213 protein-coding genes, 2 tRNA genes, 1 other RNA gene and 2 pseudogenes (1 of these 218 cut by a window edge) are annotated in these 228517 nt (G+C 58.5%); 100 read left to right on the top strand and 118 right to left on the bottom strand.

The features are described 5' to 3' along the window. Nucleotides 1-477 precede the first annotated feature (477 nt). Nucleotides 478-1374, bottom strand: a complete 897-nt coding sequence (locus ACZRMH_RS04670) for a LysR family transcriptional regulator (RefSeq protein ID WP_464012388.1) — start codon at nucleotides 1372-1374, stop codon at nucleotides 478-480. Between the two features lie 141 nt (nucleotides 1375-1515). Here ACZRMH_RS04670 and ACZRMH_RS04675 point away from each other — a divergent pair, with 141 nt between their 5' ends. Next, complete coding sequence (locus tag ACZRMH_RS04675) at nucleotides 1516-2775, top strand: MFS transporter (RefSeq protein ID WP_464012590.1); 1260 nt, start codon at nucleotides 1516-1518, stop codon at nucleotides 2773-2775. A gap of 6 nt (nucleotides 2776-2781) precedes the next feature. On the opposite strand, the gene gspM is transcribed toward ACZRMH_RS04675, so the two are convergent. The 22 genes from gspM to pilM form a co-directional block, all read right to left on the bottom strand. Next, the gene (gene gspM, locus ACZRMH_RS04680) at nucleotides 2782-3237 is read right to left on the bottom strand and encodes a type II secretion system protein GspM (RefSeq protein ID WP_464012389.1); all 456 of its coding nucleotides are present in this window, start codon (nucleotides 3235-3237) and stop codon (nucleotides 2782-2784) included. Beyond that, nucleotides 3234-4325 carry a type II secretion system protein GspL gene (gspL, locus tag ACZRMH_RS04685; protein ID WP_464012390.1) on the bottom strand — a complete coding sequence of 364 codons (1092 nt, stop codon included), beginning with the start codon at nucleotides 4323-4325 and terminating at the stop codon, nucleotides 3234-3236. Before gspL ends, gspM begins: the two co-directional genes overlap by 4 nt. After that, nucleotides 4325-5179, bottom strand: coding sequence for a type II secretion system protein GspK (locus ACZRMH_RS04690; RefSeq protein WP_464012391.1), 855 nt, complete (start codon nucleotides 5177-5179; stop codon nucleotides 4325-4327). Before ACZRMH_RS04690 ends, gspL begins: the two co-directional genes overlap by 1 nt. After that, entirely contained in the window at nucleotides 5179-5739 is a 561-nt protein-coding gene (gene gspJ, locus ACZRMH_RS04695) for a type II secretion system minor pseudopilin GspJ (protein ID WP_464012392.1), read from the bottom strand. The genes ACZRMH_RS04690 and gspJ overlap by 1 nt, the downstream gene beginning before the upstream one ends. Then, nucleotides 5732-6100 (bottom strand): type II secretion system minor pseudopilin GspI, encoded by a 369-nt coding sequence (gene gspI, locus ACZRMH_RS04700; RefSeq protein WP_464012393.1) that lies wholly within the window; start codon nucleotides 6098-6100, stop codon nucleotides 5732-5734. Before gspI ends, gspJ begins: the two co-directional genes overlap by 8 nt. Next, on the bottom strand, nucleotides 6090-6578 hold the full coding sequence (gene gspH / locus ACZRMH_RS04705; protein ID WP_464012394.1) for a type II secretion system minor pseudopilin GspH: 489 nt from the start codon (nucleotides 6576-6578) through the stop codon (nucleotides 6090-6092). The genes gspI and gspH overlap by 11 nt, the downstream gene beginning before the upstream one ends. Before the next feature lie 3 nt (nucleotides 6579-6581). Beyond that, entirely contained in the window at nucleotides 6582-7025 is a 444-nt protein-coding gene (gspG, locus tag ACZRMH_RS04710) for a type II secretion system major pseudopilin GspG (RefSeq protein WP_464012395.1), read from the bottom strand. Nucleotides 7026-7028: 3 nt separating this feature from the next. Beyond that, entirely contained in the window at nucleotides 7029-8240 is a 1212-nt protein-coding gene (gene gspF / locus ACZRMH_RS04715; protein WP_464012396.1) for a type II secretion system inner membrane protein GspF, read from the bottom strand. A gap of 2 nt (nucleotides 8241-8242) precedes the next feature. Then, a complete protein-coding gene (gene gspE / locus ACZRMH_RS04720) occupies nucleotides 8243-9706 on the bottom strand; it encodes a type II secretion system ATPase GspE (RefSeq protein WP_464012591.1) in 1464 nt (487 codons plus the stop codon). A 5-nt stretch (nucleotides 9707-9711) separates the two neighbouring features. After that, on the bottom strand, nucleotides 9712-11604 hold the full coding sequence (gene gspD, locus ACZRMH_RS04725) for a type II secretion system secretin GspD (protein ID WP_464012397.1): 1893 nt from the start codon (nucleotides 11602-11604) through the stop codon (nucleotides 9712-9714). A 9-nt stretch (nucleotides 11605-11613) separates the two neighbouring features. Continuing rightward, the gene (locus ACZRMH_RS04730; protein WP_464012398.1) at nucleotides 11614-12132 is read right to left on the bottom strand and encodes a type II secretion system protein N; all 519 of its coding nucleotides are present in this window, start codon (nucleotides 12130-12132) and stop codon (nucleotides 11614-11616) included. A gap of 402 nt (nucleotides 12133-12534) precedes the next feature. Continuing rightward, nucleotides 12535-13602 carry a uroporphyrinogen decarboxylase gene (gene hemE / locus ACZRMH_RS04735; protein WP_464012399.1) on the bottom strand — a complete coding sequence of 356 codons (1068 nt, stop codon included), beginning with the start codon at nucleotides 13600-13602 and terminating at the stop codon, nucleotides 12535-12537. 253 nt (nucleotides 13603-13855) lie between these two features. Further along, nucleotides 13856-15274 (bottom strand): FAD-dependent oxidoreductase, encoded by a 1419-nt coding sequence (locus tag ACZRMH_RS04740; RefSeq protein ID WP_464012400.1) that lies wholly within the window; start codon nucleotides 15272-15274, stop codon nucleotides 13856-13858. A gap of 33 nt (nucleotides 15275-15307) precedes the next feature. Further along, on the bottom strand, nucleotides 15308-19756 hold the full coding sequence (gene gltB / locus ACZRMH_RS04745) for a glutamate synthase large subunit (RefSeq protein ID WP_464012401.1): 4449 nt from the start codon (nucleotides 19754-19756) through the stop codon (nucleotides 15308-15310). Nucleotides 19757-20088: 332 nt separating this feature from the next. Next, the gene (locus tag ACZRMH_RS04750) at nucleotides 20089-21666 is read right to left on the bottom strand and encodes an AAA family ATPase (RefSeq protein WP_464012402.1); all 1578 of its coding nucleotides are present in this window, start codon (nucleotides 21664-21666) and stop codon (nucleotides 20089-20091) included. Nucleotides 21667-21676: 10 nt separating this feature from the next. Continuing rightward, entirely contained in the window at nucleotides 21677-22777 is a 1101-nt protein-coding gene (gene aroB, locus ACZRMH_RS04755) for a 3-dehydroquinate synthase (RefSeq protein WP_464012403.1), read from the bottom strand. Between the two features lie 251 nt (nucleotides 22778-23028). After that, nucleotides 23029-23547, bottom strand: a complete 519-nt coding sequence (gene aroK / locus ACZRMH_RS04760; protein WP_464012404.1) for a shikimate kinase AroK — start codon at nucleotides 23545-23547, stop codon at nucleotides 23029-23031. A gap of 4 nt (nucleotides 23548-23551) precedes the next feature. Then, the gene (locus ACZRMH_RS04765; RefSeq protein ID WP_464012405.1) at nucleotides 23552-24883 is read right to left on the bottom strand and encodes a type IV pilus secretin PilQ; all 1332 of its coding nucleotides are present in this window, start codon (nucleotides 24881-24883) and stop codon (nucleotides 23552-23554) included. A 12-nt stretch (nucleotides 24884-24895) separates the two neighbouring features. Next, the gene (locus tag ACZRMH_RS04770) at nucleotides 24896-25429 is read right to left on the bottom strand and encodes a pilus assembly protein PilP (RefSeq protein WP_464012406.1); all 534 of its coding nucleotides are present in this window, start codon (nucleotides 25427-25429) and stop codon (nucleotides 24896-24898) included. Continuing rightward, nucleotides 25426-26046, bottom strand: coding sequence for a type IV pilus inner membrane component PilO (locus ACZRMH_RS04775; RefSeq protein WP_464012407.1), 621 nt, complete (start codon nucleotides 26044-26046; stop codon nucleotides 25426-25428). The genes ACZRMH_RS04770 and ACZRMH_RS04775 overlap by 4 nt, the downstream gene beginning before the upstream one ends. Continuing rightward, a complete protein-coding gene (locus tag ACZRMH_RS04780; protein WP_464012408.1) occupies nucleotides 26046-26612 on the bottom strand; it encodes a PilN domain-containing protein in 567 nt (188 codons plus the stop codon). The genes ACZRMH_RS04775 and ACZRMH_RS04780 overlap by 1 nt, the downstream gene beginning before the upstream one ends. After that, the gene (pilM, locus tag ACZRMH_RS04785) at nucleotides 26612-27568 is read right to left on the bottom strand and encodes a type IV pilus assembly protein PilM (protein ID WP_464012409.1); all 957 of its coding nucleotides are present in this window, start codon (nucleotides 27566-27568) and stop codon (nucleotides 26612-26614) included. The genes ACZRMH_RS04780 and pilM overlap by 1 nt, the downstream gene beginning before the upstream one ends. A 205-nt stretch (nucleotides 27569-27773) precedes the next feature. On the opposite strand from pilM, the gene ACZRMH_RS04790 reads away from it, so the two are divergent. After that, nucleotides 27774-30197, top strand: coding sequence for a penicillin-binding protein 1A (locus tag ACZRMH_RS04790; protein WP_464012592.1), 2424 nt, complete (start codon nucleotides 27774-27776; stop codon nucleotides 30195-30197). A gap of 40 nt (nucleotides 30198-30237) precedes the next feature. Here the strand turns inward: ACZRMH_RS04790 and ACZRMH_RS04795 are convergent, their stop codons facing one another. The 4 genes from ACZRMH_RS04795 to rpmE all read right to left on the bottom strand — a co-directional run bounded on the left by ACZRMH_RS04795 (nucleotide 30238) and on the right by rpmE (nucleotide 35026). Continuing rightward, entirely contained in the window at nucleotides 30238-32268 is a 2031-nt protein-coding gene (locus ACZRMH_RS04795; RefSeq protein WP_464012410.1) for a lipase family protein, read from the bottom strand. 222 nt (nucleotides 32269-32490) lie between these two features. Beyond that, complete coding sequence (locus tag ACZRMH_RS04800) at nucleotides 32491-33759, bottom strand: malic enzyme-like NAD(P)-binding protein (protein WP_464012411.1); 1269 nt, start codon at nucleotides 33757-33759, stop codon at nucleotides 32491-32493. A gap of 182 nt (nucleotides 33760-33941) precedes the next feature. Then, complete coding sequence (locus ACZRMH_RS04805) at nucleotides 33942-34769, bottom strand: thermonuclease family protein (protein WP_464012412.1); 828 nt, start codon at nucleotides 34767-34769, stop codon at nucleotides 33942-33944. A gap of 5 nt (nucleotides 34770-34774) precedes the next feature. Continuing rightward, nucleotides 34775-35026: a 50S ribosomal protein L31 gene (rpmE, locus tag ACZRMH_RS04810; protein WP_019825265.1), complete on the bottom strand. Its 252-nt coding sequence runs from the start codon at nucleotides 35024-35026 to the stop codon at nucleotides 34775-34777. 215 nt (nucleotides 35027-35241) lie between these two features. Between rpmE and ACZRMH_RS04815 the strand changes: the two genes are divergently transcribed. The 6 genes from ACZRMH_RS04815 to ACZRMH_RS04840 all read left to right on the top strand — a co-directional run bounded on the left by ACZRMH_RS04815 (nucleotide 35242) and on the right by ACZRMH_RS04840 (nucleotide 42673). Continuing rightward, nucleotides 35242-37461, top strand: coding sequence for a primosomal protein N' (locus tag ACZRMH_RS04815; RefSeq protein ID WP_464012413.1), 2220 nt, complete (start codon nucleotides 35242-35244; stop codon nucleotides 37459-37461). Between the two features lie 121 nt (nucleotides 37462-37582). Next, entirely contained in the window at nucleotides 37583-39319 is a 1737-nt protein-coding gene (gene argS / locus ACZRMH_RS04820) for an arginine--tRNA ligase (RefSeq protein WP_464012414.1), read from the top strand. Between the two features lies 1 nt (nucleotide 39320). Continuing rightward, nucleotides 39321-40013: an SPOR domain-containing protein gene (locus tag ACZRMH_RS04825; protein ID WP_464012415.1), complete on the top strand. Its 693-nt coding sequence runs from the start codon at nucleotides 39321-39323 to the stop codon at nucleotides 40011-40013. 243 nt (nucleotides 40014-40256) lie between these two features. Then, nucleotides 40257-40787 (top strand): ATP-dependent protease subunit HslV, encoded by a 531-nt coding sequence (hslV, locus tag ACZRMH_RS04830; RefSeq protein WP_003438754.1) that lies wholly within the window; start codon nucleotides 40257-40259, stop codon nucleotides 40785-40787. Between the two features lie 68 nt (nucleotides 40788-40855). Then, the gene (gene hslU, locus ACZRMH_RS04835) at nucleotides 40856-42190 is read left to right on the top strand and encodes an ATP-dependent protease ATPase subunit HslU (RefSeq protein ID WP_083369675.1); all 1335 of its coding nucleotides are present in this window, start codon (nucleotides 40856-40858) and stop codon (nucleotides 42188-42190) included. A 111-nt stretch (nucleotides 42191-42301) separates the two neighbouring features. After that, a complete protein-coding gene (locus tag ACZRMH_RS04840) occupies nucleotides 42302-42673 on the top strand; it encodes a gamma-butyrobetaine hydroxylase family protein (RefSeq protein ID WP_464012416.1) in 372 nt (123 codons plus the stop codon). Nucleotides 42674-42823: 150 nt separating this feature from the next. Here ACZRMH_RS04840 and ACZRMH_RS04845 read toward each other — a convergent pair whose 3' ends face one another. Further along, nucleotides 42824-43537: a phasin family protein gene (locus ACZRMH_RS04845; RefSeq protein ID WP_464012417.1), complete on the bottom strand. Its 714-nt coding sequence runs from the start codon at nucleotides 43535-43537 to the stop codon at nucleotides 42824-42826. A gap of 168 nt (nucleotides 43538-43705) precedes the next feature. Further along, a complete protein-coding gene (locus tag ACZRMH_RS04850) occupies nucleotides 43706-43981 on the bottom strand; it encodes a polyhydroxyalkanoic acid system family protein (RefSeq protein ID WP_464012418.1) in 276 nt (91 codons plus the stop codon). 110 nt (nucleotides 43982-44091) lie between these two features. Between ACZRMH_RS04850 and ubiE the strand changes: the two genes are divergently transcribed. From ubiE to ACZRMH_RS04900, 10 genes and pseudogenes are all read left to right on the top strand, one after another. After that, nucleotides 44092-44862: a bifunctional demethylmenaquinone methyltransferase/2-methoxy-6-polyprenyl-1,4-benzoquinol methylase UbiE gene (gene ubiE, locus ACZRMH_RS04855; RefSeq protein ID WP_464012419.1), complete on the top strand. Its 771-nt coding sequence runs from the start codon at nucleotides 44092-44094 to the stop codon at nucleotides 44860-44862. Further along, nucleotides 44862-45485: a ubiquinone biosynthesis accessory factor UbiJ gene (locus ACZRMH_RS04860; RefSeq protein ID WP_464012420.1), complete on the top strand. Its 624-nt coding sequence runs from the start codon at nucleotides 44862-44864 to the stop codon at nucleotides 45483-45485. The genes ubiE and ACZRMH_RS04860 overlap by 1 nt, the downstream gene beginning before the upstream one ends. Next, a complete protein-coding gene (gene ubiB / locus ACZRMH_RS04865) occupies nucleotides 45482-47086 on the top strand; it encodes a ubiquinone biosynthesis regulatory protein kinase UbiB (RefSeq protein WP_464012421.1) in 1605 nt (534 codons plus the stop codon). Before ACZRMH_RS04860 ends, ubiB begins: the two co-directional genes overlap by 4 nt. Before the next feature lie 79 nt (nucleotides 47087-47165). Further along, nucleotides 47166-47567 (top strand): phosphoribosyl-AMP cyclohydrolase, encoded by a 402-nt coding sequence (gene hisI / locus ACZRMH_RS04870; RefSeq protein WP_397455139.1) that lies wholly within the window; start codon nucleotides 47166-47168, stop codon nucleotides 47565-47567. Next, nucleotides 47560-47892: a phosphoribosyl-ATP diphosphatase gene (locus tag ACZRMH_RS04875; protein ID WP_095000832.1), complete on the top strand. Its 333-nt coding sequence runs from the start codon at nucleotides 47560-47562 to the stop codon at nucleotides 47890-47892. The genes hisI and ACZRMH_RS04875 overlap by 8 nt, the downstream gene beginning before the upstream one ends. A 24-nt stretch (nucleotides 47893-47916) precedes the next feature. Next, nucleotides 47917-48195 carry a twin-arginine translocase TatA/TatE family subunit gene (locus ACZRMH_RS04880; protein WP_019825245.1) on the top strand — a complete coding sequence of 93 codons (279 nt, stop codon included), beginning with the start codon at nucleotides 47917-47919 and terminating at the stop codon, nucleotides 48193-48195. A gap of 10 nt (nucleotides 48196-48205) precedes the next feature. Further along, entirely contained in the window at nucleotides 48206-48604 is a 399-nt protein-coding gene (gene tatB, locus ACZRMH_RS04885) for a Sec-independent protein translocase protein TatB (RefSeq protein ID WP_464012422.1), read from the top strand. A 4-nt stretch (nucleotides 48605-48608) separates the two neighbouring features. Continuing rightward, complete coding sequence (tatC, locus tag ACZRMH_RS04890; RefSeq protein ID WP_464012423.1) at nucleotides 48609-49406, top strand: twin-arginine translocase subunit TatC; 798 nt, start codon at nucleotides 48609-48611, stop codon at nucleotides 49404-49406. Further along, nucleotides 49403-50113, top strand: coding sequence for a 16S rRNA (uracil(1498)-N(3))-methyltransferase (locus ACZRMH_RS04895; RefSeq protein ID WP_464012424.1), 711 nt, complete (start codon nucleotides 49403-49405; stop codon nucleotides 50111-50113). Before tatC ends, ACZRMH_RS04895 begins: the two co-directional genes overlap by 4 nt. A 311-nt stretch (nucleotides 50114-50424) precedes the next feature. Further along, nucleotides 50425-51921 (top strand): annotated as a pseudogene (locus tag ACZRMH_RS04900) (methyl-accepting chemotaxis protein); the annotation flags it as partial. A gap of 120 nt (nucleotides 51922-52041) precedes the next feature. Here ACZRMH_RS04900 and ACZRMH_RS04905 read toward each other — a convergent pair. From ACZRMH_RS04905 to hutC, 14 genes are all read right to left on the bottom strand, one after another. Further along, nucleotides 52042-52776 carry an amino acid ABC transporter ATP-binding protein gene (locus ACZRMH_RS04905; protein WP_464012593.1) on the bottom strand — a complete coding sequence of 245 codons (735 nt, stop codon included), beginning with the start codon at nucleotides 52774-52776 and terminating at the stop codon, nucleotides 52042-52044. Then, nucleotides 52769-53728, bottom strand: coding sequence for an amino acid ABC transporter permease (locus ACZRMH_RS04910; RefSeq protein ID WP_464012594.1), 960 nt, complete (start codon nucleotides 53726-53728; stop codon nucleotides 52769-52771). Before ACZRMH_RS04910 ends, ACZRMH_RS04905 begins: the two co-directional genes overlap by 8 nt. Before the next feature lie 74 nt (nucleotides 53729-53802). Further along, nucleotides 53803-54600: a transporter substrate-binding domain-containing protein gene (locus ACZRMH_RS04915; protein WP_464012425.1), complete on the bottom strand. Its 798-nt coding sequence runs from the start codon at nucleotides 54598-54600 to the stop codon at nucleotides 53803-53805. A 286-nt stretch (nucleotides 54601-54886) separates the two neighbouring features. Next, nucleotides 54887-57439, bottom strand: coding sequence for a glucans biosynthesis glucosyltransferase MdoH (mdoH, locus tag ACZRMH_RS04920; protein ID WP_464012426.1), 2553 nt, complete (start codon nucleotides 57437-57439; stop codon nucleotides 54887-54889). After that, nucleotides 57432-59156, bottom strand: a complete 1725-nt coding sequence (locus ACZRMH_RS04925; protein ID WP_464012427.1) for a glucan biosynthesis protein G — start codon at nucleotides 59154-59156, stop codon at nucleotides 57432-57434. The genes mdoH and ACZRMH_RS04925 overlap by 8 nt, the downstream gene beginning before the upstream one ends. A gap of 231 nt (nucleotides 59157-59387) precedes the next feature. Then, on the bottom strand, nucleotides 59388-59825 hold the full coding sequence (dtd, locus tag ACZRMH_RS04930; RefSeq protein ID WP_464012428.1) for a D-aminoacyl-tRNA deacylase: 438 nt from the start codon (nucleotides 59823-59825) through the stop codon (nucleotides 59388-59390). Continuing rightward, nucleotides 59822-60793, bottom strand: coding sequence for a prolyl aminopeptidase (gene pip / locus ACZRMH_RS04935; protein WP_464012429.1), 972 nt, complete (start codon nucleotides 60791-60793; stop codon nucleotides 59822-59824). The genes dtd and pip overlap by 4 nt, the downstream gene beginning before the upstream one ends. A 214-nt stretch (nucleotides 60794-61007) precedes the next feature. Continuing rightward, nucleotides 61008-61814 (bottom strand): N-formylglutamate deformylase, encoded by an 807-nt coding sequence (gene hutG / locus ACZRMH_RS04940; protein ID WP_464012430.1) that lies wholly within the window; start codon nucleotides 61812-61814, stop codon nucleotides 61008-61010. An 11-nt stretch (nucleotides 61815-61825) separates the two neighbouring features. Beyond that, nucleotides 61826-63031, bottom strand: coding sequence for an imidazolonepropionase (hutI, locus tag ACZRMH_RS04945; protein WP_464012431.1), 1206 nt, complete (start codon nucleotides 63029-63031; stop codon nucleotides 61826-61828). A gap of 27 nt (nucleotides 63032-63058) precedes the next feature. Next, nucleotides 63059-64462, bottom strand: coding sequence for an amino acid permease (locus tag ACZRMH_RS04950; protein WP_464012432.1), 1404 nt, complete (start codon nucleotides 64460-64462; stop codon nucleotides 63059-63061). Nucleotides 64463-64540: 78 nt separating this feature from the next. After that, complete coding sequence (hutH, locus tag ACZRMH_RS04955) at nucleotides 64541-66073, bottom strand: histidine ammonia-lyase (RefSeq protein WP_464012433.1); 1533 nt, start codon at nucleotides 66071-66073, stop codon at nucleotides 64541-64543. Nucleotides 66074-66134: 61 nt separating this feature from the next. After that, on the bottom strand, nucleotides 66135-67832 hold the full coding sequence (gene hutU / locus ACZRMH_RS04960; RefSeq protein ID WP_464012434.1) for a urocanate hydratase: 1698 nt from the start codon (nucleotides 67830-67832) through the stop codon (nucleotides 66135-66137). Nucleotides 67833-68195: 363 nt separating this feature from the next. After that, a complete protein-coding gene (locus ACZRMH_RS04965; protein ID WP_464012435.1) occupies nucleotides 68196-68774 on the bottom strand; it encodes a HutD/Ves family protein in 579 nt (192 codons plus the stop codon). After that, nucleotides 68771-69481, bottom strand: a complete 711-nt coding sequence (gene hutC, locus ACZRMH_RS04970) for a histidine utilization repressor (RefSeq protein WP_464012595.1) — start codon at nucleotides 69479-69481, stop codon at nucleotides 68771-68773. Before hutC ends, ACZRMH_RS04965 begins: the two co-directional genes overlap by 4 nt. Before the next feature lie 145 nt (nucleotides 69482-69626). Here hutC and ACZRMH_RS04975 point away from each other — a divergent pair, with 145 nt between their 5' ends. After that, entirely contained in the window at nucleotides 69627-70991 is a 1365-nt protein-coding gene (locus tag ACZRMH_RS04975) for a formimidoylglutamate deiminase (protein WP_464012436.1), read from the top strand. Between the two features lie 79 nt (nucleotides 70992-71070). Here the strand turns inward: ACZRMH_RS04975 and ACZRMH_RS04980 are convergent, their stop codons facing one another. From ACZRMH_RS04980 to ACZRMH_RS04990, 3 genes are all read right to left on the bottom strand, one after another. Continuing rightward, nucleotides 71071-73008 (bottom strand): RecQ family ATP-dependent DNA helicase, encoded by a 1938-nt coding sequence (locus ACZRMH_RS04980; protein WP_464012437.1) that lies wholly within the window; start codon nucleotides 73006-73008, stop codon nucleotides 71071-71073. A gap of 126 nt (nucleotides 73009-73134) precedes the next feature. Further along, nucleotides 73135-73473 (bottom strand): type II toxin-antitoxin system RelE family toxin, encoded by a 339-nt coding sequence (locus ACZRMH_RS04985; protein ID WP_464012438.1) that lies wholly within the window; start codon nucleotides 73471-73473, stop codon nucleotides 73135-73137. Then, entirely contained in the window at nucleotides 73442-73711 is a 270-nt protein-coding gene (locus ACZRMH_RS04990) for a type II toxin-antitoxin system Phd/YefM family antitoxin (RefSeq protein WP_464012439.1), read from the bottom strand. The genes ACZRMH_RS04985 and ACZRMH_RS04990 overlap by 32 nt, the downstream gene beginning before the upstream one ends. Nucleotides 73712-73871: 160 nt before the next feature. Between ACZRMH_RS04990 and ACZRMH_RS04995 the strand changes: the two genes are divergently transcribed. Beyond that, a complete protein-coding gene (locus tag ACZRMH_RS04995) occupies nucleotides 73872-74222 on the top strand; it encodes a DUF1493 family protein (RefSeq protein WP_464012440.1) in 351 nt (116 codons plus the stop codon). Between the two features lie 189 nt (nucleotides 74223-74411). On the opposite strand, the gene ACZRMH_RS05000 is transcribed toward ACZRMH_RS04995, so the two are convergent. The 3 genes from ACZRMH_RS05000 to ACZRMH_RS05010 form a co-directional block, all read right to left on the bottom strand. Continuing rightward, entirely contained in the window at nucleotides 74412-75953 is a 1542-nt protein-coding gene (locus ACZRMH_RS05000; protein WP_464012441.1) for a phosphoenolpyruvate carboxykinase, read from the bottom strand. 179 nt (nucleotides 75954-76132) lie between these two features. Continuing rightward, nucleotides 76133-77035 (bottom strand): Hsp33 family molecular chaperone HslO, encoded by a 903-nt coding sequence (gene hslO, locus ACZRMH_RS05005; protein WP_464012442.1) that lies wholly within the window; start codon nucleotides 77033-77035, stop codon nucleotides 76133-76135. Between the two features lie 133 nt (nucleotides 77036-77168). Further along, on the bottom strand, nucleotides 77169-77576 hold the full coding sequence (locus ACZRMH_RS05010; protein WP_464012443.1) for an RNA-binding S4 domain-containing protein: 408 nt from the start codon (nucleotides 77574-77576) through the stop codon (nucleotides 77169-77171). A gap of 225 nt (nucleotides 77577-77801) precedes the next feature. Here ACZRMH_RS05010 and rimB point away from each other — a divergent pair, with 225 nt between their 5' ends. Then, on the top strand, nucleotides 77802-78284 hold the full coding sequence (gene rimB / locus ACZRMH_RS05015; protein ID WP_464012444.1) for a retropepsin-like aspartic endopeptidase RimB: 483 nt from the start codon (nucleotides 77802-77804) through the stop codon (nucleotides 78282-78284). Further along, complete coding sequence (gene rimK / locus ACZRMH_RS05020; protein WP_016783140.1) at nucleotides 78281-79186, top strand: 30S ribosomal protein S6--L-glutamate ligase; 906 nt, start codon at nucleotides 78281-78283, stop codon at nucleotides 79184-79186. Before rimB ends, rimK begins: the two co-directional genes overlap by 4 nt. Nucleotides 79187-79299: 113 nt before the next feature. On the opposite strand, the gene ACZRMH_RS05025 is transcribed toward rimK, so the two are convergent. After that, nucleotides 79300-80613: an ATP-binding protein gene (locus tag ACZRMH_RS05025; RefSeq protein ID WP_016783139.1), complete on the bottom strand. Its 1314-nt coding sequence runs from the start codon at nucleotides 80611-80613 to the stop codon at nucleotides 79300-79302. A 114-nt stretch (nucleotides 80614-80727) separates the two neighbouring features. After that, nucleotides 80728-81468, bottom strand: coding sequence for an osmolarity response regulator transcription factor OmpR (gene ompR, locus ACZRMH_RS05030; RefSeq protein WP_464012445.1), 741 nt, complete (start codon nucleotides 81466-81468; stop codon nucleotides 80728-80730). A 357-nt stretch (nucleotides 81469-81825) separates the two neighbouring features. Between ompR and ACZRMH_RS05035 the strand changes: the two genes are divergently transcribed. From ACZRMH_RS05035 to gshA, 3 genes are all read left to right on the top strand, one after another. Then, nucleotides 81826-84147, top strand: coding sequence for a Tex family protein (locus ACZRMH_RS05035; protein ID WP_464012446.1), 2322 nt, complete (start codon nucleotides 81826-81828; stop codon nucleotides 84145-84147). Next, nucleotides 84147-84530 carry a PaaI family thioesterase gene (locus ACZRMH_RS05040; RefSeq protein ID WP_464012447.1) on the top strand — a complete coding sequence of 128 codons (384 nt, stop codon included), beginning with the start codon at nucleotides 84147-84149 and terminating at the stop codon, nucleotides 84528-84530. Before ACZRMH_RS05035 ends, ACZRMH_RS05040 begins: the two co-directional genes overlap by 1 nt. Before the next feature lie 199 nt (nucleotides 84531-84729). Continuing rightward, a complete protein-coding gene (gene gshA, locus ACZRMH_RS05045) occupies nucleotides 84730-86313 on the top strand; it encodes a glutamate--cysteine ligase (RefSeq protein WP_464012448.1) in 1584 nt (527 codons plus the stop codon). A 294-nt stretch (nucleotides 86314-86607) separates the two neighbouring features. On the opposite strand, the gene argA is transcribed toward gshA, so the two are convergent. Together argA and argE are read right to left on the bottom strand one after the other, a co-directional pair. Then, complete coding sequence (gene argA, locus ACZRMH_RS05050; protein WP_464012449.1) at nucleotides 86608-87906, bottom strand: amino-acid N-acetyltransferase; 1299 nt, start codon at nucleotides 87904-87906, stop codon at nucleotides 86608-86610. A 215-nt stretch (nucleotides 87907-88121) separates the two neighbouring features. Further along, nucleotides 88122-89264 (bottom strand): acetylornithine deacetylase, encoded by a 1143-nt coding sequence (argE, locus tag ACZRMH_RS05055; protein ID WP_464012450.1) that lies wholly within the window; start codon nucleotides 89262-89264, stop codon nucleotides 88122-88124. Between the two features lie 158 nt (nucleotides 89265-89422). Here argE and ACZRMH_RS05060 point away from each other — a divergent pair, with 158 nt between their 5' ends. Then, entirely contained in the window at nucleotides 89423-90811 is a 1389-nt protein-coding gene (locus tag ACZRMH_RS05060; protein WP_464012451.1) for a CYTH domain-containing protein, read from the top strand. Between the two features lie 45 nt (nucleotides 90812-90856). On the opposite strand, the gene ACZRMH_RS05065 is transcribed toward ACZRMH_RS05060, so the two are convergent. From ACZRMH_RS05065 to ACZRMH_RS05080, 4 genes are all read right to left on the bottom strand, one after another. After that, a complete protein-coding gene (locus ACZRMH_RS05065; RefSeq protein WP_464012452.1) occupies nucleotides 90857-91426 on the bottom strand; it encodes a lipocalin family protein in 570 nt (189 codons plus the stop codon). A 21-nt stretch (nucleotides 91427-91447) separates the two neighbouring features. Continuing rightward, the gene (gene bamE, locus ACZRMH_RS05070) at nucleotides 91448-91702 is read right to left on the bottom strand and encodes an outer membrane protein assembly factor BamE domain-containing protein (RefSeq protein ID WP_464012453.1); all 255 of its coding nucleotides are present in this window, start codon (nucleotides 91700-91702) and stop codon (nucleotides 91448-91450) included. Between the two features lie 224 nt (nucleotides 91703-91926). Further along, nucleotides 91927-92937 (bottom strand): class 1 fructose-bisphosphatase, encoded by a 1011-nt coding sequence (locus tag ACZRMH_RS05075; protein ID WP_464012454.1) that lies wholly within the window; start codon nucleotides 92935-92937, stop codon nucleotides 91927-91929. Nucleotides 92938-93169: 232 nt separating this feature from the next. Next, nucleotides 93170-95617 (bottom strand): glycogen/starch/alpha-glucan phosphorylase, encoded by a 2448-nt coding sequence (locus ACZRMH_RS05080; protein WP_464012455.1) that lies wholly within the window; start codon nucleotides 95615-95617, stop codon nucleotides 93170-93172. A 266-nt stretch (nucleotides 95618-95883) separates the two neighbouring features. Between ACZRMH_RS05080 and ACZRMH_RS05085 the strand changes: the two genes are divergently transcribed. Next, nucleotides 95884-96321 carry a YkgJ family cysteine cluster protein gene (locus tag ACZRMH_RS05085; protein ID WP_463993946.1) on the top strand — a complete coding sequence of 146 codons (438 nt, stop codon included), beginning with the start codon at nucleotides 95884-95886 and terminating at the stop codon, nucleotides 96319-96321. Between the two features lie 118 nt (nucleotides 96322-96439). Here the strand turns inward: ACZRMH_RS05085 and typA are convergent, their stop codons facing one another. Beyond that, entirely contained in the window at nucleotides 96440-98260 is a 1821-nt protein-coding gene (gene typA / locus ACZRMH_RS05090) for a translational GTPase TypA (protein ID WP_464012456.1), read from the bottom strand. 140 nt (nucleotides 98261-98400) lie between these two features. Continuing rightward, nucleotides 98401-99855: a tRNA uracil 4-sulfurtransferase ThiI gene (thiI, locus tag ACZRMH_RS05095; protein WP_095000796.1), complete on the bottom strand. Its 1455-nt coding sequence runs from the start codon at nucleotides 99853-99855 to the stop codon at nucleotides 98401-98403. Between the two features lie 333 nt (nucleotides 99856-100188). Between thiI and glnA the strand changes: the two genes are divergently transcribed. From glnA to ntrC, 4 genes are all read left to right on the top strand, one after another. Further along, entirely contained in the window at nucleotides 100189-101595 is a 1407-nt protein-coding gene (gene glnA, locus ACZRMH_RS05100; RefSeq protein ID WP_095000795.1) for a glutamate--ammonia ligase, read from the top strand. A 175-nt stretch (nucleotides 101596-101770) separates the two neighbouring features. Next, nucleotides 101771-102190, top strand: coding sequence for a cupin domain-containing protein (locus ACZRMH_RS05105; protein WP_464012457.1), 420 nt, complete (start codon nucleotides 101771-101773; stop codon nucleotides 102188-102190). Nucleotides 102191-102578: 388 nt separating this feature from the next. Beyond that, complete coding sequence (gene glnL / locus ACZRMH_RS05110) at nucleotides 102579-103664, top strand: nitrogen regulation protein NR(II) (RefSeq protein ID WP_464012458.1); 1086 nt, start codon at nucleotides 102579-102581, stop codon at nucleotides 103662-103664. After that, a complete protein-coding gene (gene ntrC / locus ACZRMH_RS05115) occupies nucleotides 103661-105094 on the top strand; it encodes a nitrogen regulation protein NR(I) (RefSeq protein ID WP_464012459.1) in 1434 nt (477 codons plus the stop codon). The genes glnL and ntrC overlap by 4 nt, the downstream gene beginning before the upstream one ends. A gap of 336 nt (nucleotides 105095-105430) precedes the next feature. On the opposite strand, the gene ACZRMH_RS05120 is transcribed toward ntrC, so the two are convergent. Next, the gene (locus ACZRMH_RS05120; RefSeq protein WP_464012460.1) at nucleotides 105431-105871 is read right to left on the bottom strand and encodes a hypothetical protein; all 441 of its coding nucleotides are present in this window, start codon (nucleotides 105869-105871) and stop codon (nucleotides 105431-105433) included. Here ACZRMH_RS05120 and ACZRMH_RS05125 point away from each other — a divergent pair. After that, nucleotides 105870-106325, top strand: a complete 456-nt coding sequence (locus ACZRMH_RS05125; protein WP_464012461.1) for a tRNA (cytidine(34)-2'-O)-methyltransferase — start codon at nucleotides 105870-105872, stop codon at nucleotides 106323-106325. The genes ACZRMH_RS05120 and ACZRMH_RS05125 overlap by 2 nt on opposite strands. Before the next feature lie 130 nt (nucleotides 106326-106455). Here ACZRMH_RS05125 and secB read toward each other — a convergent pair whose 3' ends face one another. Genes secB through ACZRMH_RS05140 form a run of 3 tightly spaced genes read right to left on the bottom strand, consistent with a single transcriptional unit; the run spans nucleotide 106456 to nucleotide 107653 of the window. Then, nucleotides 106456-106941, bottom strand: coding sequence for a protein-export chaperone SecB (secB, locus tag ACZRMH_RS05130; protein ID WP_003438592.1), 486 nt, complete (start codon nucleotides 106939-106941; stop codon nucleotides 106456-106458). 41 nt (nucleotides 106942-106982) lie between these two features. Next, nucleotides 106983-107237, bottom strand: a complete 255-nt coding sequence (gene grxC / locus ACZRMH_RS05135) for a glutaredoxin 3 (RefSeq protein WP_464012462.1) — start codon at nucleotides 107235-107237, stop codon at nucleotides 106983-106985. 2 nt (nucleotides 107238-107239) lie between these two features. Then, nucleotides 107240-107653: a rhodanese-like domain-containing protein gene (locus tag ACZRMH_RS05140; protein ID WP_464012463.1), complete on the bottom strand. Its 414-nt coding sequence runs from the start codon at nucleotides 107651-107653 to the stop codon at nucleotides 107240-107242. Nucleotides 107654-107801: 148 nt separating this feature from the next. On the opposite strand from ACZRMH_RS05140, the gene gpmI reads away from it, so the two are divergent. The 4 genes from gpmI (at nucleotide 107802) to ACZRMH_RS05160 (ending at nucleotide 112969) form a co-directional block, all read left to right on the top strand. Continuing rightward, a complete protein-coding gene (gpmI, locus tag ACZRMH_RS05145) occupies nucleotides 107802-109337 on the top strand; it encodes a 2,3-bisphosphoglycerate-independent phosphoglycerate mutase (RefSeq protein WP_464012464.1) in 1536 nt (511 codons plus the stop codon). 209 nt (nucleotides 109338-109546) lie between these two features. After that, nucleotides 109547-110833, top strand: coding sequence for a murein hydrolase activator EnvC family protein (locus tag ACZRMH_RS05150; protein WP_464012465.1), 1287 nt, complete (start codon nucleotides 109547-109549; stop codon nucleotides 110831-110833). 35 nt (nucleotides 110834-110868) lie between these two features. After that, complete coding sequence (locus ACZRMH_RS05155) at nucleotides 110869-112185, top strand: S41 family peptidase (RefSeq protein WP_464012466.1); 1317 nt, start codon at nucleotides 110869-110871, stop codon at nucleotides 112183-112185. A 1-nt stretch (nucleotide 112186) separates the two neighbouring features. Further along, nucleotides 112187-112969 (top strand): divergent polysaccharide deacetylase family protein, encoded by a 783-nt coding sequence (locus ACZRMH_RS05160; RefSeq protein WP_464012467.1) that lies wholly within the window; start codon nucleotides 112187-112189, stop codon nucleotides 112967-112969. 39 nt (nucleotides 112970-113008) lie between these two features. Here the strand turns inward: ACZRMH_RS05160 and ACZRMH_RS05165 are convergent, their stop codons facing one another. Beyond that, nucleotides 113009-113764 (bottom strand): substrate-binding periplasmic protein, encoded by a 756-nt coding sequence (locus ACZRMH_RS05165; RefSeq protein ID WP_464012468.1) that lies wholly within the window; start codon nucleotides 113762-113764, stop codon nucleotides 113009-113011. Nucleotides 113765-113970: 206 nt separating this feature from the next. Between ACZRMH_RS05165 and ACZRMH_RS05170 the strand changes: the two genes are divergently transcribed. Further along, the gene (locus tag ACZRMH_RS05170; protein WP_464012469.1) at nucleotides 113971-115623 is read left to right on the top strand and encodes a trypsin-like serine peptidase; all 1653 of its coding nucleotides are present in this window, start codon (nucleotides 113971-113973) and stop codon (nucleotides 115621-115623) included. A gap of 54 nt (nucleotides 115624-115677) precedes the next feature. Here ACZRMH_RS05170 and hisF read toward each other — a convergent pair whose 3' ends face one another. From hisF to ACZRMH_RS05200, 6 genes are all read right to left on the bottom strand, one after another. Next, a complete protein-coding gene (gene hisF, locus ACZRMH_RS05175) occupies nucleotides 115678-116448 on the bottom strand; it encodes an imidazole glycerol phosphate synthase subunit HisF (protein WP_048400703.1) in 771 nt (256 codons plus the stop codon). Between the two features lie 10 nt (nucleotides 116449-116458). Then, the gene (gene hisA / locus ACZRMH_RS05180; RefSeq protein WP_088378464.1) at nucleotides 116459-117196 is read right to left on the bottom strand and encodes a 1-(5-phosphoribosyl)-5-[(5-phosphoribosylamino)methylideneamino]imidazole-4-carboxamide isomerase; all 738 of its coding nucleotides are present in this window, start codon (nucleotides 117194-117196) and stop codon (nucleotides 116459-116461) included. 39 nt (nucleotides 117197-117235) lie between these two features. Next, nucleotides 117236-117493, bottom strand: coding sequence for a DUF2164 domain-containing protein (locus tag ACZRMH_RS05185; RefSeq protein ID WP_019824815.1), 258 nt, complete (start codon nucleotides 117491-117493; stop codon nucleotides 117236-117238). Continuing rightward, a complete protein-coding gene (hisH, locus tag ACZRMH_RS05190) occupies nucleotides 117493-118131 on the bottom strand; it encodes an imidazole glycerol phosphate synthase subunit HisH (protein WP_464012470.1) in 639 nt (212 codons plus the stop codon). Before hisH ends, ACZRMH_RS05185 begins: the two co-directional genes overlap by 1 nt. Beyond that, nucleotides 118131-118724, bottom strand: coding sequence for an imidazoleglycerol-phosphate dehydratase HisB (hisB, locus tag ACZRMH_RS05195; protein WP_464012471.1), 594 nt, complete (start codon nucleotides 118722-118724; stop codon nucleotides 118131-118133). The genes hisH and hisB overlap by 1 nt, the downstream gene beginning before the upstream one ends. A gap of 188 nt (nucleotides 118725-118912) precedes the next feature. Further along, a complete protein-coding gene (locus ACZRMH_RS05200; protein ID WP_464012472.1) occupies nucleotides 118913-120574 on the bottom strand; it encodes an OFA family MFS transporter in 1662 nt (553 codons plus the stop codon). 295 nt (nucleotides 120575-120869) lie between these two features. Here ACZRMH_RS05200 and ACZRMH_RS05205 point away from each other — a divergent pair, with 295 nt between their 5' ends. From ACZRMH_RS05205 to ACZRMH_RS05230, 6 genes are all read left to right on the top strand, one after another. Beyond that, complete coding sequence (locus tag ACZRMH_RS05205) at nucleotides 120870-123083, top strand: AsmA family protein (RefSeq protein WP_464012473.1); 2214 nt, start codon at nucleotides 120870-120872, stop codon at nucleotides 123081-123083. Then, nucleotides 123080-124147: an A/G-specific adenine glycosylase gene (gene mutY / locus ACZRMH_RS05210; protein ID WP_464012474.1), complete on the top strand. Its 1068-nt coding sequence runs from the start codon at nucleotides 123080-123082 to the stop codon at nucleotides 124145-124147. The genes ACZRMH_RS05205 and mutY overlap by 4 nt, the downstream gene beginning before the upstream one ends. Continuing rightward, the gene (locus tag ACZRMH_RS05215; protein WP_464012475.1) at nucleotides 124144-124416 is read left to right on the top strand and encodes an oxidative damage protection protein; all 273 of its coding nucleotides are present in this window, start codon (nucleotides 124144-124146) and stop codon (nucleotides 124414-124416) included. Before mutY ends, ACZRMH_RS05215 begins: the two co-directional genes overlap by 4 nt. Nucleotides 124417-124520: 104 nt before the next feature. Then, nucleotides 124521-124596, top strand: a tRNA-Phe gene (locus ACZRMH_RS05220). 163 nt (nucleotides 124597-124759) lie between these two features. Next, nucleotides 124760-125230, top strand: coding sequence for a hypothetical protein (locus ACZRMH_RS05225; RefSeq protein WP_464012476.1), 471 nt, complete (start codon nucleotides 124760-124762; stop codon nucleotides 125228-125230). An 8-nt stretch (nucleotides 125231-125238) separates the two neighbouring features. Further along, nucleotides 125239-126186, top strand: a complete 948-nt coding sequence (locus tag ACZRMH_RS05230) for an alpha/beta hydrolase family protein (RefSeq protein ID WP_464012596.1) — start codon at nucleotides 125239-125241, stop codon at nucleotides 126184-126186. 294 nt (nucleotides 126187-126480) lie between these two features. Here the strand turns inward: ACZRMH_RS05230 and ACZRMH_RS05235 are convergent, their stop codons facing one another. Next, nucleotides 126481-126726 carry a DUF1272 domain-containing protein gene (locus tag ACZRMH_RS05235; RefSeq protein ID WP_464012477.1) on the bottom strand — a complete coding sequence of 82 codons (246 nt, stop codon included), beginning with the start codon at nucleotides 126724-126726 and terminating at the stop codon, nucleotides 126481-126483. Between the two features lie 129 nt (nucleotides 126727-126855). Here ACZRMH_RS05235 and ACZRMH_RS05240 point away from each other — a divergent pair, with 129 nt between their 5' ends. After that, nucleotides 126856-127908, top strand: coding sequence for a PDDEXK nuclease domain-containing protein (locus ACZRMH_RS05240; protein WP_464012478.1), 1053 nt, complete (start codon nucleotides 126856-126858; stop codon nucleotides 127906-127908). A gap of 15 nt (nucleotides 127909-127923) precedes the next feature. On the opposite strand, the gene gltS is transcribed toward ACZRMH_RS05240, so the two are convergent. From gltS to gabP, 4 genes are all read right to left on the bottom strand, one after another. Next, nucleotides 127924-129132, bottom strand: coding sequence for a sodium/glutamate symporter (gltS, locus tag ACZRMH_RS05245; RefSeq protein WP_464012479.1), 1209 nt, complete (start codon nucleotides 129130-129132; stop codon nucleotides 127924-127926). A 58-nt stretch (nucleotides 129133-129190) separates the two neighbouring features. Further along, nucleotides 129191-130129 (bottom strand): formimidoylglutamase, encoded by a 939-nt coding sequence (gene hutG / locus ACZRMH_RS05250; RefSeq protein ID WP_464012480.1) that lies wholly within the window; start codon nucleotides 130127-130129, stop codon nucleotides 129191-129193. A gap of 20 nt (nucleotides 130130-130149) precedes the next feature. After that, nucleotides 130150-130875 (bottom strand): IclR family transcriptional regulator, encoded by a 726-nt coding sequence (locus ACZRMH_RS05255; protein WP_464012481.1) that lies wholly within the window; start codon nucleotides 130873-130875, stop codon nucleotides 130150-130152. 193 nt (nucleotides 130876-131068) lie between these two features. Next, the gene (gene gabP, locus ACZRMH_RS05260; RefSeq protein ID WP_464012482.1) at nucleotides 131069-132460 is read right to left on the bottom strand and encodes a GABA permease; all 1392 of its coding nucleotides are present in this window, start codon (nucleotides 132458-132460) and stop codon (nucleotides 131069-131071) included. Nucleotides 132461-133002: 542 nt separating this feature from the next. Between gabP and ACZRMH_RS05265 the strand changes: the two genes are divergently transcribed. The 5 genes from ACZRMH_RS05265 to ACZRMH_RS05285 are packed head-to-tail and all read left to right on the top strand — an operon-like array spanning nucleotide 133003 to nucleotide 137173. Further along, nucleotides 133003-133776: an ABC transporter ATP-binding protein gene (locus tag ACZRMH_RS05265; protein WP_261740157.1), complete on the top strand. Its 774-nt coding sequence runs from the start codon at nucleotides 133003-133005 to the stop codon at nucleotides 133774-133776. 13 nt (nucleotides 133777-133789) lie between these two features. Beyond that, nucleotides 133790-134545 carry an ABC transporter substrate-binding protein gene (locus ACZRMH_RS05270; RefSeq protein ID WP_464012483.1) on the top strand — a complete coding sequence of 252 codons (756 nt, stop codon included), beginning with the start codon at nucleotides 133790-133792 and terminating at the stop codon, nucleotides 134543-134545. Between the two features lie 57 nt (nucleotides 134546-134602). After that, the gene (locus ACZRMH_RS05275) at nucleotides 134603-135295 is read left to right on the top strand and encodes an ABC transporter permease (protein ID WP_464012484.1); all 693 of its coding nucleotides are present in this window, start codon (nucleotides 134603-134605) and stop codon (nucleotides 135293-135295) included. Continuing rightward, entirely contained in the window at nucleotides 135295-135984 is a 690-nt protein-coding gene (locus ACZRMH_RS05280; protein WP_464012485.1) for an ABC transporter permease, read from the top strand. The genes ACZRMH_RS05275 and ACZRMH_RS05280 overlap by 1 nt, the downstream gene beginning before the upstream one ends. Next, a complete protein-coding gene (locus ACZRMH_RS05285) occupies nucleotides 135965-137173 on the top strand; it encodes a methyltransferase (RefSeq protein WP_464012486.1) in 1209 nt (402 codons plus the stop codon). The genes ACZRMH_RS05280 and ACZRMH_RS05285 overlap by 20 nt, the downstream gene beginning before the upstream one ends. A 136-nt stretch (nucleotides 137174-137309) precedes the next feature. On the opposite strand, the gene uraH is transcribed toward ACZRMH_RS05285, so the two are convergent. After that, on the bottom strand, nucleotides 137310-137720 hold the full coding sequence (uraH, locus tag ACZRMH_RS05290) for a hydroxyisourate hydrolase (protein WP_464012487.1): 411 nt from the start codon (nucleotides 137718-137720) through the stop codon (nucleotides 137310-137312). 31 nt (nucleotides 137721-137751) lie between these two features. Further along, nucleotides 137752-138231, bottom strand: a complete 480-nt coding sequence (locus tag ACZRMH_RS05295) for a GlcG/HbpS family heme-binding protein (RefSeq protein WP_464012488.1) — start codon at nucleotides 138229-138231, stop codon at nucleotides 137752-137754. Between the two features lie 135 nt (nucleotides 138232-138366). Here ACZRMH_RS05295 and ACZRMH_RS05300 point away from each other — a divergent pair, with 135 nt between their 5' ends. The 3 genes from ACZRMH_RS05300 to ACZRMH_RS05310 all read left to right on the top strand — a co-directional run bounded on the left by ACZRMH_RS05300 (nucleotide 138367) and on the right by ACZRMH_RS05310 (nucleotide 140613). Then, entirely contained in the window at nucleotides 138367-139041 is a 675-nt protein-coding gene (locus ACZRMH_RS05300) for a heavy metal response regulator transcription factor (protein ID WP_464012489.1), read from the top strand. Further along, the gene (locus ACZRMH_RS05305) at nucleotides 139034-140404 is read left to right on the top strand and encodes a heavy metal sensor histidine kinase (RefSeq protein ID WP_464012490.1); all 1371 of its coding nucleotides are present in this window, start codon (nucleotides 139034-139036) and stop codon (nucleotides 140402-140404) included. Before ACZRMH_RS05300 ends, ACZRMH_RS05305 begins: the two co-directional genes overlap by 8 nt. 133 nt (nucleotides 140405-140537) lie before the next feature. Next, nucleotides 140538-140613 (top strand) — tRNA-Thr (locus tag ACZRMH_RS05310). A 98-nt stretch (nucleotides 140614-140711) separates the two neighbouring features. Here the strand turns inward: ACZRMH_RS05310 and ACZRMH_RS05315 are convergent. Together ACZRMH_RS05315 and ACZRMH_RS05320 are read right to left on the bottom strand one after the other, a co-directional pair. Then, nucleotides 140712-141122 (bottom strand): type II toxin-antitoxin system HicB family antitoxin, encoded by a 411-nt coding sequence (locus tag ACZRMH_RS05315; protein WP_464012491.1) that lies wholly within the window; start codon nucleotides 141120-141122, stop codon nucleotides 140712-140714. Next, nucleotides 141119-141259, bottom strand: a complete 141-nt coding sequence (locus ACZRMH_RS05320; RefSeq protein WP_464012597.1) for a type II toxin-antitoxin system HicA family toxin — start codon at nucleotides 141257-141259, stop codon at nucleotides 141119-141121. The genes ACZRMH_RS05315 and ACZRMH_RS05320 overlap by 4 nt, the downstream gene beginning before the upstream one ends. Before the next feature lie 386 nt (nucleotides 141260-141645). Between ACZRMH_RS05320 and ACZRMH_RS05325 the strand changes: the two genes are divergently transcribed. From ACZRMH_RS05325 to ACZRMH_RS05345, 5 genes are all read left to right on the top strand, one after another. Then, nucleotides 141646-141879 carry a type II toxin-antitoxin system Phd/YefM family antitoxin gene (locus ACZRMH_RS05325; RefSeq protein ID WP_464012598.1) on the top strand — a complete coding sequence of 78 codons (234 nt, stop codon included), beginning with the start codon at nucleotides 141646-141648 and terminating at the stop codon, nucleotides 141877-141879. Nucleotides 141880-141888: 9 nt separating this feature from the next. After that, nucleotides 141889-142173, top strand: coding sequence for a type II toxin-antitoxin system RelE family toxin (locus tag ACZRMH_RS05330; RefSeq protein ID WP_464012492.1), 285 nt, complete (start codon nucleotides 141889-141891; stop codon nucleotides 142171-142173). Nucleotides 142174-142249: 76 nt separating this feature from the next. After that, nucleotides 142250-142750: a sigma-70 family RNA polymerase sigma factor gene (locus tag ACZRMH_RS05335; protein WP_464012493.1), complete on the top strand. Its 501-nt coding sequence runs from the start codon at nucleotides 142250-142252 to the stop codon at nucleotides 142748-142750. Further along, on the top strand, nucleotides 142750-143697 hold the full coding sequence (locus ACZRMH_RS05340) for a FecR domain-containing protein (protein ID WP_464012494.1): 948 nt from the start codon (nucleotides 142750-142752) through the stop codon (nucleotides 143695-143697). The genes ACZRMH_RS05335 and ACZRMH_RS05340 overlap by 1 nt, the downstream gene beginning before the upstream one ends. A gap of 111 nt (nucleotides 143698-143808) precedes the next feature. Then, on the top strand, nucleotides 143809-146247 hold the full coding sequence (locus ACZRMH_RS05345) for a TonB-dependent siderophore receptor (RefSeq protein WP_464012495.1): 2439 nt from the start codon (nucleotides 143809-143811) through the stop codon (nucleotides 146245-146247). 73 nt (nucleotides 146248-146320) lie between these two features. Here ACZRMH_RS05345 and ACZRMH_RS05350 read toward each other — a convergent pair. Together ACZRMH_RS05350 and ACZRMH_RS05355 are read right to left on the bottom strand one after the other, a co-directional pair. Further along, a pseudogene (locus ACZRMH_RS05350) lies at nucleotides 146321-146720 on the bottom strand (type II toxin-antitoxin system HicB family antitoxin). A gap of 40 nt (nucleotides 146721-146760) precedes the next feature. Further along, nucleotides 146761-146940 (bottom strand): type II toxin-antitoxin system HicA family toxin, encoded by a 180-nt coding sequence (locus tag ACZRMH_RS05355; RefSeq protein WP_464012496.1) that lies wholly within the window; start codon nucleotides 146938-146940, stop codon nucleotides 146761-146763. Between the two features lie 234 nt (nucleotides 146941-147174). On the opposite strand from ACZRMH_RS05355, the gene ACZRMH_RS05360 reads away from it, so the two are divergent. The 3 genes from ACZRMH_RS05360 to dsdC all read left to right on the top strand — a co-directional run bounded on the left by ACZRMH_RS05360 (nucleotide 147175) and on the right by dsdC (nucleotide 150932). Further along, nucleotides 147175-148515, top strand: coding sequence for a GntT/GntP/DsdX family permease (locus ACZRMH_RS05360; RefSeq protein ID WP_464012497.1), 1341 nt, complete (start codon nucleotides 147175-147177; stop codon nucleotides 148513-148515). A 42-nt stretch (nucleotides 148516-148557) separates the two neighbouring features. Next, on the top strand, nucleotides 148558-149904 hold the full coding sequence (dsdA, locus tag ACZRMH_RS05365) for a D-serine ammonia-lyase (protein WP_464012498.1): 1347 nt from the start codon (nucleotides 148558-148560) through the stop codon (nucleotides 149902-149904). 83 nt (nucleotides 149905-149987) lie between these two features. Beyond that, nucleotides 149988-150932 carry a DNA-binding transcriptional regulator DsdC gene (dsdC, locus tag ACZRMH_RS05370; RefSeq protein ID WP_464012499.1) on the top strand — a complete coding sequence of 315 codons (945 nt, stop codon included), beginning with the start codon at nucleotides 149988-149990 and terminating at the stop codon, nucleotides 150930-150932. A 106-nt stretch (nucleotides 150933-151038) separates the two neighbouring features. On the opposite strand, the gene ACZRMH_RS05375 is transcribed toward dsdC, so the two are convergent. The 4 genes from ACZRMH_RS05375 to ACZRMH_RS05390 form a co-directional block, all read right to left on the bottom strand. Next, the gene (locus ACZRMH_RS05375) at nucleotides 151039-151359 is read right to left on the bottom strand and encodes an XRE family transcriptional regulator (RefSeq protein WP_464012500.1); all 321 of its coding nucleotides are present in this window, start codon (nucleotides 151357-151359) and stop codon (nucleotides 151039-151041) included. Further along, nucleotides 151352-151717, bottom strand: a complete 366-nt coding sequence (locus tag ACZRMH_RS05380; protein WP_464012599.1) for a type II toxin-antitoxin system RelE/ParE family toxin — start codon at nucleotides 151715-151717, stop codon at nucleotides 151352-151354. The genes ACZRMH_RS05375 and ACZRMH_RS05380 overlap by 8 nt, the downstream gene beginning before the upstream one ends. A 218-nt stretch (nucleotides 151718-151935) precedes the next feature. Continuing rightward, nucleotides 151936-153219, bottom strand: a complete 1284-nt coding sequence (locus ACZRMH_RS05385; protein ID WP_464012501.1) for an OprD family porin — start codon at nucleotides 153217-153219, stop codon at nucleotides 151936-151938. Between the two features lie 250 nt (nucleotides 153220-153469). Beyond that, nucleotides 153470-154165: a DsbA family protein gene (locus ACZRMH_RS05390; RefSeq protein WP_464012502.1), complete on the bottom strand. Its 696-nt coding sequence runs from the start codon at nucleotides 154163-154165 to the stop codon at nucleotides 153470-153472. 256 nt (nucleotides 154166-154421) lie between these two features. Here ACZRMH_RS05390 and ACZRMH_RS05395 point away from each other — a divergent pair, with 256 nt between their 5' ends. Then, nucleotides 154422-156494: a TonB-dependent receptor gene (locus ACZRMH_RS05395; RefSeq protein ID WP_464012503.1), complete on the top strand. Its 2073-nt coding sequence runs from the start codon at nucleotides 154422-154424 to the stop codon at nucleotides 156492-156494. 80 nt (nucleotides 156495-156574) lie between these two features. On the opposite strand, the gene aguA is transcribed toward ACZRMH_RS05395, so the two are convergent. Further along, complete coding sequence (aguA, locus tag ACZRMH_RS05400; RefSeq protein ID WP_464012504.1) at nucleotides 156575-157681, bottom strand: agmatine deiminase; 1107 nt, start codon at nucleotides 157679-157681, stop codon at nucleotides 156575-156577. 281 nt (nucleotides 157682-157962) lie between these two features. On the opposite strand from aguA, the gene rfbB reads away from it, so the two are divergent. From rfbB to ACZRMH_RS05425, 5 genes are all read left to right on the top strand, one after another. Beyond that, entirely contained in the window at nucleotides 157963-159045 is a 1083-nt protein-coding gene (gene rfbB / locus ACZRMH_RS05405; RefSeq protein ID WP_464012505.1) for a dTDP-glucose 4,6-dehydratase, read from the top strand. Next, on the top strand, nucleotides 159042-159935 hold the full coding sequence (gene rfbD / locus ACZRMH_RS05410; protein ID WP_464012506.1) for a dTDP-4-dehydrorhamnose reductase: 894 nt from the start codon (nucleotides 159042-159044) through the stop codon (nucleotides 159933-159935). The genes rfbB and rfbD overlap by 4 nt, the downstream gene beginning before the upstream one ends. Nucleotides 159936-160247: 312 nt before the next feature. Next, nucleotides 160248-162062 (top strand): sensor histidine kinase, encoded by a 1815-nt coding sequence (locus tag ACZRMH_RS05415; protein ID WP_464012507.1) that lies wholly within the window; start codon nucleotides 160248-160250, stop codon nucleotides 162060-162062. Beyond that, the gene (locus tag ACZRMH_RS05420) at nucleotides 162059-163450 is read left to right on the top strand and encodes a sigma-54-dependent transcriptional regulator (RefSeq protein WP_464012508.1); all 1392 of its coding nucleotides are present in this window, start codon (nucleotides 162059-162061) and stop codon (nucleotides 163448-163450) included. Before ACZRMH_RS05415 ends, ACZRMH_RS05420 begins: the two co-directional genes overlap by 4 nt. 12 nt (nucleotides 163451-163462) lie before the next feature. Beyond that, nucleotides 163463-163918 (top strand): thioesterase domain-containing protein, encoded by a 456-nt coding sequence (locus ACZRMH_RS05425; protein ID WP_464012509.1) that lies wholly within the window; start codon nucleotides 163463-163465, stop codon nucleotides 163916-163918. Nucleotides 163919-164031: 113 nt separating this feature from the next. Here the strand turns inward: ACZRMH_RS05425 and cysQ are convergent, their stop codons facing one another. Together cysQ and nudE are read right to left on the bottom strand one after the other, a co-directional pair. Next, nucleotides 164032-164859, bottom strand: coding sequence for a 3'(2'),5'-bisphosphate nucleotidase CysQ (cysQ, locus tag ACZRMH_RS05430; protein WP_464012510.1), 828 nt, complete (start codon nucleotides 164857-164859; stop codon nucleotides 164032-164034). Then, on the bottom strand, nucleotides 164856-165422 hold the full coding sequence (gene nudE, locus ACZRMH_RS05435) for an ADP compounds hydrolase NudE (RefSeq protein WP_464012511.1): 567 nt from the start codon (nucleotides 165420-165422) through the stop codon (nucleotides 164856-164858). The genes cysQ and nudE overlap by 4 nt, the downstream gene beginning before the upstream one ends. An 87-nt stretch (nucleotides 165423-165509) precedes the next feature. On the opposite strand from nudE, the gene yrfG reads away from it, so the two are divergent. Next, nucleotides 165510-166172, top strand: coding sequence for a GMP/IMP nucleotidase (gene yrfG / locus ACZRMH_RS05440; RefSeq protein ID WP_464012512.1), 663 nt, complete (start codon nucleotides 165510-165512; stop codon nucleotides 166170-166172). A gap of 127 nt (nucleotides 166173-166299) precedes the next feature. On the opposite strand, the gene lysM is transcribed toward yrfG, so the two are convergent. Further along, nucleotides 166300-166740 (bottom strand): peptidoglycan-binding protein LysM, encoded by a 441-nt coding sequence (gene lysM / locus ACZRMH_RS05445; RefSeq protein WP_464012513.1) that lies wholly within the window; start codon nucleotides 166738-166740, stop codon nucleotides 166300-166302. Nucleotides 166741-166844: 104 nt separating this feature from the next. Here lysM and ACZRMH_RS05450 point away from each other — a divergent pair, with 104 nt between their 5' ends. The 5 genes from ACZRMH_RS05450 to ACZRMH_RS05470 all read left to right on the top strand — a co-directional run bounded on the left by ACZRMH_RS05450 (nucleotide 166845) and on the right by ACZRMH_RS05470 (nucleotide 172878). Continuing rightward, complete coding sequence (locus ACZRMH_RS05450) at nucleotides 166845-167732, top strand: LysR family transcriptional regulator (protein WP_464012514.1); 888 nt, start codon at nucleotides 166845-166847, stop codon at nucleotides 167730-167732. 94 nt (nucleotides 167733-167826) lie between these two features. Beyond that, nucleotides 167827-168666 (top strand): formate dehydrogenase accessory sulfurtransferase FdhD, encoded by an 840-nt coding sequence (gene fdhD, locus ACZRMH_RS05455; protein ID WP_464012515.1) that lies wholly within the window; start codon nucleotides 167827-167829, stop codon nucleotides 168664-168666. After that, a complete protein-coding gene (locus ACZRMH_RS05460; RefSeq protein WP_464012516.1) occupies nucleotides 168663-171011 on the top strand; it encodes an FdhF/YdeP family oxidoreductase in 2349 nt (782 codons plus the stop codon). The genes fdhD and ACZRMH_RS05460 overlap by 4 nt, the downstream gene beginning before the upstream one ends. Nucleotides 171012-171233: 222 nt before the next feature. After that, nucleotides 171234-171710, top strand: coding sequence for a glycine zipper domain-containing protein (locus ACZRMH_RS05465; RefSeq protein WP_464012517.1), 477 nt, complete (start codon nucleotides 171234-171236; stop codon nucleotides 171708-171710). A 244-nt stretch (nucleotides 171711-171954) separates the two neighbouring features. Continuing rightward, the gene (locus ACZRMH_RS05470; protein ID WP_464012518.1) at nucleotides 171955-172878 is read left to right on the top strand and encodes a hypothetical protein; all 924 of its coding nucleotides are present in this window, start codon (nucleotides 171955-171957) and stop codon (nucleotides 172876-172878) included. A gap of 164 nt (nucleotides 172879-173042) precedes the next feature. On the opposite strand, the gene ACZRMH_RS05475 is transcribed toward ACZRMH_RS05470, so the two are convergent. Beyond that, the gene (locus ACZRMH_RS05475) at nucleotides 173043-173507 is read right to left on the bottom strand and encodes an Lrp/AsnC family transcriptional regulator (RefSeq protein ID WP_464012519.1); all 465 of its coding nucleotides are present in this window, start codon (nucleotides 173505-173507) and stop codon (nucleotides 173043-173045) included. 127 nt (nucleotides 173508-173634) lie between these two features. On the opposite strand from ACZRMH_RS05475, the gene ACZRMH_RS05480 reads away from it, so the two are divergent. The 6 genes from ACZRMH_RS05480 (at nucleotide 173635) to ACZRMH_RS05505 (ending at nucleotide 179066) form a co-directional block, all read left to right on the top strand. After that, complete coding sequence (locus ACZRMH_RS05480) at nucleotides 173635-173970, top strand: hypothetical protein (RefSeq protein ID WP_464012520.1); 336 nt, start codon at nucleotides 173635-173637, stop codon at nucleotides 173968-173970. A gap of 105 nt (nucleotides 173971-174075) precedes the next feature. Beyond that, nucleotides 174076-175842: a type IV pilus assembly ATPase TfpB gene (tfpB, locus tag ACZRMH_RS05485; protein WP_464012521.1), complete on the top strand. Its 1767-nt coding sequence runs from the start codon at nucleotides 174076-174078 to the stop codon at nucleotides 175840-175842. Between the two features lie 98 nt (nucleotides 175843-175940). Further along, nucleotides 175941-176861 (top strand): SPFH domain-containing protein, encoded by a 921-nt coding sequence (locus tag ACZRMH_RS05490; protein WP_464012522.1) that lies wholly within the window; start codon nucleotides 175941-175943, stop codon nucleotides 176859-176861. Between the two features lie 3 nt (nucleotides 176862-176864). Further along, complete coding sequence (locus tag ACZRMH_RS05495) at nucleotides 176865-177314, top strand: NfeD family protein (protein WP_464012523.1); 450 nt, start codon at nucleotides 176865-176867, stop codon at nucleotides 177312-177314. A 66-nt stretch (nucleotides 177315-177380) separates the two neighbouring features. Then, nucleotides 177381-177695 carry a DUF2388 domain-containing protein gene (locus ACZRMH_RS05500; RefSeq protein ID WP_464012524.1) on the top strand — a complete coding sequence of 105 codons (315 nt, stop codon included), beginning with the start codon at nucleotides 177381-177383 and terminating at the stop codon, nucleotides 177693-177695. A 228-nt stretch (nucleotides 177696-177923) separates the two neighbouring features. After that, nucleotides 177924-179066 carry a DegT/DnrJ/EryC1/StrS family aminotransferase gene (locus ACZRMH_RS05505; protein WP_464012525.1) on the top strand — a complete coding sequence of 381 codons (1143 nt, stop codon included), beginning with the start codon at nucleotides 177924-177926 and terminating at the stop codon, nucleotides 179064-179066. Between the two features lie 78 nt (nucleotides 179067-179144). On the opposite strand, the gene gcvH is transcribed toward ACZRMH_RS05505, so the two are convergent. The 10 genes from gcvH to ACZRMH_RS05555 form a co-directional block, all read right to left on the bottom strand. Further along, the gene (gene gcvH / locus ACZRMH_RS05510) at nucleotides 179145-179528 is read right to left on the bottom strand and encodes a glycine cleavage system protein GcvH (RefSeq protein WP_464012526.1); all 384 of its coding nucleotides are present in this window, start codon (nucleotides 179526-179528) and stop codon (nucleotides 179145-179147) included. 62 nt (nucleotides 179529-179590) lie between these two features. Next, nucleotides 179591-180673 carry a glycine cleavage system aminomethyltransferase GcvT gene (gene gcvT / locus ACZRMH_RS05515; protein ID WP_464012527.1) on the bottom strand — a complete coding sequence of 361 codons (1083 nt, stop codon included), beginning with the start codon at nucleotides 180671-180673 and terminating at the stop codon, nucleotides 179591-179593. A 154-nt stretch (nucleotides 180674-180827) separates the two neighbouring features. Beyond that, a complete protein-coding gene (locus ACZRMH_RS05520) occupies nucleotides 180828-182444 on the bottom strand; it encodes an ABC transporter permease (RefSeq protein ID WP_464012528.1) in 1617 nt (538 codons plus the stop codon). 192 nt (nucleotides 182445-182636) lie between these two features. After that, a complete protein-coding gene (locus tag ACZRMH_RS05525; RefSeq protein WP_464012529.1) occupies nucleotides 182637-182906 on the bottom strand; it encodes a bacteriocin immunity protein in 270 nt (89 codons plus the stop codon). Between the two features lie 11 nt (nucleotides 182907-182917). Continuing rightward, on the bottom strand, nucleotides 182918-184195 hold the full coding sequence (locus tag ACZRMH_RS05530) for an S-type pyocin domain-containing protein (RefSeq protein ID WP_464012530.1): 1278 nt from the start codon (nucleotides 184193-184195) through the stop codon (nucleotides 182918-182920). Nucleotides 184196-184688: 493 nt separating this feature from the next. After that, nucleotides 184689-185690 (bottom strand): extracellular solute-binding protein, encoded by a 1002-nt coding sequence (locus ACZRMH_RS05535; protein ID WP_464012531.1) that lies wholly within the window; start codon nucleotides 185688-185690, stop codon nucleotides 184689-184691. 94 nt (nucleotides 185691-185784) lie between these two features. Continuing rightward, entirely contained in the window at nucleotides 185785-187002 is a 1218-nt protein-coding gene (locus ACZRMH_RS05540) for a 2-octaprenyl-3-methyl-6-methoxy-1,4-benzoquinol hydroxylase (RefSeq protein WP_464012600.1), read from the bottom strand. A gap of 86 nt (nucleotides 187003-187088) precedes the next feature. Next, a complete protein-coding gene (ubiH, locus tag ACZRMH_RS05545; protein WP_464012532.1) occupies nucleotides 187089-188276 on the bottom strand; it encodes a 2-octaprenyl-6-methoxyphenyl hydroxylase in 1188 nt (395 codons plus the stop codon). Next, nucleotides 188273-189595 (bottom strand): Xaa-Pro aminopeptidase, encoded by a 1323-nt coding sequence (gene pepP / locus ACZRMH_RS05550; protein ID WP_464012533.1) that lies wholly within the window; start codon nucleotides 189593-189595, stop codon nucleotides 188273-188275. The genes ubiH and pepP overlap by 4 nt, the downstream gene beginning before the upstream one ends. A gap of 29 nt (nucleotides 189596-189624) precedes the next feature. Next, nucleotides 189625-190182 (bottom strand): YecA/YgfB family protein, encoded by a 558-nt coding sequence (locus tag ACZRMH_RS05555; protein WP_464012534.1) that lies wholly within the window; start codon nucleotides 190180-190182, stop codon nucleotides 189625-189627. Between the two features lie 122 nt (nucleotides 190183-190304). Between ACZRMH_RS05555 and ACZRMH_RS05560 the strand changes: the two genes are divergently transcribed. The 4 genes from ACZRMH_RS05560 to ACZRMH_RS05575 all read left to right on the top strand — a co-directional run bounded on the left by ACZRMH_RS05560 (nucleotide 190305) and on the right by ACZRMH_RS05575 (nucleotide 191729). Next, on the top strand, nucleotides 190305-190514 hold the full coding sequence (locus tag ACZRMH_RS05560; RefSeq protein ID WP_464012535.1) for a TIGR02449 family protein: 210 nt from the start codon (nucleotides 190305-190307) through the stop codon (nucleotides 190512-190514). Next, the gene (locus ACZRMH_RS05565) at nucleotides 190511-190828 is read left to right on the top strand and encodes a cell division protein ZapA (protein ID WP_016783033.1); all 318 of its coding nucleotides are present in this window, start codon (nucleotides 190511-190513) and stop codon (nucleotides 190826-190828) included. Before ACZRMH_RS05560 ends, ACZRMH_RS05565 begins: the two co-directional genes overlap by 4 nt. Before the next feature lie 31 nt (nucleotides 190829-190859). Next, nucleotides 190860-191037: non-coding RNA, 6S RNA (gene ssrS, locus ACZRMH_RS05570), on the top strand. 86 nt (nucleotides 191038-191123) lie between these two features. After that, entirely contained in the window at nucleotides 191124-191729 is a 606-nt protein-coding gene (locus ACZRMH_RS05575; protein ID WP_464012536.1) for a 5-formyltetrahydrofolate cyclo-ligase, read from the top strand. Between the two features lie 18 nt (nucleotides 191730-191747). On the opposite strand, the gene ACZRMH_RS05580 is transcribed toward ACZRMH_RS05575, so the two are convergent. Then, nucleotides 191748-191897, bottom strand: coding sequence for a hypothetical protein (locus ACZRMH_RS05580; protein WP_016783031.1), 150 nt, complete (start codon nucleotides 191895-191897; stop codon nucleotides 191748-191750). 195 nt (nucleotides 191898-192092) lie between these two features. On the opposite strand from ACZRMH_RS05580, the gene ACZRMH_RS05585 reads away from it, so the two are divergent. From ACZRMH_RS05585 to ACZRMH_RS05600, 4 genes are all read left to right on the top strand, one after another. Next, on the top strand, nucleotides 192093-192542 hold the full coding sequence (locus tag ACZRMH_RS05585; protein ID WP_464012537.1) for an EVE domain-containing protein: 450 nt from the start codon (nucleotides 192093-192095) through the stop codon (nucleotides 192540-192542). A 130-nt stretch (nucleotides 192543-192672) separates the two neighbouring features. Beyond that, entirely contained in the window at nucleotides 192673-193638 is a 966-nt protein-coding gene (locus ACZRMH_RS05590) for an HlyD family secretion protein (protein ID WP_464012538.1), read from the top strand. Beyond that, nucleotides 193635-196364 (top strand): ribosome-associated ATPase/putative transporter RbbA, encoded by a 2730-nt coding sequence (rbbA, locus tag ACZRMH_RS05595; protein WP_464012539.1) that lies wholly within the window; start codon nucleotides 193635-193637, stop codon nucleotides 196362-196364. The genes ACZRMH_RS05590 and rbbA overlap by 4 nt, the downstream gene beginning before the upstream one ends. Continuing rightward, nucleotides 196364-197482 carry an ABC transporter permease gene (locus ACZRMH_RS05600; RefSeq protein WP_464012540.1) on the top strand — a complete coding sequence of 373 codons (1119 nt, stop codon included), beginning with the start codon at nucleotides 196364-196366 and terminating at the stop codon, nucleotides 197480-197482. The genes rbbA and ACZRMH_RS05600 overlap by 1 nt, the downstream gene beginning before the upstream one ends. A 211-nt stretch (nucleotides 197483-197693) precedes the next feature. Here the strand turns inward: ACZRMH_RS05600 and ACZRMH_RS05605 are convergent, their stop codons facing one another. Together ACZRMH_RS05605 and ACZRMH_RS05610 are read right to left on the bottom strand one after the other, a co-directional pair. After that, complete coding sequence (locus ACZRMH_RS05605; RefSeq protein WP_464012541.1) at nucleotides 197694-198098, bottom strand: flagellar basal body-associated protein FliL; 405 nt, start codon at nucleotides 198096-198098, stop codon at nucleotides 197694-197696. 62 nt (nucleotides 198099-198160) lie between these two features. Beyond that, nucleotides 198161-198538 carry a hypothetical protein gene (locus tag ACZRMH_RS05610; RefSeq protein ID WP_464012542.1) on the bottom strand — a complete coding sequence of 126 codons (378 nt, stop codon included), beginning with the start codon at nucleotides 198536-198538 and terminating at the stop codon, nucleotides 198161-198163. Between the two features lie 356 nt (nucleotides 198539-198894). Between ACZRMH_RS05610 and glpT the strand changes: the two genes are divergently transcribed. After that, entirely contained in the window at nucleotides 198895-200250 is a 1356-nt protein-coding gene (glpT, locus tag ACZRMH_RS05615) for a glycerol-3-phosphate transporter (RefSeq protein ID WP_464012543.1), read from the top strand. On the opposite strand, the gene ACZRMH_RS05620 is transcribed toward glpT, so the two are convergent. Continuing rightward, the gene (locus tag ACZRMH_RS05620; RefSeq protein ID WP_464012544.1) at nucleotides 200247-200906 is read right to left on the bottom strand and encodes a gamma-glutamylcyclotransferase; all 660 of its coding nucleotides are present in this window, start codon (nucleotides 200904-200906) and stop codon (nucleotides 200247-200249) included. The genes glpT and ACZRMH_RS05620 overlap by 4 nt on opposite strands. A 202-nt stretch (nucleotides 200907-201108) precedes the next feature. On the opposite strand from ACZRMH_RS05620, the gene ACZRMH_RS05625 reads away from it, so the two are divergent. Then, entirely contained in the window at nucleotides 201109-201588 is a 480-nt protein-coding gene (locus ACZRMH_RS05625) for a sn-glycerol-3-phosphate transporter (RefSeq protein ID WP_464012545.1), read from the top strand. A gap of 133 nt (nucleotides 201589-201721) precedes the next feature. Here the strand turns inward: ACZRMH_RS05625 and ACZRMH_RS05630 are convergent, their stop codons facing one another. From ACZRMH_RS05630 to ACZRMH_RS05650, 5 genes are all read right to left on the bottom strand, one after another. Next, nucleotides 201722-202690, bottom strand: coding sequence for a CDP-6-deoxy-delta-3,4-glucoseen reductase (locus ACZRMH_RS05630; protein WP_464012546.1), 969 nt, complete (start codon nucleotides 202688-202690; stop codon nucleotides 201722-201724). Further along, on the bottom strand, nucleotides 202690-204156 hold the full coding sequence (gene ubiD, locus ACZRMH_RS05635; protein ID WP_464012547.1) for a 4-hydroxy-3-polyprenylbenzoate decarboxylase: 1467 nt from the start codon (nucleotides 204154-204156) through the stop codon (nucleotides 202690-202692). Before ubiD ends, ACZRMH_RS05630 begins: the two co-directional genes overlap by 1 nt. 142 nt (nucleotides 204157-204298) lie before the next feature. Continuing rightward, nucleotides 204299-205558 carry a transcription termination factor Rho gene (gene rho, locus ACZRMH_RS05640; protein ID WP_003438291.1) on the bottom strand — a complete coding sequence of 420 codons (1260 nt, stop codon included), beginning with the start codon at nucleotides 205556-205558 and terminating at the stop codon, nucleotides 204299-204301. 233 nt (nucleotides 205559-205791) lie between these two features. Continuing rightward, the gene (gene trxA / locus ACZRMH_RS05645) at nucleotides 205792-206121 is read right to left on the bottom strand and encodes a thioredoxin TrxA (RefSeq protein ID WP_016783018.1); all 330 of its coding nucleotides are present in this window, start codon (nucleotides 206119-206121) and stop codon (nucleotides 205792-205794) included. Between the two features lie 120 nt (nucleotides 206122-206241). After that, entirely contained in the window at nucleotides 206242-206943 is a 702-nt protein-coding gene (locus ACZRMH_RS05650) for a FadR/GntR family transcriptional regulator (RefSeq protein WP_464012548.1), read from the bottom strand. A gap of 256 nt (nucleotides 206944-207199) precedes the next feature. Here ACZRMH_RS05650 and ACZRMH_RS05655 point away from each other — a divergent pair, with 256 nt between their 5' ends. The 5 genes from ACZRMH_RS05655 (at nucleotide 207200) to ppx (ending at nucleotide 211727) form a co-directional block, all read left to right on the top strand. Continuing rightward, nucleotides 207200-207985, top strand: coding sequence for a transporter substrate-binding domain-containing protein (locus ACZRMH_RS05655; protein ID WP_464012549.1), 786 nt, complete (start codon nucleotides 207200-207202; stop codon nucleotides 207983-207985). Between the two features lie 21 nt (nucleotides 207986-208006). Next, the gene (locus ACZRMH_RS05660; protein WP_464012550.1) at nucleotides 208007-208672 is read left to right on the top strand and encodes an amino acid ABC transporter permease; all 666 of its coding nucleotides are present in this window, start codon (nucleotides 208007-208009) and stop codon (nucleotides 208670-208672) included. Then, complete coding sequence (locus ACZRMH_RS05665) at nucleotides 208669-209319, top strand: amino acid ABC transporter permease (RefSeq protein ID WP_464012601.1); 651 nt, start codon at nucleotides 208669-208671, stop codon at nucleotides 209317-209319. The genes ACZRMH_RS05660 and ACZRMH_RS05665 overlap by 4 nt, the downstream gene beginning before the upstream one ends. After that, entirely contained in the window at nucleotides 209306-210043 is a 738-nt protein-coding gene (locus tag ACZRMH_RS05670; RefSeq protein ID WP_464012551.1) for an amino acid ABC transporter ATP-binding protein, read from the top strand. The genes ACZRMH_RS05665 and ACZRMH_RS05670 overlap by 14 nt, the downstream gene beginning before the upstream one ends. Before the next feature lie 181 nt (nucleotides 210044-210224). Further along, on the top strand, nucleotides 210225-211727 hold the full coding sequence (gene ppx / locus ACZRMH_RS05675; protein WP_464012552.1) for an exopolyphosphatase: 1503 nt from the start codon (nucleotides 210225-210227) through the stop codon (nucleotides 211725-211727). Between the two features lie 118 nt (nucleotides 211728-211845). On the opposite strand, the gene ppk1 is transcribed toward ppx, so the two are convergent. Further along, entirely contained in the window at nucleotides 211846-214083 is a 2238-nt protein-coding gene (gene ppk1 / locus ACZRMH_RS05680) for a polyphosphate kinase 1 (RefSeq protein ID WP_464012553.1), read from the bottom strand. 439 nt (nucleotides 214084-214522) lie between these two features. Here ppk1 and ACZRMH_RS05685 point away from each other — a divergent pair, with 439 nt between their 5' ends. Continuing rightward, a complete protein-coding gene (locus ACZRMH_RS05685; RefSeq protein WP_464012554.1) occupies nucleotides 214523-215143 on the top strand; it encodes a DedA family protein in 621 nt (206 codons plus the stop codon). Here the strand turns inward: ACZRMH_RS05685 and ACZRMH_RS05690 are convergent. Beyond that, nucleotides 215121-216359 carry a sterol desaturase family protein gene (locus ACZRMH_RS05690; protein ID WP_464012555.1) on the bottom strand — a complete coding sequence of 413 codons (1239 nt, stop codon included), beginning with the start codon at nucleotides 216357-216359 and terminating at the stop codon, nucleotides 215121-215123. The two genes, ACZRMH_RS05685 and ACZRMH_RS05690, sit on opposite strands and share 23 nt — an antisense overlap. Before the next feature lie 108 nt (nucleotides 216360-216467). On the opposite strand from ACZRMH_RS05690, the gene elbB reads away from it, so the two are divergent. Continuing rightward, nucleotides 216468-217133: an isoprenoid biosynthesis glyoxalase ElbB gene (gene elbB, locus ACZRMH_RS05695; protein WP_464012556.1), complete on the top strand. Its 666-nt coding sequence runs from the start codon at nucleotides 216468-216470 to the stop codon at nucleotides 217131-217133. On the opposite strand, the gene ACZRMH_RS05700 is transcribed toward elbB, so the two are convergent. Both ACZRMH_RS05700 and ACZRMH_RS05705 read right to left on the bottom strand, forming a co-directional pair. Next, complete coding sequence (locus ACZRMH_RS05700) at nucleotides 217134-217586, bottom strand: YaiI/YqxD family protein (RefSeq protein ID WP_016783011.1); 453 nt, start codon at nucleotides 217584-217586, stop codon at nucleotides 217134-217136. 228 nt (nucleotides 217587-217814) lie between these two features. After that, on the bottom strand, nucleotides 217815-219710 hold the full coding sequence (locus ACZRMH_RS05705; protein WP_464012557.1) for an FTR1 family protein: 1896 nt from the start codon (nucleotides 219708-219710) through the stop codon (nucleotides 217815-217817). A 336-nt stretch (nucleotides 219711-220046) separates the two neighbouring features. On the opposite strand from ACZRMH_RS05705, the gene ACZRMH_RS05710 reads away from it, so the two are divergent. From ACZRMH_RS05710 to ACZRMH_RS05725, 4 genes are read left to right on the top strand one after another with little or no spacing between them, the layout of a single operon-like run. Beyond that, nucleotides 220047-221444: a COG3014 family protein gene (locus tag ACZRMH_RS05710; RefSeq protein WP_464012558.1), complete on the top strand. Its 1398-nt coding sequence runs from the start codon at nucleotides 220047-220049 to the stop codon at nucleotides 221442-221444. 10 nt (nucleotides 221445-221454) lie between these two features. Beyond that, nucleotides 221455-221826, top strand: coding sequence for a YcfL family putative periplasmic lipoprotein (locus ACZRMH_RS05715; RefSeq protein ID WP_464012559.1), 372 nt, complete (start codon nucleotides 221455-221457; stop codon nucleotides 221824-221826). A gap of 33 nt (nucleotides 221827-221859) precedes the next feature. Beyond that, nucleotides 221860-222447 carry a penicillin-binding protein activator LpoB gene (lpoB, locus tag ACZRMH_RS05720; RefSeq protein ID WP_464012560.1) on the top strand — a complete coding sequence of 196 codons (588 nt, stop codon included), beginning with the start codon at nucleotides 221860-221862 and terminating at the stop codon, nucleotides 222445-222447. Between the two features lie 3 nt (nucleotides 222448-222450). Next, entirely contained in the window at nucleotides 222451-223200 is a 750-nt protein-coding gene (locus ACZRMH_RS05725) for a penicillin-binding protein activator LpoB (RefSeq protein ID WP_464012561.1), read from the top strand. A 60-nt stretch (nucleotides 223201-223260) separates the two neighbouring features. Here the strand turns inward: ACZRMH_RS05725 and ACZRMH_RS05730 are convergent, their stop codons facing one another. The 5 genes from ACZRMH_RS05730 to ACZRMH_RS05750 form a co-directional block, all read right to left on the bottom strand. Further along, nucleotides 223261-224151, bottom strand: coding sequence for a LysR family transcriptional regulator (locus tag ACZRMH_RS05730; RefSeq protein WP_464012562.1), 891 nt, complete (start codon nucleotides 224149-224151; stop codon nucleotides 223261-223263). A gap of 10 nt (nucleotides 224152-224161) precedes the next feature. After that, nucleotides 224162-224863 (bottom strand): cysteine hydrolase family protein, encoded by a 702-nt coding sequence (locus tag ACZRMH_RS05735; RefSeq protein WP_464012563.1) that lies wholly within the window; start codon nucleotides 224861-224863, stop codon nucleotides 224162-224164. Nucleotides 224864-224972: 109 nt separating this feature from the next. Continuing rightward, nucleotides 224973-225605 (bottom strand): LysE family transporter, encoded by a 633-nt coding sequence (locus ACZRMH_RS05740; protein ID WP_464012564.1) that lies wholly within the window; start codon nucleotides 225603-225605, stop codon nucleotides 224973-224975. Nucleotides 225606-225704: 99 nt separating this feature from the next. Further along, nucleotides 225705-226262 (bottom strand): mechanosensitive ion channel domain-containing protein, encoded by a 558-nt coding sequence (locus ACZRMH_RS05745; RefSeq protein ID WP_464012565.1) that lies wholly within the window; start codon nucleotides 226260-226262, stop codon nucleotides 225705-225707. Beyond that, nucleotides 226262-228172: an ATP-binding cassette domain-containing protein gene (locus ACZRMH_RS05750; RefSeq protein ID WP_464012566.1), complete on the bottom strand. Its 1911-nt coding sequence runs from the start codon at nucleotides 228170-228172 to the stop codon at nucleotides 226262-226264. Before ACZRMH_RS05750 ends, ACZRMH_RS05745 begins: the two co-directional genes overlap by 1 nt. Before the next feature lie 50 nt (nucleotides 228173-228222). On the opposite strand from ACZRMH_RS05750, the gene ACZRMH_RS05755 reads away from it, so the two are divergent. After that, nucleotides 228223-228517: the 5' portion of a TIGR02444 family protein gene (locus ACZRMH_RS05755; protein ID WP_464012567.1), read on the top strand. Its footprint extends 170 nt past the window's final position; only the first 295 of its 465 coding nucleotides appear in the window; the start codon lies at nucleotides 228223-228225; the stop codon falls past the right edge of the window.

A 228517-nucleotide genomic window follows, 5' to 3' on the forward strand; every position in this document is an offset into this window, starting at 1 on the left:
TGAATGATCGCGCGCTCTTCAACGCTGAGTTCGGAATAGGACATAGGGGCAGCACCGTACCGGAAAGGTCAGGTGTTGCACTCAGTTTTCGCGGCCGCCGAGTCAATAATAGGGATTGGAAACAACAATGGCGAGGTAAGGTCCTTTACTACGGTGTCAGCTGGGCCATGCAGAATACACAAATTGTAAAACACACCGCTGTAAACCCGGGGAAGAGAATCACAGTATGTGCCCCACTTTTTAAGATTGCTGCGCGTTACTTCATCCCCACGCAGTACAGTATTAATAGTTCCACACCCCGAGACTGATACAGCCAGCGCGATTGAAAAAATGTAACGAGTCGTTTTCATAATCAAGTTCCACCTCGAGAGAGGAGGCTAACTTAACGCCAACTTTGCACAACTTGCGAACATAACCCGGCATACTTTTGTAAGAAACCAATACGTATGCGCAACCTCATGAAAGGCACAGCTCTTGCTACGCCCTAACAGTTTTACGCGTCAGCAAATCCGCAAACGCATTCGCCATCGGCGAGTTGCTGCCTTTGCGCTGCACCAGCCACACGGCGGTGTTGGCGTCCGGGTCAAGCAGCGGCCGGTACACCACGCCCTTGATGCGCATATGCTGGAATGACGCCGGTAGCACCGACACGCCCAAGCCCGCCGACACCAGCCCGATAATGGTCATGGCCTCCCCCGCCTCCTGCGAGATATGCGGGCTGAACCCCGCCTCCCGCGCCAGGCTCAGAAACTGCGCATACAAGCCGCTGCCATAACTGCGCGGGAAGAACACAAACGGCTCGTCCGCCAACGCGGCCAGTTGCAGCCCCTGTTCGCTGCCTTCTGCCAACGGGTGATCGGCGCGAATCACCGCCACCAGCGGCTCTCGAAACAACTCCACCACGCTCAACGACTCAGGCAACACCAACGGACGCATGATCCCGACTTCAATACTTTCATCCACCAACCCTTCTGCCACATCACGGCTGCTCATTTCCTTGAGGTTCAAATGCACCGCCGGGAACGCCTGACGAAACGCAAAAATCGCCTGGGGAATACTGGAGTTGAACGGCGCCGATGAGGTGAAGCCGATCTTCAATTCGCCCAGTTCCCCCAATTGCGCACGCCGTGCCACATCGGCGGCCTTGTCGACCTGAGCCAGTACTAATCTGGCCTCTTCCAGAAACAATCGTCCCGCTTCGCTGAGTTCAACACGGCGGTTGGTGCGATCAAACAACCTCGCTCCCAATTCCTGCTCCAGTGCCTGTATTTGCTGGCTCAGCGGCGGTTGCGAGATGCCCAGCAGCTGGGCGGCGCGGCCAAAGTGCAGCTCTTCGGCGACGGCAATGAAGTAGCGCAAATGGCGCAGTTCCATACAACCTCCATTAGGTCGTAAAACCTATCAAACAGGTCGAACAATATATTGGAAAGAATCGTTAGCCGCCTATATTCTTTTGCCATTGCCGTTCGGCTTTACGCTTTTTTGAGGCCCCCCGTGAAAACTGCTGCTGCACCCCTGGCCCACGAAATCCCGCCTTCGGCGCTGGATGATGTTGTCGCGCAACTCAATGACGTATTTATCGAAAAAGGCACGCCGATGTTTATGCGCACGGTGCTGGCCTTGTTCTCGGGGGGCTTTGCGACCTTTGCGCTGTTGTACTGTGTGCAGCCGATGATGCCGGTGTTGTCCCATGAGTACGGGATCAATGCAGCGCAGAGCAGCTTGATTCTGTCGGTGGCCACAGCGATGCTGGCTATCGGTCTGCTGATTACCGGGCCAATTTCCGATGCCTTCGGGCGCAAGCCGGTGATGGTATTTGCACTGTTTTCGGCTGCGGCTTTTACCTTGCTCAGCGCAATGATGCCGACCTGGGAAGGGGTGCTGGTGACCCGGGCGCTGGTGGGTTTGTCCCTCAGCGGTCTGGCCGCAGTGGCGATGACCTATTTGAGTGAAGAGATCCATCCGCAGCACATCGGCCTGGCCATGGGCTTGTATATCGGCGGCAACGCCATTGGTGGCATGAGCGGGCGTTTGATCACCGGTGTGTTGATCGACTTTGTCAGCTGGCACACGGCGATGCTGGTGATCGGTGGCCTGGCACTGGCGGCGGCCATGGTGTTTGTGAAGATCCTGCCCGAATCGCGCAACTTCCGCCCACGGGCCATGAACCCGCGCAGCCTGCTCGATGGCTTCACCATGCACTTTCGCGATGCCGGTTTGCCGTGGCTGTTTCTGGAAGCGTTCCTGCTGATGGGCAGCTTCGTGACGCTGTTCAACTATATTGGCTACCGCCTGCTGGCCGACCCGTACAACATGAATCAGGCTGTGGTCGGATTGCTGTCGATTGTTTATCTGTCAGGTATCTACAGCTCGGCGCAGATCGGCGCACTGGCTGACAAGCTGGGCCGGCGCAAAGTGTTGTGGGCGGTGATTGTGCTGATGCTGGCGGGTATCGCGCTGACCATGCTCGAACCCATCGCGTTCGTGGTGATTGGCATGTTGCTGTTCACCTTCGGCTTTTTCGGCGCGCATTCGGTGGCTAGCAGCTGGATTGGCCGCCGCGCCACCAAAGCCAAGGGGCAGGCTTCATCGTTGTACCTGTTCAGTTATTACGCAGGTTCCAGCGTGGCCGGGACCTTGGGCGGGGTGTTCTGGCACTTGGCGGGCTGGAATGGTATCGGCCTGTTTATCGGTGGTTTGCTGGTGATCGCGCTGTTGGTGGCATTGCACCTGGCCAGGTTGCCGGTGCTGGCGGGCAATAGCAAAAAACCTTGATCAGGCTCATAGCCTTGCCGGGCTATTGATCACTAATCGGGCTTCAAGGTGTTGCTCGCGTTTTTCCAGGGCCAGGCTCTGGAATGACGCGCCATCCTGTTCAACCCCGTCAAGCCAGGTCAGTAAAGCACCCGCCTCACCGCTCAAGGTGAGGCGTATCACCTCGGCTTGCACTTCAAATTGTTGTACATCAAGCCCCGCGCTGGCGGCGCCTTCGCTAAGGCGCGTGGTCAGCGGCTGTTTGAACGTTTTAAGGGCTTGCACGGGCTCGGCTCGCTGCAACTCGCCTGCTTCAGCCAGGCGCTTGAGATAGAGCGTTTGCGCGCCCTGCAGACGCTGCTGTGCCGGTTGCCACAGACCATAGAAGCCAAAGACGATCAGCAAAAAAAACACCAGAGCCCCGCACAACTGACGCTCCCTGAGTGCCAGTTGGCGCCAACGATCAGATAGACGAGCCTTCATAGAACATCCTCCAGTGTCAGTATTGCGTGTACCCGATTGCCCTGCTGGCTGGCATTGCTCAGCGTGATTGCCAGCGCACCCTGCTCGCCACGCGCTCGCAACTGCTCAAGCTCGGCAAAGCTGCTGGCCGTGATGTTCAAGGCCCAACCGGTGCCGGCGCGCCACTCCATGCGCTGCACCTCAACACTGCTGGCACCCACCACTTGCTCGGTCAATTGGTGCAGACGCTGCAAATGGCCAGCGCTTGCTAGCGAACCTTGCTGCATGGCTTTTAGTTGCGCCGACAGATCGACGATGCGGGTTTGCTCCGGGTACAGGGCTTTGAATCGCTGCTCACTTTGGGCATATAGCTGCGCTGCCTGATGTTCCAGATAATCGCTGCGCAGGTGACTGAAACCCGGCGCCAACGCCAACGCAAGCAGCAGCGCAACACTGACCCCGCGCCAGGGCAGGTGCCGTGTTGTAAGGCGAAATTCACCTTGCAGCAGGTTGATGGCCGAACTCGTGGTGCAGCTCAGGCGCTGCGCAACAGACTCTCGGTGCCATGCCATTTGCGCAGGCAACCTGGCCTTGATCACCTCAAGGGTATGGGGTGGCACCGCGAGGCGGGCATCCAGTGCCGCACCGATAATCCAGCGCTCGTCCCACCAGGCTGCGCAGGGCTGATCACCGGTCAGCAAATCTGCATCTGCATGCGCATTGATAATGTTCAAACCCGAGGCGCGAAGATGTGCCAATACGTCCTTGAGCCACTGCTTACGGATGATCAGCAACGGGTAGCGCTGCTGATCATCTTTGGCCCCAACAGCCAGGTGCAAATGTTCAAGGTCATCAGCCAGTTGGTCTTCGATTGCATAGGCCAAGGCTTGCACTGTGGGTGTACGGCGGCCCGGCCACGGCTCGGTGAGCAGCCAGCTGCACACTTGCATGGGCAATATCAGGTTGACTGCGCGCCCTTGAAGCGCCTCACAGGCCTGACTCAAGCAAGTGTTGTGCAACACAAGATCAGCGTGCCAGAAACTCACGCAGGCATTGCTCAAATCGGCTTCACCGTCTTGAGGGGCACTAAGGTAGAGCCAGCTGTTCATCAAGAGGACTCGCTGTGTGTGGGGGTTAAAAAGCGCCGCTGCAAAAGACGCCACTGGCCGGTTTGCGGATCACGGGCCACATCACTTTCAAGGCGTAAACGACTTTGCCCCAAACGCACCTCGGTGCTGATGCGTAGCCAGCGGCTGTTGATGCCCAGACCCTTGTTATTGATGCCCAAGCCAATCAGCGCCGGGGTGAAGGTGAAGTCCTGAACGCTCGCATAGCCCTGAAGGGGCCGTGCGGCGACCAGGCGCTTGGCAAGTTGCGGGGTAACTCCCTCCAGAGTTGCCAATAGTGTGTCGGAGGCTGTGTTGATGTTGAGTACGGCGTCATTGCCCAGCAGAACAATCCACGGCTGCATGCGCGTATACCAGTGAGCATCGATACCCGGCACCTTGCGCAACTGGCTGATATCACCCAAGTTCAACCCTTGCAGTACTTTTGCCTCTACCGGTGTCACTCCGAGCAAATTTTGTAGACGCAACCAGCGCTGGCTCATGACCCCCTCGGCTGAATCGCTGGCGAACAAAGGGGTGATATTGAAACGCCCGGCCAAGTCCTCGATGTGCACTTCAAGCTGGCCATTGTCGAGCTGCATCGGCGGCTGCCCCTTGGCCCACGCTTGCCCCGGAGCCAACGGGCTTTGAGGATCACCACCCACCTCACGTAGATGATCAAGCGCCCAGGCTTCACCGGCAAAACCTGACTGACGCAGTTGCAACTGATGGATCTGCTGGGCACTGCTGTGCAGGGCCAGCCGCTGACCACGCAACATGCCAGCGGTAATCAGCAGCGCAAGGCTGGTGACCAGTAGTACGGTAATCAGTGCCACGCCTTGCTGGGATCGGGGCATCACGCGCCCTCCGGTAACAACAGGACGCGACGAATGTGCTCAAAACGGCCCACAGACAACTGCACTTCCAACGCTCTTGGGCCGATTTCAGGGGCCGCCTTGCCGGCAGGCCAGTCACTGCGCCAGCCAGTTTTATCCTCAAACAAACGCCAGCTTAAACTGCGCACGTCACTCAGCAGTTTTTGCTTTTGCACCTGTGCGCTGTCCTGCTCGCGGCTGTAACGCCAGAGCACGCCATTTTCGAGTGTGTAGCTGATATCTTGCAGCTCACTGCGTGGCTGCCCCAACGGGTTACGCCAATTGCCACGGCGTATGTTGAGTTCGTTTTGGGACAGCGCCAGCCCCGGTAATTTGACCGAGGTTTGCACCTGAAGCACATCACGCTCGATAAGTGCGACAGCCCGCTGCAAGCTGCGCAGCGCCTGCTCATGAGCGCTGCTGGCACGCTCGGTGCGCATCACTCCATCAAACAGGCGCCAGCAACCGATGCCCAATAGCGCAAATATCGCAATGGCAATCACCAGTTCCAGCAGGGTAAACCCGGTTTGAGCTTTAGTCATGGCGAGCCTTGATCCAGTGGGTAAGGCTGTGAACAGGCTGCTCGCTATCCGCCAGGCTGACACTCAGCTCGACCCGATAAAGACTGGTTTTAGGCTCACGCACGATGCGCTGGTTCAAGCGCCAGTCCCGTTGCGCAAAACGCGACGTTTGCGAGCGTTGACCAAGGGTCAAGGGAGCCAGGCCAAGTTGCAATTCGCTGAGCTGGTTGTCGGCCAGCCACGCGGCAAACAGCCGGTTTTCAACACGGGCGCTTTGCTGCAGGACAAATTGACTGGCTGACAGCAATGCAGCTGACAGAGTGGCGAACACGGCAAGGGCGACCATGATCTCCAGCAACGTAAAGCCTCTTTCAGCTTTCATTGGGCACCTGCGGCATCACGATAAACGGCTCTGCCAGACCATCACTTTCAATGCTCAACCAGCGTTGCGCCGGGCTGTCGAAGTGCAATCTGAAAGCGGTACTTTCATCACTGCTCAACCACAAAAGTTGTGGCGTTTCCACACGCCCGGCCAGGGGTTGATCGCGACCCTCAAGGGTTAATGCCAGCACCAGCCCGTGAGGCAATTGCACCCGCGCCTCGACAGGTTGCCAGCGGCCATCTTCAAGGCGCATCAGTTGGTAAGCCTCGGGCTGCAGTTGCACCCCATATTCCTGCACGTCGAGCACAGCCCTTTCGCGGATCCCGAGCATCAAGCGCAGCAATAAATCAGCTTCCTGACGGGCATGGCGGGCCGTGTTGTCACCCAGACTGATGTGCACCATCGAAGCGAGTACGCCGATAAGCACGATGACCACCATCAACTCGATCAAGGTGAAACCTGCCGCGTCACGACGCATATATCAGGGCGCCCAATTGCCGATATCGGCACCATGCCCTTCACCACCGGGTACACCGTCCGAACCCAGGGAATACAGGTCAAACCCGGCCGAATGAGGTCCTGGGCTGAGGTACTGATAGGCTGTTCCCCAAGGATCAACCGGCAGGCTTTTCAAGTAGCCCTGAGGGTTCCAGTTTTTAACCACGGGGGTACCTGTCGGGCGCTTGATCAGCGCTTGCAGCCCCTGTTGCGTCGAGGGGTAGGTGAACGTGTCCAGGCGATACATTTCAAGGGCAGTGGAAATGGCTTGAATATCGGTACGGGCCGCCGTGACCTTGGCCTGATCCGGGCGGCTCATAAACTGCGGCACCACAATGGCGCCCAGCACGCCAATGATCACCACCACCACCACCATGATTTCGATCAGGGTGAAACCGCGTTGAGAAGATCTTGAGGGTGTTTTCATCGGTCAATTCACCAGTTGGTTGAGGCTAAGAATTGGCAGCAGGATGGCCAGGACGATCAGCAGAACAACACCGCCCATCAGCACCAACATGAAGGGTTCGAACAGGCTCACCACCAGGGCAATGCGCGCTGCGAGGGCTTTTTCCTGCTGCTCGGCGGCTCGCGCCAGCATGCTGTCCAGCTCACCGGCACGCTCGCCACTGGCAATCAGATGCAGCATCATTGGCGGGATATCTGCGCTGCGCTCCAACCCGCGGGCCAGCGTGCCGCCCTCGCGTACCGAGCGGGCGACATCGAGCATGCGCTGGCGAATGGCGAGGTTGGTAATAACCGTGGCGGCGATTTGCAGCGCGTCCACCAAGGGCACTGCACTCTTGCCGAGAATCGCCAGGGTGCTGGCAAAGCGTGCCGCTTCCATCGCCCGCAGCACCTTGCCCAGCAGTGGCAAGTTGAGCAAAACCCCATGCCCGCGCAGCTTCAAGAGGGGCTGGCGCAAGGCCCAGCGCGCCGCACCGAGACAGGCAATCATCAGCACCAGCAATACCCAGCCCCAGGTTCGCAGGCCATTGCTCAGGGCAATCATGGCCTGGGTTAAAAAGGGCAAGGCCTGACCACTGTTGATAAAGATTTTCACCACGTCGGGCACCACATAACCAAGCAAAAAACCGACGATGGCCAGCGAAGCAAACATTAGGATCAGCGGGTACACCATGGCCAACTGGATCTTCTGGCGCGACTGTTGGCGCGCTTCGGTGTAGTCGGCCAACTCCTCAAGCACCTGACCCAGATAACCGCTGCGCTCCCCGGCAGCCACGCTGGCGCGAAACAGTTCGGGGAACGCCCGGGGAAAAGCTGACAGCGCCGTGGCCAGTGCATGACCTTCGATCACTCGGCTGCGTACTGCCGCCAACAGGCTGCTGAGCAGACGTTTCTCACTTTGCGCTGCCACTGCGCCCAAGGCTTCTTCAAGGGGCAAACCGGCCTGGATCAACGTCGACAACTGGCGCGTCAACAAGGCCAGGTCTGTCACCCCGAGCCGGGTGCCGGACTGGGCGTGGCGAACCCCCGGGTTGCCACTTTTGGCGACGCTCAGGAGGGTGGGTCGCAAGCCCCGTTCACGCAGTAGCTGACGTGCATGACGCGCACTGTCTGCCTCTTGCTGGCCACGGCAATGACGGCCGTTGGCATCCTGGGCGCGATAGTTGAAGGTAGGCATTTTCAGTCCTCCTGCGTCACGCGCAGCAGTTCATCGATGCTGGTCAGCCCTTCAAGCACCAAACGCTGGCCGTCCTGAAACAAGCCTGGAGCACTTTTGCGTGCCTCATGCAGCAACAACGGCTCACTGGCCCCCTGGTGAATCAAACCTGCCAAGGCCGGAGTGATGCTGACCAGTTCATAGATCCCGGTGCGCCCGCGATAACCCTGCTGGCAATGCTGGCAGCCGTTGGCGCGGAACAGGGTCGGTACAGGCTGCGCGGCAATCCCGAGGCGGACGCAGGACGCCGGATCGGCGCTGTAGGGGATTTTGCAATCGGGGCACAGGGTGCGCAGCAAGCGCTGGGCCAGCACCCCTACCAGTGACGATGCCAGCAAGTAAGCATCGACCCCCATATCGACCAGACGTGTCACCGCCCCCACAGCGCTGTTGGTATGCAAAGTCGACAACACCAGGTGCCCGGTAAGCGATGCTTGCACGGCAATTTCGGCAGTTTCCCGGTCGCGAATTTCGCCGACCATGACCACGTCCGGATCCTGACGCAGAATCGCCCGCAGCCCACGGGCGAATGTCATGTCCACCTTGGTGTTGACCGGGGTCTGGCCGATGCCCGGCAGGTGGTACTCCACCGGATCTTCGACCGTCAGGATGTTGCGGGTTTGATCATTCAGATGGCTGAGTGCGGCATACAGGCTGGTGGTCTTGCCAGAGCCGGTAGGCCCGGTGACCAGAAAAATGCCATGGGGGCGCGCCAGTATCTGTTCAAAGCGGCTCAGGGTTTGGGCTGGCATGCCCAGCCGCTGGAGGTCCAACCTGCCAGCCTGCTTGTCGAGCAAGCGCATTACCACCCGCTCGCCGTGGGCCGAAGGCAAGGTCGAGACCCGCACATCAACCTCATGCCCGGCCAGCCGCAAGCTGATGCGGCCATCCTGTGGCACACGTTTTTCGGCAATATCCAGGCGGGCCATAACCTTGATCCGCGACACCAGCAAATTGGCCAGCTCGCGTTTGGGCCGCAGTACTTCACGCAGTTGACCGTCAATGCGCATGCGTACGGACAAATGATGCTCGAACGTTTCCAGGTGCACATCCGACGCTTTCTCACGCATGGCTTCACGCAACAGGGCATTGATCAACCGGATGATGGGCGCATCCCCTTCCTGCTCGAGCAAGTCCTCCGTTTGCGGTACCTGCTCGGCCAGGCTCATCAGGTCGAGCTCCTCGTCCAGGCCTTGCGCCACTTGCTCGGCAGCACTTTGCCCGGCGCTGTAAGTGCTGGTCAGCAGCTCGCTAAAACGCTCGTCCGTCACTTGTTGCACAACCCCTTGCACACCTAGCCAGCGCCAGGCTTCAGCCAAGGCGGTCAAGGGCGTGTCGTGACGGATCAGTACACACACGGGCGAAGAAGCGCTGTCCAGCAGCACACCAAAACGGCGGGCAAAGCTGAAAGGCAAGCGTAGGGGCACCAGGCTCACGGGCGACCTTGCCCGGACTTTTGCGACTTACCGTCAAACATCTGATGCGGATCGTTGGGCAACTGCTTCACATCGGAGCCCCTGGATACAGGCTGGCTCATGTCCCGCAAGCTGTTGTAGCGATGTTCGCTGATCTCACGGATATCGTTCTTGCTGCGCACGATGGTCGGGCGCAGGAACACCATCAGATTGGTTTTGGTGCGAGTATCCTTGCTCCAGCGAAACAGGGCGCCCAGGTACGGGATACTGCGCAGCAAGGGCACGCCACTGACTTGCGTACGCACACTGTCCTTGATCAAACCACCAATCACGATAATTTCGCCGTCTTCAGCGAGAATGGTGCTTTTGAGCGAGCGTTTGTTGGTGATCAGATCGGTGGAATCGATCCCTTGCAACGTAGGCGCAATCTCGGAGTTCTCCTGCTCGACTTCCAACCGCAAAGAGCTGCCGTCGTTGATATACGGCTTGATCTTGAGGCTGATACCGATGTCCTGGCGTGTGACGGTGGTGAACGGTTTTTGTGATTTATCGGAGCCGCCGTCATAGGAACCGGTCTTGAAGGGCACGTTTTGCCCCACCAGGATCTCGGCCTGCTGGTTATCCAGCGTCAACAGACTGGGAGTGGACAGAACGTTGTTATTGGTATCGCTGGCCAATGCCGATATCAGGGCATTAAAGCGATCACCTCCAACTTTCAAAACCGCGCCTTCTGGCAGGTTGGAGTCATTTTTCGACAGCGCCCCCATCAGAATGCCAGAGCCGGGAAAGGTGATCGCACCCTGCCCGCTGCCTTTGCTCATGTTCCACTGCACACCCAGCATGTCGGAGATATCACCGGATATTTCCACAATGGCCGCATGGATCAGTACTTGCGAACGCGGCTGGTCCAGTTGACGCACAATGTTTTCCAATGTGCGAACCTGTGCGGGGTCAGCCATCACTACCAAAGCATTCTGGCTCTCATCCGCGGCCACCTTGACCTCGCGAGCCGAGGCCGTTTGCGCCGCGCCACCCGCTGCACTCTCTTGTTTCATGCCTTGGCCTACGGTTTCCAGAACTTGCGCCAGCTGCTTTGCATCGCTGTGACGCAGGCGAATGACACGCGAGTTTTCAGGCTGGCTCCTGGCGGGTGTATCCAGTGTGCGCGCCAGTTGGCTCAGGCGTTGACGTACCGCCTCACTGCCCAGAATGATCAAACGATTTGCAGAGGGATCTGCAATCACCTGGCGGCCCGGCTCGGCCTCTTTTTTGCCCAGGGATTTTTCCATCACTTGGGCAATGTCACTGGCCAGGCCATGACGCAGACTCACGACCGAATGACCGTGGCGTGAGCCTGCGTCCAGTTGGCGTACGATTTCGGCTATACGTTGTGTATTGGCCGCGGTGTCGGTGATCACCAGGGCATTGGCCGAGGCGGAGGGGCCGATATAGCCATTGCTCGATACCAGCGGCCGTAAAAGCCCTGCCAGGTCGGCGGCCGCGCTGGTATTGAGTTCCATGACCCGGGTGGTAAAGCTCTGAGCCTGTGCATCAAGCCGGCCAGCCTTGGTTTTAGCTTCGGACGCCGGGAGGATCAATAAGCGATCACCCTCATCGATGATGGAGAACCCGTTGGCATCCAGTACTGAATAAAACAGTCGGCGCACACCTTCCCGGTTAAGGGGTTCTTCGGAAATAACTGTGATACGCCCTTCCACCCGGGGGTCGAGCACCACGGTAGTACCGAGTACCGATGACATTTCCTGTACCACGTCGCGCAGTTGCGCATCCTTCATCGCCAACCGCCAGAACTGCCCATTGGCCAGCCCAAGGGTTGACCACAAAAGTGCGCAAATTACGATGCCTTGCTGCATACGGCCGCCGATGCCGAACCGGTTGGATCTATTCATGATGTTTCTCTAAGGTTGTTCGGCAATGGGCCGCAGATGAAGGGAAGCTGCCTGAGCCTTTTGCAGGGATGAGTTGGCAACTGGCAACAGGTACTGCGCTGCGGGCTTGAGCGCCAGGTGTTCTTCGCGGCCATTGCGCCAAAGCACCACATGGGAGACTTCGACCCGGCGTAACACGCTGCCACCGGGCAAACGCTCGCCCACGGTGTAAAACCTTGCTTGCTCGCCGTCATCCAGCAACGCGTGTGACTGCCCCTGGCTGGCGACAAAACTGGCGCGCAGTTCCAGTGGCTCAGCACTTCGTATAAGTGCCTCGCCCGCAGAGAGCCCCAGCACAGCCGCTATTGAGTCCGGATTGAAACTGGCGGGAGCTTGCTCAGGGTTTGTCTGCAGAGGCGTAAAAACCGGCACCTCAACAGACTGACGAAACAGCCATTCCTGCCAGGTCAGACAGGCCCCATAGGCGATCAGAAGCACTGTAGAAACAACCCATAGGTAGCGTGAAGCCGCGACTGTTAAAATATTCATAACTGTTTCATCTATGTGCTCTACAGTTGCCAGCAAAAATCCCAACAGTTAAAAAACTCGAACTAAGCACCTAAAAAACAACGCCCAACACCATAAGACAAACACTGAAAACCAATAATAAATAGCAGCCCAACTGCATACAGTTGCAAGGCATCAATAAACTTAAAACAACCACTAAGATTCAACAACAAACAGTAATTCTACTTAAATAATTATGTATTAATGTAGGAAAAGCCCTAACAAACTGTAGCTGTATACCCATTCACTAAAGCCAGAGGGATCTGGTTGTTTAATTGTTTAATTTTATGTAAGAGAAATTTTTTACTAAAAACCTGTTTGTTAGTTAAGCCAAACCAAAAACGCCCGGCATAAGCCGGGCGTTAGGGACAAACCTTAAAAATTTTAAACGTGATACTGCCCGGAGAACTCATGCACGGCGCTGATAAAAGCACCCGCGTGTTCGGGTTTCACTTCCGGGGTGATGCCATGGCCCAGGTTGAACACATGGCCCGAACCGTTGCCGTAGCTGGCCAGGATGCGCTTGACCTCGGTACGGATCGCTTCCGGGTTGGCGTAGAGCACGGTCGGATCCATGTTGCCTTGCAGCGCAACCTTGTTGCCGACACGACGACGGGCTTCGCCCAGGTCGCAGGTCCAGTCCAGGCCCAGGGCATCAGCACCGGCGTCGGCAATGCTTTCCAGCCACAGGCCGCCGTTTTTGGTGAACAGAATGACCGGCACTTTGCGCCCTTCGTGCTCGCGGATCAGGCCGCTGACGATTTTGCGCATATAGGCCAGGGAGAACTCCTGGTACGCCGCAGACGACAGGTTGCCGCCCCAGGTGTCGAAGATCTGCACCGCTTGCGCACCGGCGAGGATCTGGCCGTTAAGGTACGAAGTCACCGATTGCGCCAGCTTGTCGAGGAGCAAGTGCATGGCCTGGGGGGTGTCGTAGAGCATGGCCTTGGTTTTGCGGAAGTCCTTGGACGAGCCACCTTCAACCATATAAGTGGCCAGGGTCCACGGGCTGCCGGAGAAGCCGATCAACGGCACGCGACCGTTCAGTTCCTTGCGGATGGTGCTGACGGCGTTCATCACGTAGCCGAGGTCTTTTTGCGGATCAGGGATCGGCAGCGCTTCAATGTCGGCCAGGGTGCTGACGACTTTCTTGAAACGTGGACCTTCGCCAGTTTCGAAGTACAGGCCCTGGCCCATGGCATCGGGGATGGTCAGGATGTCGGAGAAGAGGATGGCCGCATCCAGCTGCGGGAAGCGGTCCAGAGGCTGCATGGTGACTTCACATGCGAATTCGGCATTCTTGCACAAGCTCATGAAATCGCCGGCCTTGGCGCGGCTGGCGCGGTACTCCGGCAGGTAGCGACCGGCCTGACGCATCATCCATACCGGCGTTACGTCTACGGGTTGCTTGAGCAAAGCGCGAAGGAAACGGTCATTCTTGAGAACAGTCATGTCAGCATCCGGAAAAAAAGTGGGGGCATTTTCTCAGAGACGGACGCAAAAGGCACGGCAAGAGCCGTGCCTTTTATCTATCGGGGCGATTTGTCGCGCCGTAACAGCGCATTCAGCAACACCACGAAACAACTGTGGGAGCGAGCTTGCTCGCGATGAGGGCTTCACATTCAACATTTCGGCTGACTGATCTACCGCTATCGCGAGCAAGCCCGCTCCCACAGGTTGAACGCACTCCAGTTTTGGGAAGTGATCAGACGCCCAGATAATCCATGATCCCTTCAGCCGCAGTGCGGCCTTCGAAAATCGCGGTCACCACCAGGTCAGAACCGCGCACCATATCACCACCGGCAAAAATCTTCGGGTGGCTGGTCTGGTGCTTGAACTGCGACTGCTCAGGCGCAATCACGCGGCCCTGGCTGTCAGTCTGGATCTCGAACTGGTCAAACCACGAGGCCGGGCTCGGGCGGAAACCAAAGGCAATGATCACGGCGTCTGCCGCGATGATCTCTTCAGAACCCGGGATTGGCTCGGGGCTGCGACGGCCACGGGCATCCGGCTCACCAAGACGAGTCTCGACCACTTTCACGCCTTCAACCTTGCCCTCACCGACAATGGCGATCGGCTGACGGTTGTAGAGGAACTTAACCCCTTCTTCCTTGGCGTTTTTCACCTCTTTGCGCGAACCCGGCATGTTGGCTTCGTCACGACGATAAGCACAGGTCACCGATTTGGCGCCCTGGCGAATCGAAGTCCGGTTACAGTCCATGGCCGTGTCGCCGCCACCCAGCACCACAATCTTTTTGCCCTTCATATCGACGAAATCTTCCGGCGACTTTTCAAAGCCCAGGTTGCGGTTGACGTTGGCAATCAGGAAGTCCAGCGCATCGTGCACGCCCGGCAGGTCTTCACCTGCAAAGCCACCTTTCATGTAGGTGTAGGTGCCCATGCCCATAAACACCGCGTCGTATTCGGCCAGCAGCTGTTCCATGCTGATGTCTTTACCGATTTCGGTATTGAGACGGAACTCGATACCCATGCCGGTAAAGACTTCGCGACGATGGCTCAGTACGGTCTTTTCCAGCTTGAACTCCGGAATGCCGAAGGTCAGCAGACCGCCGATTTCCGGGTTTTTGTCGAACACCACCGGGGTCACGCCGCCCCGCACCAGCACGTCGGCACAGCCCAGGCCAGCAGGGCCCGCGCCGATAATTGCCACACGTTTGCCGGTCGGTACGACTTTGGACATGTCCGGGCGCCAGCCCATGGCGAACGCGGTGTCGGTGATGTACTTCTCCACCGAGCCAATGGTCACCGCACCAAAACCGTCGTTAAGGGTGCAGGCACCCTCGCAGAGACGGTCTTGCGGGCACACCCGGCCACAGACTTCGGGCAGAGTGTTGGTCTGGTGCGACAGCTCGGCGGCGGCGAGGATATTGCCCTCGGCCACCAGCTTGAGCCAGTTGGGAATGAAGTTATGCACAGGGCATTTCCATTCACAGTACGGATTGCCGCAACCCAGGCAACGGTGGGCCTGCTCGGCCGACTGCTGGGGTTTGAAGGGTTCGTAGATTTCCACGAACTCTTTTTTGCGTTGACGTAACAGTTTCTTCTTCGGATCTTTGCGCCCGACATCGATGAACTGGAAGTCGTTACTCAGACGTTCAGCCATGGTTAAAACCTCATCAAACTTTTCAGGCGCATATCACTGCGGGTTGGCACGGATGCTGGAAAGCAACGATTTCAAGCTGGCAGCCTTGGGCTTGACCATCCAGAACCGACGCAGGTAGTCATCGAGGTTTTCCGAGAGGTTGCGACCCCACTCGCTGTTGGTTTCCTCAACGTATTCGTCCAGCACGTGTTGCAGATGATTGCGGTAGGCCTCCATCGCTTCGCCACTGATCCGCTGGATTTCCACCAGTTCGTGGTTAACCTTGTCGACGAACGTGTTGTCCTGATCCAGCACGTAGGCGAAACCACCGGTCATGCCCGAGCCGAAGTTGTAACCGGTTTTACCCAGCACGCAGACAAAACCGCCGGTCATGTATTCGCAGCAGTGATCGCCAGTGCCTTCCACCACGGTGTGGGCACCGGAGTTACGCACTGCGAAACGCTCGCCCGCCGTGCCAGCAGCAAACAGCTTGCCGCCGGTTGCGCCGTACAGGCAGGTGTTGCCGACAATGGCGCTGTCCTGGGTTTTGTAGACGCTGCCTGCAGGCGGCACGATAACCAACTTGCCGCCGGTCATGCCTTTGCCCACGTAGTCGTTGGCATCGCCTTGCAGATACATGTTCAAACCACCGGCGTTCCACACACCAAAGCTCTGACCGGCAGTGCCTTTGAAGCGGAAGGTGATCGGGGCCTTGGCCATGCCCTGGTTGCCGTGAGTACGGGCGATTTCGCCCGAGATACGGGCACCGATCGAACGGTCGCAGTTGCAGATGTCGAGGTCGAACTCGGCGCCGCTCATGTCGTTGATCGCCGAGCGTGCCATGTCGAGCATCTTCTCGGCCAGCAGCCCCTTGTCGAATGGCGGGTTGCGCTCTACCTGGCAGAACTGCGGCTTGTCGGCCGGGATATGGTCGCTGCCCAGCAGTGGCGTAAGGTCGAGGTTGTGCTGTTTGGCCGTCTCACCCTGGAGGATTTCCAGCAGGTCGGTACGCCCGATCAGCTCTTCGAGGGTGCGCACGCCCAGCTTGGCCAGCCACTCGCGGGTTTCTTCGGCCACGTAGGTGAAGAAGTTGACCACCATGTCGACGGTGCCGATGTAGTGATTTTTACGCAGCGATTCGTTTTGAGTCGCAACGCCGGTGGCGCAGTTGTTGAGGTGGCAAATACGCAGGTATTTGCAGCCCAGCGCGATCATCGGTGCAGTACCGAAGCCGAAGCTTTCAGCGCCCAGGATCGCCGCCTTGATCACGTCGAGGCCGGTTTTCAGGCCACCGTCGGTCTGAACCCTTACCTTGCCGCGCAGGTCGTTTCCGCGCAGGGTCTGGTGGGTTTCTGCCAGGCCCAGTTCCCACGGTGCGCCCGCGTACTTGATCGAGGTCAGCGGCGATGCACCGGTGCCGCCGTCATAGCCGGAGATGGTGATCAGGTCGGCATAGGCCTTGGCCACGCCTGCGGCGATGGTGCCTACACCTGCTTCAGCTACCAGCTTCACCGATACCAGCGCTTTCGGGTTGACCTGTTTGAGGTCAAAGATCAGCTGCGACAAGTCTTCGATGGAGTAGATGTCGTGGTGCGGCGGTGGCGAAATCAGGGTTACGCCGGGTACGGCGTAACGCAGCTTGGCGATCAGGCCGTTGACCTTGCCACCCGGCAGTTGCCCGCCCTCACCCGGCTTGGCGCCTTGGGCCACCTTGATTTGCAGCACTTCAGCGTTGACCAGGTATTCCGGGGTTACGCCGAAACGGCCCGTGGCCACTTGCTTGATTTTCGAGCTTTTGATGGTGCCGTAACGTGCCGGATCTTCGCCGCCTTCACCGGAGTTGGAGCGTGCGCCCAAGCGGTTCATGGCCTCGGCCAAGGCTTCGTGAGCCTCTGGCGACAGGGCGCCCAGGGAGATACCGGCCGAGTCGAAGCGCTTGAGGATCGAGTCCAGCGGTTCGATATCGTCAATGCACAGCGGTGTGTCGAGGGTCTTGACCTTGAACAGATCGCGGATCATCGACACCGGGCGCTTGTCGACCAGTGCGGTGTATTCCTTGAACTTGCTGTAGTCGCCCTGCTGCACAGCGGCTTGCAGGGTGGCCACCACGTCCGGGTTGTAAGCGTGGTATTCGCCACCGTGCACATACTTGAGCAGACCGCCTTGCTGGATCGGCTTGCGCGCACTCCAGGCTTCGGCAGCGAGCAATTTTTGCTCGGCTTCCAGGTCAACGAAACGAGCACCCTTGATGCGGCTTGGCACACCACGGAAGCTCAGTTCACAGATTTCTTCGGACAAGCCGATGGCTTCGAACAGCTGCGCACCGCGGTACGAAGCAATAGTCGAAATGCCCATCTTCGAGAGGATCTTGAGCAGGCCCTTGGTGATGCCTTTGCGGTAGTTCTTGAACACCTCATAGAGGTCGCCCAGCACTTCACCCGTACGGATCAGGTCACCCAGCACTTCGTAAGCCAGGAACGGGTACACCGCCGAGGCGCCGAAACCGATCAGCACGGCAAAGTGATGCGGGTCACGGGCGGTCGCGGTTTCGACCAGGATGTTGCTGTCGCAACGCAGGCCTTTTTCGGTGAGGCGATGGTGCACCGCGCCCACGGCCAGTGAGGCGTGAACCGGCAGCTTGCCCGGCGCGATATGACGGTCGCTCAGCACGATCTGGGTACGCCCAGCGCGTGCGGCTTCTTCGGCCTGGTCGGCGATATTGCGCACCGCGGCCTCAAGACCGACGCTCTCGTCGTAGTTGAGGTCGATGATCTGACGTTCAAAGCCCGGCAGGTCGAGGTTCATCAGCGAACGCCATTTGGCGGGCGAGATAACCGGCGAGCTGAGGATCACACGCGATGCGTGCTCCGGCGATTCCTGGAAGATGTTGCGCTCGGCACCGAGGCAGATCTCCAGCGACATGACGATGGCTTCCCGCAGCGGGTCGATCGGCGGGTTGGTAACCTGCGCGAACTGCTGGCGGAAGTAGTCGTACGGCGTGCGCACTCGCTGGGACAGCACGGCCATTGGCGTGTCATCACCCATCGAACCGACGGCCTCGTAACCTTGCTCGCCCAGCGGGCGCAGCACCTGGTCGCGCTCTTCGAACGTGACCTGGTACATCTTCATGTATTGCTTGAGCTGATCAACGTCGTAAAACGCCGAACCGTGGTCATTGTCATCGATGGTGGCCTGGATGCGCAGGGCATTCTTGCGCAGCCACTGCTTGTACGGGTGGCGCGACTTCAGGCGGTTGTCGATGGAGTCGGTGTCCAGTACCTGACCGGTTTCGGTGTCCACGGCCAGAATCTGGCCAGGGCCAACGCGGCCCTTGGCGATCACGTCTTCTGGCTTGTAGTCCCATACGCCGATTTCCGAGGCGATGGTGATATAGCCGTTGGTGGTCGTGACCCAGCGCGCCGGGCGCAGGCCGTTACGGTCGAGCAGGCAGACTGCGTATCGACCGTCGGTCATTACCACGCCCGCCGGGCCGTCCCACGGTTCCATGTGCATGGAGTTGTACTCATAGAACGCCCGCAGATCGGGGTCCATGGTTTCAACGTTCTGCCACGCCGGTGGAATCAGCATGCGCACGCCACGGAACAGGTCGATGCCGCCGGTGACCATCAGCTCAAGCATGTTGTCCATGCTGGAGGAGTCGGAACCTACGCGGTTAACCAGCGGGCCGAGCTCGTCGAGGTCGCCGATCAGGTCGTTGGCAAACTTGGTGCGACGGGCCTGGGCCCAGTTGCGGTTGCCGGTGATGGTGTTGATCTCGCCGTTGTGAGCGAGAAAGCGGAATGGCTGGGCCAGCGGCCATTTCGGCAGGGTGTTGGTGGAGAAGCGCTGGTGGAACACGCAGATCGCGGTTTGCAGACGCTCATCACTCAGGTCCGGATAAAAGGCGGTGAGGTCCGCCGGCATCATCAGGCCTTTATAAATAATGGTCTTGTGAGAAAAGCTGCAGATGTAGTGATCGCTGTCAGCTGCGTTGCTCACCGAAGAACGGCGGCGGGCGCTGAACAGTTTAATTGCCATGTCCTGATCGCTCAGGCCCTCACCTGCAATAAACACCTGTTCGATCTGCGGCAAACGCTCCAGTGCCAGACGCCCCAGGACGCTGGTATCGATCGGCACCTTGCGCCAGCCCACTAGTTGCAGGCCCGCCGCGAGGATCTCGCTGTTCATGTTGGCGCGGGCCGCTTCGGCCTTGATCGGGTCCTGGTTGAAAAACACCATGCCGACCGCGTATTGCTTGGGCAAATCGATGCCGAACTGTTCCTTGGCGGTTGCACGCAAGAACAGGTCAGGCTTTTGAATCAGCAGGCCACAACCGTCACCGGTCTTGCCGTCTGCGTTGATCCCACCGCGGTGGGTCATGCAGGTCAGGGCTTCAATGGCGGTTTGCAGAAGGGTATGACTGGGTTCGCCCTGCATATGGGCAATCAGGCCGAAACCACAGTTATCCTTGAATTCATCGGGGTGGTACAGACCTGCTTTCATAGACACTTTCTCACCAGGCTGCCCCAAAAAGGGGCAAATTTCTTTTAATTCAACCACTTGCTTCCCGCGCTGAACGTACGCCAGCTTGGCAGGGGCAAAAGGGTGGTCATTTTACACACCGTCACAAAGACCCACAAATTTAACGGCGATTAACCGTAAGTTCGTGTCGCATTTATGAAAGGTTTAAAGCGATTGCTCGTGCTAGTCAAAACATTTTTGATGTCGACTGCTGCGCGGCGCAGACACCACAAGGCACACGGCTTTGAAAGCCCGCATGCACAAGCAGGGATTTGATGTGCAAGAACGGCGACCTGGGTAAGGTCGCCGGATCATCAGCGAGCTGTAGCCAGCTCTTTTTGGACGCTGGCGACAGTGCGAGGCCAAGGTTTACCAGCCTGCGTCTTCGCTGGCAAGTTCTTGATAGCTGCAGTTGCTGCAGCATGGCTTGCGTAGTTGCCATAGGTGACAACGTACAGCGGCTTGCCATTCAAGGTTTTCTTGAAGTAACGAGCATCGCCACCCAGCTCTTTAGCGACATTTTGCGCAGACGCTTCAGAGCTGGTGCCGACGATCTGTACCACATAGTTGTTGGCCGGCTGGCTGGCATACCAGCTGCCGCCCGGTACGGCCTTGGCCAGGGTGACCGGTTTCTCGACCGGCTTGACCGCAGGCTTGGCTGCCGGGGCAGGAGCTGGTTTGGCGACCGGCGCAGGCTTGGCCGCAGCCACGGTTGGTGCTGGCGTTGGCGCCGGAGCTGGACGCGCTGCTGCCACAGGTGCAGGGCCCGATGGCACGCCTACCGGAGGCGCGGTGGTGGTTACGGTCGGAGGTGAAGCGACGCCACCGTCTACCGCAGGCACACCGCCATCGTCGCCTTCAGCGATACCACCGGCGGCTTCAGCCAGCGGGCCGCGCATGACCGGCTGCGATTGCCCTACCAGCGGCAACGGCATCGGCTGCGAAGAACCGGCAAAGTCCACCGACGGCTGACCACCGCTGTTCGGCGCGGCCTGGCCCAATTGTGTCTGCTCAGTACCCGGCGCCGTAGGCGCCTTGCTGCGACCCGGAATCAGAACGGCAGCAGCGACGGCCACTACCACTACTGCACCAATGGCCAATACGTGTTTCTTCGGCATCTTGAACCCCATACTTGGACGCTTGACCGCGGAGCGGCTGGCAATCATGGCTTCGATCATTGCATCGCGGGCGACCTGGTTGATAATCCCGGGCCAGCCTTCGGAGCTCTCGTGTATATCTGAGATCTGCTGCGCGCTAAAGAGTTCGATTCCGGCACCGGCACCTTCAAGGCGCTGCGCCAGATATTCGCGAGTCTCCTCGAGGGTGTAAGGCTGCAGGTCGATCACATGGAAGCGCTCTTCATCAGCGCTCAGCTCTTCAAGCCCGGCAACCATTGACGGCTCACCGAACAGGAACACATGCGGGCGGCCTTCAGGCGAACCCGCCGCCAGCGCCAGCAAGGCTTGCAGCGCAGACTCGTCGAGTTGCTCGGCATCATCGACCAGCAAGTAGACTTCCTGCCCGGTCAGCGCCAACTGCACCACCTGGGCCAGAATGGAACCGACATCCGGGCGCGCCACATTCAGCGTCTGCGCCACTTGTTGCAGGATACCGGCGGCATTGCCAGCCCCTCGCGCCGAAACCACGACACTCTGTACCGACTGTTTGTTGGTGCTCGCGACCAGCGCCTGGCGCAGCAGGGTCTTGCCGCTGCCCTCAGGCCCGGTTACTACCAGCAGCAACTGGCTGTAGCGGGCAAGGTGATGCAACTGCCCCAGCACCGGCTTGCGCTGGGCCGGGAAAAACTTGAAGCCCGGGACCCGAGGTGCAAAGGGGTCGTGGTTGAGCTGGAAGTGACCGAGGAACGCCTCGTCGGCATGCAAACTAGTCATCGGGATCTTATTAACCTTTAAGCTGAGCCAGCGCGCGGTAATCCGCACCCAGCGTGGCTTGGAGAACCTCGTGTGGATAATCGTCAGTCACTGTGGCTTCGCCCATGCGGCGCAACAGCACCAGGCGCATACGACCGTCGATCACTTTTTTATCAACTGCCATGTGTTGCATAAAGTCGGCCGGGGTCATTTCAACTGGCGGCACCACCGGCAGGCCAGCGCGCTGAAAGATGCGGATACCGCGATCACGCTCTGCATCGCTGATCCAGCCCAGGCGGGCGGACATTTCCAGCGCCATCACGGTGCCTGCGGCGACCGCCTCACCATGCAGCCACACGCCGTAGCCCATGTGGGTTTCGATGGCATGACCAAAGGTATGGCCGAGGTTGAGGGTGGCACGCACACCCGACTCACGTTCATCGGCACCCACCACTTCGGCCTTGGCCGCACACGAACGCTGGATCGCGGCAGTCAGGGCAACCTGGTCCAGCGCGCGCAGTGCGTCCATGTTCTCTTCAAGCCAGGTCAGGAACGGCTCATCGCAGATCAGGCCGTACTTGATGACCTCGGCCAGCCCTGCGGACAATTCGCGGGCAGGCAAGGTGTTGAGGGTCTGGGTATCGATCAGCACCAGGTTGGGCTGATAGAACGCGCCGACCATGTTCTTGCCCAGCGGGTGGTTGATCCCGGTTTTGCCGCCTACCGATGAATCGACCTGGGACAGCAAGGTGGTCGGCACCTGGATAAAGTCGACACCGCGCTGGTAGCAGGCGGCAGCGAAACCAGCCATGTCACCCACCACACCGCCACCCAGGGCAATCACCGTGGTGCGCCGATCGTGACGAGCAGTCAGCAGGCCATCAAAAATCAGCTGCAGGGTTTCCCAGTTTTTGAACGATTCGCCGTCGGGCAGGATAATCGGCACCACCGAAAACTGCGCCAGGCTGCGGGTCAGCCGTTCTAGATAAAGTGGCGCGACCGTTTCGTTGGTCACAATTGCCACTTGGCGACCGGCAATGTGCGGGGCCAGCAACTGCGGCTGATCCAACAAACCTTCGCCAATATGAATCGGGTAGCTACGCTCGCCTAGATCAACCTTCACTGTCTGCATGAATCCCCGCGTTGAAACAGAGCATCAGCGCTCTGCCTCACAATTATCAAGTGATGACATACCGTAAAATGCATGCCCGGCGCCGAGGATAGCGCATTTCTTAGCGCACTTTAATGGCCTCCACTGTGCCTTGTAGTCGCTGCCGAGTGACGAGGCTGCGATCGGGCGCGAAGCAATCGCAAATGGGATACTGCGCTGTCTGATTTTACGACGACTTCGCCGCCGATCGCAGCCTCGTCCCTCGTCAGCGACTACCGGGGAGGAAGCTGCGCCAGACGCTCGAGAATATCCAGGACCACCATACGCGGTGGCCGCTCATCGGTTTCAACCACCACGTCGGCGATTTCTCGATAAAGCGGATCGCGGATGGCCAACAGGTCGCGCAGGATTTTTTCCGGGTTGGCGTTGCGCAGCAGCGGCCGGTTGCGATCCCGTGAGGTACGCGCGACCTGCTGCTCGATGGAAGCATGCAGGTACACCACCCGTCCGCCGTTGCGCAGCGCCTGCCGGTTTTCCGGGCGCATGACCGCGCCGCCACCGGTCGCCAGGACTATGCCATTTTCATGGCACAGCTCGACAATCATGGCTGTCTCACGATCGCGAAAGCCAGGCTCACCTTCTTTATCGAAGATCCACGGGATATTGGCACCCGTGCGCACTTCAATTTCCTTATCGGAATCTTTGAACGGCAGGTGCAGCTCTTTGGCCAGCAAACGTCCGATGGTGCTTTTTCCAGCCCCCATTGGCCCAACAAGAATCAAATTTCGCACAGAATCAATGACTCACAGCAATCGCCTGGTTGTTCATGATACGCGGAGTCAGGAACACCAGCAGTTCGGATTTTTTTTCCAGGACAACGTCTCTATGGAAAAGTCGGCCAACATACGGCAGATCGCCTAAAAATGGCACTTTATCTACCACTTTGCTTTGAGTTTTTGAGAACACCCCCCCAATCACGATGGTTTCACCGTCCCTGACCAGCACCTTGGCCCGGACTTCATTCTTCTTGATGGGCGGCACATCCTGCAATCTGCTCATGTAATCAGGCTCATCCTTGGTCACCACAACGGCCATGATGACGCTATTGTCCGGGGTGATTTGCGGCGTCACTTCCAGCGACAACGATGCCTCCTTGAACGAAACGGATGTGGCCCCGGTTTTGCTGGCCTGCTGATAGGGAATTTGCGTGCCTTTCAGGATTTTGGCGGTTTCCTTGTCCGCAGTTACCACTTTGGGCTGGGAGATGATTTCGCCATTGCCGGTTTTTTCCATGGCCGTCAGCTCCAGGTCCAGCAACACATTGTTGGTGATGAAGGCGATGCCCAGCCCGGAGGTATTTCGCGAAACCCCCAAGTCAACAAAGGGCGCGCTCGCGTTGCCTGGCGCTGCCCCGGACGCCGCAGGCTGGGTGATACCCCCGGCCTTCCAGAGCCCCCCATTGTTTAGCGCTCCGCCCCAACGAACACCCAGGCTTTTTTCGAAGTCCACACCCGCCTCGACAATCCAGGCCTCAATCATCACCTGACGCACCGGCACATCCAGTTGTGCCACGATGCGCCGGAGCTCTTCCAGCCGCTCACTCGATTCAAAGGCAATAATATTATTGGTGCGCTCATCCACTGTGATCGTGCCCTCCCCCTCGATACCGGACTGAGCGCCGGTCACTGACTGGAACAGCATGACAATATCTGCCGCCCTGGCGTAATTGACCTGCACCAGCTCCCGGCGCAAAGGCGCAGGCTCTGGACGCTCGCGGGCCGCGAGTTCCTCCTGGGGTGCGATCAACAGCACATTGCCTTCAAGGCGCTTGCCCAACCCCTTGCTTTTAAGCACCAGATCCAGAGCATGATCCCAGGGCACATCCTGCAAACTGAGGGTTATGCTGCCCTTCACAGCGTCGCTGACCATCAGGTTGAACCCGGTGAAATCCGCCAGCGATTGCAGCACCGTGCGCACTTCAAGGTTCTGAACATTCAGGGACATGGGTTCGCCAACGTACCGTGGGCTTGTTATTGATGATGGGGCGGCCTGTGCAACCGTCAGCGCTGACTGCGGATTCAGCGCACTCCATAGCGCCAGTACGCAGACCGGTGAAATCCTTTTCATGGTGTTTATCCGTTAAGACTGTTGTTTTAGAGGGATCGTCAGGGACCTTTCCAGCCAACCGCCCCGACCATCGGAAATCAGTTCAAATACTTCAATCTGTTGCGCTTCAATCGAAGCGATTTGACCGTTGTTGCGCCCCAGGTAATCCCCCACTTTCAAGCGGTGAATAACCCCATTGGCTCGCAGCAAGGCGTTTGTTTGAAGCTCATTGGACAACGTGCCGACCATTTCGAACTGCTCCAGGGCGAAGCCTTCCAGAAACTGCCGGGGCCGCTCAGCGTCCAGCTCATCACCGGCAAGGCTGACCTGCCAACCGCCACCCCCATGCCCCGCCACGGTTTGAAAAGGGTTGCGCAATGCCATCGCGCCGTACGTAAACGCAGGCACTGGCGCAGCCTCAAGAGAAGGAACAGGAACTATCGGGGGGCTTGCATGCAACTGTGTGGCCTGCAAATAATTTTGCAGCTCAACAGTGCTCTGCGGGCTCTCACATCCCGCGAGGCAGGCCAGCAATGCGGCACCAAACAGTCGAGAGCAAACAGTCATGGGATCAGTCCTTGATCGTGGGTGCGGTAAGCCTTTGCCAGCAATGTCATGCGCAGCTGACCGTCACCGGAGCCGTTGATCGGTACAAGTGTGACGTCATGCAAGGTGACCATGCGCGGCAGGCTGGCGATGGCGCTGACGAACAGGCCAAGCTCGTGATAGCCCCCGACCAGGGTCATATGCAGTGGCAGCTCGGCATAAAACGTTTGCAGGACTTCGGGCAGCCACTGAATGTGCTCGACCAGCAAACCATTGCCGTGGCCCAACCGAGAAACCTCTTCAAGCAATTCGGGCACTTGTGCCTGAGCGGGTATTTGTTCGAGCAACGAACTGAACGCGGCTTCCAGCCCATGCATTTGCCTGACATAGACATCCAGGTCGGCAACCTGTGCGGCCCTGGACTCAAACTCTGCTTTTAGCGTGGCTTGAGCCTCGTGCAACTGTTGCAGCCTTGCAGCAGGCGCTTGAAGCAGCAGTGCATAACCCAGCGCCAGCAGCAAGGCCGACCACGCCAGAGCCACGGTTGCTTTGCGGGCTGGCGACCAGGCCCCGGAGTGGCGGGGGTCCAATTCCTGCAGATCGAAACTGCGCAGGCTCGCGAGCCAATGAGCAACCATTACAACGCCCCCCCGGCGGGAGTATGCCGGGCTTCGCGCACGGTCATCTGAAACAGTCGTTCCTGCCCGCCAACATGAGCCGGGTCTGCCTTGACGTCATTGAGCTCCGGCGCTTCCAGCCAGTGCGAAGCATCCAGATTTCGCATCAGCTGGGCGACCAGGTTGTTGGACTGAGCAACTCCCGTGATAACAATGGTGCCCTCAGTCATTTTTACGTCGGTGAAATACACACCCTCCGGCAGGCTGCGCGCCAACTGTTCCAGAATAATCCCGCTGCTCGACCGACTGCTCTGCAGCGCTCCTATTGTTTGCATGCGCTCAAGCACTTGCTCGCGGCGCACCTTCAACTGATCAATTTGCTCAGCACGCCCATCCAGCTGGAACGTGGCGCTGCGGATCAGATCATTGCGCTCCAGCTGCTGCTCTACCAAGGTATCGATAAAGTGGTCTGCTGCAAAAAGCCCGCTCACCGCCAGCAAAGTCAGAACCATCAACACCATTAAAAAACGCTTGCGCCGCTTTTCACGCAATAAAGCGCGCCAGGGCAGCAAATTGATTCTCGCCATTAATCAAACCCCCTCAAGGCCAGGCCGCAGGCAGTCAACAACACAGGAGCATCGCAAAGCAAGGCCTCAGGGTGGAGTGCGGGCTCAAGGTCCATGTGCAAAAAGGGGTTGGCAATGCGTGTCGGCGTACCAAGACGGGATTCAATCCAGGGAGCCAGCCCCGCAACCACTGCTGCCTCGCCTGCCAATACGATCATGCCGACTCGCCCATCGACACCGGACTCGACACACAGCCTAAGCTCGCGCTCAAGATGCTCAACAACCAGGGTCTTGAAGGCCCCTGCAGTGGCTTGCCCGAAGAGCAACTCCCGGGAGTGGATAACCTGGCCCTGCTGCACAATGCTCAACAAGGTCGTATGAGGGGCAACGTCGACCACCGCTACTGCTCCGCTCACTGACAGGCCTGCGGTCATTGCCTCAACGCCCCGCGCCAGAGCATGAGCCTGCACGGCAACCACTTGCGGGATCAGTCCGGCACCGCTCAAGACCGCGCGATACCACTCCAGGGCTTCCTGTCGGCACGCCACCATCAGCACGCTGACTCGCCCGGGATGGCTCGGCACGTGGCCTTGAACCTCGAAATCCAGCGCCAGATCATCCAGCGCATAAGGGACGTACTGCTCCGCTTCAAGCCGCACATGAAGCTCCAGCTCGACTTCGCTCAAGCCCGCCTCCACCTCAAGGGTTTTGCAGATAACCTGCCCGTCGGGCATCGCGATCACCGCATCACGCGCCACCGCCGCCGCCTTTTCCAGTGCTCTTAGCAGTATCGGGACGACACTTTTGGCCTCTGCGCCGGTCTGATCATCCATCAGCCCGGCTGGCAGTGTTTCCATGGCATAGCCCTGGAGCTTGAACCGGCCCTGTGAACGGCTCAGCTCGACGAGCCTGATCGCTTGCTGGTTGATTTCGATACCGACGCAGCGCTGGCGTGTTTGAGGAAATAATCCGGGCACCTTTGTTTTCCCTAATGCAATCCGTAACTTACGGAGGGTAAAAAATGAGATCCGTGCAAAACCTGTTCTGACATGCGGCTCATGACGTTCATGAGCGAAAAATGCTTATAATGCCGGGCGTTTTTTCCGTATCGTCGACCCGGCGCCACTGCGCACTACCGTGACGTGCAAACCCATTTCTTGATCTGGAAATCCAAAAGCCTTGATTCGTCTGCTGAAGTTTTTCGGGTGGTCTTTCGTTGCCGTGTTCTGCGGGCTATTGCTCGTGTTGAGTGGCGCGTTTCTCTATCTTAGTCCTGGCTTGCCGTCCGTAGAGTCGTTGAGAAGCATCCAGTTGCAGATTCCTTTGCGGGTCTACACCAGCGACGGAAAATTGATCGCAGAGTTTGGCGAAATGCGCCGCTCACCGATCAAGTTCGCCGACATTCCGCCCAATTTCATCAATGCCCTGCTTTCTGCAGAAGATGACAATTTCGCCAATCACTACGGGGTTGACCCCAGCAGCCTGATGCGTGCCGCTACCCAACTGGTAAAAAGCGGACACATACAATCCGGCGGCAGCACCATCACCATGCAGGTGGCGAAGAACTATTTCCTCTCCAGCGAGCGCAGCTTCTCGCGTAAAACCAACGAAATCCTGTTGGCCCTGGAGATCGAGCGCGAGCTGACCAAGGACGAAATCCTTGAGCTGTATGTGAACAAGATCTACCTGGGCAACCGCGCTTACGGTATCGAGTCGGCGGCGCAGGTTTACTACGGCAAATCGATTCGCGACCTGAGCCTGGCGCAAATGGCGATGATCGCCGGTCTGCCCAAGGCTCCTTCACGCTTTAACCCGCTGGCCAACCCGGTGCGCAGCAAAGAGCGCCGCGACTGGATCCTGGGCCGCATGTACAAGCTGGGCAAGATTGACCAGGCCAGCTACGAAGCCGCCATCGCCGAGCCTGTAAACGCCAGCTACCACGTGCCTACTCCGGAAGTGAGCGCGCCTTATATCGCTGAAATGGCCCGCGCCGAAATGGTCGGCCGCTACGGCAGCGAGGCTTACACCGAAGGTTTCCGCGTGACTACAACAGTGCCAAGCGACCTTCAGGAACTGGCCAACACCGCCGTTCACGAAGGCCTGATCGCCTATGACCAGCGCCACGGCTATCGCGGCCCCGAGTCGCGCCTGCCGGGCAAGACCCTGGCCGTATGGACTCAGGAACTGGCCAAGCAACGGGCAATCAGCGGCCTTGAACCGGCGATCGTGACCCAGGTCGACAAGGACGGCCTGCAAGTGCTCACCCGTACCGGCGAAGCTCATGTTTCGTGGAACACCATGAAATGGGCACGCAAGTTTCTCAATACCAACAGCATGGGCCCGATGCCCAAACAGCCTTCGGATGTGGCGCAAGTCGGCGACCTGATTCGCGTACAACCGCAAACCGATGGCAGTTACAAATTCAGCCAGGTGCCCACCGTTCAAGGTGCACTGGTATCGCTGGACCCGGACAACGGCGCCATTCGTTCGCTGGTGGGTGGCTTCGCCTTCGAGCAGAGCAACTACAACCGTGCGATGCAGGCCAAGCGCCAACCCGGTTCAAGCTTCAAACCGTTCATTTACAGCGCCGCACTGGATAACGGCTATACCGCCGCTACCCTGGTAAACGACGCGCCGATCGTGTTTGTCGACGAGTACCTGGACAAGGTCTGGCGCCCTAAAAACGACACCAACACCTTCCTCGGCCCGATCCGTGTGCGTGAAGCGCTGTACAAGTCGCGCAACCTGGTCTCGATCCGCCTGCTGCAAAGCCTGGGTGTTGACCGTACCGTCGACTACATCAGCAAGTTCGGCTTCAACAAGCAGGACCTGCCGCGCAACCTGTCGCTGGCTCTGGGTACTGCAACCCTGACGCCAATGGAAATCGCCACCGGCTGGAGCACCTTTGCCAACGGCGGTTACAAAATCACGCCATACCTGATCGACAAGATCGAAAGCCGCAACGGCGAGACCCTGTTCGTGGCCAACCCGCCAAGCGTGCCCAAAGACGCAAGCAAAGACGTGCCACCAGAAGCTGCAGCGCTGACCATCGACACCATCAACGCCGCCCCCGGCTTGCCAACTGTCGAAACGCAGGCCGTGGCCGAGCGCATTGTTGACGGGCGCACGACTTACATCCTCACCAGCATGCTGCAGGACGTCATCAAGCTCGGCACCGGCCGCCGCGCCCTGGCACTGGGGCGCACGGACCTTGCAGGTAAAACCGGTACGACCAACGAATCCAAGGATGCGTGGTTCTCCGGCTACAACGCCGACTATGTGACCACGGTATGGACCGGTTTCGATCAGCCCGAAAGCCTCGGCCGTCGCGAATACGGTGGTACCGTCGCCCTGCCGATCTGGATGACTTATATGGGTGGAGCACTTAAAGGCAAGCCTGCCCACACCCAGCCTGAGCCAGAAGGCATACTCAGCTTGCGGATCGACCCGTCGAGTGGCCGTATCGCCTCCCCAGGCACGCCTGGCGCCTACTTTGAACTGTTCAAGAGCGAAGACACACCGCCAACCAACAGCGAATTGGGCAACAACGTAGCGCCGGGCAGCCCGCTGCCGGCGGATGACGGCGCACCGATCGACCTTTTCTGATGTTCCGGGCGACAAGCGCGGTACGCTTGTCGCTCTCCTCTCAGGCAAGCATATGGCCCTGGGACAGACCGGCGTCGAGCAACTCGTCGACCGGCGCCATGGCCAGCCGATCAATCCGGATGCTTTCGCTATGAGCTTCCCAGCGCACCAGGCTTTGAGCCAGGACCTCAGGATCCAACGCACATCGCCCATAGACATCTGCCTGACTGGGCACTCTGAATCGCAGCTTATATAACTGCATGCGAGTCTTGTGGACATTGCTCATCTCGCGCATCAGCAGGTTCATGGTCCGTACCTGCGCCTCGAAACTGCTGCCCGTACGCGCCATTTCCTCACGGTATTTAACCCGTAGCTGTTGCGCGAGATATTCAAGGGCCTGATCCACAAACAGCACTTCACGCTCTGTCACCAACGAGCGTCGATCCTTCTGTGCTTGCTGGCTGCGACGCAAGACAGCCCAACAGCTCGGGATATAACTGTCGACCATAAACTGCTGGCCAATATCAACCAGCTGTTCCAAAGGCCCATCAAGTTCTGGCACAGCACTTTTCTGCTCAAATACCGCATGGTTGAGCGCGTGCTGGGTGACGGTATCGCTTAGCGGCCCCCACAGCACATGGGACACCTGCCCTTGGGCAAACTCCACAGGCATAAAATGGCGCAAGGTGCCGTGATGCCGATATGGCTCACCGAGCAAATTACTCAGGCCCGCCACAAACACCCCAAACCCTGCTGGCACGTTAGTAAATGCCAGCAACGCCCCTGCACCATAAGCAGACAGCCGTGTATTCATCCAGCTCCCCGGCACACTGGGGATCGGGTCGTTATGATTAACCATGCGCTGATGCACCAACCCCTGCGCAGCCCTGACAAACGTCGCGTCTGCTGCACGGGGAGCACCATAGGTATAGAGCTGCACCTCACACGGCCGCCGCAGGCGCAGCATTTGCGCCAGGATCAAGGCAACGGCACCGCCCAGGCTGTGGCCGCAGATCAGTACTGGCTGCCCGGCATGGAATTTATCCATATACGATTCGGCCAACTCACAAGCCTGCCTGGCTGCTTGGTAAAACCCACGGTGCACATTGCCCTCGCCTTCTTCAAATGGCACTTGAAGGGCATCAACATTGCGCAAAAAATCTGACCACAAACAGGTGCTACGAACAGCAATCACCATGATTTCGCTGTTATGGGTTACGAAGGTTTGTACTTCAGAGCCTTCGTGCCCAAAACCTATGTCGTCACGAAAATGAACAGTGGCCGGGGTCTCCTGAGCGGCTCCTGCATGCGGATCATTGGCCGGGTACAACACAGGGTCAAACGGCACAATTTCCAGACGCCTTGAATACGGCACATCTTCATACAAGGGGTACCAGGATTTTGTCTGCTCGGGACTCACCTGCCAGTCCCCCATGCTCAGTTCTACACTTGGGTTTACCACCTGCAACTTGTCTGGTGAATGACGAAAGGGGCAATGACTCAGCGTCGCCAGCAATGCCAATTGGTAAAGGTTGAGCGCACAGAACCGGGGGTCGGTTGACAGCAGCGGGCTCAGGGCTCGCAAAGGGCGAACCTCTAGCACTGTATGACGGCCACTGGCCAGGGTTAGACCAAGTGGGCTGCAGTTTGGCGGATAAGGGCAATCAACTACTGGAGGCAAGTGCGCAACATGCGCTACCAGATGCCGCACTTCAACCTGGTAGTAGTCAGAACCGGTGTCGATATGGGCCGGTTTGCCTTGTGTGCGCTCACCACATTTATTGAGATATCGAGTGCTCTCGGCCCGAACCTGAAGTTCGGTAATTTGAAGGGGGTAGTGCTTGCGATCCATTAACTGCGAGTACACGCCAAGTCTACGGTCATGTGCTTGCCTGAACATCACGGCAACAGGCCCGACAATACGCGTGCTCGCGTTGCCGGCTCCAGTTGCATCCAGATAACCACAGTGTACTTGCCCCTCCCGATCGACAAGTTCATAGGCCAACCCGCCATAGGGCTCTCCTGCGCCATGCTCATCCAGAAGCTGAAAGCTGGTGCGACTATAACGGTGTTGGCGCAAGGGTTTGAACATCCATGATTCCTAAATAAAGAGGGCTCACTTCTGAACAAAGTCCCCCTCAGAACAAAGGAGTGACGCTAACGGACAACAGCCAGGATAAATGTAGGACAATTCTTATTATTGAAATGGATTTATCCTGTTCTTTACTGACTGTTTCAATAAACTCACCTACAGAAACCAAAAAAGCCCCGGCGCTGTTCAGCGCCGGGGCTTTTGTCATGACGCTATACAGCCTTAGCCGTTGAAGACGTCATCCACGCTTTTGAGCGGGTAGTTTTTCGGGTACGGCAGGGTTGCCACACCGGTCTCGATAGCGGCTTTAGCCACGGCATCGGAGATCAGGGTGATCAGGCGCTTGTCCATTGGTTTCGGGATGATGTATTCACGACCGAATTCCAGCTTGATGCCACCGTAGGCGTCGCACACTTCTTGTGGCACTGGCAGTTTGGCCAGTTCACGCAAAGCGTTGGCCGCTGCGATTTTCATTTCTTCGTTGATGCGCTTGGCACGAACGTCCAGAGCACCGCGGAAGATGAACGGGAAGCCCAGCACGTTGTTGACCTGGTTCGGGTAGTCCGAACGGCCAGTGGCCATGATCACGTCGTTACGGGTGGCGTGAGCCAGTTCCGGGGCGATTTCCGGATCCGGGTTCGAGCATGCGAACACGATCGGGTTAGGCGCCATGCGCAGCAGGTTCTCAGCGCTCAGCAGGTTCGGGCCCGACAGGCCAACGAACACGTCTGCGCCGTCCATGGCGTCAGCCAGGGTGCGCTTCTCGGTAGCGTGGGCAAATGCCGACTTGTACTGGTTCAGGTCGTCACGACCGGAGTGAATCACGCCAGTACGGTCGACCATGTAGATGTTTTCGATGGTTGCGCCCATGCTCACCAGCAACTTCATGCAGGAGATGGCTGCAGCACCGGCACCCAGGCAAACGATCTTGGCGTCAGCCAGGGTTTTGCCAGCGATTTCCAGGGCGTTGATCATGCCAGCCGCGGTCACGATAGCGGTGCCGTGCTGGTCATCGTGGAATACAGGGATATCGCACTGCTCGATCAGAGCACGTTCGATCTCAAAGCACTCAGGTGCCTTGATGTCTTCGAGGTTGATGCCGCCGAAGGTAATGGAGATGCGTTTTACGGTGTCGATGAAAGCCTGTGGGCTCTCGGAATCGACTTCGATATCGAAAACATCGATACCGGCAAAGCGTTTGAACAACACGCCTTTGCCTTCCATAACAGGCTTGGAGGCCAATGGGCCGAGGTTACCCAGGCCAAGAATAGCGGTGCCATCGGAAATCACGGCTACCAGGTTGCCTTTGCCAGTGTATTTGTAGGCAAGTTCAGGATCGCGGGCGATTTCGCGTACTGGTTCGGCTACACCCGGGCTGTATGCCAGCGCTAGATCGCGGGCAGTAGCGGTAGGTTTGGTAAGCTCGACACTCAGTTTGCCTGGACGTGGCTGGGCATGGTATTCGAGAGCGGCGGTTTTCAAATCAGACATGTGGGCATTCCGCTTTTTTTGCTGTTGGACAGACGAATCGCCGAGCATACTCGCCTCGCAAAGTCCCGACAAGACTGACCAGTCAGCAGTGTCAAGGGCTTTACCTTACGACTTTGGCCCAAGAGCCACGCCCCACAAGGGCTAGAGTGTTCACAATCTTCATTTAAAATTGTCTACAATTTTTACTTCGCAGCGACTTTCAGCATCCCCGGATGAGTCAAAGGCAACATCCAGCGCGCTTGTCCGACCTGCAAACCTCCACGGCGTGAGCGATCCAGTACCCAGCCTCTGGCCTCGACTTTCGCACCTTGCAGACTGGCGAGCTGCTTTTGATTGAAGCTGGCCAGATGCTTGGGGGCAATGTGTAATACCAGGCCACCTTGCAGGTCGATCCAGAGCCCGCCCTGATTACGCAGGACTTTACTGACTTTGCCACCCACCAGCGCGAAACCCGAGCGGCGTATTTGTTGTGGCGCCAGCACCGGCGACTGCCGCCAAAGCCCCAGGCGAGCCTTGCGCGCACTGCGCTCAGCGGCTTGCTGACAGTCAAGCAGCGCCACATTCGGCGCGATTGCCACCTGAAACCCCAGGCCGTCAGCCAGCAATCGGGCCTCAAGGTTACTGCCATCGGCACCAAACACATGGGCCAGAGTGCGGCCATAACGATCCCTGGGCTGCTTGCCCACCAGCAGCCCGACACGACCATCGCTCTGCGCCACCAGTGTTTGCAGGCGCTTGCGCGCGGCGTCGGCAAAGGGCTCGGCGGGCTTACCCTGCTTGCCGGTCTCCGGAGTATTGATGCCGATCATGCGCACACTGCGCCCGTCCTTGAGGCGTAGCGTATCGCCATCGGACACCCGCGCCACCGTAGCGTACGACAGCATGCCCGGGGCCGGGCAAAGCGGCGCGGCCGAGGCGCTGCCCAGCCAAATCGCAGGCACAAAAAAGGCGCCCGCAAGGGACGCCTTTTTCAATAACCTGACCAGACCAAAAAGCCTGCTCAAGGTCATCAGCCTTACTCGGCTGCTTTTTCTGCTTCTGCTGCTGGAGCTGCTGCTTTAGCGCCGAAAGCACCAAAACGAGTCTTGAAGCGATCAACACGACCGCCAATGTCCAGAGTCTTCTGCTTACCGGTGTAGAACGGGTGGCACTCGTTGCATACGTCAGTGCCCAGTGGCTTGCACAGGTTCGAACGAGTTTCGAACTTGTTGCCGCAGCTGCAAGTTACCAGGATTGTTTCGTATGCTGGATGGATATCGGCTTTCATGGGGTATTCCTCTAGCGTGCCGCCACTCAACACCATTGTTGAATACCGCACGTAAAATTAGGGCGCCGATAATACCAGACCTTTGCATTGACGCAAGCGGCCAAGCATGCTCCACCCAAAATCATTCATCTTTCAGTACCCGGCCTTTTAGTCCCGAAGGGCTTTGTCTGCTAGGCTCCGGGCCATCTTTGCCGTTCATCACTTGAGAGCCCCGCGTGCCCGACGCCATTTTGCGCCTTGCCCTGCCTTCCCCCTTGCGCCGCCTGTTTGATTACCGGGCGCCTGCCGGCGTGCTGCGCAGTCAGTTACAGCCCGGCATGCGCCTGCGGGTGCCGTTCGGACGGCGCGAGATGATCGGTATTCTGGTCGAAGTGGTCGATCACAGCGAAGTACCAGCCGACAAGCTCAAGCCCGCCATCGCCCTGCTCGACGCAACCCCACCGCTGCCGGCTTCTTTATTCAAGCTGTGCCTGTGGACCTCGCAGTATTACCAGCACAGCCTGGGCGACACCCTCAGCTGGGCGCTGCCGGTGTTGCTGCGCCAGGGCGAACTGGCCGAAACACGTCAGGAGCGGTTCTGGCAAATTGCCCCCGGTGCCCGCCTTGACGACCCCCGTGTAGCCCGTGCACCGCGTCAGCGTGAAGCCCTGGCCACCCTCGCCCAGCACCCCCACGGCGTGGCGCATCAACTGTTAAGCAAGTTGATGCTGAGCAAGGACAGCCTCGACCTGCTGCTGGCCAAAGAGCTGGTGACTGTCGAGATCCGCCGCCACGCGCCCAGTGAGCGCCATGAACATTGGCTGGCCCAGCCCGAGTTGCCGCTCAATAACGAGCAACGCGCGGCCTACGAAGCTATTCGCGCAGGCTTTGATCACTTCCATGCCTTCTTGCTGGCCGGGGTCACCGGCAGCGGCAAGACCGAAGTGTATTTGCAACTGATCCGCGAAACCCTCCAGGCCGGCAAGCAGGCGCTGGTGTTAATCCCGGAGATCAACCTGGGCCCGCAAACGCTGGCCCGCTTTGAGCAGCGCTTCAATGCCCGTATCGCCCTGGTGCATTCGGCGGTCAATGACCGCGAACGCCTGGAAAGCTGGCTGGCGGCACGGGATGGCGAAGCCGACATTATTATCGGCACCCGCTCGGCGCTGTTCACCCCGATGAAAAACCCGGGGCTGATCATTATCGACGAAGAGCACGACGGCTCTTATAAACAGCAGGAAGGTTTGCGCTATCACGCCCGCGACCTGGCACTGGTACGAGCCCGGCAGGAAAACATCCCGATCGTGCTTGGCTCCGCGACACCTTCACTCGAAAGCCTGCACAACGCCTACACCGGCCGATACGGTTTGCTGCGCCTGAACGAGCGCGCGGGCGGTGCCAAACAACCCCGTTTCCTGCGCCTGGATGTAAAAAGCCGTCCGCTGGACAGCGGCATCTCCGGGCCAATGCAACAAGCCATCGGCCAGACCCTCGCGGCTGGCCAACAAGTATTGGTGTTCCTCAACCGCCGCGGCTTTGCCCCTACGCTGCTGTGTCATGACTGTGGCTGGATGTCGGAGTGCCAGCGTTGCGATGCGCGCATGACCGTTCATCAGCGCTCCGGCGAGCTGCGCTGCCATCACTGCGGCTATGTCGAGCGCGTGCCGCGCAACTGCCCGCAATGTGGCAAGGTTGATTTGCGCCCCGTGGGTGCAGGCACTGAACGCGCCGAAGAGCGGCTAGGGATTTTGTTCCCTGACTACCCGGTACTGCGGGTCGATCGCGACAGCACCTCACGCAAGGATGCAATGAACCAGCTGTTTGCCACGATTCAAAAGGGCCAGCCATGCATTTTGATCGGCACACAAATGCTCGCCAAAGGCCATCACTTCCCCCGGGTCACACTGGTCTCGATTCTGGATGCCGATGGCGGCCTGTTTTCCGGTGATTTCCGCGCCAGCGAGCGCATGGCCCAGTTGATCGTGCAGGTCGCAGGCCGTGCTGGTCGGGCTGAAGAGCCGGGCAAGGTGATTATCCAGACCCACCTGGCCGACCATCCGTTGCTGATCCAGCTGACCGAGCAGGGTTACTTCGCCTTCGCCGAACAGGCCCTGAGCGAGCGCCGGGCTGCGGGGTTGCCGCCTTTCGCCCATTTGGCCCTGCTGCGCGCCGAAGCCCATAAACCCGGGCAAGCGGAAGGTTTTCTGGATGAGGCCTGCAGCGAAGCCGAGCGCCTGCTGGGTGAGTTGAACCTGAGCGGCATCGAACTGCTAGGCCCAGTACCTGCGCCAATGGAACGCAGGGCAGGACGCTACCGAGCTCAACTACTATTGCAAGCCAACGCCCGCGCACCGCTGCATCGATTGCTTAGCCAATGGCTGCTGGCCCTTGAACAAATGCCCAGTGGTCGCCAGGTACGCTGGTCGCTGGATGTTGATCCGGTAGACCTATATTAAGGCACCACATATCCATAACCCGACTGCCAAGGTTGGCAAGGCCGGTCTGGCAACGGATAATACCCAGTTTTTCCACCTGCGCACTGAAGCGCTACCGCGCTTGCGGTCGAAAGAGAAGACCATGAAAGACACCATTCGCCAGCTGATCCAACAAGCCCTAGCTCAACTCGTCACAGAAGGTGTGTTGCCTGAAGGCCTGACGCCAGCGATTCAGGTGGAAAACGCCCGTGACAAAACCCACGGCGACTTCGCCAGCAACATCGCCATGATGCTGGCCAAGCCTGCGGGCATGAAACCCCGTGACCTGGCGGAAAAAATCATCGCCGCCCTGCCGGCCGATGAGCAAATCAGCAAGACCGAAATCGCCGGACCCGGCTTCCTGAACTTCTTCCAGAACACCCAGGCCCTGGCTTCACGCCTGGACGCTGCCCTGGCTGACGAGAAAATCGGCGTGCGCAAGGCCACCCCGGCCATGCGTACCGTGATCGATATGTCCGCGCCCAACCTGGCCAAAGAGATGCACGTGGGCCACTTGCGCTCCACCATCATTGGCGACGGCGTAGCCCGGGTACTGGAATTTCTCGGCGACGAGGTGATTCGTCAAAACCACGTGGGCGACTGGGGCACCCAGTTCGGCATGCTGATGGCCTACCTGGAAGAAAACCCGATCACCAGCGACGAGCTGTCTGACCTGGAAAACTTCTACCGCGCCGCAAAAAAACGCTTTGACGAGTCGCCAGAGTTCGCTGACCGCGCCCGTAGCCTGGTGGTCAAGCTGCAAGCCGGCGACACGGACTGCCTGGCCCTGTGGACCAAGTTCAAGGACATCTCGCTGTCGCACTGCCAGAAAATCTACGAGCAGTTAAACGTCAAACTGACCATGGCCGACGTAATGGGCGAAAGCGCCTACAACGACGACCTGATCAACGTGGTCAACGACCTCAAGGCCAAGGGCATGCTGGTCGAGAGCAACGGCGCCCAGTGCGTGTTCCTCGACGAGTTCAAAAACGCTGAAGGCGAACCGCTGCCGGTGATCATCGTCAAGGCCGACGGTGGCTATCTCTACGCCACCACCGACCTGGCAGCTATCCGCTATCGCAGCGGCGTATTGAAAGCCGATCGCGCCCTGTACTTTGTCGACCAGCGTCAGGCCCTGCACTTCCAGCAAGTGTTTGCAGTTGCGCGCAAGGCCGGTTTCATCACCCACCCGATGGAAATGGAACACATGGGCTTCGGCACCATGAACGGCGCCGATGGCCGCCCATTCAAGACCCGCGATGGTGGCACGGTAAAACTGGTCGACCTGCTCAATGAAGCCAAAGAGCGCGCCTACACCCTGGTTAAAGAAAAGAACCCGGAACTGGCGGAAGACGAACTGCGTGCCATCGCCAAGGTTGTCGGCATTGGCGCGGTGAAATACGCGGACCTGTCCAAGCACCGCACCAGCGACTACAGCTTCAACTTCGACCTGATGCTGAACTTCGAAGGCAATACTGCACCTTACCTGCTTTATGCCTACACCCGTGTTGCGGGCGTGTTCCGCAAGCTGGGCAAGGGTTTTGAAGAAGTGCAGGGCCAGATCGTGCTTGAAGCCCCACAAGAGCAGGAACTGGCTGCCAAGCTGGCGCAGTTCGGTGAAGTGCTGAACAACGTGGCCGAAAAAGGCACTCCGCACACTCTGTGCACTTACCTGTACGAAGTGGCCGGCCTGTTCTCCAGCTTCTACGAGAACTGCCCGATCCTGAGCGCAGAAAACGAAGCACAGAAGCAGAGCCGCTTGCGTCTGGCAGCACTGGCAGGCCGTACCCTCAAGCAAGGCCTGGAACTGCTGGGTCTGGAAACCCTGGAGCGCATGTAAGTTGGCCGCCAAGAAAAAACCAGCACCCAAGCGCGGCGCCAGCCGTTATCAGGCACCGGCGAAAAAGCCGATTCCAGGCTGGCTGTGGATGGCCATTGGCCTGACCGTGGGCGCATTTATTGTGTTCCTGATGAAGCTCGAACCTGGCCAGGGCGACGACGTCAAACGGGTCAAGCAAGAGCAGCAGAAAGCCACGAAAGTGGCCGAAGCCAACAAAACCGCGCCGAGCCCGACCCAGCCAGTCAAGCCCAAGTACGACTTCTATACCCTGCTGCCCGAGTCTGAAGTGATCGTGCCGCCCGAAGCCGTGCCTGAGAAGACCCCGCCTACGCCGCAAACTGCGCCGCTGGCACCGGTAACGCCGGCCGAAGCTGCGAAAATCGACACGGTACGCGCCCAGGCCGCCTTGAACGGCCTGACCCCTCCACCTGCACCGCCGGTTGTCAAAGCAGCGCCGGTGACCAAGTTCTTCCTGCAAGCGGGCTCGTTCCGCAAACAGGCGGATGCGGAAAAAGTGCGGGCGCAAATCCTCCTGCTGGGCCAGACCGCGACGGTTGAAGCCGGCACAGTAAAAGACGAAACCTGGTACCGGGTGCTGGTCGGCCCGTTCAGCAATCGCGACCAGTTGACCGTGGCGCAAAAGCAATTGGCGGGCGGTGGCTTCAATAATTTGCTGTTGCAACAACGCCGCTGATCCCAGCCGCTCCCACGGGGCTACACGCCCCCCTGTGGGAGCGGGCTTGCTCGCGATGCATGCGACGCGGTCTGTCTGGATGACCATATCGATACCATCGCGAGCAAGCCCGCTCCCACAACACCGTCGCCAAATCCTTCTCCCCCGTTCATCCCCATTCCCTCCCCGCTGTTGAAAAATCCGCGACCACCCCCATATGTATCCCCATCAGGCATTTTCGCCCCGCTGCGTGGAGACTCTCCCTTGACCACCATCGTTTCAGTACGCCGCCACGGCAAAGTTGTCATGGCAGGCGACGGCCAGGTTTCCCTTGGCAATACCGTGATGAAAGGCAACGCGAAAAAAGTCCGACGCCTCTATCACGGCCAGGTGATCGCCGGTTTCGCCGGTGCTACCGCTGATGCATTTACCTTGTTCGAACGTTTTGAAGGCCAGCTTGAAAAGCACCAGGGCCATCTGGTTCGCGCCGCTGTCGAGTTGGCCAAAGAATGGCGTACCGACCGCTCGCTGAGCCGCCTGGAAGCCATGCTGGCGGTTGCCAACAAAGACGCCTCACTGATCATCACCGGCAACGGTGATGTGGTTGAGCCAGAAGACGGCTTGATTGCCATGGGTTCGGGCGGTGCATTCGCCCAGGCAGCGGCCCGCGCCCTGCTGATGAAGACCGACCTGTCGGCCCGCGAAATCGCTGAAACAGCACTCGGTATTGCTGGCGATATCTGCGTATTCACCAACCACAACATCACTATTGAGGAGCAGGACCTCGCTGAATAAGTCACCTGCCGGGTCGGTCTTACGGCCCGTTTGTGAACCTTGATTCTGCTAGAGGAACGCCAAATATTATGTCCATGACTCCCCGCGAAATTGTCCACGAGCTCAACCGCCATATCATCGGCCAGGACGACGCCAAGCGCGCCGTTGCCATCGCCCTGCGTAACCGCTGGCGCCGGATGCAACTGCCCGAAGAACTGCGCGTCGAAGTCACACCAAAAAACATCCTGATGATCGGCCCCACCGGTGTCGGTAAAACCGAAATCGCCCGTCGCCTGGCCAAACTGGCCAACGCACCGTTTATCAAGGTTGAAGCCACCAAATTCACCGAAGTCGGCTATGTCGGCCGTGACGTTGAATCGATCATCCGTGACCTGGCTGACGCTGCAATCAAGCTGCTGCGCGAGCAGGAAATCGTCAAGGTTCGCCACCGCGCTGAAGATGCCGCTGAAGAGCGCATCCTCGACGCACTGTTGCCACCTGCCCGCACCTTCGGCGAGGAAGCGGCCGTACCGCAGGACTCCAACACGCGCCAGCTGTTCCGCAAGCGCCTGCGTGAAGGCCAACTGGACGACAAAGAGATCGAAATCGAAGTGGCCGATGCTGTCGGCGTCGATATCTCCGCGCCGCCTGGCATGGAAGAAATGACCAACCAGCTGCAAAGCCTGTTTGCCAATATGGGCAAAGGCAAGCGCAAGAGCCGCAAGCTGAAAGTCAAAGAAGCCCTGAAAATGGTGCGTGACGAAGAAGCCGGCCGCCTGGTCAACGACGAAGAACTCAAGGCCAAGGCCCTGGAAGCAGTCGAGCAGCACGGTATCGTGTTTATCGACGAAATCGACAAGGTTGCCAAGCGCGGCAATGTCGGCGGCGCCGATGTGTCCCGCGAAGGTGTACAGCGCGACCTGCTGCCGCTGATCGAAGGCTGCACCGTCAACACCAAACTGGGCATGGTCAAAACCGACCACATCCTGTTTATCGCTTCCGGCGCGTTCCACCTGAGCAAGCCAAGCGATCTGGTACCCGAGCTGCAAGGCCGTCTGCCGATTCGTGTTGAACTCAAGGCACTGTCGCCACAAGACTTCGAACGCATCCTCAGCGAGCCGCACGCTTCGCTGACTGAGCAATACCGCGAGCTGCTGAAAACCGAGGGCCTGAACATCGAGTTCATGCCTGAGGGTATCAAACGCCTGGCGGAAATTGCCTGGCAGGTAAACGAGAAGACCGAAAACATCGGTGCCCGTCGCCTGCACACGTTGCTTGAGCGCTTGCTTGAAGAGGTGTCTTTCAGTGCCGGTGATATCGCCAGCGCACAGAATGAAGAGCCGATTCGCATCGACGCCGAATACGTGAACAGCCACCTGGGCGAACTGGCCGAGAACGAAGACCTCTCGCGCTACATCTTGTAAGCCCGCGAGCACACCCTGTAGCCGCTGCTGCAGGTTGCGACAAGGCCAAAGGCCTTTACGCAGCCTGTTCCAGCGGCTACGTTGTTTGTGCAATACACAAAGGTTACGACCATGATCCCCAGCGCCATCAACCTGCACAAAGCCTCAAAGACCCTCACCCTTAAATACCCGTCCGGCGAGGAATACCACCTGCCAGCTGAATTGTTGCGCGTGCATTCCCCGTCCGCAGAAGTGCAGGGCCACGGCAATCCGACCCTGCAATTTGGCAAGCTCAATGTCGGCTTGAGCAAGGTCGAACCAGCAGGCCAGTACGCGCTGAAGCTGACATTTGATGATGGTCACGACAGCGGCCTGTTTACCTGGGAATACCTGTACCAACTCGGCGTGCGCCAGGAAGAACTGTGGGCGGACTATCTGGCTGAACTGAAAAAGGCCGGCAAGTCGCGCGACCCTTCAGAGTCAGTGGTCAAGTTGATGTTGTGACGCAGTCGGGCAGACACAGATACTCTCTGTGGGAGATGCTTTGTGTGGGAGCCGGGCTTGCCCGCGATAGCATCACCGCGGTATGCCAGAGACACCGAGTTGCCTGCATCGCGGGCAAGCCCTCTCCCACAGGGCTTGCTCACAAAGCAGTCATGACGTTGTTGTCACCGACGCCGGTGGCGCAGTTACTGCTGGGGCTTTGGCTGCGGCCGGTTTTTTAGGAGCTGCAGGCTTTTTCGCAGCTGCGGGTTTTTTGGCTGCTACCGGCTTGGCGGCAGGTTTAGAGACCGGCTTGGCCACTGCAGGTTTTGCCGCAGGTTTCGCAGCGCCAGGCTTGGCCGCTGGTTTGGCCGCCGGTTTCGCAGCAGCCTTGGCTGCTACAGGTTTTGCCGCAACCTTGGCCGCGGCAGGCTTGCTCGCCACAGGTGCTTTGGTAGCCGCAACCTTGGCAGCTGCAGCGGTCAGTTTTTCAATATGCTTGGTCAAAACGTCCACCTGAGCGTGCAACGCTTTCACTTCTTCGCGGCTGGGCACACCCAAACGCGAAATGGCGCTGGTCAGACGCTTGTCGAATGCCTCTTCAAACTCGCTCCATTTGCCCAATGCCAGGTCTTTTACGTCTTCAACCCGGGAGCGTGCAGATGAGGTCGATGCCTTGACTCCTTCGGCTACTTTGTGGCCCGCATCCTTGGCCAATTTTTCGGCTTTTTCGCCATCCTTGACCAGGGTGTCGAACAACTTGCTGCCGTCGGCATCTATTTTGGAGTACACACCCAAACCTGCCAGCCAGATTTTGCGTGAATACTCTTCAACCTTGCCAACCCATGAGTTGCTGTCTTTTGCCGTCGGTTTCTTGGCCGCCATCGTGTTTCCCTCAATGTTCAGTTGCGACGCCAGTGAGCATGGGCGTCGAATCATCAAGATGAACAACGTGCTCACCTGCTTGAGGTTTAGACGCTAAACCGCCTTGTATCAAGGCGGCTCATAGCGAAATGACCTGCTGCACGGCAACGCTCAGACAGCACCAGGAGATCACGACAGGGCTTTGTCCAGCGAGCGTTCGATTTCTGACTGGATCATGCCGCTCATGGCTGACATCAGCATCCCCAGTTCAACGTCAACCTTGACGGTTTTTTCGCCGATTTCCAGGGTACCGTTCACGCCTGAGCGTTTGAGTTTTACCGTGTCCCCAGCCCATGTCGGGGTCAGCCCGTACTGGCTGGCCAGCTTCTCGACCAGTGGCTGAGCCTTCTCGCGTGCGGCCTCAAGGCCCAGGCTATGGGTACGTTCAACGCTGATACGCGCCATGGCATCACTCCTGATAAATAAAGCCGCCACTATACTTACATTGACCCTCGCCAAGACAAAGTCGGCCACCGGGATTAGAATGGCCAGCATTCTCTTTTGGTGACAGCGATATGACTGATCAGCGCAAAGGCAGCGATGCCGAACCCACCACCCACTTCGGTTTCAAAAACGTACCAGAAAGCCAAAAGGCCGAGAAAGTCGCCGAGGTTTTCCACTCCGTAGCCGGCAAATATGACCTGATGAACGACGTTCTGTCGGGCGGCATGCACCGTCTATGGAAGCGTTTCACCATCGAATTGTCGGGCGTGCGCCCGGGCAACAAGGTGCTGGACATCGCTGGCGGCACCGGTGACCTGGCCCGCAAGTTTTCCCATCTGGTCGGCCCGACCGGTCAGGTGGTACTGGCCGATATCAACGCCTCCATGCTCAAGGTTGGCCGTGACCGCCTGCTGGACAAGGGCGTAGCCGGCAATATCGAGTTTGTTCAGGCCGACGCTGAAAAGCTGCCGTTCCCGGACAATTACTTCGACTGCGTAACAATCGCTTTCGGCCTGCGCAACGTCACCCACAAAGAGGACGCCCTGCGCTCCATGCTGCGCGTGCTCAAACCGGGTGGCCGCCTGTTGGTGCTGGAGTTCTCCAAGCCGACCAACGCGCTGATGTCCAAGGTTTACGACACCTACTCCTTCGCCTTTATGCCGCTGGTGGGCAAGCTGATCCTCAACGACCCGGACAGCTATCGCTACCTGGCCGAATCGATCCGCATGCACCCCGACCAGGAAACACTGAAGTCGATGATGGTCGAGGCCGGCTTTGACCGTGTGACTTATCACAACATGACCTCCGGCATCGTCGCACTGCACCGCGGCATCAAGCCCTGATGTTGCTGCGCGGCCTTCTCGCCAGCGTCGAAAACGGCGTCAACCGCGTTCTGCGGCTGGACAGCACAGCCCTGGCGCGCTTGCGCCCTTTGACCGGCAAACTGATTGCCGTCGATTGCGCGAGCCCGTCGCTGCACCTGTTTATTCTGCCCAGCGATGAAGGCCTGATGCTGGCCAGCCAATGGGCGGCCGAGCCCGACTGTACCCTGCGTGCCCCGGCCAGCAGCCTGCTGCGCCTTGCCCTGAGCAAGGACAAGAGCGCCATCCTGCACAGCCCTGAAGTCGAGCTTGAAGGCGACAGCGCTGTGCTGATGGAACTGGCAGCAGTGCTGCAAGACCTGGAGCTGGACTGGGAGTACGAACTTTCGAACTGGATCGGGCCGGTTGCCACGGCATTGATCGCCGGTCACCTGCGCAGCCGCGCCAACTGGTATCAGCAAGGGTTCGCCAGCCTTAATCAGAACCTGGCCGAATACCTGAGCGAAGAAGCCCGCACCCTGGTCGGCGAACGTGAAGCGCAAGCGCGCTTTGATGAACTCGACCGACTCAAACTCGACCTGGATCGCCTGGATGCGCGTTTTGAGCGCCTTTCCCGATCCCTCAATTCCAGCGATAACGCATGAAGCTGCTTGCCATACGCCGTTTGTTCCGTATCCAGCGCGTCGTCATTCGCTACCGCCTGGATGACCTGCTGTTCGCCCTGCCTTTGCCCTGGTGGATGCTGTCACTGCGCTATGCGCTGCCGTGGCGCTGGTTCCCGCGCAAAAAACTGGAGCTGAGCCGCGGCGCAGCCCTGCGTCTGGCGTTGCAGGACCTGGGGCCGATCTTTATCAAGTTTGGTCAGATCCTCTCTACCCGCCGCGACCTGCTGCCCGCCGATATCGCCGATGAGCTGATGCTGCTGCAGGACCGCGTGCCGCCGTTTGACCCGCAAGTGGCAGTCAAGCTGATCGAAGAGCAGCTCGGTGCCAAAATCAGCGAAGTGTTCAGCCGTTTTGATATCGAACCGCTGGCCTCGGCCTCGGTGGCCCAGGTTCACTCGGCCAAGCTCAAGACCGGTGAAGAAGTAGTAGTCAAGGTGGTACGCCCGGGCCTCAAGCCGATCATCGGTTCTGACTTGGCCTGGCTGTTTATCCTGGCCAAAACCGCCGAACGCCTGAGTGCCGACGCCCGCCTGCTGCACCCGGTGGACGTGGTCAGCGATTACGAAAAAACCATCTACGACGAACTCGACCTGTTGCGCGAGGCGGCCAACGCCAGCCAGCTCAAGCGCAACTTCGAAGGTTCGCCACTGATGTATGTACCGCAGATCTACTGGGACTGGTGTCGCCCCAAGGTACTGGTGATGGAGCGCATCTACGGGATTCAGGTCACCGACCTCGAAGCCCTGGCCGATCAGCGCACCGATATGAAGATGCTGGCCGAGCGCGGTGTGGAGATTTTCTTCACCCAGGTGTTCCGCGACAGCTTCTTCCACGCCGACATGCACCCCGGCAATATCTTTGTCAGCACCGTCAACCCGTGGGCCCCGCAGTACATCGCCATCGACTGCGGCATCGTCGGCAGCCTGACTCCCGAAGACCAGGACTATCTGGCACGCAACCTGTTTGCCTTTTTCAAGCGCGACTACCGCCGTGTGGCGCAGTTGCACATTGATTCGGGCTGGGTACCTGCGCATACCAAGCTCAACGAGTTTGAAGCCGCGATCCGTACCGTGTGCGAGCCGATTTTTGAAAAGCCGCTCAAGGAAATTTCCTTTGGCCAGGTACTGATGCGCCTGTTCCAGACGGCTCGGCGCTTCAATATGGAAGTCCAGCCGCAATTGGTATTGCTGCAAAAAACCCTGCTCAACATCGAAGGCCTGGGGCGTCAGCTGTACCCCGACCTGGATCTGTGGAACACCGCCCAGCCATTCCTTGAGCGCTGGATGCGTGAGCGCGTCAGCCCCAAGACCCTGCTGCGCAACCTGCACAGCCAGGTCGAGCAGATCCCGCATCTGGCCGGCATGACCCGCGATTTGCTCGAACGCATGTCGCAACCCCACGCCAATAACAAACAACTGATCGTACGCGAATCCCGCGACGGCTGGTTTCTGCGCCTGATCGGCGCCGGGCATCTGGCTGCAGGCGCCTTGCTGGCCAGCCTCGGACCGTTGCACACTGCGGGCTATTGGCCTGCGGGGATCATGCTGGCCGTGGGCTTGTATCTGATCGTGCGCCGATAGCCAGCTCCGGGCGAGGCTGGCAAACTGTGAATTCACCAGGCCTCAGCCACAGGGTTGAGGCAGGTTGTCGGAGTCGAACATGAACAACTGGCTGGACGAGATCAAATGGGACAGCGACGGCCTGGTGCCGGCGATTGCCCAGGACCATAAAACCGGGCGCGTACTGATGATGGCCTGGATGAACCGCGAGGCGCTGAGCCTGACCGCGGCCGAGAACCGTGCCATCTACTGGTCACGTTCCCGTGGCAAGCTGTGGCGCAAGGGCGAAGAGTCCGGCCATGTGCAAAAGCTGCATGAAATGCGCCTGGACTGCGATGCCGACGTGATCATCCTGATGGTTGAGCAGATCGGTGATATCGCCTGCCATACCGGCCGTCAGAGCTGCTTCTACCGCGTGTACGAAAACGCCGGTTGGAAGACCGTCGACCCGGTGCTTAAAGACCCCCACGCCATTTACCACGCAGGGCACTCCCATGACTGACACCTTGAGCCGCGTAGCCCAAGTGCTCGAAGCGCGCAAAGGCGCGACTCCCGACAGCTCCTATGTGGCCAGCCTGTATCACAAGGGCCTGAACAAGATTCTGGAAAAGGTCGGCGAAGAGTCGATCGAAACCATCATCGCCGCCAAAGACGCTGCCATCAGCGGTGATTGCAGCGATGTGATCTACGAAACAGCCGATCTATGGTTCCACAGCATGATCATGCTGGCCCAGCTGGGGCAGCATCCTCAGGCCGTACTGGATGAGCTGGAACGTCGTATCGGTACCTCTGGCCACGTGGAAAAAGCCTCACGGCCGTCCACCTAAATCACTTTTGCTAAGGAACACATCATGGGCATTTTTGACTGGAAACACTGGATCGTCATTCTGGTAGTCGTGGTCCTGGTATTCGGTACCAAGAAACTGAAAAACCTGGGCACTGATGTCGGCGAATCGATCAAGGGCTTTCGCAAAGCCATGAACGACGACGAAAAACCCGCCGAGCCTGTGGTTCCGCCTGCGCAGCCAACCGCCGCACCACAGCCGCACACCACTTCGACCCTGAACGAGCCGCACACCATCGACGTGCAGGCGCAAAAAGTCGAAGAGCCGACCCGCAAAGACGTGTGAGCCAAAACTAATGTTCGGTATCAGCTTCAGTGAACTGCTGCTCGTCGGCCTGGTGGCCCTGCTGGTGCTCGGCCCCGAGCGCCTGCCAGGCGCTGCGCGCACGGCGGGCCTGTGGATCGGGCGCCTGAAACGCAGCTTCAATGCGATCAAACAGGAAGTTGAACGGGAAATCGGCGCGGACGAAATTCGTCGGCAGCTGCACAACGAACATATCCTGTCGATGGAAGAGGAAGCCAAGAAAATTCTGGCTCCGCTGCAGGACGCCGTAAAGCCGCTAACCCCGACCGAACCGCCAGCGCCCGTCGAGCCTGCAAGCCCTGCGCCCGTGAGCCTGGGCAAAACCGCGTCCGACCCTGCGCCTCAACCGGCAGTGCCCCACGACCCCACCCTGCCACCGCGAGCCCCTTAAGCGCATGAGCGATAAGCCTGAACACGACCAGCCAATGCCGCTGGTCTCGCACCTCTCCGAGTTGCGCACCCGCCTGTTGCGCTGCATCGCGGCGATTTTCATTATCTTTGCCGGGCTGTTCGCCTTTACCCAGCAGATCTACACCCTGGTTTCCACGCCGCTGCGTGAATACCTGCCAGTAGGCGCAACGATGATTGCCACCGACGTGGCCTCGCCGTTCCTGACGCCGCTCAAGCTGACCATGATGGTCTCGCTGTTTATTGCCATTCCGGTGATCCTGCACCAGATCTGGGGCTTTATTGCGCCGGGCCTGTACAAGCACGAAAAGCGCATTGCCGTGCCATTGCTGGTGTCCAGCATCTTCCTGTTTTACGCCGGCATGGCTTTCGCTTACTTCCTGGTGTTCCCGCTGGTGTTCAAGTTCTTCGCCGCTGCCACCCCGGAAGGCGTGGCGATGATGACGGATATCAGCAGCTACCTTGATTTCGTCATGACCCTGTTCTTTGCCTTTGGCGTGGCCTTCGAGATCCCGGTGGCCGTGGTGCTGCTGGTATGGATCGGCATCGTCGACGTGCAATACCTGCGCAAGATTCGCCCGTACGTGATCATCGGCTGCTTCGTGGTCGGCATGATCCTGACCCCGCCCGACATTTTCTCGCAAACCTTGCTGGCGATCCCGATGTGGATGCTGTTTGAAATCGGCATCCTGTTTGGCAGCCTGATCAGCAAAAACAAGCGTGGCGATGACGCAGACGAGCAACCGGCCGATAACGACGCCCAACCGCCAGCACCACAAGCGTGAACCTGCTGCTCCTCGAAGAGGCTGATTTCATTGCCGCCGACCGCGTGATCCTGCGCGACCGGCGCCTGACTCATATGCAGGAAGTTCACCGTGCCGCGATCGGCGACAGCCTTCGGGTAGGCCGCATTGGTGGCCTGATGGGCAACGCCGAACTGGTGCGCTTGGAGGCCAAAGAGGCCGAGCTGATTATCCACAGCCTGGACCAGCCACCACCAGCCAAACTGCCGCTGACCCTGCTGCTGGCCCTGCCGCGCCCGAAGATGCTGCGCCGGGTGCTGCAAACCGTGGCCTCGATGGGTGTACCCAAGATCATTCTGGTCAATAGCTACCGGGTTGAAAAAAGCTTCTGGCAGACGCCTTTTCTGGAACCCGAAGCCATTCGCGAGCAGTTGATACTGGGGCTGGAGCAGTCACGGGACAGCGTTTTGCCCGAAATCATTATCGAAAAACGCTTCAAGCCGTTTGTCGAAGACCGCCTGCCAGCGCTGGTGGAAGGCACCCTGGGCCTGGTGGGTCACCCGGGGGATTACCCGCCTTGCCCGCGCGGGCTGGACGAAGCGGTGACTCTGGCCATCGGCCCGGAAGGTGGCTGGATCCCTTACGAAATCGACTTGCTGGCCAAGGCCGGTTTGCAGCCGGTGCAACTGGGTGCACGCATCCTGCGGGTCGAAACCGCAGTCACTGCCCTGCTCGCCCGGTTGTTCTGACCTCCAAAACACCCCACCCTTTTTTGTGGGAGCGGGCTTGCTCGCGATGCAGGCGATGCGGTGTAACTATCAAACCGCAGCGATGCAATCGCGAGCAAGCCCGCTCCCACAGGGGTGTGTGACACCTGCGACATCTGTCACACATTCGACCACTGCCCTTCAGTTCTCCCGCCACGCGCCGATGCCCTGATAACCCAAGAAAGACCGTCACAAGTCTCGGCTAGTAAAGGAGTTTCATCATGTACCGTTGGCTGGCCACACTGCTCGGCAATATAAGCGTCAACCGCAAACTCAGTCTGGGCTTCGGACTGGTACTGGTGCTGACCCTGTTGATTGCCGCCACCGGCTGGAATGGCCTGGTCTCGGTGATCGACCGTGGCGACAAACTGGCCAATATCTCGAAAATCATCACCCTGACCAAAGACCTGCGCATCGCCCGCCTTGAATATGAACGCCACCCGGGTGAAAGCGCTCTTGCCGGCGTTACCGCCCAACTGACCGAGCTGGACCACGCACTGGATTTGTCGCGCAAACAACTGACGGCGCCCGACGACCTGATTCTGGTCGATCAGCAACTCAACGCCGTGGCCGAGTACAAACGCGCCTTCGCCGACCTTATCCAGGGCTCCCAACCCGCTGATCAAGCCGTTGAACGCATGCACCAACAGGGCAATGTACTGATCGAGCAAAGCCAGAAGCTCTCGGCCCTGCAGGCGACCAAACGCAACAACGAAAGCCGCCAGGCCACAGACCTGCTGATCGGTTGCACACTGCTGGCACTGGTGCTGGGCATCATTGCCGCCTGGGTCATTACCCGCCAGATCGTTACCCCGCTGCAACGCACCCTCAAAACCGTTGAGCGTATCGCTGCGGGCGACCTGACCGATGACCACCAGACTGATCGCCGCGACGAACTGGGCCAGCTACAGCAAGCCATACAGCGTATGACTGCCGGCCTGCGGGAATTGATTGGCGGTATCAGCGACGGCATCACGCAAATCGCCAGCGCCGCCGAAGAGCTCTCGGCAGTGACCGAGCAAACCAGCGCCGGGGTCAACAGCCAGAAAGTCGAAACCGATCAGGTTGCTACTGCCATGCACGAAATGGCGGCGACAGTGCAGGAAGTGGCGCGCAACGCCGAAGAAGCCTCCGAGGCTGCGCTCGCTGCCGACCAGCAGGCCCGCGAAGGTGACAACGTGGTCGCGCAGGCTCTCGCCCAGATCGAAAAGCTGGCCATTGAAGTCGGTCACTCCACCGATGCCATGGGCCATCTCAAGCGCGAAAGCGACAAGATTGGCAGTGTGCTGGATGTGATCAAGTCTGTGGCCCAGCAAACCAACCTGCTGGCACTGAACGCCGCCATTGAGGCAGCGCGCGCGGGTGAGGCCGGTCGTGGCTTTGCCGTGGTGGCCGACGAGGTGCGCAGCCTGGCGCAGCGCACGCAAAAATCCACGGAAGAGATCGAAGAGCTGATTGCGGGGCTGCAAAGCGGTACCCAGCAAGTGTCCAGCAGCATGGACAGCAGCCGCGCACTGACCGACAACAGCGTTGAACTGACCCGCCGCGCAGGCGAGTCACTGGGCAATATCACCCGCACGGTGTCGACGATTCAGGGCATGAACCAGCAGATCGCAGCGGCAGCCGAGCAGCAGAGTGCCGTGGCTGAGGAGATCAACCGCAGCGTATTGAATGTGCGCGATGTGTCGGAGCAAACCGCTGCGGCCAGCGAAGAGACAGCGGCCTCCAGCGTTGAGCTGGCGCGCTTGGGTACGCATTTGCAGACGCTGGTGGGGCGGTTTAAGGTCTAAAGCAACACAACCCCTGTGGGAGCGAGCTTGCTCGCGATCGAATCGCTGCGGTTTTACAGTTACACCGCGCCGCTTGCATCGCGAGCAAGCCCACTCCCACATGAGCAGTAGAGAGCGCTCTTAAAGCACCTGCCGCAAAAACGCCTGGGCGCGCAGATCTTTGGGCGAGGTGAAGAAGTCCTCCGGGGCGGAGTCTTCCAGCAGCTTGCCGTGGTCAAAGAACAGCACGCGGTTCGCCACTTCACGGGCAAAACCCATTTCATGGGTCACGCAGACCATGGTCATGCCTTCGCGGGCCAGGGTCTTCATCACGTCCAGCACTTCGCCGACCATTTCCGGGTCAAGCGCCGAGGTGGGCTCGTCGAACAACATCACCTTGGGTTCCATCGCCAGCGCGCGGGCAATCGCCACACGCTGCTGCTGACCACCCGAGAGGCGCGACGGGTACTCATTGGCCTTCTGTCCGATACCGACCTTGTCCAGCAACGCCCGGGCCTTGGCCTCACGTTCAACCTTGCCGCGCTTGCGCACAACTTTCTGTGCCAGACACAGGTTTTCCAGCACGGTCATATGCGGGAACAGGTTGAAATGCTGGAACACCATGCCGACTTCACGCCGATAGGCATTGACGTCGGTTTTCGGGTTGGCCAGGTCCAGGCCGTCAATGCTGACAGACCCGGAGTCGAAATCTTCCAGGCCATTGAGGCAGCGCAGAAAGGTCGACTTGCCAGAGCCCGACGGGCCGATCACCACCAGCACTTCACCCTGGGCCACGGTGGTGCTGACGTTGTCCACGGCACGCACGACATGCCCGCGGGTGTCGAAGACTTTTACCAGTTCGCGAACTTCAATCACTTTGCGCAAGCCTCCGCTCAAGCCGGCTGGCGAAATGCGACAGCGGCAGGTTGATCAACAGGTACAGGCCCGCTACGCAGAACAGGATTTCGAACGGCGAAAACGAGGTGGTGATAACTTCACGGCCGCTCTTGAGCAGCTCGGTAATGGCAATCACCGACACCAGCGAGGTGTCCTTGACCAGGCTGATAAATTGCCCGGCCAACGGCGGCAGCACGCGTTTGAACGCTTGCGGCAGTACCACATAGCGCATCGACTGGCTGCCGTTGAGGCCCAGAGAGCGGGCCGCTTCGTTCTGCCCGCGGGCGATGGACTGCACGCCCGAGCGGATGATTTCAGCCACGTACGCCCCGGTAAACAACGACAGCGCGGCAATACCGGCAAATTCGCGGGACAAGTTGAGTACGGTGCCAATAAAGAAGTAGAAGATAAAAATCTGTACCAGCAGCGGCGTGCCGCGTACCAGTTCTACATACAGCGTTGAGAGGTCGCGCAGGGTCGGGTTACTCGACAGTCGGCACAGGCCGGTGGCCAGCCCGATAATCAAACCCAATACGCCAGATACCAGCGACAGCCAGACAGTGGTCCACAAGCCCCAGAGCAGCGGTCCGGCGGCCCAATGGCGGTTAACGCCAATCACATCGCCTTCATCGACTTCGTCGCCTTCAGCCAGTTGCAGGCTGTTGTCGGCAACGGTGACACGCTGTTCATTGCCATCTTCGCCACGCAGCAGCACTTCGGCGGTGTCGCCCTTGCGTACCAGTTCGATGATGGTCGAATGCTCAGCCGCCCGCTGGGCCTCTTCGGCCTGATAGGCGAAGTATTGCGGGACACGGTTCCAGCGCCATTCGTAGGACATCAGCGAGGTGGCGTAATACAACGCACCCGCCAGACCGATGAGCACCAGCACGGTCAATACGTGCCAGGGCCACTGGAGTTTTTTTTGTTTGATCACTTTCAGGTTCCACGTCTTGTATCGCTAGGGAGGCCATCATCGCGGGCAAGCCCGCGATGATTCAATCAGCCTTATTCCATGTCTTTGAGCCAGGCGGTGTCTTTGAACCACTTGTCATGGATGCGATCGTAAGTGCCGTCTTCGTGGATCTGGTGGAGGAAGTTGTTGATGAAGTTGATGCTGTCGTAGTCACCTTTCTTCAGACCGAAGGCCAAAGGCTCGTAGGTGAACGGCTGGTCGAGGAACACCAGTTTGCCGTTGCCGAACTTGTTCACCGCCACAACGTTGTACGGCGCATCGTAAACAAAGGCATCAGCCTTGCCATTGACCACGTCCAGCACGCCTTCAGGTTCGTTGTCGTAGCCGTGGTACTGGGCTTTGGACATCAGCTTGCGGGCGATCATTTCACCCGTGGTGCCGATTTTCGAGGTCAGGCGGTATTGCGGATCGTTGAGGTCTTTGTAGGATTTGACCTTGCCTTCCAGCTCCTTGCGGATCAGCAGGGTCTGGCCCACGACGATGAAGGGTTCGCTGAAGTTCAGGCGCAGGTTGCGTTCCTGGGTCAGGGTCATGCCGCTGCCGATCATGTCGAACTTGTTGGTCATCAGGGCCGGGATGATGCCGTCATAGCCGGTGGAAACCAGCTCCAGCTTGACGCCCATGGCCTTGGCCATGGCTTTGAGCAGGTCAACTTCGAAGCCAATGATCTGGCCGCGCTTGTTGGTCATTTCAAATGGCATGTAGGTTGGGTCCATGCCCACCTTCAACGTGCCGCGCTTGACCGCGTCATCGATTGCGCCCGCATGGGCTGCGTTGAACGCAAGTACCGCAGTGACGCCGACCAGCAGTTTCGACAGAAACTTCTTCATCATCAACTCCCCCTCACCTACTTATTTTAAGGTGTTGGCCTACGGCAGGCTCGATGCAAAAAGCCAATAAAGCCGGGCACTCACCCATTCGAAAACGGATGCTAACTCACGCAAGGGGGATGAGACGAGTTTTGAAACAGAAAAGGCCAATGGCCGGGGGATACCGTCACTGTGGGAGCGGGCTTGCTCGCGATACAGGCAAGGAGGTGCAACAGGTATAACGGGGGTGATGCAATCGCGAGCAGGCCCGCTCCCACAACAGCGGAAACAGGTTGCTCGCGAAGGATCAGGCAGCGGGTTGCAACGGCAACAAAGGTGCATGAGGGTCGGCAGCAACCGACTCACGCCAGGCGTTGAGCCAGCCTTCGTAACTTTCGCTCCATACCAGCGCGTGCAGGCGTGCCAGGGCAACAGGGTCGCTCAGCAACTGCATGCGTTCGTTGTCGGTGACACCCTCAGGGCCGACTTTCAGTGCATGACGCACACGCTCGGTACGCAGCCATTCAATCGGCTCAGCTTCACGGTGACGCGACGTGGCCAAGGCACAGGCCAATGCGTTCTGCTGCGGATCAACCACAGCCCGGACAAAACCGTCATTCAGCGCGTGATAGCGGTTCTCATGGGTGTATTCAGCGGTAGCCGACAGCTCGCGGGGCGGCGCGTATTCCTCAGGAATCAGGAACAGGCTTTCGTCACGCGTCTTGAGGCCCAGCTTGACCCGGCTGGAAATCACCGACACCGGAATCGACAGCATCAGCGAACCCACGATCGGCACCAGCCACCACAGGAAGCTCGGGTTCAACCACAGAACCAACGCAGCCCAGGCCGCACCCAGCAGGGTTTGCGGGCCATGACGGCGTACGGCTTCGCTCCACGGCGTAGAGTCGTCGTCGCGCTGTGGCGAGTTCCAGGTCGCTGCCCAACCGAGGAACGCGGCCAATACAAAGCGGGTATGGAAGATCATGCGCACCGGTGCCAGCAGCACGGAGAACAGCATCTCCAGCAACATCGACAGAGTCACCTTGAATTTGCCACCGAACGCTTTCGCGCCCTTGGCCCAGATCAGGATGATGCTCAGCAGTTTAGGCAGGAACAACAGCACGATGGTGGTGGAGAACAACGCCACAGCTTTATCCGGGTGCCATTGTGGCCACAGCGGATACAACTGACGCGGCTCCATAAAGTACTGCGGTTCCATCAGCGTGTTGACCGCCAGCAGGGCCGTCGACAACAGCAGGAAGAAGAACCACAACGGCGCGGACAGGTACGACATCACGCCCGTCAGGAACACTGCACGGTGTACCGGGTGCATGCCCTTGACCAGGAACAGGCGGAAGTTCATCAGGTTACCGTGGCACCAGCGACGGTCACGCTTGAGTTCGTCCAGCAGGTTAGGCGGCAGTTCTTCGTAGCTGCCCGGCAGGTCGTAGGCAATCCATACGCCCCAACCGGCACGACGCATCAGCGCGGCTTCAACGAAGTCGTGAGACAGGATCGCGCCCGCAAAAGCCCCTTTGCCCGGCAATGGCGCCAGGGCGCAATGCTCGATAAATGGCTTCATACGGATGATTGCGTTGTGACCCCAGTAGTGGGATTCACCCAACTGCCAGAAGTGCAGACCGGCGGTAAACAGCGGCCCGTAGACCCGCGTCGCAAACTGCTGCATGCGCGCATACAAGGTGTCCATGCCCGATGCCCGCGGCGCGGTCTGGATGATGCCTGCGTCCGGCGTGGCTTCCATCAGGCGCACCAGACTGGTCAGGCACTCACCGCTCATCACGCTGTCGGCGTCGAGTACCACCATGTATTTGTAATCGCCGCCCCAACGACGACAGAAGTCGTCGAGGTTACCGCTTTTACGCTTCACACGGCGACGGCGACGGCGATAGAAAATCCGCCCGAAGCCTTCTGTTTCGCGGCACACATCCAGCCAGGCCTGTTGCTCTGCGACGCAGATATCAGGGTCGTTACTGTCGCTGAGGATAAAGAAATCAAAGCGATCCAGATCACCCGTAGCCGCCACCGACTCGTAAGTCGCACGCAAACCGGCAAATACCCGGGTGACGTCTTCGTTGCAGATCGGCATGACCAGCGCAGTACGGGCCTGCTCCGGAATCGGCTCATCACCGGCGCTTTTGCCGGAAATACGGTATTTGTCATGCCCGGTCAGCAGTTCCAGAAAGCCCATCAAGGCCGTCCAGAAGCCCGCCGATACCCAGCAGAACAGAATCCCGAACAGGATCAGGATGCTGGTTTGCAGGGCATATGGCAGCACTTGCACCGCCGTTTGCATCAACGGTTGGTGCAGCACTTCTTCAAGGTCAACGAAGGCCCAGCCCTGGTAGGGCATGATGCCTTTCATGTACCAGCCGGCGACGATGGTCTGGCCGAGCATCAACACCAGCAGGATGTAACGGCGGATCGAACCCACCGTGCGCCAGCGGGCCTTGGGCAGGACGCGTTCGTCGATCTTCGGTGCAGGCGGATTGCTGCGCCCGGTCAGGCGCCGCCAGCCGCGCACCAGAATATTGGTGCGCCACGGCTCGGGCACCACCTTGGTGCGACGAATGGGTGGCGTGGCCTTGAGCATCACCCGGCCACTGGCATCGAGGGCGAGCATTTCTGCTTCCTCAAGCTCAGCAGCCGAAGTCAGGTTCAGCCGGGTGCCCACCGAAGCCTGTGCGGCCTCGGCAGCATCGACATCGGTCTGCGCCGACAGGCGCGCATGCAACTCGGCAAACGAGGTGCAGCTCGCCAGCTCGGCGCGCTGCTCATCGCTCAGAGGCAAATGCGCCAGGTACTCGCTAAGCGAGGCCGGATGGGGCTGGGCATTACTCATCGGCTGGCAACTGGTAGCTCCAGGTCTCGGTCAGCACTTTTTCAGTCTTGACCGGTTCCGGAGTGGCTGGAGTTGCGTCGGCCGCTGGGGCCTTGGCTGCGTGTTCTTTCTTCTCTTGAGCCTTGGCCGCGGCTTTTTCAGCTTTGGTCAAAGCCGCTGCCGGCTTGGCCGCAGGTGCCTGCTCGACGTCCTGAACCAGCGCTGCGCGCATTTCCGTGGCCTTGCTCGGATCCTTGATCTTCATCCGCAGGGTCAAGCGCCAGCCCTTGGTTTCAGGGTTGTAACGCACGTTGTTTTCAACCAGCTCGGCGTTGTCACCAATACTGACCTGGCTGCGCACAGCGGCGTTTTCAGGCAAGGCCTTGAGCGACGGGCCTTCGAAGTCAACCAGGTAAGCCACGCTGCCGTCTGGCTGGCGGATCAGGTTCGATTGCTTGACGTCACCGGTCGAACGCAGGGTTTGCTTGACCCAGGCGCTATCAGTCGGGTGCAGGGCCGCTTCGTCCAGGGTCCAGTGCATGCGGTAGGCAAAATCAAACGGCTTGAGCGGCTCTGGCAGGGTGTCCGGGCTCCAGAACGCAACGATGTTGTCGTTGGTTTCGTCAGCGGTCGGAATTTCTACCAGGTCAACAGAGCCTTTACCCCAGTCACCCTGTGGTTCGATCCAGGCGCTTGGGCGCTTGTCGTAGTTGTCGTCCAGGTCTTCATAGTGACTGAAGTCACGGCCACGTTGCAGTAAGCCGAAGCCACGCGGGTTTTCCACCGAGAAGTTGCTGACCGACAGGTGTTTTGGGTTATTCAGCGGGCGCCAGATCCACTCGCCGTTGCCGGCATGGATGGCCAGGCCCGAGCTGTCGTGCAGCTCGCGACGGTAGTTAAGCACCTTGGATGGCTGGTTGGCGCCAAACAGGAACATGCTGGTCAGCGGAGCGATGCCCAGCTTGCCCACTTTGTCACGCAGGAACATCTGCGCTTTGACGTCCACTACCGTATCCACGCCCGGGCGCAGGGTAAAGCGGTAGGCACCGGTCGCCCGTGGCGAGTCCAGCAAGGCGAAGATCACCAGGTGCTTGTCGTTTGGCTTAGGTTTTTCAATCCAGAACTCGGTGAAGCGCGGGAACTCTTCACCCGATGGCAATGCCGTGTCGATCGCCATACCACGGGCCGACAGACCATAGATTTGGCCCTTGCCAACAACGCGGAAATAACTCGCGCCGAGCATGGTCATGATCTCGTCCTGCTTGTCCGCCTTGTTGATTGGATACAACACGCGGAAACCCGCCCAGCCGAGGTTCTCGGTGGCTTTAGGGTCGAACTGGACATCGCCGAAGTCGAAACGGCTTGGGTCGTACTTGATCTCTTCAACCGTGGTGGCGGTCACTTCATTGATTTTCACCGGCGTGTCGAAATGCATGCCCTGGTGATAGAAGGACAGTTTGAACGGGGTTTTATCACCCGCCCACTGGGCCTTGTCACGGTTGAACTGAATTTTCTGGTAGTCCGCGAACTTCATGTCGCGGAATTCCTTTGGCAAATTGCTGCGTGGGGCTTGGTACTTCTGCTCGGCGAGGGTTTTAGCCTCTGCCGCCACGTCATCCAGACTGAATGCCCACAGTTGACCCGCACCGAACAAGCAAAAGAGCGCTGAGCCCGTCACCAGTGCGTTACGCAACCGCTTGGCAGACATTTTTGGTGCACTAAATGGACTAACAATCACGAGCAAACCTCGCCGAATACAGATAATGAAACCAACCACTGGCTATCGAAATGCCAGGTTGGCGAGCACTGTTCCGACCGTCAAAGGAATGAATGATTCCCCAGACGTGTCCGATTAGTCTCTGTGTAGCGCAGGATTATCTAGTAGGCCGCGTGACAACGCATCTACTGTCAGCAAGTATTTCTCGCTAAAACCCCCTGTTTTCAGACGAAAACACAGTTTTTCAGGGTTTTAGATTTGTAACAGAAATGTCACAGGGCCATCATTGACCAAATGCACCTGCATATCGGCCCCAAAACGGCCTGATTCGACCATCGGGTGAAGACGCTTTGCCTCACTCAGCAGATGATTGAACAACGCCTCGGCGAGCGCCGGAGGCGCTGCCGTGGAAAAACTCGGGCGCAGGCCATTTTTGGTGTCGGCCGCCAGGGTAAATTGCGAAACCAGCAGCAAACCGCCGCCGATATCGTTCAGCGACAGGTTCATTTTGCCTTCGGCATCGCTGAACACCCGGTAGTTGAGCAGCTTGTGCAACAACTTGGCGGCACTGGCCTCGGTATCACCGGGCTCGACGGCAACCAGCACCAGCAAGCCCTGGTCGATTGAACCGACAATCTCCCCGGCGACCTCGACCCGCGCCCCGCTGACGCGCTGCAACAACCCCCTCATGCTTCGTCGGGCTGCAGATTGAGCAGGCGCCGGGCCATTTGCTCGGTGGCGCGCACCAGGGCATCGGTAATCCCCGGTTCTGTAGCCACATGGCCAGCCTCGCGGATGATTTGCAACTCGCTGCCCGGCCAGGCCTGATGCAGTTCCCAGGCGTTATCCAGCGGGCAGATCATGTCGTAGCGGCCATGCACGATCACCGCTGGCAAGTGAGCGATCTTGTACATGTCACGCAGCAACTGGTTGGGCTCCAGAAACGCGTTGTTCATAAAGTAGTGGCATTCGATACGGGCGATTGACAACGCCCGGTGCGGGTCGCAGAAGCGCTCGACCACTTGCGGATTGGGGCGCAGAGTAGCGGCACGCCCTTCCCAGGTCGACCAGGCCTTGGCCACGTGCATCTGGGCAATCTGATCATTGCCGGTAAGGCGCCGGTGAAATGCACCCATCAGGTCGTGACGCTCTTCCGGCGGGATCGGCGCAATATATTCCTGCCAGTAGTCCGGGAAAATCCGGCTGGCGCCTGCCTGATAGAACCACTCGATTTCTTGCGGACGAGCCAGAAAGATCCCACGCAAAATCAGGCCATGCACCTTGTCCGGGTGGCTTTGTGCGTACGCCAGTGACAGGGTCGAGCCCCACGAACCGCCAAACAGCACCCATTTTTCGATACCCAGAAACAGACGGATCCGCTCCATATCGGCAACCAGATCCCACGTCGTGTTGCTGTCCAGGCTGGCGTGGGGCGTGGAGCGCCCGCAACCGCGCTGGTCGAAGGTAATGATGCGATACAGGCCCGGATCGAAATAGCAGCGGCTGTTGGCATCGCAGCCCGACCCCGGGCCGCCGTGGACAAACACCACGGGCAGGCCGTCTGGCGAGCCGCTCTCGTCAACGTAAAGCACATGCGGCCCGTCAACCGCCAGTTCATGCCGGGCGTAGGGTTTGATCTGCGGGAACAAGGTCTGCATTACGCACTCCGAGAGAGGGGCTGAAAAATGTTGCCGTCAGGCATCATAAACCCGAATGGGTGCAATGAGCATGTCCTTAAAAAGGCTGTGGTTAAATATCTGGCAACTGCATAAATCCTGTGGGAGCGGGCTTGCTCGCGATGCAGACTACTCGGTCTTACAGTTAGACCGCATTGATGCAATCGCGAGCAAGCCCGCTCCCACAGGGTCAACATCAGCCCCTGGAATAACGCTGCTGCCCCCACTCGATAATCCGCGCCAGCAATTGCTTGAGCACCACCCGGGTCGGGGCTGCCAGGTCTTCGCGGTAGTTGAACGGTTCGAACTCTTCCATATAAGTGCATTGCGCCAGCTCCAGCTGCACCGCATGGATATTGTCCGCCGGGCTGCCGTAATGACGGGTGATATGACCACCCTTGAAGCGACCGTTCAGCACATGGCTGTAGGCCGGATGCTCGGCACAAATGGCTTCCAGATCACGGGCCAGGGTCGGGTCACAGCTGGCGCCATTGAAGGTGCCCAGGTTGAAGTCCGGCAGGCGCCCTTCAAACAGGTGCGGCACGCACGAGCGAATGGAGTGCGCATCGAACAGCAGCGCATAGCCAAACTCGTCTTTCATACGCTTGAGTTCCTGTTGCAGAGTCTGGTGATAAGGCTTCCAGATCTGCTCCAGGTATGTTGCGCGCTCCTCTTTGGTAGGCACCTGCCCTTCGCGAAACAGTGGCACGCCATCAAACAGGGTGGCCGGGAACAGCCCCGTAGTCGCACCTACATACATCGGCGCGTCATCCTCCGGGCGATTGAGGTCGATCACAAACCGCGAGTATTCAGCCGCCAGGGTGCTGGCGCCCAGTTCGCTGGCAAAATCATAGAGCCGCGGGATGTGCCAGTCGGTGTCCGGCAGGCTTTGCGCTTCGGGGATCAGCCCGGCCTTGACCGCAGGTGTCAGCTTCAAGCCTGCGTGGGGCATGCTGATCAGCAACGGCACGCGGCCTTGTTTGAATGTCAGAACCTTATCCACAACCATCTCTCCTAAAGCACTACGTCAACGCCATTGCGCACGACGCGTTTGTCCAGATCACCGCCCAGCCAGTAAGCCAGGTCTGCCGGACGATCAATATTCCAGGCCACAAAGTCAGCCACTTTACCGGGTTCAAGCGAGCCGTGAGTCTCACCCATGCCCAGCGCCGTGGCCGCATGCTGGGTCACACCTGCCAGGGCCTCTTCCGGCGTCATGCGGAACAGGGTGCAGGCCATGTTCAGCATCAAACGCAGTGACAAGCCCGGCGAGGTACCCGGATTGAGGTCACTGGCGATGGCGATTTTCACCCCGTGCTTGCGCAGAGCCTCCATCGGCGGCAATTGGGTTTCACGCAAAAAGTAGAACGCACCGGGCAACAGCACCGCCACGGTACCGGACTCGGCCATGGCGATGGCGTCTTGCTCGGTCATAAACTCCAGATGGTCCGCCGACAACGCCTGATAGCGTGCCGCCAGGCTGGAGCCATGCAGCGAAGACAGCTGCTCGGCGTGCAATTTGACCGGCAGACCCAACTGCTGCGCCACTTTAAACACCCGCTCCACCTGCGCCGGGGAAAACGCCAGGTACTCGCAGAACGCATCTACGGCGTCGACCAGGCCTTCGGCTGCCAGTGCAGGCAGCATTTCACTGCAAATATGCTCGATATAGTCATCGGCACGGTCTTTGTACTCTGGCGGCAAGGCATGGGCCGCCAGGCAGGTGCTGCGCACCGTAACCGGCAGTTCCTCACCCAGGCGACGAATCACCCGCAGGATTTTGCGCTCACTCTCAAGACTCAGGCCGTAACCAGACTTGATCTCGACACTGGTAACGCCATCACGCAACAAACACAGCAAACGCTGACGAGCACTGGCGAACAATTCATCTTCGCTGGCGGCACGCGTCGCACGCACGGTGCTGGCAATGCCGCCTCCGGCTGCGGCGATCTCGGCATAGCTCACGCCCTGCAGGCGCTGCTCGAATTCACCGCTGCGATTGCCGCCAAACACCGTGTGGGTATGGCAGTCGATCAGCCCCGGTGTCACCCACGCGCCTTCCAGGCCGTGGGTTTGCCGATACTCGCCCGTCGGCAACTGCTGACGCGGACCAATCCACTCAATGTAGCCGTCACGGGTGACGATGGCGGCATCCTCGATGATCGAGTACATGCCATTGGCCATGGTTGCGACATTGCAGTGTTGCCAAAGGGTTTTCATTGCGTCACTCCGTCAATGATCAAAAACTCAGGAAAGCTCGGGCGCCACTTCAACCGCACGGCCCGCTGCCGGTTTTACCCACAACAGATAAGCCACAACCAGCAGGACGATCCAGACCACACCTACCATCAATGCTGCCTGGGTCTCAGGGAAGTAACCCAATACGCCGAAGATAAACACCATGAACGCAATAGCAGCGATCGGTGCATAAGGCCAGAACGGAACCGGGAACTTGAGTTCAGCTACTTGCTCGGCAGTCATGGAACGGCGCATGGCCACTTGGGTGACCAGAATCATCAGCCACACCCAAACCGTGGCGAAGGTGGCGATAGAGGCGATGACCAGGAAGATGTTTTCCGGGATCAGGTAGTTAAGCACCACACCAAACAGCAAAGTGGCACCCATCACCAGTACGGTCATCCACGGCACGCCGTGGCGGGAGATTTTGGCAAAGCCTTTAGGCGCCTGCCCTTGCTGGGCCAGGCCGTACATCATGCGGCCTGCGCCGAAGATGTCACTGTTGATGGCCGACACCGCCGCCGAGATCACCACGATATTAAGAATAGTGGCCGCCGAGCTGATGCCCAGGCTGTCAAAAATCTGCACAAAGGGGCTGCCCTGGCTGCCGATCTGGGTCCACGGGTAGATAGCCATCAATACAAACAGGGTCAGCACGTAGAACAGCAAGATGCGCAGAGGCACTGCGTTGATCGCTTTAGGAATCACACGCTGCGGATCTTTGGCTTCACCAGCAGTGATACCGATGATTTCAATGCCGCCAAAGGCAAACATCACCACGGCAAACGAAGCGATCAAACCGCCGACGCCGTTAGGCATAAAGCCGCCGAAGGACCACAGGTTACTGATGCCGGTCGCGACTGCGTCAGAGCTGCCGGAGGTGCCGATGCCAAACAGCATGATGCCGAAGCCAGCCAGGATCATGGCCACAATGGCCGCCACTTTAAGCAGCGACAGCCAGAATTCCATTTCACCGAAGACTTTGACGCTGCACAGGTTAAGCCCGCCGATCAGCAGAACGATGCCCAATACCCAGATCCAGCGCGCCACTTCCGGGAACCAGAAGCCCATGTAAATGCCGAAGGCGGTGACATCGGCCAGACACACGATGATCATCTCGAAGGCGTAGGTCCAACCGAGGATAAAGCCGGACATGGGGCCCAGGTAGGTGCTCGCGTAATGACCGAACGAGCCGGACACCGGGTTATGCACGGCCATTTCGCCCAGTGCGCGCATCACCATAAAGACCGCAGCGCCACCAATCAGGTAGGCCAGCAGCACAGCAGGCCCAGCCATCTGGATGGCAGCGGCTGAACCATAAAAAAGACCCGTTCCGATCGCTGAACCCAGCGCCATAAAACGGATGTGGCGAGCAGATAGCCCGCGTTTCAAACCTTGAGTTTGCGTTTGCATTTCGCGTCCTTGGATTATTTTTGTCGGCGAAAACAGAGACGCAGAAGGTCCAGGAAGGACCCTCTGCGTTTTTTTGAGTTACAGGCTTGGCAGAACGTGAGCAGGCACCAGCTCGTTCAGGCAGCGAGTAGCCAGCAGTTGCATGGCAATTTCGATGTCCGGGGCGAAGAAGCGGTCTTTCTCATAGTGCGCAACCTTGCTGCGCAGGGTGGTGCGGGCGATTTCCAGTTTGGCGGAAGTTTTCAGGCCATCACGCAGATCCAGACCCTGGCACGCGGCCAGCCATTCGATCGCCAGTACGCCACGGACGTTCTCAGCCATTTCCCACAGACGCTTGCCAGCAGAAGGCGCCATCGATACGTGGTCCTCCTGGTTGGCAGAGGTAGGAATGCTGTCCACGCTATGCGGGTGGGACAACGCTTTGTTCTCGCTGGCCAGGGCCGCCGCCGTAACCTGGGCGATCATAAAGCCGGAGTTCACACCGCCATTGGCCACCAGGAACGGTGGCAATTGCGACATGTGCTTGTCCATCATCAACGAAATGCGGCGCTCGCTCAGCGAGCCGATTTCGGCAATTGCCAACGCCATGTTGTCGGCAGCCATCGCCACCGGTTCGGCGTGGAAGTTACCGCCCGAGATCACGTCGCCCTGCTCGGCAAATACCAGCGGGTTATCCGACACTGCGTTGGCTTCGATGCCCAGCACCTCGGCGGCCTGACGGAACTGAGTCAGGCAGGCGCCCATGACTTGTGGCTGGCAACGCAGGGAGTACGGGTCTTGTACCTTGTCGCAGTTTTTGTGCGACTCGGAGACTTCGCTGCTTGCGCCCAGCAGATCGCGATAAATCGCAGCGGCGTCGATCTGACCGCGCTGACCACGGGCAGCGTGAATGCGCGGGTCGAACGGCGAGCGCGAACCCAGCACCGCTTCAACCGTCAGGCCACCGCAGGCCATCGCGGCGGCAAACAGGTCTTCGCCTTCAAACAGACCGCGCAGGGCGTAGGCCGTCGATACCTGAGTACCGTTGAGCAACGCCAGACCTTCCTTGGCAGCCAGGGTCAGCGGCTCAAGACCGGCTTGTTTCAAGGCAGTGACGGCATCCAGCCACTCACCCTTGTAACGTGCCTTGCCTTCGCCCAGCAGCACCAGCGACATATGCGCCAACGGCGCCAGATCGCCCGATGCACCCACCGAACCTTTCAGCGGAATATGCGGGTAAACCTCGGCATTGATCAGGGCGATCAAGGCATCGATCACCACACGACGAATCCCGGAGAAACCACGGCTCAGGCTGTTGACCTTGAGCACCATGATCAGGCGCACCAGATCATCACTGATCGGCTCGCCGATACCGGCGGCGTGGGACAGCACCAGGGAACGCTGGAGGTTTTCCAGGTCTTCGCTGGCAATTTTGGTCGAAGCCAACAAACCGAAACCTGTATTGATGCCATAGGTGGTGCGGTTTTCGGCAAGAATCTGCTCAACGCACGCCACACTGGCATCGATCTGCGCCGAAGCGCTCGCGTCCAGGCTGAGGGTTACCGGCTGCTGATAAATGTCACGCAGTTGGGCAAGGCTCAGTTGGCCGGGGATCAGGTTTAACTCAAGCACGTTAATACTCCTTCACGCGTGTTACCGAAATTATAGAAATCTTGTGGGAGCGAGCCCGGGGTTAGCCGTTGATCATCGGCAGGTTCAGACCCTGCTCATTGGCACAATCGATGGCGATGTCATAGCCTGCATCGGCGTGACGCATTACGCCGGTGGCCGGGTCGTTGTGCAGTACGCGGGCAATGCGCTCGGCCGCCTCGTCAGTACCGTCACACACGATCACCATGCCCGAATGCTGGGAGAAGCCCATACCTACGCCGCCGCCGTGGTGCAGCGATACCCAGGTCGCGCCACTCGCGGTGTTAAGCAAGGCGTTCAGCAGTGGCCAGTCAGACACAGCGTCCGAACCATCCTGCATGGCTTCGGTTTCACGGTTCGGGCTGGATACCGAGCCGGAGTCCAGGTGGTCGCGGCCGATCACGATCGGGGCTTTCAGCTCGCCGCTGCGCACCATTTCGTTGAACGCCAGGCCCAGCTTGGCGCGCTGGCCCAGACCGACCCAGCAGATACGTGCCGGCAGGCCCTGGAAGCTGATGCGCTCGCGCGCCATGTCCAGCCAATTGTGCAGGTGAGCGTCGTCGGCGATCAGTTCCTTGACCTTGGCGTCAGTCTTGTAAATATCTTCGGCATCGCCCGACAGCGCGACCCAACGGAACGGGCCGACACCACGGCAGAACAGTGGACGGATATAAGCAGGAACAAAGCCCGGGAAATCGAAGGCGTTTTCTACGCCAACTTCTTTGGCCATCTGACGGATGTTGTTGCCATAGTCGAAAGTTGGAATGCCAGCTTTCTGGAATGCCAGCATGGCTTCAACGTGTTCGCCCATCGAAGCCTTGGCGGCTTTAACCACTGCTGCCGGATCGGTCACGGCGCGGTCGCGGTACTGTTCCCAGGTCCAGCCTTTTGGCAGGTAGCCATTCAGTGGGTCATGGGCGCTGGTCTGGTCGGTAACCATGTCCGGGCGTACACCACGGCGAACCATTTCTGGCAACAATTCAGCGGCATTCCCACATAGCGCGATGGAAATCGCTTTGCCTTCTGCGGTGTATTTCGCAATTCGGACCAGCGCGTCATCCAGGTCCGCGGCTTGCTCGTCGACATAACGGGTGGCCAGACGGAAATCGATACGGCTTTGCTGGCATTCGATATTCAGCGAGCAGGCACCGGCCAGGGTTGCTGCCAGCGGTTGCGCGCCACCCATGCCGCCCAAGCCTGCGGTCAACACCCATTTGCCGACCAGACTGCCGTTGTAGTGCTGGCGACCGGCTTCAACGAACGTCTCGTAAGTGCCCTGGACGATGCCCTGGCTACCGATATAGATCCAGCTGCCGGCAGTCATCTGGCCGTACATGGCCAGGCCTTTGGCGTCGAGTTCGTTGAAATGCTCCCACGTGGCCCAATGCGGTACCAGGTTGGAGTTGGCGATCAGTACCCGCGGTGCGTTGCTGTGGGTTTTGAACACGCCGACCGGCTTGCCCGATTGCACCAGCAGGGTTTCGTCATCGTTGAGGTTGGTCAGGCTTTCGACGATCTTGTCGTAGCACTCCCAGTTACGCGCAGCCCGGCCAATACCGCCATACACCACCAGTTCAGTCGGGTTCTCGGCCACTTGCGGGTCGAGGTTGTTCATCAGCATCCGCAGTGGCGCTTCAGTCATCCAGCTTTTGGCTGTGAGCTGGGTGCCACGGGCGGCGCGGATCTCACCATCACGGTGACGGGTGAACGAAGCAGGCGATTTTGGGGTAGTTGAAGTCACGGGTAACTCCTCAGCGTTGGGCAGATGCGTCGGGTGTGAGAAGAGGATCGACGCACACTTATGTACTTGTACATACAAGCATATGCAAGTTAGCGGCCAATCTGAAAATTTTCGTAATGAAAAAGCTGAAAGCCCCGTAAATAAAGGTGCAGAGCAGTGAGAGGCGTTTTTAACGGGAGAGAGGAGGATTCGATGGGATGTTACTGAAACAGACTTGTGCGCTGATTTGGGGCGTTTGGTAACAAGCAAGGGGGGGATATTTTGTGGGAGCGGGCTTGCTCGCGATGCAGGCACTAAGGCTTGTCAGTTAAACCGAGTTGAACCTATCGCGAGCAAGCCCGTTCCCACATGACCATCACTGAGTTAGACGGCGCTCAACTCAATCACACAGCACAGACCGGTCAGGGTGATTTCCAGCAACTGGCGATTGCCGCTCAGTTGCAGGCAATCATAACGGCCCAGGTGTTCGTGGCTGGTGTTACCCACACCCACGTGCACATGCTGACCCGCACTGAACACCAGCACTGTATGCGCCGAGCTAAACAGGCGCTGCGGGGTTGCTGCATCCATCCATTGCAGGCGTGCCGCGTAACGCTGCGGTGCATAGATCAGATTGAAGTCGCGTATCGGACCATCAATCAGTGTGCAACTGACAGCGCTTTCACCCTTGAACGCAAACGCATCGAACGGTAACAGCGCCCGGGTACTTACACCGTCCACTTGCAGGTTCATACCCGCACCTTGCAGCACGCTGATAATCCGTTGATAGCCGTCAAAGCGCGAAAAACCGCCAGACTCGCCAATATCGGCAATCGACAGGCGCCAGCCAAAGCCTTCCAGGCCCTCGCCCGCATCACGGGTGATTTCTTCGGTGCTGCCACCGCCGTTTTTCCACGGCATGCGTGGGTAATCGGCGGCGCGTAAAACAACAGGCTGGCTCATTTGCTGAAACGTCCTTCAAGGCGATGACGGGAACCGGGATGAATCAAACGGGCGGCGGTAACAGGCTGACGGCCCGACCAGGTGCGGCGGCGAATCAGCAGGCACGGCTCGCCCGGCTCGATTTGCAGCAGCTTGCACTCTTTAGGGTCAGCCAGAATTGCCTCAACCACATGTTCGCCTTCGGTCAGCGGTGCGACTTGGGACAGATAGGCGTAAGGCGTTTGCAGGGTGAAGTCCTGCTTGAGGTAGTCCGGCGCCACTTGGGCGTTGACGAAACGGTCCTCGATTTGCACGGCAATCCCGTTTTCGTAGTGCACGATCAACGAATGAAAGACTTTCTGCCCTTCACGCATATCCAGCACCGCAGCGCGCTCAGAGCCAGCCATTTCTTCACCCAGGCTGATCACCTTGCAGGTGTGCTTGTGCCCACGAGCAGCGATTTCATCGGCGATATTGTTGACTTCAAACAGCGCGGACTGGGTCTTGGGCTCGGCCACAAAGGTGCCGACACCCTGCATGCGCACCAGCAAGCCGTCGGCGGTCATTTCACGCAGCGCACGGTTGATGGTCATGCGGCTGAAGCCCAACTGGGTCACCAGTTCGCTTTCAGAAGGCACACGGTAATGCGGCGGCCAGTTACCACTCTGGATTTGTTGAGTGATCATTTGCTTTACGCGGGCGTAAAGCGGGGCCGGGCTATCGCCCATGTGGGCGGCCAGCGGGGACACGACAGGCGGAGTCGACACAGGCAATCCTTGTTCATGAGTTAAGTGCGTAGCTTGCCGGAGTTTACCGAGCAGGCAAACGTCTGTATATGTATATACAAATAACAAACTTTGGGGTACCGAACCGATGTCCGTCTACTTTGCCGAGCGCGCGCTGTTACCTACAGGCTGGGCTGCCAATGTCCGAATCGAGGTCGGTGCCGATGGCTGCCTGACCCAGGTTCAAGCCAATGCCGACGCGCACGGCACCGAGCGCCTGAGCGGGCCACTGCTGCCGGGCATGCCGAATCTGCACTCCCACGCGTTCCAGCGGGCCATGGCCGGCTTGGCCGAAGTTGCGGGCAACCCCAATGATAGCTTCTGGACGTGGCGCGATCTGATGTATCGGCTCGTCGGAAAAATCAGCCCCGAGCAGCTCGGCGTTATTGCCCGCCAGTTGTATATCGAAATGCTCAAGGCGGGTTACACCTCGGTTGCCGAGTTCCATTATGTGCACCACGACCTGTCGGGCCAGCCCTATGCCAATCCGGCAGAGCTGGCATTGCGTATCAGCGAAGCGGCGCGTTCCACCGGGATTGGTCTGACGTTACTGCCAGTGCTTTATACCCACTCGGGCTTTGGCGGCCAGGCCCCAAATGACGGCCAGCGGCGCTTTATCAACAGCACCGAGCAGTACCTGAAACTGCAGCAGCAGTTGCAACCGCTGCTGGCGCAGCAACCTGCGCAAGCCTTGGGCCTGTGTTTCCACTCGTTGCGTGCCGTGACTCCCGAGCAAATCCACGAAGTGCTGGGCGCCAGCAACACGACCTGCCCGGTGCATATCCATATTGCCGAACAGCAAAAGGAAGTCGACGATTGCCTGATTTGGAGCGGCAAGCGCCCGATCCAGTGGCTTTATGACAATGTCGAAGTCGATCAGCGCTGGTGCCTGGTACATGCCACGCATGCCAATGCGGATGAAGTACAGCGCATGGCGCAAAGCCAGGCGGTGGCCGGGCTGTGCCTGACCACTGAAGCCAACCTGGGTGACGGTATTTTCCCGGCGGTGGACTTCCTCGCTCAGGGTGGGCGCATGGGCATCGGCTCGGACAGCCATGTGTCCCTGAGCGTGGTTGAAGAACTGCGCTGGCTGGAATACGGCCAGCGCCTGCGCGACCAGCGCCGCAACCGCATGTACCGCAGCGATCAGCCGATGGTCGGGCGCACGTTATACGACGCAGCATTGGCGGGTGGTGCGCAAGCGATGGGGCAAGCAGTTGCTGGCCTGGCAGTGGGCCAGCGCGCCGACTGGCTGGTGCTTGACGGTAACGACCCGTATCTGGCCACGGCACAGGACGACGCCATCCTTAACCGCTGGTTGTTTGCCGGTGGTGATCGTCAGGTGCGTAACGTAATGGTCAATGGCCAGTGGGTTGTGCGCGATGGCCGTCATGCCGATGAAGAAGCCAGTTGCCGCGATTTCACCCGAGTGCTGCGGGAGTTGTTGGGGTAATCCGTTATCACAATATTTATGTGGGAGTGGTGGTGCGACGATTCGAATGGCTCGCGATGCCACTCCCACAAATAATTGTCTACAACCCGTTCAGCTCTTTCGCAGCCCATTCCCGCACTTCGGCATAGGGATAGTTCTCCAGCGCCGCAAACCCGGGAATAGCCCGCGCTTTCATCTTGGTGAACATCGGCACACTGATCCCGCACAAAAACCGGGTCAGGCGTTCTGCCGGGGGATAACTTCCCGAATACTCATGATGCCTGTGGATAAAAGCACCGCACAAAGCCTCGAAGTTTTTATCCACAAGCGGCGCCAATGCAGGCGGCTCCGGCAATCGGGCCACCTGCCCTGCGCACACCGAACAATGCCCGCACTGCTGCGGTGCCTGTTCGTCGCCAAAGTACTGTGCCAGCCGGTGGCTGAGGCAGGTATCACTGGCGAACAAGTCAAGCATCGCGTGAATGCGCACAATCTCGCCGTGCTCATGAGCGGTGAAATAAGCATGCAGCTCCTGGCTCAGCAACCCGGCATCAAAATCGCTCACCAGCAGGCTGTAGACATCTGTCATCTGCTTGCTTTCAAGCTCGATCCAGCCCTTCTCCTGAAAGTAATCCAGCGCCTTGACCACGCGGTTACGGTCAGCCTGATGCTGCGCGTACAGCGTCTCGAAATTCACCGTGGCCCAGGTTCTGGCGCGGGTGGAGGTCTGGATGATGGCCGAGACAAACTGCTGGCGCTCACCTTCGAACTTGGCCAGCAAGGCCTCGGGCTCGATCAGAAACTTGAACCGGTACTCCGCAAAATAGGCGTAGCGTGGGGCAATCAGGCCACGCAGTTCCAGTTGCACCAGTAAGGTTTTAAGCGGCAACTGACGAATATTGCTCTGATCGGACAACGGCAGAAGCATAAACTCCCACTGCCCCTCAGGTATCGCCCCACGCAATTCATCGAGCACACAGCGAATACCCTCCAGTTCAGGCGTGTCGCCATACACAAAGTTTTCCAGCACGTTAAGGCTGTCGCGGTTGGCCAGCACCAGGCATTCGGATGGCTCACCATCACGCCCGGCGCGGCCGATTTCCTGACTGTAATTCTCAATCGACTTGGGCAAGTCGAAGTGCACCACATTACGGATATCGCTTTTATCGATGCCCATTCCGAAGGCGATGGTCGCGACAATGCAGTTCAACTGCCCGCCCATAAACTGGCGTTGGATGCCCTCGCGCTGCTCATGGGGCAAACCGGCGTGATAGGCGTTGGCGCTGATCCCGTGCTGATTGAGGTGCTGGGCGATCTTCTCGGCGGTCTTTTGCAGCGTGACGTAGACGATGCTCGGCTGACCGATACGCTCGCCCATCCACTGCACCAGACGCTGACGCTTGGCTGCACCGCTGACCGGCTCAACCCACAGATTGAGGTTGGCGCGATAAAAACCGGTGGTGATGACATCCGCCTCGGCAATCGCGAACTTGGTCTGCATGTCAGCGATAACATTGGGTGTGGCTGTAGCCGTCAGCAGCAAGGCTTGCGGGATATTGAACTGGCGCTGGTAGTCCGGCAGCTTCAAATAGTCCGGCCGAAAGTTATGCCCCCATTCGGAAATGCAGTGGGCTTCGTCCACTACCAGCAACGAGATTGGCACTTGCTGCAAAAAGTTACGGAAGCGTTCGTTTTTCAGGCGCTCGACCGAAATCATCAGAATCTTCAATTCACCCGCTTTGGCCCGGGCCATGACGGTACTGGCCTGATCACGGCTTTGCGCCGAATCAATGCTGGCTGCCGCGATGCCATGGCGCTGCAAAAACGCCAGCTGGTCCTGCATCAGCGCCAGCAAGGGCGAAACCACCAGCGTCAGGTGCGGCAATAACAGCGCTGGCAATTGATAACACAATGACTTGCCCGACCCCGTCGGAAAAATCGCCGCTGCCGAACGCCCAGCTAAAACAGCACTGATCGCTGCCTCTTGCCCGGCACGAAACTGTGGATAACCGAAAACCTGTTCCAGGGTGTTGTACATCACTGTCACTCCATTGACCGCTGCAAAGCGTAAAACTCTAACGCGAGGTTTGCAGCCGATCGAGAATAGGCCGGGGGCAAATTGAGAGGGGATGATACAGACGTGTCATGAAATCAGAGGTGATCGCTAGTGCAGACGCTTTTGCGCGGCTACGTAGACGGCATTTTCATCGCGCCGACCGACACCAAGCACCAAAACTATCAAGCGGTTATCAATCACTTCATACACCAGCCTCACCCCGCTGGCTCGAAGTTTGATCTTGTAACAGTTCGCCATGTTGCTGAGCCTGGCTGAAGGCACTTTAGGGAATAACAGGCGCGATTTAAGCTTTTTCAATAGCTGGATCTGAAGGGTCTTATCCAGCTTTGCCAGTTCCTTTTTTGCTTCGAGTTCAAACTCAAGGCTATAGGTCTTGATTGCATCTGCCTGGGTTTCAGCTTTTTTCGGCAGTTGCGATGAGCTCATTAATATCGACCTTGATTGTAGGCTTGCCGCGCCTTTCATTGACCAACCGGGCCAGTTCGGCGTCGTCGATCATCTCCAGCAGCAACTCATAGCGCTCTGGCGAAAGGATGTAAAAAGCCGGTTCATTGCGATTGAGAATGACCATGGGATCACCGCCGCTTTCACGATAAGTGCCCATAGGGTCTTTTTTCAGATCTGTCACTGAAGCAGCGACTTTAGCGAGCATGGCGAATGTCATGATAGGGCCTCATGCCTGTGTATTAAGAATGACTCATCTGCGAAGCCTGTAAGTCATCTGAACGAAGCTGAACAAGCCTATAAGGTAGCACTTCAATTAGCGTTTTTAAAGGCACCTATAAAAGTACGACCAAACAACCTAAACCCCCGGATACTCAATTATGAATCTCGCCCCTGACCTCCCGGACACCCCCACCCTGCGCGAGCTGATGCAGGTGCTGCATGAAGAAATAGGCTTGCCGGAGCACAAGGCCGTAGGCCTGAAGACGTCGATCAACCTCGACCTGGGCTGCAACGGCAGTGATGCCCAGCACCTGATGGAAACCCTGGAGGAGCATTTCGGCCTGGAGCTGGCGGATTACGATGCCTACCGCTATTTCCAGCCTGCCGGTAACGACCCGCATCTCAAGCGTAAGGCCAAGGGCCGCGAGGGCAAAGTGCCGCTGAGCATTGGCATGCTGTATGAAGCGATCAGCAGTGGTCATTGGGATACGCAAAAACTGGAAGGTTAGGCAGATTACTGCGGGTGCGACGATTCGACTTGCTCGCGATGCAGGCAGCACGGTCTTTCAGTTGAACCGAGTGGATGCCATCGCGAGCAAGCCCGCTCCCACAGAATGAAAACTCCCGGAAAAATTTCAGAAACAAAAAAGCCGCCTTTTCAGGCGGCTTTTTCGTCAATCAACACACTGACCGATTGCTTACGCCTTCGGGCCAGCAGCCTTGATCGCATCGCTGACGTCGAACTTCTTGAAGTTCTCAACGAACAGGCCGGCCAGGGCCTTGGCTGCTTCGTCGTAGGCCGCTTTGTCAGCCCAGGTGTTGCGTGGGTTCAGCAGAACTGTATCAACGCCCGGTACGGCCAATGGCACGTCGAGGTTGATGATGTCCAGGTGCTCGGTTTCTGCGCCGATCAGAGCACCGCTCTGGATCGCTGCAATCACCGCACGAGTGGTCGGGATGTTGAAACGCTTGCCAACGCCGTAGCCACCGCCGGTCCAGCCGGTGTTAACCAGATACACCTTGGAGCCGAAACCACGGATGCGCTTGATCAGCAGCTCTGCGTATTCGCCAGCCGGACGCGGGAAGAACGGTGCGCCGAAGCAGGTGGAGAAAGTCGACTTGATGCCGCTGCCCGACCCCATTTCAGTGGAGCCCACCAGTGCGGTGTAGCCAGACAGGAAGTGGTAGGCCGCTTGCTCTTCGCTGAGGATCGACACCGGTGGCAGTACGCCAGTCAGGTCGCAGGTCAGGAAGATTACAGCGTTCGGCTCGCCGCCCAGGTTCTTCTCGGAGCGCTTGGCAACGTGTTCCAGCGGGTAAGCGGCGCGGCTGTTCTGGGTCAGGCTGACATCGGCATAGTCAGGGTGACCGGCATCGTCGAGCACAACGTTTTCCAGCACGGCGCCGTGTTTGATGGCTTTCCAGATAACCGGCTCGTTCTTCTCCGACAGATCGATGCACTTGGCATAGCAACCGCCTTCGATGTTGAACACCACGCCCTCGCCCCAGCCGTGTTCGTCGTCACCGATCAGGTAACGGCTTTCATCGGCAGACAGGGTGGTTTTACCAGTACCCGACAGACCGAAGAACAGGGTCACATCGCCTTCTTCGCCAATGTTGGCAGCGCAGTGCATCGGCAGTACGTCAGCAGCAGGCAGCAGGAAGTTCTGCACCGAGAACATGGCTTTTTTCATTTCACCGGCGTAACGCATACCGGCGATCAGCACTTTTTTCTGAGCGAAGTTGAGGATCACGCAACCGTCGGAGTTGGTGCCATCACGCTCAGGCACGCACTCGAAGTTGGCCACGTTAAGCACTTGCCACTCATCACGACCGGCCGGGTTGTACTTGGCAGGGTTGATGAACAGGCAACGACCGAACAGGTTCTGCCAGGCAGTCTGGGTGGTCATTTTCACGGCCAGGTAGTGGTCTTCGGAAGCACCTACATGCACGTGGGAAACGAAATGCTCTTGCGCGTTGTTGAACGCCTCGACGCGGTCCCACAGGGCATCGAACTTGTCGGCCGGGAACTTGCGGTTGATCGGGCCCCAGGCAATGGCAGCCTGAGTGGACGGTTCTTCAACAATGAAGCGGTCAGCCGGCGAACGGCCTGTACGGTGGCCAGTTTCGACAACCAGTGCGCCATTGTCGGCAAGCACGCCTTCACCACGGTTCAGGGCTTCTTTGACCAGATCGTCGATGCTCAGATCGGTGTACACGGCGTTATTAGCTTGCGTCATGAGGTTCCCCGTCGGCCATTGGCCGAGTGCGCCAAACGTTTTGTAGTAGAAAAGTTTGCACTACTACCGCGAAAAAAGTGGGCCGGATTATGCCAGAAAACCCCAAAAAGAGTAGGCCCCACCTGTCAGAACCGCGCAAGAACGGGCTTTGACAGGTGTTTTACCTAGGCTGAAACGTTTTAGTGATGAGTGCCCGAAGGGGATTCAACACCTGCGCCAGCGAACAATTGATCGACATCTGCAGCATCAAACAGGTAGCGCTCGTTGCAGAACTGGCAGTCGATTTCGATATGACCGCCATGCTCGGTCACCAGATTGAGCGCATCGGCGTGCCCCAGACTGGTCAGGGCATTGCCCGAACGTTCACGGGAGCAGCTGCACTTGAATTCAATGGCCTGATTATCAAACAGGCGCACCGTTTCTTCGTGATACAGGCGATGCAGGATGGTTTCGTTGTCCAGGCCCAGCAGCTCTTCGGCCTTGAGTGTATCGCCCAGCATCAGCAAACGATCCCAGCTGTCGACGCGCTCGTCTTCATCCTTGACCACATCGGCAGGCAACTGCTGCAAGAACATGCCGCGGGCACGCTGGCCATCAGCAACCAGCCAGAAACGGGTCGGTACTTGCTCGGACATCACGAAGTAGTTGGTGAAACAGTCAGCCAGGGTTTCGCCGTTCAGGTCCACAATGCCCTGGTAGCGTTTGCCAACCGTCGGATCGATGGTAATAGCCAGTACGCCGTTAGGCAGCAGGTCTGCGAGGGTGGCATCCGCCGCAATGCCAGCCGCGTCGAAACGGGCCAGGCCGCGAATCTCTCGGTCGCTGGTGCACTCGATCATCAGCAGCGGCACCGGGCCCTCGGAACGTGCCTGCAGGCTCAGCAAACCATCAATTTTCTGGTTGCCCACCAGCAACGCAGCCGCAGCCATCAGTTCGCCCAGCAACTGCTGTACCGGCTGTGGATAAGCGTGCTTGGCCAACACGTCAGCGTAGCTGTGCTCCAGCGAGGCCAGCTCGCCGCGGGCGTCGCTGGTGTCGAACATAAAGCGTTGTGTGGCATCGGTTTTGTGTAAGTCGGACATAAGAATAGAGTTCTGAATGGGTGACAAAATGTGTTCGGGTCTTTGAATATCGTAAAAATCTAATGAGCCTATATGGCGCCATGCAGTGACGATTACAAGTTGTGCGCGCGCAGACTCGACGTACGGTTTAGGCTCACTCGGCCCCGCTGGCATCATGAAATTGATGCAGCTGGCGCCGCTGTTTCTTGGTCGGCTTGCCATCGGTGCTGATGCCCATAGCTCCGGATTTGCGCATGGCCGCCGCATTTTCGCGCTTGGCGATGCTTTGTTCGGTTTCGGCATAGAGCAATTGGGCTTCGGGAGCGCCACGGCGCACCACTGACAGGGCTTTGACTTCCACAGTGCGTTCTTCAAGGCCTACACGTATCTGTAGTTCATCGCCCAGGCGCGGTTCTTTACTCGGCTTGCAGCGTTCACCACGGCAATGCACCTTGCCGCTTTCAATCGCAGCTTTGGCGAGTGCCCGAGTCTTATAAAAACGCGCGGCCCAGAGCCACTTGTCCAGGCGAACCTTGTCGTCCTCTTCGTGCTTTTGCGCCACTGGAATTCCTCTTCACTAAAATAGTCAGAACTGTACTACTACTTAGGATGAACAACTGAAGCAATTGGCCCGATAGAATGCCTGCCTGCTTAGCAGCGTACACGCAGATAACTGTCGCCATTTAGCAGATATTCTGCGTGAATACCGCTTACCGGCATCGCCGGCTGTTTTACCTGCAGGGTTTCTCTCCTGCGGCCTGAATACGTTAATCGCTGGTTACTTATATTGAAGACTTTTGATCACTTGACCGTTGTCGGTCTGCGCGAGTGGGTGGCGCTCCCCGATTTGGGAGTCGCGGGCCTGCGGGCGAAAATCGACACCGGTGCCAGTACCTCCAGCTTGCACGCCACCGAGATCGAGCCTTTTGTGCGCGACGGTGTCGAATGGGTACGTTTCAATGCCCATCTGGGCACCCTGGTACAACTGCGTCACCGCCACTGTGAAGCGCCTTTGGTGGCCATTAAAACCATTAAAAGCTCCAACGGCCACGCCCAGGTTCGCTATGTGATTCGCACCGGCCTGGCGCTGGGAGATCGGGTCTGGGAGGTGGAGTTCACCCTTGCCTGCCGCAAATCGATGCGTTATCGCTTGTTGCTGGGTTCAAAAGCCCTGGTGGATGGCCAACTGGTCGTCAACCCTGAGCATAAATACGTTCAAGACAAGCCGGTGTTCCCGGTCACTACTACCTCTGCCACAGGTGTTGCATGAAGATCGCTGTGCTGTCGCGTAACCCGCGTCTGTATTCCACTCGTCGTCTGGTTGAAGCCGGTACCGAACGAGGCCATGAGATGGTAGTGATCGATACCCTGCGCGCCTATATGAACATAGCCAGTCATAAGCCGCAGATTCACTATCGCGGCAAGCCGCTGGAAGGCTTTGATGCAGTGATCCCGCGCATTGGCGCATCGGTCACGTTCTATGGTTGCGCGGTGCTGCGCCAGTTCGAAATGATGGGGGTTTTCCCGCTCAACGAATCGGTGGCCATTGCCCGCTCACGGGACAAGCTGCGCTCACTGCAACTGTTGTCACGGCGTGGCCTGGGCTTGCCAGTCACTGGTTTTGCCCACTCGCCGGATGATATTCCCGACCTGATCGAGATGGTCAACGGCGCGCCGCTGGTGATCAAGGTACTGGAAGGTACCCAGGGTATCGGCGTGGTGCTGTGTGAAACCGCCACTGCCGCCGAATCGGTGATTGAGGCCTTTATGGGGCTCAAGCAAAACATCATGGTGCAGGAATACATCAAGGAAGCGGGCGGCGCGGATATTCGCTGCTTCGTGGTCGGGGACAAGGTGATTGCGGCCATGAAACGTCAGGCCAAGCCGGGGGAATTCCGTTCCAACCTGCACCGTGGCGGTAGCGCCAGCCTGATCAAGATCACGCCGGAGGAGCGCATGACCGCCATACGTGCGGCCAAGGTCATGGGCTTGAGTGTGGCGGGGGTCGATATCCTGCGCTCCAACCACGGCCCGCTGGTACTGGAGGTCAACTCGTCACCGGGTCTGGAAGGTATTGAAACCACCACAGGCAAGGATGTGGCGGGGATCATCATTCAGCATCTGGAGAAAAACAGCAGCCCGCATATGACGCGGACCAAAGGCAAGGGCTGACGGCGGTCAACCCTATGTGGGAGCGGGCTTGCTCGCGAATGTATCAATGCGGTGTGATCAACAAACCGAGTTGTGTATCGCTAGCAAGCCAGCGCCCACAAAGTCAGCAATACCTAAACCGCCCCTCTGGGCAACATCAGCCCCAGCGGCAGGCGCACACGGGCTTCCAGCCCCCCGCCGCTGCGGTTACGCAGTTCAACATTGCCGCCATGCATGGAGGCAATGCGCTTGACGATCGCAAGGCCCAACCCTGTGCCTTTACCGCCACGGGCACGGTCGCCACGAATAAACGGGTTGAAGATGTCTTCAAGCTCCGCAGGATCAATCCCGGCACCCCGGTCCATCACACTCAGCACCACATATGGCGCGCTCACATCTCCAGACACATACGCCGCAACCTCGACGTCTTCACCTGCGTGATGCAGCGCATTGCCTATCAGGTTGTTGAGCAGGCGCTTCATCGACACCCGGCGCAGTGCAAACGGCTGGATCGGCTGCAGGCGCAAGCGCACCTGCTCGCCGTTCTGGTTGTAAGGCGCCACGACTTCGCGGATCAGCTCACACAGGTCAACTTCTTCGACCGGCTCGTCACGGCCATCACGGATAAAGGCCAGGAACTGATCGAGGATCGCGTCCATGTCTTCGATGTCACGCACCATATCGTCCGTCAGGTCGTTGTGGTTGCCCATCAACTCCAGAGACAGGCGTAAACGGGTCAGTGGTGTGCGCAGGTCATGGGACACGCCAGCGAGCATCAGCTCACGCTCACGCCCTGCCTGCTCGACGTCTTCAGCCATTTGATTGAAGGCGCTATACACCTCGGTCATTTCACTGGGCGTATCGCCCACCGGCAAGCGCACGCTGCGCCCCTGCCCCAGTTGCCGGGCCGCATACACCAGACGCTTGAGCGGCTGATTGAGCTGGCTGACAAAAATCCACGCCGAGGCGGTGGATAACAAACCAATGGCGAGGAACCAGCCCAGCACGTTCCAGATTTTCTGCCCACGCAGCGGATGCGGATACAGCGGCACTTTCAACCAGCCATCACCCAGGCTCGGGGCACGCACCCACAGCGCGGGGGATGTGTGCATGCGCAAGCGCACTTCGGTGTCCGGGCCCAGCTCGGCCTGCATCTGACGCTGGTAGATTTCGCTATAGGGCCAGTGTTGCTCGCCCTCGGGCACACCGCCACCCACGACACGAACCAGGTCCACGGCATCAATAATCTTGTTACGATTTTCTTCATCGGCGGCCCAATAGGCGCGCAGGGTCAATGCCACACCGTGGCTGTACTGGCGATCGACCAATACGTCCTCGTTCATAAGCAGGTAAACCAGGGTCAACGCCTTGGAAAACAGCACGACGATCAGGACAAGCCAGAGCGTTCGTGAGAAGAAACTTTGGGGGAACCAGACAGGGGTTTTCATAGACAGCCGCTTTTACACTTTGCAGGAGCGAGCCCAAGGACCCGCAAAAAAATGAATCGCGAGCCACCCAGGCACCACACGGTGTCCGCGTCGCTCGCTCCTACAAATGATCTGTCACTTGCTCGCGTTACCATCCGGCACAAACACATAACCCACGCCCCAGACGGTCTGGATATAGCGGGGTTTGGACGGATCAGGCTCGATCATGCGACGCAGGCGCGAGATCTGTACGTCAATGGAGCGCTCCAGCGCATCCCACTCGCGACCACGGGCGAGGTTCATCAGTTTGTCGCGGGTCAACGGCTCACGAGCATGCATGACCAGCGCTTTAAGCACCGCAAACTCACCGGTGGTGAGCATGTGCACTTCATCGCCACGCTTGAGCTCACGAGTTGCCAGGGACAGCTCGTAATCACCGAACGTCACGCTTTCGTCCTCGCTGCCTGGTGCACCCGGCACTGGCGGAGCCTGACGACGCAATACCGCACGCACTCGCGCCATCAGCTCATCGGGGTTGAACGGCTTGGCCAGATAATCGTCGGCGCCCAGTTCCAGGCCCTTGATACGGCTCAGCTCGTCGCCCTTGGCGGTGAGCATGATGATTGGCACTCGATTGCCCGCTGCACGCAGGCGGCGGCAGGCGGACAAGCCGTCTTCGCCGGGCAGCATCAAATCCAGTACCACCAGATTGAATACCTCACGAGCCAGCAAACGATCCATTTGCTCGACGTTCGGCACAGCACGGGCGCGGTAGCCCTTGCTGACGAAGAAACGTTCCAGCAGGCTGCTCAGCCCCGGATCATCATCAACGATGAGAATTTTTTCGCCTTCCGCCGTTTGTGCAATGCTGCTCATTAGATGCTCCTGTGATCTCGTCGCGCATTATGGCTTAGACGCTGTAATACGTATGGTGTGCATTGTTAGCAGATTTGTCTTCCTTAAACAGTAGACCAAGCGACGGTACTACAGCGCGCAGTGCCCTGAATCCGGGAACGCTGGTTATAATGCGCCGCCTTTTGTGTCAGGCAAGCTCGAATTTTCAATGATTGCGCCAGGATTTATTTTTTCAACAACTGGCGTAATTTGCTGACTTCACGGGTCAACAGGCTGCCCTTTTGGCCCAGGTAGCGGCCCCCACGGGCCGTTCAACCAGCCTCGCAAGCCTTCAAGCCCGGGCGTGCGAGCCTGCATCACAATTTGTCAGGTGGTTTTATGGACAGCATCAACAGCCGCATCGCCGAAGAACTTGGCGTGCGCCCGCAGCAGGTCGAAGCGGCCGTCGCTCTTCTGGATGAAGGCTCCACCGTGCCTTTTATCTCGCGCTATCGTAAGGAAGTGACCGGCAGCCTGGATGACACCCAGTTACGTCACCTGGAAGAGCGCCTGCGCTACCTGCGAGAACTCGACGAACGGCGTGTGAGCATCCTCGCCAGCATCGAAGAACAAGGCAAGTTGACCCCAGAATTGGCTCGCGACATCAAGCTCGCCGAGACCAAGACCCGCCTCGAAGACTTGTACCTGCCGTACAAGCAAAAGCGCCGCACCAAGGGCCAGATCGCCCTGGAAGCCGGCCTCGGTGAACTGGCAGACGGCCTGTTCAACGACCCGACACAAAATCCGGAAACCGAAGCAGCCCGTTTTGTCGACGCCGAAAAAGGCGTGGCTGACGTCAAGGCAGCCCTCGATGGCGCCAAGTATATTCTGATGGAGCGCTTCGCCGAAGACGCCAGCCTGCTGGACAAGCTGCGCAGTTTCCTCAAGCAGGAAGCGATCCTCAGCGCCCGCGTAATCGCTGGCAAGGAAGAAGAAGGCGCCAAGTTCCGCGACTACTTCGAGCACGACGAGCCGCTTAAAAGCATGCCGTCGCACCGCGCCCTGGCGATTTTCCGTGGCCGTAACGAAGGCATTCTCAGCTCTTCGCTCAAAGTCGGTGAAGAACTGCCCGGCACGATGCACCCTGGCGAAATGATGATTGCCCAGCGCTTCGGCCTGGAAAATCAAAATCGCCCGGCGGACAAATGGTTGGGCGAAGTGGTGCGCTGGACCTGGAAGGTCAAGCTCTATACCCACCTCGAAACCGATTTGCTGGGTGAGTTGCGCGACGGTGCTGAAACCGAAGCCATCAACGTGTTTGCCCACAACCTGCATGACCTGCTGCTGGCTGCACCTGCGGGCCCGCGTGCCACCCTGGGCCTGGACCCGGGCCTGCGCACAGGCTGCAAGATTGCCGTGGTCGATGCCACCGGCAAGCTGCTGGAATACGCCACCGTGTACCCCCACGTGCCGCACAACAAATGGGACCAGACCATCTCGGTCATGGCCGCCCTGTGCGCCAAGCACTCGGTGGAGCTGATTGCCATCGGCAACGGTACTGCCAGCCGCGAGAGTGACAAGCTGGTCATCGATCTGATGAAAAAATACCCGGCCCTGAAAGTCACCAAGGTGATGGTCTCTGAAGCCGGTGCGTCGGTGTACTCGGCCTCGGAACTGGCAGCCAAGGAATTCCCGGATCTGGACGTATCGATCCGTGGTGCGGTGTCGATTGCCCGCCGCCTGCAAGACCCGCTGGCCGAGCTGGTAAAAATCGACCCTAAATCCATCGGGGTCGGCCAGTACCAGCATGACGTGTCCCAGCTCAAACTGGCACGTGGCTTGGACGCGGTGGTTGAAGACTGCGTAAACGCCGTGGGCGTCGACGTGAACACCGCCTCCGTAGCACTGCTGGCGCGTATCTCTGGCCTCAATGCCACCCTGGCACAAAATATCGTCAGCCACCGCGATGAGAATGGCGCATTCAAAACCCGTGCGGCACTGAAAAAAGTCAGCCGTCTGGGCGAAAAAACCTTCGAGCAAGCGGCAGGTTTCTTGCGCGTGATGAATGGCGACAACCCACTGGACAGCTCCGCGGTTCACCCTGAGGCCTACCCGCTGGTCAAACGTATTGCTTCGGACACCGAGCGTGATATCCGCTCGCTGATCGGCGACGCCAGCTTCCTGAAGCGTCTGGACCCGAAAAAATTCACCGACGAAACCTTCGGTCTGCCGACGGTCACCGACATTTTGCAAGAACTGGAAAAACCGGGCCGCGACCCGCGCCCCGAGTTCAAGACCGCCGAGTTCCAGGAAGGCGTCGAAGACCTCAAGGACCTGCAACTGGGCATGATCCTCGAAGGCGTAGTGACCAACGTGACCAACTTCGGTGCTTTCGTCGATATCGGCGTGCACCAGGACGGTCTGGTGCATATCTCGGCCTTGTCCGAGAAGTTCATCAAGGACCCCCGTGAAGCGGTGAAAGCCGGTGATGTGGTCAAGGTCAAGGTCATGGAAATCGACATCCCGCGCAAACGCGTTGGCCTGTCGATGCGCATGAGCGATACCCCGGGCGAGAAAATCGACGGTGCTCGCGGCGCACGCCCGGGCTCGGCACCGCGCCAGCAAAGTACTGCTCCACGCAAGGAAAGTGTGGCAGCAGCGCCGAGCAATAACGCCATGGCCTCGTTGTTCGCCAATGCCAAACAGCTGAAGAAACGTTAATGGCACTCCCTGATGGAGTGACCCAAAGCGCCTTCAGCCAGTTGATCGGCTGCCGCGTGCAATCGTTGGAAGACGGCGTTGCCCACGTTGCGCTGAGCCTGGAGGCGCAATTGCGCAACCGGGCCGGCAAGCTGCACGGTGGCGTGTTGTTCAGCCTGGTGGATATCAGCATGGGGCTGGCGTGTTCCAGCGCCCATGGTTTCGATCAGCAGAGCGCGACCATCGAGTGCAAAATCAACTACATCCGGGCGGTGTCTGAAGGCGAAGTGCTCTGTATCGCCAAAGTCATCCACCCCGGGCGGCGCACGCTGGTCGTCGAAGCGGATGTGTTCCAGGGCGACAAACTGGTCGCAAAAGCACAAGGCACCTTCGCAGTCCTGTAGCCGCCGTTGGGTAATTTGAGTTAATTTCGGCATTGCTAACGCGGTGCCGAAATGCGCTTGGAGCGCTCAGGAGCCGAAACAGGGACGGGACCAATGCACTATCAAAAAAGCCAGGCGACCACGCCGGTTTCAACTTCACCCTTGTAGACCGTCCTGACCACCCCCATATTGGGGCGACTGACGCGTGAAGGAATCCAACTTGAGCCAACTTCTCAACCGCCGCCTGGCTCTGCTCAGCGAGCGCGCAAACCTCACTCTGCTTGAGCAATGCCTGCACGGCATCGAGCGCGAATGCCTGCGCGTCACGGCCGATGCACGCCTGGCGCAGACGCCGCACCCCGAAGAACTGGGCTCGGCCCTGACCAACGATCAGATCACCACCGACTATTCAGAGTCGCTGCTGGAGTTCATTACCCCGGCCCTGCCCGATCCGGCGCAGACGCTGGCCAGCCTCGACAAGATCCATCGCTTTGCCTACAGCAAGCTCGGCAACGAGTTCCTGTGGAGCCCTTCGATGCCGTGCCCGTTGCCGGCCGAAGAAGACATCCCGATTGCCTACTACGGCACCTCCAATATCGGCCAGCTCAAGTACGTGTACCGCAAAGGCCTGGCCCTGCGTTACGGCAAGACCATGCAATGCATTGCCGGTATCCACTACAACTTCTCCCTGCCCGAGGCCCTGTGGCCCGTGCTGATGCAGGACGAAGGCTTTGTTGGCACTGAGCGCGATTATCAATCGAGCGCCTATATCGCCCTGATTCGTAATTTCCGTCGTTACAGCTGGCTGCTGATGTACCTGTTCGGCGCCTCTCCTGCACTGGATGCCGGATTCTTGCGCGGCCGTTCGCACCAGCTTGAACAACTGGACGCAGACACGCTGTACCTGCCGTACGCTACCAGCCTGCGCATGAGCGACCTGGGATACCAGAGCAACGCCCAGGCCGGTCTGACGCCGTGCTACAACAACCTCGACAGCTACACCGACAGCCTACGCAAAGCCGTGGCCACGCCTTACGCGCCCTATGTCGAAATCGGCACGCACAAGGATGGCGAGTGGGTGCAGTTGAACACCAACATCCTGCAAATCGAAAACGAGTACTACTCCAATATCCGTCCCAAGCGCGTGACCTACACCGGCGAACGGCCGATTCAGGCTTTGGTGTCCCGTGGTGTGCAGTACGTTGAAGTGCGTTTACTGGATATCAACCCGTTCCTGCCGGTGGGCATCGACTTGCCGCAAGCGCGTTTTCTCGACGCTTTCCTGCTCTATTGCGCGCTGCAGGACAGCCCGCAGTTCGACAGTGAGGGATGTGGCAGTTGTTCTTCCAACTTCCTCAGCGTGGTCAAGGAAGGCCGCCGTCCGGGCCTGCAATTGCAGCGTGATGGCGCAGCCGTCGACATGAAGGAATGGGCAGCCGAGCTGCTGGAAAAAATCGCTCCGCTGGCCGCCCTGCTTGACCAGAGCCACGGTGGCGAGCACCACAGCAAGGCGCTGGACGAACAGTTTGAAAAGGTGCGTGACGTGTCGCTGACGCCTTCTGCCAAAGTATTGGCCAGCATGGCCGAGCACAAGGAAAGCTTCGCCCAGTTCTCCATGCGCCAGAGCCAGGTCCATGCCGAGTTCTTCCGCAGCGAACCATTGAGTGTTGAAGATCAGGCCGCGTTCGAAGAAAAAGCGCGCAAGTCACTGCTCGAACAAGCTGAGACCGAGCAAACGGAAGAAGGCGACTTTGACCTGTTTGTGGCGTCGTATCAGGCGAGTATTTTGGCGATCAGTAACTAGGCAGATCAAAAGCCCCTCATCACGCCTCTCCCGGAGGGAGAGGCGACTGATAGGGGGGTGTTCTTGCGAGCGCATGCGGTCGGCTCCTACGCAAGCTGAGGCAATGGACGGCTTACGGGTTTTGAAGGCAGGCGTACTGCTACTCTATTGCACAAAGAAACTGGCGCTGGATGCCGCTACGCAGACTGCGCATCACTTCTGTGGGAGCGGGCTTGCTCGCGATAGCATCAACTCGGCTTTCAAGACAGACCGAGTTGCCTGCATCGCGGGCAAGCCCGCTCCCACAAGGTTGGGTTACAGCGTTTTTTCAAAGATTTTCGAGTTACGCTGATAGTTGTACAACGATGCACGCGCCGCTGGCAGGCGCTCTACACCGCTAGGTACAAACCCGCGTTCACGGAACCAGTGCGCAGTACGTGTGGTTAATACAAACAGGGTTTTCAAACCCTGAGCCCGGGCGCGGTTTTCAATGCGCTCCAACAGTTCATCACCACGGCGACCATGACGGTACTCCGGATTCACCGCCAGGCACGCCAGCTCCCCCGCATCCGAATCGGCAATCTGATACAACGCCGCACAAGCGATGATCATGCCTTCACGCTCAACCACGCTGAACTGTTCGATCTCACGCTCCAGCACTTCGCGCGAGCGACGTACCAGAATGCCCTGCTCTTCCAGCGGGCTGATCAATTCAAGCAGGCCGCCAACGTCTTCAATCGCCGCTTCGCGCGTGACCTCAAATTGCTCTTGCGCCACCAGCGTACCGCCACCGTTGCGGGTAAACAGCTCTGTGAGCAACGCACCGTCTTCGGCATAACTGACGATATGGCTGCGCGCCACACCGCCACTGCAGGCCTCGGCGGCCGCTTCCAGCAATTCGGCCTGGTAGTCGCTTCCCAGGCGCTTCATATGCGCAGGCACCTGCTGTGGACGCAACTCGCGCACCAGACGCCCTTCTGCATCGAGCAAGCCCGATTCAGCGCCGAACAGCAGCAACTTGTCCGCCGCCAGGTCGATGGCGGCGCGGGTGGCGACGTCTTCACAGGCCAGGTTGAATATCTCGCCGGTAGGCGAGTAGCCCAAGGGTGACAGCAGCACAATGGAGCGCTCGTCGAGCAGGCGGTTGATGCCCTTGCGGTCGACCCGGCGCACTTCGCCAGTATGGTGGAAGTCCACACCATCGAGCACGCCGATCGGTCGCGCAGTCACCAGATTGCCGCTCGCCACCCGCAGGCGTGAGCCCTGCATCGGTGAAGACGCCATGTCCATCGACAAGCGCGCTTCAATCGCGATACGCAACTGGCCCACAGCGTCGATCACGCATTCCAGGGTGGTCGCATCGGTGACGCGCATGCCGTTGTGGTAATTGGGCACCAGCCCTCGGGCTTCAAGACGGCCATCGATTTGCGGGCGCGAACCGTGTACCAGCACCAGACGCACACCCAGACTGTGCAACAGCACCAGGTCGTGGACGATATTGCCAAAGTTGGGGTGCGCTACACCGTCGCCGGGGAGCATGACGACAAAGGTGCAGTCGCGGTGGGCATTGATGTAGGGAGACGCGTGACGAAGCCAGTTAACGTAATCGTGCATAACCAGAGCCTGTAGAAATTAAGTCGCCTAAAGAGGGCAAAAACAGCAAACGCACAGCGGGCTGGTGGTTATCGTCGAAACATTGTTGGCAACACGCGTGTACTCCTTGTGTATGGCTGTGGGAGCTGGCTTGCCTGCGATTGCATCAACGCAATCTGGCAGTAAAACCGCATTGTCTGTATCGCGAGCAAGCCCGCTCCCACAGGGAAACTGCGTTATTTCAGGCAGTAATGTTCAATCAGCTGAGTCAGTAGACGCACTGTCGGCTGCAAACGTGACATTTCCAGGTATTCACCCGGCTGATGCGCGCAGGTGATATCGCCCGGGCCCAGCACCAGCGTTTCGCAGCCAAGCTGCTGAAGATAAGGCGCTTCGGTGCCAAACGCTACTGCTTGCGCACGATGCCCGGTGAGTCGCTCAGCCACTCGCACCAACTCGGCATCGGCATCCTGCTCGAAGGGCGGTACTCCGGCGGCAATGGGTGCGAAGTCGATCTTCACCTGATGGCGCTCGGCCAGAGGTTGCAGCTTGCTGCGGATAATGGCCCGCAGCGCGTTGGGGTCCATGCCCGGCAGCGGGCGCAGGTCGAATTCCAGCGAACACTGGCCGCAAATCCGGTTGGGGTTGTCACCACCATGAATGCAGCCAAAGTTCAGGGTCGGCTGCGGCACGCTGAACTGCGGGTTGCGGTACTCATTGAGCCACTGCTGGCGCAGCCCTTTAAGCTCGCTGATTGCGTCGTGCATGGCCTCCAGCGCGCTGTGGCCCAGGCTTGGGTCGGATGAGTGGCCGCTTTGCCCGAGGATCTCGATGCGCTCCATCATCACGCCTTTGTGCATGCGGATCGGCTTGAGTCCGGTAGGCTCACCAATCACCGCAGCACGGCCCAGCGGTCGGCCCGCTTCGACCAGAGCCCTGGCTCCAGCCATCGAGGTTTCTTCGTCGCACGTGGCCAGAATCAGCAAGGGCTGCTTGAAGGGCTGATCAAGCAAAGGCCGCACTGCTTCGATCACCAGCGCAAAAAAGCCCTTCATGTCACAACTGCCCAGGCCTACCCAGCGGTTATCAACTTCAGTCAGCTTGAGCGGATCGGTCTGCCACAGCGCTTCATCGTAGGGCACGGTGTCACTGTGCCCGGCCAACACCAGCCCGCCGGGGCCGCTGCCAAAACTTGCCAGCAGGTTGAATTTACCGGGGCTGACCTGCTGGATATCGCAGTTGAAACCCAGTTCGGCCAGCCAGGTGGCCAGCAGATCGATCACCCCACGGTTGGTTTGATCCAGATGGGGCTGGGTGCAACTGACCGACGGCATGCCGATCAGAGCTGCGAATTGCTCTTTCATGGAAGGTAAAGGCATGCGCTGACTTCCTGTTGGCGGGGCGAGGCCCATCATAGAGCTATCTACGCCGCAGAATAAACCCTCGCAGCCCGCCGGGGCGGTGAGTCCTGTACACTGCACGGCCTTGGCAGCCACACTTTTTCCCGGCTGCGCAACCGTTCCTGGATTTTCCGGCCATGCAAAAAGAAACCGAAATCAAACTGCGCGTCAGCCGCGAAACCCTCGCCGCCTTGCGCGAGCACCCTTTGCTGAAAAAGCGCAACAAAAGTGGCTGGGAAAGCCGTGAGTTGTTGAACCAGTACTTCGACACGCCTGAGCGCGACCTGGCCAAGGCCAAGGTTGCCCTGCGCCTGCGCCGTGACGGTGAAGAAGTCATTCAAACCCTGAAAACCCGCGGCCAAAGCGTTGCCGGTCTGTCCGTGCGCAACGAGTACGACTGGAAACTGGCGAAAGCCAAGCTCGACACCAAGCTGCTCGACGGTGAGTGCTGGCCAGAAGAGTTGGCCGAGCTGGACAAAAAAACCCTCAAGCCCATTTTCACCACGGACTTCGTACGCGAGCGCGCTGAAATTTCCTGGGGTCGCGGCAAAGCCAAGGTGGTGATCGAAGCCGCTCTGGACCTGGGCCATGTGATCGCCGGCAAGCAGAAAGAAGAAATCTGCGAACTGGAACTCGAACTGCGCGAAGGCGAGCCGTCTGCCCTGCTGGAACTGGCCGCCGAGCTGGCCGAGAAACTGGCCCTGATGCCGTGTGATATCAGCAAGGCCGAGCGCGGCTATCGCCTGTTTGACGCCAACAGCTACGCCGTTAACCTGCCAGCACCGGTCCTGACCCCAGAGACGCCACTGGACGATGCCTTCGCCGCACTGGCCTGGCACTTGCTGGGCAATAGCCAGCGTCTGGCCGAACAGTACCGTTTCAACGGCCACTGGCGTTTGCTGCAAGACTGGGTTCAGCAACTGATTGACCTGCGTGCACTGGTCAGCAGCCTGGGCCAGGCTGCTCCACGCCAGTCCACCAGCACCCTGCGTGCTGCCCTGGATGCCCTGCTGGAAGACTGGCGCCCGCTGGTACAGATCGGCCAGGACGACGAAGACGTGCGTAAAGCCGCTCCCGAGCAGTTCCTGGAAGAGCTGGAAGACCCACGCTGGGGCCAGTTCTCGCTGAACACCTCGCGCTGGTTGATGGAGCGTAGCTGGACCGTGGATCGCGGCACCACCCGTGGCAACCGTCAGGGCGCTGCACAACTGCAAAGCTGGCTGCCGCGTCTGTTGTCGGATGAGGCGATTGCCTTGCGTCTCAATCGTTACCAGCAGCAACCCGAAGACCTGGCCGAGCAACTGCCGCGCATCGAGCGCATCCAGGCATGGCTGCGTCTGGCGCGTAACGTGCTGGAAATTCCGGAACTGGACCGTTTGTACGGCGAGATGAACAAGCTGCAGGAATTGGCCAATATGCCGATTTCTGAAGATGCGGAGCACAACGACGAATTGCTCAACGCTCGCAAGCAGCAAGCCATCGCCGTGTACCAGAACCGCGCCTGGAAGACCCTGCTGCGCGCCTAAGCGCCCGGCCAACGGCCCCTGGCGCCAGCCAAGGGCCGTTTTTGTTTACTTAGTGCCTTTGGGCATATCTGCATCCGGCGTTCGCCAGATCAAACGTGTGGTGTCGTAGCCCTGTTGCTGAGCCTTGCTGAGCAGCTCATCGCGGGTGTGCTGATCAATCTGCGGCTTGCGCGACAGCAGCCACAGGTATTTACGGTCAGGATTGCCTACCAGCGCGGTGCTGTAGTCGTCCCCCAGGTAAAGTACCCAGTAGTCGCCCTTGGTCACACCCGGCAGCAAGGTCGAGACCCAGTTGTCGAACTCCACCCACAGCTTGTCGGTTTTGCCCTCCACCTGCGGCGTCGCCGTGCCCTTGGCTTCCTCCCACTTGCCCTCGGCAGTCAGGCAGCGGTTCAGTACTGCTACGTTGCCATCGGATTTGAGGCTGTATTGGGCTTCGGACTGAACGCAGTTGCGCTGAAAGAACATGGGCAAACGTGCCTGTTCGTACCATGTGCCCTGATAACGCTTGAGATCTACGTGATCGACTGTTTTAGGCGCAAGGGCATCACTCCCGGATGTTGAGCACCCGGCCAGCACCAGCATGGCCCCCAGACCTGCTAAAAGACGCTTCATTGGTAAACCTCCCGATCAGTCTTACTTCAAACCCTGCCCCGAAAAAATCAGCACCTTATCGCCTGCGTATTGCACGCTGATAAAGCTGTTTTTATCGCCCCAAGTGCAGCTCGACATGCCCAGTGCACCCGAGCAGTCGGTCGGGCTGCCCAGCAGTTGCTCAACTTCGGCCTTGGTCATGCCCGTCGCCAGTTTTGAGTAGTTCGCCTGATTGACCTTGCTGCATGCGGCCAGCAAAACGCAGAACGACAACACCGCCAAAGTACGCAACTTCATGGAAAGCTCCTGAATTAGAAAGTCGGCTTAGCCGCTTGATGCAAGCTTAGAAGAGAAAAGCGCAGGCTGGTTCCCGCAGGGGGTAGGGATTTATCTCAGGAGGGAAAACAAATGTGGGAGCTGGCTTGCCGGCGATCGTATCGACTGGGTCTTGAAAACAGACCGCTTCGAACGCATCGCTGGCAAGCCAGCTCCCACAGATGATAGAAGCTGGGCGCTGCGGCTTACTCTTTGTGGTAAGCGGTGATGCGTGCCACTTCTTCTTTCGAGCCCAGGTACACGGCTACACGCTGGTGCAGTCCTTCAGGCTGGATATCGAGAATGCGCTGATGGCCGTCGGTCGATGCGCCACCGGCCTGCTCCACCAGGAACGACATCGGGTTAGCTTCGTACATCAGGCGCAGTTTGCCCGGCTTGGACGGCTCGCGGCTGTCGCGCGGGTACATGAACAGGCCACCGCGAGTCAGGATGCGGTGAACGTCTGCAACCATGGCCGCAATCCAGCGCATGTTGTAGTTCTTTTTCAGCGGGCCTTCTTCGCCAGCCAGCAATTCGTCAACGTAGCGCTGTACCGGAGCTTCCCAGTGACGCTGGTTGGACATATTGATGGCGAATTCCTGGGTAGTTTCAGGAATGGTGATGTCTTCGTGGGTCAACACGAAGCTGCCCATTTCACGGTCCAGGGTGAAGCCCTTGACGCCGTCGCCCAGGGTCAGCACCAGCATGGTCTGCGGGCCGTAGATGGCATAACCGGCAGCAACCTGCTGGGTGCCTGGCTGCATAAAGGCCTTTTCATTCAAAGGCTCGTTCTGAGTCAGGTATTCGTTCGGGCAACGCAGTACCGAGAAGATGGTGCCAACCGGTGCGTTGATGTCGATGTTCGACGAACCGTCCAACGGGTCGAATACCAGCAGGTACGCGCCTTTCGGGTATTTGCCCGGAATCTGATAGGCATTGTCCATTTCTTCGGACGCCATGCCGGCCAGGTGACCACCCCATTCGTTGGCTTCGAGCAGGATCTCGTTGGAAATCACGTCGAGCTTCTTCTGCACTTCGCCTTGCACGTTTTCGGTGCCCATGCTGCCCAGAACACCACCCAGGGCGCCCTTGGAAACGGCGTGGCTGATCTCTTTGCAAGCACGCGCCACCACTTCGATGAGGAAACGCAAATCAGCAGGCGTGTTGTTGCTGCGGGTCTGCTCAATCAAATAGCGACTCAGGGTAACGCGGGACATGTAAGGCTCCGAACAATGGGGAGGGGGCGAAAAACCCGCGCAGTTTAACGCGAGTTGCCGTGCAAATCTTCTAATCAGACTCAGAACCGACAGAGCGGGTTCTGCTGAACCCTTAAATCACCTGCAAAAAACCGTGTAGTCGCTGCCGCAGGCTGCGAAGGGTTGCGGAGCAACCCGTTCTCTCGAGGGCAAAGATGCCCCCTCGCAGCCTGCGGCAGCGACTACAAGAGCTTTACAGCGCCTTCCAGATGTCCGTGGCGTACTCACGTATGGTCCGGTCTGAGGAGAACCAGCCCATACGCGCCGTATTCAGTACCGCCGAGCGCCACCAGGCGTCTTTGTCATGCCACAGCTGCTCCACGCGCATCTGCGCATCCCAGTAAGCATCAAAGTCGGCACACACCAGAAACCTGTCGTACTCGATCAGCGAATCCACCAGCCCCGTGTAACGCGCAGGGTCATCGTGGGAGAACACCCCGCCGCGAATCGCCTGTAACACGTCATTAAGCCGATGAGAGGCGGCCACATCCGGCGCGGCGTGGAACTCGCCATTGCGTTTGCGCGCTTCCACCTGCTGCGAGCTGAGGCCGAAAATAAACATGTTGTCGGTACCCACCCGCTCACTCATTTCGACGTTGGCCCCGTCCATCGTGCCGATGGTCAGCGCACCGTTAAGGCCGAACTTCATGTTGCTGGTACCCGACGCTTCGTAGCCTGCAGTGGATATCTGCTCGGACAGGTCCGCCGCCGGAATGATGCTTTCAGCCAGGCTGACGTTGTAGTTGGGGATAAATACAATTTTCAGCAAACCGCGCACAGTCGGGTCGTTGTTCACCGTACGGGCAATATCGTTGGCCAGTTTGATGATGAGCTTGGCCTGCTCATAACTGGCCGCCGACTTGCCGGCAAAAATTTTGACTCGCGGCACCCACTGGTTGCCCGGTTCGGCGCGAATGGCCTGATACAGCGCCACAGTGTGCATCAAATTAAGCAGTTGGCGCTTGTACTCGTGTATCCGTTTGACCTGCACATCGAACAGCGCCTCAGGGTTGACCACCACCCCCAGGCGCTCGTAAATCAGCGCTGCGAGGGTGCACTTGCTTTGCAGGCGCTGCTCGGCGAAACGCTTGCGAAAATCGGCGCGCTCGGCAAAAGGCTCCAGCTTGATCAGTTTGTGCTCGGTCTCATCGAGCACATCTGGCCCCAGCGCATCCACCAGCATGGCGGTCAACGGCGGGTTGGCCTGGAATAGCCAGCGGCGGAAGGTTACGCCATTAGTCTTGTTGTTGATCCGGTCTGGATAGAGTCTGTGCAGTTGGGCAAATACGGTACTACGCATCAATTGGGTATGCAGGCCGGACACGCCGTTGACACTGTGCGAGCCCAGAAATGCCAGATTACCCATGCGCACCCGGCGCCCATGGTCCTCTTCAATCAGCGAGACTGCGCGCAGCACCTCAAAGTCATGAATGCCCTTGGCCCGTAGCGCATCGATATGGTGTGCGTTAATCAGATAGATAATCTGCATATGCCGCGGCAGCAGGCGCTCCATCAAACCGACGGGCCAGGTTTCCAGCGCTTCGGGCAGCAAGGTGTGGTTGGTGTACGACAGGGTATCGACGGTGACTTGCCACGCGGCATGCCACTCAATGCCGTGCTCGTCCACCAGGATGCGCATCAGCTCCGCTACCGCGATCGAGGGGTGGGTGTCGTTGAGCTGGATCGACACATGCTCGGCCAGGTTCAGCAGCGTGTCATGGACGTGAAGATGGCGGCGCAGCAGGTCCTGCAGCGAGGCCGAAACAAAGAAGAACTCCTGACGCAAGCGCAGCTCTTGCCCCGCTTCGTTGCTGTCAGCCGGGTACAGCACCCGGGAGATGCTTTCAGCCCGCACCACTTCGGCCACCGCGCCCAAATGATCGCCCGCGTTAAAGCGCCCCAAATTCAGATCATGCAACGCCCTCGCCCGCCAAAGACGCAAGGTGTTGACGCTGGCACCGCGCCAGCCCACCACCGGTGTGTCATATGCAATGGCCCGCACAGTCTCGCCCGGCCACCAGATCTGCCGTAGCTGGCCCTGTTCATCCTGTTTGGTTTCAACCGAGCCGCCAAAACCCACCGAGTACAACACTTCGGCACGCTCGAACTCCCAGGGGTTGCCAAAATCCAGCCAGTTCTCGGTTTGCTCCTGCTGCCAACCGTCGACAATGCTCTGGCGGAACAACCCGTGTTCGTAGCGGATGCCATAGCCGTGGGCGGCAATGCCCAGGGTCGACATGCTTTCCATAAAACACGCTGCCAGGCGCCCCAGACCACCGTTACCAAGGGCCGCATCAGGCTCCAGCACACGGATGCGCTCCAGATCCACACCCAGCTCGCCCAGCGCTTCACGGGCCACCTCCAGCAGCCCCAGGTTGCTCAGGCTGTCGTACAGCAAGCGGCCGATCAGAAATTCCAGCGACAGGTAGTACACCCGTTTCTGGTCCTTGCGATAAATCTGCCGGGTGCTGTCCATCCAGTGCTCGACCATATGGTCGCGGGCGGCCAGGGCAATGGCTTCAAACCAGTCATGGTCAAACGCGTGTTCCGGGTCCTTACCCACCGCGTAAGTCAGTTTGGCTACTACAGCGGCACGGAAAGCCGCCACCTGTGCGTCACGAACAAGCGGTTCCTGGGTCATCGATACAACCTCAATCGAGATGGGGCGATTTGAAGAACGAATGGTCTGAGCCTAGACGCTTCGCCAGAAACAAAGTGCTTTGTTTTGGGCTTTTTTGAGCTGTTTTTTTTCAAAACCTGACGAAGCAGGGGCTGCCCCAAAATGAGGCACATACACAGTTGCACACTTTAAAGGCCGCTTTTGATCAAAAAACCGGCAAATGGTTGTTCACTCATTCACCAACCCCGGTATGATCGCGCGCCCTGATGCACGCTGGAATACAAGCCTTGATGAAGTCCAACCTGATCGCCGCCGCGGAAATCGACCGTCTCGATACCTGGGCCAAATACTCCGCGCCCATGTGCGGCTCCTGTGTTTCCAGCTGCTGCACGCTGCCGGTCGAGGTCAAGATCAAAGACCTGATCCGCATCGGCATTGTCGATGAGTTCGAGATGGGCGACCCGCCGAAGAACATCGCCAAGCGCCTGCAGAAAGAAGGCATCGTGGAGCGTTTCAACCAGAAATCGGGGATTTTCACCCTGCAGCGCATGAGCAATAACGACTGCCTGTACCTGGATCGCAAGTCGCGCATGTGCACCATCTACGACATCCGCCCGGATACCTGCCGCAACCATCCGCGAGTGGGCCCGCGCCCGGGTTATTGCGCTTACGTGCCCAAGGCCGTTGAGCGCAAAAACAGCAGCGAGAAGTTGATGGTTTTTTAAACAGCTTACTCCAAGCCCGCTCCCACAGTAGATGTCAGGCGTTGCACAAAACCCGGACATAAAAAAACGCCCCCGACCGCAAGGTCGGGGGCGTTTTTGTAACCGCTAACTAAGTGACTTAGTTTTTGGCCTTTTTAGCAGCGCGGGTACGCTCGCCTTCGTCCAGGATCTTCTTACGAAGACGGATGGACTTAGGAGTCACTTCGCACAGCTCGTCGTCCTGGATGAATTCCAGAGCCTGTTCCAGGGTGAAGCGAACAGGTGGAACCAGAGCGATGGTTTCGTCTTTACCCGAAGCACGCATGTTGTCGAGCTTCTTGCCCTTGGTAGGGTTAACGCCCATGTCGGTGTCACGGCTGTTCAGACCAACGATCTGACCGTTGTAGATCTCTTGACCGTGCTCAACGAACAGCTTGCCACGCGCCTGCAGAGTTTCCAGGGAGTAGGTCAGTGCCTTGCCAGTCTCAACCGATACCAGAACGCCGTTCTGACGACCGGACATGGTGCCGGACTTCATGGTGTCGTAGCGATCGAAGATCGAAGTCAGGATGCCAGCACCGTTGGTCAGGGTCAGGAACTGGTTACGGAAACCGATCAGACCACGAGCAGGGATGTTGTATTCCAGACGAACACGGCCTTTGCCATCCGGCACCATGTTGGTCAGGTCGCCCTTACGCAGGCCGATTTCTTCCATCACCTTGCCCTGGGATTCTTCCGGGGTGTCGATGGTGACGTTTTCGAACGGTTCGTGCTTCACGCCGTCAACGATGCGGATGATTACTTCTGGACGACCAACGCCCATTTCGAAGCCTTCACGACGCATGGTTTCGATCAGTACGGACAAGTGCAGCTCGCCACGGCCCGATACTTTGAACTTGTCAGCCGAGTCGCCTTCTTCAACGCGCAGTGCAACGTTGTACAGCAGCTCTTTGTCCAGACGTTCCTTGATGTTACGGGAAGTCACGAACTTGCCTTCTTTACCGCAGAAAGGCGAGTCGTTTACCTGGAAGGTCATGGAAACGGTTGGCTCGTCAACGGTCAACGGCTTCATCGCTTCAACGTTCATCGGATCACACAGGGTGTCGGAGATGAACAGCGAATCCATACCGCTGATGCAAACGATGTCGCCTGCCGAAGCTTCTTCAACGTCTACACGGTGCAGACCGTGGTGACCCATCAGCTTCAGGATACGACCGTTGCGGCGCTTGCCGTCAGCGTCGATGGCAACAACCGGGGTGTTCGGCTTGACGCGACCACGGGCGATACGGCCAACGCCGATAATGCCCAGGAAGCTGTTGTAGTCCAGTGCCGAGATTTGCATCTGGAACGGACCATCACGGTCAACTTGTGGTGCTGGTACGTTGTCGACGATCGACTGGTACAGCGGGGTCATGTCTTCAGCCATTTCGGTGTGGTCAAGACCAGCAATACCGTTCAGGGCCGAGGCGTAAACCACTTTGAAGTCCAGCTGTTCTTCGGTAGCACCCAGGTTGTCGAACAGGTCGAAGATCTGGTCCAGAACCCAGTCCGGACGTGCGCCCGGACGGTCAACCTTGTTGATTACCACGATTGGACGCAGGCCGGCTTCGAAAGCCTTCTTGGTCACAAAACGGGTTTGCGGCATAGGGCCGTCTTGAGCGTCAACCAGCAGCAGAACGGAGTCAACCATCGACATTACGCGTTCAACTTCGCCGCCGAAGTCGGCGTGGCCCGGGGTATCCACGATGTTGATGTGGTAGCCGTTCCAGTTGATGGCGGTGTTTTTCGCCAGAATGGTAATACCGCGCTCTTTCTCCTGGTCGTTGGAGTCCATTACGCGTTCGTCGTTAAGCTCGTTGCGCTCCAGGGTGCCGGATTGACGCAAGAGTTTGTCTACCAGGGTGGTTTTACCGTGGTCAACGTGAGCAATGATGGCGATGTTACGTAGATTTTCGATCACTTGTGTATCTCGATCAGAGGATTCGGTGTGCTGACTGAGTCCAGGCAGCGATTAACAGTAGAGTCCGTGCAAGCCGTTACAGCTTGACGGCGGCGTCGGGGGGCCGGTGACGCAGGCCACAGGCATACAGCCCCGGGCTCTTAGCTCGGTCGATAAACGCGCACATTGGCATGTCCCTCACTGAGCAAATGGTGAGCATGCAGGCGACTCATCACGCCTTTGTCGCAATACAACAGGTACTGACGGGTGTCATCCAGTTCCTTGAAGCGGCTGTTCAGTGCATAGAACGGCAACGCTTGTACTTCGATGCCAGCCAGTTCCAGCGGTTGATCTTCCTGAGCATCCGGGTGACGGATGTCGATCACGATCTGGCCCGCCAGCACTTCGCTGACTTCTTCGACTTGCAAGTCCTGGCCCAATTCATCGATTACCCGATCAATCGGCACCAGTTTGGCCCGCTCAAGCGCTCGCTCAAGCACGGCCATATCAAACTGTTGTTCTTCATACTCCACGCGGTTGCGCTTGGCGTGGGTCTTGGGGTTGACCGAAATCACCCCGCAATATTCAGGCATGTGCTTGGCAAAATCGGCCGTACCGATTTCTTCCGCCAAATCAATGATGTCCTGCTTGTGGCTCGCGATCAGCGGGCGCAGCACCAATTTGTCAGTAGCCGAATCAATCAGCGACAAATTGGGCAGTGTCTGGCTCGAAACCTGGGAAATCGCTTCACCGGTCACCAGCACTTCGATATCCAGGCGTTCGGCAATACGCGTTGCAGCGCGCAACATCATACGCTTCAAAATGACGCCCATATGACTGTTATCGACTTTGCCGAGAATTTCGCCCAAAACTTCTTCGAACGGAACGCTGACAAACAGCACGCGTTGCGAGCTGCCGTACTTCTTCCATATATAGTGCGCGACTTCCATCACGCCCAGTTCATGGGCACGTCCGCCCAGGTTGAAGAAGCAGAAATGGCTCATCAGGCCGCGACGCATGATCTGGTAGGCCGCAACGGTGGAATCGAACCCGCCGGACATCAGCACCAGGGTCTGCTCAAGCGAACCCAGCGGGTAGCCACCAATACTGTCGTGCTGGTTGTGAATCACAAACAACCGTTGGTCGCGAATTTCAATTCGAACTTCGATTTCCGGCTTTTTCAGCTCGATTCCGGCCGCACCGCACTCACGACGCAGCTTGCTGCCAACGTATTTCTCGACTTCCATCGAGGTAAACGGGTGCTTGCCAGCGCGTTTGCAACGCACAGAAAAGATCTTGCCCGCCAGTGCATCGCCGAAGTGCAGTTTGCACTTTTCAACGATGTCGTCGAAGTCGCCCAACGGGTACTCGTCAACCTGCAGGAAATGCGCGATGCCCGGCATGCAGCTCAGGCGTTCGGTCATTTCTTTCAAGGCTTTAGGGTCACTTACGCGCGTTTGCAGCTCGATGTTGTCCCACACGCCCGTCACCACCACAGCCGGGTCCAGATCGCGGAGCACAGTGCGGATGTTTTTGGCCAATTGACGGACGAAACGCATCCGAACCGGACGGCTCTTGATAGTGATTTCTGGGAAGACTTTAACGATTAGTTTCATGAAAACAGCGCGCGAGCAGCCTGCCAAAAAAGGGGGGCGCGGATTATAGCGGAAATTGCTCAAGGTTTAACCAGTTATCGTACAAACGGTTTTCGCCGCACCAAAATGGAACATAAAGGCCAGATTTCGCTTCATTAGGGTGCGATAAACGCCGCTAATCGGTAGTCTGCCCCGCTTACCTGCTTGAGATTGGCGCATTACGCCCTAATCGGGGCACTGGCATGCAATTTGCTCCCTTGTGAGGCAGGTTGCCTTGGCAGAGTATTCGCGCCGGCATCAACCACTTATTAAGGGCTCTCCACTACCAAGCCCTAAGCCACCCCGGAGGACACTATGTCGAAGTCGGTTCAACTCATCAAAGATCATGACGTCAAGTGGATTGATCTGCGCTTCACTGATACCAAAGGCACTCAGCACCACGTGACCATGCCGGCCCGTGATGCGCTGGATGAAAACTTCTTCACCGACGGCAAAATGTTCGACGGCTCCTCCATTGCTGGCTGGAAAGGCATCGAAGCGTCCGACATGATCCTGCTGCCAGACGACAGCACGGCCGTTCTGGACCCGTTCACCGAGCAGCCAACGCTGATCCTGGTGTGCGACATCATCGAACCTTCGACCATGCAAGGCTATGACCGCGACCCACGCGCCATCGCTACCCGTGCCGAGGAATACCTGAAGTCCACCGGTATCGGCGACACCGTGTTCGTCGGTCCTGAGCCTGAGTTCTTCATCTTCGACCAGGTTAAATTCAAGTCCGATATCTCCGGCTCCATGTTCAAGATCTACTCCGAACAAGGTTCGTGGATGTCTGACCAGGACGTGGAAGGCGGCAACAAAGGCCACCGTCCAGGCGTCAAAGGCGGCTATTTCCCTGTTCCGCCATTCGACCATGACCACGAAATCCGTACCTCCATGTGCAACGCCATGGAAGAAATGGGCCTGGTTATCGAAGTTCACCACCACGAAGTGGCAACTGCCGGCCAGAACGAAATCGGCGTGCAGTTCAACACCCTGGTGAAAAAGGCTGACGAAGTTCAGACCCTGAAGTACTGCGTACACAACGTGGCAGACGCCTACGGCCGTACCGCTACTTTCATGCCTAAACCGCTGTACGGCGATAACGGCTCGGGTATGCACGTTCACATGTCCATCTCCAAGGATGGCAAGAACACCTTCGCAGGCGAAGGCTATGCCGGCCTGTCCGACACCGCCCTGTTCTTCATCGGCGGTATCATCAAGCACGGTAAGGCTCTGAACGGCTTCACCAACCCGGCTACCAACTCCTACAAGCGTCTGGTGCCAGGCTTCGAAGCTCCGGTAATGCTGGCCTACTCGGCTCGCAACCGTTCCGCCTCGATCCGTATTCCTTACGTGTCCAGCCCTAAAGCTCGCCGTATCGAAGCCCGCTTCCCGGACCCGGCAGCCAACCCATACCTGTGCTTCGCCGCACTGATGATGGCTGGCCTGGACGGCATCCAGAACAAGATCCACCCTGGCGACGCAGCTGACAAAAACCTGTATGACCTGCCGCCTGAAGAGGCCAAAGAGATCCCACAAGTTTGCGGCAGCCTGAAAGAAGCCCTGGAAGAGCTGGACAAGGGCCGTGCGTTCCTGACCAAAGGCGGCGTTTTCAGCGACGACTTTATCGACGCTTACATCGCCCTGAAAAGCGAAGAAGAAATCCAGGTTCGTACCTTCGTACACCCACTGGAATACGAGCTGTACTACAGCTGCTGATCCAGAATCATCCGCGCTAGCGGCATGATTTGAAAAGGCCTCCTACGGGAGGCTTTTTTATGCGCAACGTCTTACACCCCCTTCAGCAATGCCCGCTCACCTTCTCACCTCCACCTGACAGCCACACCAAAGCGCGATCTGTAATTTGAGCCAATCTCTCAAAACGGACGTTGCCATGCCCCTTACAAACACCCTCAGAGCCTTTTTCCTGTCGCTTGCCTGCTTCACGCTGCTCGGATGCGGCAACAACCCGGTCAGCGTAGAGGTCGAGCAACTGCTCAAAACCAGTGAAACCTGGGATGGCACGCCTTACGCCCGCTACTCCCACGGTCAACCTGAAATCACCGTTGTCAAAATCACCATTCCCGCCAACACCTCGCTCAACTGGCATGAGCACCCCATGCCCAATGTGGCCTACGTGCTGTCGGGCGAGCTATTGGTGGAGATCCGTGACAGCGATAAAAAAATAACCGTCAGCAAAGGCCAGGTGCTACCCGAAGTCGTCAACACCGCCCACCGCGGTACCAGCGGTAACGAGCCGGTTGAGCTGATTGTGTTTTATGCCGGTGGCACAGGTATGCCCCTGTCCAAGTAAGCTCCTTGCAGGTATCTCCCGCCTGGAGCATGCCCCAGCGAGCCTGCTCGCGAAGGCTACTAACGATTCTCTGAGGCCTTCGCAAGCAGGCTCGCCCCCCCACAGTGGCTCCCCTCACTTAAGTAAACAGTACTGGCGCAAAGCCAAAATATTGGGGGGGCTGAACCTATTCAGCTTAATTGCACTATATTGGTGCAACAACTCATCAAATGTACGCACGCCAGCCCAATTTGGTTCAAAACGACACACCAGCGCATCAAGAGAGCCATCTGATCGGGCCCGAAGTCCCTATTTCAGGCAATTCGCGCTTCTTTTCGGAGCCTTGGTTTGGTTTTTGCATTTTCCTTGCACCAGCGCCTCACCCGCGCACGCAATCCGGGATCGGCCCATGACCATCAGTGACGCCCTGCACCGACTGTTACTCGACAACCTGACCACCGCCACGCTGCTGCTCAATGCCGATTTACGCCTTGAGTACATGAACCCGGCGGCAGAGATGCTGTTGGCAATCAGTGGTCAACGCAGTCACGGGCAGTTCATCAGCGAACTGTTTACCGAATCCACCGAAGCGCTGCATTCGCTGCGCCAGGCGGTTGAGCAAGCGCACCCGTTCACCAAGCGCGAAGCCATGCTGACCTCACTGACGGGCCAGAGCCTGACGGTGGACTACGCCGTAACCCCCATCCTGAGCAACGGTGGCACCCTGCTGCTGCTTGAAGTACACCCCCGCGACCGCCTGCTGCGCATCACCAAGGAAGAAGCCCAGCTGTCCAAGCAGGAAACCAGCAAGATGCTGGTGCGCGGCCTGGCCCACGAAATCAAGAACCCCTTGGGCGGCATTCGCGGCGCAGCACAACTGCTGGCCCGTCAGTTACCTGACGAAAACCTGCGCGACTACACCAACGTCATCATTGAAGAGGCCGACCGTCTGCGTAACCTGGTCGACCGCATGCTGGGTTCCAACAAGCTGCCATCACTGGCAATGACCAATATCCACGAAGTGCTGGAGCGTGTGTGCAATCTGGTCGAGGCCGAAACCCAGGGCAGCATCACTTTGGTGCGCGACTATGACCCGAGCCTGCCCGACCTGTTGATCGACCGCGAGCAGATGATCCAGGCGGTACTCAATATCGTGCGTAACGCGATGCAGGCCATCGGCAGCCAGAACGAGCTGCGCCTGGGCCGCATCAGCCTGCGCACCCGCGCCATGCGCCAGTTCACCATTGGCCATGTGCGCCATCGGTTGGTCACCAAAATCGAAATTATCGACAATGGGCCGGGCATTCCGGCCGAGTTGCAAGACACCCTGTTTTTCCCGATGGTCAGCGGCCGCCCTGACGGCACCGGGCTGGGCCTGTCCATCACGCAGAACATCATTAGCCAGCACCAGGGGTTGATCGAGTGTGAAAGCCACCCCGGCCACACACTCTTCTCGATCTTTCTACCACTGGAACAAGGAGCCGCATCGACATGAGCCGAAGTGAAACCGTGTGGATCGTCGACGACGACCGTTCTATCCGCTGGGTCCTGGAAAAAGCCTTGCAACAGGAAGGCATGACCACACAAAGTTTCGACAGCGCCGATGGGGTGATGAGCCGCCTGGCTCGCCAGCAGCCTGACGTGATCATTTCCGACATCCGCATGCCCGGCTCCAGCGGCCTGGACCTGCTGGCCAAGATTCGCGAACAACACCCGCGCCTGCCCGTGATCATCATGACCGCGCATTCCGACCTGGACAGTGCAGTGGCTTCCTATCAGGGCGGTGCCTTCGAGTACCTGCCCAAGCCGTTTGACGTGGATGAAGCCGTGTCCCTGGTCAAGCGTGCCAACCAGCACGCCCAGGAGCAGCAAGGCCTGGCCGTGGCCCCTGCATTGGCCCCCACCCCGGAAATCATCGGCGAAGCGCCGGCGATGCAGGAGGTGTTCCGCGCCATTGGTCGCCTTAGCCATTCCAATATCACAGTGCTGATCAACGGCGAGTCGGGTACGGGCAAAGAGTTGGTGGCCCACGCCCTGCACCGCCACAGCCCGCGGGCGGCGTCGCCGTTTATCGCGTTGAACATGGCAGCGATCCCCAAGGACCTGATGGAATCCGAGCTGTTCGGCCATGAAAAAGGCGCCTTCACCGGGGCTGCGAACCTGCGTCGGGGCCGTTTTGAACAGGCCGATGGCGGCACGCTGTTTCTGGATGAAATTGGCGATATGCCGGCCGACACCCAAACCCGCCTGCTGCGAGTGCTGGCCGACGGCGAGTTCTACCGGGTTGGTGGGCACACGCCAGTCAAGGTCGATGTGCGCATCATCGCGGCGACCCACCAGAACCTTGAAACCCTGGTACAGGCCGGCAAGTTTCGCGAAGACTTGTTCCACCGCCTGAACGTGATTCGCATCCATATCCCGCGCCTGTCGGATCGTCGCGAAGATATCCCGACCCTGGCCCGGCATTTCCTCAGCAGCGCGGCACAAGAGCTGTCAGTGGAGCCCAAGCTGCTGAAAGCCGAGACCGAGCAGTACCTGAAAAACCTGCCGTGGCCAGGCAACGTGCGCCAGCTTGAAAACACCTGCCGCTGGATTACGGTCATGGCATCGGGGCGCGAAGTGCATATCAGCGACTTGCCGCCCGAACTGCTGAACCTGCAGCAAGACAGCTCGCCGGTGACCAACTGGGAGCAGGCGCTGCGCCAGTGGGCTGATCAGGCGCTGGGCCGTGGCCAGTCCAACCTGCTCGACAGTGCGGTGCCTACTTTTGAACGCATCATGATTGAGACAGCGCTCAAGCACACTGCAGGCCGCCGTCGTGACGCTGCCGTGCTGCTGGGCTGGGGCCGCAACACCTTGACCCGCAAGATCAAGGAGCTGGGCATGAAGATCGATGGCGACGAAGAAGATGGTGACGAGGTTTAAGGCGCTTTTAAGAAAGACTGCACCACCCTAAAGCAACACGCACTATTAACGCGCACCGCTCTAGATCAACGGTTACAGCCAAACAACAGTAAAAATTAGCCACACCCGAAAAAGCCCCGGATTCCGGGGCTTTTGCGTTTTCATCAGGAGGTTTTCAGGAGAAAACCAAAACTGGCACGCCCCCTGCAATACCTATAACAAGCAACACCGCTTTAGGGGACCTTGATACAGGCAGGTCAAGACTCCCCACTTTTACACCCGCAGCCTTGATGCCTTTTGCATCAACGCGCACAGCGCTTTTGGGGAACCGGTACAGGCAGGCCGCAATTCCCTCTTTTATTCCTCTCGCAGATTCACCTGCAACCGCCAGCGCCCGTCCTGCGCTGCTCCGGCCCAGTCGCCCTGCAAGGCGCGGGCCGCCACCAGGGTCAGCAGCAAACCAGCGTCAGTATCGCGTACCCGCCAGTTCACACTCTTGCCGTTAAACGTCAACTGACCGTTCTGCGGCCTGCCCTTGGCAGCAAACAACAACCCCAACGTGCCATCGACCAGCTCACCATGCAGCTTGGGCTCATCGCTGAACCACACCACCAGACCGCCTGCCACCACGTCCACCTGCTGCAGCTCAACAGGAGTTGGCGCGGTCAAACGACCGATCATCATCCCCACCATCACACCGACTATCACCAAAGAACCCAAAACCCGTGGCCATAGTTTCGGTCGCGGGTCCTCTTCAGGCGTAGAATGCTGCCCATCTTTAAGTTCGGAGCCGTGCATGTTTCACGTCATCCTTTTTCAACCAGAAATTCCGCCGAATACCGGCAACATTATCAGGCTGTGCGCCAACAGCGGCTGCCACCTGCATTTGATCGAGCCTATCGGTTTTGAGCTGGACGACAAGCGCTTGCGCCGCGCCGGGCTCGATTACCACGAGTACGCGCCGCTCAAGCGCCATGCCGACCTGGCCAGTTGCCTGAAAAGCCTGGGCCATCCGCGCCTGTTCGCCTTTACCACCAAAGGCTCCAGGCCATTTCACGACGCGCAGTTTGCCGAAGGTGATGCCTTTCTCTTCGGCCCGGAAAGCCGTGGCCTGCCACCCGAGGTACTGGATGCACTGGACGGGGAACACCGTCTGCGCCTGCCGATGCGCGAGGGCTGTCGCAGCCTGAACCTGTCCAATACCGTGGCCGTGGCGGTTTACGAGGCCTGGCGACAGCTGGGTTTCAAGTAAGAACGCAACTCCCTGTGGGAGCGGGCTTGCTCGCGATTCAGGCAACGCGGTTTGTCTGTCAAACCGCGGCCATCCGACCAGTACATAAAAAAAGCGCCCTTAAGGCGCTTTTTTTGTTCACTACGACTGTTTATTGAACAGTCGGCGAACCTTCTTCCTGCATGCGCTGCAATTCTTGCGCGTACAGGGCATCGAAGTTCACCGGTGCCAGCATCAACGCCGGGAACGAGCCACGGGTTACCAGGCTGTCCAGGGTTTCACGGGCATACGGGAACAGGATGTTCGGGCAGAACGCGCCCAGGGTGTGGTTCATCGACGCTGGATCAAGGTTTTTGATCAGGAAGATGCCAGCCTGTTGCACTTCAGCAATAAACGCCACTTCGTCACCGTTTTTCACGGTTACCGACAGGGTCAGAACGACTTCGTGAAAGTCGCCTTCCAGCGGCTTCTGACGAGTGTTCAGGTCCAGGCCAACGCTTGGCTCCCACTGCTGACGGAAGATCGCCGGGCTTTTCGGGGCCTCGAACGACAGGTCACGCACGTAGATGCGCTGCAGGGAGAATTGTGGAGCGGTGTCTTCGTCGCTAACAGCAGCGGTGTTCTGTTGGTCAGTCATCACAGATCCTTGTTGATCTTGGGGCTTATAGAGAATGAGAGTCAGACGTTCAGCAGCGCATTCAATTTACCTGCGCGCTCCAGAGCAAACAGGTCATCGCATCCGCCAACATGCTTGTCGCCAATCCAGATTTGCGGAACCGACGTGCGGCCTGCCTTCTGAGCCATCTCGGCACGTACCTGAGGCTTGCCGTCGACCTTGATCTCTTCGAAGGCAATACCCTTGTTCTCAAGCAGGGCCTTGGCCCGCATGCAGTAAGGGCAGTAGTCGCTGGAGTAAACGATGACCTTGGACATGCTTACTTCACCACTGGCAGGTTATCAGCGCGCCAGCTGGAGATGCCACCGGACAGCTTGGCCGCATTGTAACCAGCCTTGAGCAGCTCACGTGCGTGGGAGCCCGAGTGCTGGCCTTGAGCGTCAACCAGAATAATGGTTTTGCCCTTGTGCTTGTCCAGCTCGGCAATGCGCGCCATCAGCTTGTCTTGCGGGATGTTCAGTGCACCCACGATGTGGCCGGCGGCAAAGTCCTTGGCCGGGCGAATATCAATCACCACGCCTTCGTCGCGATTGACCAGACCGGTCAGTTCGCCGGTGCTGATGCTGCGCCCGCCACGGCTAATCTCGTGGGCAATCAACATCGCCAGCAGGATGACAAACGCGCCTACAAGCAGGTAGTGAGAAGTCGCAAATGCAATCAGGTGCTCAACCATCAGAAGGTTCCAGGGTCGTAAAATGTGGGCCAGTATACACAGCCACCTTGGTCGGCCAAACCCCGCCCGGCGGTGACGCCACATGAACTTCGCTTTAAACTCCGCGTCTTTCTCATACCTTCTATTAAACCAGCCACGAGTGGGATCTATGACTACCACGCCTAAACCTTTGGTCCTGATCATCCTGGATGGCTTCGGTCACAGTGAAAGCCACGAATACAACGCCGTTTATTCGGCCAAGAAACCGGTGCTGGATCGTCTTTGCGCGAGCATGCCGAACGGCCTGATCTCGGGTTCGGGCATGGATGTCGGCCTGCCGGACGGCCAGATGGGCAACTCCGAGGTCGGCCACATGAACCTGGGCGCCGGCCGCGTGGTGTATCAGGATTTCACCCGCGTCACCAAATCGATCCGTGATGGCGAGTTCTTTGAAAACCCGACTATCTGCGCCGCTGTCGACAAGGCAGTGGCTGCAGGCAAGGCCGTGCATATCATGGGCTTGCTGTCTGATGGCGGTGTTCATAGCCATCAGGACCACCTGATCGCGATGGCGGAGCTGGCATTCAAGCGCGGCGCAGAAAAAATCTACCTGCACGCCTTCCTCGATGGCCGCGATACCCCGCCAAAAAGCGCGGCATCGTCCATTGAACTGCTCGATGAAGCGTTCAAAGACATCGGTAAAGGCCGGATCGCCAGTCTGATCGGCCGCTACTTCGCCATGGACCGCGATAACCGCTGGGACCGTGTCGAGCAAGCCTACAACCTGATCGTGGACGGCAAGGGTCAATTCAACGCTGCAACCGCCCAGGAGGGCCTGGACGCCGCCTACGCTCGCGGTGAAAGCGATGAGTTCGTCAAAGCCACCACCATCGGCGAGCCGGTGACCGTTGAAGACGGCGACGCCGTGGTCTTTATGAACTTCCGTGCCGACCGCGCCCGCGAACTGACCCGCGTGTTCGTTGAAGACGACTTCAACGCCTTCGAACGCGCCCGCCAGCCAAAACTGGCCGGTTTTGTGATGCTGACCCAATATGCCGCCAGCATCCCGGCGCCTAGCGCTTTCGCACCCGGCAGCCTAGAGAACGTACTCGGCGATTACCTGGCGAAAAACGGCAAGACCCAACTACGCATCGCCGAAACCGAAAAATACGCCCACGTGACTTTCTTTTTCTCCGGCGGCCGTGAAGAGCCCTTCCCGGGTGAAGAACGCATTCTGGTGCCATCGCCGAAAGTCGCCACCTACGACTTGCAGCCGGAAATGAGCGCTCCCGAAGTTACCGACCATATTGTCGATGCCATCGAAAATCAGCGCTACGACGTGATCGTGGTCAACTACGCCAACGGCGATATGGTCGGCCACAGCGGCGTATTCGACGCCGCCGTTAAAGCGGTTGAATGCCTGGATGCCTGCGTAGGTCGCATTGTTGAAGCACTCGACAAGGTCGGCGGCGAAGCCCTGATCACGGCCGACCACGGCAACGTTGAGCAGATGGAAGACGAGTCCACTGGTCAGGCACATACCGCCCACACCTGTGAGCCGGTGCCGTTCATCTACGTAGGCAAGCGTGCATTGAAGGTCCGCGAAGGCGGTGTGCTGGCTGACGTGGCGCCGACCATGCTCAAACTGCTGGGGCTGCCACAGCCTGCAGAAATGACCGGCAAATCGATTCTGGTCGACGCATGAAATAAGCCCTGTGGGAGCGAGCCTGCTCGCGAAGGCCTCGAGAGCGCCGCGATGATCCAGTCAACATGCGCTATTGTTAACGACATTCGCGAGCAGGCTCGCTCCCACATGGGCTGACCGATCCATCACAATTTCACCTTCATCCATTTCTTATAGGTGACGAGGGCGGGCATACTAGGCCGTCCCGTTACCCAGGTGTCGCCCGCCCCATGCTTCGCGCCCTTATAGCCCTGACCCTCGCATGCCTGCTCCAACCGGCGTTTGCCGACGAGCGCGCGCAAACCCAACAGCAACTGGACGCTACGCGCCAGGATATCAGCGAGCTGAAAAAGCTCCTGGGCAAGCTCCAGGAAGAAAAATCCGGCGTGCAGAAAGACCTGCGCGGCACTGAAACCGAAATCGGCAAGCTGGAGAAGCAGGTAGAAACCCTGCAACAAGAACTAAAAAAGAGTGAAGGCGAGCTGCTGCGCCTAGATAGCGAGAAAAAAAAACTCCACAGCGCAAAACTTGAACAACAACGCCTGATTGCTATTCAGGCGCGTGCCGCCTATCAGGGCGGGCGTCAGGAATACCTGAAGCTGCTGCTCAACCAGCAAAACCCCGAGAAGTTCGCCCGAACCCTCACCTATTACGATTACCTGAGCCAGGCCCGCCTGGAGCAGCTCAAGGGTTTTAACGAAACCCTGCGCCAACTGGCCAATGTCGAAGCCGATATCAATCTGCAACAAGCACAGTTGCTGACGCAAAAAAGCAGCCTGGATACCCAGCGTGCCGAACTCGACAAGGTCCGCGCAGAGCGCCAGCAAGTGCTGGCCAAGCTCAATACCGATGTAAAAGACCGCGACCAGAAGCTGCAAGCCCGCGAGCAGGATCAGGCCGATCTGGCTAAAGTCCTCAAGACCATCGAGGAAACCCTCGCCCGTCAGGCCCGCGAAGCCGAACAGGCGCGGCAAAAAGCCCTGATCGCGCAGCAGGAAGCCGAGAAAAAACGCCAGCGCGAGGCTGAATCGGTAGCCACCGACGCTCCGCGCAAGCCAGTCAAATCAACTCCCGGGGCATTGGTGTCCAGTGCCGGAGTTTCCTACGGCGGCGCTTTTTCTCAGGCCCGGGGCAAACTTCCATGGCCAGTTGATGGTCGACTACTGGCACGCTTCGGTGAAACCCGTGGCGATGACTCGCGCACCAAGTGGGACGGCGTGATGATCAGCGCTGGTGCCGGCAGCCAGGTTCACGCCGTACACGGCGGGCGCGTGGTGTTTGCCGACTGGCTGCGTGGTGCAGGCCAGCTGGTGATTCTGGATCACGGTAATGGTTACTTAAGCTTGTACGGCCACAATCAGACGTTGCTCAAATCTGCCGGAGATGTCGTCAAAGCCGGGGAAGTAATTTCCACCGTGGGCAATAGCGGTGGTCAGGCCACACCCGCACTGTATTTTGCAATTCGTCAGCAGGGGCGCCCAAGCGATCCTGCACAATGGTGTCGCACTCAGGGATGAGTCCATCACCTTTAATACGTAGGAGTTCGCTCAACATGCCGCATTTGTCCCGCCTCAACTCGCTGGCCCTGACGATCGCTCTGGTCGTTGGTTCGCCACTGGCATTTGCTGCCGAGCCTGCCATTGCTCCAGCGGGTGCCGCTGCCAGCGCCAAGGCCCCGCTGCCTCTGGAAGAGCTGCGCACCTTTGCCGAGGTCATGGATCGGATCAAGGCCGCGTATGTTGAGCCGGTAGACGACAAAACCCTGCTGGAGAATGCCATCAAGGGCATGCTCAGCAACCTCGACCCGCACTCGGCCTACCTTGGCCCCGAAGATTTCGCCGAGCTGCAGGAAAGCACTAGCGGTGAGTTTGGCGGCCTGGGCATCGAAGTCGGTACCGAAGACGGCAATATCAAAATCGTCTCGCCGATCGATGACACCCCTGCCAGCAAAGCCGGTATCCAGGCAGGCGATTTTATCGTCAAGATCAATGGTCAGCCCACTCGCGGCCTGAGCATGACCGAAGCCGTGGACAAAATGCGCGGCAAGATCGGTCAGAAAATCACCCTGACCCTAGTGCGCAATGGCGGCACGCCCTTTGACGTGACCCTGACCCGAGCCAATATTCAGGTCAAGAGCGTCAAGGCGCAACTGCTTGAGGACGGCTACGGCTACATCCGTATCACACAGTTCCAGGTCAAGACTGGCGAAGAAGTGGCCTCAGCACTGTCCAAGCTGCGCCGCGAGAACGGCAACAAGCGGCTCAAGGGCATCATCCTCGACCTGCGCAACAACCCCGGTGGCGTGCTGCAATCGGCGGTTGAAGTGGTCGATCACTTCATCACCAAGGGCCTGATCGTATACACCAAGGGCCGCATCGCCAACTCCGAGCTGCGCTTCTCGGCCACCGGCAAGGATCTGAGCGAAGGCGTGCCATTGGTGGTACTGATCAACGGCGGCAGCGCTTCGGCCTCCGAGATCGTCGCCGGGGCCCTGCAGGACCAGAAGCGCGGCGTGGTGATGGGCACCACCAGCTTCGGTAAGGGTTCGGTGCAAACCGTGCTGCCACTGAACAATGACCGTGCTCTGAAAATCACCACGGCCCTGTACTTCACTCCTAACGGTCGCTCGATCCAGGCCCAGGGCATCGTGCCGGACATCGAGGTCAGCCGGGCCAAGATCACTCGCGAGCAAGACACCGAGTACTACAAAGAGGCCGACCTGCAAGGTCACCTTGGCAATGGCAACGGTGGTGCCGACCGACCGACCGGCTCCAGCCCCAAAGCCAAGCCGATGCCACAGGACGATGACTTCCAGCTGAGCCAGGCCCTGAGCCTGCTTAAAGGCTTGAGCATCACACGCGGCAACTGAGGTGCGTTTTTCTCTCGCCTTCGCCCTGCTCTGCTGCCTGACCGGTGCCGCCCATGCGACGCCGGCCAGCCACGCCGCTACGCCGCATAAGGCTTACCTGAGCCTGATCATCGATGACCTTGGGCAAAACCTGCCACGCGACCGCCGTGTGCTGGCCTTGCCCGGTCCGGTCACCACCGCCGTGATGCCAGACACCCCGCATGCAGCCGAGTTTGCCCGCGAGGCCCACAAGGCTGGCAAGATCGTGATTTTGCATATGCCGATGGACCCGGCCACCGGGCCGTTTGCCTGGCACCCCGACTTGCCCGTCGAAGAGCTGGAAAAACGCCTCAACGCCGCATTCAAGGCCGTGCCCTACACCAGCGGCATCAACAACCATATGGGCAGCCGCATGACCTCTCAGCCGCAGGCCATGGCCTGGTTGATGGGCAACTTGCAGCAGCGCCACAAATTCTTTGTCGACAGCCGCACCAGCGCGCAGACGGTTGCCGCAGCCCAAGCGCAAAAGATCGGGTTGGCCAGCGTATCGCGGGACGTGTTTCTCGATGATGTGCGTACCGAACAGGCGATTGCCACGCAACTTGAAACCGCGATCAAACTGGCGCGCAAGCAAGGCTCGGCGGTGATGATCGGCCACCCCTACCCACAGACCCTGGCGGTGCTGGAGCGCGAGCTACCCAAGCTCAAGGCCCAGGGTATCGACTGGATTGATATCCGGCAGATGATCGGCGTACGCAGCAACAAGGCCATGGCCGGGCACGGGAAGGATGGGGTTTACCGCTGAATATGCACCGGCTTTTGTGGGAGCGGGCTGGAGTTTTCGTTACAGGTACTTCGCGCTGATCTTCTCGACCACACCCTCAGCCCTTAGCTGATCCAGGGCCTTCTGCAACTTGTTCACCACCTCGTCCGGCACCTCCTTGTTCAGCGCCAGAAACAGCTCGGCCTGATGAAAGCGCAATACCGTCTTGAACCCGGAAATCCCCACCTGGCGCGCCAAAAACTGCCCCGCCGGATCACCCGTGGCCCACAGGTCGATTTGCCCGGCCTGCAATTTACGGGCGTTGTCCTGATCGCGCAGCACAATCACCGGCGCCAGCCCCTGCTTCTCCAGGGACAAGGCAATCACATCATCCTTGTAAGCACCCACCCGGTACTGGCGGGCCTGCTCCAGGGAGGTCAGGGTAATCGGGCTGTCACCCCGGGCCAGCAATACCCAGTCATCAGGGCCCAGCGGGCCGACCCACTTGAACAGCTTTTCACGATCGGGCACACGGGCAGTCACAAACACGCCGTAGCCGGGGTTTTCGAGGGCAAGGTGGTAAATACGCTCCCAAGGGAAACGCAAGGTCATACTGTAGGAGATGTCGGCACGCTTGAAGGTTTCGCGCAGGATATCGACGGCAATGCCTTCAATATTTTCGTTTTGCGCAAAATTCTTGCCGTTTTTGGCCATGTTGTAAGGCGGGAAGTTTTCAGTCAGCAATACGATCGGTGAGCGCGACGTATCGACCGCAGAAGCGGTACTCGCCAGCCACATTGTGGAACTGGCGAGAACGAGCAAAAAGCGTTTGAACATGACAGGCGACCTAAATCCATGGCGTGCTCAAGAGTGCCGTGGGCACGCCATGCTGTCCAGTAGCCTTTGGGCTGATGGCGCCTTTCGGGCCTGCCCGGCAGCATCAACTGGAAAAAATATATAACTATCACAGCAAAAAAAACGGACCTGTTTAACTAAAACACCGCACTCAAGAAGACAATAAATGTCTAATAACAGGTCCATATATGACTAAAAATTCGAGTTACTTAGTGGCACTGACACTACTGGCCAGCCTTTCCACTCAACTGCTGGCTGATACTTCCCCACCGTCAATGGAGGACATCCCCGACGGGTTAGTTCAACTGTCACCCTTGGCCAATTCACGGTCAGCGGCATGGAGCGGGATAGGCAGACTTCGCGGTGTTCGTGGGGCCTATTGCACGGCGAGCCTTATCGACACACGTAATCCTGACGCGCCCACGGAAAACTCACCCGCCTACATCATTACCAGCCAACGCTGCTTAAATACTGACCAGCACGACAACTACGCCTATTTTGGCGGTATACAACACACCATACCCACTCAAGGAAAAATTCATTTCAATCACTTTGAAAACACCTTGAGCCAGACCAAAACTTACGACCTGAAAACAATTACATGGCAAAGCGATGTGGGATTCAACATTGCAATTATCGAGTTGAAAGCGTCTCTACCGGACCTGATAAAAGCGGGTATTCACCCACTAAAAATAGCCCCTGCAACACCTGCTACAGGTACTGAAATTCTGGCACTGGGCATTCCACAAAACAGCAACCTCTATGCAACCAACTGCACACAACTGGCCCCCGTAGACATAGCCAGTTACCCAAGGGTAGGCATCCATCTTCTGCCAAACCGCTGCGCAGACCTCACACCTGGAGGACGTGGCGGCCCCATTCTGGATAAAACCAGCAATGAACTGATCAGCCTGCTCGTAGCAAGCAACCACGGGATAAAAAGCCGTGACCACTGCCTGGCCAACTCACCGTGCGAACTGCAATATGGCCTGCCGCTCTGGAGCCCCGATACTCACTACACACTGCCAGTGTCTTATCTCAACAGGTGCTTTAACCAAGGAATGTTCGCGGCCGCTAACCCGCAGTGCGATCTTTATGAGCTGGCCTCTGTCTCGATCAAGGGGAGCGACTACCCGCCCGCTCGCATTCTACAAAAACTAGCCACCGACCCAGCTCCGGAACCCGACACCTACCAAGTGGCCTTGTCAGCCAGCACCCCAGGCTACCGCTATAAATACACCCACACCGCTCAAGAATGCCATTCACGCAATAATTACAGCTCGGTAAGAAACGTCAAAAGTGACCTATTGAATATTGTTCTTGATAATACCGTCGGCATGCACTTGATTTGTATTCTCGGCATCAACTCCGACGATGAAGTCCTGACCGAGCCCCAACTTAAAGCAGGAAAAATAATCGCCATCAACCGTTTCGCGGCCTCACCTGCACTGATGCCAGATATGCAAACCAGCACAATGTTCCTTAATGATGAAAGCTACGGTGCGCTGTGGAAACACAGCTCACCCTTCTTCGAACACTATGAAACCAAATTCGGTGATTATTCAACGACCGACTGTTCAGACCCCAAAGGTTATGAACCCGTTATGGACATGGGATTTTGGCTATCTCATTTATTGTCATCGGGAGAAATCGACTCAAACAAATACAGCAATACGGATTTAAGCTCACCGGAAAGTAGAAGACTGATGGGCCTCTTGCACGGTGAAAAAGTAACCCGCAATTTTGAGATCAAAGATAAAGCTATAAAATTGTGCACGGTTGTTTATAACCGTGAAAACGTACGATCGGAACCACGCATCGATATTTTTAAACCACTCTGATTCAACAACACTGTCAGCCCCACCTCGGTGGGCGCTGACAGTCAGAGGCAATGCTTAACGCACCACGATTCCGCGCTCTGCCATGTACGCCTTGGCCTCTGGCACGGTGTATTCGCCAAAGTGGAAAATACTCGCCGCCAGTACCGCACTGGCATGACCTTCCAGGATGCCGTCAGCCAGGTGCTGCAGGTTGCCGACACCACCCGAAGCGATCACCGGAATGCCCAGCGCATCGCTGATGGCACGGGTCACGCCCAGGTCGAAACCGTTTTTCATGCCATCCTGGTCCATGCTGGTCAGCAAAATCTCACCGGCCCCCAGACCTTCCATCTTCATCGCCCACTCGACTGCATCGAGACCGGTAGGCTTGCGCCCGCCGTGGGTGAAGATTTCCCAGCGCGGGGTTTCGCCCGGCTGTGAGACTTTTTTCGCATCAATCGCCACCACGATGCACTGCGAACCAAAATGCTGCGCGGCTTCGCCCACAAACTCCGGGTTGAACACCGCTGCGGTATTGATCGAGACCTTGTCCGCACCGGCATTGAGCAGGTTACGGATGTCCTGGATGCAGCGCACGCCGCCGCCCACGGTCAGCGGGATAAATACCTGACTGGCCATGCGCTCAACGGTATGCAGCGTGGTGTCGCGACCATCGACGCTGGCGGTGATGTCGAGAAAGGTAATCTCGTCAGCACCCTGCTCGTCGTAACGACGGGCGATTTCTACCGGGTCGCCAGCATCGCGAATGTTCTCGAACTTGACGCCCTTAACAACCCGGCCGTTATCCACGTCCAGGCAAGGGATGATGCGTTTGGCCAACGCCATGGGTCTCTCCTCAGGCCTTGTAGCTGTCGCAGAAGGCTTGCGCCTCGGCCACATCCAGCGTGCCTTCATAGATTGCACGGCCGGTGATGGCACCGACAATGCCCGGCGCCTTGGCATCCATCAGGGCCTTGATATCACCCAGATTGTGGATGCCGCCCGAAGCAATCACCGGGATGCTGGTCGCCGCAGCCAGGGCCGCGGTGTAGCTCACATTGCAGCCCTGCATCATGCCGTCTTTGGCGATATCGGTATAAACGATGGCCGACACGCCGTCCGCCTCAAAACGCTTGGCCAGGTCAATGACCTGCACGGTGCTGACTTCAGCCCAGCCGTCGGTGGCGACGAAGCCGTCTTTGGCGTCCATGCCGACAATGATCTTGCCGGGGAATGCACGGCACGCTTCGGCCACGAACTCAGGGTTCTTCACCGCCTTGGTGCCCAGAATCACGTAGCTCACGCCCGCCTTGACGTAGTGCTCGATGGTCTCCAGCGAGCGGATGCCGCCGCCGATCTGGATTGGCAGATGCGGGTACAGCTTGGCAATGGCGGTAACCACTTCACCGTTGACCGGCTGACCTTCGAAGGCACCGTTCAGGTCAACCAGGTGCAGACGGCGGCAACCGCCCTCTACCCATTTGGCAGCCATGCTCACCGGATCATCGGAGAACACTGTGGAATCTTCCATACGGCCCTGACGCAGACGTACACAGGCACCGTCTTTAAGATCGATAGCGGGAATAATCAGCATGTGGCAAACCTTCAAATTCGGGAGTCTGAGACTCGGAAATCAGTTCTTTTCGAGCGCCCACAGGTCGCTTTCGATGCTCTCGAACCTCTCTTTGAGGTGCGTCTGCACATCGAAAATCGCGCGATTGTAGTAATGCGGCGCGATTTCGCGGGTGAACAGCTCAAGGATTTCAGCCGCTTCGAACGAACCCAGGTCCAGTTCGAAGCGGTCTTCCATAAAGCGTTTGATCTTGCTGTTGGCTTCGCTCTCTTGCTCAGGGGTGAGCGTGAGAATCGGCGGCTTCTTGCGAGGCGCCATTACCAGCGACCATCCCAGGCCGCGAAGTTTTCCAGCAGCTGCAAGCCGTGGGTATGGCTTTTTTCCGGGTGGAACTGCACCGCGAAGCGCGAGCCCTCGGCCAGCGCTGCGGCGAAATCGACGCCGTAATGCCCGCCACCGACTACCTGACGGGGATTGCCCGCTGCAATGTAGTAGCTGTGTACAAAGTAGAACCGCGCCAGGTCGGGGATGCCGTGCCATAGCGGGTGATCCACTTTTTGCTTAACTTCGTTCCAGCCCATATGCGGCACCTTGAGGTGCTCGCCGTCTTCATGCAGGTCCTTGCCGAAGAACTTCACGGCACCGGGGAACAGGCCGATGCAATCAACACCGTCGTTCTCTTCACTGCTGTCGAGCAGGGCTTGCATGCCCACGCAGATACCGAGGAACGGACGATCCTGGCTGACTTCGCGCACCAGCGAGTCGAACCCCAGACGACGGATTTCCGCCATGCAGTCGCGAATCGCGCCTACACCGGGGAACACCACGCGGTCTGCTTCGCGAATCACGCTGGCGTCGCTGGTAATCAGCACCCGACCGGCACCAACGTGCTCCAGCGCCTTGGCTACCGAGTGCAGGTTGCCCATGCCGTAATCGATTACCGCCACTGTCTGCATCAGAGCACGCCCTTGGTAGAAGGCATTTGCCCGGCCATGCGCTCATCCAGTGCAACAGCCATGCGCAACGCGCGGCCGAAAGCCTTGAACACGGTTTCGATCTGGTGGTGAGTGTTGGTGCCGCGCAGGTTGTCGATGTGCAGGCTAACGTTGGCGTGGTTGACGAAACCCTGGAAGAACTCCTGGAACAGGTCAACGTCGAAACCGCCTACGGTGGCGCGGGTGAAAGGCACATGCATTTGCAGGCCAGGACGACCTGAAAAGTCGATGACCACACGCGACAGCGCTTCATCCAGCGGGACATAAGCGTGGCCGTAGCGGGTCATGCCTTTTTTATCGCCGACCGCCTTGCTGAAGGCTTTACCCAGGGTAATGCCGACATCCTCGACGGTATGGTGATCGTCGATATGCAGGTCGCCTTTGCACTCGATGTCCAGGTCGATCAGCCCATGTCGGGCGATCTGGTCGAGCATGTGCTCAAGAAAAGGAACGCCGATATCAAATCGGGCCTTACCGGTACCATCCAAGTTGATCGAGGCTTTGATCTGGGTTTCCAGAGTATCGCGCTCGACTGACGCCTTACGTTCGGCCATCACCAGCTCCGCAAAATCATTGGGCGAAAAAGGTGGCCATTATAGGCACGGGTCTGGCAAACAGAAACATTAAGGGTGATGTGGCTGACGTAATGCGTTGCTTCAAATAAACCGTGTCGCCTGAATCGCGAGCAAGCCCGCTCCCACAGGATCGCAAATACCTTGTGGGAGCGGGCTTGAATCAGATATCAGTTAAACAACACCGCCGTCTTCTGCACCGTCACCCACACCCCCCATAACAACGGAATGCCCACGGCCAGCCAGGCCGCGATAACCAGTGGCTGACTGCCCGGCGCGGCTTTCCACTCCAGCGACGTGCTGGCATCCGCGCCCTTGTCATGGCCCAGAGCCTGCTCAGCAGCCAGTTCAGCGTCGGTCATAAAGTATTTGTCGGCCACCGGGCGCACCAGCAAGTTGCAGATAAAGCCCAGCACCAGCAGCCCGGCGAGGATATACAAGGTGATGTCATACGCCGCTGCACGCTCAACCCCAATGCTCAACTGATACTCGCGCAAGTAGTTGACCAGCACCGGCCCCAATACACCCGCCGCCGCCCAGGCCGTCAGCAGGCGACCGTGAATCGCGCCGACCATCTGCGTACCGAACAGATCAGCCAGATACGCTGGCACCGTGGCAAAACCACCGCCGTACATCGACAGAATGATGCAGAACGCCGCCACAAACAGCGACACGTTGCCCAGATGGCCGAGGTTGGGAATCATCGCGTATAAGGCAAAACCCAGCGCGAAAAACACGAAGTAAGTATTTTTACGACCCAGGTAATCCGAGAACGAAGCCCAGAAAAACCGGCCGCCAATATTGAACAGGCTCAGCAGACCGGTGAAACCGGCAGCAATGGCTGCGATTTGCGCCAATTGCGCAGCATCCAGCTGACTGAATGTCAGGTCATTGCCCAGCAGCTTGCCCGCGAACACTTCCTGCAACAATGGCGAAGCCATGCCCAGAATGCCGATACCGGCCGATACGTTCAGGCACAACACCAGCCACACCAGAGCGAATTGCGGGGTTTTCCAGGCCACACTCACATGTACATGGCGCTGGGTGATCATCGCGTTAGCGGCTTTTTTCTCCGCAGCCTTCCAGCCCTCAGGCTTCCAGCCGGTCGGTGGCACGCGGTACGACAGCGCACCGCCAATCATGAACACGAAGTAGATCGCGGCCATGGCCACAAAGCTCTGCCATACGCCTACGCCGTCCGGCCCGGCAAAGTGGTTCATCAGTGCAGCAGCCAGCGGCGCGCCGACCATGGCACCGCCACCAAAGCCCATGATCGCCATGCCCGTGGCCATGCCGCGCTTGTCCGGGAACCACTTGATCAGCGTCGACACCGGCGAGATATAGCCCAGCCCCAGGCCAATACCGCCAATTACCCCCGAGCCCAGCCACATCAGCCAGATCTGGTGGGTATAAATGCCCAATGCGGAAATCAGCAAACCGCCGCACCAGCACAGTGCCGACACCACGCCGGCCTTGCGCGGCCCGGCATGCTCAAGCCAGCCGCCCCATACCGCTGCCGAGCAACCGAGGAAGATAAAGAACAGGGTGTAAATCCAGCCGAGCATCGAAATCGGCCAGTCGCATTGCGACGAGAACACTTGCGCGATAAAGCTCATGTCCGCTGCGCAAGTCACCGGAGCGCTCACGCCCAAGGCTTTGGACAGCGGCAGCCAGAACACCGAAAAGCCATAGGCCATGCCGATGCACAGGTGAATGGCCAATGCCGCTGGCGGCACCAGCCAACGGTTGAAGCCGGACTTGGCGATAATGCGCTCCTTGGACAGGAACGCAGGCTGTGAGGCAAGACTGCCCGCAGCGATGCTGGTATCCATTTGTGTTTCCCCCAGTGAATAAAGTCGTTTCCGGACGCGCTCAACCCCCGACCTTGGCGCCCCCGAGGGCGCACAGCCATTTTGTAGGGCCAAGTTCCAGGCGCGACAATGCGCCGCAGAAGGCCGGAAAACAGGCGCAGATTAACATCCCGCCACACACAAAAGCCCAGTCTGATCCGGTCTTTGATCGGCAAACTGATCGAACACTATCGCCCCCCAGTCGGCGTGCGCGTGGCGCTATACTCTGCGGCTGAATTTAAAACTCTCCTTCACTCAGACTTACAAGGACTCGCCCATGAAAGCGTTCGGCAAAATCCTGGGTCTGGTGCTTCTCGGATTGTTGCTGATCATCGTGGCCCTGGGCTTTGCCCTCAGCCATCTGTTCGATCCCAACGACTATAAAGACGAGATCCGCCAGATAGCCCGTGACAAAGCCCACATTGAGCTGACCCTCAATGGCGACATCGGCTGGAGCCTCTTCCCCTGGCTCGGCCTGGAACTGCACGACGCCAGCGTCGCAACCCTGGCAGCCCCGACCCAGCCTTTTGCCGACCTGCAAATGCTCGGCCTGTCGGTACGCGTACTGCCGCTGCTGCGCAAAGAAATACAAATGAGCGACGTGCGCGTCGAAGGCCTGAACCTGCGCCTGACCCGCGACAAGGCCGGCCACGGCAACTGGCAGGATATCGGCAAGCCGGCAGTGGCCACCGACACCACGGCGACCGCCAGCACCGAACCCGCCCCGGCAGCCAAACCGGACAGCGTCAGCCAACCGCTCAAGCTCGATATCGACAGCCTGACCGTGAACAACGCGCGGGTTGAGTACAACGACGAGCAAAGCGGCAAACAGTTCAGCGCCGAAAGCATCCAGCTGAGCACCGGCCCGGTTCACGAGGCCACCAGCATCCCGGTCAAGCTGACCGCCTTTTTGGGCACCAACCAGCCGGTGATGCGAGTCAAGACCGAAGTCGACGGCAAGCTGCGCTTTGACCGTGTACTCAAGCGCTATCAGTTTGAAGACATGAAAGTCACGGGCGAAGCCTCGGGTGAGCCGCTGCAGGGCAAAACCATGACGTTCGCCGCACAGGGGCAACTGCTGGTTGATCTGGCGGCGAACGTCGCCGAATGGAGCAGCCTGAAGATTTCTGCCAACCAGCTGCGCGCCCTGGGTGAACTCAAGGCCAACAACCTCGACACCACACCGCAAATCAGCGGCGGCCTGTCGATTGCCCAGCTCGACCTGGCCCGCTTCCTCGACAGCATCGGCCATCCGCTGCCAGCAATGGCGCCTGAAAGCCTGAGCAAAGTCGAGCTGGTCAGCCGCCTGTCGGGCACACCGACCAGCGTGACCTTTGACGACCTCAACCTTAAAGTCGATGACAGCACCTTTACCGGGCTGATTGCCATTGAGGACTTCGCCAAACAAGCCGTGCGCATCCAGCTTAAAGGCGACACATTCGACGCAGATCGCTACATGCCACCTAAATCAGCCGAAGCCAACAGCGCCAGCGTTGCCCGTAAGGCAGAAGTACAGGGCACAGAAGCCGGCGCCCTGGCAGCCTCGGGGGATACTCCTCTGCCAGATGCACCGACCAAAAGCGGCTGGAGCACAGCCAAGATCATCCCGGTCACCCGCCTCAAGGCGCTAAACCTCGACGCCGACATCAGTTTTGGCCAACTGACCCTGAGCAAGCTGCCAATCCAGAACGCGGCCCTCAAGGCCAACAGCAAGGCTGGCGTGCTGACCCTCGAAAACCTCAGCGGCAGCCTCTACAAAGGCAGCTTTGCCGCCAACGGCAGCCTGGACGTGCAACCGATCCTGCCGGTGATCAAGCTGCAAACCCGCATCACCAATGTTCCGGTGGAAAAAATCCTCGAAAGCCAGGGCCAAAAACCACCAGTGACCGGCCTGCTGACGCTCAACAGCAATGTCACCGGTAGCGGCAACAGCCAGAGCGCGCTGATTTCCAGCCTTAACGGTACCGCCAACTTTGCCCTCAATGACGGTGTGCTGCTTAACGCCAACCTTGAACAACAGCTGTGCAAGGGCATCTCCACCCTTAACCGCAAAACCCTGAGCGGCGCTCCACTGGGCAAAGACACGCCGTTCAAGGAGCTCAAGGGCAGCCTGGTGTTCCGCAACGGCGTGGCCAGCAACCCGGACATGGTCGTACGCATTCCCGGCCTGAGCGTCAAAGGCGATGGCGACATCGACCTGCGCGTACTGGGCATGGACTATCGCATCGGCATCATTATCGAAGGCGACACCCGTGCCATGCCGGACCCGGCCTGCCAGGTCGGCAAGAACTTCGTTGGCGTCGAGCTGCCATTGCGCTGCCGTGGCCCGCTGGAACTGGGGGCCAAGGCCTGCCGTCTGGATAAAGAGGGACTGGGCAAGGTCGCCGCCAAAGTGGCGGGCAACAAGCTCAGTGAAAAACTTGAAGAGAAGCTCGGCGACAAGGTCAGCCCCGAACTGAAAAACGCCCTCAAGGGGCTGTTCAACCGATGAGAGACGAGCAATTTTCAGCGGCGGTCCTGGACTGGTATGACCACCACGGCCGCCACGACCTGCCCTGGCAACAGGGCATCACCCCGTACCGGGTGTGGGTCTCGGAAATCATGTTGCAGCAAACCCAGGTCAGCACCGTGCTGAACTACTTCGACCGGTTTATGGCATCCCTGCCTACGGTCGAAGCTCTGGCTGCAGCGCCGGAAGACGAAGTACTGCACCTGTGGACAGGTTTGGGTTACTACACCCGTGCGCGCAATTTGCAGAAGACCGCGAAAATCGTCGTCGCCGAATATGACGGCGAGTTCCCGCGGGATGTGGAGAAGCTGGTCGAGTTGCCCGGTATCGGTTTATCCACAGCCGGTGCAATTGCCAGCCTGAGCATGGGCCTGCGCGCACCGATCCTCGACGGTAACGTCAAACGGGTACTGGCACGCTATACCGCGCAAGAGGGCTACCCCGGCGAACCCAAGGTCGCCAAACAGCTATGGGCCACCGCAGAGCGCTTCACCCCCCACGACCGGGTCAATGCCTATACCCAGGCAATGATGGACATGGGCGCCACGCTCTGCACCCGCAGCAAGCCAAGTTGCCTGCTGTGCCCGCTCGAAAGCGGCTGCGAAGCACACTTGCTGGGCCTGGAGACGCGCTACCCAATCCCAAAGCCGCGCAAAACCGTGCCACAAAAACGCACGCTGATGCCGATGCTGGCCAATGCCGACGGGGCGATCCTGCTTTATCGCCGCCCGTCGACCGGTTTGTGGGGCGGACTGTGGAGCCTGCCCGAGCTGGATGACCTGCAAGACATCGAGCATCTGGCCCTGCAACACGCCCTGGCCCTGGGCACGCAACACGAACTGCCGGGGCTGACCCACACCTTTAGCCACTTCCAACTGGCCATCGAACCCTGGCTGATCCACGTCAAGGAGTCTGGCCATCACGTGGCCGAGGCCGACTGGCTCTGGTATAACCTCGCCACCCCGCCGCGCCTGGGCCTTGCCGCCCCGGTCAAGAAGCTGCTCAAACGCGCAGCCGACCTATTGAACGCTGGAGAGTCGTCATGACCCGCACCATTATCTGCCGCAAGTACAACGAAGAACTGCCCGCCCTTGAGCGCCCACCGTTTCCGGGAGCCAAAGGCCAGGACATTTTCGACCACGTTTCGGCCAAGGCCTGGGCCGACTGGCAAAAACACCAGACGCTGCTGATCAACGAAAAACGCTTGAACATGATGAACGCCGAAGACCGCAAATATTTGCAGGGCGAAATGGACAAGTTCTTCAGCGGCGAAGAATACGCCCAAGCTGAAGGCTATGTTCCGCCGAGCGAGTAAACCCCGGTTTTAAAGGGTTTGATCTGTAAGCGACGGTAATAATTAAATATTTTTCGAAATAGTGTTTGACGGATTATCGAAAAAGGCTTCTAATGCGCCCCGTTGCCCAGATAGCTCAGTCGGTAGAGCAGGGGATTGAAAATCCCCGTGTCGGCGGTTCGATTCCGTCTCTGGGCACCACATTCAGTTTTGATGTGGTGTTCGCACTACCTCAAAACACAGAAAAACCCGCCTAGTGCGGGTTTTTTTTTGGCCGTGATTTAACCCCACAGCACCACCTCTCTTGGCGATTGCAAAGAGATGGGGTTCAATCCTCTCCTCAGCCTGCAAAGGACACACCGTTATGTCATCGCCAAAAAAGCAGCAAAAAAACGCCCAGCGAGCCAAAACCAAAGCCAAGCAGAATCGCGTCGGCAAACCGGCCAAGGCCTCGGCAGGCGCACTGCTCGACAATCCGTTCGATGACGTGAAAATCGACCTGAGCACGTTCAACTTCCAGGACATTCTCGACAACGGCTTTGACCCGGCCGATTACGACGACCTGTTCCAGGCCATGAAAGCGGCCGAAGCCATCAACCTGCAAACCCTGTGCACGGTATTCCTGCAATACCCGGTACTGGAGCTGGTGATCTCGGAAGAGGAAGAAGAACCCGCCACCGACTTCCTGATGGGCCTGCTGATCGAATACCGCATCGGCATCCACGGCGACGACGAAGACAGCGCCGTGGCCTGGATTGAGACCCCGGCCTTCCAGAAAGCCTACGTTGAAGCCTCGCGCCTTCTGCAGGAGCGCAATACCCGGAGCCTGCACTGACAGCAGCCCTGATTGAACCTGTCAGCCGGGCATTTACCGAGCCCGCTGCTGACGGTTACCTGCTGGGCGGTTTCGAGTGGCGCCAGCGCACGCCCGACAGCACACGGGCAGTGGTGATCATCAACGCCGCCACTTCGGTGCGCTGCCAGTACTACTCGCGGTTTGCCGAATACCTGTTCAGCCACGGCCTGGACGTGATGCTGTTTGATTACCGCGGCATCGGCGCCTCGCGCAGCGGTTCGTTGCGCGGCTTTGCGGCCACATGGTCGGACTGGGGCATGCTGGATGCCCAGGCCCTGCTCAAGCGTGCACAACGGGAATACCCCGGCCAGCCGATCGACGTGGTGGGCCACAGCTTTGGCGGTTGTGCAGCGGGGCTGGCGGCCTCCGGGCAGGCTATTCGCCATCTAGTCACTGTGGGTGCGCAATTTGCCCACTGGCGCGACTACGCGCCGGCACAGCGCTGGCAGATGCTCGCCAAATGGCACGGGGTGATGCCGTTGCTGACTCGCATATGCGGCTATTTCCCTGGCAAACGCCTGGGCTGGCTCGAAGACACCCCGGCGGGCGTGGTCAGGGACTGGGGCGCACTCAGCACGCGCTACGAGCAGCTCCCCAGCGCACGCAACATTGCCGCCCTGCCCTTTTCCAGCGTGACGGCCAAAACCCTCGCCATCAGCTTTAGCGACGATCCTTTCGGTACTGTGCCGGCCATTGAGCGCTTGCTGGGGTATTTCAGCGCCAGCTCACGTACGCATCTGCGCATCCAGCCACAAGATATCGACGAAACTGCCATTGGCCATTTCGCTTTTTTTCATAGCCGTTTTCAAGACAGCTTGTGGCCGATTGCTTTGCAGTGGTTAAAGCGAGGGGAATTGGCAGTGGATGTGCCGGGCAGGACAGTCTCTTTCAAAGCGCCCTCACCCCAACCCTCTCCCGGAGGGAGAGGGAGCTGATTGGGGGATATTCAAGAATTTCAGCAGGCTGACAGCCTTGCTGTTGAATCCAGCATCAACTCGGTCAATCCCCTCTCCCTCCGGGAGAGGGCTAAGGTGGCACCCTCCAGATCGACGCTCATCAAGCCTGTGTGCTGCACCACGCCTTGCGCGCCGCCAAAGCCACTGTCGACTCGCTGATTCCGGCGACCTGATCGCTATTCTGTGGGAGCGGGCTTGCTCGCGATACAGGCGACTCGGTGTGTCTGGCCCTGCGCAGTGATCCCATCGCGAGCAAGCCCGCTCCCACAGGGATTAGCGAGCAGCACACCCTTGCGGCTTGAACACCCGATCCCTCGACGGCGGATTATTCGCCAGCTTGTTGGCAGGTCTGCGCGGGCGCACCAGCAACTCACCGCCACAGTTAGGGCAAAGCCCGCCCAGGTGCTGCTCAGTGCAGGTCGCGCAGAAGGTGCACTCAAATGAACAAATCCGTGCTTGAGCCGAATCAGGCGGCAAATCGCAATCACAACATTCGCAATTGGGGCGTAATTCGAGCATGAGCACCTCACATAGGACCGGTAATTTTCATCCTTACATTTAAGACGCTTCCCGCAAAAAACCAACAGCAAATACAAAATGGCAGTGACATTCTCATTAGCCCTTCAAGCTGATGCGCGGCAAAAAACAATGAACCCACCGCTTCCCGCTACCACCCACGATTCTGATCTGGCGCCCTTGCTCAACTCTCTGGGCGAACTTATCCGCCAAGCCCGGCAAAAGGCCTTGCGCGTGGTGGATACACTACAAGTGCAAACCTGCTGGAACATGGGCCGGCATATCATTGAGTACGAGCAGGAAGGCGCAGCCAGGGCCACTTATGGCAAGCAATTGCTATCAACACTGGCCAAATCGCTAACGCAAGAATTCGGGAAAGGCTTTGATGTCTCCAACCTTCGCTACATGCGGCTTTTCTATCAGGCGTTTCCAAAGTGTGACGCACTGCGTCACGAATTGAGCTGGACCCACTACCGCACCCTGCTACGGGTCGAAAAAGATAGCGCACGCCAGTGGTATATGAACGAAGCGGCCACGCTGAACTGGTCAACACGCGCCCTTGAGCGGCAAATCGGCACGTTGTATTACGAGCGTTTGCTGGTCAGCAAGGATCGTCCTGCGATCATGCAGGAAGCCGCAACCAATACGCTCGCGCTGAACAAAAGCCCCCGCGAATTTGTGCGCGACCCGGTGCTGCTGGAGTTTCTGGGCATGCCAACAGTTGCAGGGCTTTTCGAGACCGGACTGGAACAGGCACTGATCGATCATCTGCAAGGATTCTTGCTGGAACTGGGCAAAGGTTTCGCCTTCGTTGCCCGCCAACAGCGCATCAGCACCGAGAGCAAAGACTTTTATGTCGATCTGGTGTTCTACAACTACCTGCTCAAGTGCTTTGTGATCTTCGACTTGAAACGTGGCGAGCTGACCCACCAGGACATCGGCCAGATGGACATGTATGTGCGCCTCTACGACGACCTCAAGCGCGGCCCCGAAGACTGCCCCACCGTGGGCATCATCCTGTGCGCACAGAAAGATGCCTCGGTGGTGCGCTACTCAGTACTGCATGGCAACGAGCAGCTGTTTGCCAGCAAGTACACTCTGGTGCTGCCTACAGAAGACGAACTGCGTGCCGAACTCGACCGAGAACAGCTGCTGGTTGAGGCCAGAAGCCATAACCCTGAGTAGCCGCCCTCAATCCCGTCAGCTAAACGCGTTGATAAACCAGGTAATCATCGGGATCGCCACGATATCGATCAGCACCGCACCACACAACGGCACGATGATAAAGGCCTTGTACGAGAAGACTTTGTAGTGATCACAGATGGCGCCCATATTGGCCACGGCATTGGGCGTCGCGCCCAGCCCGTGCCCCATAAAGCCCGCGCACAAGACTGCTGCGTCGTAGTTACGACCAAACAGACGGAACAGGACGAACACGCACAGTAAAATCATGATCACCACCTGCACCACCAGAATCACCAGCAGAGGCAAGCCGAGTTTCTCCAGCTCCCAGAACTTCAAGCTCATCATGGCCATGGTCAGGAACATGCCCAGGCACACGTCACCAAGGGTGCTGACGGCATGGTCGGGCATCTCGATAACCTGGGCCCGGTCGTTGAGGTTGCGCAGGATGATCGCGACAAACATGGCACCCACATAACTCGGCAATACGATGCCCAGATGCTGCTGCAGGCTGGAGCCCAGCCAGAAGCCCAGCACCATGATCACCACGATGCAGGTCAGCAAGCGCAGCAAGGTGGCTGCATCCAGCGCGGCTGGCGGGGTGTGGACCACTTCTTCGAACGCCTTGAGGCTGCCAACGGCTTCAGCCTTGACCACCAGTTTGTTGCGCTCGATCAACCAGCGCGCCAGCGGGCTACCCAACAAGCCGCCTGCCACCATGCCGAAGGTTGCAGCGGCCAGGGCAGCAGTCGTTGCCCCCACCGCACCCAGGTTTTCAGCAATTGGCCCGAAAGCTGCCGCTGCTCCAAAACCGCCTTCCAGTGACACCGCTCCGGCCATGATCCCCAGCAACGGGTCGATGCCCAGCAGTTTGGCGACACTCACACCCACCACGTTTTGCACCAGCGCCAGGCCCCAGCACGCACCCAGGTAGATAAACAGCAATTTGCCGCCCTTGCGCAGCAAACCCAGGCTGCCGCCCAACCCGACGGTGGTGAAGAACGCCACCATCAGTGGGGTTTGCAGGCTGGTGTCGAGGGTCAGGTTGAGCAGTTGTTGATCACGTAACAGCCAGATCACCAGGGCAAAACCAAAACCACCGATGACCGGTGCAGGCACACACAGTTGGCGCAGCCAGTAGCTGCGTTTTTTCAGTTGGGCACCCAGGCCCAGCAGGAGCAACGCGAGAGCAAGGGTGCTCAGCGCATCCAGTTCGAATGTCAGCATGGCGAATTTCTCTTTTTCTTATGATTCAACAAGCGGTTTCAGGGATTTACGGAAAAACTTAATCAATCAGGCTGGCGAGCAGACGCGCGCCAATGCGGGCGGTTCGGTTGTCGATGTCCAGGCTCGGGTTGAGCTCGGCAATGTCGGCCATGCGCAATTTGCCACTGGCTTTAGCGTGGCGGACCAGATGCTCGACGATCTGCAGGTCAACACCATGGGCAGACGGCGCACTCACGCCGGGTGCCTGGCTGGCGGGCAGTACGTCCAGGCACAGGGTCAGGTAGAGGTGATCGACGCCTTGCAGGAAATCATCGATCAAGGCTTCACAGGCTGGTATGTCCCAGCTGTTCATCTGTCGGTCGAGGCGGTAACGCACATTCAGGCGCTCGGCCTGTTCGAACAATGCCTGGGTGTTGTTCAACTGGCTGACACCCAGACAGCAATAGGCGAAAGGCATGTCGAACCGCTGGCAAACCTCGGCAATCTGGCGGAAAGGTGTGCCAGAGCTGCTTTGTTCGGCGTGGCGCAAATCAAAATGCGCATCGAAATTGAGAATGCCGATCCGCGGCTGCGCACTTGTGCGGCGCAAGTGCGCAGCCAGGCCACTGAAACTGGCAAAGGCGATTTCGTGCCCGCCACCCAGGCCCAACGGCAAATGCCCCTGGTCGAGCAAATGGCTGACCTGCTCGGCATATCCTTGCTGCGCGCCTTCCAGATCATCGCCTGCACAGCTCACATCACCGGCGTCATACAGCGACGCCTGGCCGTGCCAGGCCAGATTGGCCAATGCCTTGCGCAGGGCCACGGGGCCCTGGCGTGCGCCGGTGCGGCCCTGATTGCGCTTGACCCCTTCATCACTGGCCAAACCAATCAATGCAGCGCCCGCCGGCAGGCCATCAGCCACTGGCTTGACCCATTGATGCCAGCGCAATGCGCCCTGCCCTTCGGCAGCGTCAATACGGCCTGTCCACAAGGACATGTCGGGTACAACTGTCATGCTTGAAACTCCAATCGAATTCAGTCGAGCCGGGCGCTCAGGCGCAGGGCTACGTCCTGGGTCCAGCGGATCAGGCGTTCACTGCGGGTATGTGCCCGGGAGGCCGGGGCCATAAGGCTGATGGCGCCTTGCAGGCGATTGCGGCTGTCGAGCAACGGTGCACTGATGCCCCAAATGCCGTCATCAATCTCACTCACACTCACGGCATAACCGGCAGCGCGGATCTCGGCAAAGCTGCGCTGGTAGGTGGCAACCTCTTCAGCTTCGACGCCTTGAGCCAGAAGAGCCGACAGGCTTTGCGCCTCATCCATATACGCCAGCAGCACCCGCGCAGAAGCGCCGACCAGTAACGGCTGGGCAAGGCCCTTCTGATAGCAGCAGCGCAGGGGTTGCGGGCTGTCGACCAGCTCAATGCAAATCGCCTGGCCGTTGCTCGGCACCATCAAGGCCACGCTTTCCTGACTTTGCTCGGCCAGACGCTTGAGTTCAGGCTTGGCCAGCGTCACCAGCACCGCTTCACGGTCAAATTTTTTCGCCAGTTGCAAACAGGCAGGCCCTGGCAGATAGCGGCCCTGGCCGTTCTCTTCGGCCAGCCCCCAGCGCAACAGGGTTTTAAGATGGCGATAGGTGCTGCTCAGCGGCTGCGCCAGTTGCTCGGAAAGCTCTTTGGCAGAGATCGCCTCACCGGATTGCCCCAGGGTTACGAGGATTTGCAGCAAGCGATCAGTTGGCGTGTTGTAGTTCATTGTTGGCCCCATGCTCTTGCCTGCATGGTGCACGGTGTTTCCCATTAGCTGAAATTCGATTCCCACTGAATGGGAAAAATCGGCCAGATAACGATCAGCGGTCGCAGATTGGCAGCATTACAGGCACAAAAAAGGCCGCCATCCGAAGAGGGCGGCCTTGCTTGTTTACTCAACCGTGAGAACCGTCCTGGCCTCAGTTGAGTACGGTTGCCCCCAACTTCTCAATACGTCGACGACGAGCCACCAGCAGGCCAGCCGTCACCACCAGAATGCTCAACAAGCCGGTGGCCATGATTTCAACGCGATGCGCTTCCTGGAACAGCATGATCGTCAAAATAGCCACGATAAACACGATGACCGCATAGGTCAGGCCCGGGAACAGCCACATCTTGAAGGCGATGGTCTCGCCCAGTGCCGTACGCTTTTGGCGCATGCGCAGTTGCGATATGGCAATCACCAGGTACACCAGCAAGGCAATGGCGCCGGAGCTGGCCAGCAGGAACTCGAACACCGCAGCCGGAGCCACGTAGTTGGCGAATACCGCTACGAAGGCTGCACCGGTGGACATCATCACCGCCCAGTAAGGCGTACCCGCCTGGTTGGTACGCTTGGCCGCAGCCGGTGCGTCACCGCGCTTGCTCAGGGAGTAGAGCATCCGCGAAGAGGTGTAGAGCGCCGAGTTCAGGCAGCTGGTTACAGCGATCAGGACCACGATATCAACGATCAGCTTGGCATTCGGGATACCCATGCGCTCAAGTACGGTCTGGTAGGATCCGTACTGGGCCAGAGCCGTGTCGTTCCACGGCACCAGAGCCACGACGATAAAGATCGACACCAGATAGAACAGGCCAATACGCCAGATCACCGAGTTGGTGGCCTTGGTGATTTGCTTGCTCGGGTCTTTGGATTCCGCCGCCGCGATGGTGACGATTTCAGTGCCCATAAACGAGAACATGGTGGTCAACATGGCCGCCAGTACCGCGCCCATGCCGTTGGGCATAAAGCCGATGGTGTCGCTCAGATGCGCGACGCCACTGACCTGGCTGGTCGGCAGCAGACCGAAAATAGCCATAAGGCCCAAAACGATAAAGCCAATGATCGCCAGTACTTTGATCAGCGCAAACCAGAACTCGAACTCGCCGTAGTTCTTCACACTGAACAGGTTGGTGGCGGTCAGCAACAGGGTAATGACCAGGGTAAATACCCAGATCGCCGTATCGGGGAACCATGCATGCAGGATGGTACCGGCGGCGACAGCTTCCAGCGGGATCACCAGTACCCAGAACCACCAGTACAGCCAGCCAATGGTAAACCCGGCCCAATGCCCGATGGCACGGTCGGCGTAGGTGGAGAACGAACCGGTGTCCGGCGAGGCTACGGCCATTTCGGCGAGCATGCGCATCACCAGTACAACCAAAGTGCCTGCTGCGGCATAGGCCAGCAGTACAGCGGGGCCCGCCTGGGCAATCGCGTGTCCGGAACCGACAAACAAACCGGCGCCGATAACACCGGCAATCGACAACATGGTCACATGCCGTGGTTTGAGCCCTTGTTCCAGGCCGCTAGAGGATTGCGTATTGCTCATTGGGACTACCTTTCATTGAAGCCATTCCGAGCACCCGCGTTGACTTTCGTAAAAAGTAACCAACGGGGCGTTTAGAATCTTTGACGCAATAACTGAGCCAGAATGTGACAAGTGCACGGTTTGCGCGGGCTGCAACGATTTGCAACAGATGTTGCAAGCCATTGACCGTAATGGCTTTTTGCCAATTCGTTACCGTAACACTCAGTTACAGAGCCCTCGACGCACCAAAAATACCCAAAATTGCCTGTATGGCCAAAAAGCGGTGCACATCTTTAACCTTTAGTAGGTTCGCGCTTCCAACACCGGGCCAAAGCTGGCAACATCGCGACCTTTTTTAAGCGACACCTGTCTGGCCGAGCGGCGAAATACAGGGTCGGTTGTTGTCGGCGCGACACTCTGCTGTAGCGATGCGACAAACTGCCACCCTCTCGCCTTTTGTGTCTTCAGGGCGGCTGGTTGCCTCTGCAACCCTATGCTAGCTTGGCCTCGCCAGGAAGGCCGCCCAACAGCAGGATCGCACCCGAACACAATGAGGAACGCACATGGCTTTGGCCACGCCCGCGCTTGAAATCCGCAACTTGCACAAACGCTACGGCGAGCTTGAGGTACTTAAAGGTATCTCGCTGACCGCACGCGACGGCGACGTGATCTCGATCCTGGGTTCTTCCGGTTCGGGCAAGTCGACTCTGTTGCGCTGCATCAACCTGCTGGAAAACCCCCATGAAGGCCAGATTGTGGTCGCCGGGGAAGAGCTCAAGCTCAAGAAAGCCAAAAATGGCGAACTGGTCGCAGCCGATGGCAAGCAGATCAATCGCATGCGCAGTGAACTGGGTTTTGTGTTTCAAAACTTTAACCTGTGGCCGCACATGACCATCCTCGACAATATTATCGAGGCACCACGTCGGGTACTGGGGCAAAGCAAGGCCGAGGCCATCGAGGTGGCCGAAGCATTGCTGGCCAAGGTTGGCATTGGCGAAAAACGCCACGCCTACCCCTCTGAATTGTCCGGCGGCCAGCAGCAACGCGCAGCGATTGCCCGCACCCTGGCCATGCAGCCCAAAGTAATTCTGTTCGATGAACCGACATCGGCACTTGACCCGGAAATGGTTCAAGAAGTACTTAGTGTGATCCGCGCGCTCGCCGAAGAAGGCCGCACTATGCTGTTGGTCACCCACGAAATGGGTTTTGCCCGTCAGGTGTCCACCGAAGTAGTGTTTTTGCATCAGGGCCTGATCGAAGAGCAAGGGTCGCCAGAACAGGTGTTCGACAACCCGGTTTCGGCGCGCTGTAAACAATTCATGTCCAGCAACCGCTAACGGAGCAATACGAATGCAGAACTATAAAAAGCTGCTCATGGCCGCTGCCGCCACTCTGGTTTTCAGCGCCAACGCCTTGGCTGTAGATAAGTACAAAGTAGGCATTGAAGGTGCCTACCCACCGTTCAACAACAAAAACGCCAGTGGTGAAGTCGTAGGTTTCGACCCCGATATCGCAATGGCCCTGTGCGCCAAGATGAAAGCCGAGTGTGAAATCGTCACCTCCGACTGGGACGGCATCATTCCGGCTCTGAACGCCAAGAAGTACGATTTCATCGTGTCGTCGCTGTCGATCACGGACGAGCGCAAGCAAGCCGTCGACTTCACCGACCCGTACTACTCCAACAAGCAGCAGTTTATCGCGCCGAAAAAAGTCGACTTCAAAACCGACATCGCGTCCCTCAAGGGCAAGGCCCTGGGCACCCAGCGTTCAACCCAGGCCGCAACCTGGCTGGATGACAACCTGGGCACTGACGCGACCATCTCCCTGTACGACACCCAGGAAAACGCCTACCTCGACCTGACTTCGGGCCGTGTAGACGCCTTGCTGGCTGACAAGTACGCCAACTACGACTGGCTCAAAAGTGCAGCCGGTCAGGCCTACGAGTTCAAGGGTGAGCCGGTCAACGAAGATGACAAGGTCGGCATCGCCCTGCGTAAAGGCGACAACGAACTGCGCGCCAAGCTGAACCTGGCCCTCAAGCAAATCGTTGAAGACGGCACGTACAAGAAGATCAACGACAAGTACTTCCCGTTCAGCATCTACTGACCTGCCTGACCGGTGCGCCTGCGGGCGCGCCGGTCCCTAGCAAAGCCTGCCTACCCCATGACTATCGATCTATACGGATTCGGCCCGGCGCTTGCCGCTGGCGCGCTGATGACCGTCAAACTGGCACTTACCGCGCTGTGTCTGGGCCTGGTGCTCGGATTGCTCGGTGCCTTGGCCAAAACATCCCCCTTCAAACCGCTTAGATGGTTGGGCGGCGCCTATTCGACCCTGGTTCGTGGCGTGCCCGAACTGCTCTGGGTGTTGCTGATCTATTTCGGCAGCGTGAATCTGGTGCGCGCCATCGGCGAATCCATCGGCATGCCCGAACTCACCCTCAGCGCCTTTGCGGCCGGTGTGCTCGCGCTGGGCCTGTGCTTTGGTGCCTATGCCACCGAAGTGTTTCGTGGCGCCATCCTGGCCATCCCCAAGGGCCACCGCGAAGCGGGCATGGCTCTGGGCCTGTCTAAACCGCGCATCTTCACCAAGCTGGTGCTGCCGCAAATGTGGCGCATCGCCCTGCCCGGCCTGGGCAACCTGTTTATGATCCTGATGAAAGACACCGCGCTGGTGTCGGTTATCGGCCTGGAAGAAATCATGCGTCAGGCGCAAAACGCCGTGACCTTTGCCAAACACCCGTTCACCTTCTACATGGTGGCAGCCGTGATGTACCTGGGCCTGACCGTACTGGCCATGGGCACCATGCACGTGCTTGAAAAACGCGCAGCGCGCGGCTTCGTGAGGAGGACGTAATGGAGTGGGAAATAATCCTCAAGTGGCTGCCCAAGCTGATACAGGGCGCGACCCTGACCCTGGAGCTGACCGCCGTTTCGGTGCTCGCCGGTCTGATCGTGGCCATCCCGCTGGGCATCGCCCGTTCATCCAAGCTCTGGTATGTGCGTTCACTGCCTTACGCCTATATCTTTTTCTTCCGTGGCACGCCGCTGCTGATCCAGCTGTTTCTGGTCTATTACGGCCTGGCGCAGTTCGATGTGGTGCGTGAAAGCGCGTTGTGGCCCTATCTGCGCAGCCCGTTCTGGTGCGCAGTCATTACCATGACCCTGCATACGGCGGCCTATATTGCCGAGATCCTGCGCGGTGCCATCCAGGCCATTCCGCCGGGTGAAATCGAGGCCGCACGGGCCCTGGGCATGTCGCGCTTCAAGACTCTGGTGCATATCATCCTGCCACGGGCTGCGCGCATCGGCTTGCCGGCGTACAGCAACGAAGTGATCCTGATGCTCAAGGCCAGCTCGCTGGCGAGTACCGTGACCTTGCTGGAACTGACCGGCATGACCCGCACCATCATTGCCCGCAACTACCAGACCGTGGATATGTTCCTGGCGGCCGGGGCGATTTACCTGATCATGTCGTTTGTGCTGATCCAGGGTTTCAAACTGCTGGAGCGCTGGTTGCGCGTCGATGCCTGCCAAGGCCGCTGACCTGCTCGCCCGCTTTGCGGCGCTGGACGGGTTTCTGCATGACCACCAGCACCTCTGGCGCCCACGGCCCTTCACCCAGCTGAATGTGCCGTGGGAAGCGCAACACCCCGAACTGGCGCAGTGGTTGCGCCAGCGTTCGTTACAGGACGCCGAAGCCAGCCACAACAGCCCCAAACACCTGTCCGCCCCCGCGCCGTTCCCTGAACTGGCGGCGACGTCCCGTGCCCTGAGCGCTGTACCACGGCTGCCGACCCAAGCCCTTACCTGCGCAAACCCGCGCTTGCAGGTGGATGTACCGGGGCGTAAATGGCAACAGATCGAGGCCTTCGCCCAGAGCCTGACCTTTGAACAAGCCCCCACCCACTGGCTGGACTGGTGCGCGGGCAAGGGGCATTTGGGCCGTCGGCTATTAAGTGCCGGGCAACAACTGACGTGCCTGGAATATGACCCGGCATTGATCGAGTCCGGACAACACCTGAGCCAGCGGCATCAACTGGCGGCCCGGCATATTCAGCAAGATGTGCTTGCTGACGAAGCAGCCCTGCAACTCACCCCCCACATGACACCCGTGGCGCTGCACGCCTGCGGCGATTTGCATGTGCGCCTGCTGCAACTGGCCAGTGCGGCAGGCTGTGCACAACTTGCCGTATCCCCCTGCTGCTACAACCGCATCGGCGGGACGCACTATCAGGCGTTATCCACAGTCGCCAGGGCATCTTCCCTGCAACTGTCGCTGCAAGACCTGAGCCTGCCCATGAGCGAAACCGTGACCGCCGGCACCCGCGTGCGCCGTCAGCGTGACGAGTCCATGGCGCGGCGTTTGGGTTTTGATCTGTGGCAGCGCCAGCGCCGTCGGTGTGATGAGTACTTATCCACACCCTCGCTACCGAGCACCTGGTTGAACAAGCCGTTTGCCGAGTACTGCACGGATCTGGCGGCGCTGAAGAACTTATCCACAAGCGGTGACGAAGACTGGGCCGCACTGCAGGCCGCGGGCTGGGATAGGCTTGCGCAAGTGCGCAATCTGGAGTTGGTGAGGGGGTTGTTCCGCCGCCCGCTGGAGTTGTGGCTGGTGCTGGATCGGGCGCTGTATCTGGAGGAAAAAGGCTACGAGGTACAGGTCGGCGAGTTTTGCGACAGCCACCTGACCCCGCGCAATTTGATGCTGCTGGCGCAGCGCTGTGGATAAGTCAGCCGCTGAAGTGCGCCCCACACCCACCTGTGGGAGCGGGCTTGCTCGCGATGCGGGCGACGGGGTTGTTCAGATTAACCGCGCTGATGCCATCGCGAGCAAACCCGCTCCCACAAGAGCAGACCCTGCCAGCCTACGACCCGCGATACGTCGAAAAGCCATAAGGGCTGAGCAGCAGCGGGATGTGGTAATGCTGCTCGGCGTTCTTCACTTCAAAAATCACCGGAATCTCCGGAAAGAAGGTCTCACGGCCGGTTTTCTTGAAGTACTCACCGGTCTTGAACACCACCCGATACTCACCCGCCTCAAAGGCCAGCTTGGCCGGGAACAGCTCACCGATACGACCCTGCTCATTGGTGACACCTTGGGCCAACGGCTGCCAGCCGTTATCCACATGCTTTTCCAGGGTCACGTTGACCCCAGGCGACGGCAGGCCGTTTTCCAGGTTAAGCACATGCACGCTCAAAGGGTTGCCCGCCGCCAGCGCCAGGCTCGACAGCCCGCTCAGGGTCAAAGCCGCCAAAGTCATTCGTAGAGATTTCATAATTTGTCCTTATGGTTAAAAAACAATCAATTCAACGCTGAGTGGCCAGACCAATCTGTTCTGCAGCCTTTAGCACGCAGGCTTCGTCTTGCTCCGAGCCTCCGGCCCCGGCTACGCCCATCGCGCCCACCAGTTCGCCTTCGGCAAACAGGGGCACACCGCCACCCAGCAACAAAAGTTCCGGGATGGAGTTGAGATTGCTGGCTTCGGGATTGCTACGCGCCCGCTCGGCAAACAAACGGGTAGGGGTTTTGCTCGACAGTGCGGTCCAGGCTTTGCGCTGGCTGGCCAGCAGGTTGTGCGGGCCGACACCTTCCGGGCGCATCGCCACCAGTACATTGCCTCCGCGATCGAGCACGCTCAGCGCCCCCGTGCAGTGCTTAAGCGTGGCATCCGCCAACTGACGGGCGATGGCCAGATCCAGATCGGCATGACGGGCCAGATTCGGCGCCGCCTGGGCAGCGCTGGCGACGCCAACGGCAGTCCATAACAGCAAGGTTTTAAACATCATCGGCAAGCTCCTGTGCGAAGGCCTGCACCTTAACCAGCGAGCCTCGTCAGAATCCCGTCAGTTGCATTACAAGTTTGTAATAGGCAACACCGGTGAAGGCGCCTAGCCTGTGCAGACGATTGATCGAGGTGTGCGATGCGTTTGTTAGTGGTGGAAGACGAAGCCAAGACGGCCGATTTCCTGGCCAAGGGCCTCAAGGAGTCCGGCTTTGCCGTGGATGTGGCACTCAACGGGCTGGACGGGCGTTACTTTATTGAGCAGCAGGAATATGACCTGATCATCCTCGACGTGATGCTGCCGGGGCTCAATGGCTGGCAATTGCTGCAACTGATTCGCCAGCGCGGCGCCACACCGGTGCTGTTCCTGACCGCCAAAGACGCCATCGAGGACCGTGTGCGCGGCCTTGAGCTGGGCGCCGACGATTATCTGCTCAAGCCCTTCGCCTTTGCCGAATTGCTCGCCCGGGTACGCACCCTGCTGCGCCGTGGCCCCATGCGCGAGGCGGAGTCGTATGCCATCGCCGACCTTGAGATCGACGTACTGCGCCGTCGCGTCAGCCGGGGAGGCCAGCGCATCAGCCTGACCAACAAGGAGTTCGCCCTGCTGCAACTGCTGGCCAGCCGCCAGGGCGAGGTGTTGTCACGTACCTTGATCGCATCCCAGGTGTGGAACCTCAATTTCGACAGCGACACCAATATGGTCGAGGTCGCCGTGCGCCGCTTGCGCGCCAAGGTCGACGATCCCTACATGCCCAAACTGATCCACACCGTGCGCGGCGTCGGTTATCAACTGGAAGCACCTGATGAGTAAATCCATCGCCTGGCGTCTGGCGCTGGCGATTGCCCTGACCTGCGCGCTGGTCCTGAGCGTGATCGGAGTGTTTCTGTATCGCTCGCTGGCCTCGGAGCTGGCGTTTCGTGATGATCAGGCGCTGCTCGGGCGCCTTGAGCAAGTGCGTGCCCTGCTGCATGACAGCGACAGCCTCGAAGCCCTGCAAGAGCGCCCCCGTCTGTACCAGAACATGCTGGGCAACCTGGACAGCGTGTTGCTGGTCAAACGGGCAGATGGCAGCCCGCTGATCACCATCAACCCTCATCAGCAAACCTTGCCGGATATACAGCCCATTGCCCAGGCACGCGCACCTCAGCGGGCGGATATCAAAACCCTGGACCAGACAGTATTGCTGGCCGGGATGGCCCAGGGCCCCGACGGCGAAACCTTGAGTGTGACCGTGGGCAAGCGCCTTGATGAGCGTGAGCAAATGCTCGCCAGTTATCGCCTGCGCTTGTATGGCGCTGTGGGCCTGGGCGCGCTGCTGGCTTTCGGCCTTGGCCTGCTGCTGTTGCGCCGTGGCCTTGCGCCATTGCGCGAACTGGCCCGGGCCATGGCGGGCATCGACCCGCGCAGCCTTGACCAGCGCATGGCCACCCACAATGTACCCGCTGAGCTAAAGGAGCCGGTGCAGGCTCTCAACGCCATGCTGGCGCGGCTGGAAGACAGCTTTGCCCGGCTGTCACAGTTTTCCGCTGACCTGGCCCATGAAATCCGCACGCCGCTGCACAACCTGCTGGGCAGCAATAGCCTGGCACTGAACCAGTCACGTAGCCCGGCCGAGTATCAGGAAGTGCTGGCGTCAAATATCGAAGAGTACGAACGGCTCAATCGCATGGCCGAAAACCTGATGTTTCTTGCCCGTGCCGAACACGGTCAGCGCCCGTTACAACTGCAAGCGCTGGACCTGGGCGAGGTGGGTGACGGGCTGTGTGATTACTTCGAAGCACTGGCCGAGGATCGGCAGTTGCAGCTGACCAATCAGCTCAGCGGCTCGCTGATGGCCGATCAACAGCTGCTGCAACGGGCCCTGGGCAATCTGTTGGCCAATGCCGTGCGCCATGCTCAGCCAGGCTCTACCGTAAGATTGCTGCGCCATGACGATGACGGGTTTTGCTGGATTGGTGTGCATAACCTTGGACAGCCAATTGACAGGCAGCACATCGACAAGCTGTTCGACCGTTTTTACCGGGTCGACCCGTCACGGGCACAGCCGGGTGATTCGGGCGGGCTGGGTTTGGCGATTGTGCATTCGATCATGCAATTGCATGGCGGCCAGGTGCGGGTGACCAGTGATGCTAATGGCACGCTGTTCGAGTTGGGATTTCCTATTCCTGCGTAGGAAATGCGGCACGACGATGTGCGTTTTTGTGCTCTACGCCAGTACTTCAGCAAGCGCTGGCCAGAATCATGAAAATAGTCTGTTATCAGGGGTTTACAAGCTCAAACATCCGAGTATACTCTGCGCCCATAACGCCGGTATAGCTCAGTTGGTAGAGCAACTGACTTGTAATCAGTAGGTCCCGAGTTCGACTCTTGGTGCCGGCACCATACGCAACACCAAAAGAGGCTCACCGAAAGGTGGGCCTTTTTTGTTTCCGGGGTCCGGGAAAATTCAATGAGCACAGGTGACAGCACTCTCGTGCAGATTAAAAGCTCTGCTCACTCAGCTCGCGCAAAGCAGCTGTGGCCAGAAACCCCGAGCGTGACGCGTAACGATGGTCCTTACTGACTCGCTCATCAATGCGCAGCAGCAGGTTTTCAGGCAAGGATGCGTTAAAGCGGACCGACTTCCCGAGGTAGGGCGTCAAATCAAAGTCCACCACTGCCCAAATCCCGCCGACAAAATCTGGATTGTCCAGATGTGCGTCCACATCCTTGGCCTGCGGCAACTCACCTCTATCCGCCACAACCCCTTCCAGATGCAAAGCCAGCGCCTCCTGGACGTTATCCAGGGCTTCTGAAAAAGTGCTGCCCGCCGAGAAACAGCCCGGCACATCAGGCACCGTTACGCTGAATTCGGAATCTGCATCTTTATGTATGACCACTGGAAATTTCATGACCGTAACTCTCCTCTGAGACCTGCGGATTTGAGAATGTTGTGCAGCGTCCCTTTCGCAATTTCAGCCTTGGGGTGCGGGACCGTTACCCGGCCAGTTTTGGCTGGATGCTTGAACTGATGGTGACTGCCCTTTATGGCTGTCTCAAACCAGCCATCAGCAAATCAATAAGCTCACGATTACGCACGCCACCACCCCTGCATTGTTGTGTACGTCATACACCATCGAACGACGATGCAATTGTTCCGTACACACAATACACACAGAACAACGTGAGTGACTCGCAGTTGTGTTACACGCTATGCACATGAACGAGCCTGGAAAACTTCTGTTCCTAAGCCGTTTGTCAGCGCACAAAGGCACGCATTGTTTTACATACAATAATGCATATACTAAAAACGTGTTGCCACACTTTGTGCCTGAATTTTATGGCTGAACACACTAAAATCTCACAATTGAATCGAGGCATCAGCGCATGAGTGCACTCCTGGACCGGGCTGAGCAAGCAGTGTCCGCCACAGCAATGGTCCGCGGCTTCAGTGCGAAATTGAAGGAAGTGACCAGTGGTGAAGTAACCCATCTGGTGATATTCAAGGACAACGAGCCAGCCGCTGTACTGCTAGGTGTTGAAGCCTATCAAGCCCTGCAGGATGAACTCGAAGACCTGCGCGCCGAACGCCTGGCCATTGAACGCCTGTCCACTCTGGACGAACAGAACACAGTGAGCCTCGAAGATATGGAGGCTCGCTTCAAGTAGGCAATGCCGATGAACTGGAGCGTGCGCTTTCACCCCGAAGTTGAGCAAGATCTCAAGCAATTGGGCACGGCTGAGGCGAAAAGAATCCTGAAGGTGATACGCCAGCGTATCGCTTTAGGAGAACCAGACAAAATCGGTAAGCCCCTTCGGGGTGCCCTTGTCGGTTGCAGGCGAATTCGTACAGGCGATGTTCGCATTGTCTACCGCATTCAGGGCATCGAGATCGTACTGGTTCTCTGCGCAGGCGCCAGACGTGATGATGAGGTCTATGAGGCTGCCAGTCGACGAGTCTGATTCAACCCCCCTTGCATAAACACTCTGCCATCACAATAATGCGATCGATTACCAATTACATTTTGGTCGCATCATCATGTCGGCGCTTGATCATTCAGTTCTTCATCGGTTGTACAGCGAACATAACGGCTGGCTAAAAGGCTGGTTGCGCGTGCGGCTGGGCAATGCGGCGGATGCTTCCGATCTGGCCCAGGACACGTTCCTGCGGGTCATGACTGCCCGCCATGACACTCCCATCCGCGAGCCGCGAGGTTATTTGAGCGCCATAGCCCGTTCATTGCTGATCGATAAAGTACGCCGCCGCACCATTGAACAGGCTTATCTGCAGGCTTTGGCCCTGAAACCTGAACCTGTGGATATTTCTCCAGAGATACGCCTTTCAATTATCGAGACGCTGGTTTCAATCGACGCCTTGCTCGATGATCTAGGCAGCAGAACCCGGGAAATTTTCCTCGCAGTGCAGCTAGAGGGCTTGAGTTACGTGGCCACCGCCGAACGTTTCGAGGTATCGGTCACTACGGTTAAAAATCATTTGATCCGTGCCATGACCCGCTGCCTGCTGCTGGTCGACAATTGATGTCTTCTTCCCCGGACCTCAAGGCGCTCGAGGCCGCTGCCACCTGGTATGTACAGCTTAACGACGGCACCCACGACGAGACCCGCACCCGTGACTGGCAAGCCTGGCTGACCTCCTGCCCCCAGCATGAAGCGGCCTGGGCACGACTTGAAAGGTTCCAGCGCCAATGGGCATTGATGCCTCAGGAGGCCGCTCTCTCCAGCCTCGATGCTGCGAAAACTCAACGCCGAGATGTGCTGAAAATCCTTGGCATTCTGCTGGCCGTTGGCAGCGGCACATGGCTGGCTGCTGAGCAGGTGCCCTATCGCTCGATGCTTGCCGGACAACGCACCAGCATCGGTGAGCGGCGCTCGCTGCGCCTGGACGATGGCTCGCTGCTGGAACTCAACGCCAACACGGCGCTGGATATCCATTTCGGTGCCAGACAGCGGGTGATTCGTCTGCACCGTGGCGAAATCCTGATTCAGACCGCCAAAGACCCGGATCAGCGCCCCTTTATCGTGCATACCGAGGACGGCAGCGTACGCGCCCTTGGCACCCGTTTCAGCGTGCGGCAGTTGCCCGATCACACGCGAGTCGGCGTACTGCAATCCGCCGTGGAAATCCGCCCGCTCGAGCTGATCCATCAGGCCCTGCGCCTGGAGGCCGGGCAACAAGTCACTTTCGATAGCGATGCAATCGGCAGCGTTCAGCCTTTGCCTGCGGCTTCAACCGCCTGGACACAAGGGATGTTGAGCGTGGATGACTGGCGCCTGGGCGATTTTGTCGAGGAGTTGGGCCGTTATCGTCCAGGTGTGCTGCGCTGTGCCACAGCTGTTGAGAACTTACGGATCTCGGGAGCTTTTCGTATCGATGACACCGAAACGGTGCTGGAGAATCTGGGCAAAACCCTACCGGTAAAAGTTCGTTTCCTGACCCGCTACTGGGCCAGCATCGAACCGGCATAAGCTCAGGCACAAATGGTTTGGATTTAACCTTGCTGATTTCGATTCTCATCCGTCAATGACATAAGCCGCGACTACAGCGCGTTTGTGCCATGACCACGCAAGGATCATCGAATGCCCCCGCTCCCCCTCAATGCCACCACCCAAATAACCCGCGCTGTGCGCCTGGCGGTATTCGGCGCTGCCCTCGCCAGCCTGTCCGGCCTGGTGCTGATGCCCGCTCAGGCAGCGGCGCAAAGCCAGACGTTGTACCAGATTGCGGCAGGCCCGCTGGGCAGCGCCCTGACCCAGTTTGGTGTGCAGGCGGGAGTGACGATTTCGTTTGATACCGAACAGGCCCGTCACCTCATGACCGGCGGGCTTGAAGGCTCATACAGCGTCGAGGAAGGCCTGGACCGCTTGCTGGCCAATAGCGGTTTGCAAGCCGAACGCCAGAGCAACGGGGGTTATGTACTGGTCGCCAGCAACAGCGAGGCCGCGCTGGAGCTGGGGGCCACTCAGGTTGTCACCAACCAGTTGGGCACCGTGACCGAAGGCACGGGTTCCTACACGCCGGGCGCTATCGCCACGGCCACCCGCTTGGTGCTCACGCCCCGGGAAACCCCGCAGTCGATCAGTGTGATCACCCGCCAGCATATGGATGACTTTGCCCTCGACAATGTCGACGACGTAATGCGCCATACACCCGGCATTACCGTATCGGCCTACGACACCGACCGAACCAACTACTACTCCCGCGGTTTCTCGATCAACAACTTCCAGTACGACGGCATCCCCTCCGCCGTGCGAAATGTTGCCTATTCAGCGGGCAACACCCTGAGCGACATGGCCATCTATGACCGTATCGAGGTGCTCAAGGGCGCCTCCGGTCTGCTGAGCGGGGCGGGCTCACTGGGCGGCACCATCAACCTGGTGCGCAAAAAGCCCACCCGTGATTTCCATGGCCATATCACCGCAGGCGCAGGCTCGTGGGACAACTACCGTACTGAAGTGGACCTCAGCGGCCCGCTGACCGAAACCGGCAATGTACGCGGTCGTGCGGTGGCGGCCTATCAGGACCGGCAATCGTATATCGACCGTTACTCCAACCAGAGTTCGGTGTTCTACGGCATCCTCGAAGTCGACCTGACGCCAGACACCTTGCTAACCGTGGGCGCCGACTACCAGGACAACAAACCCCAGGGCTCCACCTGGTCGGGGAGCTTCCCGCTGTACAACTACGCGGGCGAAATCAACAGCGCCAAACGCTCGTTCAGCAACGCCACCGACTGGAGCAGTTGGCAGCAATACACCCGCACCGTCTTCGCGACCCTGGAACAGGACCTGGGTAGTGGCTGGGTGGGCAAGCTGCAACTGGACCACAAGATCAATGGCTACGATGCCCAACTGGGGGCCATCCAGTTCAACCAGCCTGCGGCTGATGGCACCGCCAAGATCAACGCGCAGCGTTACAAGGGCGAAACCACCAGCGACGCGGCCGACCTGTATGTCAGTGGCCCCTACGAGTTTCTTGGCCGTGAACACGACCTGGTACTGGGCGGTTCCATCAGCACCGCCAACTGGAAAGGCAAAGGCTATTGGGACGTGACCTTCTCTACCCCTAACCTGGTGGACTACTTCAATTGGGACGGGCACCTGGCCAAGCCTGACTGGGGCAACGCTTCGCAAATCAGCGATGACACCGTGCGCCAGACTGGCATGTATGCCACCACGCGCCTGAATGTCACCGATGAGCTGAAGGTTTTTCTGGGTGGGCGCGTGGTCGACTACACCCTCACCGGTACCACCAATACCTATCGCGAAACGGGGCGTTTGATTCCCTATGCGGGCATCACCTATGACCTGACCGACTACCTGACCGCCTACGCCAGCTACACCGATGTGTTTATGCCTCAGGAGTTCTACAACCTGGATCGCAACAGCAAGATGCTGGACCCGGACGAGGGTGAAAACTACGAAATCGGCCTCAAGAGCGAGTTTTTCGATGGTCGTCTGAACGCCAGCCTGGCGTACTTTGAGGTCAAGGAAAGCAACCGGCCCATCCCCGACGATGCCTGGAACAACCTGCAACCCACTCCGCCCAACTATGCCTTCAAGGGCACTGCGGCAAAAACCAAGGGCTACGAGCTGGAAATATCCGGCGAACTGAGTCCGGGCTGGAGCTTGCAGGCCGGGTACACGCACAAGGTGGTTCGCGATGACACCGGCAAAAAAATCTCCACCTTCGAGCCCGAAGACCAGCTCAATTTCTACACCATCTACAAGCTCAAGGGCGACCTGAACAAGGTCTCCGTGGGCGGTGGCGCACGCTGGCAGAGCACGGCCTGGCAAGAGATGTACAACGGCCCCAAGGACAGGTACGAAGATTTCTCGCAAAAACCTTATTGGGTGGTGGACCTGATGACCCGTTATCAATTCACCGAAAACCTGTCGACCACACTCAACGTCAACAACGTTTTCGACAAGTACTACTACACCAATATCGGGTTCTATAACTCGGCGATTTACGGCGAGCCGCGCAACTTTATGCTGACCACTCGCTGGGACTTCTGACCCTGCAGGAGCGAGCACGCTGGCGAAGGCCTGTAGAGCTTCGCGAGCAGGCTCGCTCCCACGATTTTGCGGCCTACGCTTGTTGCAGAGCCTTCAATGCTGCCGAGGCCAGAAAGCCTGAACGGCTCTTTTGCTCAAGATGATGCTTCACATACTCATCGATCCGGTTCAGCAAGCTCCCGGGCAAGGTGATATTCCGCCTTTCCGAGGTATCTAGTGATATCTATATCGACCAATACCCAGATGCAGCCCTCATACTCCGGGTTGGAGACATGAGCGCTTACCGGGGTTGCAACAGGAATTCTGGCGCAATCCTCTGCCAAAATTTCCAGATGCCCTTCAATGGCTTCGCGTGCAATGACCATCGCGTCGTCAAGATTCTCCCCCGCAGAGAAGCACCCAGGAATATCCGGCACTTCTACACCCCAGGCATGTTGTTCATCGCCAGGGCGAATAGCTATTGGGTAAAGCATGTTCAAACCCTCCACAGGGCTGGTTAAAGCAGCCTGCTCGTCAAAGCTGAGCTTGCTTCAAAATACTGTTGAACGTTTTGGTCAGTAAACCTTTCTTCGGATGAGGAATCGTTAACGGCCCCGGCTTCGTCGGGTACTTGAAGTGGTGATGACTTCCCTTGCTCCGTACCAGATACCAACCGTCAGCTTCTATTGCGGTTATCAGCTGTCGGCTATTCAAATTCGCCACCTTCAATAGTGGTTGCTATAACCACCAAATTCAAAAAAATGTCATCTGCCATCAAGGCTCCTGCAGTCATTGCCCATGGATACCTCCTGACAGATGACCCCACATCATCTGTACCGTGAATAACCATCCTTTGTCAGCCCACGGAGATGTAACCTCTAATTGCCGGAAGCAAAGTGACGTCGATCACTTATTTCAACAATAAAAGCGCTTCCCGGAGTACCTCCCATGCACAGCGGTCCCACTCTTTTGCTGGTGTTGTTTTGCGCCATCGCGCTCATCATTTTCCTTATCGTCAAAGTCCGCGTTCATGCTTTTTTGGCCCTGACCGCTGCAAGCTTTGTGGTGGGGATCGGGTCAGGCATGCCGTTGGTAAAAATTGCTTCGTCGTATGAAGCTGGCGTTGGCGGAACCCTCGGGTTTCTGGCAACGATCATTGGCCTGGGCGGGATACTAGGCAAGATGCTGGAAGAGTCCGGCGGCGCGGAGCGTATCGCTCAGACGCTGTTGCGCACTCTGGGCAAGGAGCGCGCATCGTGGGCCATGATGCTGGTGGGCTTTATTGCCGGCATCCCGGTGTTTTTCGAGGTCGGGTTTGTGCTGCTGATTCCGCTGATTTATGTGGTCGCCAAAGAAACCCGCATCAACCTGCTGTACCTGGGCGTGCCGCTGGCCGTGTCACTGATGGCAGTTCATTGCATGCTGCCGCCCCACCCGGCCGCGATGGCAATTACCGGGATGCTGGGCGCCGATGTCGGCAAAGTGATCATGTATGGCCTGATTGTGGCGTTCCCGACTGCCATAATTGCCGGGCCGCTGTGGGTCAAGCTGGTGTGCAAGACAGAAGCCCCGACCACTCAGGAAGCGTTTTTGAACGAGCATTGCGATGACAGCAAAACCCGTGACCTGCCGGGCCTTGGCGTGACTCTGCTGACCATCGCCCTGCCGCTGTTGCTGATGGTCGGTAAAAGTTTCGCTGCCAGCCTGCCCCATGACTCCACAGCATTCAGCGTGATTTCGTTTCTCGGCACACCGCTGATCGCACTGTCGATTGCCGTGGTATTCGCGTACTGGGCACTGGGCTTGCGCCGCGGTTTGTCCATGCCCGACCTGCTGGCTTACACGCAAAAAAGTTTTCCACCGCTGGCCAGTATCCTGCTGATCATCGGTGCCGGTGGGGCATTCAACGGCATATTGATCGACAGTGGCGTGGGTAACGCGTTGTCCGCCTCGTTGACCCAATTGAATATGAACCCCATCGTGCTGGCATGGCTGGTGGCCGGTTTGATGCACTTCGCAGTCGGCTCGGCAACGGTGGCCATGATCAGTGCCGCAGGCATGGTATTGCCTATGCTGGGAGCTCACCCGAGCGTGAGCAAGGAGATCATGTGTATCGCCATCGGCGCCGGGGCCATGGGCTGGACCCATGTCACCGACTCGGCCTTCTGGGTGGTCAAGGAGTACCTGGGGGTGTCCCTGACCGACGCCTTGAAAACCTTCACCACCGCCACGGTACTGGCTTCGACGATCGCGCTGGGGCTGACCCTGCTGCTGTCGCGCTTTGTTTGATTCAACCCGTATCTTCAGACTTATCGTTTAAAGGACCACGTCATGATTTTGGGCAGAACACTTGAAAACTGGTGCGCCAGCTACCCGCTGATCCGCGAGCTGGTCGCGCTGCAAGAAACCACCTGGTTCAACCCTGGGGTGGCGCCGGTGGCGCAGGCGCTTGCCGATACAGGCCTGACCAGTGCCGATGTGGCCGATGCCAGTGCACGCCTTGGGCGGTTTGCTGCCTACCTGCGGGTTGCCTTCCCTGAGACAGAGGGCAGTGCTGGCATTATCGAGTCGGATATCCTGCCCATGACGCTTCTGCAGCCATTGCTCGGCGAGCGTTACGGACAAAGCCTGAACGGCGCGCTGTGGCTCAAGCGCGACAGCCATCTGCCCATCTCCGGCTCGATCAAGGCCCGTGGCGGGATCTATGAAGTGCTCAAGCATGCCGAAGACCTGGCCCTGGCCGGTGGCCTGCTAAAACTCGACGACGACTACACGCTGCTGCACAGCGACAAGGCCCGGGCCTTTTTTGGCCAGTACAAAATCGCCGTCGGCTCCACCGGCAATCTCGGTATGTCGATCGGCATCATGGGCGCAGCGCTGGGCTTTCAGGTGACCGTGCATATGTCGGCAGATGCCCGGCAATGGAAGAAAGACAAGCTGCGCTCCCACGGTGTGACGGTGGTCGAGTACGAAAGCGATTACAGCGTGGCCGTGGCCCAGGGTCGCCAGCAGGCGGAATCCGACCCGACCTGCCATTTCGTCGACGATGAAAACTCGGTCAATCTGTTCCTCGGCTACGCGGTGGCCGGTGAGCGTTTGAAACAGCAATTCGCCGCGGCACAAATCACCGTAGATGCCCAGCATCCCCTGTTTGTGTACCTGCCTTGCGGCGTCGGTGGCGCTCCCGGCGGCGTGGCTTTTGGCTTGAAGCTGGCCTTCGGTGATGCCGTGCATTGCATCTTCGCCGAGCCGACTCACTCGCCCTGCATGCTGCTGGGTGTGTACACCGGGATGCACGACGAAGTCAGCGTGCAGGATTTCGGCATCGATAACGTCACCGCAGCAGACGGCCTCGCCGTGGGTCGCGCTTCCGGCTTTGTCGGTAAAGCCATGCAGCGCATGCTTGACGGTTTCTATACCGTCAGCGACGAAGAAATGTACAGCCTGCTGGCCCTGATGGAATGCAGCGAAGGCTTGCGCCTCGAGCCTTCCGCATTGGCAGGTGTGCCGGGCATTGCCCGGGTGCTGGGCGAGCAGCAAGGCTACCTGGCCCGCGCAGGCCTGAACCCGCAAGCCATGAGCAATGCTACCCATCTGATCTGGGCAACAGGCGGCAATATGGTGCCTGCTGACGAAATGGACGCCTATCTGGCCAAGGGCCGTGAGTTGCTGGGCTGATTCACGGGCAAACGGGATGTGGCAAGATGCAGCCATTGCCACATCCCGCCAGACGTCAGCCTTGGGCTTGAGGGAATACCGTCGTGCTCAACCTGCCTCCGCGAATCAGCTCCAGACTCAACAGCAGCCAGTTCGCCAACCTGCATACTTTTTTGGTGGCCGCCCGTCATCTGAGTTTTGCCCGTGCGGCGCAGGAACTGTGCCTGAGCGCCAGCGCCGTCAGCCACCGTATCAGTCGGCTGGAAGCTGCGTTAAGCATGAAGCTGTTCCAGCGTCTTACCCGTCAGGTCAGCCTGACTGACGAAGGCGAGCGAATCTTCGAAATCCTCCAGAGTGCGATGGGCGAATTGTCCGAAGCACTGGAGCAATCATCCGAAGCGGAAATTGCCGGTTCCATTGCACTCTATGCCAGGCCTTCGGTGGCCCAGTGCTGGCTGGTGCCACGGCTGGCCGACTTTATCGAGCGCTACCCGCTGGTTTCACTGGACCTGCGCGTAGGCAATGACAATGTCGACTTTCGCACCCGCAAGATTGACCTGGCCCTGTACTACGCTAACGGCGAATTTCCCGGGCTGACCAGCCACCGACTGATGCGTGAGCAAATGGCACCGGTATGCAGCCCGGAATATGCGCAACGCCATATGCTTTGGGAGAATCCGCAGAACCTGGCCAACTGCACCACCTTGCACGACTCCCTGGCCTGGGATCATGCCGCCTACGATGCCGAATGGACGCTGTGGGCCGAACAACAAGAGCTGCTGGGCTCGCTGCCCAAGCGCACCCTGACTTTCGACTGCTCGGACCTGTGCGTGACCGCGGCCATGAACCACGCCGGTATCGCCATCGGGCGCCAGCAACTGGTGCAAAAACGTATCGATCGTGGCGAACTGGTCCTGCCCTTTGGTGATTTCCGCCGGTGCGGCCACTACGACTATTACCTGGTCCACTCCCCACTCAGCGTTGTGCCCAAACGCTTGCAGGTGTTTATAAACTGGTTGCGCGAGTGCGCGCAGGAATCATCACCATGACAGGCAGACCATCTTTGAGCTGCTTGCCTGCGATACCTGACAACCCGCGCCTGATCATCCCGCTGGCCGTGGGCGGACCTTGGCTGGCGCTGGCGGTTTTGTTGTTTTAGCGGGCAGTGGGCGAACCGGAAAAGTTCTCGATCTTGACCTGACCATCCGGGAAGGTCGCAATAATTTCCAGCTCACCACCCATGGCCTGAATGTAATTACGCAGGGTGCTGATATACATGTCCGTGCGCCGCTCCATTTTGGATACAGCTGCCTGGTTGATATTCAATGCTTTAGCCAGCGCCTCCTGGCTCAACTCCTGTGCTTTGCGCAACTCATGCAAAGGCATTTCCTTCAAATGCTGACGGTACAAAGCCTGCGCCTGAGCGCGAGCCTCTGGAGCCATGCGCGCCTCAAGCTCAGCGAATTTTTTAGGCATTTTTTTGACCCTCTTCAAGCAGTGTTTGCAAGTGTATGTCGTAGAGTTTTTGCGCCAGCGGCACATTCTCTTCATACCAACGCTCATGCCCGGTCTTGTCGCCACCAATCAACAGTAATGCGCAGCGGCGCGGATCAAAGGCATAGAGCACCCGGTAGGGACGGCCCGCATGCTGCACACGCAACTCGCGAAGATTCCCGTAGCGTGAACCCTTGATATCGCTGCAATGGGGGAAGCGCAGGCCCGGCCCTAGGAGCTCCAGTAACTTGACGCTGGCAGCCACACTGACTTGCTCTTTTTCGCTAAGCCGTGCCCACCAGTTGCCAAATTCATCGGTGTACTCAACATCCCAGTTCACACTCAAAATATGCCACCCAAGGAATATAATCTCAAGGGAATAATGGTATGGCCTTCAGTTGCTGGCCAACCAGTACTCGGGGCAGTCCAAGTGTTAGTGATGGTTTCGTAAAAGTACGCTGAGCCTGTATCAGGAGATACCGGCCTAAAAAAAAACGCCCCGAACCAGTCGGGGCGTTTTTTATTCAGATGTCCAACCTGTTTAACAGGTCAGTAGCATCAGAAAATGCTGATCGGGTAATCAACAAATACGCGAACTTCGTTGCCGCCGACGTTGTATTCGCTGGCGTTGTTCGACACACGCAACCACGAACCACGCAGACGCACGCTCAGGTCTTTGACCGGGCCGCTTTGTACAACGTACTTGGCCTGGTTGAAAATTTCGCGCTCGGTGCCACGGCCACGGTCGGAACCGTCGTCGATGTTGGTGCCGCGTACGTAGGCGATGTTGTAGGTCAGGCCCGGAATGCCAACGGCACCGAAGTCGAAGCCATAACCCAACTGCCACGAACGTTCGTCTTTGGCGTTGAAGTCGGACCAGTAGGAGTTGGCCAGCAGGATGGTGTTGCCGCCATCGCCCACGCCGCCGGCATTGCGATAGCCGCCGTACGGATAGCCGATTTCGCCAGTGCTGCTCTGGTAAGCCAGGGTCACAGTGTGCGCGCCAAAGCCGTAGGTGGTTGCCAGGCTCCAGATCTTGTTGTCCTGGCCGTCAACCTTCAGCACGTCACGGGCATAGTCTTCTTTGACGTGGGTACGGTAGCCGTTGAAGTCAAACGTCAGGGACTGTTTGTCTTGCAGCGGCAGTGCGTAGGTCACGCCCACGTATTGCTTGTTCAGCTCGTCTTCCATCTCGGAGCCATACAGGGACGCCGACAGGTTGTCGGTGAACTTGTAGCTACCGCCGAAAACGTTGATGCTTTTCAGGTCGCCGCTGTCGCGCGCTTCAGCACTTTTACGCGACTCTGCGGTGAAGCGACCGACGTTGATTTCCAGACCGTTGATCTCCTTGGAGGTCAACAGGGTGCCAGTGAAGCTTTCTGGCATCAGACGCGAATTGTCGTACATCAGTACCGGCAGCGCAGGCATTTGATCGCCGTACTTGAGCACGGTGTTGGAGACGCGAAACTTCACTGCAGCGCCGGCTTTGGCGATGTCGTCAGCCGCTTTGCCGCTGGCGCCCTGCTTGAAGAAGTCGATACCGCCCGCGCCGCTTTTGCCACGGCCGCCATCCAGACGCAGTGCGTAGATGCCGAAAGCATCCACACCCACACCTACGGTGCCTTGGGTGAAGCCCGAGCTGAACGTGCCGAGGAAACCCTGGCCCCACTCTGCTTTATCTTGTTTGCCATTTTTGTAGTCACGGCTGATGTAGGCGTTACGCGCCAATACATTCAGGTGGCTGTCTTCTACAAAACCTTTTGCGTCAGCTTGATCGTTAGCCATGGCCTGGGTAGCACTGAGTACGCCCAAAGCGAGCAGACCTATCCGTTTGTTCAACATATTATTTTCCTTATTTCTGAATAGAAGCGCTCTGTGGGTATCAAGCTGAAACATTGAGTGGTGGTTGCTTCACACAAACAAAAAAGACCTGCGCGAAGACTCGGTACAGGTCTTTCAGATAATGGTGTAAGGCTTATCGCCACAGGCGTTGGCGGGAATCCTAGCCGCCGTGAAGGCGATGTGTCAATTTCGTGAAAAATTTGTTAATTGGCATGACTTTCCAGAAGTTTGACCCGAGTGTCAGCAATCATTACTGGCAACCACCCAAACCACAGGCTGGCGCTGAAACGGTTGCGCCCTCACCGGCGACTCCATCGCGCTGGCGCAGCCAGGCAGCAAAGGCTTCGGGCTTGCCCAGATAAGGTCCCAGATCGACCAACTGATACTCACCGGACTGCTCCAGCACCACGGTCGGAAAGCCCTGCCCGCCGACTCGCGACAATAATGCTCGACTGGCCTTGAAGTGCGCCTGTGTCACATCGCCACTGGCCGCATCGAAGGCCTGCCGAAAACCATCAGCGTCCAGGCCCATCTCTGCCGCCACTGCCATCAATACGTCCCTGTCAGCAATCCGCCGCCCCTCTGCGTAATGCGCCGTTTGCAGGCGCCCCAACAGTTCAAGACCACGCCCGGCCGATTGCTCGGCGGCCAGTACCGCCGTGGTCGGCGGCGCCGAATCAAATACCGCCGTGGTGTCGCGCAGTAAACCTTCGAAGTACGCCTCACCAAATGGCTGCCCGGTGTATTGGGCAATGCGCTGGTCATGGGGCATCACGTAATCGCGCAGTTGCGCCGACACCGTCTGGCGTTGCGCGCCGGTCATCATTCCACCGCCGTGGGCCACTACCGGCAAAATTCCGCGTGCCATATCGATCAGTGGCTTGGCGCCATAGCACCACCCGCACAGGGGGTCGTAGATGTAATGCAGGACAGGTGTGGTGGTCATTGCTGGCTCCGGATGATCAATAAATCAGAGCACCAGCCTAGCCTTGTGCCGTTCAGGGAAAAACGCCGGTATGACGTTCAGTGTGTTTCGCGAACCGGGCAAATCAGCTGCGACAGGCGCCACGCGCAAAGAAATAAATAGATACATATTTACAGAGAGTGTAATTGCTAATTTTTAACATTAAGTAACAAGAACCATTACCATTCGCGCCCTAAAAATATAACTACCCTCTCAACCGCCCGGATATCTCTCAACCATGCTTTCCCCCTGCCGTTTAACACCCTTGAAACTGGGGCTGTGCGCCTTGCTGTACGCCGGATTCAGTAACGCCGCCACTGTGCTCCCGGAGCTGTCGATCAGCGCCAGCGAAGCAGAGGCCGATGACCCTCGGGTCAAGGACGTCACCACCGCAACCCGCACCTCGACCCCGGCGCGCTATGTGCCGCAAGCCATCGATTCGGTAAAAACCAGCAACGTTCTCGATTACGGGATCAACAGCATCGGCGAAGCCCTGAGCGGCATCCCCAACGTCAGCAGCACGGCCGACACCCGCTTCGACAGCCTGCGCATTCGTGGTTTTGACGCCAGCAACGATTTTTATCTGGACGGTATTCGCGACGACAGCCAGTACGTGCGCGACCTGCACAATATCGAGCGTATCGAAGTGCTCAAGGGCCCGGCAGCCGTGCTGTACGGCCGTGGCAGCCAGGGCGGGATCATCAATCGCGTCAGCAAGATGCCGCAATTCGGGCGCCAGTCGAGTATTCAGGCTCAGGGCGGCAGCGAAGATTTGCGCAGCCTGTACGCCGACCTTAGTGCAGACCCCAGCGACACCGTCAGCCTGCGTCTGAACATGGGCAATGAAGACAAAAACAGCTTCCGCGATCATGTCAGTGGCAACCGCCAACTGTTCGCACCGTCGATAAGCTGGCAAATCACCCCGGACCTGAACTGGCTGGTGCAGTACGAATACAGCCGTTACAACCGCACTCCGGATCGCGGCATCCCAAGCATCAACGGCCGCCCGGCGGATGTCAGCAGTGACACCACCTACGGTGCTCGCAATGATTATATCGACGACAAGACCCAAAACCTGCGCTCGCGCCTGAGCTATGAACTGAGCGACAACTGGCAACTGCGCCATACCCTGGGCGTGTTCAAGCTCGACAGCGAGTTCGAGAACACCTACCTGACCGGCTACGATCCGAAAACCAGCAAAGTCGACCGCCAGGCCTGGCAGCAGGACATGACCACCCGCAATATCTTTAACAATTTCGAGATCGAAGGCGGCTTCGACACCTTTGGCCTGGAGCATCGCTTGTTGACCGGCCTGGAGATTGGCAGCCAGCGCCGCGACCCCAAGCTTTACAGAGCCAAAACCGTGCCTCAGGTCGATCTGTACAACCCGGACCGCAACCTGCGCCCGACCGGGACGATGCCGCTTTTCAGCGACAACCACACCGAAGTCGAGAGCCAGGGCTTGTATGTGCAGGACCAGATCCGTCTCAACGAACAATGGCAAGTACTGGCCGGTTTGCGCTATGACCGCTTTGATGTCAAGTCCACCAACAACATCAGAAACCTGACTGAAGAACGTAAAAGCCACAGTACCAGCCCGCGCGTTGGCGTGGTCTGGACCCCGTTGCAGGACCACTCGTTCTACGCCTCGTGGACCAAAACCTTCTCCCCGGTGGGGGGTGGTTTGATCGGCATCACCCCGGGCGCGGCGGGCAACGCCAACGACCTGAGCCCGGAGCTGACCAAGCAAAAGGAAATCGGGGTCAAAAGCGACTGGCTGGATGAGCGCCTGAGCACCACGCTGGCGGTGTACGAACTGGAACTCTACAACCGCCGTACCACGGACCCGGATAACCCGACCATCACCCTGCTTTCCGGCCTGCAGCGTTCACGGGGTATTGAGCTGACTGCCAACGGCAAGCTGGGTGGCAACTGGTACATGCGCGGCGGCATTGGCCTGCAGGACGCAACAGTGGTCAAGGATAAAAACGGCCTGGAAGGCAAACGCATCAACGGTGTGGCCAAACACAATGGCAGCTTGTTTATTACCTGGAAGCCGGAAATGGGCTGGTATGCCGAAACAGGCGTGACCCTGGTGGGACAACGTTATGCCGACAACAAGAACACCGTGGTACTACCGGGTTACGGGCGCTGGGATGCGTTGGCGGGGTTTCGCGAAAAAGACTGGGACGTGAGCGCTGCGCTGACCAACCTCACCGACCGTTATTACTATGCGTCGGCTACCAGTGCGGCACAGATCATGCCGGGAGAACCGCGCAGTCTGGTGATGACGGGCACTTACAAGTTTTAACTTGAAGTCAAAAGCCCCTCACCCTGGCCCTCTCCCTGAGGGAGAGGGTTGGGGTGAGGGTGAGGGTACTTTTGATTCATTTACGCCTTAAACGGCGCCGGCTGTTGCTGAGTCAGGCAATGAATATTGCCACCGCCCAGCAGCAACTCACGGCCCGGCACCATCACCACTTCGTGCTGCGGGAAAATTTTCTGCAGGATGGCCTTGGCCTCTGCATCCATCGGGTCATCAAAGCTCGGCGCGATAATGCCGCCGTTGACGATCAGAAAGTTCACGTACGAACCGGCCAAGCGTTCCGAAGGATTACGATCCTGGCTGCCTGCAACCTTGTCGATGCCATCACACTCTTCCTGGGTGGCGTACATCGGCCCCGGAATCGGCATTTTGTGCACCACAAACGGCCGCCCCTTGGCGTCCGTGCTGGTCGCCAAAACGTCCATCGCCGCATGACAACGCACATAGTTGGGATCGCGCTCATCGTCAGTCCAGGCCAGCAGCACCTCGCCCGGCGCAACGTAGCAGCAGAAGTTATCCACATGGCCGTCGGTTTCATCATTGAACAGACCATCCGGCAGCCAGATAATCTTATCCACAGCCAGATTTGCACGCAGCACGCCTTCGATTTCTTCGCGGGACAGGTGCGGGTTGCGGTTGCGGTTCATCAGGCACTCAGCCGTAGTAATCAGCGTGCCTTCACCGTCAACGTGAATCGAGCCGCCTTCCAGCACAAAACCTTCGGTGTAGTAACGCGGGCAACGTTCTATTTCCAGCACCTTGCTGCCCACTTGCTGGTCGCGGTTCCACGGAAAGTACAAACCACCGTCAAACCCGCCCCAGGCGTTGAAATCCCAGTTCACACCACGCACTTCACCGCTGTCGTTGATGACAAAGGTCGGCCCGCTGTCGCGTACCCAGGCATCGTCGCTGGACATTTCGACCACACGAATATTCGGCACATCAAGTTGCGCACGGGCATTTTCATACTGGGCTGCCGACACCCCGACAGTCACCGGTTCAAAGCGCGCAATGGCCTTGGCCACTGCCGCGTGCGCCGCCTGCGCAGGCTTGCCGCCCAGGCGCCAGTTGTCCGGACGCTCAGGCCAGATCATCCAGGTTTGGGTCTGCGCAGCCCATTCGGCAGGCATATAAAAGCCGTCAGCGCGCGGCGAACTGTGCAAAGTGGTCATCTGGACTCCTGAAAGCGTCGGATTGGGGTGGCATAAGTAAACAAGACAGTGAACGCAGCTCTACACCGCGTCAACGACAAGCACCTTTATAGCCGATAAATATCGGTAATAAAATTATTTTATCCGGCCACCAACTGCTTTATTCGACAAATATCGGATATTAATCCGTATTTACACCTGCTCATTTATATTCCCGACAGCTCCCACTTGCACCACCCTGCTCATCCCCACAAGCTATGCGCCATATGTTTAAAGGCCTTCAGGGAATAAGGAATCATCACATGCGCATTTTAGTCACCGGCGGCGCCGGTTTTATTGGTTCAGCATTGATCCGTCACCTGATCAAAAATACCGGGCACGAAGTCCTCAACCTCGACAAGCTGACCTACGCCGGTAATCTGGAATCGCTGCAAAGCATCGCCACCGATACCCGCTACGAGTTCGTCCAGGCGGATATCGTCGACCAGGCCGCGGTCAGCGCGATCATCCAGCGCTTCCAGCCCCAGGCGATCATGCACCTGGCGGCCGAGTCCCACGTTGACCGCTCCATCGACGGCCCGTCGGACTTTATCCAGACCAATATCGTCGGCACCTACAGCCTGCTCGAGGCGGCACGCGCTTACTGGCTGGCCCTGCCCGAGCCGGAAAAAAGCGCATTCCGCTTCCACCATATTTCCACCGACGAAGTGTATGGCGACCTGCACGGCGTCGACGACCTGTTCACGGAAACCACACCTTACGCGCCAAGCTCGCCGTACTCGGCCAGCAAAGCGGCGTCCGATCATCTGGTCCGCGCCTGGAACCGCACCTACGGCTTACCGGTGCTGCTGACCAACTGCTCGAACAACTACGGGCCGTTCCACTTCCCGGAAAAACTGATCCCGCTGGTGATCCTCAATGCCCTGGCGGGTAAACCGTTGCCGGTGTATGGCAATGGCCTGCAAGTGCGTGACTGGCTGTTTGTCGAAGACCACGCCCGTGCCCTGCTCAAAGTCGCGACCGAAGGCGTGGTGGGCGAGACCTACAACATCGGCGGCCACAACGAGCAAAAGAATATCGACGTAGTGCGCGGCATTTGCACGCTGCTCGAAGAGCTGGCCCCCGAGCGTCCAGCGGGCGTGGCCCAATTTGCCGACCTGATCACCTTCGTCAAGGACCGCCCGGGCCACGACCAGCGCTATGCAATCGACGCCAGCAAAATCGAACGCGAGCTGGGCTGGGTACCCGAAGAAACCTTCGAAACCGGCCTGCGCAAAACCGTGCAGTGGTATCTGGACAACCTCGACTGGTGCCGCCGTGTTCAAGACGGCAGCTATCAAGGCGAGCGCCTGGGCAATACCGATCCCAAGGACCTGATTGCATGACTGACGCAGCAGCTCCATTGAAAATCCTCATCAGCGGTAAAACCGGCCAGGTGGCGGTTGAACTGCAAAAGCGCCTGGCCGGCCTCGGCGAACTGATTGTGCTGGGCCGTGATGAGCTTGATCTGAGCCAGCCCGAGCAAATCCGCGCTCAAGTGCGCGCACACAAGCCTGACCTGATCATCAACGCCGCAGCCCATACCGCCGTGGATCAGGCCGAAAGCGAACCGGAACTGGCGTTTGCGATCAATGCCATCGCCCCCGGTGTCTTGGCTGAAGAAGCGGCAGCTCTGGGCATTCCGTTGATCCACTACTCCACCGACTATGTGTTCGATGGCAGCAAGCCTGCGCCCTACACCGAAGACGACGCCACAAACCCGCTGGGCGTGTATGGCAAAAGCAAACTGGCGGGCGAACTGGCCATCGCGGCTACAGGTGCTGCGCATCTGATCCTGCGCACCAGCTGGGTGTATTCGACTCACGGCAAAAACTTCCTGCTGACCATGCAGCGCCTGCTGCAAGAGCGCTCGGAACTGCGCGTGGTGGCGGACCAGATCGGCGCGCCGACCTGGGCCGGGGCCATTGCCCAGAGCACTCGCGCCCTGATCGAGCGCTGGCAGGCGGGTGACGCCGGGGCCTGGGGCACATACCACCTGACCGCCCAGGGCGAAACCTCGTGGTTTGGCTTTACCCAGGCCATTGCCGAGCACCTGAGTGCCCAAGGCAAGCCCTGCGCGACACTGGAACCGATACCGGCCAGCGCCTACCCGACGCCTGCGGCACGGCCACAGAACTCGCGCCTGGATTGCAGCCGCCTGGCCCGCGAATGGCGCGTCACCCAGGCCGATTGGCGCGAAGCCTTGCGTGAGTGCGTGGCCGAGCAACAAGACTAACGCCAATCTCCATTGTGGGAGCGGGCTTGATCGCGATGCACGCGGTGTTGCAGTCATACCGAGTCGATGCCATCGCAGGCAAGCCTGCTCCCACAGGTTTTGTGGTGTTCCCCAGTCCGGCATCTGCAAGATCATTTGTGGGAGCGGGCTTGCTCGCGATGGTATCACTGCGGTTTGCCTGACAGACCGCATCGCAGGCATCGCAGGCATCGCAGGCATCGCAGGCAAGCCAGCCCACAGGTTTTGCGTCGCCTGCTCCCACCGAGATAGGGTTGGGTATACTGCGTCGTACTCTTGCGGCGCAGTTTTCCGATGATCACCTCCACCTCAGTTCCTCGCAGACCCCGCTGGCGCAGTCTGGCCTTGTTGGCCTTGTGCCTCGCGCCTTTGTTATGGCCGCTGCAACACCTGGCCGAGCGTTATTACCGCAGTGAACTGGCCGGGCAAAACCACCAGACCCTCGACCTGTACGTCGCCAACCTGTTGGGTACGCTACACCGCTATGAAGTGCTGCCGCAGATTCTCGGCCAGTTGCCTGACCTGCGCGAACTGCTGGCAAACCCGGAAAGCCCGCAAGCCCTGAGTAAAGCCAATCAGTTGCTCAGCGAAATCACCAGCCAGACCGGCGCTGAAGTCATGTACCTGGTGGATGCGCATGGCGACACCATTGCGACTTCGAACTGGAACAAAAGTGACAGCTTTATCGGACGCAACTTCGCCTTCCGTCCCTATTTCAGCGAGGCCATGCAAGGCAAGCTCGGGCGCTTTTTCGGCCAGGGCACAACCTCCGGCAAGCGCGGCTATTACTTTGCAGCACCGGTCGAGGTAGACAACCAAAAGCTTGGCGTACTGGTGGTCAAGGTCGACCTCGATCACACCGAGCGACTCTGGGGCAAAACACCGGAACAACTGTTGCTCACCGACAGCAATGGCGTGGTCATCCTCACCTCGCGCCCGGAATGGCGCTTCAGGTCCACCCGCGATCTGTCCGAGGAAGAACGCCAGGCGATTTTCGCCATCCTCCCCTACCCGACCCGCGACCCCAAACCCCTGGCGCTCGACCCCAGTGCCTGGCTGGTGCAGACACAAACCATCGACGAAACCGGCTGGAAGGCGAACATTCTTGCACCGCGCACATTGATCGACCGCTCGGTACGCACCGTAGTGGCCATTGGTGGCGCCACCTTGCTGGTGGTCATGCTGTTGATCGGCTTGATGATGCAGCGTCGGCGCCATTACCTGGACCGCATCGCATTCGAGGCCAAGGCCCGCCGGGAACTGGAGATGCGCGTCGCCGAGCGCACCAGCGACCTGGAAGGGCTCAACCGGCGCCTGCGTGAAGAAGTGCTGGAGCGAGAACATGCGCAACAGGAACTGGTGCGCGCCCAGGACGACCTGGTGCAGGCGGGCAAATTGTCAGCCTTGGGCACCATGTCCGCGAGCATCAGCCACGAACTCAACCAGCCGCTGGCAGCCATTCGCAGTTATGCCGAGAACGCTGAAGTACTGCTTGATCACCAGCGCATCGAAGATGCACGGGGCAACCTCAAACTGATCAACGAACTGACCGGGCGCATGTCTTCGATTATTGCCCACCTGCGCGCCTTCGCCCGCCGCGATCGCCACGCCCCGGAAAGCGTCGCCCTGCAACCGGCGCTGGACGATGCCCTGGCATTGCTGGCCAAGCGTCGGCGCAGCATGGAAGTGGAGCTGATCCGTGATTTGCCCGCCGCCACGCTGTGGGTTGAAGCCGGCGAAACGCGCTTGCGCCAGGTACTGGGCAACCTGCTGGCCAACGCTCTCGATGCCTTGACCGAAAAAGGCCCGCCCCGACGTTTGTGGCTAAGTGCCCAATCGACCCCGGAAGGCGTCACTGTGTACATTCGCGACAACGGCCCGGGCTTTTGCATGGAAGCGTTGGGCCGCGCCGGTGAGCCGTTCTACACCACCAAGACCCGCACACAGGGGCTGGGGCTGGGGCTGGCCATTTGCGACACACTGATCCGTGCCTTTGGTGGCGAGTTGTTGTTCGCCAACCACAAGGAAGGCGGTGCTTTAATTACCTTACGCCTGCGCGCAGGTGCGCCGGGCGTGAGCTTGCAAGCTTCAGAGGACGCCAGGTCATGAGCCAGCCAATCGATCCGCATGTTCAGGTGATCCTGATCGATGATGACCCGCACCTGCGCCAGGCCCTCTATCAGACACTGGATCTGGCCGGGCTCAAGGTGTTGCCGCTGGCCGAAGCCAACGGCCTGGCCGGGCGTATCGGGCGAGACTGGCCGGGCGTGGTGGTCAGTGATATCCGTATGCCGGGTATGGACGGTCTTGAACTCCTGACGCAACTGCACGGCCAGGATCCGGAGTTACCGGTGCTACTGATCACCGGCCACGGCGATGTCCCGCTGGCGGTGCAGGCCATGCGCGCAGGTGCCTATGACTTTCTCGAAAAGCCTTTTGCCAGCGACGCGCTGCTCGACAGCGTGCGCCGGGCCCTGGCCTTGCGCGCCCTGGTGCTGGACAACCGCAGCCTGCGCCTGGCGCTGAGTGATCGCCAGTTGCTGAGTTCGCGGCTGGTCGGGGTATCACCGGCCATGCTGCGTCTGCGCGAGCAAATTGGCGCGCTGGCGGCGACCAAGGCCGACGTACTGATCCTGGGCGAGACCGGTTCCGGCAAAGAAGTGGTCGCAAGGGCGCTGCATGATTTGTCCGCACGGCGTAACGGCCCCTTTGTGGCAATCAATGCCGGGGCACTGGCCGAATCGGTGGTTGAAAGCGAGTTGTTCGGCCATGAACCAGGCGCCTTTACCGGTGCGCAAAAGCGCCGTATCGGCAAGTTTGAATTCGCCAATGGCGGCACCTTGTTTCTCGATGAAATCGAAAGCATGAGCCTGGATGTGCAGGTCAAATTGCTGCGCATGCTGCAAGAACGCGTGGTCGAGCGCCTGGGTGGCAATCAACTGATCCCGCTGGATATCCGCGTGATCGCCGCCACCAAGGAAGACCTGCGCCAGGCCGCCGATCAAGGCCGCTTCCGGGCCGACCTGTATTACCGCCTCAACGTGGCGCCCCTGCGCATTGCCCCCTTGCGTGAGCGGGGTGAAGACGTGCTGATGCTGTTCGACTACTTTGCCGGCGAAGCCAGCGTGCGCCACGACCTGACTCCCAACGTGCTGCAACCGGCGCAACGATCTCTGCTATTGCGCCACACCTGGCCGGGCAACGTGCGTGAGCTGCAAAACGTCGCCGAGCGTTTTGCCCTGGGTCTTGAGCTGGCATTGGACAACTCGCCTGAAGATCAACCAACGGTTGGCAATGGGATATCGGGGGGGCTGAGCGAACAAGTCGAGCACTTTGAAAAAAGCCTGATCGCCGCCGAGCTTGAACGCACCCACAGCTCCATGCGCAGCCTGGCCGAAGCCCTGGGCGTGCCGCGTAAAACCTTGCACGACAAACTGCGCAAGCACGGGCTGAATTTTGATAGCGCCAGCGCTCCTCACCCAGATGAACTTGATTAAAGAGGCCATTGCATGAACCGCGACAGTCGTTATCTGGAGTCAGTGCTTCATCACGACATCCCGCTGACCCGTGAAATGGGCCTTACTGTACTGAGTTGGCAGGGCCGGCAACTGCGCTTGCAAATGCCCCTTGAGGCCAATATCAACCACAAGAGCACCATGTTCGGCGGCAGCCTGTACTGCGGCGCGGTGCTGGCGGGCTGGGGCTGGCTGCATTTGAGCCTGCGTGAAGCGGGTATCGAAGACGGGCATATCGTGATTCAGGAGGGCCATATCAGCTACCCGCTGCCCGTGACCCAGGACGCTATTGCCCTGTGTGATGCGCCAGGAGATGAGGCCTGGAGCAAGTTTTTGGCCATGTACAAACGCCACGGCCGTGCGCGATTGACCCTCGACACGCGGGTAATCAATGCCAAGGGCGGGGAAGATGCAGTGAAGTTCAGCGGGCAGTATGTGTTGCATCGCTGATTTGGTGGGCTCTACTGATTATTGTGGGAGCGGGCTTGCTCGCGATGGCATCGCCGCGGTTTAACTGAAAGACCGCAGCGCCTGCATCGCGAGCAAGCCCCCACAGATGAAGATTAGTGTTGTGCCAGATCCAGCAATTTTTCACGCCAAGGCGCCTGCGCCGGCAGCGCCAAAAACGACTGATTGAGCAACGACTCACGCGCCGGGTAACTGAACGGCTCACCATCAAGCTGCAACACCACACCACCCGCACCTTCCAGTACACCCTGTGCGGCTGCGGTATCCCACTGCGAAGTCGGCGCCAGCCGTGGATAGCAATCGGCCGCCCCTTCAGCCAGCAAACAGAACTTCAACGAACTGCCCACGCTGACCAGATGCAGCTCACCCAAGTGCGCGCTCAACCCGGCCAGCAAGCGCTCCTGCTCGGGGCTGGAGTGGCGACGACTGGCAACCACAGTCAGGGCCTCGCCCGCAGGCGGCGTGTTGCGCACGCTGATGGGCACAACCTTATGACCCTCCGACCGCCATGCCCCCAAACCCGCGCCACCGTAATAGCAACGACCACTGGTGGGCATGGACACCACGCCAAACACCACACGGCCCTGTTCGATCAACGCAATATTGACGGTGAACTCTTCACTGCCCGAAATAAATTCCTTGGTGCCATCAAGCGGGTCAACCAGCCACCAGCGCGTCCAACCGGCGCGTACACTTTGCGCGATATTGGCGTCTTCTTCCGAAAGCACCGGAATGCTCGGATCCAGCGCCGTCAGGCCATCGAGCAAAATATGGTGCGCTGCCAGATCAGCGGCGGTTACCGGCGAATCATCGGCCTTGGCGGTGACTTCAACACCCGCGCGCCAGAACGGCAGAATCGCGGCGCCAGCGGCGTGAGCCAGAGTGATAACGCCTTCAAGCAAGGGATGGGGCAATGTACTCACGGCTGGAACACTCCGCGCTGGGTCAACAGATCACGGGCCAGATACAACGCAGCCAGGGCGCGACCCTCGCTGAATTGCGGGTTGAGCACCAGGCTCGACAGCTCGCGCAGGTTGACCTTGTCGACGCGCATCGGCTCCGGCTCGTCGCCTTCCAGATGGGCTTCATACAGATCGCTGGCCAACACCACCTGAATTTTCTGGCTCATATAGCCGGGGGACAGCGATAGCTCAGTCAAATGCTCAAGCTGACGGGCGCCGTAACCGGCCTCTTCCTTCAGCTCGCGCTCAGCGGCGGCCAGCACATCCTCACCCGGCTCGATCAGGCCCTTGGGCAACGACACTTCGTATTCATCGGTGCCGCCGCAGTATTCTTCGACCAGAATCGCGTGCTCGGCATCAATCATGGCCACAATCATCACCGCGCCATAACCGTTACCGCGCCCCACCAGCCGCTCGTAAGTGCGCTCAACGCCATTGGAGAAGCGCAACTGCACTTCCTCAACCCGAAACAATCGGCTACTGGCAACAATTTCACGGGCAAGTACGGTGGGTTTTTGGCGCATAGCGGCTCCTCAATATGAACGGGGTACTATACCTCGGCTTTTCCGATTGTCTGTGTCGGAAATTTTTCACTGTGGGAGAAGTTTTGCATGACCGTTTTACCTTGGCGCGACATCGATACCGTGCTGCTCGACATGGACGGCACGCTGCTCGACCTGCACTACGACAATCACTTCTGGCTCGAACATCTGCCCCAGCGCTATGCCGAACTGCATGGCATCAGCCGGGCCATGGCCGACCTGGAGCTGACGCCGCTGTTCGAGGGCAATGCCGGTCAGTTGAAGTGGTACTGCCTGGATTTCTGGAGCCAGGAGCTAAAGATCCCGGTACGCGAACTCAAGCTGGAAACCGCTCATCTGATTGCCTTGCGCCCCGACGCCGATACCTTTCTGGCCGCGATCAAACAGGCAGGCAAGCGGGTGATCATGATCACCAACGCACACCGTGATTCGTTGTCATTGAAGATGGAGCGTATCGAACTGGCACCGTATTTTGAACGCTTGATCAGCTCCCACGACTACGGTTTCCCCAAGGAAAGCCCGGCCTTCTGGGATGCCTTGCAAGCCGATATCGGCTTTGACCCGGCGCGCAGCCTGTTTATCGATGACACCTTGCCGATTCTGCGCAGTGCGCAAAAATTTGGCGTGGCCCACTTGTTGGCCGTCCAACAGCCTGACAGCAAAAAAGGCCCGAAAGACACCGAGGAATTTGCCGCGCTGGGGGATTATCGCGAGCTGCTGGAAGGGTTGTGATCACCCATTCATTAATGTGGGAGCGGGCTTGCTCGCGATAATCCCCCAGCGCGGTTCATCTGGAAAACCGCGCTGCTGGCATCGCGAGCAAGCCCGCCCCCACAAGTAGCCACAAGGTAAAATCGGCTTACTCCGGGATACGCAGCGTCTGCCCCGGGTAGATCTTGTTCGGGTCCTTGAGCATCGGCTTGTTCGCTTCAAAAATCTTGTTGTACAGATTGGCGTTGCCATAGACCTGCAGCGAAATCGCGCTCAAGGTGTCGCCCTTCTTCACCACCACAAAGCGCGAAGCTACAACGGTCGGCCCGGTCACGGTGATCTGGTCGTCAACACTGGCCACGCCTGCGATATTGCCCGCCGCCAGAATGATTTTTTCTTTCTCTTCCTGGGTGGCCACTTCACCACTGACCGTCACTTTGTCACCGTCAACGGTGGCGGTGATATTGGGATTGCCCAGGCCCACTTCCTGTACGTGCTTCTTGAGTTCTTCGCTGGCATTGGCATTGCCCGGTGTCAGCAGATCGATCAGCTTTTCACCGGCTTCTTTTACAAAGCTAAAAATACTCATCCTTCACGCTCCTAGGGTTGGAATATCCAGATCCATGAGCGTAGACCATCATGGGCGCAAGCAAGCACGCTAGAATCGCCCACTGAATTGCGCCTGGAGCGACGATGGACATCAAACAGCTGAAATTCCTCATTGCCCTGGATGAAACCCGTCATTTCGGCCAGGCCGCCGCCCGCTGCCATATCACCCAGCCAACCTTGTCCATGCGCTTGCGCAGCCTTGAGCAGGAGCTGGACTTGCAACTGGTCAATCGCGGCCAACGCTTCGAAAGCTTCACCGCCCCCGGCGAGCGGGTACTGGCCTGGGCCCGTACCGTACTGGCCGCCTACGATGGCCTGCTGGCAGAAGCTGCCGCTTGTCGGGGCAATCTGATCGGCACCCTGCGCCTGGGGGTCGTGCCGCTGTCGAGCTTTGACCCGCTGCCTTTGTTGCAGCGTCTGCATCAGGAACATCCCGAGTTGCGCTTCGAGCTGTCGGCGCTCAGTTCCGGGCAAATCCTCGAACAACTGGCCAGCAACCAGCTGGACCTGGGCGTGTCCTACCTTGAGCGTCTCGACCAGGAACGCTTTGACTCCCTCGCCTTGGGCGAAACCCGCATGGGCTTGCTGTACGACCAACGGTATTTCAACTTTGGCGACCAGCCCCTGAGCTGGGAAGCGCTGATCGCCCTGCCGCTGGGTCTACTCAGCAGCGGCATGCACTTTCGCCAGTCCATCGACCACAACTTCCACAGCCGTGGCCTGACGCCACAACCCCTGTTGCAAACCGATGCCGTTCATCAACTGTTACAAGCTGTGCACGGCGGCTTGTGCTGCGCGGTGATGCCCCTTGAGGGCGGGCTGGAAGCCCTGACTGACCATCTGCGCCTGCATCCCATTGAAGACGCCCACACCTTGGCCCGCCTGGGCTTGATCATGCGCCGCGAAGCCCCGCGCTCGGCTCTGGCCGAAGCCTGTTTTGCGTTCTATCAGAAATCGCTAACCACCTCTTGATCGACGCCATCTATCAATAGATCAGCACTGACGATTAGACGCGACACTGTGTCGCGCCTAGGCTTAAGGCTCAATTGATTGTCGGTATCGCCCTATGAACGCCAAGCGCCCCCTGTGCGCGGCGCCTGCTACTGCTGCGCCCGCGCCTGCTGCCAGCCAGACCTATGACTACGTCAACCTGGACCACAGCAGCGGCGCGCCAACCGCCCTGGCCGAAGAGGTCGCACTGGCGATTGCCTACAACGGCATCAGCCAGGCCGTCATGCTGGTCACGCCCACAGACCTTGAAGACTTTATCGTCGGTTTCAGCCTGGGCAGCGGCATCATTCAAGACCCCAGCGAAATCTATGATCTCAAGCTGACGGGTGCAGGTTCGGCCCAATACGCACAGGTCGAAATCGCCAGCCGCGCATTCTGGAACCTCAAACAGCAACGCCGCCAACTGGCCGGCACCAGCGGCTGTGGCCTGTGCGGCGTAGAAGCGGTGGAACAGGCCCTGCCTGATCTCAAGGTGTTGCCAGGTGCGCCGCTGCCACCTGCACAGTGGCTGGAAGGCCTACGCCAGCGCATCAGTGATTTCCAACCCTTGGGCCAGCACTGCGGCGCAGTACACGCGGCCGTTTATATGGACGGTCATGGCCAGTTGCTGATGGGCCGCGAAGACATTGGCCGACACAACGCCCTGGATAAGTTGATCGGTGCGCTGGTACGGCAAAACATCGACCTGACTGGCGGTGCAGCGATTGTCACCAGCCGTTGCAGCCTGGAACTGATTCAAAAAGTGTTGCGCGCCGGCATCCAGACCCTCATCAGCCTGTCCTCGCCCACGGGCCTGGCGCTGCAATGGGCCCGGCGGCACAACCTCAACCTTATTCATCTGCCACAAAAAAGCGCACCCCGGGTGTACAGCCCCGCGCAGGAGAGCCAACCGTGAGCCTTCACCATCAAGCCGACAAAACCCCGACTCCCCGCTACAAGCCCTATAAAGGCCCGGCCGGTGGCTGGGGCGCGCTGATCAGTGTGGCGCAGGCCTGGTTGACCAGCGACAACGCGCTGAAAAACCTGCGCATGATGCTCAAGACCAACCAGAACGGCGGTTTCGACTGCCCTGGCTGCGCCTGGGGCGACTCGCCAGAAAGCGGCCTGGTCAAATTCTGCGAGAACGGCGCCAAGGCGGTGAACTGGGAAGCGACCAAACGTCGGGTCGATGCTGCGTTTTTCGCCAAACACAGCGTCAGCGCACTGCTTGAGCAAAGCGATTACTGGCTGGAATATCAGGGCCGCCTGACCGAGCCAATGAGCTATGACCCGCAAACCGACCGCTATACGCCCATTAGCTGGGACGCCGCATTTGCATTGATCGCCAGGCACCTGCTCAACCTGGCCAGCCCCAACGAAGCCGAGTTCTACACCTCGGGCCGGGCCAGCAACGAAGCAGCGTATCTGTATCAACTGTTTGTGCGCTCGTTTGGCACCAACAACTTCCCGGATTGCTCGAACATGTGCCACGAAGCCAGCGGCGTGGCCTTGGCACAAAGCATCGGGGTGGGCAAAGGCACCGTGACCTTCGATGATTTCGAGCACGCCGATGCGATTTTCGTGCTGGGGCAAAACCCCGGCACCAACCACCCGCGCATGCTTGAACCTCTGCGTGAAGCGGTAAAGCGCGGTGCTCAGGTGGTGTGTGTCAACCCGCTTAAAGAACGCGGTCTTGAACGTTTCCAGCACCCGCAGCACCCGCTGGAAATGCTCACCAACGGCGATCGCCCGACCAATACCGCCTACTTGCGCCCGGCACTGGGCGGCGACATGGCGCTGTTGCGCGGCATGGCCAAGTTTCTCTTGCAGTGGGAGCGCGATGCCCAGGCCGCAGGCGAACCGGCCGTGTTCGACCACGCTTTTTTGAACGAGCACACTGCCGGCGTTCTCGACTACATCTGCAGCCTCGATGAGACCTCGTGGGAACACCTGGTCGAGCAGTCTGGCCTGACCCTGGTGGAGATCGAGCGTGCCGCCCGCATGTACCTCAAGGGCAAGAACGTGATCATGTGCTGGGCGATGGGTATCACCCAGCATCGGCACTCGGTGCAGACCATTCAGGAAATCGCCAACCTGATGCTGCTGCGCGGCAATATCGGCCGACCGGGCGCAGGCCTGTGCCCGGTGCGCGGCCACAGCAACGTGCAGGGTGACCGCACCATGGGTATCAACGAACGCCCGCCGGTGGCCTTCCTTGATGCCCTGGAACGTCGCTTCCAGTTCGAGGTACCGCGTGAAAATGGCCACAACGTGGTGGAAGCCATCCACGCCATGCTCGAAGGCCGCGCCAAAGTATTTATCGGCCTGGGCGGCAACTTCGCCCAGGCCACCCCGGACAGCCCACGCACCGCGCAGGCACTGCGCAATTGCGAACTGACCGTGCAGATCAGCACCAAGCTCAACCGCAGCCACCTGATGCACGGCAAGGAGGCACTGATCCTTCCGTGCCTGGGCCGTACCGATATCGACATCCAGGCCGAAGGCCCGCAAGCAGTGACTGTGGAAGACTCGTTCAGCATGGTCCACGACTCAAATGGCCAGTTGCAGCCGCTGTCGAACCAGATGCGCTCCGAACCCTCGATCGTTGCCGGTATTGCTGCTGCCACCCTGGGAACTCAGCCGATTGACTGGAATTGGGTGGTCGGCGATTACCGACGCATTCGCGAGCTGATCGCCGATACCATCCCCGGTTTCAAGGACTTCAACACCCGCATCCAGCACCCTGGCGGTTTCTATCTGGGCAACTCGGCCGGAGCACGGCAGTGGAACACGCCTTCGCAGCGCGCCAACTTCCGCCCCAACGTGCTGCCACAAGACCTGGTGGATGCCCGCACCCGCGCCACCGGCCAGTTGCCCGATCTGATCATGCAGTCGATGCGCTCCCACGATCAGTACAACACCACCATCTATGGTCTGGATGATCGCTATCGGGGGGTCAAAGGCCAGCGTGATGTGCTGTTCGTCAACGAAGCCGACATCATCCGCCTGGGCTTCAAGCCGGGGCAGAAAGTCGACATCGTATCGATCTGGGATGACAACCATGAGCGTCGGGTCAAAAACTTCACCCTGCTGGCGTTTGATATACCTGCCGGACAGGCTGCAGCTTATTACCCTGAGGTGAACCCGCTGGTGCCGCTGGAAAGCACGGGGGATGGCAGCCATACGCCTACGTCGAAGTTCGTGGCGATTTGCCTGGAGGCGGCCAGTCCCTCGGCGTTGATCATGGCAAAAACTGGCTGAGATACCTATGTGGGCTCTTCAAATCCCAGACACAAAAAAGGCCGCTCCCCTACGGAAACGGCCTGACCGAACTAGCTAACAGACCCGCAAAAACACAATAAGTTCCATTGTAAAAACAACAACTTACGTAATTGTGTACAACTCGTGTTACTCGTCGGATTTCGATTGTCACCAACCCTCTCCAGCCTCAGGATCGCGCCGTCATCTCTTTGAGGCTCATCCATGAAGCTCACCTCGATTCTCTTGTTGTCCCTTGGCCTGGTCAGTGGCGTAGCCTCGGCCGGTGGCACCACCGAAGCCGGTGTAGGCGGCGCATTGGGCGGGGTTCTTGGCGCCGTTGTTGGCCAACAGCTCGGCGGCTCGACCGGTTCTGCAATTGGTGCAGGTGTAGGCGGCGCGGCAGGCAGTGCCGTGGGTGCCGACAAACGCAGCCGTGGCGAAGCAGCCATTGGCGGCGCGCTGGGTGCTGCAGGCGGTAACGTGCTGGGCCGCAGTGTCGGCGGCAGCACAGGTGCCCTGGTTGGCTCGGCCGCTGGCGGTGGTGCCGGTGGCGCGCTGGGCAACTATATGGGCAATAAAAGCGACAGCGACGATCGCCGCTACCGTGATCGTGATAACCGTCGCTCCTACCGTGATGGCCACCCCGGCCGTGGCCATGCGTACGGCCACCGCAAAAACAAACATCGTCACGACGACTGATGTGCACAACGGGAGCCGCAAGGCTCCCGTTTTTTTTGCCTGGACCTCCCTCCCCCGGCAAATTGTTTCAATGCATTACGCCCGCCTGTTTTGGCGTTGATCATGCAATCTGCATGTACCGGTAAAATTCACAATCCCCAAGTCATTGAAAAGTATGGAGTTACCAACAGCCATAAGGTTGGCATAGCTTCTGCAATCTCCTGAATGAACGCTGCACTTCCTACCATTCAGGAGCACAACAACAATGATCGGGACAACTGAACACTATCCCGCAGCCCTGCAAGATTCCTCTGGCCACTCAGGAGTTTCCTGGGCCGCCATCTTTGCAGGCGCCGCTACTGCTGCCGCGCTATCCCTGCTGCTGATCATGCTGGGCGCAGGCCTTGGCTTTTCGGCCGTTTCGCCTTGGGCAAATGAAGGTGTAGGCGCCAAGGGCCTGGGCATCACAGCCATCATCTGGCTGGCCGTTACGCAAATCATCGCTTCAGGCATGGGCGGTTATCTGGCCGGTCGTCTGCGGGTCAAATGGGCCAATATGCATGGTGATGAAGTCTACTTTCGCGACACCGCACATGGCTTTCTGGCCTGGGCCGTGGCCACGCTGGTAACCGCCACCTTGATTGCAGGCTCGGTCAGCAGCGTTGTCGGCAGCGGCGTGCAAGCCGGCGCCAGTGTTGCTTCAGGTGCCGCATCAGCGGTCAGCAGTGCATCTGGCAGCGCAGCCGCCAGCCATGGTGATAAAGGTTCGGACTACTTTATCGACACCCTGTTTCGCGATGATCGCGGTGCTGGTGTCAGTGAAGACGCCGCCCACGGCACCGTGGCCCGTATTTTCGCCCACAGCCTGACCAATGACGGCCAACTGAGCAGCGAAGACCGTACCTACCTCGCTCAAATCATCGCCCAGCGTACCAACCTCAGCCAGCCGGAAGCTGAACAACGGGTCGATCAGGTATACGCCAAGGCCCATCAGGCCGTTGAAGAAGCCAAGGTCAAAGCCAAGGAAGCCGCTGACACCGCCGCCAAAGTAGCCGCCTGGACCACCTTGTGGATGTTTATCACGCTGCTGATTGGGGCCTTTTTTGCCAGCCTGTGCGCCACCTTCGGCGGCCGCCGTCGCGATGCCGTGACGTATCTGACACCCACCACCACAACCTCGCTGGTTTAACTCGGGCTATTCGCTGACTGGAGAATAAAATGCGCTCACTTCTGCTGTTTTTCCTCGGTATCCCAATTCCGATCATTATTCTGATTGCGTTGTTTGTTCACTGATAACAGTGCGCAAACCCAACTGACGGCCTTCCCTGCGAAGGCCGTTTTGCTTGCAGCGCCTCAGACCGGCAGGCAGGTCGTGGACTTGATCTCGGACAACGCCACAATCGAGTTCACCTCTTGAATACCCGGGACCATGGACAGTTTCTCGAAGAAAAACCGCTCATAGGCCTCGATATCGGCCGTGACGATACGCAGCAAAAAATCCACCGAACCCATCAGCACATAGCATTCCAGCACTTCGGGGAAACCACGAATTGCGTCAGTGAATTCGGTGAAATTTGAACGCCCGTGGGCATTGAGTTTGATCTCGGCAAAAATCTGCGTGTTCAAGCCGATTTTCTTACGATCGAGCAAGGTCACCTGGCCGCGAATGATGCCCTCGTCCTTCATTCTCTGGATCCGCCGCCAGCAGGGTGATTGCGACAGCCCTACCTTCTCCGCGATCTGCGCACTGGACAGCGAAGCGTCCTCTTGCAGCAGCGCCAAAATGCGTCTGTCGTAAATATCCAATTCGTTTTGCATAAAAACACCTGAAAACTAATAAACCAAGACTTGTTCAAGTCTATTTATCGTCAATTCAAAGCATCTTAGATAAAAAAATTCTGCCGCGACGTGTAAATATTCCTCCAGCCTGAACAGGAGCTATTGCATGCCGCATCTGGAAGTCGTCAACCACTCTCCCCGCCCCGACGTATGGGCCAGCAATGCCGCCCCGTGCCCGGTGATCTTCCAGATCCAGGCTGAGGCCGACGCCGACGTGCTGTGCCGGGTGCTTAACCTGTTTGCCTTGCAGCAACTGATCCCGCAGCAAGTGGAAGTGGTCCGCGATGGCGACACATTGAGCATTGAAATCCGGAGTCACGAGCAGAGCTGGCACCGTGCCCGAATCATCGGTGAAAAACTGCGCAACCTGATCAGCGTCTTCGACGTACAGTTGCAACCCGAGCAGGGCGCCAAGGACACGGCGATACAGGCTTGCGGGTAATAGTTCGCAATCATTGCCAATACGCAGGTCGAAGCAGCGCGACTAGGCTTTGAAGGTTTATGGCCAGACAAGGATCTGTCTGCGCCGATGCCTCAAGGAGCCGTTATGCCCATCACCCCGTCCCTGGACCTGCGGTTGGACCTCGAAAGCCTGTTAGCCGCACTACTCACGCAAAAACGTATCCAGCCAAGTGGCGCTGAGCAGGCGTTGCTGCTCAGCCGCGAAGCGTCCAGCACCGAACTGCACCCACTGGTGTTTCTCGCGCAGCAACAACTGTGCGCACCGGGACGGGACGCCAAGGTGCTCGATCTTGAAACCCTCACTGCCTGGCTCGCCAACTACGCCGAACAACCCTACCTGCGCCTTGATCCGCTCAAGATCAATGCCGCCACAGCGACCGGGGCAATGTCCTTTGCCTTTGCCCAGCGTCATGGAATCCTCGCGGTAGCCGCCGATGACTCAGCCATCACTATCGCCAGCAGCCAGCCTTGGGTCGTTAGCTGGGAAGCTGACCTGCGCCAGTCGCTCAAGCGCCCGATCAAGCGAGTAGTCGCCAACCCCCTGGAAATCCAGCGCCTGAGCCTGGAGCTTTTCCAACTGGCCAAATCAGTCACCGGGGCCACGCTCAACGATCAGAAAACCAGCCCCCAGGCGAACTTCGAACAACTGCTGACCCTGGGCCAGGGCGACCGGGAACCGGATGCCAACGATGCGCCTATCGTCAGTATTGTCGACTGGCTGTTTCAGTACGCCTTTGAGCAGCGCGCCAGCGATATCCATTTGGAGCCCCGACGCGCGCAAGGCTGTGTTCGCTTTCGCATCGACGGTGTGTTGCATGATGTTTACCACTTCCCGCCACAGGTGATGATGGCCGTGGTCAGCCGCCTCAAGAGCCTGGGTCGGATGAACGTCGCCGAAAAACGCAAACCCCAGGACGGCCGAATAAAAACCCGCCTCCCGCAAGGGGGTGAGGTTGAACTCAGGCTCGCTACCCTGCCTACCGCCTTTGGCGAAAAAATGGTGATGCGTATTTTTGACCCGCAGGTACTGTTGAAAAGTTTCGACCAACTGGGCCTGCCCCCCGAAGACTTGCAACGCTGGCAGCAAATGACCACCCAACCCAGTGGCATTGTCTTGATCACCGGCCCCACCGGCTCAGGCAAAACCAGCACCCTGTATGCAACGCTCAAGCAACTGGCCACCCCTCAAATCAACCTGTGCACCCTCGAAGACCCCATCGAAATGATTGAACCGGCGTTTAACCAGATGCAGGTCCAGCCCGCTATCGACCTGACTTTCGCCAATGGTGTGCGAGCACTGCTGCGCCAGGACCCGGATATCATCATGCTCGGCGAAATACGGGACCTGGAGACCGCTGAAGTCGCGATCCAGGCGGCGCTGACCGGTCACCTGGTACTTTCGACCCTGCACACCAACGATGCCCCCAGCGCCATCAGCCGCTTGCTGGAGCTCGGGGTAGCCGCCTATTTGATCAAAGCCACATTGCTGGGCGTGATGGCCCAGCGCCTTGTGCGCACACTGTGCCCCGAGTGCAAGACCGAGCATCCGGTGAGCCCGGGCGACTGGCCGGGCTTTGCCCCTGCCTGGGCAAGTGCAGCACCCGTTAATGCGTGCCGCCCCAAGGGCTGTGTGCAGTGTCGGGGTACCGGCTACAGCGGGCGCATCGGTGTCTATGAAATCATGGTAGTGAGCGAGAAACTCAAGGCACTGATTGGCCCGGATACCGACCTGACAGCCATTCGTCGCCTGGCAAGTGCTCAAGGAATGCTTAACCTGAGGCTGGCTGCTGCTCACAAAGTCGCTTCTGGAGCGACCTCCATGGAAGAGGCACTGCGAGTTACCCCCGCGTAGTTGAATTGTTTTGACTAAAATCTAATCAGTTGGGCAATTTTCTTGATCGTTACACTCGTCGTTCGTTTGTTTCTCACACATCAAAACAAGGAATGATCATGCAAGTGGGTACAGTGATCCTGTTATTTGTCGCCTTGGCAATCGCCGTGCTGTTTATGGGCTTCAAGGTGGTTCCGCAAGGGTATCAATGGACGGTAGAACGATTCGGGCGGTACACCAACACCCTCAAGCCGGGCCTGAATATCATCATCCCGGTGATGGATCGCATCGGGCGCAAGATCAACGTAATGGAAAGCGTGCTGGATATCCCGCCACAAGAAGTCATCACCGCCGACAACGCCACGGTACAGATCGATGCCGTGTGTTTCTTCCAGGTGGTCAATACGGCTCAGGCTGCGTATGAGGTCAACAACCTCGAACACGCCATTCGCAACCTGCTGCAAACCAATATCCGTACCGTGCTGGGCTCGATGGAGCTGGATGCCATGCTCAGCCAACGTGACGGCATCAATGAAAAACTGCTGCGCACGGTTGATGAAGCAACAGCGCCGTGGGGTATCAAGATTACCCGTATCGAGATCAAGGACATCAGCCCGCCCGCCGACCTGATGGCCGCCATGTCCGGGCAGATGAAAGCCGAGCGCATCAAGCGTGCACAAATTCTTGAGGCTGAAGGCCTGCGTGCTGCGGCAATCCTGACCGCCGAAGGCAAAAAACAGGCGCAGATCCTTGAGGCTGAAGGTGGTCGGCAGGCGGCGTTCCTCGAATCCGAAGCCCGCGAACGCCAGGCCGAAGCCGAAGCGCGGGCGACCCAAGTGGTGTCCGAAGCCATTGCCTCGGGCAACGTGCAGGCGATCAACTACTTTGTTGCGCAAAAATATATCGATGCGCTGGGCAAGCTCGCTTCTGCCAACAACAGCAAAGTGATCCTCATGCCGCTGGAAGCCAGCCAGGTCATCGGCGCAGTGGGCGGCATCGGCGAAATCGTCAAAGCCACCTTTGATACCAAGAAGGCCTGATACATGTGGGAGTTTCTGCAACACCTGAACTTCTGGGACTGGCTGGCGCTGGGCACGGTGCTGCTGATTCTGGAGGTGTTCGGCGCCGGTGGTTATTTGCTGTGGGTAGGGCTTGCAGCCCTGATTGTGGGGGCGTTGACGTTCCTGGTGCCCGAACTGCCCTGGACACTGCAGCTGCCCCTGTTTGGCGTCCTGGCGATCCTCACTGCAGTATTCTGGTGGCGACGCCAGCGTGGCGCTGGCGAAAGTGGCGACCAGCCGAACCTTAACCGCCGGGGCCATGAGCTGATCGGCCGGACCTTTGTGGTGCAACAGGCAATTGTTGAGGGGCGTGGCAAAATCAAGGTCGGCGACAGCGTATGGATGGCAATCGGGCCTGACGCCCCGGTGGGCACACCGGTACGTGTAACCGAACAAAACGGAGCCGTGTTGAGTGTAGAAATTGTGCCATAAGGTTACGGAACTCTCGGACAGTATTTGCTATCAAACCCGATAGCTAATCTATCCGGAGTCACCGTTATGCGCCTCAAATATGCTGTAGCCGCTATCGCCTTGCTGTCCCTGCCTGTTGGTTCGGCAATGGCCGACAGCTTCTGGAGCAATGTGCTGTCTTCCGGCGCAACTACCGGGTCTACCTACCTGACCTTCAAAAAAGACCGAAAAGTCATCGCCGCACAGGATGACGCGGGCAGTTTTGTCGCCAGCAACGGTTCGATCCGTGGCCCGTACCTGGAGTCGGCCATGCAGCAAGTACGCGCCGATAACCCGAATCTGAAAGTCAGTGACATGGAACTGGCCAACGCGATTCTGGTTAAAAACGCTACAGTCGACTAATACCCTGCAGAACCTGTAGTCGCTGCCGCAGGCTGCGAAGGGGCAAAGCCCCCCCTGCAAAATCCCTCGCAGCCTGCGGCAGCGACTACAGGTGTTGAGTCTGCCCTTTTGATTCAGCTGCCATACAGAATTTTCACCGGCAGTGAGCGATCCTGCGGGTATGATCTTGAGCGCTATGCTATTGCTCTTTGATCACCCAAATTCACTCACAACGGATGTCATGCTTCTATGAGCTCGCTGCCTTTCCTGCCGTTTTCCAAACCCACTATTGATGAAGCCACCATTGCTGCCGTGGGCGACGTGTTGCGCTCGGGCTGGATCACCAGCGGGCCAAAGGTTCAGGCTTTCGAAGCACAATTGTCCGAGTACTTTGGCGGGCGCCCGGTGCGCACCTTCAACTCCGGCACCTGCACCATGGAAATCGCTCTGCGCATCGCCGGTATCGGTGCAGGCGACGAAGTTATCACTACGCCCATTTCGTGGGTGGCCACCGCCAACGTGATTATCGAAGTCGGCGCTACGCCGGTGTTTGCCGATATCGACCCGGTGACCCGCAATATCGACCTGGGCAAACTCGAAGCCGCCATCACCCCGCGCACCAAGGCAATCATCCCGGTGTACCTGTCGGGCTTGCCGGTGGATATGGATGCGCTCTACGCCCTGGCCAAAAAGCACAACCTGCGCGTCGTTGAAGATGCGGCCCAGGCACTGGGCTCCAGCTGGCAAGGTCAGCGTATCGGTGCCCGTGGCGATTTTGTCTCGTTCAGTTTTCAGGCCAACAAGAACATCACCTCATCCGAAGGCGGTTGCCTGGTACTGAACAATGAAGACGAGGCGCGACTGGCCGAGAAATATCGTCTGCAAGGCGTTACCCGCACCGGTTTCGACGGGCTCGATGTCGATGTGCTGGGTGGCAAGTTCAATATGACTGACATTGCAGCGGCGATTGGCCTGGGCCAGTTTGCCCATATCGAAACCATCACTGCCCATCGTCGGGAACTGGCCAAGCATTATTTCGAATGCTTCGGCCCGGAGTTTGAGGCCCAGTACGGCGCGCAGTTGCCGGTAGCAGACTTCAACAATACCAACTGGCACTTGTTCCAGCTTGTATTGCCTGAGCGCAAGGACGGCCAGCCTGCACGCGCGACCTTTATGAAAGAGATGCAGGCGCTGGGCGTCGGCGTCGGCTACCACTACCCGCCAATCCACTTGCTGAGCCTGTATCGTGCGCTGGGCTTTAAAGAAGGGATGTTCCCGGTTGCCGAGCGTGTTGGGCGCCTGATCGTATCGTTGCCAATGTTTACGGCGATGACCAAGGCCGATGTAGAGCGTTCGGTTGCGGCGGTGAAAGCAGTTCTGAAAGACGCTTAAAACAATTGTGGGAGCTGGCTTGCCAGCGAAGCAATCGCAGGCAAGCCAGCTCCCACAAAATACTCAAGAAGCTGTCGATTACTCGCCGATTGCAGCCTTGTAGCCAGCAGCGTCCAGCAGTTTTTCCAGCTCGGCGGTGTTGCTTGGCTTGAGCTTGAAAATCCAGCTGGTGTACGGGTCGCTGTTCAGCGATTCCGGGCTGTCAGCCAGTGCTTCGTTAACGGCAATCACCTCACCCGATACCGGCGAGTAGATATCGGAAGCGGCCTTTACCGACTCAACAACACCTGCCGTATCGCCTGCAGCGAATACTTTGCCGACTTCGGCCAGTTCAACGAATACCACATCCCCCAAGGCTTCCTGAGCGTGATCGCTGATGCCCACGGTAATCGTGCCATCCGCTTCCAGGCGTGCCCACTCGTGACTTTCAGCAAAGCGCAACTCAGCAGGGATCAGGCTCATATTCAGTGTCCTCAAGAATAAATGTCAGCGGCACGCAGTCAGTGCATGCCCGCCAGTAAAGGTTAAATCAGGGCTTTGCCCTGACGAACAAAAGTCGGTTTAACTACGCGAACCGGATACCACTTGCCACGAATTTCAACCTCGGCACGGTCGGCCGTTGCCATCGGAACTCGCGCCAAGGCAATCGATTTGCTTAGCGTAGGAGAGAAACTACCACTGGTGATCTCCCCTTCGCCAACATTGGCGATGCGAACCACTTGGTGGGCACGCAAAACACCCCGTTCCTCAAGCACCAAACCCACGAGTTTGAGCTGCACGCCACCGGCCATTTCAGCTTCCAGCGCTTGGCGACCGACAAACTTGCGCGAAGCAGGCTCCCAGGCGATGGTCCAGGCCATATTGGCGCAAAGGGGGGAAATAGACAGGTGGATATCCTGCCCGTAGAGGTTCATGCCAGCTTCAAGACGCAGGGTATCGCGAGCGCCCAAACCAATGGGCGAAATGCCAGCGCCCACCAGGTCGTTGAAAAAGGCCGGGGCCTGATCGGCCGGGAGCAGGATTTCCAGGCCGTCTTCACCGGTGTAACCGGTGCGGGCGATAAACCAGTCACCGCTGCTCTGCCCTTCAAAGGGCTTGAGCTGCTGGATCACCTGGCTGCGCGCCTGGCTCACCAGCTCGGCCACTTTATGCCGCGCCTGCGGCCCCTGGATGGCCAACAGGGCCAGTTCCGGGCGCTCCAGCAGTTGCACCGCATAGCCCAGGCTTTGCGCCTGCATCCAGGCCAGATCCTGATCGCGGGTGGCGGCATTGACGATCAACCGATAACCGTCGGGCATCAGGTAGACAATCATGTCATCGACCACGCCGCCCTGCTCATTGAGCATGGCGCTGTACAAGGCACGGCCGGGGGTGTTCAAACGCTCGACATCATTGGCCAGCAAATACTGGAGCCATTCCTTGGCCTGAACCCCGGTGATGTCGATCACGGTCATATGCGAGACATCAAAAACCCCACAGTCGCGACGCACCTCGTGGTGCTCCTCGACTTGCGAGCCGTAATGCAAAGGCATATCCCAACCGCCAAAATCGACCATCTTCGCGCCTAGGGCGAGATGCAGGTCATACAGAGGCGTACGCTGTCCCATGGGTTTCTCCTTCCGGGCTTGGCGAAGGTGCGGACAGGCTGCGGAGTATTTCAAACCCAAAAAAGTGGCTTTCTTACATCACGCAGAAACCTGGCCTGACAGACAGACCGCACCGAATGCCGCGCATTGTAGCCGCATGCAGAAGGACTGGCACCTAACCGATTCGATGCGCCGAGCGTCGAATCAGGCCGATGACCGGTAATAAACCGACCAGTACCAACGTCAAGGCAGGTAGCGAAGCCCGCGCCCATTCGCCTTCACTGGTCATCTCGAAGATCCGCACGGCCAGCGTATCCCAGCCAAACGGGCGCATCAGCAAGGTGGCCGGCATTTCCTTGAGCACATCGACAAACACCAGCAACGCGGCGCTCAAGGTGCCAGGCAGCAATAACGGCAGATACACTTTGAAAAACAGTCGTGGGCCACTGACCCCCAAACTGCGAGCGGCTTCCGGCAAGGAAGGACGAATGCGCGCCAGGCTGTTTTCCAGCGGGCCATAGGCCACGGCGATAAACCGCACCAGATACGCCAGCAGCAAAGCCGACAGGCTGCCCAGCAGCAGCGGCTTGCCCGCCCCGCCCAACCAGCCCGATACCGGGATCACCAGTTCACGATCCAGATAGCTGAAGGCCAACATGATCGACACCGCCAATACCGAACCCGGCAGGGCATAGCCCAGGTTGGCCAGGCTGACCCCGGCACGAATGGCCGGGGTGGGCGCCTGACGCCGGGCAAATGCCAGCACCAGGGCCACGCTGACGGTGATCAACGCCGCCATGCCCCCCAGATAAAGGGTGTGCAGGATCAGGCCGGTGTAACGCTCATCCAGATCAAAGCGCCCACGCTGCCAGAACCACACCACCAGTTGCAGCATCGGAATCACGAACGCACAGGCAAACACCAACAGGCACCAGCCACTGGCCAGCCATGCTTTCGGGCCTCGCAGGTGATACAGGGCACTGACCCGTGGCCGCTCGTTGCTGGCACGGCTGGCCCCCCGGGCGCGGCGTTCACCGTAGAGCACCAGCATAACCACCAGCAACAGCAGGCTGGCCAGTTGCGCCGCCGTCGACAGGCTGAAAAAGCCGTACCAGGTTTTGTAGATGGCCGTGGTGAAGGTGTCGAAGTTGAACACTGACACGGCACCAAAGTCGGCCAGGGTTTCCATCAGTGCCAGCGCCACACCCGCGCCGATTGCCGGGCGCGCCATTGGCAATGCCACGCGCCAGAAGGCCTGCCACGGGCTCTGCCCCAAAACCCTGGCGGCTTCCATCAGGCCTTTGCCCTGGGCCAGGAACGCCGTGCGCGCCAGCAGGTAGACGTAGGGGTAGAACACCAGAATCAGCACGATGATCACCCCACCGGTGGAGCGCACCCGGGGCAGCCGCAAGCCCATGCCGAACCATTCGCGAAGCAGGGTTTGCACGGGGCCGGCAAAGTCCAGCAAACCGACAAAGACAAACGCCAGCACATAGGCGGGAATCGCAAACGGCAGCATCAGTGCCCAGTCCAGCCAGCGCCTGCCGGGGAATTCACACAGGCTGGTGAGCCACGCCAGGCTCACTCCCAACAGCGTGACGCCCACACCCACGCCAACGATCAGGGTCAGTGTGTTGCCCAGCAGGCGCGGCATCTGCGTGTCCCACAGATGGCTCCAGATCTGGGTATCAATGCTTTGCCAGGACAACAGCAAGACGCTCAGGGGCAACAGCACCAGGGCAGCAATGACAAAAACCAGGGGATACCAGCGACGTTGGGCAGGATGGGCCACGAAAAGCTCTCGAAGGTGCATGGGACGACGTGAAAACGAATGTGGGAGCGGGCTTGCTCGCGATGCAAACAGGGGTTCGGGGAGCAATGGAACAGAAAACGCACTTTAATCAGGGCTTACGTTGGTTTCGGTTCCAGTGCTCCCGGCGACGTTCCCCCGGTTTTTCGCTTATTGCTTTAGGACTTTTTGCCATCACTCTTTGAATCCCGGCAGGCCATGGGCCGCCCGCCATTCCTTGATCGTCTTGGTGATGCCTTCAGCTGAGGTATCCGCTCCCGGCTTTGGGTAGTAAATCAAATCAGAACTAGCGGGATGGCCAGCGATTTTATCGAGGTGCAGCAACAGGACATCATCACGATTACCAGTTGGTGCCACATCAGCCCTGAAAAGTTCTTCCAAAAATTCAATGAACTCTTTTTCGGTGTAGTCAGAAAAACTGTTTTTGATAAACGGATCGCTCATGTTCTAACTCCTCAATTCTTGTGTACTTCAACGTGATTTTTCGGCGTGTTAACCCGCAAATTATCGACATTGTAGACCTCTCCACCCTCTGAGATTGGCTCAACGTGATGGATATCATGTGAGATCCGAGAACCTGCCCAATCAATCCGTCGGGAACGTGGAGCACGCCCTGCGCGCATACGGTCAAGCTCTCTTTGCGCAATCTGTTCACTCAGCTTCGGATCTCTCGATACAGACACCCAAAATGCCCGCCTGAACGAGTCGAAACTCGAAAAACTCCGGCCTCGGAGTGTGTCGGCAATGCTGGTTGGAATCGGTACGCCGAGTCCTGTTCGAGCATGGTCTAGCCATTCTCCTGGGACATTTTCACCGATGCCAGTGACGACACCAGGTTCACCCCGGCGAATACTTAGCGATAGGTAGATTGGTGCGATTTGCGGTTGACTCGGAAACCAGATAATCGCGTCCTGATAGTCCGGCGGATACGCTGGGTTAATCAGGATTTGGTCGGCTTTCTCACCGGGTGGAAACACCCATGCAGCGGGGCTCAGCGTGACGCCTTCGAGCGCCGGAATGCCCAACACGGCGTTGGGATCGACAGCCGGGGTCCAGATGATTTTGATCCCATCGCCAAAATCCGCGACCATCTGATCGCCGCTGGCCTCGGCCTTGATAACCGGTACGTTCTGCCATTCCCGCTTGGTCCCGGTATAGAACCCGTACAGGCTGACGGCCCCGTCTGGCAGATGTTTAACGTTTACCCGCACCCGCGTATTGGCTTCTGTGAGTTCGGCGTATTGCTCGGACGTGTAGAACGCGCTGTCGGGTGAAGTCGTGTTGGGTAACACCATGCCAACAATAATCTTCACATTGGGGGGAGCCAGTGTCGACAAGGTGCCGCCCAAGCGTTTGGCCAGCTCCATCGCACTGCCAGAGCCGCCAATCCATTGGAGTGCCGTACCCGAGGCTGACGCCGCACTGGAGGCCCCCAGTACCGCGTAAGCACCGTACTGACTGAGCAACTCCAACGGGATAAAACCGCACGGGTTGTGGTTGATAATCCCATCGGGCAACGTACACGATTTGGCGAAAACGCAGCCAACCGGCCTGACTTCCTCCAGTTTCTTGATTGCCTTTCTACGTGCGTCAGCTTCCAGTTCGTTCCGAGCGTTCGCGGCTACAGTCCTGTCCCACGCAGCCTGTACTGCCTCTGTCGCCTCGGCATGTTGCCTGTTGCCGTCTATACCATTACATCCCTTATAATTCGGGAAAAGGTTTTCAACCGCCATGATACTTCCTGTAATTGACTCGATTAAGAGGCGTCTAAGGGGCTCTTAATCCCTGTGCCTAATGTATTTGTCCTTAATAAGTGAACCCGTTAGGCAGTGGTCTGCCCCGGTGCATCCATTGATGGTGCGCCAAAGAGTAACCGCCGTCAGTCATCGCTAAAATGCTGGCTTATCGCCATTAAAATGCGTGGTGATGAAATGAGCGCGAAAATGCTTAAGTCAGTAGAAATAGGGTTCCGGGAGCACTGGATCCGACAACCAACATAAGTCCTGTAAGTGCGATTTACTCATCAAAAGCTGTGGATTGGCATACTTTGATTAGCAAAACGAGTTTTCGACACCAGGTAGCGCGTGGGTTTTCGGGTAGGCACAGGGCTTAAGTGCGTTTTCTGTTCCATTGCCCCCCGAACCCCAAACACCGCCGTTTCCAATGAAACCCCGGCGATGCTATCGCGAGCAAGCCCGCTCCCACAGGTATTACTTCAGATTTTGATCAGTTCCAGCCAGCACGGTCCATCATGCGGATCGCTTCAGCCTGGCGCTTGCCTGCCACTTCAACCGGCAGTGCATCGGCCTTGAAGCTGCCCCAGCTTGCCACTTCAGGCGAAGGTGCAACGCTTGGGTTGGCCGGGAACTCCTGGTTTACGCCAGCGAAAATCGACTGGGCTTCAGGGGTGGTCATCCACTCCACCAAGGCCTTGGCCGCTTCAGGGTGCGGCGCGTACTTGGTCAGGCCAATACCCGACAAGTTGACGTGAACACCACGGTCCGCCTGGTTCGGCCAGAACAGTTTTACCGCCAGATCCGGTTTTTGCTTGTGCAGACGGCCGTAGTAGTAGGTGTTGACGATGCCCACATCACACTGCCCGGCGTTGATTGCTTCAAGCACGGCGATGTCATCCGAGAACACATCCGTGGACAGGTTGTTGACCCAGCCCTTGAGGATTTCTTCGGTTTTTTCGGCGCCATTCACTTCGATCATGGTGGCAGTCAGCGACTGGTTGTAAACCTTCTTGGCAGTGCGCAAACACAGACGCCCTTCCCAGTTCTTGTCGGCCAGAGCCTCGTAGGTCGACAGTTCTTCAGGCTTAACCCGGTCCGTCGAATAGGCAATGGTCCGTGCGCGCAGGCTCAGGCCTGTCCACTCATGGGAAGAGGAGCGGTATTGCGACGGGATGTTCTTGTCGATCACTGCCGAGGTGAACGGCTGCAGGATGCCCATTTGCTCGGCTTGCCACAGGTTGCCAGCGTCCACGGTCAGCAACAGGTCGGCAGTGGCGTTTTGCCCCTCGGCCTTGATGCGCTGCATCAGCGGCGCTTCCTTGTCGGTGATGAACTTGACCTTGACCCCGGTTTTTGCGGTGTAGGCGTCAAAAACCGGTTTGATCAGTTCGTCGATACGCGAGGAGTAAACCACCACCTCATCGGCAGCAGAAACACCGCTCGCAAAAACGGTCAGGGCCAGGGCAGTCAGTAGACGCTTGCGTGCCAACATGGGGAGCGGTCTCTCTTAATGCGAATCGGGCGTAAATGGTAGTGAATCACATTTGCCATCTCAACCTAACTCGCCCTGGAGGAGTTACCAGATGTTACGGCTTGGCCAATGGCGGCAGGTCACCGCTCAACCCCAGTGCCTGTCGCACAAACAGGGCTTTGGCCTCGGGCATGTTATTCACCCATTTCAAACCGGTGTTGCGCAGCAGGCGGGCGGTCAGCGAGTCGGCCTGGAACAACCGCTCAAAGCCTTCCATCGCCGCCATCAGCGCCAGATTGTGCGGCATGCGCCGACGCTCGAAACGGCTCAGCACCCGCACATCGGCCAAACGCTCACCACGATCCACGGCGTGCAGCAGTACATGGGCCAGCACCGCCGCATCCAGAAACCCGAGATTCACGCCCTGCCCGGCCAGCGGGTGGATGGTGTGTGCCGCATCACCGATCAACGCCAGGCCTTCGGCCACATAGCGTTTGGCATGGCGCTGGCGCAGTGGCACGCACACCCGTGGGTCGGCGCTCAACACGCGGCCCAGACGGCCCTCAAAGGCCTGCTCCAGTTCGCGGCAAAAGGCTGCGTCGTCCAGCGTCATCAGGTATTGGGCTTGTTCGGGGGTGGTCGACCAGACGATCGAGCACCAGTCCTGCTGGCCATCACGTTCCAGTGGCAAAAATGCCAGCGGGCCATGGTCAGTAAAACGCTGCCAGGCGGTCTGCTGGTGCGGTTGTGCGCAGCGTACGCTGGTGACGATGGCGTGGTGCTGGTAATCCCACTCACGGGTTTCACAGCCAGTCAGGCGGCGTACGGCCGAGTTGGCACCGTCGGCAGCAATCACCAGCGGCGCACGCAGGGTGCGACCATCGGCCAGGGTCAGCAACCAGTCATCGCCAGAGCGGCGCATCTGCTCCAGGCGTGCATCGGCCAGCATTTCGATGCGCGAGTCCTGCAGGCACTCCAGCAGGGCGTCCTGCACCACACGATTCTCGACGATATGGCCCAGCACCTCGGCATGCACACTGGCCGCCGAGAAGTGGATCTGCCCGGTGCCGCTGCCATCCCATACCTGCATATGCGAATACGGACTGACGCGACGCCCGGTAATGCCATCCCACGCGCCCAGACGCTGCAAAATACGCTGGCTGGCCGCCGACAGGGCGCTGACCCGAGGCTCGAACGGCGCCTCGGCGGCAAAGGGTTTAACGCTCAGCGGGCTGCCATCGAGCAGCAGGATGTTCAGCCCGCTGTCCTTGAGCGCCAGCGCCAGCGCGCTTCCGACCATTCCGGCCCCTACAATCAGCAGATCTGCGCGCATTTCCATGCTTTAAGCCTGTCTCGCTAGCGGCGTACGCCGCACCTGAAAAAATGGATCGACACCGGGCTTGCTCGCCCAGGCCGTTATCAACTGTCTGCGCGGGTGCCCAGGCCCATGGCCTGGCGGGCAAACCAGCGCTTGGCCGGTGGCAACAGGTCAAGGCCCAGCAGGCCGAGATTGCGCCCAAAGGACACCAGTGGCTGCTCACTGCCAAACACCCGCGTTACCTTGTCGGAAAAACCGATGGTCAATTGCTGGTCGAGTTGTTGCGCCTGTTGATAACTCAACAGGGTGGCGAAATCACCGGGCTTTTTATCACTGGCCAGCAAGGCATCGGCCAACGCCTGGGCATCACGCAGGGACAGGTTGAAACCCTGACCGGCAATCGGATGCAGGCTGTGGGCCGCATTACCCAAGACCGCCAGATGCGGGCGTACCTGTTCTTGCGCTTCGATCAGCGTAAGCGGGTAAAGATGCCGTGCACCGACCTGTTTAAGCGTGCCTAGACGATAGCCGAAAACACCCTGCAACTCGCTGAGAAAGCTGCGTTCGTCCAAGGCCGCCAGGCGCTGCGCATCCATGCCCAGGCGGGTCCACACCAGTGCGCAGCGGTTATCCGGCAGCGGCAGCAAGGCCATCGGCCCTTCGTCGGTGAAACGCTCGAAGGCCATCCCGCCGTGGGGTTGGCTTGGGGTGATATTGGCAATCAGCGCGCTCTGGTTGTAAGGCTGCTGACGCACATGGATGCCCAACTGCTCGCGCAAGCCCGAACGGCCGCCATCGGCCAGTACGGCAAGGTCGCAGTCCAGGCTGGTCTCGTCGTTGAGGGTCAGGCGATAGCCGTCTTCGAGCGGCTGCATGTGGATAACTTCAGCCGGGCATCGCCAACTGATTACCTCCGGGTCCAGGCTTTTCCACAGGCACTGGCCCAACCAGGCGTTTTCGACCACATAACCCAGCGCCGGCACCCCTTCTTCGCTGGCCGACAGCCGCGCCGTGGAGAAACGGCCGCGGTCGGACACGTGAATGTCCTTGATCGGTTCGCCGCGCTCGGCAACCGACTGCCACAGGCCCAAGCGCTCGTAGATAAGCCGGGCGCCATAACTGAGGGCCGAGGAACGGGCGTCGTAGCTGGGCTGATAGCTGTTGCCAGGAGCGAAGGGTTCGATCAACACGATCTTCCACCCACGAGCCTTGGCCCCGGCCTGCAACGCCAGCGCCAGGCTCGCACCCACCAGACCGCCACCAATAATGGCCAGATTGACCCGACTCATGCCGCGCTCGCCATCAACGCTTCGATTTCGGCGACGGTTTTTGGCACGTCGCCGCTGAGGATTTCACAGCCGTGTTTGGTGACCACTACGTCGTCCTCGATTCGCACACCGATGCCGCGCCATTTTTTCGCGACATTCAGGTTGTTCGGGCTGATATAGATGCCCGGCTCGACGGTCAGGGTCATGCCGACTTCCAGCACACGCCATTCACCGCCAACCTTGTATTCACCCACGTCATGCACATCCAGCCCCAGCCAGTGGCCAGCGCGGTGCATGTAAAAGTCCTTGTAGGCCTCGCTGGCAATCAGCTCACCGACGTCGCCCTGCAACAAGCCCAACTCCACCAGCCCGGCGGTAATCACCTGGACAGTCGCTTCGTGGGCCTGATTCCAGTGTTTGTCGGGGGCGATTTCAGCAAAGGCGGCCTCTTGAGCAGCCAGTACCAGCTCGTAAATGGCCTTTTGCTCTGCCGAAAACCTGCCGTTCACCGGAAAGGTGCGGCTGATATCGCTGGCGTAGCAGTCAATCTCACAGCCGGCATCAATCAACACCAGATCGCCACCCTTGAGCAGGGCGTCGTTCTCCTGGTAATGCAGGATGCAGCTGTTATCGCCAGAGGCGACGATCGAGCCATAGGCTGGCATTTTTGCCCCACTTTTACGAAATTCGTAATCCAGTTCAGCTTCAAGGCTGTACTCATGCAAGCCGGCGCGGCTGGCCTGCATGGCACGCACATGGGCACGGGCCGAGATTTGCGCGGCGTGACGCATAACCTTGAGTTCTGCTGCCGACTTATACAGGCGCATATCATGCAGCAGATGATCCAGAGCAACGAATTCGTTGGGCGGCCGGGCGCCGAGGCTAGCCTTGGAGCGGATGGTGTTGATCCATTCCATCAGGTTGCGATCGAATTCCGGGTTGCCGCCCATCGCCGAATACACCCGGTCGCGGCCCTCAATCAGGCCTGGCAGGATGTCGTCGATATCGCTGATGGGGAATGCGTCATCGGCGCCGAAGTCGCGGATCGCGCCCTCTTGCCCGGCCCGCAAGCCATCCCAGAGTTCACGTTCGGCATTGCGCTCGCGGCAAAACAGCACGTACTCACCGTGAACCCGGCCCGGGATCAACACGATCACGGCCGCAGGCTCGGGGAAGCCGCTCAGATACTGGAAATTGCTGTCTTGACGGTAAACATGTTCGACATCGCGATTGCGAATCGCCACTGCCGCTGCGGGCAGTATCGCAATGCTGTTGGGCTCCATCTGCGCCATGAGTGCCTTGCGGCGACGTGCGTATTCCGGTTTCGGGATATGGATCATGGGCAGACGGGTTCCCTCTTGGCGATCAATCAGTGCAGCGAAGGCTTGGCTGCAGCAGGTTCAGCGGTTTTTTTGGTTTCGGTGAACAGCAACAGCGGCGCGACGCGCAGGTATTCCATCACTTCCATGTAGTCGCTTTCGCCGTCTTCGGACTCTTCCAGTGCATCTTGCACCTGGGCGATAGCGGCCAGGTCACGCAGCACTTCGTTGGCTTCATCGCTCAGCGAGTAAGCACGGCGAGTCAGGCCGAAACCGGACAAGAAGCCCTGGCACCACTGGCCCAAGGCAGCAGCACGGTCCGCCAACGGGGCATCGTCGGTTGGCAGCAACAGCACGACGGTCATGTCGTCGCTGGTCAGTTCGCCCTTGACCATCTCTTGCAATCCGATCAAGGCATTGCGTACGTTGTCTTGTGGCTCGCCTGCCAGCAGCTCGGCGGCTTCAACCAGCCAGCCGTCGGCATCAAAGCCGGCGCCAGCACAACTGCGGCCCAACAGGTGGCCATGCAGTTCAGCAGGCGAAACGGAGTGGCCGCTGGCGGTCAGCAGGGTAACAAAGGCTTGATACGGGGAATTCTGAATAGGCATGGTCAGCTAGGCGCCAAGCGGCGCTATGTCTAGAATGGAGGGCTCGTATCCTAGCATCGGCAGACGTGCCAGACCATCGAGGCGTCAGTCACCACCCATCAGAAAACACACAGTAGGACACAATGGAAGACAACGACCTGCATGCACTGATGGCCAGACTCGAGTTGCTTATTAGCCGGGTCGAGCAACTAAACCGTCAAAACGGACTCTTAATTGCTCAGGAAAAGACTTGGCGCGAGGAACGCGCGCACCTCATTGAAAAAAACGAAATCGCCCGACACAAGGTGGAATCGATGATTTCGCGTCTCAAAGCCCTGGAGCAAGACTCATGAGTTCAAGCAGTAGCGTCACCGTGCATATCCTCGATAAAGAATATTCGATCATGTGCCCCCAGGAAGAACGGAGCAATCTGGTGAGCGCAGCCCGCTACCTGGACGGCAAAATGCGTGAAATCCGCAGCAGCGGCAAAGTCATCGGTGCCGACCGTATCGCCGTGATGGCTGCGTTGAATATCACCCACGATCTGCTGCACAAGCAGGAAGTCGCCGAAGTTCAGACCAGCAGCTCCACCCGCGAACAGGTGCGCGACCTGCTGGACCGCGTTGATCTGGTGCTGGCCACTGATCCGAACGAACGTCAAAGCTGATTCAAAACGTTACTTTGGGGTATACTCGCGCCACTCCCTGGAGTATTCGCCAGTTAGCGATGTCCCTGAGCCGATTCGCACTACCCTGGAGCTTGCACGTTGGGCCGGTGTGCATGTCCGCTAGACGGAAAGCCTTAAGGTCTACTGCAACTTCCACCTTGAACTTTCGGGTTCAAGGGCCAAGCCGACAGCGGTACGTCGGGGAGCCTGATTTCCTAGCGCAATGCCAGCCACCTGCTGGCATTGGCTTGCACGAGCCACCGCCCGGTGAACTCGATCCTGAACAGCACGCCATATGAACGAACCTGCGCCGCCTACCCGCCCGCAACTTCGCCGAATGCTGCGCAAAGCCCGCCGCGACCTTTCGCCCTGCGAGCAACGCCAGGCCGCCCGCGGCCTGTACCGGCAACTGGCGCAACACCCGCTGTTTCGCCGCGCCAAACATATCGCTCTGTACCTGCCCACTGACGGTGAAATCGACCCGCGCCTGTTGCTGCGCGAAGCTCAGCGTCGGGGCAAGATCACCTATCTGCCGGTGCTCAGCGCCTGGCCAAAGACCAAAATGGTGTTCCAGCGGGTAGCCCCCGGCGAAAAGCTGATCCCCAACCGTTTCCGGATTCTCGAACCACGTATCAACCGCGCACGCCAACGCAAGATCTGGGCACTGGATCTGGTGCTGCTGCCGCTGGTGGGGTTTGATGCAACAGGGGGGCGACTGGGCATGGGTGGCGGTTTTTATGACCGCAGCCTGGCCTATCAGGCCAGACGCCAAAGCTGGCGCAAGCCGACGCTATTGGGGCTGGCCCACGAATGTCAGAAAGTCGAGAGCCTGGCCCAGGCCAGTTGGGATGTCCCATTGCAGGGCACGGTCTCGGACAGGCAGTGGTACGTTGCCCACTGACATGCCTTCAATCAAGGTCTAGCGTTTGAACGGTTGTACTTGCTGTTGCGCCAGTTCGATCGGCGCGTCGCTTGAATTCGACCACAAACTTTGCGCATAGCCCGTTGTAACCACACCCAAACCGAACAAAATAACCAACATCCACAGTAGATCCGGTTTGCGTTTCATCGATTGCCCTCCTTCAGGCAAATCAACACGATGACAGCAACGGTTTTTGTTATAGGCCGTGCAGCAGCGTCAAGCTTAAAAGGGCGGCATTTTGCGGCAACACGAAGACACACGCAAACGCTGGCGTCAACCGACTGTCGGTTTATTAAAATATAGTCGGGCAAATTAACCACAGCATGTTTCTGGAGTAAAAAAATGGCCTATTGGTTGATGAAATCCGAGCCCGACGAGTTCTCGATCAAGGATTTGCAAAAACTCGGCGAGGCTCGCTGGGACGGCGTGCGCAACTATCAGGCGCGCAACTTCATCCGGGCCATGGCAGTGGGTGACCTGTTCTTTTTCTACCACTCCAGTTGCCCCGAACCGGGTATTGCCGGAGTTGGGCGCATTGTCCAGGCGGCTTATCCGGACCCGACCGCCCTCGACCCCGAAAGTCATTACTACGACCCGAAGGCCAGCGCCGAGAAAAACCCGTGGAGCGCGCTGCAAGTGGCTCATGAGCAAACCTTCCCCCGAGTGATCAAGCTCGACTATCTCAAACAGCAAACCGCCCTGGCCGAAATGCCGCTGGTGCAAAAAGGCAGCCGCCTTTCGGTGATGCCAGTAACTGCTGAGCAGTGGGCAGTGGTGATGGGGTTGTTGTAGAGCCCTAAGCTCCCACAATTAAGCAACATCCTGTATTCACGTCTACGCTCTGGACTTCCTTTGACTGGCATCAAGTCGAAATCGCCTTGAAACCTTCAAACTAGAGCGCTCTGTGACACAGGATGTCGGCATGTCTAGCAATCACCGTCTTTCCCATTATTTCGTTATCCCTTTGGCTGCCTTGCTGATCGCAGCAGGCGGGTTCGGTTATTGGAAATCCCAGCACGACCGCCTTCCTGAAGGCATCAGCATGGGTAACGGTCGGCTTGAAGCCACTGAAGTACAGATCGCAGCCAAAACCCCGGGGCGCCTGGCCGAAGTACTGGTCGACGAAGGCGATCGGGTGACCCAGGGCCAACTGCTGGCGCGCATGGACACCCGCACCCTGGAAGCCAGTCGCGCACAAGCCCAGGCTGAAGTGCTGCGCGCCCGCCAGACCCTGGCTGCCAACGAAGCCAACGTGCAATTGCGCCAGAGTGAAAGGCTGCTGGCCAGCCAGGAACTCAAGCGCTTTCGCCAATTGGCCCAGCGTGGTTTTGCCAGCGGCCAGCAACTGGACCAGCAACAGGCCCGGTTCGACACCAGCAATGCCGCAGTGACCGCGGCACAAGCCCAGGTCGCCGCCGCCAGGGCCGCGATCGGCTCATCCGAAGCACAGGTCGCGCAACTGACCAGCGAAATCGATGACAGCAGCCTGCGCGCGCCCATCAATGGCGTGATCCAGTTGCGCCTGGCCGAACCCGGCGAAGTACTGGGAGCTGGGGGCCGGGTGTTTATGCTGATCGACCCGAGCGACCAGTACATGAACCTGTACATGCCCGCGTCAGTGGTTGGCAAGCTGACCGTAGGTGCCGACGCGCGCATTGTGCTCGACGCCCTGCCCGACCGGGCGCTGCCGGCCAAAATCGCATTCGTTGCGGCCAAATCCCAGTTCACCCCCAAAGAGGTGGAAACCCGCGACGAGCGGCAAAAACTGGTGTTCCGGGTCAAGCTGCGCCTTACCGATCCAAGCGCCGTGCCGCAGGCCAAACCGGGCATGCCGGGTGCGGGTTATGTGCGCACCGCCGATGTACCGTGGCCGGCTAACCTGCAATGAGCGACCTGGCCCTCAACGCCAGTGGCATCAGCCATTGGTACGGCAAACAGCAGGCGCTGCTCGATATCACCTTCAGCCTGCCCAAAGGCACACGCTGCGGCTTGATCGGCCCCGATGGCGCGGGCAAGTCGAGCCTGCTGGGGCTGATTGCCGGGGTCAAGAAACTGCAGCACGGCACCCTTGAGGTGCTCGGCGGCCCGATAGACAATCGCCGCCATCGCAACACCCTTTACCCGTTGATCGCCTTTATGCCCCAGGGCCTGGGCGGCAACCTCTACCCCGAACTGTCGATCAGCGAAAATATCCGTTTTTTCGGCACCCTGTTCGGCCTGTCGAAAGACGACTGCGAACAGCGCATGGCCGAACTGCTCAAGGCCACCGATCTGGAGCGCTTTGCCGAGCGCCCGGCGGGCAAGCTATCGGGGGGAATGAAGCAAAAGCTCGGGCTGTGCTGCGCCTTGATTCACGAACCGGACTTGCTGATCCTCGACGAGCCCACCACCGGCGTTGACCCCCTGTCGCGGCGGCGGTTCTGGGAGCTGGTGGACGACGTACGCAGCCAGCGCCCTCAACTTACGTTGCTGGTGGCAACGGCCTATATGGAAGAAGCCGAGCAGTTTGAACACTGCCTGATGCTCGATCGCGGCAAACTGATTGCCGCCGGTTTAAGCCAGGAGCTGGCCGCCGTCACCACCACCGGCAAGCTCGACGAAGCCTTTACCCACTATCAGGGCGACAGCGGCCACAGCAACGAGCCGTTGGTAATCCCGCCCCGCACCAGCGACAACAGCGATATCGCCATTGAAGCCCACGACCTGACACTCAAATTCGGCGACTTCACCGCCGTCAACAAAGTCAGCTTTGCCATCGGCCGAGGCGAGATTTTCGGCTTTCTGGGCTCCAACGGCTGCGGCAAGACCACCACCATGAAAGTCCTTACCGGGCTGATGCCGGCCACCGAAGGCAGCGCCAAATTGCTGGGCAACCCGGTCAATGCCAAAGACCTGGCCACCCGTAAGCGCGTGGGTTTCATGTCGCAAAGCTTCTCGTTGTATGGCGAATTGAGCGTGCGCCAAAACCTGGTGCTGCACGCACAACTGTTCGACTTGCCCAAGGAAGACAGCCAGGCCCGTATCGAAGAATTGATCGAGCGTTTCGACCTGGGCGCTGTTGCCACACAACAGTCCGGCGAACTGCCGCTGGGGCTGCGTCAGCGCCTGTCACTGGCGGTGGCCGTGCTCCATCGCCCGGAAGTGCTGATCCTCGACGAACCGACCTCAGGCGTCGACCCGGCCGCCCGCGATGACTTCTGGCGCTTGCTGATCGAGTTATCCCGCGAGCAAGGGGTGACCATCTTCCTGTCCACCCACTTTATGAACGAGGCCCAGCGCTGCGACCGCATCTCGTTGATGCACGCGGGCAAGGTGCTGGCCTGCGACACCCCCGATGCGTTGCAGCAACAGTTCAAGGGCGACACTCTCGAAGCGGCGTTTGTTACCTGCCTGGAGCAAGCACAAAACGATCAGAGCGCCAGCCCCGCTCCAGGGGCAGAACCGGTGGCCGCGGCGGTCAATGCAGCGCCTCCGGTGAGCAAAAAAGGCTTTAGCCTGACCCGGCTGATCGCCGTGGCCAGCCGCGAATCCAAGGAATTGCTGCGCGACAAGGTGCGTATGGCCTTCGCCTTGCTGGGCGCTGTGTTCATGATGGTGATTTTTGGTTACGGCATTTCCCTCGACGTCGAGAACCTCGCCTTCGCCGTCTACGATCAGGACCAGAGCCCGCAAAGTCGCGCCTACCTCGAAGCCTTCCGCAGCTCACGCTATTTTGAAGAACACGCGCCCATCCGCAGCGCTGACGAATTGCACAAACGCCTGCAACGCTCGGAAATCAAAATCGCCCTGGAGATTCCGCCAGGCTTTGGCCGTGACCTGTACGCAGGGCGCCAGCCCACAGTTGCGGCATGGCTCGATGGCGGCATGCCATTTCGCGCCGAAACCAGCCGCAACTATGTCGAAGCAGTACACAGCGCCAACCTGGAACAACTGGCCACACAAAGCAGCCCGGCGCAAAACAAACAGGCAGCGGCCAAGCTCGAAACCCGCTTTCGCTACAACCAGGACGTAATCAGCGTCAATGCCATCGGCCCCGGCGTGATGGCACTGATCCTGGCGTTTATCCCGGCCATGCTGACCGCGCTGGGCATCGTGCGTGAAAAGGAGCTGGGGTCGATTACCAACTTCTATGCCACGCCCCTGACCCGCCTTGAGTTCCTGCTCGGCAAGCAGGCGCCGTATCTGGCCGTAAGCCTGGTCAACCTGGCCTTGCTGGTGGCGATGAACCGCTGGCTGTTCGGCGTGCCGTTCAAGGGCAGCGGCCTCACCCTGGCCTTGGGCGGGCTGCTGTATGTGCTGGCGACCACCAGCATGGGCCTGCTGATTTCGGCTTTCACCCGCACCCAGATCGCCGCGATTCTGGGCACCATGATCATCACCAGCTTACCGACCATTCAATTCTCCGGACTGATCGTGCCGCGCTCCTCGCTGGACGGTTCGGCGGCGCTGATGGGCATGCTGTTCCCGGCAGGGCACTTCCTTGATATTGCCGTGGGCACCTTTACCAAGGCTCTGGACCTGCGCCAGCTGTGGCCGCAGTGCCTGGCACTGCTGGGGTTCTTTGTTGCCTTTACCGGGCTGAGCCTGATCATGCTGAAGAAGCAGGAGGTTTGATGCACAAGCTCTCGCACATCCTGCGCCTTGGCCTTAAAGAGCTGACCAGCCTGCGCCACGACAGCGTGTTGCTGCTGTTTTTGTTCTACGCCTTCACCGTGGCCATTTACATGCCCGCGGCCGGTTCGATTATCGGCGTACACAACGCCAGCGTAGCCATCGTCGATGAAGACCACAGCGCCTTGTCGCGCAAGCTCGCCGAATCGCTGCTGCCCCCTGAGTTCCAGGCCCCGCAAGCCCTGCCGTATAACCAACTGGACCAGTCGATGGACAGCGGCCAGTACACCTTTGTGATCAACGTACCGGCCAATTTCCAGGCTGACTTGCTGGCCGGGCGTGAACCGAGCGTGCAGGTCAACGTCGATGCCACGGCCATGAGCCAGGCGTTTATGGGGGCCGGTTATATCGGGCGGATTTTCCAGCGCGAATTGCTCAATTACAGCGGGCAAGCCGACGCAGCAACAAAAACCCCCGTTCTGATCAGCAACCGCGCGCTGTTCAACCCCAACCTGGAGGGCGGCTGGTTTTTGGCCGTGATCCAGATCGTCAACAACATCACCATCCTGGCCATTGTGCTGACGGGCACCGCCCTGCTGCGCGAGCGCGAGCATGGCACTCTCGACCACTTGCTGGTGCTGCCGCTGACGGCGCTGGAAATCATGCTGGCAAAAATATGGAGCAATATGCTGGTGGTGGTGCTGTGCACCTGGATATCGCTGGAAGTGGTAGTGAAGTGGGCGTTGGGCGTACCGCTAGCGGGATCGTTGACCCTGTTTTTGCTGGTCACCGCGCTGTACCTGTTTGCCAGTACCGCACTGGGGATCTTCCTTGCGACGCTGGCCCGCTCAACCCCGCAATTCGGTTTGCTGGCGATCCCGGTGATCATCCCGATGCTCTTGCTTTCGGGCGGCAGCACGCCGCTGGACAGCATGCCGCAATGGCTGCAATGGGTGATGCAGTGCTCACCATCGACCCACTTTGTCAGCTTGGGCGCGGCGATCTTGTTCCGCGATGCGGGGGTGAATGTGGTGTGGCCGGACTTGCTGGCACTGGCGGGTATCGGTCTGGTTTTCTTTGCGATTGCACTGGCGCGGTTCCGCAAAAGCCTTGCCTCGTAACCTGTGTGAGCAGGCTTGCCTGCGATGGCATCAACGCAGTTTTCCTGGCTGACTGCGCTCAGATTTTGTGTTCGGCGCAAAACTTGTGGGAGCTGGCTTGCCTGCGATGGCAGCACCTCGGTTTGCCTGACAGACCGCATCGTCTGCATCGCGAGCAAGTCGAATCGTCGCACCGCCGCTCCCACAAATCCCGTATCAAGGTTGTTACTCCTTACTGAACAATCAAATTATTGAACAGCAGATCGTCCACCATCGGCTTGCCAGTTTCGTCGGTCATCACCTGCTGGATCTGCTTCAAGGCCTCCTGACGCAGCTTCTCCTTGGCCTCGACGCTGCCCAGGGTTTCGCTGGTCTGCTGGGTAAACAGCCCCACTAGCTGGTTACGGATCAACGGGTCATTGGCCTTGACCGCCTTGGCCGCGTCGGCCCCCGTCACGCGCAAGGAAATATCGGCCTTGTACACCTTGAGCTTCGTGCCGCCATCCAGGCCGTAATTACCCACAAACGGCGGGCTCAGGGTGATATAGCTGACCTTGTCGCCACCTTCTTGCGCCTCTTCCCCTACCGCCGCCATCGGCAAAGCCAGGGCCAGCATCAACACGATCCACGCTTTCACAATTCGCTCCTTTGCCCGGTTTGAGGGCAAGCATACGGGCCTGCCTGCGGGCCTATCTAGCGTTATCGGCCAACAAGCGACTTACTTGTGCCTGCCGCCGTTAGCAATAGTTCCTGAACACTCTCGGGCAACATGTCGACAAACTTGCGGCTGCCTTTACGCTGGCACGCTCTAACTACCGTTCTAGCGTCCCGCGAAAGTTCGTACATGGCAGTCGACAACTGATTGAGTGAATACAGCCCGGCCTCAAAACCCTCAATCAATCGGTTGCGGGCCTGACGGAACAACGTCAGTTCATCCAGAGGCAGGTCGATACCGCGACGAATATAAGCCTTAACTTCGCGGTTCAACTTGAGACAGGTTGCGCTGCTGAAATCGGGCTCTTCTGCCCATGTATCAAGCGCTACAAACAACACCAAAAAACACAGCAGATATTTCATCGCATCACCCCGGAGCCGTGCGCATATGGCTGCAAAGGGGGAAATTCTATTGAGACCTTGCCCGGCTGTTTAGTTCACGAACTCCGATCCCGTCGTGGGAGGGTTCCGATTGAAGCTACGGTCATCGCTCACTCAAATATCCCCCGCCGATGGATTCGCTATGTCTGTGGCTGGGTTTCAGATAGACCGAAAGCGCATTCAGCCTGCAGGTAGTTTTATACCCAGGCGACATGTTCATAAGTGAAAGTCATAAGTAGGATTTTTCCCTCAACTCCAAAGGACAAGGCCTGTCATTTTCAGTAACGAAAATGTAACGTTCGGCACCGCCGATATAACAAGAAATTTGGAGCTCTTGAATGTTTGCTTTTTTCCGACCTGCCGCACACCAGGCTCCCCTGCCTGAAGAAAAAATAGACAGCACTTACCGACGACTGCGCTGGCAGATTTTTGCCGGTATCTTTTTCGGCTACGCGGGTTACTACCTGCTGCGCAAAAACTTCTCGCTGGCCATGCCCTACCTGATTGACGAGGGTTATACCCGGGGTCAACTGGGCGTGGCGATGTCTGCGATTGCCATTGCCTACGGTTTGTCCAAGTTCCTTATGGGACTGGTATCCGACCGCTCTAACCCGCGCTTCTTTCTGCCCTTTGGCTTGATGATCTCAGCGGGAGTGATGTTCATTTTCGGTTTCGCACCTTGGGCAACGTCCAGCGTGACCATGATGTTCATCTTGCTGTTTATCAACGGCTGGGCCCAGGGCATGGGCTGGCCACCCAGTGGCCGCACCATGGTGCACTGGTGGTCGCAGAAGGAACGCGGCGGTGTGGTATCGGTATGGAACGTGGCCCACAACGTGGGCGGCGGCCTGATCGGCCCGCTGTTTTTGCTGGGCATGGCCTGGTTCAACGACTGGCACGCAGCCTTCTATGTGCCTGCCACGGTAGCCCTGGTGGTGGCGCTGTTTGCGTTTATCACCATGCGCGACACCCCGCAGTCCGTCGGTCTGCCGCCGATCGAGCAGTACAAGAATGATTACCCGGCGGGTTACGACTCCAGCCACGAAGACGAATTCAGCGCCAAAGAGATCTTCGTCAAATACGTGCTGCGTAACAAAATGCTCTGGTATATCGCCCTGGCCAACGTGTTCGTCTACCTGCTGCGCTACGGCGTACTGGACTGGGCGCCGACCTACCTGAAAGAAGCCAAGCACTTCACGGTGGACACCACCTCGTGGGCATACTTCTTCTACGAATGGGCGGGGATTCCGGGCACGCTGTTGTGCGGCTGGATGTCGGACAAGATTTTCCGCGGTAATCGCGGCCTCACCGGCATTGTGTTTATGTCGCTGGTGACCGTCGCTACCCTGGTTTACTGGCTCAACCCGCCGGGCAACCCGACCGTGGACATGATTGCGCTGTTCTCGATCGGCTTCCTGATTTACGGGCCGGTGATGCTGATCGGTTTACAGGCGCTGGAACTGGCACCGAAGAAAGCCGCCGGTACTGCCGCGGGCTTTACCGGGCTGTTCGGCTACCTTGGCGGCTCGGTCGCAGCCAGTGCGGCCATGGGCTATCTGGTGGACCACTTCGGTTGGGATGGCGGTTTTGTACTGCTGATCAGCGCGTGCCTGTTGGCTATCGCCTTTATGATCCCGACGCTGCGCCACAAAAACCAGGCCAGCGAAGAACGTGCGGTGACGGCGCCCGCTTAAGGCGTATTCGTTACACAGCGCTTGAGCCGCGCCTCCAGGTTTCGATCTGGCATGGCGTGGTTGCGCAAGGCGCTTACAGTCTGCTCGACATAATCGCGAGTAGTGCCGTAGCGCCCGCTGGCGTTGGCCAGCACCTGGCTCAACACGCCATCCGGCAGGTTGCCCGCATAACTGGGCAAATGCCGCTCCAGCACAAACCCCAAAGCTTGTACCTGAGTGCCATCTTCCAGCCGGCAGGTGAGCCAGTGCGGCCGATACGAGGGCACCGGCATTTCCCGCAGCCACAGAGCATGCAGCGAAGCTTCAAGGTTCTCTTGCGCCAAGCGGTAAGCAAAACCACTGCAGGAACCACCCCGGTCCAGACCAAACACCAAACCCGGCCATTGTGGGGTGCCACGATGCTCGTGGGACCACAAATACAGCCCGCGATGGTAGCCATGCACCCGCCCGCGCACGCGCTCGACCGCTGTGCACTCGGGGCGCCAGATCAATGAACCGTAAGCAAACAGCCACACTGGCCCGCCTTGATGGCGCGCCATGGTGCTGTGCATGGAGTTGAGCAATTGTTCCGGGGTCAACGGCGCGCCGAGATCGAGTCGCGGCGGATAAGCCAGATTCAGGCAGACAGATTCACGGGTAGTTATCGCAGATGGCATTGGGCCCTACAGGCATTACATGCAGTAAACAAAATAACGACACGAATCTTATAGCACCAAATACTCTATAGCCCGCGCAGCAAGACGTATGGCGCGGCAGCTCCAAGGGGCAACTACACAAAACCCTGTTTCGTTCAGGAGATATTCAAGCCAACCCTTTATAGTTGCCAGCCGCAGGCGCATACCCAAATGAGGTCGTTATATGAAAAAGATTGGGCTTTGCTTCCTGTTGATCCTGGCGTATGCCAGTTCAGCTCTGGCACAAGATGGCACACAGCAAAAAGAAGACGGATTCTGGTATCTGCAAACCAGTGTCTACACCCGGCACTTTTCCCCGGACTCCGAGCACAACAACAATCAGGACCTGATCGGTCTTGAGCGCCATGACGCTTCCGGCTGGTTGTTCGGCGGCGCAACCTTTCGCAACTCGTTCCGCCAGCGTTCGTATTACGCCTACGCAGGCAAGCGTTTCGATAGCGACACTTATCCGGTGTATTTGAAGCTCACAGGCGGCCTGCTGGAAGGCTACCACGGCGAATATCAGGACAAGATCCCGCTCAACCGCTTCGGCGTGGCCCCGGTGATCATCCCCTCGGTCGGGGCCTATTACGGCCCGGTAGCCGCCGAGTTGGTGTTGCTCGGCTTCAATGCCGCGATGATTACCACCGGTTTACGCTTCTAGGGAGAAATCCTGAGCACAGGGTAAAACCTGTGGGAGCGGGCTTGCTCGCGATGCAGGCGGTGGGGTTTACCTGTAGCACCGCGCAGAGACCATCGCAGGCAAGCCAGCTCCCACAAGGGTTAGGCAAGCACACTCAAGTCCGCGGGCAGTAGGCAAACACATCGGCGCGCATCTGGTGCGCGTCCATGCCAGCAGCCACCAGCGCATCCAGAGTGCCGTAAATCATCGCCGGCGAGCCGCTGGCGTACACATGCACGCTGGCCAGGTCGCTGATGTCTTCGCACACGGCCTCGTGCAACATGCCACAGCGCCCTTCCCAGCCACACAGATCACTCACCACCTTGTGCAGGAACAGGTTGGGGATTTTCTCCCAATCAGCCCACTCTTCCAGGGTGTAGAAATCTTCAGGCCGACGCACGCCCCAATACAAATGCACCGGGTGCTTGAAGCCCTTGGCCCGACAATGCTCGATCAGGCTGTGCATTTGCGCCATGCCGGTACCGGCAGCGATCAGGACCAGCGGACCGTCCGGCAGTTCGGACAAATGCGTGTCACCAAACGGCAGCTCAAGGCGAACCATTTTGTTGCGCTGCAATTGCTCGATCAGGCGCCGGGCGCTGTCTTCTCGCACCAGTACATGCAGCTCAAGGTCGCGCCCGGAATGCGGGGCGCTGGCCAGTGAAAACGCCGACTTGTCGCCATTTTCACGTTCCAGCATCACATATTGCCCGGCGTGATAACGCGGCGGCTTGCCCGCAGGCGCGCGCAAACGCACCCGCCACACATCGCCACCCATATCGACACATTCGGTCAACTGACACGCCAGGCTACGCACCGGTAATTCTCCCAACGCAAGCACGCCATCCCACAACACCACACAGTCTTCAAGCGGGGCCGCCAGGCAGGTATAAAATTCGCCGTGATCGCGCACATCGCCCGCCTGCTCCACCTGGCCTTCAACCAGCAAGGCCGCACATACGTGGCAATTACCATTGCGACAGCTCTGCGGGCATTCATAGCCCAAACGCTGCGCCGCATCCAGAATTCGCTCGCCAGGCAAGGTTTCCAGCACCGCACCTGAAGGCTGCAAGGTTACACGCATCAATCTATTCCTAATTGATTCCAGATGTCATCGATCCGGCGAGTGACCGCCTCATCCTTGACGATAACCCGACCCCATTCGCGAGTGGTTTCACCCGGCCATTTGTTGGTCGCATCCAGCCCCATCTTCGAGCCCAGGCCGGAAACCGGCGAGGCAAAGTCGAGGTAGTCGATTGGCGTGTTGTCGATCATCACCGTGTCGCGCTTGGGGTCCATGCGCGTGGTAATGGCCCAGATCACGTCGTTCCAGTCGCGGGCATTGATATCATCGTCGGTGACGATAACGAATTTGGTGTACATAAACTGGCGTAAAAACGACCACACACCCAGCATTACGCGCTTGGCGTGCCCCGGGTACTGCTTTTTCATGGTCACGATGGCCATGCGGTACGAGCAGCCTTCGGGCGGCAGGTAGAAGTCGGTAATTTCCGGAAACTGCTTTTGCAGGATCGGCACAAACACTTCGTTCAACGCCACACCCAGAATCGCCGGCTCATCCGGTGGACGGCCGGTGTAGGTGCTGTGATAGATCGGCTTGACCCGATGAGTGATGCGCTCGACGGTAAACACCGGGAAGCTGTCGACTTCGTTGTAGTAGCCGGTGTGGTCACCGTACGGGCCTTCAGGCGCCATTTCGCCGGGATGGATCACGCCTTCGAGGATGATTTCTGCAGTGGCAGGCACTTGCAGGTCATTGCCGCGACACTTCACCAACTCGGTGCGATTGCCCCGCAGCAAGCCAGCGAATGCGTACTCGGACAGGCTGTCGGGCACAGGGGTCACGGCGCCGAGGATGGTCGCCGGGTCTGCGCCCAGGGCCACCGATACCGGGAATGGCTGGCCCGGGTGTTTTTCGCACCAGTCGCGGTAATCCAGCGCACCGCCACGGTGGCTCAACCAGCGCATGATGACCTTGTTGCGGCCAATCACCTGCTGGCGATAAATCCCGAGGTTCTGGCGGTCCTTGTTCGGACCTTTGGTCACGGTCAGGCCCCAGGTAATCAGCGGCGCCACGTCGCCCGGCCAGCAATGCTGCACCGGCAACAGGCCGAGGTCGACATCATCACCCTCAATGACCACTTCCTGGCACACCGCGTCCTTGACGACTTTCGGGGCCATGGCAATGATCTTGCGGAAGATTGGCAGCTTGGACCACGCGTCTTTCAGACCTTTAGGCGGCTCGGGTTCCTTTAGGAACGCCAGCAGCTTGCCGATTTCGCGCAGTTCACTGACGGCTTCGGCGCCCATGCCCAAGGCCACGCGCTCCGGTGTACCAAACAGATTACCGAGCACGGGAATGTCGTAGCCCACCGGGTTTTCGAACAGTAAAGCCGGGCCTTTTGCGCGCAAAGTGCGGTCGCAGATTTCTGTCATTTCCAGCTTGGGAGACACCGGAACCTGGATACGCTTGAGTTCGCCGCGTTTTTCCAGACCGCTGATAAAGTCGCGCAAGTCGCGATACTGCATGCTTGAGCCTCGTATTGGCCGGGCGTTGGGAGACAGAGTTTAGCGCCCAAGTCGGCTGTTCAGAAGAGAGAGCTGCCCGCTTCAAGAAAGGTCAGACAGCAAAAAGCCGGGTTTCCCCGGCTTTTGCTTGGCTTCCGGCGATTTACTTGCGTTTCATCGACAGGAAGAACTCATCGTTGGTCTTGGTCTGCTTCAGCTTGTCGATCAAGAACTCGATAGCAGCGACTTCGTCCATCGGGTGCAACAGCTTGCGCAGGATCCACATGCGTTGCAACTCGTCGTCTGCGGTCAGCAACTCTTCGCGGCGAGTGCCGGAACGGTTGATATTGATCGCTGGGAAGACGCGTTTTTCAGCAATTTTACGATCCAGAGGCAGTTCCATGTTGCCGGTGCCTTTGAACTCTTCGTAGATCACTTCATCCATCTTCGAGCCGGTTTCAACCAGCGCGGTAGCGATGATGGTCAGCGAGCCGCCTTCTTCGATGTTTCGCGCAGCACCGAAGAAACGCTTTGGCTTCTCAAGGGCGTGAGCATCGACACCACCGGTCAGTACCTTGCCGGAGCTCGGGATAACGGTGTTGTAGGCACGGGCCAGACGAGTGATGGAGTCGAGCAGGATCACCACGTCTTTTTTGTGTTCGACCAGGCGTTTGGCCTTCTCGATCACCATTTCAGCAACCTGCACGTGGCGGGTTGGTGGCTCGTCGAAAGTGGAAGCAACCACTTCGCCGCGCACGGTACGCTGCATTTCGGTTACTTCTTCCGGGCGCTCGTCGATCAACAGAACGATCAAGTGCACTTCAGGGTTGTTACGCGAAATGTTCGACGCAATGTTCTGCAGCATGATGGTCTTGCCCGCTTTTGGCGGAGCAACGATCAGACCGCGCTGACCTTTACCGATCGGAGCGCAGAGGTCGATCACACGACCGGTCAAATCTTCGGTGGAACCGTTACCGATTTCCATCTTCATGCGTACGGTCGGGAACAGCGGAGTCAAGTTCTCGAAGAGAATCTTGTTTTTCGCGTTCTCGGGACGATCGTAGTTGATCGTGTCGACTTTCAGCAGTGCGAAGTACCGCTCGCCTTCTTTTGGCGGGCGAATTTTACCGACGATGGTGTCGCCGGTGCGCAAGTTGAAGCGTCGAATCTGGCTTGGCGAGACGTAGATATCGTCCGGGCCGGCCAGGTAAGAGGCATCAGCGGAGCGCAGGAAGCCGAAGCCGTCCTGGAGAATCTCCAGCACGCCATCACCGGAGATTTCCTCGCCGCTTTTCGCGTGCTTTTTGAGCAGGGAGAAAATCACGTCCTGCTTGCGCGAACGGGCCATATTTTCTATGCCCATCTGTTCGGCCAATTCGAGCAGTTCGGTAATCGGCTTTTGCTTGAGTTCAGTCAGGTTCATATAGGAATGACGTAATCATTTATGGAGGGGGAAATTAAGCTTTTGGCTTAATGAGGCCGCGCCGCAGAGAAGGCGACAGGATCGCGTACTAATTCGATAAGGAGTGCGTCGGCGACGGCTTGCAGGGGGCAGTGGAGAAACCAGTGCGGGGCCGAATGTACCACTTGAGTTTCATAGCGTCTAGTCCTTGAGCCATGAAAAAGCCCCGCATTTAGCGGGGCTTTTATCGACGCTTAGATATTGGCGTCGAGGAATGCAGCCAACTGCGACTTCGACAGCGCACCAACCTTGGTGGCTTCGACGTTGCCGTTCTTGAACAGCATCAACGTAGGAATACCGCGTACGCCGTGCTTGGCCGGGGTTTCCTGGTTTTCATCAATGTTCAGCTTGGCAACAGTCAGCTTGCCTTTGTAAGTCTCTGCGATCTCGTCCAGAACTGGCGCGATCATTTTGCAAGGGCCACACCATTCAGCCCAGTAGTCGACCAGTACAGCGCCTTCAGCCTTGAGAACATCGGCCTCAAAGCTAGCGTCGGTGACGTGTTTAATAAGATCGCTGCTCATGGAAGTCTCCGTGGTTGTAAGCAAAAACGTAGCACATCATAGCTGTCATCCTCGCGTTCAGGAAGGCGAGGAACGATTGACTCTCACTATAGTGGTGCATGAGTGCGGGTATCGCCCGTTTCAGGAGCCATCAGGGGTGACAAAGACAATCCCGGTGCGCGAAGCCGCCTGACGAATGTGCTCGCTCATGGCCTTGTGCGCCGGGCCGCTGGCGTGACGGGCCAGCGCCCGGAGGATTTTGCGGTGCTCCTGCCAGGTTTCCATCACCCGCTCCCGGCGGATAAACGGTAGCTTCTGGCTTTCCAGAAAAATATCGGCGCGGGTGATCAGCATGGTAGCCATCGCCTGGTTACCGCTGGCGCGCAGGATCAATTGATGGAACTCGAAGTCCAATCGGGCTGCGCGCTCGAAATCCTCGCCGCGCAACTCAAGGCGCATCGCCTCGACATTGTCTTGCAGAACATCCAGCTCGTCGCGGGTCAACCGAGTGGCCGCCAGCCCTGCGGCAAAGCCTTCCAGCGCATAACGCAGCTGGAAAATATCCTGCGGGCAGGCCTGGGCGGCAAAGGGCCAATCCATTGCTGCCTGTGCAGACTCATCTGCCGCTTGCACATACACGCCTTTGCCCGGCTGCACGCTGATCACGCCCAATGCGCTGAGTGAGGACAAAGCCTCGCGCAACGAGGCCCGGCTAACACCCAACTGGATGGCCAATTCACGCTGCGACGGCAGGGCATCGCCGGGTGCATAGGCGTTTTCGGTGATCAATTTACGAATGGCCAGCAACGCCACTTCGGGTACGGCGCGTGCGCTTGAATTCATCAAAAATCGGCTTGATCAGTTCAGGAAAGCCCTAGTTGTAAAGCTATTGTCAGCGCCCGGCAAGTCACGCCCCAAGCCGGTTCAAGCCTTGAGGCGCACGCCCGATTGAGGTGCAAAAACCGAACCCGCTGTTCAGACCAGTCAGACCGCCGCAACCCTTCTGAAATCAGCCTTCACGCGCATAAAAGCCCTGTTGGCATGGCCTGTGCTCTGCCCACAGCAGACACCACCGCCCGCCCGTTCCCGGAGAGTTGCCATGACCCAGCGTTACAGCGCCCTGATTTGCGCCTTGTTCGCCAGCCTGATGCTGAGCCAGGCCCCGGCTCACGCCAACAACCTTGATGATGTAATTGCGCGTGGCACGCTGAAAGTTGCCGTGCCGCAGGATTTCCCGCCCTTCGGCTCGGTAGGCCCCGATATGAAGCCCCGCGGGCTGGATATCGACACCGCCAGACTGCTGGCCGAGCAACTCAAGGTCAAGCTTGAACTGACGCCCGTCAACAGCACCAATCGCGTGCCTTACCTGACCACCGGTAAAGTCGATGTGGTGATCTCCAGCCTGGGCAAAAACCCGGATCGTGAGAAAGTCATCGATTTCTCCCACGCTTATGCGCCGTTCTACCTCGGCGTATTTGGCCCACCGGATGCACAAATAAAGACGCTGGATGACCTCAAGGGTAAAACCATCAGCGTCACCCGCGGTGCCATCGAAGACATCGAGCTGACTAACGTGGCCCCTGCCGGCGTCACCATCAAACGCTTCGAAGACAACAACTCAACCATCGCCGCCTATCTGGCAGGCCAGGTGGATCTGATCGCCAGCGGCAACGTGGTAATGGTCACCATCAGTGAGCGCAACCCCAAGCGCATCCCGGCAATGAAACTCAAACTCAAGGATTCGCCTGTCTATGTGGGCGTCAACAAGGGCCAGCCCGAACTGCTGGACAAGGTGAACCAGATTCTCGCCACGGCCAAGGCTGACGGCAGCCTGGAGAAAAACGCGCTGCAATGGCTTAAAGAGCCGCTGCCAGCCGACCTCTGACCCATTGCGACGAGATCCATCATGGCTTATCAGTTCGACTTTTTACCGGTACTGCAGAACAGCGACCTGTTATTGCGCGGCGCCCTGTTCACCCTGGAATTGACGGCTATCGGCACACTCTTCGGCGTCGGCCTGGGGATTGTCGGTGCCGTGGTGCGGGCGTGGAATATCCGACCTTTTGCGGCGCTGTTCGGGGTGTATGTCGAGTTGATTCGCAACACGCCGTTTCTGGTGCAGTTGTTCTTTATCTTCTTCGGTCTGCCGGGCCTGGGCGTGCATATCAGTGAATGGCAGGCCGCCGTGCTGGCAATGGTGATCAACCTGGGGGCCTATTCCACCGAGATCATTCGCGCAGGCATTCAGGCAATCCCCAAGGGCCAGCTGGAGGCGGCAGCCGCGCTGGCCATGAGCCGATTCGAGACATTCCGTTATGTGGTGCTGCAACCGGCGCTGGCCAAGGTCTGGCCGGCACTGAGCAGCCAGATCATCATCGTGATGCTCGGTTCTGCGGTCTGTTCGCAAATTGCCACTGAAGAGCTGAGTTTTTTCGCCAACTTTATTCAGTCGCGCAACTTCCGGGCATTTGAAACCTATGCCCTGACCACCTTGATTTATCTGTGCATGGCCTTGCTGATCCGCCAGTTGCTGAACGGGTTCGGCCGCCGCTACCTGACCAGGAGCCGCTGATGGACTTCACCTTCTGGGACATCGTGCGCAATTTGCTGATGGGTTTGCAGTGGACGGCAGCCTTGTCACTGGTCGCCTTTATCGGCGGCGGCCTGATCGGCTTGCTGGTGCTGCTGATGCGCATCTCCAAAAGCCGCTTCGCCCGCACACTGGCACGCGGCTATATAGAGCTGTTTCAAGGCACGCCCTTGCTGATGCAGTTGTTTTTGATCTTCTTTGGGGTCGCCTTGCTGGGCATCGATATCTCGCCGTGGATGGCCGCAGCGCTGGCCCTGACATTGTTTACCAGCGCCTATCTGGCCGAAATCTGGCGCGGCTGCGTCGAATCGATTGCCCACGGCCAGTGGGAGGCCTCGGCCAGCCTGGCGATGAGCCCGCTTGAGCAGTTGCGCCATGTGATCCTGCCGCAAGCCTTGCGGGTGGCCGTCGCGCCGACCGTGGGCTTTTCGGTGCAGGTCATCAAGGGCACCGCAGTAACGTCGATTATTGGTTTCACCGAGCTGACCAAGACCGGCAGCATGCTGGCCAATGCCACTTTCGAGCCCTTTATGGTCTACGGCCTGGTGGCGCTCGGTTACTTCCTTTTGTGCTACCCCCTGTCGCTCAGTGCGCGCTATCTGGAAAGGAGACTGCATGCCTCTGCTTAGAGTTACCGCCCTGCATAAATACTACGGCGACCATCACGTGCTTAAAGGCATCGACCTGACGGTCGAACAGGGCCAGGTAGTCGCGATCATCGGTCGCAGCGGTTCGGGCAAGAGCACCCTGCTCAGAACCCTCAACGGCCTGGAGTCGATCAACGACGGGGTGATTGAAGTCGACGACGAATACCTGGACGCCGCCCGCGCCGACTTGCGCAGCCTGCGCCAGAAGGTCGGCATGGTGTTTCAGCAATTCAACCTGTTCCCGCACCTGAGCGTGGGTGAAAACGTCATGCTTGCCCCGCAAGTGGTGCAAAAAGTACCCAGGGCCAAGGCCGCCGAGCTGGCGCGGCAGATGCTGGAGCGGGTGGGCCTGGGCGACAAGTTCGATGCCTTCCCCGAGCGCCTGTCGGGCGGGCAACAGCAACGGGTAGCGATTGCCCGGGCGCTGGCCATGTCACCCAAGGTACTGCTGTGCGACGAGATCACCTCGGCACTGGACCCGGAGCTGGTCAATGAAGTGCTCAGCGTGGTGCGCCAACTGGCCCGTGAAGGCATGACGCTGATTATGGTGACCCACGAAATGCGCTTTGCCCGTGAAGTCGGCGACAAGCTGGTGTTTATGCACCAGGGCAAGGTGCATGAGGTGGGGGACCCGAAAGTGCTGTTCGCTGCGCCGCGAACCCCGGAACTGGCGAATTTTATCGGGACGGTGGAGGTGAACGGATAAGCGCATCACGCCCGCTCCCACAGGTGATGTGGTGCTTTAATCGCACATAAAAAAAAGAATTGTCCCGGAACAACTAACGTCATTTCTTTAGTGCTCCATATCAATGCATCTGACATCGCGCGTTGGCGCGCGCCTTTGATCGTGGCACGATGGCCTAGTTATCGACCGAGACCCCTCAACCATGCCCCAATCCCAAGCAAGGAATCCGTCCCTGATCGCCGCCATTGATCTGGGTTCTAACAGCTTTCACATGGTGGTGGCCAAGGCTCAGAACGGCGAAATCCGCATTCTTGAACGTCTTGGTGAAAAGGTGCAGCTAGCTGCCGGCATCGACGAAGAACGCAGACTCACCGAAGAATCCATGCAGCGCGGGCTCGATTGCCTCAAGCGTTTCGCCCAGCTGATCAACGGTATGCCACTGGGTGCTGTGCGCATCGTGGGTACCAACGCCTTGCGTGAAGCGCGCAACCGCAACGAATTTATCGTGCGTGCCGAAGAAATCCTCGGCCACACCGTCGAAGTGATTTCGGGTCGTGAAGAAGCACGCCTGATCTATCTCGGCGTGTCCCATACCCTCGCCGACACACCGGGCAAACGCCTGGTAGCCGACATTGGCGGTGGCAGTACCGAATTTATCATTGGCCAGCGATTTGAACCGCTGCTGCGCGAAAGCCTGCAGATGGGTTGCGTGAGCTTTACCCAGCGTTACTTCCGTGACGGCAAGATCACCCCGGCCCGCTACGCCCAGGCGTACACGGCGGCGCGTCTTGAAATCATGAGCATTGAACACGCCCTGCACCGTTTGACCTGGGATGAAGCCATCGGCTCCTCGGGCACCATTCGCGCCATTGGCCTGGCCCTCAAGGCCGGTGGTCATGGCAATGGCGAGGTCAACGCCGAAGGCCTGTCCTGGCTCAAGCGCAAGCTGTTCAAGCTGGGTGAAGTAGACAAAATCGACTTTGAAGGCATCAAGCCTGACCGTCGTACCATCTTCCCGGCCGGGCTGGCGATCCTTGAAGCAGTGTTCGACGCCCTTGAATTGCAGCGTATGGATCACTGTGACGGCGCTCTGCGTGAAGGCGTGCTCTACGACCTGCTGGGGCGCCATCACCATGAAGACGTGCGTGAGCGCACCCTCAGCTCGCTGATGGACCGCTATCACGTCGACCGCGAGCAAGCTGCACGGGTTGAACGCAAGGCCCTGCGTGCCTTTGATCAAGTGGCCAAGTCGTGGGACCTCAAAGACGGCATCTGGCGTGAACTGCTGAGCTGGGCGGCCAAGGTGCATGAAGTGGGGCTGGATATTGCCCACTATCACTACCACAAACACGGCGCCTACCTGATCGAACACTCCGACCTTGCCGGTTTCTCACGCGAAGACCAGCTAATGCTCGCACTGCTGGTGCGCGGTCATCGTCGCAATATTCCAAAGGACAAGTTCGCCGAGTTCGGCGCGGACGGCATCAAGCTGATCCGCCTGTGCGTGCTGTTGCGTTTTGCGATCCTGTTTTACCACATCCGTGGCAACCAGGAAGCTTCGCAGGTCAAGCTGCGCGCCGAGGGCGATCATCTGGAAGTGATCTTCCCCGAAGGCTGGCTGGAACAGAACCCGCTGACCCAGGCCGACTTCGAGCAAGAAGCACAGTGGCTGACCCGAGTCGGGATTGTGTTAACGGTTTCGTAACCCGGCACAACTCAACTCACCTGTGGGAGCGGGCTTGCTCGCGATTGGATCAACGCGGTGTTCCTGAAACACCGCGCCGTCTGAATCGCGAGCAAGCCCGCTCCCACATGGGTTACCGCTACACCGAAGGCCCGGTGCTGACTGCCAGTACCGGCAGGCTCAGGCGCTCAAGCAACGTGGCCTGCGCGCTGCGCGGGTTCTGGTTGCCGGTCGGCGTGTTGCGGATATAACGGCCGTCCGACTGCAGGCTCCAGCTGTGGGTGTTGTCGGTCAGATAGCATTCCAGCTCCTTCTTGACCCGCAGAATCAGCTTTTTGCCCTCCACCGGGAAGCACGTCTCGACACGTTTATCGAGGTTGCGCTCCATCCAGTCAGCACTCGACAGGAACATCTGCTCTTCGCCGCCATTGAGGAAGTAGAAGACCCGCGTGTGCTCCAGGAAGCGGCCAATGATCGAGCGCACATGGATATTGTGCGAGACACCCGCAATCCCCGGACGCAGGCAGCACATACCGCGCACCACCAGATCAATACGCACGCCGGACTGGCTGGCCTTGTACAACGCCCGAATGATCTTCGGATCGGTCAGCGAGTTGAACTTGGCAATGATATGCGCCGGCTTGCCTTCAACGGCGAACTGGGTCTCGCGGGCAATCATGTCGAGCATGCCCTTCTTCAAGGTGAACGGCGCGTGCAGCAGTTTTTTCATGCGCAGGGTCTTGCCCATGCCGATCAACTGGCTGAACAACTTGCCCACGTCTTCACACAGCGCATCGTCCGAAGTCAGCAGGCTGTAGTCGGTGTAGAGCTTGGCGTTGCCAGCGTGGTAGTTACCCGTACCCAAATGCGCATAACGCACGATCTCCCCCGCCTCGCGGCGCAGGATCAGCATCATCTTGGCGTGGGTCTTGAAGCCCACCACGCCATAGATCACCACCGCACCGGCCGCTTGCAGACGGCTGGCCAGTTGCAGGTTGGACTCTTCGTCAAAACGCGCACGCAGTTCGATCACCGCGGTCACTTCTTTACCGTTACGCGCGGCATCCACCAGCGCATCGACGATTTCAGAGTTGGCGCCGCTGCGGTACAGGGTCTGGCGTACGGCCAGTACATGCGGGTCTTTGGCCGCCTGACGCAATAAGTCGACTACCGGAGTAAACGACTCAAACGGGTGCAGCAGCAAAATATCCTGCTTGCTGACCACACTGAAAATGTTCTCACTGTTCTGCAACAGCTTCGGGATTGCCGGAGTGAACGGCGTGTATTGCAGCTCAGGGTGACTGTCCAGGCTGGTAATGCTGAACAGGCGCGTGAGGTTGACCGGGCCATTGACCTGATACAACTCCGTCTCGTGCAGGCTGAACTGCTTGAGCAGGTAGTCGGACAGGTGTTTAGGGCAGGTATCGGCGACTTCCAGGCGCACGGCATCACCGTAACGACGCGAGAAAAGCTCGCCACGCAGGGCGCGGGCCAGGTCTTCTACATCTTCGGTATCGACCGCCAGGTCAGCGTTACGGGTCAGGCGGAATTGGTAGCAACCTTTAACCTTCATGCCCTGGAACAGGTCATCAGCGTGAGCGTGAATCATCGACGACAGGAACACATAATTGTCCCCGGCGCCGCCCACATCTTCAGGCAGCTTGATCACTCGCGGCAACAGCCGTGGTGCCGGGATGATCGCCAGGCCCGAATCACGGCCAAAGGCATCGATACCTTCAAGCTCGACAATAAAGTTCAGGCTCTTGTTTACCAGCAACGGGAACGGGTGCGTCGGGTCCAGGCCAATCGGGGTGATGATCGGCGCGATTTCGTCGCGGAAGAACTTGCGTACCCACGCCTTGATCTTGGTGTTCCAGTGCCGCCGACGGATAAAGCGCACCTGATGCTTTTCAAGCTCGGGCAACAGGATGTCGTTGAGGATCGCGTACTGGCGATCCACATGGCCGTGAACCAGTTCACTGATGCGGGCCAGCGCCTGATGCGGCTGCAGGCCATCGGCACCGGCCTGTTCACGGGCGAAGGTGATTTGCTTCTTCAGGCCCGCCACACGAATTTCGAAAAACTCATCCAGGTTGCTGGAAAAGATCAGCAGGAATTTCAAGCGTTCAAGCAGCGGATAAGACTCATCCAGCGCCTGTTCCAGCACGCGAATGTTGAACTGCAGCTGCGACAGCTCGCGATGGATATACAGGCTGCTGTCATCAAGGCCAGGCACAACAATCGCCGGATGCGCCGCCGCGTGCGTCTCTGCCGCAACAGGCACGGGTTCGTGCACTACAGGCGGGGTTTCAGAGACTGGCTCAGCAATCGGCTGAGCTTCAGTGGCTTCGATTTCTGCAAGTCCTTCGGTATTCATTGAATGTTCCTGTAAGAGCGGGTTTGACTCTTAAGCGGCACTGCCAGTCAAGTCACCAGAATGCCATCAACGCCTGAGGGTTTAAACCGCTCGCAGGCGCTTTATGCGGGCCAGAGCCTGGTTAGAGGGCAATTTGTCGAATTTGTTTCCAGGAGCGCTGGCACTGTGGGAGTGAGCTTGCTCGCGATTGGGTTGATGCGGTCTATCTGAAACACCGTGTCGTCTGAATCGCGAGCAAGCCCGCTCCACCGTTTTTTGAGCAATTAACACCTGCGCGCATGGTTATAACGCCTATCGATGAACACTAGATGACAACGCCAATGATGTAGGTCAAATAGACGTCAATTGTAGGAATTGTTAACGTCAAGACACATTTCGATACTTTCCCGAACGTTCCTTAAGGCGTAGGCTGCGCGTTCATTTCGCCAGCATCCAGACAATGCTCCAACAATTTCTTCAAGAATTCGGTTACTTCGCCCTGTTTCTAGGGACGTTCTTTGAAGGTGAGACCATTCTGGTTCTCGCAGGCTTCTTGGCGTTCCGCGGATACATGGACCTCAAACTGGTCATGATCGTGGCGTTCCTCGGCAGTTATGCCGGTGACCAGCTGTGGTATTTCCTGGGGCGCAAGCACGGCCGCAAACTGTTGGCGCGCAAACCGCGCTGGCAACTTATGGGCGACAAGGCGCTGGAGCACATCCGCAGGCACCCGGATATCTGGGTCCTGAGTTTCCGCTTCGTCTACGGCCTGCGTACCGTCATGCCTGTGGCCATTGGCTTGTCGGGCTATCCGCCGGGCCGCTACTTGCTGCTCAACGGTATTGGCGCGGCTATCTGGGCCATTGCCCTGGCAACCGCCGCCTACCACTTTGGCGCTGTGCTCGAAGGCTTGCTGGGCAACGTCAAGAAGTATGAGCTGTGGGTGCTCGGTGCCTTGCTGCTGATCGGCCTGTGCCTGTGGGCCCGCCGCCGCTTCAAGAATGCGCGCCTGGCCAGGCAGACGGCTCTCGAAGAGAAGAACAAGACCAGCGTCGAGGTCAGCAACCCGCCAGCTGAGTGATGCGGTTTCTGCTCATGTACAGGCCCATCACACTCAACACCGTATAACTGAACAGGCCGACCCAGCCTAATGCGCTGGCCGGCCACAGCCCCGCCACCGGGGCCAGCCACACCAGTGGCACGTTCAGCCCCAGGCGCAGCCACTCAAGCTTCAGCGCCCAGGGCCGGTTCTCCAGGCCCGCACCCAGCACAAACAACCCCAGTGCCATATACCCCCACCCCAGCAGCAGCGCCGGAGTCGGCAATGTCTCGCCCAGATTCAGCAAATAACTGCCCAGCGCCACATACGCTGCAAATTGCACTGCGATATACAGTTGTTGGCGCAACGCCAATGGCACCTCGAATTTTACGAACTGACTCAGGTCCGGCTTGTTTATCGGGTACTTCGCTACCACGTCTGCAGGGCGCCAACCCGTAGGCATAAACCAGATCCGCAGCTTGTCCCGCCAGCGCTCGGTACGCCGGGCATCGGCCAGTAACTGCCCATAGAACTGCCAGTTGGCCCACAACGGGTTCCAGCTTTGCAGCGGTGTAGTAACGCCGAAAATTACCGGCTCGGCGTCGTCCTCTTCCTGAAAAGTACCAAACAAACGATCCCAGACAATGAACACCCCGCCGTAATTGCGATCCATGTAGAGAGCATTCTGCGCATGGTGAGCCCGATGATTGGAAGGCGTTACAAAGAACCACTCGAACCACCCCAGCTTCGGCACATGGCGGGTATGGACCCAGAACTGGTAAAGCAGGTTGAGGGTAGCCACGGTAACGAATACCAACAGCGGCACGCCCAGCACCGCCATCGGCAGGTAGAAGACCCAACCGAACACAAACCCGGTGCTGGTTTGGCGCAGGGCGGTGGACAGGTTGTAGTCTTCACTCTGGTGATGCACCGAATGCGCGGCCCACAGCACGTTGCGCTCATGCCCCAGGCGGTGGTGCCAGTAGTAGCAAAAATCGTAAAGGACAAAGGCAAACAGCCAGACCCACAGGCTGTCTTCTGGCAATTGCAGCAGCGCCAGATACTTCAGCGCCAGCGCGTAGGTGATCAGGCCCACGCCCTTGGTCAGCAAACCGGTGGTGGTCGACAGCACACCGGCGCTCAGGCTGCTGATGGTGTCGGCCAGGCGATAGGTACGCATCCCGCGCCAGCGGTCGGCCAGTAACTCGACAGCAATCAGCACAAAGAAAAACGGCACTGCATACAGAATCAGCTTCATGGCACACCCCGACCGACATTCCATCAAGCGTAGGCGTACTTCCAGCGAAACCCTATGGCATCAAGCGCCAAATCAGGCGACATTAACGCCATGTACAAGGAGACCGATATGACCACAAAAAAAGTTGCCGTGATTCTTTCCGGTTGCGGCGTCTACGACGGCGCCGAGATCCACGAAAGCGTGATCACCCTGCTACGCCTCGACCAGCGCGGCGCCAAAGTGCAGTGCTTTGCCCCCGACATTCCACAGATGCACGTTATCAACCACCTGACCGGCGAGCCAATGGCCGAGACGCGCAACGTGCTGGTGGAATCCGCGCGTATTGCCCGGGGCGAGATCAAGGATATTCGTGAAGCCAGGGTCGAGGACTTTGACGCCCTGATCATCCCGGGCGGGTTTGGTGCCGCCAAAAACCTCTCCAGCTTTGCCACTGAAGGCGCTGGGTGCTCGGTCCAGGCCGATGTGCTGAACCTGGCCGAGGCCTTTGCCCAAGCGTGCAAACCCATTGGCCTGATGTGTATCTCACCTGCCATTGCGGCCAAGATTTATGGCCCGGGCGTGATCTGCACCATCGGTACGGACGCAGACACCGCTGCGGCCGTGACCAAAATGGGCGGCACCCATGAAGAATGCGAAGTGTCGGAGATAGTCGAAGACAAGGCGCGCAAACTGGTCAGCACTCCGGCCTACATGCTCGCCAAATCCATCAGCGAAGCCGCGTCCGGGATCAACAAGATGGTTGATCGCGTCCTGGAGCTGACGCAAAAAGCCTGATCAGCCCCGCGCCAGACGGGTCAGGATACGGTCCAGGGCATTGGCGAACGCCTGCTTGTCACGTTCGCCATAGGCGCCCTGCCCACCGCTGACCTGGCCCTGCTCACGCAGATCGGTAAACAGATTGCGCACGGCCAGCCGCTCGCCCATGTTCTGCGGGTCAAACTCCTTACCCCGCGGGTCAAGCGCTGCCACGCCCTTCTTGACCAGTCGATCGGCCAGCGGCACATCGCTACAAATCACCAGCTCGCCGGGCACTGCGTGCTCCACCAGATAGTCATCCGCCGCATCCGGGCCGCTGGGCACCACAATCAGTTTGACCAGCGCGTAGGTCGGCTTGATCTGACTCTGCCCAGCCACCAACACGACCTCAAACTGACGTTTGAGGGCGAACTTGATGACTTGATCCTTGGCTGCCTTGGGGCAAGCGTCTGCGTCGATCCAGACACGCATGGTGAACTCCAAAAACAAGAAGAAATATGATCATTTGTAGCCGCTGCAAAATATCTGTAGCCGTTGACGAGTAGAACGAGGCTACGTTCGGCTGCGAAGCAGTCGTAAACCCATTCGGCCGTGATGTTTCAGATACATCACGCACAGCGGATTTACGACGATTGCATCGTCGGACGCAGCCTCGTGCCTTCGGCAGCTACGAGGATTGGCGCTCCCCCACTACACAGATCAGGCCTGCACCCGGCGTTTTTCTGCCAATTTGCTACGGCTATACAGCACGACAATCGCCAAAATTGCCACTGCCTGCGCAGTCAGCGAGTAAGCATCAGCGTGAATGCCCAGCCAGTCGAAGTCAAAGAACGCCACAGGTCGAGTGCCGAAGATGCCAGCTTCTTGCAGCGCTTTCACGCCGTGCCCGGCGAAGACCACCGACAGCGCGCAAAGCAGCGCCGCATTGATGCTGAAAAACAGCGCCAAAGGCAGCTTGGCCGATCCGCGCAGGATGATCCACGCCAACCCCATCAGCAGCACCAGCGCCGTGGCGCCACCCGCCAGTACGGCGTTATGCCCGGCCGGGCCTGCTTGCAACCATAGGGTTTCGTAGAACAGGATCACTTCGAACAGTTCGCGATACACCGAGAAGAACGCCAGGATCGCAAAACCAAAACGCCCGCCACCACTGACCAGACTGCTTTTGATGTAATCCTGCCACGCCGCTGCGTGACGGCGGTCGTGCATCCACACCCCCAGCCACAGCACCATGACACTGGCAAACAAGGCCGTACAGCCTTCCAGCAGCTCACGCTGGGCGCCACTGACGTCGATGACATAGGCGGCCAGCGCCCAGGTCGCGAGCCCGGCGACCAATGCCAGCCCCCAACCGATGTTGACGCTACGCACCGCCGATTGCTGGCCGGTATTACGCAAGAAAGCCAGGATCGCCGCCAGCACCAGAATCGCTTCCAGGCCTTCGCGCAGCAAAATCAACAAGCCGGAGATATAACTCAAGGTCCAGCTCAAACCATCGCTGCCCAACAGCCCGGCAGATTCCTTGAGCAAACCTTTGGCCGCATCCAGACGCTGTTCGACCTGCTCGATCGGCAAACCGTCCTGCAACGATTGCCGATAGGCCATCAGGGCTTTTTCGGTGCTTTTGCGTACGTTGGCGTCGACGTTATCCAGCGAGCTTTCGACCAGTTCAAAGCCTTCGAGATAGGCTGCAACCGACAAGTCGTAGGCTTGCTCGCGATCCCCTGCGCGATAAGCGGCGAGGCTTTTGTCGAGGGTTGCACTGGTGTAATCGAGCAACTGCGCCGGGCCGCGTTTAACTTGCGGCGGCTGCGCCCGCTGGGCACGGAAAGTGGCAGTGGCCTCGGGGCCTTCAGCCGCCAGCACTTCATTCGGGGTTTGACGGGCCAGGTCGGCCAGGTTGTAGGTTTTATCGGCCTTGGTGGCGCTCGGGTCGGCACTCAAGCCGGCGATATAGGTGGCCAGGTCCCAACGCTGACGTTCGTCCAATTGGTCGGCAAACGATGGCATGTCCGTGCCTTCAACGCCCAGGCCCAGAGTGTTGTAGATCGCGTAGAGGCTCAGCCGGTCCAGGCGCTGTGAATCGCGCAGGTTAGCCGGAGGCGGCGTCATACCGACACTGGCAGGGCCATCACCGGCACCGGTGTCACCGTGGCACACCGAGCAATGCTGCGTGTACAGAGGCGCGCCGCGGGCCGGGTCGGGGGTAATGGCGGGCGCCTGGCTGACCTCGTAAGCCACTGCCAGTTTGGCACCCAGCTGACGCGCTTCACGGGCCACGGCGCTGCCGTCTTGCCGTTGTTCGATAGCGGTGTGCAAGGCCTTCACGCCTTGCACCAGTTCGTCACGCTCAGGGCGCTGGGGCAAATCGGCAATCAGGCCTTTGAGCACAGCCAGAAATTCGAGCTGTTCACGGTATTCGGTCTCATCGATGACCTTGCCGTTTTCAACCGTAGGCGGGTAATCCGCACCAATGTAGTCAATCAGGTGTAGCGCTTGTGAGGCGCCTTCCGGGGAGTTGGCAGAAGCAACAAGGCTGCACAACGCAAGCACGGGCAGCAGTAGCCATGCCAAAAAACGCGAGCGGGAGGTCATCGAACAATCCGGACGGAAATGAGAAGTAACACATTGTTCACTTTTAATGGCCTTTGACTCAAGGCGTTCGTCAAGCAGATGCTTTTTCACAGCTCGTCGTAAGGTCTTTCCTTCGGACAAAGTAGGAGGTGTCTGAAAACTCAAAATCAGGGCAACAATGGGCTGAGAGCCCCATTTAATGGGCCTGTGTGTGTGCTTAGAATAACGTCTTTTCTATTGCAGCAAATCAATCGCTGAAGAAACTCAGGCCAGTCTTCGGGAGTGCCACATACCTGGCAGGTAGCTATCTGATTTGACCTGTACCCACATCGTGAAACTCTCAGAAAAACTCACTTTATGAGCACTCGTATATTCACCGTTTTAATTCTGAGTGCCGGCGTTGCGCTGACAGGATGCTCGGCGTTCCGTAGCTACGACGACGAACTTCTAGCGACCAATCAACAGTTGAGGGCCGGAAATATAGAAGGTGCATTGCATCTGTTGGAAAAAAACAACAGTGACGATAATAAAGACCTCCTCTACTACTTGGAAAAGGGCGAATTATTACGCGCCAAAGGCGACCTCATCGGTAGCCTCAACGCATGGCGCAGTGCCGACAAGGTCATCCGCACCTGGGAGGACTCGACCAGGCTCGATACCGACAAATACCTCTCGCAATTTGCCAGTTATGCAGTGAATGACAAGGTTCGCCGTTACGAAGGCCATGACTACGAGAAAGTCATGTTGAGCACACAAATAGCGCTGAATATGCTGGCCCGTAATGATTTCGAGGGAGCTCGCACCGAGATCAAAAAAACCCATGAGCGCGAAGCCCTTATCGCTGAGCTGCGAGACAAGCAGTACCTCAAGCGCGAACAGGAAGCAGAGCGTCGGGGAGTACGAACCAGGATCAGGGATCTACAAGGCTATCCGCTCAACAATCTCAACGCTCCAGATGTGCTGGAACTCAAAAACAGCTATCAAAGCGCCTTTAGTCACTACCTCGCGGGCTTCGTATACGAGGCTTTGGGTGAAAGAGGTCTTGCCGCGCCAGGTTATCGCCAGGCCGCTGAGCTGCGACCCAATACGCCTTTACTTGAACAGAGTCTGCTCAATCTCAACACACCCAAAATCTGGAACGCTGACAGCGAGGTTCTGATTGTGCTGCAAAGTGGCCTGGCACCCGCTCGGGACTCAATACGCATCCCCCTACCGTTGAACATCAGCAGCAATACCATCATCACACCGCTGTCATTTCCACTGATCAAACCCAACTTCACCAACGCGCCCTTGACTCACATCCTGATCAACGGCCAAGCCCACCAGCTGACTCTGCTCAATAGCACCACAGCCATGGCACGCAGGGCTCTGCGCGATGACATGCCAGGAATCATTCTGCGTTCCAGTGTGCGGGCAATCAGTCGAGGAGTAGCGCAAAAACAACTCAATGACAGGGATCCTCTGGCCGGGCTGGTACTAGGCGTTGTATCTGCGGTGCTCGAAGGGGCCGATACCCGAGCCTGGCGCACTCTGGCGGATAACACGCAGGTGCTGCAGCTACGCCTCAAGCAGGGCGAGCATCATCTGCAGTTGCCCAACATCCCGGGCAGTACTCGAGTGCTGATCAAGGCGGGGCACCCTTATCAAGTGATCACGTTACGCGTGGTCGGCAACCATGTTTTCAGCCAAGACATGACAACTCGCACAGTGCCAGCCCTTCCAGGGTCTGCCATTTCCAGTCCGGAGCAATCCTGAGGAACTCACCATGCGTCATCTGATTTTTAGCGCCCTGGCGCTGCTACTTATAACCGGCTGCACAACACCACCGCCCCCTGAACCTGGCAGTGCCGCTAGCAAGGTCATGGTAGTAGGCAAGTTGAAACACATTTCAGTCGGGGCAATTCGCGTCGCCCGCGAGAATGGCTTTATGACTGTTAACGCGCAGTTGAGTAACAGCAGCAGCCGAAACCGTTTGATGTATTACCGATTTGCCTGGTTGGGCCAGGACGGTTTCCCGGCTGGCAGGGAGGACAGCTGGAAAGCCATCACCCTTTACGCCAAGCAAACCACGTTCATTGCGGACATTGCTCCACAGCCGAAGGTGCGTGACTTTCGCATTGAAATAAAAACCCCCTGATCATTTTCCTCTGTACGACCTAGAGAACTTTCCATGTTCATACGTATTTCGTTGCTTACCCTCTCAATCGCCCTTATCAGCGGCTGTTTCAATACTTCACCCGTAATCGGTGGAAAAAACATCAGCTATGGCGACACCAAAGCAGTGGAGTTGGTTACCAATGAATTTGGCTCCACCGACCTGCAGATGATCGCTGAAAGCATGACACGCTCACTCGCACAGTCCGGGGTTCTCCAGGGGCGGCCCGTAGTGCAGGTCTACGATGTGAAAAACAAAACCAGCGAATACATCGACACCCGCCAGATCACTACATCAATCAAAACCCAACTCATGAAAACCGGGACCGTACGCTTCACGAACGACAACACCGACATACAAAGTCAGGTCGACCAGCTCCAGTTGCAAAACCAAAGCGGCCTCTACAAAGAGTCTACTGTCAGCAAGACCGGCAATATGATCGCTGCCAAGTACCGTTTAGAGGGCTCAATCACATCCATTGTCAAACGCAGCAAGGATTACAAGGACGTTTTCTACACCTTTAACTTGCAATTGATCGACCTGGAAAGCGGATTGACTGAGTGGATAGACGACAAAGAAATCCGCAAGACTACGGAGCGTTAAGCCATGCGTATCTGGATATGCATTATCAGCCTGGCCTGCGCCTCAGGGGTTCAAGCCGCACCCAAAATTGCCGTGACTGATCTGGCTTATGAGGCGCACGTACAGAAGTACGTTCAGACAGTAGCAACAAGCAATAACTTTCAGTCCGGGCCGTATTATTACGCCAACCGCACATCAACTTACAAATCTTTCAAAACTCTCAACAGCTACATCATGCAGTCCGAGCTGAGAGCGTTCAGCGGCGACATCAAAGGCGAAATTCTCAAATCAAAACTCTTTCGGCTGGTACAGTCGACGCCCTATACAACCAGCGACAAGAGCGATATTTACAATGTAATAAAACGTATCAAGGCCGGTCATTTCAAAGGCGCCGACTATGTGCTGTTTGGCACAGTCTCAGATATCGCCTTCACCCAAGACACCCACGCACTGGCCAACACCAAAAGTTACTCGGCGATTCTCGGCCTGACGCTGGTTGCCAACTTCAGCGTAATCAACACCCGCACTTTGGAAGTCACATCGGCGTTTACTGCCGTGGGTGAAGGGCAAAATGCCAAGCTGGTAAACAGCCGCGACGTTGAAGTTTCCTTGAACCGCCCACTGGTGGTGCGCGAGGTAGCAAAGACGCTGGGGGGAAACGTTGCGCATCTGCTCAAGGAACAACTGGCGGGCATTACACCTGAACGACGGTCTACAGAGCCAGTACAACGCACCAACCTGCCTGCGGATGAGGCGCCAAAGATTTTGCATTGATGTCCTGGAGCGGCTTAAGAACCGGACATCAGAGTATGTTGAGCGCACAATGACGGGCGATTATTCGCTCAGCGTTTTGTAGTATTGCGTCATGAACTCAACGAAGACGCGCACTTTAGGCGCAAGGTATTTGGCATGAGGATAGAGGGCATAGTAATACCGCTGCCCCAACCTGTAGCCGGGCAGAATGTGAACCAACTGACCCTTGCTCAGATGCTGCTGGACCGTCGCCCGCGTAAAGGCTGCGATACCTGATCCGGCCAAGGCAGCGCTAAATAACGCGGTAATGGTGTCAGTCTTGAAATGCCCGTTCAATCTAACAGTGTGGGCGTCAGTGCATTGCGACGTCAGTGTCCACTCACTACTGCCAGTAAAGGCCAGTAGCTGATGAGTGCTCAGGTCATCAGCTTGGCGTGGTAAACCATAGCGACTGATGTAGGCAGGAGATGCGACCAGAATCAACTCGGACACGGTCAAGGTTTTGGCCACCAACGATGAGTCAGCTAATGGGCCACTGATGCGTAACGCAACATCAAAGCGCTCGGCCACCAGGTCAACAAATCGGTCATTGCATGACATGTCGATCTGGATTTTTGGATAACACTGCTGGAAGGCTGGCAACCAGTGTTCCAATTCCATCGTACCTATCACTAGCGGTGCGCTGATACGCAATACACCCGTTGGCTCACGCTCATCTTCGACAATGGCCAAGGCTGCCTGATCGATTCGCAGCAGGATATCTACACAGGCGGCATGATATTGCGCACCCGCTGCCGTCAGACTCAGGTGCCGAGTCGTACGGTTGATCAGACGTACACCTAGCACCGCCTCCAACTGCTGCAACTGCCGTGACAAGGATGAATGGGTTGTCTCCAGCCGCTCAGCTGCCGCCGAAAACCCGTGATTTTCAACAATGCAACAAAACGCGCGCATCGCCAGCAGTTGGTTCATCGGCAGGGTTTCACATGAGGGGCAAGTTGATGATCTGCTCCGTGGTCATGACATCGCCGAACGTGTCTTCGATTTCGGCCAGAGCCGCACGGTGCAGGCTTTGGGCATCAATACTCTGGCCATTGGCTCGCGTAATAGTGCGGGTGGCCGAAGCGTCCGATGCTACCACGACCTGATAACCCAGAGGCGCAGCATCCCGTGCTGCTCCGGCCACACAAGCATGAGTCATGAGGCCGGCAACAATTACCGTCTTGATGCCTTCGACTTTCAATTGGGTATCAAGGGCTGTACTGCCAAAAACGCTGACTGTCGTCTTCTGTAAAACAGTATCGCCAGCACGCGGCTGCATCAGGGGATGGAACTTTACACCTTCGCTGCCGAGGGCAAAAACTGCAGAACCTGCAGGGGCGATATGTTGAACCTGATAAACCGGTATTTTTGCTTTATCCGCGAATGCAATCAGCTCACGAGCTTTGTCCACTGCCTTCAGGCCGTCCGGAATAGGCAACCGGCCAGTGAAGTACTCCTGCTGAAAATCTATCACTACCAAGGCGGTACTGGCTGGATCAAGTCGGTCGAGTTGCACTGCACCCAACATAGCCCGAATGGTGGGGTTTGCATTTTCGGCGGGCTTTGCCGCCATCACTGGCATCGTCGCCAAACTCAGGCAGGCAAGAAATGAGGTGATCAACTTAGGCTTTGCAAAATTCATGTGAGCTCCAGGATTAGAATGTTGAAACGATGTTCAAAAGTCTAAAAAGACTGAGCCATTGCAACAACGCCAGGGAGCACACATTACTTGTACACGTTTTGCACAGGTTTCAAGCCGTAGTGCGATGCAACGTTGCCAGAAAACCCGCCGCGCCGACAAACAAACCGGCAAAGGTGCGGTTCATCCGACGTTGCTGTGTGGGGGTGCGCAGCAAGCGCAACACCTTGGACGCCAGACCGGTGTAGCCAGCCATGACAATCAGGTCGACGCAGATCATGGTCACGCCCAGGGTGAGGTATTGAGACACCAGCGGCGCGGCGGGGTTTACGAACTGCGGCAAGACGGCGAGCATAAACACCAGCGCCTTGGGGTTGCTGACGTTGACCAGAAAGCCACGAAACACCAACGCCAGCGGCTTGCCGAGGGGGCGCACGGCGGCGTCATCGCTGAGGTCGGTTGGCAGGGCACGCCATTGCTTGACGGCAAGGTAGACCAGATAGGCCACACCAAACCATTTGATTGCGTAAAAGGCAGTGGATGAGGCAGCGAGAACTGCGCCAACACCGGCGGCGACAATCGCGATTTGCAGCGCCAGACCCAGTTGCAGGCCCAGTGCGTTCCAGTATCCGCGCCAGAAACCGTATTGCAAACCGCACGACATCGAGGCAATCGCACCGGCACCGGGAGACAGGCTGATCACCCAACAGGCAGCAAAGAAGGCCAACCACGTTTCCAACGACATCGCACACCTCGGACAAGATCTGTAACAAGTCCTTTAAGCTAATGCGTTGGTTGAAAATTGACCACAGATTTTTGAAGGCACGTCACATTACAGTTACAGTCAGAGGTCGCTTTCGCGCCAGCGGCGTACCGAGCGCTGGAAGAACAGGCTGTTGGGTACTTGCACCATGCTGCTGCCGCTACCCGCTTCTGCAGGCTCGATCAGGGTGGTGTAGAGCAAGTTGATGGCCACGACCCGGCCTTTGACGCCCGGCTTGTCGAGGGTATCGAGCAGCTCCACCACGTCACCAATGCGAAACGGCCCCACGGTGAAGATCAGCACCGCGCACAGCAGATTGGAAAGCACACTCCACATGGCGAAGAAGGCAATCGCCGCCACCGCCACAAACCCCGACAGTGCAGTCCACAGCACGGTGGCTGAGACGCCCAGGCGCTCCAGCACGACAATCACCGCGCTGCCCATGATGAACCAGCGCAGGCCACCACGCAGCGGCACCATCAACTGCGGCGGGAACGGATAACGCTCGCCCAGACGTGTCAGGAAACGCGCCACGACACGCTGGGAGAAATAGCCCGCCAGCAGGATCAGCAAGATCTGCACGCCAACCCACAGCGGTGCGATCAGTTCGGCCGGCAACGGCAAGTGCAGGGCTTCCATCAGGACAGGGCTTCCAGTTCCGCTTGCATCGACTCCAGCAGCTCGAGCGACTCCATCCAGCGTTCTTCCAGCTGGCTTTCAAGCACCTTGAGCCTGGCCTGATCGGCCAGCAGATCACGCAATTCGTCTTTGCGTGCCGCTTCGTAAACAGCACTGTCACCCAGGCTGGTTTCGATCCTGGCGAGTTTCTCGTTGACCTTGCCCAGCTCACTTTCGAGCTTGTCGGCCTCGCGCTTGTGCGGGGCCAGTTGCTGACGCAACGCCGCAGCCGCCTGACGCTGAGCCTTTTTATCGGTCTTGTCCGGGTTGACTGTGGTGTTGCTCACCGGCGCGTTGCGCAAACGGTAGTCGGCCAGCCAGCGTGCGTAGTCTTCGAGGTCGCCGTCGAATTCCTGCACCTTGCCATCGGCTACCAGCAGGAATTCATCCGTGGTGCTTTTGAGCAAATGCCGATCGTGGGACACCACCAGCACCGCACCGCTGAACTCTTGCAGGGCCATGGTCAGCGCCAGCCGCATTTCGAGGTCAAGGTGGTTGGTCGGTTCGTCGAGCAGCAGCAGGTTCGGTCGGCCCCAGGCGATCAACGCCAGTGCCAGACGGGCTTTTTCGCCACCGGAAAAATTCAGTACCGGCTCGTCGATACGCGCACCACGGAAGTCGAAACCACCGAGGAAGTCGCGCAGGGTCTGTTCACGCTCAGTCGGCGCCAGACGCTGCATATGCAGCAACGGGCTGGCTTTGGAGTCCAGCGAGTCGAGCTGGTGCTGGGCAAAGTAGCCAACCACCAGGTTCTCGCCACGAGCCAGACGCCCTGAAAGCGGTTCCAGCTCGCCTGCGAGGTTTTTGATCAGGGTCGATTTACCCGCGCCGTTTGGCCCGAGCAAGCCAATACGAGCGCCCGGAACCAGTTGCAGCTTGACCTTCTCGAGGATGGTTTTGTCGCCATAACCCAGACGCGCATCGGACAAGTCGAGCAACGGGCTGGAGAGCTTGACCGCCTCGCGGAACACGAAGTCGAACGGCGAATCCACATGGGCCGCGCTCAATTCTTCCATGCGCTCCAGGGCCTTGATCCGGCTCTGCGCCTGACGGGCCTTGGTGGCCTGGGCCTTGAATCGGGCGATATAGCTTTCCATGTGCGCACGTTGCGCCTGTTGCTTTTCGTAGGCCTGTTGCTGCTGGGCCAGACGTTCGGCACGGGCACGTTCGAATGCGCTGTAACCACCGCGATAGAGGGTGATCTTGCGCTGGTCGACATGAGCAATATTGTCGACCACGGCATCCAGGAAATCCCGGTCGTGGGAGATCAGCAGCAAGGTGCCAGGGTAATTCTTGAGGAAGTCTTCCAGCCACAGAATGGCGTCGAGGTCCAAGTGGTTGGTCGGTTCATCGAGCAACAACAGATCCGACGGGCACATCAAGGCCTGCGCCAGGTTCAGGCGCATGCGCCAGCCACCGGAGAAGTCGGCGACCGGGCGATCCATTTGTTCGTTGGTGAAGCCCAGGCCGGCGAGCATTTTGCGGGCACGCGCATCGGCGGTATAACCGTCGGCACTGTCCAGCTCGGAGTGCAGGCGCGCTTGCGCAGCGCCGTCCTCGTCAGCCTCGGCCCTGGCCAGATCGGCTTGTACCTGGCGCAAGCGCTGGTCGCCATCGAGCACGTAGTCGATCGCAATGCGGTCGAGGGTGTCGATTTCTTGCCGCATATGGGCGATCCGCCAGTCGGCCGGAAGCAGACAATCCCCGGAATCAGGCGTCAACTCACCCAGCAGCAAGGCGAACAAAGTGGATTTACCGGCGCCATTGGCGCCGACCAGACCGGCTTTGTGGCCGGCGTGCAGGGTCAGCTCGGCGTCTTCTAGCAGACGTTGCGGGCCACGCTGTAAAGTCAGGTTCTGAAGTCGGATCATAATGGCGGCGGAGTCTACCAGCTTCCCTCTCAACTGGCGCGAATTGCACTATGCAGACTGACCTGTGGAATTACTGTTTGACCCTCTATGCCCGACCCGGGATAGAGCAAGCGTGCCTTGACCTGCAAAGCCGGGGCCTGGATGTGTGCTTGCTGCTGTGTGCAGCCTGGCTTGAGGAGCGCGGCGTGGCCTGCGACGAAGTTCGTCTTGGTCAATTAAACGCCTGTGCCGGGCCCTGGCAGCGCGAGGTGGTACAGCCGTTACGACAATTGCGCATGCAGTGGCGTGATGCAGCCGCCCACGACGATGCGCTGGCAGCGTTGCGCGTGCAGATCAAGTCATTGG

The sequence above is a fragment of the Pseudomonas sp. B414 genome, from assembly GCF_055408445.1.

What these genes read in the sequence shown, in the direction of transcription:
- ACZRMH_RS04670 (WP_464012388.1), bottom strand. Translation starts at nt 1,374, where the DNA reads ATGGAACTGCGCCATTTGCGCTACTTCATTGCCGTCGCCGAAGAGCTG.
- gcvT (WP_464012527.1), bottom strand. Translation starts at nt 180,673, where the DNA reads ATGGGACAGCGTACGCCTCTGTATGACCTGCATCTCGCCCTAGGCGCG.
- hutI (WP_464012431.1), bottom strand. Translation starts at nt 63,031, where the DNA reads ATGAAAACCCTTTGGCAACACTGCAATGTCGCAACCATGGCCAATGGC.
- ppk1 (WP_464012553.1), bottom strand. Translation starts at nt 214,083, where the DNA reads ATGAATACCGAAGGACTTGCAGAAATCGAAGCCACTGAAGCTCAGCCG.
- argE (WP_464012450.1), bottom strand. Translation starts at nt 89,264, where the DNA reads ATGCCTTTACCTTCCATGAAAGAGCAATTCGCAGCTCTGATCGGCATG.
- ACZRMH_RS05730 (WP_464012562.1), bottom strand. Translation starts at nt 224,151, where the DNA reads ATGAACCAACTGCTGGCGATGCGCGCGTTTTGTTGCATTGTTGAAAAT.
- hslO (WP_464012442.1), bottom strand. Translation starts at nt 77,035, where the DNA reads ATGTCCGACTTACACAAAACCGATGCCACACAACGCTTTATGTTCGAC.
- ACZRMH_RS05600 (WP_464012540.1), top strand. Translation starts at nt 196,364, where the DNA reads ATGCACAAGCTCTCGCACATCCTGCGCCTTGGCCTTAAAGAGCTGACC.
- ACZRMH_RS05120 (WP_464012460.1), bottom strand. Translation starts at nt 105,871, where the DNA reads ATGCACGGCTCCGAACTTAAAGATGGGCAGCATTCTACGCCTGAAGAG.
- ACZRMH_RS04775 (WP_464012407.1), bottom strand. Translation starts at nt 26,046, where the DNA reads ATGGTTGCTCATTGGCTCGCGAGCCTGCGCAGTTTCGATCTGCAGGAA.
- gspJ (WP_464012392.1), bottom strand. Translation starts at nt 5,739, where the DNA reads ATGACTAAAGCTCAAACCGGGTTTACCCTGCTGGAACTGGTGATTGCC.
- ACZRMH_RS05025 (WP_016783139.1), bottom strand. Translation starts at nt 80,613, where the DNA reads ATGAAAACCCCTGTCTGGTTCCCCCAAAGTTTCTTCTCACGAACGCTC.
- ACZRMH_RS05490 (WP_464012522.1), top strand. Translation starts at nt 175,941, where the DNA reads ATGCAAGTGGGTACAGTGATCCTGTTATTTGTCGCCTTGGCAATCGCC.
- ACZRMH_RS05470 (WP_464012518.1), top strand. Translation starts at nt 171,955, where the DNA reads ATGATCGGGACAACTGAACACTATCCCGCAGCCCTGCAAGATTCCTCT.
- ACZRMH_RS05610 (WP_464012542.1), bottom strand. Translation starts at nt 198,538, where the DNA reads ATGAAATATCTGCTGTGTTTTTTGGTGTTGTTTGTAGCGCTTGATACA.
- ACZRMH_RS05685 (WP_464012554.1), top strand. Translation starts at nt 214,523, where the DNA reads ATGCTCCAACAATTTCTTCAAGAATTCGGTTACTTCGCCCTGTTTCTA.
- ACZRMH_RS05415 (WP_464012507.1), top strand. Translation starts at nt 160,248, where the DNA reads ATGATCACCTCCACCTCAGTTCCTCGCAGACCCCGCTGGCGCAGTCTG.
- ntrC (WP_464012459.1), top strand. Translation starts at nt 103,661, where the DNA reads ATGAGCCGAAGTGAAACCGTGTGGATCGTCGACGACGACCGTTCTATC.
- ACZRMH_RS05170 (WP_464012469.1), top strand. Translation starts at nt 113,971, where the DNA reads ATGACTAAAAATTCGAGTTACTTAGTGGCACTGACACTACTGGCCAGC.
- gpmI (WP_464012464.1), top strand. Translation starts at nt 107,802, where the DNA reads ATGACTACCACGCCTAAACCTTTGGTCCTGATCATCCTGGATGGCTTC.
- ACZRMH_RS05345 (WP_464012495.1), top strand. Translation starts at nt 143,809, where the DNA reads ATGCCCCCGCTCCCCCTCAATGCCACCACCCAAATAACCCGCGCTGTG.
- elbB (WP_464012556.1), top strand. Translation starts at nt 216,468, where the DNA reads ATGACCACAAAAAAAGTTGCCGTGATTCTTTCCGGTTGCGGCGTCTAC.
- ACZRMH_RS05335 (WP_464012493.1), top strand. Translation starts at nt 142,250, where the DNA reads ATGTCGGCGCTTGATCATTCAGTTCTTCATCGGTTGTACAGCGAACAT.
- ACZRMH_RS04875 (WP_095000832.1), top strand. Translation starts at nt 47,560, where the DNA reads ATGACTGACACCTTGAGCCGCGTAGCCCAAGTGCTCGAAGCGCGCAAA.
- ompR (WP_464012445.1), bottom strand. Translation starts at nt 81,468, where the DNA reads ATGAGCAGCATTGCACAAACGGCGGAAGGCGAAAAAATTCTCATCGTT.
- secB (WP_003438592.1), bottom strand. Translation starts at nt 106,941, where the DNA reads ATGACTGACCAACAGAACACCGCTGCTGTTAGCGACGAAGACACCGCT.
- rho (WP_003438291.1), bottom strand. Translation starts at nt 205,558, where the DNA reads ATGAACCTGACTGAACTCAAGCAAAAGCCGATTACCGAACTGCTCGAA.
- ACZRMH_RS05285 (WP_464012486.1), top strand. Translation starts at nt 135,965, where the DNA reads ATGCCTGCCAAGGCCGCTGACCTGCTCGCCCGCTTTGCGGCGCTGGAC.
- ACZRMH_RS04850 (WP_464012418.1), bottom strand. Translation starts at nt 43,981, where the DNA reads ATGGCGCGTATCAGCGTTGAACGTACCCATAGCCTGGGCCTTGAGGCC.
- gspI (WP_464012393.1), bottom strand. Translation starts at nt 6,100, where the DNA reads ATGAAAGCTGAAAGAGGCTTTACGTTGCTGGAGATCATGGTCGCCCTT.
- ACZRMH_RS05185 (WP_019824815.1), bottom strand. Translation starts at nt 117,493, where the DNA reads ATGGCGCCTCGCAAGAAGCCGCCGATTCTCACGCTCACCCCTGAGCAA.
- ACZRMH_RS05275 (WP_464012484.1), top strand. Translation starts at nt 134,603, where the DNA reads ATGACTATCGATCTATACGGATTCGGCCCGGCGCTTGCCGCTGGCGCG.
- ACZRMH_RS04845 (WP_464012417.1), bottom strand. Translation starts at nt 43,537, where the DNA reads ATGGCGGCCAAGAAACCGACGGCAAAAGACAGCAACTCATGGGTTGGC.
- argS (WP_464012414.1), top strand. Translation starts at nt 37,583, where the DNA reads ATGAAAGACACCATTCGCCAGCTGATCCAACAAGCCCTAGCTCAACTC.
- ACZRMH_RS05475 (WP_464012519.1), bottom strand. Translation starts at nt 173,507, where the DNA reads ATGCAAAACGAATTGGATATTTACGACAGACGCATTTTGGCGCTGCTG.
- ACZRMH_RS05305 (WP_464012490.1), top strand. Translation starts at nt 139,034, where the DNA reads ATGAGTAAATCCATCGCCTGGCGTCTGGCGCTGGCGATTGCCCTGACC.
- ACZRMH_RS05575 (WP_464012536.1), top strand. Translation starts at nt 191,124, where the DNA reads ATGAACGAACCTGCGCCGCCTACCCGCCCGCAACTTCGCCGAATGCTG.
- ACZRMH_RS04975 (WP_464012436.1), top strand. Translation starts at nt 69,627, where the DNA reads ATGTCCGTCTACTTTGCCGAGCGCGCGCTGTTACCTACAGGCTGGGCT.
- rimK (WP_016783140.1), top strand. Translation starts at nt 78,281, where the DNA reads ATGAAGATCGCTGTGCTGTCGCGTAACCCGCGTCTGTATTCCACTCGT.
- ACZRMH_RS05565 (WP_016783033.1), top strand. Translation starts at nt 190,511, where the DNA reads ATGAGTTCAAGCAGTAGCGTCACCGTGCATATCCTCGATAAAGAATAT.
- gspM (WP_464012389.1), bottom strand. Translation starts at nt 3,237, where the DNA reads ATGAAGGCTCGTCTATCTGATCGTTGGCGCCAACTGGCACTCAGGGAG.
- hisH (WP_464012470.1), bottom strand. Translation starts at nt 118,131, where the DNA reads ATGCAGACAGTGGCGGTAATCGATTACGGCATGGGCAACCTGCACTCG.
- ACZRMH_RS05725 (WP_464012561.1), top strand. Translation starts at nt 222,451, where the DNA reads ATGCGTATCTGGATATGCATTATCAGCCTGGCCTGCGCCTCAGGGGTT.
- ubiE (WP_464012419.1), top strand. Translation starts at nt 44,092, where the DNA reads ATGACTGATCAGCGCAAAGGCAGCGATGCCGAACCCACCACCCACTTC.
- hisF (WP_048400703.1), bottom strand. Translation starts at nt 116,448, where the DNA reads ATGGCGTTGGCCAAACGCATCATCCCTTGCCTGGACGTGGATAACGGC.
- gspG (WP_464012395.1), bottom strand. Translation starts at nt 7,025, where the DNA reads ATGAAAACACCCTCAAGATCTTCTCAACGCGGTTTCACCCTGATCGAA.
- ACZRMH_RS05585 (WP_464012537.1), top strand. Translation starts at nt 192,093, where the DNA reads ATGGCCTATTGGTTGATGAAATCCGAGCCCGACGAGTTCTCGATCAAG.
- ACZRMH_RS05530 (WP_464012530.1), bottom strand. Translation starts at nt 184,195, where the DNA reads ATGGCGGTTGAAAACCTTTTCCCGAATTATAAGGGATGTAATGGTATA.
- ACZRMH_RS05660 (WP_464012550.1), top strand. Translation starts at nt 208,007, where the DNA reads ATGGCTTATCAGTTCGACTTTTTACCGGTACTGCAGAACAGCGACCTG.
- ACZRMH_RS04980 (WP_464012437.1), bottom strand. Translation starts at nt 73,008, where the DNA reads ATGTACAACACCCTGGAACAGGTTTTCGGTTATCCACAGTTTCGTGCC.
- ACZRMH_RS05500 (WP_464012524.1), top strand. Translation starts at nt 177,381, where the DNA reads ATGCGCCTCAAATATGCTGTAGCCGCTATCGCCTTGCTGTCCCTGCCT.
- hisA (WP_088378464.1), bottom strand. Translation starts at nt 117,196, where the DNA reads ATGCTGATTATTCCCGCTATCGATCTTAAAGACGGTGCCTGTGTACGT.
- ACZRMH_RS05060 (WP_464012451.1), top strand. Translation starts at nt 89,423, where the DNA reads ATGCAAAAAGAAACCGAAATCAAACTGCGCGTCAGCCGCGAAACCCTC.
- ACZRMH_RS05745 (WP_464012565.1), bottom strand. Translation starts at nt 226,262, where the DNA reads ATGGAAGCCCTGCACTTGCCGTTGCCGGCCGAACTGATCGCACCGCTG.
- ACZRMH_RS05140 (WP_464012463.1), bottom strand. Translation starts at nt 107,653, where the DNA reads ATGGTTGAGCACCTGATTGCATTTGCGACTTCTCACTACCTGCTTGTA.
- ACZRMH_RS05225 (WP_464012476.1), top strand. Translation starts at nt 124,760, where the DNA reads ATGTCATCGCCAAAAAAGCAGCAAAAAAACGCCCAGCGAGCCAAAACC.
- gspF (WP_464012396.1), bottom strand. Translation starts at nt 8,240, where the DNA reads ATGCCTACCTTCAACTATCGCGCCCAGGATGCCAACGGCCGTCATTGC.
- gspH (WP_464012394.1), bottom strand. Translation starts at nt 6,578, where the DNA reads ATGCGTCGTGACGCGGCAGGTTTCACCTTGATCGAGTTGATGGTGGTC.
- ACZRMH_RS05590 (WP_464012538.1), top strand. Translation starts at nt 192,673, where the DNA reads ATGTCTAGCAATCACCGTCTTTCCCATTATTTCGTTATCCCTTTGGCT.
- ACZRMH_RS05080 (WP_464012455.1), bottom strand. Translation starts at nt 95,617, where the DNA reads ATGACCCAGGAACCGCTTGTTCGTGACGCACAGGTGGCGGCTTTCCGT.
- ACZRMH_RS05395 (WP_464012503.1), top strand. Translation starts at nt 154,422, where the DNA reads ATGCTTTCCCCCTGCCGTTTAACACCCTTGAAACTGGGGCTGTGCGCC.
- hisB (WP_464012471.1), bottom strand. Translation starts at nt 118,724, where the DNA reads ATGGCCGAACGTAAGGCGTCAGTCGAGCGCGATACTCTGGAAACCCAG.
- ACZRMH_RS05155 (WP_464012466.1), top strand. Translation starts at nt 110,869, where the DNA reads ATGCCGCATTTGTCCCGCCTCAACTCGCTGGCCCTGACGATCGCTCTG.
- tatB (WP_464012422.1), top strand. Translation starts at nt 48,206, where the DNA reads ATGTTCGGTATCAGCTTCAGTGAACTGCTGCTCGTCGGCCTGGTGGCC.
- ACZRMH_RS05540 (WP_464012600.1), bottom strand. Translation starts at nt 187,002, where the DNA reads ATGCGCGCAGATCTGCTGATTGTAGGGGCCGGAATGGTCGGAAGCGCG.
- nudE (WP_464012511.1), bottom strand. Translation starts at nt 165,422, where the DNA reads ATGCGCCAAAAACCCACCGTACTTGCCCGTGAAATTGTTGCCAGTAGC.
- ACZRMH_RS05075 (WP_464012454.1), bottom strand. Translation starts at nt 92,937, where the DNA reads ATGTCCCGCGTTACCCTGAGTCGCTATTTGATTGAGCAGACCCGCAGC.
- ppx (WP_464012552.1), top strand. Translation starts at nt 210,225, where the DNA reads ATGCCCCAATCCCAAGCAAGGAATCCGTCCCTGATCGCCGCCATTGAT.
- thiI (WP_095000796.1), bottom strand. Translation starts at nt 99,855, where the DNA reads ATGAAACTAATCGTTAAAGTCTTCCCAGAAATCACTATCAAGAGCCGT.
- ACZRMH_RS05040 (WP_464012447.1), top strand. Translation starts at nt 84,147, where the DNA reads ATGGCACTCCCTGATGGAGTGACCCAAAGCGCCTTCAGCCAGTTGATC.
- ACZRMH_RS05690 (WP_464012555.1), bottom strand. Translation starts at nt 216,359, where the DNA reads ATGAAGCTGATTCTGTATGCAGTGCCGTTTTTCTTTGTGCTGATTGCT.
- tatC (WP_464012423.1), top strand. Translation starts at nt 48,609, where the DNA reads ATGAGCGATAAGCCTGAACACGACCAGCCAATGCCGCTGGTCTCGCAC.
- ACZRMH_RS04915 (WP_464012425.1), bottom strand. Translation starts at nt 54,600, where the DNA reads ATGAAGAAGTTTCTGTCGAAACTGCTGGTCGGCGTCACTGCGGTACTT.
- ACZRMH_RS05670 (WP_464012551.1), top strand. Translation starts at nt 209,306, where the DNA reads ATGCCTCTGCTTAGAGTTACCGCCCTGCATAAATACTACGGCGACCAT.
- ACZRMH_RS04990 (WP_464012439.1), bottom strand. Translation starts at nt 73,711, where the DNA reads ATGACATTCGCCATGCTCGCTAAAGTCGCTGCTTCAGTGACAGATCTG.
- lpoB (WP_464012560.1), top strand. Translation starts at nt 221,860, where the DNA reads ATGTTCATACGTATTTCGTTGCTTACCCTCTCAATCGCCCTTATCAGC.
- ACZRMH_RS05710 (WP_464012558.1), top strand. Translation starts at nt 220,047, where the DNA reads ATGAGCACTCGTATATTCACCGTTTTAATTCTGAGTGCCGGCGTTGCG.
- pepP (WP_464012533.1), bottom strand. Translation starts at nt 189,595, where the DNA reads ATGATCCATATCCCGAAACCGGAATACGCACGTCGCCGCAAGGCACTC.
- ACZRMH_RS05065 (WP_464012452.1), bottom strand. Translation starts at nt 91,426, where the DNA reads ATGAAGCGTCTTTTAGCAGGTCTGGGGGCCATGCTGGTGCTGGCCGGG.
- gltB (WP_464012401.1), bottom strand. Translation starts at nt 19,756, where the DNA reads ATGAAAGCAGGTCTGTACCACCCCGATGAATTCAAGGATAACTGTGGT.
- lysM (WP_464012513.1), bottom strand. Translation starts at nt 166,740, where the DNA reads ATGAGTATTTTTAGCTTTGTAAAAGAAGCCGGTGAAAAGCTGATCGAT.
- ACZRMH_RS05235 (WP_464012477.1), bottom strand. Translation starts at nt 126,726, where the DNA reads ATGCTCGAATTACGCCCCAATTGCGAATGTTGTGATTGCGATTTGCCG.
- ubiB (WP_464012421.1), top strand. Translation starts at nt 45,482, where the DNA reads ATGAAGCTGCTTGCCATACGCCGTTTGTTCCGTATCCAGCGCGTCGTC.
- dsdA (WP_464012498.1), top strand. Translation starts at nt 148,558, where the DNA reads ATGATTTTGGGCAGAACACTTGAAAACTGGTGCGCCAGCTACCCGCTG.
- ACZRMH_RS05650 (WP_464012548.1), bottom strand. Translation starts at nt 206,943, where the DNA reads ATGAATTCAAGCGCACGCGCCGTACCCGAAGTGGCGTTGCTGGCCATT.
- ACZRMH_RS05215 (WP_464012475.1), top strand. Translation starts at nt 124,144, where the DNA reads ATGACCCGCACCATTATCTGCCGCAAGTACAACGAAGAACTGCCCGCC.
- ACZRMH_RS05655 (WP_464012549.1), top strand. Translation starts at nt 207,200, where the DNA reads ATGACCCAGCGTTACAGCGCCCTGATTTGCGCCTTGTTCGCCAGCCTG.
- ACZRMH_RS05495 (WP_464012523.1), top strand. Translation starts at nt 176,865, where the DNA reads ATGTGGGAGTTTCTGCAACACCTGAACTTCTGGGACTGGCTGGCGCTG.
- ACZRMH_RS05425 (WP_464012509.1), top strand. Translation starts at nt 163,463, where the DNA reads ATGAACCGCGACAGTCGTTATCTGGAGTCAGTGCTTCATCACGACATC.
- argA (WP_464012449.1), bottom strand. Translation starts at nt 87,906, where the DNA reads ATGCACGATTACGTTAACTGGCTTCGTCACGCGTCTCCCTACATCAAT.
- fdhD (WP_464012515.1), top strand. Translation starts at nt 167,827, where the DNA reads ATGAACGCCAAGCGCCCCCTGTGCGCGGCGCCTGCTACTGCTGCGCCC.
- ACZRMH_RS04780 (WP_464012408.1), bottom strand. Translation starts at nt 26,612, where the DNA reads ATGGCGAGAATCAATTTGCTGCCCTGGCGCGCTTTATTGCGTGAAAAG.
- hemE (WP_464012399.1), bottom strand. Translation starts at nt 13,602, where the DNA reads ATGACTGTTCTCAAGAATGACCGTTTCCTTCGCGCTTTGCTCAAGCAA.
- gabP (WP_464012482.1), bottom strand. Translation starts at nt 132,460, where the DNA reads ATGAGCAATACGCAATCCTCTAGCGGCCTGGAACAAGGGCTCAAACCA.
- ACZRMH_RS05705 (WP_464012557.1), bottom strand. Translation starts at nt 219,710, where the DNA reads ATGACCTCCCGCTCGCGTTTTTTGGCATGGCTACTGCTGCCCGTGCTT.
- ACZRMH_RS05715 (WP_464012559.1), top strand. Translation starts at nt 221,455, where the DNA reads ATGCGTCATCTGATTTTTAGCGCCCTGGCGCTGCTACTTATAACCGGC.
- bamE (WP_464012453.1), bottom strand. Translation starts at nt 91,702, where the DNA reads ATGAAGTTGCGTACTTTGGCGGTGTTGTCGTTCTGCGTTTTGCTGGCC.
- ACZRMH_RS05555 (WP_464012534.1), bottom strand. Translation starts at nt 190,182, where the DNA reads ATGCCTATTCAGAATTCCCCGTATCAAGCCTTTGTTACCCTGCTGACC.
- ACZRMH_RS04690 (WP_464012391.1), bottom strand. Translation starts at nt 5,179, where the DNA reads ATGCCCCGATCCCAGCAAGGCGTGGCACTGATTACCGTACTACTGGTC.
- rfbD (WP_464012506.1), top strand. Translation starts at nt 159,042, where the DNA reads ATGACTGACGCAGCAGCTCCATTGAAAATCCTCATCAGCGGTAAAACC.
- dtd (WP_464012428.1), bottom strand. Translation starts at nt 59,825, where the DNA reads ATGAGGGGGTTGTTGCAGCGCGTCAGCGGGGCGCGGGTCGAGGTCGCC.
- ACZRMH_RS05265 (WP_261740157.1), top strand. Translation starts at nt 133,003, where the DNA reads ATGGCTTTGGCCACGCCCGCGCTTGAAATCCGCAACTTGCACAAACGC.
- ACZRMH_RS04950 (WP_464012432.1), bottom strand. Translation starts at nt 64,462, where the DNA reads ATGCAAACGCAAACTCAAGGTTTGAAACGCGGGCTATCTGCTCGCCAC.
- pip (WP_464012429.1), bottom strand. Translation starts at nt 60,793, where the DNA reads ATGCAGACCTTGTTCCCGCAGATCAAACCCTACGCCCGGCATGAACTG.
- ACZRMH_RS04800 (WP_464012411.1), bottom strand. Translation starts at nt 33,759, where the DNA reads ATGTCTGATTTGAAAACCGCCGCTCTCGAATACCATGCCCAGCCACGT.
- aguA (WP_464012504.1), bottom strand. Translation starts at nt 157,681, where the DNA reads ATGACCACTTTGCACAGTTCGCCGCGCGCTGACGGCTTTTATATGCCT.
- glpT (WP_464012543.1), top strand. Translation starts at nt 198,895, where the DNA reads ATGTTTGCTTTTTTCCGACCTGCCGCACACCAGGCTCCCCTGCCTGAA.
- yrfG (WP_464012512.1), top strand. Translation starts at nt 165,510, where the DNA reads ATGACCGTTTTACCTTGGCGCGACATCGATACCGTGCTGCTCGACATG.
- gltS (WP_464012479.1), bottom strand. Translation starts at nt 129,132, where the DNA reads ATGCTGACATTCGAACTGGATGCGCTGAGCACCCTTGCTCTCGCGTTG.
- ACZRMH_RS05420 (WP_464012508.1), top strand. Translation starts at nt 162,059, where the DNA reads ATGAGCCAGCCAATCGATCCGCATGTTCAGGTGATCCTGATCGATGAT.
- ACZRMH_RS05620 (WP_464012544.1), bottom strand. Translation starts at nt 200,906, where the DNA reads ATGCCATCTGCGATAACTACCCGTGAATCTGTCTGCCTGAATCTGGCT.
- ACZRMH_RS04765 (WP_464012405.1), bottom strand. Translation starts at nt 24,883, where the DNA reads ATGAAAAGGATTTCACCGGTCTGCGTACTGGCGCTATGGAGTGCGCTG.
- ACZRMH_RS05480 (WP_464012520.1), top strand. Translation starts at nt 173,635, where the DNA reads ATGCCGCATCTGGAAGTCGTCAACCACTCTCCCCGCCCCGACGTATGG.
- ACZRMH_RS04995 (WP_464012440.1), top strand. Translation starts at nt 73,872, where the DNA reads ATGAATCTCGCCCCTGACCTCCCGGACACCCCCACCCTGCGCGAGCTG.
- ACZRMH_RS05360 (WP_464012497.1), top strand. Translation starts at nt 147,175, where the DNA reads ATGCACAGCGGTCCCACTCTTTTGCTGGTGTTGTTTTGCGCCATCGCG.
- ACZRMH_RS05300 (WP_464012489.1), top strand. Translation starts at nt 138,367, where the DNA reads ATGCGTTTGTTAGTGGTGGAAGACGAAGCCAAGACGGCCGATTTCCTG.
- ACZRMH_RS05295 (WP_464012488.1), bottom strand. Translation starts at nt 138,231, where the DNA reads ATGATGTTTAAAACCTTGCTGTTATGGACTGCCGTTGGCGTCGCCAGC.
- ACZRMH_RS04750 (WP_464012402.1), bottom strand. Translation starts at nt 21,666, where the DNA reads ATGACTAGTTTGCATGCCGACGAGGCGTTCCTCGGTCACTTCCAGCTC.
- ACZRMH_RS05390 (WP_464012502.1), bottom strand. Translation starts at nt 154,165, where the DNA reads ATGACCACCACACCTGTCCTGCATTACATCTACGACCCCCTGTGCGGG.
- gspD (WP_464012397.1), bottom strand. Translation starts at nt 11,604, where the DNA reads ATGAATAGATCCAACCGGTTCGGCATCGGCGGCCGTATGCAGCAAGGC.
- ACZRMH_RS05625 (WP_464012545.1), top strand. Translation starts at nt 201,109, where the DNA reads ATGAAAAAGATTGGGCTTTGCTTCCTGTTGATCCTGGCGTATGCCAGT.
- ACZRMH_RS05385 (WP_464012501.1), bottom strand. Translation starts at nt 153,219, where the DNA reads ATGTTGAACAAACGGATAGGTCTGCTCGCTTTGGGCGTACTCAGTGCT.
- ubiD (WP_464012547.1), bottom strand. Translation starts at nt 204,156, where the DNA reads ATGCAGTATCGCGACTTGCGCGACTTTATCAGCGGTCTGGAAAAACGC.
- glnA (WP_095000795.1), top strand. Translation starts at nt 100,189, where the DNA reads ATGTCGAAGTCGGTTCAACTCATCAAAGATCATGACGTCAAGTGGATT.
- grxC (WP_464012462.1), bottom strand. Translation starts at nt 107,237, where the DNA reads ATGTCCAAGGTCATCGTTTACTCCAGCGACTACTGCCCTTACTGCATG.
- ACZRMH_RS05735 (WP_464012563.1), bottom strand. Translation starts at nt 224,863, where the DNA reads ATGAATTTTGCAAAGCCTAAGTTGATCACCTCATTTCTTGCCTGCCTG.
- ACZRMH_RS05165 (WP_464012468.1), bottom strand. Translation starts at nt 113,764, where the DNA reads ATGTTCAAACGCTTTTTGCTCGTTCTCGCCAGTTCCACAATGTGGCTG.
- ACZRMH_RS05580 (WP_016783031.1), bottom strand. Translation starts at nt 191,897, where the DNA reads ATGAAACGCAAACCGGATCTACTGTGGATGTTGGTTATTTTGTTCGGT.
- ACZRMH_RS04805 (WP_464012412.1), bottom strand. Translation starts at nt 34,769, where the DNA reads ATGACCTTGAGCAGGCTTTTTGGTCTGGTCAGGTTATTGAAAAAGGCG.
- ACZRMH_RS05375 (WP_464012500.1), bottom strand. Translation starts at nt 151,359, where the DNA reads ATGCCTAAAAAATTCGCTGAGCTTGAGGCGCGCATGGCTCCAGAGGCT.
- ACZRMH_RS05465 (WP_464012517.1), top strand. Translation starts at nt 171,234, where the DNA reads ATGAAGCTCACCTCGATTCTCTTGTTGTCCCTTGGCCTGGTCAGTGGC.
- ACZRMH_RS05325 (WP_464012598.1), top strand. Translation starts at nt 141,646, where the DNA reads ATGGTCCGCGGCTTCAGTGCGAAATTGAAGGAAGTGACCAGTGGTGAA.
- ACZRMH_RS04740 (WP_464012400.1), bottom strand. Translation starts at nt 15,274, where the DNA reads ATGGCTGAACGTCTGAGTAACGACTTCCAGTTCATCGATGTCGGGCGC.
- rpmE (WP_019825265.1), bottom strand. Translation starts at nt 35,026, where the DNA reads ATGAAAGCCGATATCCATCCAGCATACGAAACAATCCTGGTAACTTGC.
- ACZRMH_RS05315 (WP_464012491.1), bottom strand. Translation starts at nt 141,122, where the DNA reads ATGAAATTTCCAGTGGTCATACATAAAGATGCAGATTCCGAATTCAGC.
- ACZRMH_RS05505 (WP_464012525.1), top strand. Translation starts at nt 177,924, where the DNA reads ATGAGCTCGCTGCCTTTCCTGCCGTTTTCCAAACCCACTATTGATGAA.
- ACZRMH_RS05255 (WP_464012481.1), bottom strand. Translation starts at nt 130,875, where the DNA reads ATGAACTACAACACGCCAACTGATCGCTTGCTGCAAATCCTCGTAACC.
- ACZRMH_RS05750 (WP_464012566.1), bottom strand. Translation starts at nt 228,172, where the DNA reads ATGATCCGACTTCAGAACCTGACTTTACAGCGTGGCCCGCAACGTCTG.
- ACZRMH_RS04795 (WP_464012410.1), bottom strand. Translation starts at nt 32,268, where the DNA reads ATGTTCAAACCCTTGCGCCAACACCGTTATAGTCGCACCAGCTTTCAG.
- ACZRMH_RS05000 (WP_464012441.1), bottom strand. Translation starts at nt 75,953, where the DNA reads ATGACGCAAGCTAATAACGCCGTGTACACCGATCTGAGCATCGACGAT.
- ACZRMH_RS05280 (WP_464012485.1), top strand. Translation starts at nt 135,295, where the DNA reads ATGGAGTGGGAAATAATCCTCAAGTGGCTGCCCAAGCTGATACAGGGC.
- ACZRMH_RS04985 (WP_464012438.1), bottom strand. Translation starts at nt 73,473, where the DNA reads ATGAGCTCATCGCAACTGCCGAAAAAAGCTGAAACCCAGGCAGATGCA.
- tfpB (WP_464012521.1), top strand. Translation starts at nt 174,076, where the DNA reads ATGCCCATCACCCCGTCCCTGGACCTGCGGTTGGACCTCGAAAGCCTG.
- ACZRMH_RS05535 (WP_464012531.1), bottom strand. Translation starts at nt 185,690, where the DNA reads ATGTTGGCACGCAAGCGTCTACTGACTGCCCTGGCCCTGACCGTTTTT.
- mdoH (WP_464012426.1), bottom strand. Translation starts at nt 57,439, where the DNA reads ATGAGTAATGCCCAGCCCCATCCGGCCTCGCTTAGCGAGTACCTGGCG.
- rbbA (WP_464012539.1), top strand. Translation starts at nt 193,635, where the DNA reads ATGAGCGACCTGGCCCTCAACGCCAGTGGCATCAGCCATTGGTACGGC.
- hutC (WP_464012595.1), bottom strand. Translation starts at nt 69,481, where the DNA reads ATGGGCGATAGCCCGGCCCCGCTTTACGCCCGCGTAAAGCAAATGATC.
- ACZRMH_RS05525 (WP_464012529.1), bottom strand. Translation starts at nt 182,906, where the DNA reads ATGAGCGATCCGTTTATCAAAAACAGTTTTTCTGACTACACCGAAAAA.
- ACZRMH_RS04770 (WP_464012406.1), bottom strand. Translation starts at nt 25,429, where the DNA reads ATGACTGTTTGCTCTCGACTGTTTGGTGCCGCATTGCTGGCCTGCCTC.
- ACZRMH_RS04840 (WP_464012416.1), top strand. Translation starts at nt 42,302, where the DNA reads ATGATCCCCAGCGCCATCAACCTGCACAAAGCCTCAAAGACCCTCACC.
- mutY (WP_464012474.1), top strand. Translation starts at nt 123,080, where the DNA reads ATGAGAGACGAGCAATTTTCAGCGGCGGTCCTGGACTGGTATGACCAC.
- hslU (WP_083369675.1), top strand. Translation starts at nt 40,856, where the DNA reads ATGTCCATGACTCCCCGCGAAATTGTCCACGAGCTCAACCGCCATATC.
- ACZRMH_RS05630 (WP_464012546.1), bottom strand. Translation starts at nt 202,690, where the DNA reads ATGCGTGTAACCTTGCAGCCTTCAGGTGCGGTGCTGGAAACCTTGCCT.
- ACZRMH_RS05450 (WP_464012514.1), top strand. Translation starts at nt 166,845, where the DNA reads ATGGACATCAAACAGCTGAAATTCCTCATTGCCCTGGATGAAACCCGT.
- ACZRMH_RS05105 (WP_464012457.1), top strand. Translation starts at nt 101,771, where the DNA reads ATGCCCCTTACAAACACCCTCAGAGCCTTTTTCCTGTCGCTTGCCTGC.
- rfbB (WP_464012505.1), top strand. Translation starts at nt 157,963, where the DNA reads ATGCGCATTTTAGTCACCGGCGGCGCCGGTTTTATTGGTTCAGCATTG.
- ACZRMH_RS05340 (WP_464012494.1), top strand. Translation starts at nt 142,750, where the DNA reads ATGTCTTCTTCCCCGGACCTCAAGGCGCTCGAGGCCGCTGCCACCTGG.
- ACZRMH_RS05035 (WP_464012446.1), top strand. Translation starts at nt 81,826, where the DNA reads ATGGACAGCATCAACAGCCGCATCGCCGAAGAACTTGGCGTGCGCCCG.
- ACZRMH_RS05240 (WP_464012478.1), top strand. Translation starts at nt 126,856, where the DNA reads ATGAACCCACCGCTTCCCGCTACCACCCACGATTCTGATCTGGCGCCC.
- ACZRMH_RS05270 (WP_464012483.1), top strand. Translation starts at nt 133,790, where the DNA reads ATGCAGAACTATAAAAAGCTGCTCATGGCCGCTGCCGCCACTCTGGTT.
- glnL (WP_464012458.1), top strand. Translation starts at nt 102,579, where the DNA reads ATGACCATCAGTGACGCCCTGCACCGACTGTTACTCGACAACCTGACC.
- ACZRMH_RS05205 (WP_464012473.1), top strand. Translation starts at nt 120,870, where the DNA reads ATGAAAGCGTTCGGCAAAATCCTGGGTCTGGTGCTTCTCGGATTGTTG.
- ubiH (WP_464012532.1), bottom strand. Translation starts at nt 188,276, where the DNA reads ATGAGTCGGGTCAATCTGGCCATTATTGGTGGCGGTCTGGTGGGTGCG.
- ACZRMH_RS05200 (WP_464012472.1), bottom strand. Translation starts at nt 120,574, where the DNA reads ATGGATACCAGCATCGCTGCGGGCAGTCTTGCCTCACAGCCTGCGTTC.
- trxA (WP_016783018.1), bottom strand. Translation starts at nt 206,121, where the DNA reads ATGAGCAGCGATCTTATTAAACACGTCACCGACGCTAGCTTTGAGGCC.
- ACZRMH_RS04730 (WP_464012398.1), bottom strand. Translation starts at nt 12,132, where the DNA reads ATGAATATTTTAACAGTCGCGGCTTCACGCTACCTATGGGTTGTTTCT.
- ACZRMH_RS04860 (WP_464012420.1), top strand. Translation starts at nt 44,862, where the DNA reads ATGTTGCTGCGCGGCCTTCTCGCCAGCGTCGAAAACGGCGTCAACCGC.
- ACZRMH_RS05125 (WP_464012461.1), top strand. Translation starts at nt 105,870, where the DNA reads ATGTTTCACGTCATCCTTTTTCAACCAGAAATTCCGCCGAATACCGGC.
- ACZRMH_RS05700 (WP_016783011.1), bottom strand. Translation starts at nt 217,586, where the DNA reads ATGCGTGTCTGGATCGACGCAGACGCTTGCCCCAAGGCAGCCAAGGAT.
- uraH (WP_464012487.1), bottom strand. Translation starts at nt 137,720, where the DNA reads ATGAAATCTCTACGAATGACTTTGGCGGCTTTGACCCTGAGCGGGCTG.
- ACZRMH_RS04880 (WP_019825245.1), top strand. Translation starts at nt 47,917, where the DNA reads ATGGGCATTTTTGACTGGAAACACTGGATCGTCATTCTGGTAGTCGTG.
- ACZRMH_RS05740 (WP_464012564.1), bottom strand. Translation starts at nt 225,605, where the DNA reads ATGTCGTTGGAAACGTGGTTGGCCTTCTTTGCTGCCTGTTGGGTGATC.
- hutG (WP_464012480.1), bottom strand. Translation starts at nt 130,129, where the DNA reads ATGACAGTTGTACCCGACATGTCCTTGTGGACAGGCCGTATTGACGCT.
- gspL (WP_464012390.1), bottom strand. Translation starts at nt 4,325, where the DNA reads ATGAACAGCTGGCTCTACCTTAGTGCCCCTCAAGACGGTGAAGCCGAT.
- gcvH (WP_464012526.1), bottom strand. Translation starts at nt 179,528, where the DNA reads ATGAGCCTGATCCCTGCTGAGTTGCGCTTTGCTGAAAGTCACGAGTGG.
- aroB (WP_464012403.1), bottom strand. Translation starts at nt 22,777, where the DNA reads ATGCAGACAGTGAAGGTTGATCTAGGCGAGCGTAGCTACCCGATTCAT.
- ACZRMH_RS05560 (WP_464012535.1), top strand. Translation starts at nt 190,305, where the DNA reads ATGGAAGACAACGACCTGCATGCACTGATGGCCAGACTCGAGTTGCTT.
- ACZRMH_RS05330 (WP_464012492.1), top strand. Translation starts at nt 141,889, where the DNA reads ATGAACTGGAGCGTGCGCTTTCACCCCGAAGTTGAGCAAGATCTCAAG.
- ACZRMH_RS04965 (WP_464012435.1), bottom strand. Translation starts at nt 68,774, where the DNA reads ATGAGCCAGCCTGTTGTTTTACGCGCCGCCGATTACCCACGCATGCCG.
- hisI (WP_397455139.1), top strand. Translation starts at nt 47,166, where the DNA reads ATGAACAACTGGCTGGACGAGATCAAATGGGACAGCGACGGCCTGGTG.
- ACZRMH_RS05150 (WP_464012465.1), top strand. Translation starts at nt 109,547, where the DNA reads ATGCTTCGCGCCCTTATAGCCCTGACCCTCGCATGCCTGCTCCAACCG.